Genomic DNA, 227549 nt, shown 5'->3' with positions numbered 1-227549 from the left:
CACTCGAGGTCGAGGAAAATGAAGATTCAGCCGTCGATACCCGCAGCCAAGGCGTGATCGAGACGTTGTTGCCGGAAGTTCGTCCCTACGCCCGCGAGTTGCTTTTTAACGCGGCGGCTGCAGGCATTCGCATCAAGATCATCAGTGGGCTGCGCACTTACGAGGAACAAGATCGTTTGTATGCCAAGGGCCGAACGATCCCCAACACGTCAATCGTCACCCATGCCCGAGGCGGTGAGTCCAATCACAATTTCGGCACCGCCTTCGACATTGGCGTATTCGAGGGCAACCAGTACCTCGATGACTCGCCAAAGTACAAGGCGGTTGGCGTACTGGGCATGGAACTGGGTCTGGAGTGGGGAGGTAATTGGAAGACTATCGTCGACCAGCCTCACTTCCAGCTGCGCCCGACCTGGGCCAACGGCATGAGCGAAAGGAGCATGTTGGCAGAGCTTCGCAGGCGCAAGGCGGCAGGTGATGCCGTCTACGCCTGACTCGCGGGCAATGGATGCGTACGCGTCACTTAACCGGTGCCAATTCGATCAGGGGCAACACCTCGAACATTGGCCAAATAGGAGGCGGGTATGAATTTCCAAGGCAAAGGCAGTCCATTGAACGACGAAGGCATGAACGAAGTCTGCGACACGCTGGGCGTATCCGAATCGGAAATATGGGCGGTACTAACGGTCGAGACACGTGGCTTCGGTTTTCTTGCCGACCGGCGACCACAGATACTTTTCGAACGGCATGTCTTCCACCGGCTGACCCAAGGTGCGCACGACAGCAATGCCGATATCAGCAAATCCAAGGCCGGTGGCTACATTGGCGGTGCCGGCGAATATGGAAGGCTGGAAAAGGCCATACAATTGGACAAGACCGCTGCGCTGCAGAGTGCATCCTGGGGGATTGGCCAAGTCATGGGGTTCAACTTCAAGGCGGCCGGCTTTGACTCTGCCGATAAGCTGGTCGCCGGCATGGTAAAGGACGAGAACTCGCAGCTACAGGCCATGGCGAACTTCATCAAAAATAATAACTTGGCGGGTGCGCTGCAGCGTAACAATTGGGTGTCCTTTGCTCGCACTTACAACGGTGGGGAGTTCAAACGCAATGAGTACGACACGCGCCTGGCTGCTGCCCATGCGAAGTTCAAGGTGACCTTGCCCGACCTCAGCCTGCGCACCGCCCAGGTCGCGCTTCAATACCTTGGCATGGACCCTGGGCCGATTGACGGCATCCGTGGCCGCCGAACCTTTTCGGCGCTGATCCGTTTTCAGGAAACACAAGGCATTGCCGAAACCGGCCTCTTGGACCAGGACACCCTTGAGCGTTTGTTGGCGAAAGCCTTCGCGTAAAGCAGGGCCACGTTTTCTGCCTGTATCAAACGACTGCATGGCGTCTTGAGATGTCGACTGTTATTGCATGGGAGAAAGCCAATGCGAGCATCTGCGCAAACAAATTTTCTTCGCAGCATGGGTGTCGCGTTAGTGCTTGCGATAGGGGCGTGTACCACACAACTTGCTCCCCTTTATGATCATGCCTTGGTGGAAGGGCTGACGTCGGTCAACGCAAAAACGATGGAGTTGATGGCTTCAGCATCCGACGGTACGACAAAAGAAACATTTGCCAACCGAGAAAACCAGTACAACAACGTCATTGGTAGCCTTGATGCACTTGCGCTGCAAGCCGCAGCGCGTCCTGCGCCGACAAACCATCTGGTGACGGCGATCAATACGATGGGGGAAGCCCCTGGCGCTTCAGACGAACGTCAAGTGGTCTCCAGTTCCACCGCATTGATGGAGATTTCGAAGACGGTTTCACGGATGCGCGAGATCGACAAGAAACATGGCATTACCGGCCGTGAGGTTCGGGCGTTCAAAGGGCAGGTACTCATCTACATGGATCAGGCATTGACCTATGAAGCGGCACTGGAACGCTAGCGTGATCGCATCAGGAGAAGAACATGGCAGCCATAGACGTGGAGCAACTGGTTACGGACATCAAAGGCGCAGTCAATGCAATCATCAACAAGGACATCGTGGCAGTTAAAGGCTTTTCCGACCGTCAATTGAAGGCGATCGTTGTGCAGGCCAAGCTTGTGGCGGAAGGGATAGCAACGGGTGAAATAACCGAAGAAACTCGGGAGTTCTTCCTCGACGGCATCGAGAACATGACCGATAACTTTCTCGCGACGCTCAAGGGCTTGTTCCAAGTGACCGTCGAGAAACTCTGGAATGCAGTGGTGGGTGTGGTGTGGGGCGCGATCAATAGCGCCATCGGTGTCACAACAGGTCTCGTGCTTCCAGTGCCGACAAAGGAGTAGCCGGAGCGAAGCAATTGAGGCCCTCATGATGCGCGTATAGGGGAGCAGATGACATGGCGATGAAAGAAGTGCTTCAGTCATGGCTGGAAAGCATCAAGTCGCTGTGGTCGTCCAACGCTGCATCGAGCGTTGAGGTAAACAGACGCGATTTCGATGACATCAGGAAGGTCAATACTGCTTTGCTGCCGCTTTTGTTTCTTGGGTTCGGGGCCGTGATCTGGGTGGGTTGGCCTGCCAGCGCCGTCGGCGCGATGTTGATGTGGGCAATGGCCTGTTTATCCGTTGGCGCGACGGTTGGATTTCTCTTCGGCATTCCCCGTTCAGGTGCTGGTGTTACAAGACACAACGCAGCAAGTGACCCTGCGCGGCACGACGTTAAGGCAGGGCCTGTTGAGACAGAGGGGGACACAGGCCGTCCCAATACGAACCTGGAGGAGGTTTCTGACTGGCTTACAAAAATCCTAGTGGGTCTGAGCCTGGTCAATCTGAAAGCAATCGAGGAGCGCGTGGTGCTTGTCAGTCACAAAGCGGCGGCTGCATTACATGCCACGCCTACCAGTGTTGATGTTTCCGCGGCGACTGCCTTGGTCATCGGCTTTCCCGTCGTTGGATTTCTATGTGGTTATCTCTATACGCGCCTCTTCTTGCAGGGCGCTTTCATTCGCTCTAATAATCAGATGTTCAAGTGGCGCGAAGTGGTTGCCGCGGAACTCTCCCATGTGTCCCCCGACAGTGTGAATGCTAGCGGTGTGCCGTCTGTGCCGTCTTCGACCGATCGGCGGGCCGCCGAACGCATTTTGCTGGTTGCCCCTACGGACCGGCCGAATGAGCTACTTGCGCCGCTGCAGGTACTGGCTCGCGAGTACGAAACGGTGCGGGGTGCAATGCCTTCTGGAGACGCGCGTACCCTCAAGATGTCAGAGATTGCCAGTAGCATGAAAAAGCTGGCACTGGCGACAGCGCCCTTTTTGCCGCAGCTCACACAAAGCGCATCGCCAGGCGAACGCTTGGCAGCGGTCATTATTTTACAAATGAAGTTTGACCCTAATTATATCGAGTGGCTGGCCAATCGTTTGTATGAAGAACCTGCCTTTACCGGATATCAGGCGGCGAGTGCCTTGGTTGCACGTATGCCCATAGTGGGTGAACCCGAGCGGCAACGAATCAAGACAGCCGTGGCGGCTGCCATGAAAAAACGATCCGACCTTGGGCTGGAGTTGCCAGAAGGGTGGGACAAGCTCCTGGCGCAAATCATGGCAGCCTGAGGAGAGAGGGTAAGGGTTGCGTGTTGGGTTCATAAGCGCTTGGTCCCACTAACCCTCTTTCTTGAACATCTCCCCACTGACCTTGTCCCCGCTGCTGAACCACACCTCGATTACACCCTTGGCGCCCTTGAGGGTGGGGGAGAGGGGCTCCGACTGCCAATCAGCGTCCGGCACTTCAGCTTTCACGGCCTTGACGATCGATTCTGCACAGATCTTCCCTAAGTCGTCGTGATAACGAATCGTTGTTTTAGCGACTTCTTTGGGCGCAGGACGTGCGGCACGGAAGGCGGTGGCAACGACATCTTCAATGGGGGGCACGTTGGCGTGCCAATTGTCACGCCACCATGTCCGGAACTCACGGACCTGGTCGCGCATCGTCGGGCCATAGATCTGCATATAGATCGTAATGCCTTCGCAGACCGCAGCGTCCTCATCTCGAGTTGGGCGCGGTTGTGCGGGTTCAACAGGCGCTTGAGGCGGGCTCACTTCCACAACCGTTGAAGCTGGCCCATGGCAGCGCTCCTGAATGTCCGTCAACTCACCTTGTTCAGGAACACCCTTGCCTGTTATCCCGTAGGCGCTCTTGAGGTACTCAAATTGCCCAGCCAGCTCATCACGCCGTGCAGAGCAGGGATGCAGCGTATTCCATGTGCCACTCGCACTGTAGTCGTAGCCCCAATACACCGCCGGTGAAGGTGGGCGCGTGCTCACCAGGCAAGCCCCCGCAGCCATTGATGCAAGGCCAAGCCTGGCCTCCACCATGGCCTGGCAGGCACGCCCCATGTTTTCCCTCAGTGCTGAGCAAGACGCAACGACATCCGCAATCACGCGCATGCCAAATTCCGAGTTCATGAGCCAGTCTGCTTCGCCTTTCACGCAATAGGCGTCTCCCGCGCGTAGCAGAGCCACTGCGAGTCGATTGGCGGCGCCAGAGGCATCACTGCTCGGCGTCTTGGGCGGCAGCTTTTCCCACAGTTGTGAGATCTCCACCATGGCGTTGCGCTCGCCCACTGTTCGGGTGTTTTGTGCTGTTCGGTATGACTCGAACGACTGCCAGGCGGCAACGCCCAGCGACAGGACAGCCCCTGCCCCAAGGGTGGCGCCAACCGCACCTGCCTGACGCCCCCAAACACTTCTCGAAACGCGAGGAGCGGCAGGTTTGTCGGCCACCGTTGCAACAGTTGCAACAGGTAACGAGGGCACCTGGCCCGGATTAAGATCGAACAAAGTACTCAGGTGCGCCCTGAGTTGGGCAATCAGCTTGCTGGAGAGGTGTTCGCCGAGGTCCGTACCCAGCGAAAAGTAGGATTCCCATTGACTCTCGCTGAAAAACTGATCGCCTGTGGGCTCCTGCGGGAACAGCGGGTGCTGGCGCTTGTAGTTCGCCACATCCATCGAAACCGACCTGCATGTATTGGGCTTTACCAGTATGAGAATCCCGGGTTTCGACGCGGGCGCATCCGGGTAGTGGATCGTGGCCAGTGCCAGACAGCTCTCGTTGTCGTCCTGTGCGAGGTCCTGCAGCGTGCCGAAGTAACTGAGACTGCTGCACCACCCGCCTGCAGGTTTACGGGTGGCTTTCGATGCAAGCAGCGACCAGTCACGAGGTGCGTGGAACGTGATGGTGGTATCCAGATCGATGCGTGCCTTGCGCACCAGGTTTTCAACGTCCTCGAACGAATAGCCGGGGTCTGCGCCGCAGTCGGCCAGTACGATCACGCTGGCGCGTTCGAGCAGCAGCGGATAGACACCGGTGTTATCGAAGTGCCCGCCATCGCTGAGGTACCAGTTATCCTTGGGGCCAGCACCGAAGGTCGCAGACAGTTCCTGCAGCAGCGCCTTAGACTTGCTCGTGACGCCGCTCAACGCCCGGCGGATGGAGGAGCACTGAGTGCCTGTGGGGCCTTGCCGCTCTTCGCGGGAGAGCCAGTACCCCAGGCGCACACCGGCGAAGGTGAGTAACGCTGCCAACCCGCGTTGTGTTCCGGCACCCAGCCCCGGCGCAGCCGCGGCGCCGGAGACGGCCAGCCAGCCCCCGAGGCTGAGCTTGCCAATCCCCGGGAAGTCGTTTCTCCAGCCTTCTTGACTCAGGCGTGAGTCACCGCCGGCCCGCACGCTCAGGGGCAAACCTTTACGGTCCTGGTTGAATAGACGGCCCTGCGGGTCGGCTGTCTGGTTGACGCAGGTGTTAATGATGTGAACAGGGCCGCCGGCCAGGTGCGGCTTGTAGTCCGCGAACGGTACGTCATCACCGGGAGCGACCTTGCCGACATTAAGAACCCTGCTCGTAGTGAGCTCGCTGGGGTCGATCGATGCAAGGGCCGAGAAGGCCCCACGCCCACTGAAGCGAGCATTGTTGGTTGCTCCTAGGTAACTGCGCACCAACCGGGCTTTGTAGAACGTATGCAGAGAAGAAAGGTTGAGGAAGCCCAAGTTCGACCCGGTTGCCGCAACGTACAGCGCTGTGGGGCCAACGATGCAGAACCATGACAGCCAACCCGCGCCGAATTGCGGCTGTGTCAGGCCGGCAGTCTCGCCGTCAGATTTTATGAAGCCCGGAAACACCGGGGCGAAGCTGACTTTCAAGACCAGCGACACCCACCAGACGAACAACGCGGCAGTGAGCAGGTAACCGGCCAGTTGAAAGAGGTGGGGAAGGAGGTGACCGGCCGGCTTCGCGTGCTGCTGCGTTCGCCCCTTGCTCGCCCGGAGGCTGAGCATCACGGCCTGGGCAACACCGGAAACGATTGCCAGCAGTATCCCTAGGTCAAGCGTTTCGAAAACGCGAGTCTGGAATGCCAGCAACCAGGCAAGGCGTTCGGCGGTGCCCAGCGCCACGATAAGCAGGCTCAACCCAAGGCACCCCATCAGTTGATGTGTCAACTGGTTGCGCAGCTCCGACAGGGCATCTTTCTCAGGTGCACCACGGGCCACCTGCAGGGCGTTCTTTTTTACCAGGTGGTGCCATGCCAGGCCGGCATGAAGGGCAGAGGTGGCCAGGAGCACGACGACGGCCGCTGCCACGCCAGGCAGGAGGTTGACCAGGGCCACGGTATCTTGTGCAGTCGGGGAGGGTTGCAGCATTTTTCTGATTTGCAGTGCTGCAACTACCAGTGTTGCGGACACCACAGCTTTCCCCATGCAATACCAGCCAAATCGTTTACCGACCCACTGCGTGTCCCAGTACGTGAACACTAGGTGCAGCGCGATCGGCAGTATGATCGTCAATGCCAGCCAGGCAGTCGGCAGCCACGGTTTGAGGAATGCCAGCCAGTTGAACAGCTCGGTTGTTTCCGCTCGATAGCCAGTTGCTGCGATACCCTGCCATACACCAAGATCCACTGCTGTCAACAGGCATCCCGCGAGCACTGCAAGAAGCCCGAATTCAAAATGCAATGCCAGGAGATTGCGCAGGTAGAGTGTTATGGCAAACAGTCGGTCGATGAAGCCGGCGGGTGCCAGGTAGCGCCCGTTGGACCGCAGCCACCAGCCGAACCAGGCGTTCTCGGCATTGGCCACGGCTTCTTCAACCCGGTCGGCGGCGGCTTTTGGCGACGGGTTGGCACCCTGCATGGTGGCGGTGTTTGCTAACCCGGTGGAGATTTTGGCGATCTGTTGAGCATCCGGTCGCTCGCGATCATAGAGACGCCCGAGCATGCTGCCTACGTAGCCGCCGCCGGAAACCGTCGAGAGCACGTCAAAACGGTTGAGTAGCCGCTGCCTTGCGAGCCCGCGCAGCAGGCCAAAACTGAAGGTCGCGCTGCGGATGCCGCCACCGGAAAGTGCCAGGCCCCAAACGTCGTTGCCCCCTGCAGGCAATTGCCCAGCAACGTTGGCGCTTTCGGCCACGAGTTGGTGTCGTCGGGCAGTGATCAGGTTTCTGGAGTCGTTGGCAGGTGGCGTGTCAGTGGTCTCAGCGGGCGCTGCAGGCCCGGTCGGGTCGTGTTCAGTCATGGCTGACTACCCGCCATTTTATCGAAAGTTGACGAACTGCAGTTTGCAGATGCCATTTTCCAGATAGACGCCATCACAGGATCAGCCCCCCTGAAACACGTTCCGCCGAGTGAACTGCTCAGGGTCGGCCAGACCCTTCTCTGGGCTCAGTCAGCACACTAAGTAACCCGTGTGGTCTAGAGAGTTGCCAGTTGCTTTCATTCATTCAAGCCAATGGCTGCGGAAAATCAAGCATTGCCATCCGGTGCTCGTCAAACCATCGCTCGTGGCGGCAAAGCGCATTGAATGCCAGCCCCGGGCGGTGAATGGGTAGGCGGTGGTCGATGTAAAAAACACCTTCACCTACAACATTCGACGCCTGTGAATCAGCGGGGGAGGTGTACTACAGTCGGAAGTGCCCTTTGATCAGGCGCAAAATCCTGCGCATATCAATGCGAAGCTCTTTGGATGACAAGCCAATGGGCGCGTAGCCATTGATTTCCAGGTGTTCATCGCCAACCCGTGTATTCGACGGCAGTGTGTGATAGTCGATTTTGTAGGCGTCACTGAACAAGGGTTTTATCCACATGGACGCGTGGGTCAGAATGATCCCGTCGGTTGCGGCGCCCAGTGTCGTTGTATCGATAACGGCGATAACGGCATCTATCGGTGCCCCCTCTTCAATTCGGCCAAACGAATTCAGCGCGTTGCCGAGTTTTTTCAAGCCCCTTGTGGTGACGAGCGCTTCGCCCCAAATGATAGAGTCGGATTTAACGCCCTCTACGTTCAAGAAACCTGTAAGTACCTCAGCGAAGGTGGCCGTCAGTTCAGCTGTTTCCGACGGTGTTGACAATTCGCCGTTGTATTCGGCCGCACTCAATTCACCGATAATGCAGGCTTGCTGCTGTATCAGCTCATCATCCGACGGAGCACCAATCGCCGCGCGCAACTTCAAGGCTACTTGAGCATAACCTTCGAGCCGCTGGCTCATGAATTCGGCTCGGCCTGCATCGCCCATCGCGTGTGCCTGCATGAAGAAGTCTGGTAGACCGTCTTCATCCAGCAGGCTGACGATGTCTTCGATTTCATCACTCAACAGCAGGTAGTCTTTGGCAACCTTCACCAACTGCATTTCAAACAAGGCTTGCAGGGCGACTGCGTCGTCGGTGATCAGGTTGTCCATCACCGAGCTGGTCAAGTAGCCTGCGGCCAAGCTGCCACCGATGGCGCCGACGATACCGCCAATAAGCGTACCTGGGCCCGGAAAACACGCCGTTCCAGCCAGTGCGCCGCTGGTGAAGCCTGCGTATCCACCACCGACGCCACTGGCAATGCCGGTAACGTTCTTGGCGAATTGCAGCGTGGAAATACGCCCCCGACAGGCACGGATGATATCGCCTGTCGACAACACAACAGTCGATATCAACAGACTGACCATATTACCGCGCAGCAGTTTGGCGAGCGTGTTGGTCGCCGCGGCGCCGGTAAGCACTTTCCCCGTCATGGACTTGACCAGGGCGGATACCAATTTCGGGCTCAGTTGTTCAACGAACGCTTTGCTTACTTCGCGAAACGCTTGCTCGAACGCCGTTCGGCCCAGTTGGCTGGAAATCACGCTGATAGCAAGTGCACTACCACCCACCTTGAGACCTGCCCAGGCGGCGTTTTTCAGAGCGACGGCAGGAGGCTGCCCTGACCAGATGCCTTGGGCGAATGCCACTGCGGCAGAAAGGGAGCCTGCCGCAACCCCGACCTTGATCCCGTTGAGTGCATCGAAGGTGATGCTGTCGACGGTCCCGAACTTGGCGATATTAACGGCCTGTTTGTAGGTCAAGTTGCCCTTGCGAACAACTTTCTCTGCATCGTTCGGATCGGTGTATCCGGGGATTTTTCCCGCTTCGATACGCGCCCTGACAGACTTGAGTGCATCTTCATATTTGTCAGACGGCACCTCGATCTGCATGGCCTTGCCATCGTGCATGTAGCGAAATTTTCCCGCTTTGTCATAGCAACTGGAAATACACCGGCCACCGGTCGCGCAGTATTTGGATTGGATTTTTACGCCGTCAATGATCCGATCGGCGCCGTTCAAGGCATTGTCATCGCCGATGATCCTGGCTTTCTTCAGGTTGATCCTATCGATGAGGTGGTTGCCTTGCTCTGCTGCAAAACCATGACCGCCGCTGGCGTTGAAGCGAACTTGGTCGGAATACAGATTACTGGTTTCGTTTATGCCGAACGCGGTGCCGACGGCAACATCGGGCCTGTACTTTTCACTGGTATTGGCAGGCTTTTCGGATGCGTGATGGGGCCTGTGACTAACCGGAGCACGGACCTCATCGATCAGCTTGATTCTGGGTAATTTTCGTCGAGAGTGAACATCTCCACGGTGGTCTTCTGTGGTGTTGCTGTGTTCGGTTTCAGCGGATTCTGTCGCGTTCAATTTTCATCAGCCAGCACGTGAAATGGCTTAATGATATCAATGTGCCATTTTTCGGTTCAAGGTGCGTGCCAGCTGTTTTCAGCGGCGATCAGAGCGCAACTTCACCCTCGATACCTTCGTCAAAGTCAACGCTTGGCCGATGTCACTGGGCATGCCTTTGCAATTTATTACATTTCAAACGGCCACTACCCTGTCTCGGTGCTGTAAAGTTGACGTTTCCCCGAATTCGCATGCCGAATTATCGCTTTTTTGACGTGAGTCAAAAGGCGTCATCGGCGCACGTGCGAAATTCCATGCTGTAAGCCATTTTATTTTTGACGAAGAGCCAGTGTTTTGACGAATGCAATGCCGTTGTTGGCTATTTCCGGCCTAGGGGCCGAAAGCAGCCAGCTTCATGTACAAGGACTGTACTGGTTGGCCTGTGACACCGCAGAAGACGCCACCGTGCTGTGCCGCCAGGTGGTGGAGGGTTTGCCCGGGCGCACGCGGGCAGCGCTGATCGCCGATGCGCAAGCCATGGGTGACGTGCTAGGCGCACTCGATGCGGTGCAGGGGCCGGACGCATTGGCGTTGTATGAAGCCAACCCGCAAGCGATGCTGCGGCTGGTCGATGACCTGCCCCGTATCGATGTGCCTGGGCGTGTGCTGATCGTGCTGGCGCCTGCCGACGTCTGGGATGGCGGCAAGATCGAGGAATGGTGCAATGCCCTGCGCACGGTATTGATGGCGGAGGCTGCGCTGATGCTGGTCATCAGCGGCGGGCAGTGCGCCGGCCTGGTCGAGCGCTTGCGCGCCTTCAACCAGGGCGTCGACGGGTTGGCCCAGGTGTATCGAGGCAAAGGCGGGGTACGTTACCTGCAGCACTTCTGGAGTAACGCGCTGGGCAAGGTTGGCACCCGGGACATCAAGCTGGTGCGCCTTGATGCAGGTTTTGCCGTTGCCGCGACGCCGCAGGCGCCAACCGACACAGGTGGCGATGAGCTGTTGTGCCTGGCCCAGCGGCCGGTACTGGAGGGCGCTCCAGCTTTCTCCGAGCACTGGCAGGTCTGCGAAAGCCTCGACGAACTGACTGACAAAGCTGGCCGTGCGGTATCCGCCACGGTCATTTTTGCCATGGAGGGTGGGCAGCGCCTGGATACCCTGGCGCGTCAGCTGCACCACCTGCGCCAGTTGCGCGGCAATGCCCTGAAGCTGGTAGTGCGCGAGATGGCGCCCACTCTGCGCTATCAGGATGAACAACTGCTGCTGGCCTGCGGGGCCACCCAGATCGTGCCCTTTGGCGCGAGCCTGTCGCGCTTCCTGACCCTGGTGGAGAGCATCCAGGGTTACGTCTGGCGCCGGCACCTGCCAACCGACTTCGATGCTTTGCTTGCGCGCTTGCGGCCGCTGGCGATCTGCGGGCTGGTGGCGCCTGGCGCGTTTGCTGAAGCGGTGCAGACAATGTGGCACGGTGTGCGTAACGGCGAAATTGTCCACCAGTTGCTGGTGCTGCGCCCGGCCCCTGGCCTGACCCCGCTGCAGGCATGCTCGCGCACCGTGTTCCGCCGCGACGGTGACATCGCCTGTGTCGTAGGTGATGTGCTGTTCCTGTTTCTGTTCGCCTGCCGGTCCGAAGGCGTCGAACAGGCGCTTGATCACATCTTCCAGCTGTCGTGGAAAGAGCTGTTCATCAGCCAGGAAGTGCTTGCCGGCGTCGACAGCCTGGCCGCCCCTGCCTTCCTCGATGACAACGTGCCACAGCCACCACGGATTGACGCGGCGGCGCAATTGCCCGCACGCGAGCGGCCGGCCCTGGCGCCGCGCCGGGTCGCACTGGCCAAGTGGGGCGCTGTATGAACTTCGTGCAACTGCTGCAAGTGGTTGGCATCACTGCGCTGGTCACTGTAGGGCTGGCCTTGCTGGTGGTGCGCCTGCGCGCCGCGTTGCGCGGCTGGTTGCGCCGCCGCCTTTCCCCCCGTTACTTGAAACCGCTGGGCGTACGCCGCCGCGCTGTAGGCCAGGAACCCCGTAATGACTAATGCAAGCACCACTCTCCCGGTACCGGCTCAATGGCCTGGACTGGGAGGGTGGAACCTTTATTTTTTGGCCAAGTTCCTGCTGGTCGCCCTGGGTATGCTCGACTTCCAGGCCCTGCCAAACCTGCTGTTCGCTGTGTTTCTGCTGATCCCGCTGCCGGGTAAGTGGCTGCGCGTTGCGCGCCAGTTGGTGGCGCTGCCGATTGGCATCGCGCTGTTCTACCAGGACACTTGGTTGCCGCCGTTCAGCCGCCTGCTGGCGCAGCCAGGGGTGCTCGATTTCTCGTGGGATTACCTGCTTGAACTGCTGGGCCGCTTTATCAACTGGAACCTGCTGGGCGCGCTGATGCTGCTGCTGGTGGGCTATCTGTACCTGCGCCATTGGCTGCGCCTGAGCACCCTGAGCCTGTTGGGGCTGGCGTGGCTGGCAGTCGGTGGCCTGCCGTCGCTGGGGTTCAGCGCGGGCCAAGTGCCCAGCACTGCCACCACCCACCCCGCTGAGCCGGTGCAGGCTACTGCGATAGCCGACAACGCCACACTCGACAGCTGGCTTGAGCGCTTTTTCACCCATGAGCGTGAACGGGTGACGGCATTCCCTGCGATGAGCGCCGATGAGCAGCCGTTCGACCTGCTGGTGATCAACATCTGTTCGCTGGCCTGGGACGACCTGTCGGCGGTGGGGCTGCGTGACAACCCCTTGTTCTCGCGCTTGGACGTGGTCTTCGATCAGTTCAACTCGGCCACCTCCTACAGCGGGCCAGCTGCTATCCGTGTGTTGCGTGCCAGCTGTGGGCAGTCGTCCCACGCGGGCCTGTACCAGCCTGCCCCGGCGCAGTGCCTGTTGTTCCAGAACCTGGCCAGGCTTGGCTTCCAGAGCAATACCTTGCTCAACCACAGCGGGCGGTTCGACAACTTCATCGGCGATATCACCCAGCAGCACATGCCGCAACCTGGTATGCGTAACACCGATTTCCCGCGGGCATTGGTCGGCTTCGACGGCTCGCCGATTGCCAGTGACCTGGAGGTGCTGCGGCGTTGGTGGGGGCAGCGCAAAGACACAGCGGATGATCATGTTTCGTTGTTCTACAACAGCATCAGCCTGCACGACGGCAACCGCATCGTTACCGCCGATGGGGGGACCCGCGTGGCCGATTACGCCACCCGCGCCAACCGCCTGTTCGGCGAGCTGGGCACCTTCCTCGATGAGCTGGAGCGCAGCGGCCGCCGGGTGGTCGTGGCTATCGTCCCGGAACATGGCGCCGCGCTGCATGGCGACCGCATGCAATTGTCGGGCATGCGCGAAATCCCCACGCCGTCGATTACCCATGTGCCGGTTGGCCTCAAGTTCATCGGCATGGGGCAGCCTGCACGCAGCGAGCCGCTGCGGGTCTCGGCCCCCACCAGCTACCTGGCGCTGTCCGAGCTGATCTCGCGCGTGTACGCCGGCCTGGGCCAGCAGCAGGCGCTGGATGTGCCCAGCCTGCTGACCGACTTGCCGACCACCGAGCAGGTCGCGGAAACCTCCGGTGCGCAGGTCTTGAACTACCAAGGGCGCGCCTACATGCGCCTGCAAGGCCAGCCGGACTGGCAGCCCATTCCCGAGGAGCGCCGATGAAACCTGGCAACGCTGACCCCGCTGACCGTAGCGACGACATTGCCCAACTGCGCCAGCACCTGGATATGCCGGGCCTGCACTACCAGGACATCTCCATGCTGGTAGGTGTTCAGCAGGCCTTGCAGCGCTGGCCGTTGTTGGGTGAAAGCTGCCGCTCCAGCGCCCAGGGCGAGCTGTCCATGACGGCACCGCGGCGTGAGAGGGTGACACCATGACCAGCTTGGCGTTGCACGGGGTGCGCGGTGGCTTGGGGCGCAGTGCCTTGCTGGCCGCGCTGGGCTATGCGTTGCAGGAGGTGGGTGAGCGGGTGCTGCTGATCGATCTGTGCCCAGACAACCTGCTGGGGTTGCATTTCAACCTGCCCCTCGACACGCGCGAGGGGTGGGCGCTTGCCGAGCGGGAAGGGCGGCCGTGCACCGATGTTGTATACGAGGTGCTCGATGGGCTGTGGCTGATGCCTTTCGGCGCGCTACCTGCCGACGCGCCGCAGCGGGCGGCCGATGCTGCCGCGTGGGACGCTCGCCAGGTCGAATTGGCCAAACACTTTGACTGGCTGCTGTTCGACGTGCCGCAGTTGCCGGCTGATGTCGCTGCCGGTGTCGAGACCGATGTGCGGGTACTGGTGGCCGAGGCCGAGATGGCCAGCCATCTGTTGCTGGGGCGGCGGCAGGTCGAGCGCTACGACTTGCTGCTGGTCAATCGCTATGACCCGGCAAGTCGCTTGCAGAGCGACCTTCTGATGGTGTGGCGGGATCTGTACCGTGAACAGTTGCCCATCCAGGTGGTGCACCGCGACGAGGCCTTTCTCGAAGCCTTGGCGTGCAAAGCTCCGCTTGGCCATTACGCGCCGCAGAGCTTGGCCTGCCGGGATGTGCAGAGCCTGGCGGTGCGTTGCCTGACGAGGCGCCCGTCGTGAGCTTGACCCCTCTGTCTGCCTACACCTGGTTCACTGCCCGCGGCGCACAGCGGCCAGTCGCCTGGCTGTTTACCCTGGGTGTTTGGCTGGCCTTCCTGTTCTTGCGTCTGGAGTCGCCCGCTTGGCAGGCCTTGCTGGCCGAGCGTCAGCGCCTGTATCCGCAACTGGCGGGCAAGCGCCCGACCCTGGGCGACCCCTTGCGTGTGTTGATCCAGAGCCTGTGGCTGTTACTGCGACGCCCACCGGTGCCACGCGAACCTGGGCTGGCCAGCCAAGCTTGGCGCACAGTACAAGCGCAGTGGCGCATCGCGGGGCAGCATGTGCGCCAGTGCCGTGGCCTGCTGATCGACAGGTTGCAACAATTGCCCGGGCGCTATCGGGCCAGTGCCTTCAAGCGAGAAGCCTCGGCACGCCTGCGCGGTTTGAGCGACTTCGCCCGGTGGTCGTTCTATAGCGTGCTGACACTCTGCGCCATTGGCCTGGCCTTGCTGTGCGTGACCGAACCGTTCGGCTACCTGGCGCAGTTGGTGTTCATCTGCCTGCTATTGGGGATTGCCATGCTGGTGCGGCACATGCCGGGCCGCTTCCCGACACTGATGCTGATCGTGCTGTCGACCATCATCTCCTGCCGTTACCTGTGGTGGCGCTACACCTCGACCCTGAACTGGAACGACACGACCGACCTGGTGTGTGGCGTGATCCTGCTGGCGGCCGAGACTTACTCGTGGTTCGTGCTGATCCTGGGCTACATCCAGACCAGCTGGCCGTTGCAGCGCAAACCGGCGAGCCTGCCGGCAAACCCGGGGCACTGGCCGACGGTCGACCTGATGATCCCGACCTACAACGAAGACTTGGCAGTGGTACGTACTACGGTACTGGCAGCCCTGGGCCTGGACTGGCCCAGAGAGAAGTTGCGCATCTACCTCCTGGATGATGGCCGGCGCGAAGCGTTTCGGGCGTTTGCTGACGAAGTCGGGGTGGGCTACATCGTGCGCGCGGACAACAAGCACGCCAAGGCCGGTAACCTCAACCATGCGTTGAGCGTGACAGACAGCGAGCTGATCGCCATTTTCGACTGCGATCACGTACCGGTGCGCTCTTTCCTGCAATTGACAGTGGGCTGGTTCCTCAAAGACTCAACGCTTGCGCTGGTGCAGACGCCGCACCATTTCTTCTCGCCTGATCCGTTCGAGCGCAACCTGGGTTCGTTCCGCCGTCGCCCCAATGAAGGGGAGCTGTTCTATGGCCTGATCCAGGACGGTAACGATATGTGGAATGCGGCATTCTTCTGCGGCTCGTGTGCTGTGCTGCGGCGTACCGCGCTTGAAAGCATCGGTGGCTTTGCCGTAGAGACCGTCACCGAGGATGCCCATACCGCTTTGCGCATGCACCGCCAGGGTTGGTCTTCGGCCTACCTGAGCATCCCGCAGGCAGCGGGCCTGGCTACCGAGAGCCTGTCGGCGCACATCGGCCAGCGTATTCGTTGGGCGCGCGGCATGGTGCAGATCTTCCGCACCGACAACCCGCTGTTCGGCCGCGGGCTGAGCCTGTTCCAGCGGGTGTGTTATGCCAACGCCATGCTGCACTTCCTGGCCGGCTTGCCGCGGCTGGTATTCCTGACCGCACCGCTGGCGTTCCTGTTGCTGCATGCCTACATCATCTATGCGCCGGCCTTGATGATCCTGCTCTACGTACTGCCGCACATGATCCACGCCAGCCTGACCAACTCGCGCATGCAGGGCAAGTACCGGCAAACGTTCTGGGGCGAGGTCTACGAGACCGTGCTGGCCTGGTACATCGCCCGCCCCACCACGGTCGCCCTGTTTGCGCCGAAGAAGGGCACGTTCAACGTCACCGCCAAGGGCGGCCTGATGGAGCAGGAGCAGTTCGACTGGCGTATCGCCCAGCCTTACCTGTGGCTCGCGGCTTTTAACGTGGCCGGCCTGGGCTTTGCCGTGTGGCGCCTGTTTACAGGCCCCACAGCAGAAATTGGCACGGTGATCGTCAGCTCGCTGTGGGTTGTCTACAACCTGCTGATCATCGGCGCCGCCGTTGCCGTGGCCGCCGAAGTGCGGCAGGTGCGCCGCGCCCACCGGGTACAAATGCGCTTGCCAGCGGGGCTGGTGCTTGCCAGCGGCCACGCCTACCCCTGCACCCTGGTGGATTACTCCGATGGCGGTGTTGGCTTGCAGCTGCCCCCGGGCCTTGAGCTGCAGCCGGGGGCGCGGGTACGCCTGCTGCTCAACCGTGGCCAGCGCGAATTCGCCTTCCAGGCCTGTGTCACCCGTACTGTCGGGCACCACGTGGGCCTGGTGTTCCATGACTTGAGCCAGCAACAGCGTATTGACCTGGTTCACTGCACCTTCGCCCGCGCCGATGCCTGGCTTGGCTGGCACGAGCAGCATGAAGCCGATCGCCCGCTGCGCAGCCTGGTCGATGTGCTGAAGCTGGGTGGCGTTGGTTACCTGCGCCTGGTCGAGCACCTGCCGCCGTGGCTGCGTGCGTGGTTGCGCCCACTGCGTACGCTGGCGCGCTGGCTGGCCAGCTACAGGCCCCGCACACCGCGGCCTTTTCCTTCCCTGAACCTTGTTGATCGAGACGCATGATGACTGGTTATCCCGCGCGTACCTGGGGCTTGGCGATGGCGCTGTTTGCCGCCTTGTCGCAGAGCGCCGCAGCCGACGCTGTAACCCCGCTTGCCGAGCCAGCCGTACCCACGGTGCCGAACTGGCCGGTTACGAAAACCTTCGAGCAGCTCGGGCATGCGTCCGACAGCCTGCTGTTAGGGGTGCGCAACAGCGAACACATCGAGTTCGGCCTGCGTCGCGACCGCCTGGCTACCGATGCCACCTTGCAGCTGGACTACACGCCTTCGCCCGCGCTGTTGCCGAACCTGTCGCACCTGCGCGTGTACCTCAATGACGAGCTGATGGGGGTAGTGCCGGTCGAGAAGCAGCAGTTGGGCCAGCGCGTACGCCGACAACTGCCCCTGGACCCAAAGCTGCTCAGCGACTTCAACCGGGTACGCTTGGAATTCGTCGGGCATTACACCGACATCTGCGAAGACCCGGCGCACAGCGGCCTATGGCTGAACCTGAACCGCAAGAGCCAGGTGCAGTTGCACGAGCAGGCACTGGCGCTGGACAACGACCTGGCGTATTTCCCGCTGCCGTTCTTCGACGCCCGCGACACCGGCAAGGTCGAGCTGCCGGTGGTGTTCAGTGGTGTGCCGAGCCTGGGTGAGCAGCGTGCGGCGGCTATCCTGGCGTCTTACTTCGGCAGCCAGGCCGGCTGGCGCAAGGCGTCCTTCCCGGTGCTGTACAACAGCCTGCCGGCCATTGCCGACAAACCCAGGCCGAGCATCGTGTTTGCCAGCAATGAGCGACGTCCTGCATTCCTGGGTGACCTGCAGAGGTTTCCGCTGGTGGACGGCCCGGTGTTGCAGATGATCGATCACCCCGGCGACCGTTGGAGCAAAATGCTGCTGGTACTGGGGCGCAACGATGAAGACCTGGTCAAGGCAGCCTCGGCCCTGGCAGTTGGCAACAACCTGTTCCGTGGTGCCAGGGTCAAGGTCGAGCAGATGACCGCGCTGCAACCGCGCCTGCCCTACGATGCGCCGAACTGGACGCGCACTGATCGGCCGGTGCGTTTCGCCGAACTGCTCGATTACCCTGAGCAGTTGCAAGTCAGCGGCCTGCAGCCGCGGCCGGTGACGTTGGAACTGAACCTGCCGCCAGACCTGTTTGTCTGGCGCAACCAAGGCATTCCGCTACGAACGCTGTACCGCTACACGGCACCGGCAGTCACCGACGAATCGCGCCTGAGTATCAGCGTCAATGACCAGTACATCACCAGCATGCCGCTGGTGGGCAACGACCGGCGTGCTGGCAAGCTTGAGCAGATGCGCCTGGCGGTGTTGTCGGGTGACAGCACTGCCTTGACCGAGAAATCGCTGGTGCCGGCGTTGAAGATCGGCGACCGCAACCGGCTGCGCTTCGATTTCAGCTTTGCCAGCACCCTGGGCAGTGCCCAGCGCGATCACTGCCAAACCTCGCTGCCGGTGGATGTGCGGGCGGCGATCGACGAAAACTCGACCATCGACCTGTCGGGCTACCACCATTACATCGCCATGCCTGACCTGCGCGCATTCGCCCGCAGTGGCTTCCCGTTCAGCCGCATGGCGGACCTTTCCGAGACCTTGGTCATCATGCCGGCAACCCCGTCGGCGATGCAGGTTGGCACCTTGCTCGACAGTGTGGGAGGGCTGGCCGGGCAGATCGGTTACCCAGCGCTTGGCCTGCGCCTGGTCGACGACTGGAAGCAGGCAGCAGCGGCAGATGCCGACCTGCTGCTGATCGGCAGCCTGCCCGAAGCATTGAGCGATGCGCCCAACCTAGGCCTGCTGCTCAGCGCCCAGCGTGACTGGTTACTGCAAGGCCGTAGCGCGGGGCTGCCAGGCAGCCAGCGTTTCGATACCACGCCGGTGGCAGCGAGCAGCCGCGTGGCGGTCAGCGCGCAGGCGCCGATCGCGGCCATTACCGGGCTGAAATCGCCGTTTCATGAGCAGCGCAGTGTCGTAGCCCTGTTGGCCAACAGCGACAGCGACTACGGGTTGCTGCGCGAGGTGCTCGGCGATGTGGGCAAGCTCGATGCTGTGGCGGGCTCGGTCACATTGGTGCGCAGCAGCGGTGTGACCAGCCAGTTCGTTGGCGAGCATTATTTTGTTGGCGCGTTGCCGTGGTGGCTGCTGCTGTGGTTCCACTTGTCCGAGCACCCGGTGTTGTTGGCGGCGATCGCGGCCGTTTGCGTGGTGCTGTTCGCCTTCTTGCTGTGGCGGGCATTGCGCTGGGCTGGCCGGCGTCGACTGGGTGAGGCGGGGTGATGATGCGTCAGTGGCTGGTAGGGCTGTTCGCCTTGGGCGTGCCCGTTTTCGTGAGTGCCGCGCCGGCTTGCCCGTGGCCAGCCTGGGACCGCTTCAAGGCTGAACGGGTGAGCGTGGATGGCCGGGTCATCGACCCGAGCGACGAGCGCCTGATCACCACCTCGGAAGGGCAGAGCTATGCACTGTTCTTCGCCCTGGTGGGCAATGACCGGCCAGCCTTCGCACAGGTGCTGCGCTGGACCCACAATAACCTGGCTGAGGGCGACCTGGCCCGGCACCTGCCAGCCTGGCTGTGGGGCCGTGATGGCCAGAGCCAGTGGCAGGTGCTGGACGCCAACAACGCCAGCGACGCCGACCTGTGGATTGCCTACAGCCTGCTGGAGGCCGGGCGGCTGTGGGACGAGCCCGCGTACACGCAACTGGGCCAGCGCGTGCTATGGCGCATCGCTGCACAGACCGTGCGCAAGCTGCCGGGCCTGGGCGTAATGCTGCTGCCGGGTGACTACGGCTTCGAGGATGCCCGCGGTACTCGCTTGAACCCCAGCTACCTGCCGCTGCAATTGTTAGAGCGCTTCAGCCTGGTGGACCCCCTGTGGGGTGAGCTGGCAGCCAACACACGACGTTTGTGGCTGGCGTCCTCGCCCAAGGGGTTTGCCCCGGACTGGCTGCTGTGGACACCGGCCGGAGAACTGGCTGCGGACCCGCAACATGGCAATGCCGGTGACTACGACGCCATTCGGGTGTACCTGTGGGTCGGTATGTTGGCCAAGGATGCGCCCCAACGTAGCGAACTTGTTGCCCACTATGCCCCAATGGCGACCGTGACCACACGCCAAGGCCTGCCGCCAGAGCGCGTGGAGGCACACAGCGGCAGCACCAGTGGCCATGGCCCGACGGGGTTCTCTGCGGCGTTGTTGCCCTTGCTGGCAGCGTTACCTGAACACGCTGCTGGCCTGGCTGCCCAGCGTCAGCGTCTGCGCGAGCAGCCGGTCGAAGCCAACGCCTATTACAGCCAGGTGCTGGCGCTGTTTGGCCAGGGCTGGGATGAAGCCCGTTACCGTTTTGACCCGCACGGTCGCCTGTTGCCAGCCTGGAGCGCGCCATGCAGCGAATGATTGGCGTGTTGATGCTGGCGACAGTGGCGTGCCAGGCCGCAGCGCAACCCAAGGATGCAACTGAACAACGCCAATGGCTGCTGGACCAGGTGCGCCGGGGCGAGGCGCTGCACCGTGACGACTTGGTGCGCGATGCGCTGGGCCGCCTGCAATTGCTGGAACCGCGTAACCCGCAAGTGCTGCTGGCAGCCTTGAGCCTGGCGTTGCGCGACAAGAACATCACCGAGGCCCAGCAGTTGCAGGCTCGGATCAATGCCCTGGCGCCCGGCAGCCCGCAGGCACGCCAAGCCCTGCGCTTGCTCGAACTGCAGCAGCCAGAGGCCGCGCGGCGCTTGCAGCAGGCGCGGCTGCTGGCCGTTACCGGGCGCAATGAAGAAGCGCTGGCGGCGTATGAGCAATTGTTTGCGGGTGAGCCACCCAGCCTTGAACTGGCACTGGACTACTGGCGCGTGCGCGGCAACCTGCCAGGCCAACGTTCTGCGGCGATCCGCCAGTTGCAGCAGTTGGACCAGCAGTACCCAGGCAGTGCGGGACTGCGCCAGACCCTGGCCGGTTGGCTGTTCGCTGAAAACCGCGACCGCGAAGCGCTGGCACTGCTCGACCAGCTGGCGCGCGACCCTAGCGCACGCGATGCCGCTGCCCAGCGCGAGTTCGACTACCTGTCTGGGCAGGCGGTGAGCGCCGCCAGTGCGGCGGCGTGGCAAGCTTTTCTGCAGCGCTACCCGGCCTCGCCGTTGTTGACCCAGGCCAGCGAGAACCTGCAACAGCAACGCAAACTGCTTGCCGACCCGTCCTGGCAGGCCGGCCAACGGGGCAAGGCGTTGCTCGACAAGGGCCGTAACGCCGAGGCCGAAGCCCAGTTGCGTCGGGCGCTGCGGCAGTACCCGGACGATGCCGGCCTGCACGGTGCCTTGGGCTATGCCCTGATGCGTCAGGGACGCTATGAAGACGCCAATGCGGCGTTTCGGGCCGCGAGTGCCAAGGAGCAGGACACCTACTGGATCAGCCAGTGGAAGGACCTGGAGTCGTCCAGCCAGTACTGGGCGTTGCTCAACAAAGGTGAGCGGGCTTTGCAGGCACACGATGTGCGAGGTGCGCGTGCCATTTACCTGCGGGCACGTCAGCAGCGCCCGCAGGATGAATACGCCCTGCTGGGCCTGGCGGATGTCTCCCTGGCAGAGGGTGATGCAGCCGCTGCCGAGCGCCAATTCCTGCAGGTGCGGCGTAGGGCGCCAGATAACGAAAGTGCCGTGCGTGGCCTGATGCGGGTGTACCAGGCGCAATCCCCCGACAAGGCGCAGGCGTACCTCGACAGCCTGCCACCCCGGCAACAAGCGCAGTTCGCCAGCCTGCGCCGCAGCCTGCAACTGGCGCGTCTGCGTCAGCAAGGCGATGAAGCCCTGCAGCGCGAGGACTGGTCGGCGGCCAGCCAGGCGCTGGGCCAGGCCTATGCGCTGGCCCCGGATGAGCCCTGGCTGGTCTATCAACTGGCCAACAGCCTGCGCCACCTGGGGCGCACCGGCGAGGCCGACGCGGCATTCGCCAAGCTGGTGCAGCGCCAGCCCAATGACCCGGCGACCCGCTATGCCCATGGCCTGTTCCTGGAGTCCAGCGACCGAGATGCCTTGGCCTTGGACAGCCTCGCGGCGGTGCCGCAGAGCACCTGGAGCGCTGACATGCAGGGGCTGGAGCAGCGCATTCGGCGCCGCATGACCCTGGCCTCGGCGCAGCAGTTGCAGGCACAAGGCCATAGCACGCAGGCGTCCGCGCTGCTTGAGGCCAACCTGGCGCGTGGCGAGGGCGGCGCGGACGACCTGATGCTGTTGGCCGACTGGGCAGCGGCACGCGGTGAGCCGGGCAAGGCGCGCGGCTATTACCAGCGTGTGCAGGCCCTACGGCCCGGGCAGCCCGCAGCGCGCCTGGGCGTGATCGAAAGCTGGGTCGCTGAAGGTAACCTCGCGCACGCTCGGCAGTTGCTGGTCGCTCAGCCGCCACAGTTGGCTGCCGATGACAGTAACGCCCAGCAGCGCATGGCGGCGGTATGGGTCGCTTTGGGTGAGCGCGACCAGGCAGCCAGGCTGCTTGAGCGGATGGCTGCTCAGCAGCCGCAGCCCGATCCGTTGCTGCGTCGCGACGCCGCCCGCCTGGTGGCGCAGCACGACCCGCAGCGGGCGCTGAGCCTTTACGCTGCAGCGATGGCCGATGCGCAGTTGCTTGACCCGGCGGCGGTGTCGCCACGGGACGACCGCGCAATGACGCTGGCCAGCCGAGAGCAGGACGGCGATGACTGGTTGGCGCGCAGCCTGCGCAGCGATGTCGATGCGCTGTATCGACAGCGCAATACCCACGTGACCCTGATGCATGACTACGGTTGGCGCCAGGACGACGGTACGCCGGGCACATCCGAACTGAGCACTCAGTCCACCTTGTTGCATGTCGATACCCCGTTGCAGGACGGTACCGCCTTTGCGCGCGTGGAGCGCATCGGCATGGATGCGGGGTCATTCGAACTCAATGATCAGGGGCGCAATACCACGGATTTCGGCACCTGCCAGTTTGTTGGCCGCAACGCTGACGGGGTGTCCTTGCCAGGGTGCAGCGGTGGCTTGCAAACCGCAGACGGTAGCGTGCTGGCGCTGGGCTGGCAGGGCAGCCGCTGGGCCTTCGACCTGGGTACCACCCAAGGCTACGAGGTCAACAACTGGCTGGGTGGCGCCACGGTCAACGGCGATGTCGGCCAGGTCGGCTGGTCGCTGACTGCGTCGCGGCGGCCGATGAGCAACTCGCTGCTGTCGTTCGCGGGCGCGCGTGACCCGGCGACGGGTGTGCGCTGGGGTGGGGTCACGGCCAACGGGGCCACGCTTGGCCTGAGCTGGGACCAAGGCGGCGATGACGGGGTTTGGGCCAGCCTGGGGCACCATTGGCTGTATGGCGAAAACGTGGCCGACAACCAGCGTACCCGTGCCATGGCCGGCTACTACCACCGCCTGGTGGAAAAAGCTGACGAGCGTGTGCGCGTTGGCGTGACGCTGATGCACTGGCGCCACGACAAGGACCTGGGCGGCTACAGCCTGGGGCAGGGCGGCTATTACAGCCCGCAGCGCTACACGTCGGTCGGCGTGCCGGTCAGTTATGCCTGGCGCAACTACGACTGGTCGTTGCTGCTGGAGGGCTCCGTCGGTTGGTCCCAGGCCCACAGCGGCAGCAGCCGTCTGTACCAGGATGCACATGTCAATCACAAGGTGCTGGCGCAGTATGGCGTCGACTCCAACCTCGACGCCATCAGCGACGCCAGTAACAGCAGCGGACTGGGTTACCGCCTGCGCGGTCTGTTCGAACGCCGGCTGAGCGATCACTGGGTAATGGGCGGCGGGTTCGACTGGCAGCACAGCGATGACTATGCACCGAGCCATGGCATGCTTTACCTGCGCTACCTGTTCGAACCGTGGCGGGGCAATCTGGCGCTGCCGGTGACGCCGCTGGAGCCTTACAGCGAGTGGCGTTGACAGGCGCATCTAAGGCGCGCTCAGCCGTCTTATGTCCACCACCGGCAGCCCACCGCGCCGCGCTGCCTCCAGGCCTTGCTCGCTGTCCTCGAACACCAGGCAGCGAGCAGGCGGCAGCCCCAGTCGCCGGGCGGCCTCTAGAGGGATAGCAGGATCAGGCTTGGCCTTGCCGACATCGTCGATGGTCACAATGGCGCCGAACAGCTCGACCAAACCCAGTGCGGCCAGTGAGTTCAAGACAATCTCGCGTGATCCACTGGATGCCACCGCCATGGGCTTCACCCCGGCAAACCGCCTGGCGATGGCAGTTACTTGGCTGATCTCACGCACATGCCGGGAAAGGTTGGCCAGGTAGTGCTGGCGCATCGTCGCCACCACCTTGGGGCGATCCAGCGTGACCTGGTGGCTCTGTTCGAAATGCGTCATCAATTGCGTCTCGCAGAGCCCGCAGCGGGCGGCGTGCCATGCGCTGTCCATGCCCTTGCCAGACGCAGCGAAGCCCGCGCGCCAGGCGCTGGCGTAGGCGGGCAGGCTGTCGATCAGGGTGCCGTCGCAGTCGAAAATCAGGCCTTCGGCGGCCAGCAAGCGTGTTTCCAGTGGGGTGTCGAGTGGGTGTTTCATAACGCTTCGACCTGGCCGGGGTAGCGGGTTTGCAGCACCACGGCGAGGGCGTCCGGGCGCCAGAATTCCTGGTCGAACTCCACGGGCTGGCCGCGCTCGCCGAAGCTCAGGCGTTCCAGGTAGAAACTGCTCGAGCCTGGAGAGACTTGCAGCAGGTCGGCTTGAAAGTCGTTCATCGTCTCAGGGTGCATGCACAACTCGCTGCGCGACTGCACGCGGCCGAAACGTTCGCGCAGCAGGGCGGTCAGCGAGGTGTTGAGGTCGGCGTCGAGCAACGCGGGGCACCAGTCGGCGACCAGCACATTGCACTCGAGCAGCACCGGGCGTTGGTCCACGTAGCGACGGCGCTGCAGGTAGAACACCGGCTCCTCCGCATGCTCCAGGCCCATGCGCTTGGCCAGCCAGGCCCCGGCCGGGCGGCGCTCGGCGTGCAAGCACTCGGTGCGTGGCGTGCGGCCTTGAGTGGCGACGTACTCCATGAAGCCTGTGATGCCGGTCGGGTCGTAGCGGATGCGTGGGGGGCTGACGTACCAGCCGCGGCGGTCCTGGCGGTAGATGACGCCGTCGGTTTCCAGCAATTGCAGTGCCTGGCGCAGGGTCACCCGCGTGCAACCGAAACGCTCGGCCAGGTCGCGCTCTGCGGGCAGCTTGCTGTCGGCGGGCAGGCAGCCTTTGGCCAGGTCACTGGCCAGTTGATCGCGGATACGCAAGTAATGGGGCTGGCTGGCGCGCCAAGTGGCCTGTGGCTGCGACTCGCTGACGAACGAGGTGCGAAACGGGTTCATGGCAATACCTCGGCGCCTGCAGGCAGGGGCTGTTGCTGGGCCAGCAGTTCGTTGCGCCAGGCCAGCAGGCCGTAGGCGGCCAATACCACGAAGCCGGCGTACAGGGCCGCCGTGAGTTGCAGGTCCTTGAACAGGAACAGCCCGACGTAGGCGCTGTCGAGCACGATCCACAGCCCCCAGCTGGCGACGTATTTGCGTGCCGCCCAGAAGCTGGCCACCAGGCTGAGCGAACTCAGCAGCGCGTCGATCCACGGCGCCGAGGCATCGGTGTAGCGCTGCATGACGGCGCCAAGCAGTACTGCGCCAGCAAGCCCCGCCGCCAGGCTGACGATGGCCTCGCGGCGCGGCAGGCGTTGCACGCCGACCTTGCCGGCGACGCTGTAACCCTGGCTCCAGCGCCACCAGCCGTAACCTTGCAGCACGGCGAAGACCAGTTGCAGCAGCATGTCGCAATACAGCTTCACGTCGAAGAATATCCAGGCGTAGAGCAGCACGGCGACCACGCTTACCGGCCAGCACCAGCGAATACGTTGGGTGGTCAGCCACACGCCGAGGATGTTGAACAGCACGGCGATGATTTCTAACGTTGACATGGGCGCCTCCTCGGCAGCGTCAGTACTGGGGCTTCAAGACCTTGTGCCTGAAGGCGCGCTTCTGTTGTTCCGACAACTCCTCGCGCCCCTGGTACGGCGCGCTGTACCAGCCGCCATAGGTGGGGTTGGGCAGCAGGAACCAGCGTTCACCCAGCCAGGCGAAGTAGGGGCGGGCCGCGTCGAGCTGGGCCTGCAGGCTGCCGCGGGTGGCCATGAAATCACCGAAACTGTCGCCCAGCTGCATCAGCACCCGCGCCTGGGTCCCCACCCAATGACGGCGGCAGGTCTTGTCCGAACCGCTGGCCTGGCAACCGCCTATGGCGGTGCCGGCGGTGAGGATCTGGGCGCTGCTGTCGATGGGGAAGCCGGCGCGGCGCAGGTTTTCCAGGGTTGCCTGCTCCTGGCCTGGCGCTCGGTTGGTCAGGTAGTACGGCGTGATACCACGGCGCGCGGCGGCCTGCAGGAAGTCCACTGCGCCGGGCAGGGCAGGGGCCTTGGCGCGATCGACCCACTGGTACCAGGCGTCGTAGTCATAGGGGCGGTCATTGATGATCGAACGGGCGTTGAGCGGGACGTTATCCAGCAGGGTTTCGTCGATGTCGATGATCAGCGCCGGTGGCAAGCCGTGTAGCGCGCGCGGTGCGTGTGCCAGCGCATCCCAGGCGGGGTCGGCCAAGGCCCTATCGAGGTGCTGGGTGGCACTGGCATACACCTGGCGGAACAGCAGGTCGTGTTCCACCGACGTCTGGGTCCAGAGCACTGCATCGAGTTGGTCGTTAGCGGGCGGGTGCTGCTGGCAACCGGTGAGCAGCGTTGCCAGCAGGGTGGCGATCAGCGAGACGGACCGGGTCATGGCGATTCCTCAGAAATTCACGGTGGCGGACAGGCGAGCGGTGCGCGGCGCACCCTGGAACAGGTAGCCATCCCCCATGTATTCGCCCACATCACGCCAGTAGCGTTTGTCGAAGAGGTTGTCCACGGTCAGGCGCACTACGGTTTCGTAGCCCTCCAGGTCCAGGGTGTAGCGCGCCCCAGCATCGAACACCGTGTACCCGTCGACCTTCACATTGCCGGCCTGGCTTGCATACTTGCTGGCGCTGTAGCGCAGGCCGCCGAGCAGGGCCAGGCCCTTGATGCTGGCGACACTGTAGTCGGCGTGCAGGCTGGCGCGCACGTTCGGCACGTTGATCGCCTGGTGCCCTTCGTAGCTGTCAGTGCCGCTGTCCTCGACCCGGGCGCGGATGGCCGCGGCACTGGCCGACACCTGCAACTGTTCGGTCAGGTGCCCGCTGGCGGACAGTTCGAGGCCGATGTTTTCCTGGTCGCCTTGCTGCACGTAGGTGAAGCTGCCGTCGCCATTGGGGCGTGAATACTGGTAGGCCTTGCTGATGCGAAACAGCGCGGCGCCGAGGCTCAAGCCCTGCCAGTCACGCTTGGCACCTACCTCCAGTTGCCGTGAAACCGTGGGCGGCAGGATCTCGTCGGCATTGGTGGTGAACCACGCCGCTTCGCCGCCCAGTGACAGGCCTTTGCTGTAGCTGGTGTACAGCGAGATGTCCGGGCGCGGTTTGTAGATCAATGCCACGTTGGGCAGGAACTCCGAGCGTTGGGTATGGCGCGTGGTGTTGCCGTCGATATCGAAGGTTTTTTCGTCCAGGCGCACCTGGCGGCCGCCCAGAATGGTCTGCCAGTGTTCGCCGTAGCTCAGCCGGTCGCTGAAGAACAGCCCGTACTGGCGGCTGTCCAGGCGCCGATAGGTGTGGCCCAGCGGTTCGCTGGTCGGCGCAAAGTCGGGTACCGGCTGGTAGATGTTGGCGGTGCCCACCCATTCGTTGACCGAGTCGCGGCGGTCGACGATACGGCGCAGGGCGCTGCTGCCGACGGTCAGCTCATGCTGCAAAGGGCCGCTGTCGAAGCGCCCGCTCAGTGCCGCCTGAAGCTCGTCGTTGCGGCGGGTATCGTCGGGGTTGCGGAAGTCGTAGACATCGTAGTCGCCCTCGGGGCTGAAGTAGTTGGGCACGGCGGAGCTGGCGCAGCTCGGGGCGCCATAGCAGCCCCAGGCGAAGGCGCTGTAGTCGTCGATCACCACCCGGCTGCGCGAAGCGCTCAAGTTGGCGCTCCAGTTGTCGTCGAAGCGGTACTCGAAGCGGCTGCCAAGGTTGAGCGAATCGATACCCACCGGTTTCGACCAGCGCTGGTCGGCCAGGCGGTCCTTGGGGTCGATGCCGCTGGGCACCACGCTACCGCCGAGTAGCTGATAGCCCGGCACCGAGCGCTGTTCGCGGGTCTGGTACTCGGCATCCAGCTGCAGCAGGGCGGCATCGCTGAGGTTCCAGTCCACGGCCAGGGAGGCGAAATCGCGTTTGCCGTCCGAGTTGTCCACGTAGGAGCGGATGTCTTCGTGGGCGAAGTTGGCGCGCACGCCCAGGCGCTGCTCGCTGTCCAGCCAGCCGCCAAGGTCGGTGGCCACATAGCGCTCGCCTGATTCGTTGCTCGCGACGGTGACTGAACGTACGTTCTGCGGGCGCTTGGTGACGTAGTTGACCAGCCCGCCCGGCTCGGAAACGCCACTTTGCAACCCGGAAAGGCCTTTGAGCAGCTCGACCTGCTGTTTGTTTTCCAGCGCGACGTTCTGCTCGCCGGTGATGGTGCTGCCGTTGATCTTGTAGCTGTTGGCGGCGCTGAGGGAAAACCCGCGAACCACGAAGTTTTCGTAGTAACCGATCGGCGCATAGCTTTCGCCGGTCGAGGCGTCGTTGCTGAGCACTTCGCTGAGCAGCCTGGCCTGGCGGTCCTTGAGCAGTTGCTCGGTGAACACCGCAACCGAGGCCGGGGTATCGAGCAGTGGCGCCTCGCCCAGCCCCCCCACCGAGGCTGAGGAGGCTTGGTAGCTGTTGGTCTGTGCGCCCGTCACGGTGATGGCCTCCAGCAGTGTGCTGTCTGCCCAGGCCAGGGCCGGGTTCAATGACAGGCTCAGCAGCCCCAGCGCAAGGCCGTGACGGTGATGAAAAGACAAAGATGAAGCCATGAACGAACTCCTGGGTGACCAGCGGTGTGGCACCGAAAATCGGGTAAACCTGTGCTCGCGATGCCGCGCCTATGCAGCGGCGACAGCATCGTTGAGCGGGCGCTTGAAGGGGGTGTAACTTCAGGCCGGCGTTGCTCCGGTGGTCATTGGTAATGCAGGGTCAGCTGCCCATTCCTGCAGCGAGCCGTCATAGATCGAAACGCCCTGGCGCCCCAGGCGCGTCAGGGCCAGGGCAGTGGCGGCCGCGGAAATACCGCCGCCACAGTAGAGGACCAGTGGCTGCGTGCCTTCGACCAATGCTGGGCCGAGTGCGCGGGCCAATGCGTCGGGCGCCAGGTAGCGGCCCTGCTCGTCGAACAGTTGCCGCGCCGGTCGGTTGAGGCTGCCGGGGATATGGCCGCGTCGGGCATAGCGGGTCACCGCGCTGCCCTCGAACAGCCCCTTGGACAGCGCACACACCAGCGTGCCTGGCGCTTGTCCATCGAGTACGGCCAGCACGTCTTCGCGGTTTGCCCAGTACCCTGGATGGACGGTGAGCGACACTGGCAAACCCGCTACACCAGGCTGAGCTTGCTCGCCGCGGGCCAAGGGCAGGTTGGCTTGGCGCCAGGCCTTCAGGCCGCCGTCGAGCACCGACGCGGCCACGCCCAGGCTACGCAGCATCCACCACAGGCGTGCGGCCCAAAAACCCTCATGCCGGTCGTAGACCACGATGTGCCGTGCCTCGGCGATGCCCAGGCGTGCCAGCGCCGCGGCTGCCTCCGTCGGCGAAGGCAGGGCGAAGCTGTAGCTCGCTGCGGTGTCGGCCAGCTCGCGCGTCAAGTCGGCATGCCGCGCCGTCGGGATGTGTTCGGCCAGCCAGGCCGCATGGCCACTGGCGACGCGGTAGTCGCCATCGAACTGGGCGGCGGCCAGTTCCACACTGGCGTCGAGCACCACCAGGCCCGGCTGTTGCAGGGCGTGGTGCAAGGCGTTGGGTGAAATGAGGATGTCGGGCATAGGGGCTCCTGTCAGCGCGCGCGTGCGATGCGGTGCAGATGATCGAGCAGGCGGGTGCCTTCGCTGTCGCCAAACCATTGGCCATGGCCGATCAAGAAATTGTGGTAGGCGATGTCGGCGTTGCTCCGGGATCCGACGATGCCTTGGAAGTAGTCGATTTCGGCGAGGGCGAAATCCACATGGGCCAATGGCAGCAGCGCTTTGAGCGTGAGCAGGTCGGCCTGTGTCAGGGGCCGCTGGCTGTGGTAACCGGCCAGCAGTGCATCCACGGCGTCGAGGTCGGCGGCGGCGCGCCCGCCTGCATCGAGTTCAAGCCAGGGAATGCAATTGCGTTCTACCGCAGTGGCCAGGTCGAATACGGCGAAAGTTCGGTCACTCAGGCCGAAATCAAGGACGCTGCGCACCTGCGTGGCGTCAGCCGATTCGTCCCACAGCAGGTTGGAGGCGTGCCAGTCGTTGTGGGTCCACAGCGCCGGTTGATGCTGCAGCAGGGGCAGCAGGGCGCGGTGATGGGGCAGGTAGAGTTCGCTCAGGGCCTGCTGCCAGTGTTTGTCTGCGAGGTAGTGTGCCAGTGCGGGCTGCTGCGCCAAGGCCGTTTCGATGGACGACAGCGGCGCGTGGTGGCTGAAGAACCGCAGGTTGGCAATCAATACGGGCGTGCGTCGGGCGCCCGCAGTGAAGCCTTCGGCGGCCAGGTGCAGGCGAGCAAGGGCAACGCCCGCCGCATGGGCGTGCTGCAGGCTGAGGAAGGGTGTCCACGACAGCGCGTCACGGTACAGGTCGTGGCCCTGCGCGCAGGGCAGCACCTCGTAAGTCCAATCACCCAGGGCCACCACGCTGTCGCCGTTGCGGTCGAGCAACGGGGTAACAACGGGCGCGCCACGCTGTTCAAGGTGCTGAACGAAGCGGTGCTCCTCCAGCAGCCAGGCGGGCTGGCGGACACTGCGGTGGTGGCGTTTGACGAACAGCTCCCCCTGTTCCGTGCGCACCTGCGCGGCAGCCGAGAAGGGGCGGGGGCTGTGCCAGTGCAGCGGGCCCACGGCGCCAAGCCGCGGGAAGTGGCTCAGTACCGCTTCCACATCCACCTGAGTCAGCGCGGGCCAGTCGGCTTCTACCGGCTGCACGCCCATGCCATGGGCCATGCGCAAGGGCTCGTTCATGCCTGTGGCTCCGGCAGGTAACGGTTGCTGGTGGCACCACGCCAAGCGTCGTCGTCGGCCAGTACGCCGTGGTGGTGCAGCCACTGGGCGTAGGGGGCGATCAATTCTTCGCGTTGCTGGCCCCAGCGCTGCTCATGCAGCCAAGTGGGTGCGATGTGCTGTAGCGATTGGCTGAGCAGCGCCCTCGGAAAGTAAGGGGTGGCGGCCTCATAGGCGCCCAACGCGCTTTGCGGGTCAGCGGCCGCCGCGCGAAAGCCACGCTCGGTGGCGGCGAGAAAGGCGCGGGCGATCTCGGGGTTTTCCTCGAACCAGCGTTGCTGCCCGCCAAGCAGGTAGCTGTGATAACGCGGTGCGCCAATGTCATCGACTGGCCAGACCACACGTCGCTCGGCCGCAACCGGGCTGTCCATCAAGGCTTCCCAGGCCCAGTAGCCGCCAAAACTGGCGTCGGCAATGCCTGCCGCCAGGTCCTCCGGGCGCAGTTCGCGCACTTTGCTGTCGACGATGATCACGGCATCCGGGTCGCCGCCATCGGCGGCCACCAGATGGCGCACCATGGCCAGGCCACGGGGCGTGGGGTTGAGCGCCAGGCGTTTGCCTGCGAGGTCCCTGGGGCGGCGAATGCCGAAGTCGGTGAGGGTCTGGATCGATTCAAGGCCCCGATGGTTGATGGCCGCGACACCCAGCAGCGGCTGGCCGAGGCTGCGCCTGACCAGCAAGCGATTGCTGGGAAATACGCCGACATCCGCATCGCCTTTGAGCAGGTGCTCCAACGTGTCGCCATGGAAGGGGTCGGGCACTACCAGTTGCACCGACAAGCCGGCGTCCTGATACCACCCGCGCTCCCTTGCGACGTAGAACCCTGCCGAATTTGGCCAAGGGTGGAAATACTCCAGCATTACCCGTACAGCGTTCATCCTTTCGTGCTCCTTGGTGCCCTCGGGGCTCAGGGAGCAGATTTAACGGGTAGACATCTGGTATATACCAATATCGTTCGGTGCTATTTTTATTCCTTCAGGTAATAAATTGGCCTGCTTTAATTTCTTTTTTGCTGTGGCGCATTGGGTTTATGCAGCCCGTCGTTCGCCCTTGAGCATTTTTCTGTGCGCCTCCATGGCAACGCCCATCTCTTCCAGCTGATCTTTGCCCAGCAGCTTTTTCGCAGTGGGGAACAGCTCGCCTTCCTCTTCTTCGATGTGATGTTCAAGCAGCTCTTTCATCACCTTCACCCGCCCGGCAAATTCGAGGGTGCCGGTTTCGGTATGAAGCAGATCAGGAAGCACCAGCGAATCCACGGTACGGTGTTCTTCCTTGGCTTCGTAATACATCTTCGCTTCTTCCTTGCCGCCGGCTTTCTTGATGGCCGGGTAGAGGATGTCCTCCTCCAGAGCAGTGTGGACTTGCAGCTCCTGCTCGATCCGGTGCAGCAGTTCGGCGCGCTTTTTCACGGCTCGCTCGGTGGTTGAAGACAATTCAGCCAGCAGCTTCTTCACCAATTTATGGTCTTGAATCAACAGGTCGATAGCGTTCATGCAGGCACCTCATGGCGGTCGGAGTAACACGGATTGCTGGGTACAAACTCTTCGGTTCTGTTGCGGTGGACGTGATGGGCGTGCGAATGGTTCAAGTCTTTACCGCATGGCTCGCAGCGCGCAGATGAAGCGTCGAGGCCTGCGACAGCAAGCCTTGTCATGGTCGTCAGAGGATCGGTTTGCCGCCCGTGACGCCGTAGCGTGAACCCGAGATATAACTGGCTTCATCAGAGCCCAGCAAAACGTAGATCGGCGCCACCTCGACCGGTTGCCCTGGCCGCCCCATAGGGTAGCCCGAGCCAAAGTTTCTGACGGCCTCATCCGGCATGGTGGCGGGGATCAACGGCGTCCAGATCGGGCCTGGCGCCACGCTGTTGACCCGGATGCCTTGCTTCGCCAGCAACTGGGCGAGGCCTGCAGTGAAGTTGGCAATGGCGCCTTTGGTGGCGGCGTAGGCCAACAGGCTGGGTGACGGGTCATCGGAGTTGACCGAGCTGGTATTGATGATCGATCCGCCCTTCGGCATTGACGGCAATGCCCGTTGGCAGATGCGGAAGATGGCGGTGATGTTGGTGTCGAACGTCTTCACCCACTCCTCATCGTCAATGTCATCCAGGCTTTCATGGGCCATCTGGAATGCGGCGTTGTTGACCAGGATGTCGATGCGACCGAACTGTTCCACGGTCTTGTCGACGATGGTGTAACAGTGCTGTTTGTGCGCCAGGTCACCGGGCAGCAGGAGGCACTGGCGGCCCGCGGCTTCGACCCAGCGCGCCGTTTCTTGCGCATCTTCGTGCTCATCCAGATAGGCGATGGCAACGTCCGCACCTTCACGCGCGTAGGCAATCGCAACGGCCCGACCGATGCCGCTGTCGGCGCCGGTGATCAAGGCGATTTTGCCTTCGAGCCGGTTGTGGCCTGTATAGGTCTGCTCACCGCAGTCCGGGTGCGGCTCCATCTTGCGCTGCGAACCGGGGACGCTTTGCGGTTGCGAGGGGAATGGCGGAGTAGGGTAGTCGCTCATGGTCGAAGCTCCTGCAGTTGAGAACGCTCATTACCGTTCGAACGGTGCGGGAAGCCAGTGTTGAAGTGGATGCTGGTTTTGAACGACGGACGGCCTGCCACCCACTTGCAATGAATTTTCGTTGAAGGGATCGCTCTATCGCTGATCAGCAGTGCGCTGCTCTCACCCCTTTCAGGAGCGCCCGAGTGCCTCGAATTATTACGCCCACCACCTCTGAGCATGAGATCGATCAGCAGAATGCGCGGATGTTCGGCACGCCCAAGGAACGCCTGGATTTCTATCGACGCGAAATCCAGTACGAGACCACTATCCTGGCCAACCGCACCGATGCGTATCTGGCCGCTCAGTCGTTCCTGGTCATCGCCTTCGTGTCTTCGATGAGCAACCTTAACCAGAGCTGGGGGGAAATGTTCACGTTGATCGTGCCGGCGTTTCTCGCCCTGCTCGGCGTGTTGAGCTCGTTGAATGCCTGGCCAGGCATCCGCGCGGCGTTCCGGATCATCGAGCACTGGCAGTTGAAGCAGAGCCACTTGCTGCGCAGTGAGCCGATGATGGGCCTGGCCTATGATGAATCGCCCTTGTTCTGCGAGGCTGAAACGTCCCGGGCCGGGCACCGGAAATCCTTGCTGTTCTCCCTTCGCACGCCTTGGATTTTTCTCGGGTTCTGGGTTTTGCTGGGCAGCTACTCGGTGTATATCCAGCTCGCGTGACGGGCGCGCTGCTGTGCGCAAATGACTGCCAGCAAACCCTAGCGGCGCCTGCGTTGCGAACGGGTGAAGACAAACCCGGCAATGACACCCAGCAGCGCCGCACCCACCCATAACGACGTTTTATCTTTCTGAGTTCTCCAGCCACCGTCCACACTTCGCCGGTCATCGGGTGGCTCGAACAGATTCCCGGAAGATATCGCCGCGCTAGGGCTGCGGTTCAAGCCCCAGCGCGTGAGCCACCCTGACAACTGAGGCAGCCCCGGTACCAGGTAGCTGGCCAGATGGGCGAGGCGAGCGGCAGCGCCGACAGTGGTGCGCGCGCTCGGGGAAATGGCGCAGGCTACCATGGCGTTTGCCACCCGTTCCGGGTCGTAGATCGGCCCTGGGGGTGTCAGCGCGTGGCCGGTGTAGTTGCCTGCGTCCCGCAAGCCTGGCGTGTCCATGACGGCCGGATAAAGATCACACACATGAATGTCGGGGAACTCCGTCAGCTCACCGCGCAGCGCTTCGGTCAGGCCACGCAGGCCGAACTTGCTCGCCGAGTAGGCTGCCGCATAGGGTTGGGCGATCCAGCTGCCAAGCGACAAGGTGTTGATCAGTATGCCGCTGCGCTGTGCCTTGAAGTAGGGAAGCACCACGTAAGCGCCGCGCAGATAACCGACCAGGTCGGTTTGAATCACCTGCTCATGTGCCTCTAGCGGTGTTTCGTCGAAGCTGCCCAACGCGCCAACCCCGGCGTTGTTGATCCAGATATCGATACGTCCATGGCCAAACTCGGCAGCTTGGGTGGCCAGGGCTGCCACTTGATCGCTGTGGGTGACGTCGGTTGTGATGGCGACAGCGTCCGTGCCGCAGTCGGTGCATTCATCCAGCACGTCGAACAACGCTTCCTCATCGCGTGCCGCGAGCACCAGGCGGGCACCTTTGCAGGCAAACGCATGCGCAGCCGCCCGGCCTATGCCGCTGGAGGCGCCGGTGATGACCACGACCTTTCCGCGCAATGGGCCTTTGATCGGCGTCGGGCTCATTGGCATGGAGTGCGCTGGGGCTGGTGAGTCTTCGCTGTCGTTAGACGGCAGTGTGGCACTGGCTTCTAGGGGGCAAAGCTCAAGGGTGGTTCCATCAGCCATTACCAGCTTCAAGCCCTCGATGGTGCCCGCTATCCGATCCGGAAAGACGGGTTCGCCTTCAGCATCCAGGCTGTCGTAGATGAACTGCGTGCCTTCGAGCCAGCCGACCGCAGTCAGCAGTTCGGGGCCGAGGTAATACTTGCCGTCTTGAAAGTACCCCGGGAACTGATGGGCGCGCTCGACGTTCTCCACGCAATAGCGCTCGCCTGGTTTCATACCTGTCGCTTGATCGATCATGGTGAAAACCCCTTTTTCTGAAAGCCGGCTGTGCAGCAGATATTGCAGTGAGTAAGCAGGGGAATCCGTTGGGCAGGACAAAGTTCAGAGCAAGCGTTTCAGCGGTTTTTTTTAGCGGCGGATGACCCGTGTTTACCGTCCTCATCAACGCTGTACAAGGGTTTGTTGAAACCTATACAAAAAGCTATTCTTGTACAGGATTTTCCCAATTGTTCGAGGTAAGCATGGTGCCTCCTGCGCGTTGGGCCAGCCTGTGCGTGCTGATGGTTGCGCTGTCGACCGTAGCCGCGGACTGGCGAGCCGAATTGCCAACGGCGCAACCGTTGGGTGCTGGCGATTTCACGTGGTTCGGCGTGCGCCTTTACAGCGCCCGGCTGTGGACAGTGGGGCCGGTTCAGGACTGGAACCAGCCCTTTGCCCTGGAACTGCGCTACCACCGATCGCTGTCCAAGGAGACGCTGGTAGACGCGAGCCTTGCGGAGATACGCCGCCTTAACGCCAACATCACGCCGCAGCAACGCGCAGCGTGGAGCAAGGCGCTTGAAGCGGCATTCGTGGATGTGCGCCCGGGTATGCGTATCACGGGTGTGTACCTGCCAGGGCAAGGGTCTCGCTTCTATGTCGATGGCGCACTCAGCCAGGTAATCGCCGACCCGGAATTTTCCCGAGCATTCTTCGCCATCTGGCTCGACCCACGGGCCAGGGACCCACAGCTGCGCCAGCGCCTGCTCGGGCTGGCGGGCAACGACCGAGGGACGTGAACATGTACAGAGCACTGTTACTGGTTGGCTGCCTGCTCCTCGGCAGTTGCGGCAATGTCGGTGTCGAGCACTACGCCAAGGAGCAGCCGAAACTCGACCTGGCGGCATTCTTCTCGCGACCGGTGCAAGCCTGGGGGATGTTCCAGAAGCGTTCCGGCGAGGTGGTGAAGCGCTTTCACGTGCGTATCGACAGCCGCCGCGACGGTGAGCGGCTGATCCTCGATGAGCATTTTCTTTACAGCGATGGCACGCGTCAGCAGCGAACCTGGACGCTGGTGCCGGAAGGTGCGGGCCGCTGGCGAGGAACAGCAGGTGACGTGATCGGCGAGGCCCATGGCGAATCGGCCGGTAATGCGCTGCGCTGGCGCTACCGGCTGGACCTGCCGGTAGACGGGGAGCATTGGCAGGTGGACCTGGACGACTGGATGTACCTGATGGATGACGACACCCTGATCAACCGCTCAAGCATGAGCAAACTGGGTGTGGAGATTGGGCAGATCACGCTGTTCTTCCGCCGCTTGCCAGAGGGCACACCATGAACCTGAATGCGCTCACTCAACGGGTTACGGCCGGTGAAGTAAAAGAGCTTGAACTGCTGTCGCTCGAAGGTGGCTTCTACATTCTCCGCGCACTGACCGGTGCCGGCCCGGTCACGTTGATTGATGATCGTGGTCAGCCCGTTCGCCTGCGCTCCACCACCGAGCTGCGCCACTTGCTGGCCGAGCTGCCACCGGTGCCGTGCATGCTGGTGCAGCAGGTGGTGCATGATGAAATGTGTGGGCAGCGTGACGGGCCTATCGCGCCGCTGCGGGTGCCTGTGACGCTGACAACCCAATGGTAGCCCGGCCCCCGCGGCTGGGGTTGGTGCTTGGTGACCAACTGTCGTTCGACCTGGCAAGCCTGGCGGCCCTGGACCCCACCCGCGACGCTATTCTGATGGCGGAAGTGGAGGGTGAGGCCCGCTACGTGCCGCATCATCCGCTGAAGATCATCCTCATCTTCAGTGCCATGCGGCATTTCGCAAAGGCGCTGCGGGAGCGGGGTTGGCAGGTGCACTATGTCGAGCTTAACGCTGCCGGCAACAGCGGTAGCATTGCGGGCGAGCTGCGTCGTTGGCAGCAGGCATTGGGCGCCACGCACATCCACCTGACAGAGTGCGGTGAATGGCGCCTGGAGCAGGCGCTGCGCGATGCGCAGCTGCCGCTTGTGTGGCACCGCGATACGCGCTTTTTGTGCTCGCGTGAAGCCTTCGCGCGGTGGGCGCAGGGGCGTAAGCAACTGCGCATGGAACATTTCTACCGCGGCATGCGCAAGCGTTGCGGGTTGCTGTTGGAGGCCGATGGCAGCCCCGCAGGCGGTGCCTGGAATTTTGATGGGGACAACCGCAAGCCGTTGCCGCGCCAGTTGCGAGGGCCGTTCGCTGCGCAGTTTGAGCCGGACGCGATCACGACAGCGGTAGTGGCCTTGGTTCGCCAGCGTTTCAGTGACCATTACGGGGCCGTGGACGGGTTCAACTACCCCGTGACCCATGAGCAGGCTCATCAGCTCTGGCAGCATTTTCTCGATTTCGGCCTGGCGGCGTTCGGTGACTTCCAGGACGCCATGGCAGAAGGCGAACCGTACCTGTTCCATGCGCGCATCAGCGCGGCACTCAACATTGGCCTTCTGGATGTGCGCTGCCTGTGCGACGACGTCGACAAGGCGTGGCGTGAGGGGCGGGTGCCGCTGAATGCCGCCGAAGGCTTCATCCGCCAGTTGATTGGCTGGCGCGAGTATGTGCACGGCATCTACTGGCTGCGAATGCCTGAGTATGCCGGGCTCAATCATCTGGGAAACCAGCGTGCCTTACCGGAATTCTACTGGACGGGCGCCACCCGCATGCGCTGCATGGCGCAAACCATCGGGCAGACGTTGCGCTTGGGTTACGCCCACCACATCCAGCGGCTGATGGTCACCGGTAATTTCGCCCTGTTGGCCGGCATCGCGCCAGACGCCATTTGCGAGTGGTATTTGGCCGTGTACATGGATGCCTTCGACTGGGTCGAACTGCCTAACACGCTGGGCATGGTCATGCATGCCGACGGTGGGTACCTGGGGTCGAAACCGTACTGTGCCAGTGGTCGTTACATCCAGCGGATGTCTGACCATTGCAGGGCATGCAGCTACAAGGTCGACCATGTGATCGAGGAGGATGCCTGCCCATTCAATGCCTTGTACTGGCATTTTCTGATGCGTCACCGCGCTCAGCTGTCGGCCAATCCACGCCTGGCCATGGTCTACCGTAACCTGGACGGCATGCCGCCTGGCCATCGCGAAGCGGTGTGGCAGCGTGGCCAGTCACTGCTGGCGCGGCTGGATGCTGGCGAGGTGGTATGAAAAAGAGCCTGCTGCCCAGCAAAACCTGCGTGGTATGTGGCCGACCCTTCAATTGGCGCAAGCGCTGGGCACGCTGCTGGGCCGAGGTGCGCTATTGCTCCGAACGCTGCCGCCGGTCAGCGCCGCGCCGCGATGCGCAGCAGTAATGGCAGGACCAGGGCCCACACCGGCATAAGCAACAAGCCGGTTTCAATCACACCCAGCGGCAGGCCGACCCCCGCCAACCTGGCGCCACCGACGTAGGCCAGTGGGGCGCCAAGGGCGCCCAGCAACGCGCCGCGCCAGTAAGACCGGCCGGCCCAGGCCAGGCTATGGCGAAGGCCGCTGGCCAGCACCCACCACAGCAATACCAGCCACATGGGCAGGGGCCACGTATCGAAGCTGAACACGCCCAGTGCCCCGAGCACGCTATCCAGCACGCAGCCGGCCAATGCGACACGCAACAATGCCTTGATTTCTGCCTTGTAGTCCGGGCAGAGCCACAGGTGTATGGCCAGGCCGAGCGGCACCAGCAGCAATAAGCCAGGGTAGCGAGCGCCCAGCACGCAAGCCCACCAACCGGCCTGCAACCAGAGTGCATTGGCGACCAGCCAGCTCCTGGGCATCATTCACCGGCCGGACAAAAATGGGCGTCGAGATTGCCCCTTTCAAGATTATTGAAGGGCTTGGCGAATGGCTGAAAAACGGACATGTTTGGCTCCAGGTGATCCTCAAGCAACAGTGAACTGTTGAAGGGATATAGCTCAAGCCTATGACTAAATTTGTACAAGTCAACGAAGTTGTACAGCTTTTTATCCAGTTCTGGCCTCACTCAACGGGTACGTAAGTGAGCGATTTCCGCTTGCAGTTCGCGAACCCGCTGTTCGGTGTTCATTTTGATACTGAATGACCGGCTGAGTGCTACGAAGGAACCTATTCCAGTGCTCGCGTCTCGATTATCAGAAGAGCATGGGGTGATGGAGATGAATGCGTTTACAAAGCCCGTCGGCGCAGAGCAGCGCCGTCTCGAAGCCATCACTCGTTGGTTTGTAACCTTCGATGACCAGGCAATTCGGCGCAACTGCCCCAGCAGTTACCACGAGGAACTGCTGCGCCAGGCCGATGAAATGGACCGGCTGGACCTGATCGATTGGGAGGCGTGGCGTGACCTGCGTCGCTTGGCCGATCAGTCTTTTATGATGGCGGTCGCGGGTGCGGATTATCATGCCTTCACGGTGACGCCCCTGCGGACCACGGCGCTTCCTGAATGATTCTCCTCGGTTGCGCCGGCTGGAGCTTGTCACGCCTTTACGGCAATGAGTTTGCTTCAGAGGGAAGCCAGTTGCAGCGTTACGCGGCACGCTTGAATGCGGTTGAGATCAACACGTCGTTTTACCGTCCTCATCGCCCAAAAACCTATGCCCGATGGGCTGAATCAGTACCTGAGGATTTTCGCTTTTCAGTCAAGCTGCCCAAGGCCGTCACGCATGAGCAGAGGTTGCAAGCGTGCGAGGGGCCGCTCGACAGGTTCCTTGATGAGTGCGGGCATCTGGGCGGTCGCCTCGGCTGCCTGCTGGTGCAGTTGCCACCTTCGTTGGCGTACGACGGTGCCGTGGCCTATCGATTTTTTGAGTCTGTGCGAAAGCGTTATGCAGGGTCGCTGGCCGTTGAACCCAGGCATCGGTCATGGTCGGCAGCTCAGCCGTTGCTTGTCGACTTTCAGGTCGCTCAGGTCGCTGCCAGCCCGGCGCGCTTTGGCGTGGATGCGCTGCCAGGAGGCTGGCCAGGGCTGGTCTACTGGCGTTTGCATGGCGAGCCGCAGATCTACCGCAGCGCCTATGGCAGCGAGTATCTGCAGCGCCTGGCGGCCCAGTTAAACGTTCGACGTGCTGCGGGGCTACCTACGTGGTGCGTGTTCGACAACACTGCAAACGGTGCCGCGTTGGGCGATGCCCTGGCTATGTCGGCCTATCTGCGCAATGACGCTTAGGCGCGCGGGCCAGTGCTGACCTTGTAACGTCGCTAGCGCAGTGCGTCGTATCCACAGACGGTGTCGAGCATGGACTGGCACCGTTCGGTAACATGGTCCAGCACTTACCGGCGTCTCTCCGACGGCAGCGGGCCTGGCCTTACCTGGATGGTTACGGCGGCGATGATTCTGGCGATTTCAGCTTTGCGGGTGCTGACTTTGCCATCAGCAAGCAACTGCGTGTGAGCTACTTCCACGGCCAGCTCGAGCACTTCTACCGCCAGGATTATGCAGGGCTGGTGCACGATCTACCCTTGGCCGGCGGGGTGTTCATCACCGACCTGCGCTACTTCAAGAGCCGTGACAGCGGAGCTGCTTATGGCGGCAAGATCGACAACGACATGTTCAGCGGGCAGGTGTCGTATTCCCACTCCGGGCACACCGTCGGTGCCGGTTACCAGATGCTAGATGGCGATGCCGGGCTGCCCTACATCAGCGGTGCGACGGTTTACTCAGGGCCGCCAAATAGGCGATGAACGAGTAACCCATCGCCATCGGCTATTTCAGTTAACTGCCGGAACCTGAGCCTGATCCGCTACCGGCCGAGCCGCTGCTTCCACTGCCCGAGCCTGTGCCGCTATCACCAGAGCCATTACCGCCGGTTCCCGAGCCACTGTTGGTACCGTCACCTCCGGTGTTGTCCGTCCCATTGTCATCAGTACCGCCATCACCGGTACCCATGCTATCGCCTGGTGTTCCGGAGCCCGTCGCATCGCCTTGGCCGTCCATGTGCCCATTGTCATGGGATTGTGTGCCCGGGGCGCGCTGATCGTTCAGGTCTGTGGCAGCCAAGGCAAGGGGGGCACCCAGGCTCAGGCACAACGCGAGCAGTAATGTATGTGGTTTTGCTGGCTTCATGGCGGAGCGCCTTTTCTGGTTGTTCACCCTCTATTCGGCCTGCTGATAGCCAGAGGGTGCCTGCAGAGCGACGGAAGGCTCTGCTAACTTGCCGTCAATCGTCAGCTTGTGCATGCCGGCAGAGGGGGTGTGAACATCGTCCCGCCGCCACCAAACTTGAACTTCGGTGAAACGCGCTCCATTTCTGACATCAGTTCATGTATGTCCACGTCTTGTGGGGCGTGGGCGAAGTCGCGGTGGAAGCCCGACAGCATCTGCGGCGCCGGTTCATTCCGGTCATACAATTGCTCTCGCAGAACCGAGTCGGCAGATAGCAGCCAAAGTCGACTTCCCCCGCCTTCAGGCGACGTTGCCCGCTCCCTTACGGCATAGGTACCGCGAGTTACTTCGTCCGTAGCTGTGCCGCTGCAGCCATATCTTCGTCTTCAGTGGCAAGCGCTGCTTTAAGTGGCGTCTCCCCCACACCCGTCGCTCGCTCGATCAGCAGTTCGCTTCCATTACCTTGAAGCATCGCCTGCAGACGCCCGAACTCGTTGCACCAGATCGTCTCGATATCCTTGTCGCGCTGCGTGTCGCGATCACGGCTCAATGCGACCGCACGCACCTGTATGCGGCCGTTCTCGGCCTTACCGCCCAGCTCTACGCCATAGCCTGGCGTGGCCGACTTGCGCAGGACTATCTTGCCCGAGTCGGCCCAGGCGGTGGTCATGCCTTCACGCACTTCGTAGCCAAGTTCGGCCAGACCATGGAGCATGGCTTCGCGACGTGCGAGGGCGGCTTGCGCTTGCACATGCGCCGCAAGAATTGCTTCGCAGCGGCTCTGCAGCTCGCTCACTATTGCTTGCGAGCTACTGGTCGTGCACTGGCTGACCTGCTCAAGCAACGCCTCGCTCCCAGTATCCTGGTGGGTTCGCACTTCGTTTGCCAGGTCATGGAGCTTGGCGAGCGAGTCGCGATTGAGCTGGAAGTCGCGACTATTGTTGGCCAGCTCGATCATCAGGCTGTCGAGCAGCAAGTTGCGCTGTTGCGACTGCGGCTGTGCTTCGGCCCGGGCCAAGGCTTGCTCAAAGGGGGCCGCACAGGCTGCGCCTTGCAACAGGTGCAGCTCGGCGATATGTCGATCGATCTGCTGCAGGCGCGGGTCGCGGGTCGCTTGTGCTCGTTCGGCCAGCCACGTGTTGAGGTCGGGTGTGGGAACGTCGTCCTTAAGCCGCAGAGCCAGCGCGCGTTGCTGCTCGTCAAGAGTTTGCGCCTCGTTGCTGCTGTGCAATTGGGCGAAGCCTTGGGCAAGCAGCTGCTCGGCATTGTCCACTTGGGCGCCCTCGGCTAGTTGTTTCAGGGCTTGCACCACCTGCGGGGCGGTATCGGTGCGGCTGACCAGGGCCTTGAGCAGAAGCGCTGCATTTTCCTGCATGCGGCGTTGATGCTGACGCTGCTCGGTTGCGTGCAGAACAGCGCGCTCCTCGCGGGCCAGTTGGTCGCGCCGCAGGTGTTCGATCTCGATGGGGACGGCCTTCTGCAACTCCCGGAGCTGGTCCTCAGTGAGCAAGGCGCGCAACCGCGCTTGCCTTGCCCGCGTGGCCGCGCGTTCTTGCTCGTTCAGCTGGCCGAGCTGTTCGGCCTGGGCTTCCCAACGGGACACAGCCTGATCAAGGCGGCGCAGATGGCCTTCGCAAATGGCAATGATTTCTTCACGGGTGACGATGCGTACCACCTTCGGGCCACTCATTGGCAAGTCTCCTTGTCATTGGATGCGACCGCCGGCTGCGCCAGCTGCCCGGCTTGCATGGCGCCTTCTATGGCCGCGCGCAAGCGGGCTCGCTCATTGTCGCCGTCGTGGTACCAGGCCTGGGACGAGACGCGGTGGATATGCGGGATCGCCCGACGCAGTACCGAGGGCCGCAGATTTCCCGGGCCCGGGCGCGCTCGAGCAGCGCGTGGTTGGGCGCGTCGCATTCGATGCCTATGGCATAGGTGCCGGTCTCCGGGCTTGCGATGGCGAAGTCCAGGCCAAATGCGTCGCCTTCGCTGGCCGGAGCGGCATTCCAGCCCAAGGACGCGATAAACGCGCCAACTATTCTGGCGAAGCCATCGCGGCCCTGCTCGTGCCCATGCATCTGCGTGCTGCGGTCGGTTTGCAGGCGGCCAAGCAACTTGCCGCTGTAGTCGAATTCGCCGGCACACAGCGCGCGTGCGTATTCCAGGTAGCCTTGCAGGTAGTCACGTGGGCTGGCGGGGGCGCGTTGGGTGTTGAGCATGTCCGAAATGTCGGCGATGGGCATCGAGGTGATCATCACCACCTTGCGCCGCGCACGGGTTACCGCCACGTTCAGGCGGCGCTCGCCGCCGGTCTGGCCGAGCACCCCGAAATGGCGGCGGAAGGTGCCCTGGCTGTTGCGGCCGAAGGTGGAGGAAAATACGATCACGTCGCGCTCATCACCTTGCACGTTCTCGACGTTCTTGACGAACACCGACATGTCTTCACCGTCCTCGCTGCGTTCGCGCTCCTGGGCGTATGCGGTGCGGAAAGCTTCGTTCTCGCTGGCGTGGGCTTCCAGGTGTTCCTCGATCAGCTCGGCTTGCTTGCGGTTGAAGGTCACCACGCCCACTGACGGGCGCTGCGCGTAAGGGAGCTGCCAGAGCGCCTCCAGGTACTGTACGACACGCTCGGCTTCGGCGGCGTTGCTCTGATTCTGATACAGGCCTTCGACCTGGATCAGTTCCAGTGGCTTGAGCTGACGAATGCTCGCTTGGGGGTGGCGCACTGGCACATTCAGGCGGTTACCGTAGAACGAGGCATTGGAGAAACCGATCAGTTCGCGGTAGGCGGAGCGGTAGTGGATCTGCAGGGTGGTGCTGGGCAACGCGTTGCGCGCCAGTTGCAGCAGGTCCGGGCAGTCCTTGATCTCGCGGCGGTTCCAGGTGTCCTCAAAAGCCTCGCGTTGTTCTTCGTCGATGTCCTCGTCCGGTTCGTCACCATCGAACAGTTCGGCCTCATCGCTTTCTACCCGGCTTGAGAAGAACGCCGTCGGCGGCATCTGCTTCTCGTCGCCGCTGACCACGGTGACCTGGCCGCGGAACAGGGTCGGCAGGGCAAACTCTACCGGCATCTGTGATGCCTCGTCGTAGATTACCGTGTCGAACAGGCCGTTCTTCAATGGCAGCACCCGGCTGGCCACGTCCGGGTTCATCAGCCATACCGGGCGCAATGTCATCAGCCCTAGCGGAGCACCCAGTTCGAGGAATTCACGTAGCCGGCGGGAGCGCTTGCCGGTCAGCCGGGTCACATCCTCCCACTGCTTGCGGCTGCCCAGGCGCGTCGGGTCGATACCTGTGGCCAACAGTTGGCGATTGAGCTCACGCATCCGTGTATCGGCTTGCGCCAGGCTCGCTACTTTGGCCTGGGCTTCTTCCTGGCTGAACAGCAGCTCTGGGTTGGCCTGTTCGATGCGGTGCTTCCAACCCAACCGTGCTTCGCGGTTGAGCAGGCGGCGCACGGCGGCGTCGAGCTGCTCTGCGGGCAACGCGTCGAGTTGCGCCTGGCGCTGGCGCAGCAGGGCCAGCAGGTTCAGATCAGCCTCGGCGAGCTGTCCAGCGCGGGCCCTGAAGCCCTGATAGGCCGCCAGGTGGGGCAAGGCATCGTGCAGGCGGCCGAGGGCCAGTTCGTTGCTCAGGTTGTGTTCCACGGCATGTTGCAGCTGTTTAGCCAGTTCGTTGCCGAGCCAGTCGTCGAGCAGCTTGAGCTGCTCAAGGCTGGACTGGCGCACGCCTTGGCGCAGTAGCGAGGCGTCCAGATCGCCGAACAGCGCTTCCAGGTGTTGTTTGTCGGCGGTAAGCACGGCATCGTCTGCCTGGCGTGAGCGGGGCGACTGTGCCAGCGCTTGCGCCAAAGCCTGGATCTCAACAAGCTGGCCGATATCAGACTTGACCAGGGTAGCCAGCTCCAGGCCTGCCTGCGGGGCGACGCTATCCAGGGCCAGGGCCTGATGAAGTGCAGCAATTTCGGCGCGCAAAGGGCGCCATTGCTGTTCCAGGTCGATGGCCGCGCGCAGCCCTGGCAGGGCTTCATGCTTACGGGCGCCACCCTGAGCTTCGAGGAAGTCGTGCAGGCGCTTGCGCCTGATGAGGTGCAACGGGTTCATGCGCGCCAGCCAGGAGCGAGCGGCCATAGTCTTGGCGCAATCGCTTCCCAGGCTGCGCAGCAGCTTGCTGTCGACCAGGCTCAAGGCGGGCGACAGCCCTGGCAGGTAATCGCTTTCGGGCAGTTGATCGAGCTGCTGTTGCAGTTGCCGCAGCGCGTTCAGCATCGATTCGCCACGCGGTAGATGCTCGCCGTCCTTGCTGCGGAAAAGTGGCAGCCAGCGGGCCAGCCGCAGCCGCTGTTCCTGGCTCAGGGCGAGCAAGGGCGCCTCATGGATGGCCATCCATGCCCGGTACGGTGCAGGGTCGTCAATCTCGAAGCTGGCCGGGTGTGCTTGAAGGGTCGCCTGGCGCTGCAGCTCAGCCTCGTTGAAAGCCTCTAAGCTTTCGGTAAAGGCCTGCAGAGTAGAACGGTCCGTGGCGAACGGCTGCAACTGCGCCAGGGCGCTGCCTTCGTAGCGGGCGGGCAACCACAGGCGTATTAATGGCGCGCAGTTTTCTTCCAGGCGGGTCAGACTGGCGACGTCGAGCACGGCTAGGCGCTGGCGCAACGCCGGGAAGTCGAGCGGTGCCGGCCCGTCTTCCAGGGCGATCAGCTCGCCCAGCAGGCGTCGATAGCTCAAACCGGTGGCCGGGTCCGGGCGGTGCAGGCTCAGATGGAAGCGGTCCAGCTCGCCTTCGAGTGTCTCGATGCGCGCCGCCACTTGTTCGCGCTGGCGGAGCAGGCCCTGGCCTTCGTCGCCGCCGATGAACAAGGTCTCCAGCTGTTCGCGAATGCTGCGAATGATCGGTTCGCGGTCGCGGTTGACGTCGTTGAGCATGACGATACGCTGGCCCAGCCCTTCGGCCACCAGGCGCTTGTACACGACCTCCAGCGCCGCGTGTTTCTGGCAGACGATGAGCAGGCTGCGTTGGCGGCCGATAGCATCGGCAACCATGTTGACAATGGTTTGGCTCTTGCCGGTGCCTGGTGGTCCCTCGACCAGCAGGCCTGGGCCTTGGCGCGCTTGCAGCACGGCCGCTTCCTGGGAGGGGTCGCTGGCGACGGTGAAATAGCGGTGCAGTTCAGCCGGCGAGGCCACGGGCTCGGCTTCCTCGTCGGCCCTGAGCCGCAGTGCGGTCTCGAGCCCGCTGCCGGCTGGCGAGAGCGACTTCAGTTGGCGCAAGTCCTCACCGATGGCCTGGCCCATGAAGGTGACGTGGAACATCACACCAGCACATGCCAGTTCGTCCTGGTAAGGCACGACTTCGACACTGCTGGCCGGCAGTCCGACGACGCTGCGCGAGCGCGCAGTGGCAAGCATGCCGAATGCATCCATCACATCGCTGGCGCGGATCGAGGAGCGGCCAAGCAACTCGTCGGCCGTTTTGCGCCAGCGCTTGCAGGCTTCGGCCCCGAGTACGCTTTCCAGCGCGGGGTTCAGTCGCACCTCTTCGCGTTCGCTGTCGAAGGCCAGGGCCGCAAGGCCGCGGCTACCCACTTCCAGCAGCAGCTTTACCGGCCACAACAACAACGGAATGATGCGTGTGCGACTGGTGCCGCGTGGGTCACGACTGAGCAAGAATGGGAAGCCCAGATACAGGCCGTCGATGCCGGTGTCGCGTTTGTACAAAGCGCTCTGCCGGTGCAGCGCGTGCAGGCGCGAGGCAATCTGTGGCATGGCCTGGAAGCATTCCGGGTCCAGGTTCACGGCCCGTTCGTTGCGCAGCAGCAGGTGGTCGAGCAGGGCGGCGGCCGAGTGGCGCTCGCTATGCAGTTCGCTGATATCGACCCGGGCGGTGGTCTTGCCAATGCTCATGCGCACCAACGGGCCGCGCATCACTGCGGTTACCACCTTCTTCTCAAAGAACTCGAGAATCTGTGACACATACTGCTGCTTTTGCGGCTCAAGCCACTGGCTTGCCGGAATAGCCAGCAGCACCAAGGCCTGGGCCAGAGGCATGCGCCGTTCCAGGCGGAACTGCTCGGCCCATGCATCTACTGCTGCGACGCCGCAGCGGGCAAACCCGCGGATGCGCTCATCGACACCGTGATAAAGGTCTTGGCGCGGGTGCTGCAGCAGCACTGAGGCAACTTCGCTGTCGAACCAGCCAACTTCGAAGCTTCTGGCCAGCTCAGCCGCTTCCAGGATGATCGCATCCGCTGAGCGGAATTGGCCGATTGAAGCGCTGAGCAGGACGATCAGGTCTTCTTCGGCGATGATCCGTCGGTCCGCCAACGCCAGCAGGCCGGGGTGCTCGGTATCCGGTAGCAGACGCTGGCGTGCCTGCCATTCGTTGGTCAGCTTTGCTCGTGAGGTCGACAGCAGGTAAACCCGCAAGGTGTCCTCTACCAGTTCGATCTGCTGGTGCAGGGCCCGTTGGCGAACCTGCTCGGCGCGCAGTTTGAGGCGAGAAAGCCAGTTGTCGGTCTGCAGTTGCTCCAGCAAGTCGGGGACTGAGCCACTGATCAATCGGTAGCCTTCCAGCGGATGGTCCAGCAACCAGCCTGGGGTGACGATATCACCGCGGTGGATCAGCGGGATTTCCGGGTTGAGCAGCTTCAGCGCGAGCATCAAACGGAAATCGTCCTCCAGCCCGTCATGCTGCACCACTTGGCGCAGGCCGGCGAGCATTGAGGAGGGAAGACCGAGTTGCTCGGCCCAGGTCACGATGACGCCGCGCAACAGGTGGTCGAGTGCCTGCTGCCAGTGTTCAGCGTGCGCGGCGGCAAGGGCGAATACCGCAGGCTTGTGATAGTGAGCGTCGCCCAGTTGCAAGGAAGCACCTTCGCCGTCGTCGCGTTCTGCGAAGGCTGAAGCTGGAGCCTGCGCCGGGCGGCCGTCGAGCCAGGCCTCGACCTCGGGCCATTGCCAGCGCTGATGTCGGTCGCGTGCCAGCAGACCGCGCAACAGTAGATTCAGTTGTGGGTCGAGGTCGTCGGGAATCGGCACGCCGTTGGCCAGAACATGGATCAGGTAGGCATTGGCATGGATGCCTTCGAAGCAGGCACCTCTGGTCAGCTGTTCGAGCAGGATCATGCCCAGGCTCCACCAGTCGGAGGCGGCCGCCACACCGCCGGCGATGGCTTCAGGCGCCATGTAGCGGCTGGTCTCCAGGGGCGAGACGATGTCCAGGTCGAACTCCGACAGGCGCGCCGAGCCAAAGCCGCTGATCACCAGGTCCAGTGGCTCCTGGGCACGTACCAGCAGGCTGGTTGGGCGCAAGTCACGGTGGCGCAACCCGGCCTCGTTGAATGCGTGCAGTGCCTGGCCCAGCTCGCGCAGCACATGGCGCACGCTGGGGGTGTCACAGATCACCCCGCCGAAGTCGGCTAGGCTGCCACCGGTCAGCTCCTCGACCACTTCGAATGCACGGCCATCCCAGCGGCCGGTGGCGATGATTTCGGGCACATGCTCGCGGGGCAGGCGGCGGATTACGTCATATACCGCAGGGTCCGGCTCCGCGCCTGGTCGATAAAGGGTTAGTACCGCTTGGCGAGCGGTTTCCTGGTGCACTGCAAGGTAGCGTTCGCGGACGCCGTCGGTATTGCTGATCTGGCGGATCAGCGACCAGCCTTCAATCAATGTTTCGCTGGCTGCGGGCGCATCGTCGACCGGGGTCACTGACACAACGTTGGTGGCAGGCTGGGCGGGCGAGGCATCGCACTGCAGGCACATCAGGTCGCCGGGGTCCATGGTATGGCCGTTTTCACAGACGATGCCGGGCGCCGAGGTTGTATTCGTCGGGGCGAGATTATCCACCGTATGGATGATCTGCGGGCGCCAGCCGTCAGCGTGAATCGGCTCGCCGGCCAGGTCCCAGTTGCACGCGTGCTGGTCAACGGTGCCCTCGCAGAACATTTCCTGTACCGGGCGTGCGGTGTTGCAGTTTGGGCAATAACGAATCATTGGGCGAATTCCGGTCAGTGGCGGTGCGCGCTGGTGCGAACCTGGTGGCCTTGCGCGTTCAAAAGGTCACGCAGACGCAGTACGTCGTCACGCCGAGGGATCCCCGCCATCCACACGCTGCCGTTCTCGTCGAACATGAGGTCGAGTGCCTGGTCGGCGGGTTGCAGGGGACGCTGGTAGCTGGCTAGGCGTTCATGGCCGAGCGGGGTCAGCAGGTTCAGGCGCTGATTATCGCTGCCACGAAGCGCCAGGGATTGTTCGCTGCGCTCGTCGAAGGGGTCGCTGATCAACGCATCGATCAGGCCTTCGGCTTGTTGCAGTTGGGGTTGCAGGTGCTCCAGCGAGTAGCCGCTGTACACCAGAATGTCCAACGGGCTCGACTGGCGCAGCCCTTGGAGCAGGGCGAGCAGGGCAGGGAACTGATCGAAGGGTTCGCCGCCGGAGAGGGTAATGCCTTCAGCCTCGGCCAACCAGGGCCTGAGTTGCTCCAGCAGCTGTGCGATGCCCACGTGGCGCTTGCCTGGCCCCCAGGTGTCGGCGGAGATGCAACCAGGGCAGCGGATGCTGCAGCCTTGAAACCAGATGCCCAGGCGACGACCGGGGCCCAGGGTTGTGACCGGGAAGTGCACACGGGACAGGCTCAGTTCCATGATCAGCGACGTTCCAGGGTCAATCCGCCGACCCCCAGTCGGCTGACGGCGAAATGCTCGCCAGGTTTAGCGTCTTGGTCGAACAAGGTTCGCGCCAGCGGGTTGAGCAGATGCGCCTCGAGCTGGTTGCGGATACCACGGCCGCCGTTGGACAGGTCGCGCAGGCACAGAGCGCGTAACGCTTGGCGCGCCTCAGGGGTGATGGCTACGTGCAGTCCCTGCTGTTGCAGGTCCTTGAAGGTGGCATCGACCATCTGTTCGAAGATCTGCAAGCCGATCTCTTCACGGATGAAGTCGAAAACGATGACATTCTCGCCGATACGGTTGAGAATTTCCGGGCGATTGAGCACCAGCTTGAAGTGCCGGTCGATCTCGCTGTGGACTTTCTCCCGGACCTGCTCATAGGGTTCACCCGGCAGCACGTTGGCAACGCGCTCGCCGTTATCGCCCAGGCGGTAGATGCCCAGGTTGGAGGTGAACACGATCAGCGCCTCGGAAAAGTACACCCGGTCACCGCGACCGGAGGTCAGCACGCCCTCGTCTAGAATTTGCAGGAATTTGTCGAGAATGCGCGGGTGGGCTTTTTCGATTTCGTCGAACAGCACCACGCTGAAGGGTTTCTCGCGAATCGCATTGGTCAGTTCGCCACCGACGTCGTAGCCCACATAGCCGGGGGGTGCGCCAATCAGGCGTTGGTCGGCATGCTCGGCGCTGAATTCCGACATGTCGAAACGGATATACGCACTTTCGTCGCCGAACAGCAGGCTGGTCATGGTCTTGGCCAACTCGGTCTTACCCACCCCGGTGGGGCCGGCCAGGAACGCCACGCCTCGCGGGCGGTTGCCCTTGCGGCTGGCGCCGACGCCAGTCATCGCCCGCTTGACGATGTCGAGCATGTGGGTCACAGCGTGGTCCTGGCCTTTCACCCGCTGGTGCACCAGCTCGTCGCCCCGTCGGATGCGCTGGCGGTCTATGCGCAGCCAGGGGTCCTCGGTGACACCCACTTTATATCGGCGCACGGCGTCGGCGATCTGCACCATGGCCACACCCTCGACCCGTGCGAGTTGCGCGATGGCGCTGAGGTCGAGCAGCAGCAGCCCCTCGGTGTTCTGCACGAAGGCGTCCGCGGCCTGGTCGAGGGTGTCTTGACTTGCCTCCTGGCTACCGGCGAGCCCCTTGAGCAGGGCTGGGGCCAAGGCGCGGCGGGCCAGTTGGTCGGGTCTGGAGACAGGAATGTGGCGGATTCGTGGATTGTCGACCAGCAGCCAGTCCGGCAGGTCGCCTTCTTTTTCCACCAGCCACAGCAGCGTATTGAAGAATGGCTTGCGCGTTTGTGGCTGCGGCCGGCTGCGCGCTTGGTGGGCATGCACCAGGGCGTGAGTGAATAGCTGGTGCTCGGCTGCGGTCAGGGAATCGCTACGTACCACTAGGCGTGAGGCGAAGTCGATGATCAGGGCGACCGGCGTATCGGTGCGGGCCAGCAGCCGCTGTACGGTGGCGGCCAGCAGGTCGATACCCGCAGACGCGGCTCCGTTCACCGGGGTCAGGCCGAGCTCCTGGAGTAGCGCCTGGCCTGGTGCCGGGTCGCCGCTGGGCTTTCCAAGTACACGAAAACCAGCCACCGGGTCCCAAGCCAGCACGTGGCCATAGCCGGTGTCGAGCAGAGCGTCGCAAAGGGTCTGGTTGAAGCTCTGGGCCGTGACAGTACCCGGGGCGACCTCGCTGGCCTGGAGGTCGCGGATGTTGCCCGACAGGACGAATTGGCTTTTCAGTGGCAGGAAGCGGACCAGGTCACGCATCCAACGCGGGGTTTGAAACGGTGTAATCCCTGACATGATCAACTCGTCTAGGTTGTATGGTTGGCAGGGTATTGTTCCTTGCGCTTATTTTCCAGTAGTGCTGTCTGAAAGTTCAGCGCGTTGGATGGCAGCATTTCAGGTATGCCCCGATATCTTCGCAGCCGCTCAAGGAGGTCGAACAGGCTAAGACGATGGCCATTGTTCGCCAGCAGGCAGAACAACGGATCCTCAAGCACTTGCTGTACACCTCCGGCTTGCCAAAACAGGTGCCAACCGAACGTAACCGGCACCCCGTCCGACTTCAGTTTCTAGAACCGCATAGGTCCTGCAGTGACGGAGGCGGGTGCGGCGCGGTGCTGGAGTGCCCGCTAAGCGGGTTTAAACAGATCGTCCATGATGTTATTCACCAGAGCATTATGAATCTTCTGTAGCCTTTCACGTTCGGCGCTTCCCTCCGGCAGTCGTTTCAAGGACTCGGCCAGAGCAATCGCCTTTTTGCGAAAGCGCATGTCTGACATAAGTTTGATGCCTTCCACGATGGTATCAATCGGCGTACGAACGTCTTCGCCCAAATTGAGGAACTGCTTGAGTACCGAAGCGCTTGCGGCTGTTGAGGCAAAGTCAGCGAGATCAGGGCGCTGCCTGCCATCAAGACTGATCACCAGATAGGGTTCGTCGCCCTCGTAGACCTTCTTCGTTATGCGATTAACCATCCCGCGTTGGCTATCGTATTCGTAGTCAAGTCGGAGCGTTTCTGAATGGGTCACCAGTCGAAAATCGGCATCGACTACAAGCTCGCCCGGCGAGTCGAAAGGGAGCGATTCAGTGATTTCAAATTCGGGCTTTCCATCAAAAACGCCGTTTCCGAGGCTACCTCCTAGCTTGATGATCTCGCCTGCGGCCAGCAAATACCCTGCATAAGGTAGAAGCAGCGGAATACCCGCGAGCGATTGGAATGCCCCCCCAACCTTATCCACGAAATCCTGCGGGAAGTCGTCTACCGCCAGTTCGAACGACACCGTTAGGCTTTCAGTGGTGACGGCTGGGAAGTAGGCGACTATCGTAGTTCCATCGACGAAGGCTGGCGGCGTCTTAATGGATGTATGGGCGGTGTGATCGCGCTGAATAAAATTGAGCGCACGGGTTGTGGCGTTGAAGACCGAGTAATCCTTGACGCCTGAAACAACAGCGACATCTTTCGACCCACCGAACGCTCTCCGCTTTGGAAATCTCCCCGTGTACACATGGCGAATCTGGATGGTAAGTGGCTTGCCGATGCCTACCGGCTCAAAGGGCGTCACTGCCCCATAAAGAGCCCCCATTGCCAACGGCTGCTCAGGCACCTCCGCCAGTCGCGCAACCAACTGCCGGAATTCGGTTTCGGGTAGGTTTACATCCCCGACTATCCTGAAAGTACCCATCACACACCCCTTTAGTTGTTAATGCGCCATTGTTGGCGGTCAGGGAAATCTCACGGTTGCCCGGATCCAGGTGCCGCCCACCACGCTTTTCACTGTGGAGACGCTGATGCATGGCATAACGCTAGTGGTGCTCGGATACTCTGTCCAATCGTCGTCACAATCTATCCCCAAGCTCCCTATCAACCGCCGCCGAAGGCTGTTTGGCCAGCTACCGGACAAATGCTCGGGGTCATCTAAATGTCTAGCTATACTCGAAATCATACCACCCACTGTAAGGCGGAACCGCGTGAGGAGTCAGTTATGGGAACAGCTCGAGTAAAGAGATTTTTCACGTGCGTACCCTTTCTTTTTCCATTGGTAGCGACCAGCGCGTGGGCATTTCAGATAAGTCCATGCTTACGCATACTGACCTATGAGCCTGGCGAGTTGGGGCAAGAGGCAATCAATTGGTTTAATAAATGCGCTATGCTGCCCGAGGTGACAGGCTTGGCCGTTCACGAGCATTTAACAAATTTCTCCACTGAAGAATATAGAAAGCACGGATTTATTTCGACCGAGCAGGTGCTGTCAACAATCCCTGCAAATGTAAAGCAGGTGCTTAAGTACCGAGCCCCCAAAGAGCGCTGGTTTATATTGAACCCACAGCGGCGCCACAGTACTTCTGATTTAATCTATGGCTCATGGTGGAACGATGACCCGCTGATGCTTTTATGGGGGGAGGGTTTCGAGCTGTCTAGAAATAGTTTCACGTTTAGAACGTTTTTTTCAGACCCCGATCAAGAGTATTACCCTGCCGCAAAATCATACTGCAAGAAGATCAAAAGGGCCAAGAGCCTTGGGTGGACGACGCACTATGGCGCACTGCAGCATCTTCATTTCATGTCAGAGACGCCAAAGGCAGAATCGAAAACCGATCGTGTAAACGTAACCGTCGAGAAGTCCCTTGCCTGGATCAAGTTTGCGTACGAGGTGGCAAAGCGCGACATCCCGTACAATGCGAGGCTTACCTCGGAAAAGCTATCGGCACTGCGGGTGCCCTCTTTGGTTGACAATTACTGCTTGAAAAACGATGAGCATGTTACCGTTCGTACATTGTTTTCTCGAGTGGATTTCCCTGACGATCGGCGCGAACGCATGGTGCCTGATGTTGCGCTTGGAAGTATCTTTCATATCATTCAGGACTCATTTTCACCGGCTCACACGTGTCGAGTTGAAGCGTCGGTGGATGGCAAGAAATACGCAGTATTGGCCGATGTTTATAACTACAGTGACCAGGTTAAGATTAGGGGGGGTAAAGAGCATCACGGCAGTTTGGATAAATACCCTCAGTGGTTGTTGGATTACTCTCGCACAGGGGTTCATCAGTACGCTAATGATCCGATCACCCTAGGGGCCTGGTTGCTGGAGGCTGTAGATACGAATAAAGACTGGGATGCGGTTCGAGATCACCTGCTCAATACTGTCTTTAAGGAGGCCAGTGGTGAGCGGAATGGGAATAAATGCATAGGCACCTGACCTTGCTGCAGTTGCGCGTGCGGTGTGCGTCCTGTTCCGCTGCCGCAAAAAACTGTTGTCTGCGTACTGCGGTCATGTCTGCAGAAGGCTTCGAATGTCGTCAACCGTTTTAGTTGAAGCATTACAAGGGTATGGTTAATTCGGGTATTTCAAAACACATGCTTTTATAATTAGGGGGTATGGCGCACAGTTGGGTTCGGCACCCCCACATTGTATCCTGATGATTTTTTGCGGCCAACGTGTAGTGGGTTACGTATTCGTAGTCTTTCATTAGTAAGAGCAGCATTGATCCGTCTTTTACTTTCCAGTATGACCCGCGTGACACGTACGAATAGGTTGTGCCTAGGCGCTGAGCTTCTTTGTAGTCTGCTCCATTCTGCGAGCCGTTGGGTGCTCCATATTTTTTAGATATTTCACCAACGGTCCTGTTGAACTTGTCTATGCTGCATAGCGTTTTTGTATACGCTCTGTCAGGTCCTTTCCCCTCGCGCCTGCTTCCGCTATAGGATCCATCTATGCTCTGCCATAGTCTTGCTCGCGACGTTTTACCATTCTGAAGCAACTGGAGAACTTCAAATTTTGATCCTAGAAAATCTTGCGAGTATTTGAGGTACTGGCTGTGTGGTGTTGTAATGAGTGCGTTAGCATTTAATTGTTCGAACGGAATCCCGAACTTAATATCCAGTATCGAGTCGGCTGACAGTTGAGTGACGGAGTGCTTTGTTTGGTGGTCAGTGGTTTCTTTTGTGGTGGTGTTCTGGATATTTCGAATATTTTCTATATGCCTTATGTTTTCTATGTTCTTTATGTGTTCTACGTTTTTTATGTTTTCTATATTTTTTATGTTTTGTGTGTTCTGCGTTTGCTTGGGTGCGACATAATTTTCCATTATCTGATTTTGAAATTTTTCCCAGTGTTCTAATTTCTCGGTGTCGGGGATGTCTGTGTTGTTTAGTCTGTTGCAGTATTCGGCTGACAGCATCTGAAGTACAGTGATCTTGTCTAGGTTTGGGTAGTTTTCATAAAGGCTTTTCATCTCTACTTTGGTTTTTACTGAAAGGTCTATGAGTTTTACGTTGGCCAACTTTCCTGCGCTCCCCTCGACGCTTGAGATAACGTCTGCTCCTATGTCTGTGATGGCGGCTGGTGCGGGAGGGCAGTTTGATGCATATAAATTTCCTGCGCCCAAGGCGCAAAGGGCCGCTATCACGAATGATATTTTTAGGTTCATGGCTCATCCTCCGTTAATTTGACGTTGTTGCGGCAAATGAGAGTATAGGTCTGAAATTTCTTGATGATTCGCTCCTGATTTTCTATACGCCTGGCTTTTTGCAGACGTCACAAGCAAGGCTTGGCCGTTTGCCACCCCGGCTGACGCTTTAGCGATCTGCTGCGCGTCCGTGCGCTCGCGTCGTAAAGCCGGCCGAGCATGTTGCCGAGACAGCCGCCGCCGGAAACCGTCGACAGAACATCTACGGCGTTTGGACCTGCAACTTGGCATAGACCACTAGGCGTAGGTGGCGGTCTTCGTCGATGGTCAGCGAGGTGTGCTCGAACAACTCGATCTTGCCGTCAATCGTCAGCTTGCGCATGCCTGCAGAGGGGGCGTGAACATCGTGCCGGCGCCACCAAACTTTGAACTCCGGTGAAACGCGCTCCAGTTCTGACACCAGTTCATGTATGTCCGCATCTTGTGGGGCGCGGGCGAAGTCGCGCCGGAAGCCCGACAACATCTGCGGCGCCTGTTCATCCCAGTCATACAATTGCTCTCGCAGAACAGAGTCGGTAAACAGCAGCCACAGTAAATTGCGACGCTCGGGTGTGTGCGAGCCAAAGTTAAACAGCTGGTCAGCAAGCGCATTGAAGCCCAGTACATCCCAGCGCAGGTTGAGTACAAAGGCGGGGTGCGGCAAGTCGTGCATCAGGCGCCGTACCAGTGGGGGTAGCACGCACCATGTTTTGCCAGGTTCGGCAGGTGGCCGTTCGTGAGCCAACAGGAACAAGTGGCGTCGTTCTGCGGCATCCAGCTTCAGCACCCTCGCCAGGTTGTCCAGAAAAGCAGCCGAAACCCCTATGTCACGGCCCTGTTCCAGCCACGTGTACCAGGTCAATCCGACACCTGCGAGCGCGGCAACTTCTTCACGTCGCAGCCCAGGCGTGCGGCGGCGACCACCACTGGGTAAGCCCACATCGACAGGGGATAGCCGCTGGCGATGCGCCAAGAGGAATGCCGCCAGATCGGCGCGTGTTCGTGCCAAGGTTCGCATCGTTTATCTCGTTACTTTGAGTAATAGCATAAAGGGTTAAATTGTAATGGCTTAACGGTGGTTCGAAAATGCTGACGTCTCTTCTCAGGATGCGCAAGATGAACTCGAACTCCCACCCTTCGGTACTGCCTGTGCGCACTGTTGACGGTCCGCCCTGGCTCGGTTTGTCGGTGCTGCTATTGGCCGGTTTCGTGACGATTTTCGATCTGTTTGTGGTCAATGTGGCCATCCCCAGCCTGCAAGCAGGGTTGGCGGCCAGCTTCGCACAGGTTGGTTTCATCGTGGCCGGCTATGAGCTTGCGTTTGGCGTCTTGCTGATTACCGGCGGCCGTCTGGGCGACCTGTTCGGGCGCCGCCGCCTCTTCGTGATCGGCATGGCCGGGTTCACCTTCGCCTCCCTGCTGTGCGGGCTGGCCCCCACTGCCGGCTTCCTGATTGCTGCGCGGGTATTACAGGGGCTGGCGGCGGCGTTGCTGTTCCCGCAGGTCTATGCCTCTATCCGTGTCAATTTCAATGACGGCGACAGCCGTCGTGCTTTCGGTCTACTGGGAATGACCCTAGGGCTGGCCGCCATCGCAGGGCAAGTGCTGGGTGGCGGGTTGATTCATGCCGACTTGTTCGGCCTGGGGTGGCGTAGCATCTTCCTCATCAACGTGCCTATCGGCCTGTTGGCCATCGCGGCGGCACGTTATATCCCTGAGTCGCGCGCACCACAGCGACCAACCTTGGACTGGACGGGCGTAGGGCTGGTCAGCACCGGCCTAGTGCTGCTGCTGGTGCCGTTGATCGAAGGGCCGGCGCTAGGCTGGCCAGCCTGGAGTCTAGTGTCGTTGTGCCTGGCGGGAGTACTGCTGGTACTTTTCCATAGGCAGCAGGAGCAGCGAAGAGCAGACGGCGGCTTGCCACTGGTGGATATGCGCTTGCTGGCCCAGCGTCACTTCGCGTTGGGCGCATTGCTGGTGTTTTTGGTGTATTCCACGTCCAGTTCGTTCTTCTTGTGCTTCACCTTGTTGGTGCAGACCGGGCTGGGGCTTGATCCTTTGACTGCGGGTAGCATTTTCGCACCCTGCAGCGTGGGATTCGTACTGGCGTCGCTCGTCGCGCCCAAGCTGGTGGCGAGATGGGGGGCGAGCGCCATCGTTGTAGGTGCGATGGTGTATGCCGTTTCGATCGGGCTATTGATTGCGCAGGTTTGGATGGCGGGCGCGGCCCTGAGGCCCACGGGGTTGATCCCCGTACTGATGGTGGTCGGCGCCGGTCAGGGTTTGATCATGACGCCACTGCTGAACCTGGTATTGGGTTTTGTCGATGAAGCCCAGGCCGGTATGGCGTCGGGAGTGATCTCGACTGTTCAGCAGGTGGGGGCGGCTCTGGGAGTAGGGGTAGTCGGCATCCTGTTCAACAAGGCGCTGGTCGCGGGTGATGGCGGGGTCGTGCTGGCAGGTCAATACGTGGCGGCTTTCGTTACGGGCATGCTCTACAACTTGGGGGCAGCGCTGCTGGTTGGTCTTTTGTTGCTGAGGTTGGCGAAGGCACAGCAGCCGGCGGTAGGCTGTTGAGAGAAAGCGTTCGATGGCACGTGAACTGATTGTGCTAGCGCCCATTTGAGCGTTACCGACGATTGCTGATGCCTTGGCCAGAACAGAGGCGGCTTTTCAATGCATCTAAACCGCCCTAAAGACTGTCAGGGTCTCCGAAGAACATCTGTATCCGCGACCGCAACCAGCGCTCCGCCGGATCATTATCCTGCGCCCCCCGCCAGGCCATGTGCAGCTCGAAACTGCGCACCTCGATCGGCAGGTCCTCAGCCCGCAACCCCCCGGCAGCCGTCAACGCATCCGCCGTGTAATCCGGCACCGTGGCAACAATGTCGGTACCCGCCAGCAAACTCCCCAGCCCATTGAACTGCGGTACCGCGAGCACCACATGGCGCTTGCGGCCTATCTCGTCCAGGGCTTCGTCGATGAAACCGGACAGGTCACCGGCAAACGACACCAGGGCGTGCGGCCGGGCGCAGAAGTCGTCCAGGGTGATGCTGCCGGGCACACTGTCGGCGCGCAGCAGTTTTGGCTTGCTGCGGCGCAGCACCTTGCGCTTGGCATTGGCGGGCAGGTCGCTGGTGTAGCTGACGCCCACCGAGATCTCCCCTGAGGCGAGTAGCGTTGGCATCAGCAGGTAGTTGACCCGGCGTACCACCAGCACGATACCCGGTGCTTCGGCACGGATGCGCTTGAGCAGTTGCGGCAGCAAGGCGAATTCGGCGTCGTCCGACAGGCCGATGCGGAATACAGCATTACTGGTAGCGGGGTCGAACTCGGCCGCGCGGCTGACGGCGGTAGAGATCGAGTCCAGCGCCGGGGAGAGCAGGGCGAAGATTTCATGCGCCCGCGCCGAGGGCTCCATGCTGCGGCCGGTGCGCACGAACAGGGGGTCGTCGAACAGGTTGCGCAGGCGCGATAGGGCCGCGCTGATGGCCGGCTGGCCGAGGAACAGTTTCTCGGCAGCACGGGTCACGCTACGCTCGTGCATCAGCGTTTCGAACACGATCAGCAGGTTGAGGTCTACACGACGCAGGTCGTTTCGATTCATCGGTGCGCTTCGCCTAAAGTGGGGCAGGGGTGAATCTTAAGGCCAAAGGCTGTTACCCTGCACCGATTTCCGGGGGCCAATTCAGATGAATGTCAGGTGCCCAATCGATGACAAGCATGTCGACTATTAATGACCACTGATGGTCTAACGGCCAAAGCCCGGATAAAGTCCGTGGTAATAGAGGTTCACAAGGCGAGGTATGCGATGTCCCGCATGATCCGTTTCCACAAGTTCGGTGCAGCCGATGTGCTCCGTTGCGAAGAGCAGGCCGAACCGTCGCCTGCCGCCGACGAGGTGCAGGTCCGCGTCGAGGCGATCGGCGTCAGCTGGTATGACGTGCTCTGGCGTCAGAACCTGGCACCGTCCCAAGCCCGCCTGCCGGCGGGGATCGGCCATGAGATGGCGGGTGTGGTGACAGCTGTTGGTGAAGGGGTCGAGGATATTGCGGTGGGTGACCGGGTCGCCAGCTTCCCGGCCACCAGCGCCAATGATCACCCGGTCTATGGCGACGTGATCGTGCTGCCACGTACAGCGATCACCCGCTACCCGGCTATCCTCACGCCGATCGAGGCCAGCGTGCATTACACGCCGCTGCTGATTGCCTACTTCGCGTATGTCGACCTGGCCCGCGCCAAGGCAGGGCAAACAGCGTTGGTGACCGATGCCAGCCACTGCGCCGGGCCTGCGTTCGTGCAACTGGGCAAGGCGTTGGGGTTGAAGGTGTTTGCGGCCACCAAGGAGCCGGAACAGCGCGACTACCTGTTGGGCCTGGGGGCGGACAAGGTGATTGTCACCGAGGAGCAGGACCTGCTGCTGCAGGTTGGCAAATACACCGACGGGCGTGGCGTGGACATGGTCCTCGATGGCATGGGTGGGCCGCAGATGTCGCTGCTCGGTGATGTGCTCGCGCCCCGTGGCAGCCTGGTGCTGTACGGCCTGCAAGGCGGTAACCAGACACCGTTCCCGGCCTGTGCGGCCTTTCAGAAGAACATCCAGTTCTATGTGCACTGTATCGGCAACTTTACCGGCAAGCCGGAGCTGGGTATCAGCCAGGACCAGGTCGCGCTGCAGCGGGCGCTGCGGGATATCAACCAGTTCACCGCCGATCAGTTGCTGACCCCGCAGATCATCAAGGTGTATCCGTTCGACCAGGTGGTCGAGGCGCATCGGTACATGGATGAATGCCCGTGTGGCGGACGGGTGGTACTGGATATGGCACAGCCTTCCTGAAGGGGCGTTGAAGACCACAAGAACCCGGGCAACGTCCCGGGTTTTTTGTGCGTTGGTGGGTGCAATGCCCAAATGCTATATCCATAAAAAATCAGACGCATCCTACAATTAAAAAGTACGGAGACTACATATTTTAAGCCTTTGCTTTTTATTGTCGTAATATCTTGGAAGGAAATTCAAGTTGAATACTTGTGGTCCCCGGACCATTGTGTATTCCCGTGCTTGCTGAATGGTTTTTTTACGCTGATCTGTATCTTCTATTCGATATCCAACGCTCGATAATGGCCCAGTGATAGTTTGCGCAAGGAGCGTGGAATGAGCATGGCTATGCCCGAGTTAGGGCAGCGTATGGCAGCAGCCGGTCATCGGTGCGGCGCATTTTTTTCGATGGCTTGGCGACAGAGCAGGTCACGTCATTATTTCCCGTAGTTTGTAGGAAATTTCTTCAGGAAGGACGCATTGCACTGTTTGCAGTTGCCAGTGTGATGGATACATGAAGTTGATGAGGTGATTACGTGGGCGCTATACACGATCAGGCGATGCACTATATCTACCAGCAAGTGCTCGAGCGCTTGTTGAGCCATATGTCCCAGGCGCAACGTGCCTCCTTGCAGTTGCTGATTCAGCGATTGCTGGTGGCTGCCGGTGGGCCCGAATACATTGGCACGTTCCGTTTGCTGGTGTTGCAAGGGGCTGACCGGCGCAGTGCCCACCTGTTGGCCACCTTGCGTGCCGCCCAGTTGAGTATCGCCTTGCGTGCCCCTGTGACGTTTCAGTTGCGGGTACTGGTGGTCAACCTGCCTGCTGCCGGCAATACCGTGCTGGAAAACCATGAACGCAGCTTCAATGCCTTGTTCATGCAGGATGACCCGCGGGTGCAACTGCAGATGACCGAAGGCTGTGAAGTCGTGCCTTTCAGCCGGCGGCTGTCGGCTACGCCGGAGCGCTGGGCACTGGCGCGCAATGCCATGCTGATGTTCGGCCACGGGGTCGATGCCAGGCCCGAAGCCCTGCTGGGCAGCCGGCTGCACCTGGAGCTGGCGGGCGCAGTGGGCCTTGCGCTGCAGGCGCAGCCGCGGGCCGATGTGCTGATTACTGCCGTACCTGCACGCCAGCGCCGCCGCTACCTGGCCTGGGCGCGGCGGAGCCTGCGCCTTGCAGGGGAGCGTGGCCCCCACGTCGTGCACCAGTGCCTGTCGGCATTGGCCAACGGGCTGGGCAGGTTACATGGGGTTGCCGGCTCACCCCTGGAGCGCGTGGATGCTTCAAGCAGCATGGCGACCGAGGAGGCGCCCTTGCGCGTGATCGCCATCGACGACCTGCTGCCACGCCTGCTTGAGGACGAGCAGTTCGATCACATGCTGGGCTGCTGCTTCGATGCGGCTCAGGACGCCTGGCCCTTGGCGGCCTTTGTCGATTCGCGGGCCGTGGCGCAACTGCACGATTTGCGTGCGCGCAGCCTCGAGCCGCTGGTCCATCGGCCGGCACTACGCTTGGCAAGCCCCAGCAGCGACGGCGGGCAGCGCGAGCCAACCTCTGCGCACCTGGGCAAACCCTACGGCATCAGCCAGACCCAACTGGTGTGCCTGCTGTTCAGCCCTTTCGCCCGGCAGGGAAAAGGCCTTGAGCGTTTTCTAAGGTGCCGTCATCCCGACATGTTGGTGGCGTTGCCCTACCTGCACCGGGCCTTGCAGGGTAAGCCGTGCCCCGAGGCGGTGAAGGACTGGCTGGTGAACACCAGCGGCCTGGCGCTGGTACCGTTGCGGGCGATCTATGAGGGGGGCCTGCAACCGTCGTCGAGGCGCTTGATGGCCAACCTGGCTCGCCGCGATGTGCACCTGAAGTGGCTGCCGCGCCCGCCCGCTGCAGGAAGGCCCGCCTTTGAGGGCTTGCCCTGATGGGCCGATCGGTACCCGGCGATTACGCCTATCGGAAGGTGTACCGCTACCTTGAAGCGCTGATCGATGAGGCACAAGGCCGTGAGCCATGGCGCTTGCCGTCGTTACGCACGCTTTCGCGGCGCTTGCGCGTATCGCTGGCCACTGTGCAGAGCGCCTACAGCTTGCTGGAGGATGAGGGCCGTGTGCATTGCGTGCCGCGGTCGGGTTACTTCGTGCGCGCCCACGCTGGCGGCTCGCCGGTGCAAGCGGTGGCTGGGCCATGGCATGTGCCCGCTCACTCGATGCTAGAGCGGTCGCTGTTTACCCATGAGCGGCGCCTGGCACGTCAGCGTGCGCGTGGCACCGCCCCGGTGGAAGAGGTCGGCGGTGCCCGGCTGCGCAATGCGTTGGCCGAGCGCTATACCCGTTCCTCCAGCCATTACTGGCGTGCCGAGGAGGTGCACCTTGCCCCTGACGTGCAGGCATTGGTGGAAATGCTGCTGGCAGCGTTGGCCTTGCGCGGCGCCACCGTGCTGGTGCAATCGCCGTGCTGCTGGCCGGTGCTGCGCGCCTTGCAGCGCTGCGGCATGCGCGTGCTGGAGGTACCGTTGAGCAACAGCGGCACCGCGGATTTGCAGGCGCTGGCACGGCTGCTCAGTGTCGAGCCGGTGGGCATGCTGATCATGCCATCGTGCCTCAGCCTGCCCCAGGGCAGGCTGATGTCGCAGCACGACCAGCAGCAGATTGGCCAACTGCTTGGCGACCACCCGGTGTGGTTGCTGGAAAACGACCTGGACAGCGAACTGTGTTACAGCGGGCCACCCAATGCGCGCCTGCGCGACTGGGTCGATCCGCGCTGGCTGTTGGTGATGGGGTCGTTCGAGGCCGCAGTGGGGGGCGAAGCGCCTTACGCCTATGTGATGGGGCGTCATGCCGGCTTGGCCGAGGCGTTCGCCCAGCGTGCGTTTCAGCTGGCGCCGTTGCGGTTGCAGGCACTGGCTCATCTGCTTGGCAAAGGTGAAATCGAGACCCAGTTGGGGCGGCTGCGGGCAGAACTGCAACGGCGCATGGCGTGCTTTAGCCGGCAGCTCAAGCTTGAGCTGGGCGACCACGTGACCTTCGACATGCCCGAGGGCGGCTGGACCCTGTGGTTGCGCTCCCGCTGGCCGCTGCGACTGGATGACGTGGTAGCGGCGTTGTCAGGCACCGCCCTGCGTGTGGTCCCTGGCGGGCAGCACAGCGCGGAGGTGCGTCATCAGCAATACCTGGCACTGACCTGGGTGGGCGAGGATCCAAATGCGTTGCAGCAGGCCCTGGAAAAACTGGCTCAAGCGCTGGAACTGCGCTGCGGCCGGCCAATAGGGCAGGGCGGCTCGCAGCACTTGAAATGAGGGCGAGCTACTGCTCCTGCCCCTGACGCAAACGGGTGCTGATCAGTGCCGCCACCACCAGCATCGCAGCAATGATCCACAAGCCGTTGCGGGTGCTGCCGGTGGCCTGTTCGATCAGGCCCATCACCGACGGCCCGACAAACCCACCAAACAGGCCGCAGGTGGTGACGAACGCCAGGCCCGCCGCCAGTGCGCTACCGCTCAGGCGGCTGGACGGGAAGACGAAGATGATCGACTGCACCACGAACAGCATCAAGGCGGTCAACGAAAAGCCGATCAGCCCAATGAAGGAGTTGGACAGCGAAGCAAGCAGCAACCCGGCGGACATGGTCAGCAGACCAAAGAACAGTAGGGTACGGCAACGGCTGGGCGAGGTCGCCAGGCGCGGGAATGTGGCGGCGCCGATGGCGGCGGCGATCCACGGTACCGAGGTCAGCAACCCGACCTGGAAGGGCGACAGCGCGGCATAGGTGCCGATGATGCCTGGCAAGAAGAAGATCACGGTGTAGATGGTGATCTGGTGCACAAAATACACCGCAATCGCCAACCAGATCTGCTTGTCGCGAAACATTTGCCCCAGCTTGCTCTGTTGCGGCGCTGCAGCCCGTTCGGCACTCAGGCGACGCTCGATGTCCTGGGCATCGGCAGCGGACAGCCAAGGTGCCGACGCGGGGCCATCGGGCAGCTTCTTCCACACCACATAGGCCAGCGCCACCGCAGGCAGGCCTTCAAGCACGAACAGCCATTGCCAGCCGTGCCAGCCCAGCACGCCGTCCATTTCCAGCAGCGCGCCGCCCAGCGGCCCACTGAGGATGTTGGCCAGGCACACACCCAACAGGAAGTAGCCAGTGGCGCGCGCACGCTGTTCGCGGTCGAACCAGTACGTCAGGTACAGCATGACGCCGGGGAACAGGCCGGCCTCAGCCACCCCGAGCAGCAGGCGCATGATGTAGAACGAGGTTTCCCCCTGGACGAACGCCATGCCCGCTGACAGCAGGCCCCAGGTGATCATGATGCGGGTGATCCAAAAGCGTGCGCCCACCCGGTGCATGATCAGGTTGCTCGGCACTTCGGCCAGGGCATAGGTGAGGAAGAACAGCCCGGCACCCAGGCCGTAGGCCGCCGCCGACAGGCCCAGGTCGATGCCCATGCTGGCCTTGGCCAAGGCGATGTTGGTGCGGTCGAGGAAGCTCATCACGTAGACGACGATAAGCAGTGGCATCAATTTGCGCAGCAACAGGCCGTTAAGGCGCTGTTCGGTAGCGACGGCAGGCGCGGTGGCCGCTGTCGTGCCGGTGAGGATTGTCATTGTTTTTTTCCCCGTGATAAGTGCTGGTGGTGTGCCGCGCTTGCGGCGGCACACCCAGGTCGGTAGGTCAGGAACGGTTGATGTCGAGCCACACCGCGCCGTTGGGGTACTGGTAGCGCTCCAGGGTGTCAGCGTGCATTTCAATGCTGTAGCCCGGGCGCTGTGGCGGCATGTAGCGGCCGCGACGGATCACCACCGGGTCGAGGAAGTGTTCGTGCAGGTGGTCGACGTATTCCAGCACCCGGTTGTGCAGCGATGCCGAAACGGCGATGTAGTCGAACAAGGCGATGTTCTGCACATATTCGCACAGCCCGACCCCGCCGCCATGCGGGCAGACCGGCACATCGTACTTGGCCGCCATCAACAGCACGATCAGCACCTCGTTCAGGCCACCCAGCCGGGCCGCGTCCAGCTGGCAGAAGTCCAGTGCGCCCGCCTGGAACATTTGCTTGAACATCACCCGGTTGTGGCAGTGCTCGCCGGTGGCCACGCCGATGGGCGCGATGCGTTGGCGGATGGCTGCGTGGCCGAGGATGTCGTCGGGGCTGGTGGGTTCTTCGATCCACAGGGGCTCGAAGGCGGCCAGGCGGCGCATGTTGGCCACCGATTCATCGACGCTCCAGACCTGGTTGGCGTCCATCATCAGGGTGCGTTCCCAGCCGATTTCGTCCCGCAGGATGCTGGCGCGGCGAATGTCTTCTTCCAGGTCGGCGCCGATTTTCTGCTTGATGTGGGTCCAGCCGTCGGCGACCGCTTCGCGGGCCAAGTGGCGCATTTTTTCTTCGCTGTAGCCGAGCCAGCCGGGGGCGGTGGTGTAGCCGGGGTAGCCTTCGCGCAGCATTTGCGCTTCGCGCTGGGCCTTGCCTGGCACCTGGCGGCGGAGCAGGGCGATGGCTTCCTCGGGGGTCAGCACGTCGGTGACGTAGCTGAAGTCCAGGCAGCGCACCAGTTGCTCTGGGGTCATGTCGGCCAGCAGCTTCCACACCGGTTTGCCTTCGTGCTTGGCCCACAGGTCCCACACGGCGTTGATGATGGCGGCGGTGGCCAGGTGGATCACGCCTTTCTCGGGGCCAAGCCAGCGCAACTGGCTGTCACCCACCGTGAAACGGTGCCAGAACGCGCCCATGTTGGCGGTGATTTCTTCCAGGGTCAGGCCGACGATCATCGGTGCCAGCGATTGCACCGCCGCCGCGCAGATTTCGTTGCCGCGGCCGATGGTGAAGGTCAGGCCATGGCCTTCGAGGGCGTCGGCGTCGGTGTGCAGTACGACGTAGGCGGCCGAGTAGTCAGGGGCGCTGTTCATGGCGTCGGAGCCGTCCAGCGACAGCGAAGTCGGGAAGCGGATGTCACGGACGCTCAGGTGGGTAATGCGTATGCTCATGGCGGACTCTTGTTCTGGTCAGGCAGTGGGAGACTCGACTGTAGGTTGTCGAGCGATATAGGCATAATCGCCAATTCCTAAGTAGGGATATCGGAATTGATATGTCTCAAATGCCCGCAGACAGCCCAGCGCTGCCGCAAAACCTTGGCACATTGAAGATCTCCAGCCGCCAGATCACCTTGCTCAACGCTCTGGGCGAGTTCGGCAACCTGCGCCGTGCCGCCACTGCGATGCACACCACGCAACCGGCGGCCAGCCTGCTGCTGCAGCAACTGGAAGAACGCCTGGGCGTGCGCCTGTTCGAGCGCCTGCCGCGTGGCATGCAGCCAACGCTGTATGGCGAGGTGATGATTCGCTACGCGCAGAACGCGCTGCACGAGTTCGAACATGCCCAGGCACAGATCGCCGAACTGGCGCGCGGTGCCTTGGGCCTGGTGCGGGTGGGCAGTGTGATGGGGCCGGTGCCCGGTTTGCTGACCAAGGCGGTGCTGGCCTACAAGCGCGATCACCCTAAGGTGCGTATCTCGCTCGAAGTCGGCACCAGCGATACCTTGTTGCCGGCGCTGCTGCGCGGTGATTTCGACATGGTGGTCGGGCGCCTGCCCGACCAGAGCGACAGCCAGGACCTGAACATCGAATTGTTCGAGGGCGGTGAGCAGATGCGCGTCATCGCCCGCGCCGGCCACCCCTTGGCCGACGCCAAGGCGTTGCAGTTGGCCGACCTGGTGGCCCTGACCTGGATCCTGCACCCCATCGGCAGCCCCATGCGCCGCCGGGTCGAAAGTGCCTTGCAGGCGGGCGGCATGGTGCAGTCGCTGGACATTGTCGAGACCGCCTCGATCCTGGCCACCACCGCGATGTTGGAGGCGTCCGAGATGATTGCGGTGGTGCCCAACGATGTGGCCGAGCATTATGCGCGCTACGGCATGGTCGCCATCCTGCCGGTAGAGCTGCCGATCTCGATGGCCAACCTGGGCTTGCTGACCCTGCGCTCGCGGCCCAACTCCGTGGCCTTGGACAGGTTGCTGCAGTACCTGCGCACGCAATAGCCCTGCCTTTACACCTTTTCGAGGTTGCCCTCTGATGCCGTCGGACATTACCCACTCCAGCTTCTGCAACTGGGTCCGCTACAAGCACCTGGTGCTGATCGACACCCTGGCGCGCACCCGCAACATGCACGCCACCGCTACGCGGATGAACCTCAGCCAGCCGGCGCTGAGCAAAATGCTGCGTGACCTGGAGGAGCAGTTTGGCTTCGCCTTGTTCGAGCGCCTGCCACGCAGCATGCCGCCCACCGAGCTTGGCGAGTATGTGGTGCGCTACGCCCAAGGGGTGTTGGGCGACTCGCAGCAGTTTGTCGACCAGGTCAACCGGCTGCGCAAGGGTGGGCACGGGTTCATCCGGGTGGGTGGTATTTTTGCGGCCACCCCCGTGGTGCTGCCTCAAGCCATTGCCGCCATCAAGGCACGCAGCCCGTTGCTCTCGATCGAAGTGGTCGAGCACTCCAGTGACCACCTGTTGGCCATGCTGGAGCAGAACAAACTCGACATCATGATCGGCCGCTTCACGGAAGAACGCTTCAGTCAGCTGTTCGACTATCAGCCCCTGGAGCCCGAGCCCTTCAGCCTGGTGGTCAACAGCCGCCACCCGCTCAATGCACTGGCCAGCACCCCGGTGGAGGCACTGGGTGAGTGGCCCTGGGTGCTTTACCCCGTGGGCACGCCAATTCGCAATCGCCTGGAACAGGCCTTCAGGGTGGCTGGTATTGCCACACCGGCAGACAGCGTCGAGACCATCTCGATGCCGATGTTCCTGCAGTTGCTGCAATCGGGCCCGATGATCGCGATGCTGCCCAGGTCGATGGTCGCCGCACAGCTGAGCAGCGGCCAGTTCAAGGAACTGCAGAGCCCCTTGCACCTGCCCGCGCTGGAGTACGGCATCGTCACCCGCAAGGACGAGCCGCTGACCCCGTCGGCCCACGCATTCGTCGACATTCTGCTCGACTTCGCGCAGCAACGACGTACCGCGCAGGGCACAACAAGCGATTGATAAATCACCACCGATAGACGGTATTGATAACCCTGGGTTATCGCGTGATCGGATCATCTCATTGGGAATGTTGCGCAAGGCTTCTTACAGTGGTCGCAGATTCGCCCGGTATCGAACGGGCGACGCCATAACAAGAAGTCAGCCGCAACGCCTTGAGAGGTCCCATGCAACTGATTGCCCGCTCTGGTGACCTTGCCGTCATCCGCCTCAACCCGCTGGACAACGTTCTCATCGCCCGCCAGGCACTGCCTGAAAGCCTGTTCCTGGACGCAGAAGGGATCATCGTGCGCCAGGCGATCCCCTCAGGCCATAAAGTCGCCACCCAGCGCGTGGAGCAGGGCCAGCCCCTGCGCCGCTATGGCCAGATCATCGGTTTTGCTTCACAGGCCATCGACGCCGGCGACCATGTTCACGTGCACAACGTGCAGATGGGTGATTTTGCCCGCGACTATGCCTTTGGCGTCGATGCCCGCAGCACGCCGGTCGCTGAGGCGGTGTTCCAGGGCATTGTGCGTGCCGATGGCCGGGTAGCCACCCGCAACTACATTGGCATTCTCACCTCGGTGAACTGTTCGGCGACCGTGGCCCGGGCCGTGGCCGACCATTTCCGCCGCGACATCCACCCCGAAGCGCTGGCCGACTACCCGAACATTGACGGCGTGGTGGCCTTGACCCACGGTGCCGGCTGCGCAGTGGACCCTTCCGGTGAAGCCTTGGGCCTGTTGCGTCGGACCTTGGCCGGCTATGCCGTACACCCCAATTTCGCGGCCGTGCTGATCATCGGCCTGGGTTGTGAAACCAACCAGATCGAAAGCCTGCTGGAGACCCAAGGGCTTACCACCAGCACGCAACTGCGCGCCTTCACCATCCAAGGCATTGGCGGCACCTCGAAGACCATCGCCGCTGGTATCGAGCAGGTCAAGGCGCTGTTGGCCCAAGCCAACCAGGTTGAACGCGAGCCGGTCAGCGCCCGCCACTTGATCGTTGGCCTGCAATGCGGTGGCTCCGATGGCTACTCGGGGATCACCGCCAACCCCGCGTTGGGCAATGCCGTCGACCGCCTGGTGGCGGCCGGTGGCACCGCGATTCTGTCTGAAACGCCGGAAATTTATGGCGCTGAGCACCTGCTGACCCGTCGCGCCGTAAGCCGCGAAGTCGGCGAGAAGCTGGTGGCGCGCATCCACTGGTGGGAAGACTACTGCCAGCGCATGAACGCTGAACTGAACAATAACCCGTCGGCCGGCAACAAGGCGGGCGGCCTGACCACCATCCTCGAGAAGTCGCTGGGTGCGGTGGCCAAGGCCGGCTCCAGCAACCTGGTCGACGTCTACCAGTACGCCGAAGCGGTACGCGCCCATGGGCTGGTGTTCATGGACACGCCGGGCTACGACCCGGTCTCGGCCACCGGCCAAGTCGCAGGCGGCGCCAACCTGATTGCCTTCACCACTGGCCGCGGTTCGGCCTACGGCTGCGCCCCGGCGCCGTCGATCAAGCTGGCGACCAACAACCGGGTGTTCGAGCACCAGGAAGAGGACATGGACGTCAACTGCGGTGGCATCGCCGATGGCTCCACCAGCATCGAAGAGCGTGGCGCGTACATCTTCGAACAGATGCTGCGCATCGCCTCTGGCGCGCGCAGCAAAAGCGAACAGCACGGCTACGGGCAGAACGAGTTCGTGCCCTGGCAGATCGGCGCCGTGACCTGATCGACAGCCCACTCCCGAATTTGAGGCAACCTTTTATGCACGTTAGCGGATACAACTTCATTGCAGGCCAGCGCAGCGCGCTGGGCCAGACCTTGGTCTACAGCGTCGACGCCCACACCGGCCAGCGCCTGCCCGGCGGTTTCTATCAGGCCACCCTGGCCGAAGTCGACAACGCCGTGGGCGCGGCCTCGGCGGCTTTCCCGCTGTTTCGTAACCTGCCAGCGGTGCGCCGCGCCGAGTTCCTGGAGGCCATTGCCGACGAGCTCGACGCCCTCGGCGAAGACTTCATTGCCTTGACCTGCCAGGAAACGGCCCTGCCTACTGCCCGGATCCTGGGCGAGCGGGGGCGTACCAGCGGGCAGATGCGCCTGTTCGCCCAGGTGCTGCGCCGTGGCGACTTCTATGGCGCCCGCATCGACCAGGCCCTGCCTGCCCGCACGCCGTTGCCACGCCCAGACTTGCGCCAGTACCGCATCGGTGTGGGCCCGGTGGCGGTGTTCGGTGCCAGCAATTTTCCGCTGGCGTTCTCCACAGCGGGTGGCGATACCGCCGCAGCCCTGGCGGCCGGTTGCCCGGTCGTCTTCAAGGCCCACAGCGGCCACATGGCCACTGCCGAACGCGTAGCTGAAGCAGTGGTTCGTGCTGCCGAACGCACGAACATGCCAGCCGGTGTGTTCAACATGATCTTCGGTGGCGGGGTTGGCGAGGCCCTGGTCAAGCACCCCGGCATCCAGGCCGTCGGGTTTACCGGGTCGCTCAAGGGTGGGCGTGCGCTGTGCGACATGGCGGCGGCACGGCCGCAGCCGATTCCGGTGTTCGCCGAAATGTCGAGCATCAACCCGGTGCTGGTGCTGCCCCAGGCCTTGGCCTCGCGCGGTGCGCAACTGGCCAAGGACCTCACCGCGTCGGTGGTGCAGGGCTGTGGCCAGTTTTGCACCAACCCGGGTTTGGTCCTGGGCATTCGCTCCCCAGCGTTCAGTGCCTTTGTCGAGCAGTTGGCCGGGCACATGGCAGAGCAAGCGCCGCAGACCATGCTCAACGCTGGCACCCTGGGCAGCTACGGCAAGGGCCTGCAGGCCTTGATTGCCCACCCTGGGGTCAAGCGGTTGAGTGGCCAGGCGCAACACGGTAACCAGGCCCAACCGCACCTGTTCGAGGCCGATGTCAGCCTGCTGCTGGAGCAGGACGAGTTGCTTCAGGAAGAAGTGTTCGGCCCGTGCACGGTGGTGGTGCAGGTTGCCGATGAAGCCGAGCTTATGCGCGCGGTGGCAGCCTTGCGCGGCCAACTGACCGCCACGCTGCTGGCGGACGATGCCGACCTGGCGGCCTACGGCTACTTGCTGGGTGCATTGGAAGTAAAGGTCGGTCGCGTGCTGCTCAATGGCTACCCCACCGGGGTCGAGGTGTGCGATGCCATGGTCCACGGCGGCCCATACCCGGCCACTTCGGACGCCCGCGGCACTTCGGTCGGCACCCTGGCCATCGACCGCTTCCTGCGCCCGGTGTGCTACCAGAACGTGCCTGACGCCTTGCTGCCTGCCGCCTTGCAGAACGCCAACCCGCTGGGCATCCAGCGCCTGGTGGACGGCAAGCCCAGCAACGCAGCCCTGAACTGACCGTGGAGTGACAGGCATGACGCAAACCAAACGGTATGACGTGCAGGCGCTAACCCGGTTCGTCGAGCAACTGTTCGAAAAAGCCGGTGCCGATGCCGAGGTCGCCCAGGTGGTGACCCAGGTATTGCTCGAAGGCGAACTGCTGGGCCATCGCACCCATGGCCTGAACCTGGTCAGCCGCTATATTGGCGGCATGCTCAGCGGGCAAGTGAAGGCGCAGGCTCAGGCGCTGGAGCAGGTGTCGGACAGCGGCATCTCCAGCCTCTTCGACGGCCATTACGTACTTGGCCCGTACTGTGTCAGCCGCGCCCTAGAGTGTGCGGCCAAAGGTGCCAGCGCACAGGGCATCGGCATTGCCGTGGTGCGCCGGGCTGCGCACATTGGCTGCCTGGCGGCTTACCTCAAGCCTTATACCGACCGTGGCCTGGTGGCCATGGTGTATTCCTCGGACCCGTCCGTGGGGCTGGTCTGTGCCCATGGTGGGGTCGACCCGGTGTTCACGCCCAACCCGATTGCCGCCGGCATACCGACCCAGGGTGAGCCGATCCTGCTGGACGTGAGCATGTCTACGGTGACCCTCGGCCTGGTCGGGCAGTGCCGTGATGCGGGCAGCCGGCTGCCGCACCCGGTGCTGATGAGCAACGATGGCCACCTGAGCGATGACCCGCGTGACTTCTTCACCACGCCCCAGGGCAGCATTCTGCCACTGGGTGGTCAGGCCTTTGGCCACAAGGGCTTTGCCCTGGCAATCCTGGTCGAGGCACTGACCTCGGCATTGGCCGGCCATGGCCGCAAGGACGCCCCGGACCAGTGGGGCGCGTCGGCCACCGCGGTGGTCATCGACCCGCGCTTTTTCGGCGGCTTGCAAGCGTTTACCGACGAAACCAGCTTTCTTGGCAGGTTGATCGTGGCCAGCCGACCGGTAGACCCCGAGCGCCCGGTGCGCCTGCCTGGGCAAGCCGGCCTGGCGTTGCGCCGACAAGCCTTGGCTCAGGGCCTGAGCCTGTCGCAGCCAGTGCTCGACGACCTCGACCGGCTGGCCGAGCAGTTGCAGCTGGCGACCCGTTCGCAGGCGCTTTCCCAATGAATGACAATGACAACAAGGGTGCACCCATGACAGACCAATTGAATGCCAACCAGCCACTGCCGCTAAGCCACGACCTTGCCGTGTTCGACACCGGCAGCTGGGTGGGGCGCGTCTGGCTGCCGGATCAAGGCCCCGCCGTGGTGCTGGTCAAGGCCGGCGCCGTGCACGATATCAGCGCCCATGTGGCGACGGTTTCGGCCCTGCTGGAAGTAGCCGACCCGGTGGCCTACCTGCGTGCGTTGCCATTGGCCGACGCGTTGATCGAGTTGCCGGCGCTGCTGGCCAACAGCGACCCTGGTCAACGTGACGCGCGCTTGCCTTGGCTGTTGGCACCGATCGACCTGCAAGCAGTGAAGGCTGCCGGCGTCACCTTCGCCGCCAGCTTGCTGGAGCGAGTGGTGGAGGAGCAAGCCAAGGGCGACCCGGCCAAGGCCGATGCCATTCGCGACACCCTGGCCAGCCGGATCGGTGCGGACCTCTCGCAGATCATCCCGGGCTCTGCTCAGGCCGAAGCGCTGCGCAAGGTCCTGGTGGAGCAGGGCCTGTGGTCGCAATACCTGGAGGTGGGCATCGGCCCGGATGCCGAAGTCTTCACCAAGGCGCAGCCACTGTCGGCGGTCGGGCATGGCGCCGATATCGGTATCCACCCCAAGTCGAGCTGGAACAACCCGGAACCGGAAGTGGTACTGGCGGTGTCGAGCGACGGCAGCATCAAGGGCGCCATGCTCGGCAACGATGTCAACCTGCGCGACTTCGAAGGGCGCAGTGCCTTGCTGCTGTCCAAGGCCAAGGACAACAACGCCTCCACCTCGCTGGGGCCATTGCTGCGCCTGTTCGACGAAAGCTTCAGCCTGGACGATGTGCGTAACGCCGAAGTGGACCTGCGTGTCGAGGGCCAGGACGGCTTCATCCTGTCCGGCCGCAGCTCCATGCGCCAGATCAGCCGCGACCCCCAGGACCTGGTGCAGCAGACCCTCAACGAAAACCACCAGTACCCCGACGGCCTGGTGCTGTTTCTCGGTACCCTTTTCGCGCCCAAGCAGGACCGCGACCAGCCAGGCAACGGTTTTACCCACAAGCCCGGCGACTTGGTCGCCATCAGCAACGCGCAACTGGGCACCCTGTGCAACCGCGTCACCACCAGCGACCTCGCGCCGCAGTGGGGCTTCGGCCTGCGTGCGCTGATCGACAGCCTGAGCCGGCGCGGCCTGCTCGAGGCGGCGGTAACTGCGCGTCAACCTTGAGGGTTGCCGCACCAAGGATGAACGCAACAGGACCGACGGATCGCCAAGGCGCTGAAGGCGCCGCAACAATAATAATAAAGGCCCCCCAATGAACCCTATGAAGAAGTATCAGCGCCTCACCGTTGTCTTCCTGCTGTTGATTGGCATCGTCAACTACCTGGACCGTAGTGCGCTGTCGATCGCCAACACCTCGATCCAGAAAGACATGATGATCAGCCCCTCGCAGATGGGCATTCTGTTGTCGGCCTTCTCCATTGCTTATGCCTTTGCCCAGTTGCCGATGGGCATGATCATCGACCGCCTGGGCAGCAAGATCGCCCTCGGCGCCTCGTTGCTGGCCTGGTCGGTGGCCCAGGCCACCTTTGGCATGGTCAGCAGCTTTGCCGGTTTCATGGGCTTGCGCGTGTTGCTGGGGATTGGCGAGGCGCCGATGTTCCCTTCGGCGGCCAAGGCCTTGTCGGAATGGTTCGATGCCAACGAACGCGGCACGCCGACCGGTATCGTCTGGTCCTCGACCTGCCTTGGCCCATGCCTGGCGCCACCCTTGCTGACGCTGTTCATGGTCAATTTCGGCTGGCGCGGCATGTTCATCATCACCGGGTTGATCGGTGTGGTGCTGGCGGTGTGCTGGTTGAGCTTCTACAAGAGCAAGGCGCAGTACCTGGCTGAGCTCGCTGCGCAAGGTAAACCGTTGCCTACCGAGTCCAAGCAGCCGCTGCCTGCGGCCAATCCACAGGCGCCGAAGGTGTCGTACTTTGCGGGTTGGCTCGACTTGTTCAAGCACCGCAGCACTTGGGGGGCGGTACTGGGCTTCATGGGCGTGATCTACATGCTCTGGCTGCACCTGACCTGGCTGCCCGGCTACTTCGAGCGTGAGCACGGCCTGGACCTGTACAAGACTGCCTGGGTGGTTTCGCTGGCCTATGGCTTCGGCGCGGCGGGCACGATCGTCGCCGGGCGCTTCTGCGACTTGCTGGTCAAACGCGGCATGAGCATTCTTGGCAGCCGCAAATTCAGCGTGATCACCGGCCTGGTGCTGGCGGCGCTGTTCACCTTGCCGCTGTCCTTCGTCAGTGGCCTGACCGGCTGTGTGATCCTGCTTTGCCTGGCGCTGTTCAGCATCAACATGGCCAGTGCTACCGCGTGGATGATCGTCAACACCATCGTCGACAGCCCGCGGGTGGCGTCGTTTGGCTCGATCCAGAACTTCGGCGGCTACATTGCGGGCTCCGTGGCACCGATCGTCACCGGCTTCAGCATCCAGTACTCGGGCTCGTTCAACACGGCATTCATGATCAGCGCGATCGTGGCACTGTGCTCGGCGGTGGCTTACTTCCTGCTGCTGAAGGCACCGATCGGCAGTGCCAAGGCCGAGGCGGGGCCGATGGTTGGGGTGACCGAGTAACAGCCCTACTGCGCCACTGGACCTACGGCACTTGTCAGGTGTGGGTATCTGTATGTATAACCAGTACCCACATTCACTGCCCGACCTTGCCCCGTGATCGCCCATTCTGTCGACGACCCGTTCTATTACCTGCATAACTTCCGCCAGGTGCTGCTATGGGTCGAGCAGCGCTATGACGACCTGCTCGATGACCAGGAGCTGGCGTTCATCCAGGCGTTTACGCAATTGGACGCGCCGGCGCAGGCCTTGATGGTGCGTATGGTCATGCGCAAGGGCGAGCTGTTTCGCAGTGACAAGCTGACCTATGCCGAGATCGGCGATACCGCGCTGGCCTTGCAGCCGTTGCAGGCGTTGGGTTGGGTTCGGGAGCCTGCGCATCTGGAGCTGGAGCAGCTGTTCAGCTTGCTGCGCAAGGACGAACTGGCATCGTGCTTCGCCGCCCAATTGAGCCGGCCGCGCGCCGCCAAGCACGACTTGCTCGCACAGCTTCAACCCCTGGGGCTAACGGCCAGGCCGTTGCAGGCGTGGTTCCCCGGCAGTGACGTGCGCATTTTCCAGTGGTGCCTGCAGCCGCTGTGTGACCGCATGCGCCTGTTGTTCTTCGGCAACCTTTACCAGGACTGGTCGGATTTCGTGCTTGCCGACCTGGGCTTGCTGCGCTACGAGCACGTACCTTTCAGCACCGATTCCCGCGCCTTGCGCCATCGCGCCGAGGTCGATCTGGCCATGGCCTTGCACCAGTGCGCCGAGCGGCTGGAGCAGGGCGATGACCCGCTGTCGATTCTGGGCGCGATGGCAGGGCTGCACAGTGACAACCCTTGGTTGGCCCGGCGCCATGCGCGCCTGCTGTTTGCCCTGGGCCAGCAATGCGAGCGCCAGGGCGACTGGGACCAGGCCATGGCTGTCTACGGCCAGTGCAGCCATGCGCAAGCGCGAATCCGTCAGGTGCGTGTACTGGAACGTAGCGAACAATGGCCGCAGGCCCATGCACTGGCACAGCAGCTGGCCGCGGCCCCGGCCAATGCGCTGGAGGTGCAGGCGCTCGAACGCATGCTGCCGCGCCTGGCCCGCAAACTCGGCGGCCCGCCACAACGTCGCCAGCGTGCTGCGCCGCTGCACTTGATCGAACTTGAGCTGCCGCGTGAACACGCAGCCCTGGGTGTGGAGGAGGCTGTGCGCCAGCACTTGGCCGAGGCCGGCGGGCAGGTCCATTACGTGGAAAACACACTGTTCAACAGCTTGTTCGGCCTCTTGTGCTGGGAGGCGATCTTCGCGCCGGTACCAGGTGCCTTTTTCAACCCGTTCCAGGCCGCGCCACAAGACCTGCACGACAGCGACTTCCAGCAACGGCGCAGTGCGCTGTTCGACCGCTGCCTGGGGCGGCTCGACGAGGGTAGCCACCGCCAGGCCATTCTCGATTGCTACGCCGCCAAGCACGGCCTGCAGTCGCCGTTCGTGTTCTGGCCGATGCTCAGCGAAGCCTTGCTCGAACAGGCACTGGCTTGCCTACCGGCCGCGCACCTGAAGCAGTGCTTCCTGCGCCTGTTGCAGGACATCCGCAACAACCGCGCCGGGATGCCTGATCTGATCCAGTTCTGGCCCGAGCAGGGCGGCTACCGCATGGTCGAGGTCAAGGGGCCGGGCGACCGCCTGCAAGACAACCAATTACGCTGGCTAGAGTTCTGCCGTGCCCAAGGTTTGCCCGTTGCAGTGTGCCATGTGCGCTGGAGCGAGGCGGCGTGAGCTACAGCGTGGCGGTGCGCGCCCTGTGCGAGTTCAGTGCCAAGGTTGGCGACCTGGACCTGCGCTTCACCCCGTCGCCCACGGCCCAGGAAGGCATCGAGGGGCACCGTCGGGTAGTGGCGCGGCGTGCGGCTGATTACGAGTCGGAAGTGGCCCTTGAGGGGCAGTTTGAAAGCCTGCGGGTGCGAGGCCGGGCCGACGGTTACGACCCCAATTGCAACCGCTTGGAAGAGATAAAGACCTACCGCGGCGACCTTGCGCGCCAGCCGGCCAACCATCGCCAGCTGCACTGGGCCCAGGCCAAGGTCTACGCCTGGTTGATGTGCCAAGCGCGGCAATTGCCGGCCATCGAAGTGGCCCTGGTGTACCTGGACGTGGACAGCGACGGCCAGACGCTGATCAGCGAGCACCACACGGCTGCCGCGCTGCAAGCGTTCTTCGAAACCCAGTGCCGCTGCTTTCTGGCTTGGGCGCAGCGTCAGCAAGGCCGACTGGCCGAGCGTGACCGCGATCTGCAGGCGCTGGGGTTTCCCTATGCGCAATTCCGCCAGGGCCAGCGGCAATTGGCCGAGACCCTGTACAAGGCCGTCAGCACCGGCCGCTGCCTGATGGCCCAGGCCAGTACCGGTATCGGCAAGACCCTGGGCACCTTGTTCCCGTTGCTCAAGGCGATGGTGCCGCAGCAGCTCGACAAAGTGTTCTTTCTGACGGCCAAGACGCCGGGCCGTGCGCTGGCCCTCGATGCCATGCGCCAGATCACCGATGCCACGCCGCAACCGGCCTTGCGCACCTTGGAGCTGATTGCCCGCGACAAGGCCTGCGAGTACCCCGACAAAGCTTGCCATGGCGAGTCCTGCCCGTTGGCGCAAGGCTTCTACGACCGCCTGCCCGCCGCGCGCGAGGCTGCAGCAGCGGTGCCGTTGCTGGACCGTGCCAGCCTGCGCGAGGTGGCCTTGGCGCATCAGGTTTGCCCTTATTACCTGGGCCAGGAAATGGCCCGCTGGGTCGACCTGGTGGTGGCCGACTACAACTATTACTTCGATGCCCATGCCTTGCTGTTCGGCTTGGCCCAGGCTAACCAATGGCGGGTGGCGGTGCTGGTAGACGAAGCGCACAACCTGGTCGAGCGCGGTCGCGGCATGTACAGCGCCAGCCTCGAGCAAGGCCAGTTGCTCGCCTTGCGCCAGAGCAAACCGCAAGGGCTCACCCATGCACTGGACCGCCTCAACCGGCAGTGGAACGCGTTGTACAAAGAGCAGCGTGCACCGTATCAGGCCAGCGAGCAGTTGCCGGAGGCCTTCATACGCGCCCTGCAGCAGTGCATCGGGCTGATCCAGGAGCGCATGAATCAGGCGCCAGCCGAGGTAGATGTGCAGGTGCTGCAGTTCTTCTACCAGGCGTTGCAGTTCAGCCGGGTGGCTGAATTGTTCGACGAGCATTTCATCTTCGACATCAGCCAGCGCGAAGGCCAGCGCAAGCGGCGCCTGGCCACCCTGTGCCTGCGCAATGTCACCCCGGCGCGGCTGCTGGCCCCACGCATGCAGGCGGCGCGCAGTGTGACGCTGTTTTCCGCCACGCTGAGCCCTCGGCATTTCTACAGCGACTTGCTCGGCATGCCGGCCGACACGGCCTGGCTGGAAGTGGCAGCGCCGTTTCGCGCCGAACAACTCGAAGTACGCATCGCCAGCCAGGTCTCGACCCGTTACCGAGAACGCCAGGCTTCGCTGGCGCCAATCGTCGCGCTGATCGCCGAGCAGTACCAGCGCATGCCCGGTAACTACCTGGCCTTTTTCAGCAGCTTCGAATACCTGCAACAGGTGGCCGGCTTGTTGGCAGAGCGGCATGCCGACATTCCCCTGTGGGCGCAGGCGGCAGGCATGGATGAAGAGGCGCGTCAGGCATTTCTCGATCGCTTCGTGGCGGATGGCTGCGGGGTGGGTTTTGCGGTGCTGGGGGGCGCGTTCGGGGAAGGGGTCGATTTACCCGGCACGCGCTTGATCGGGGCGTTTGTCGCGACCCTCGGGCTGCCCCAGGTCAACCCTGTCAACGAGCAGTTCAAGCAGCGCCTGGGGCGCCAGTTTGGCGCAGGCTTTGATTACGCCTACCTCTACCCAGGCGTGCGCAAGGTCATTCAGGCGGCGGGCAGGGTCATTCGGGGGGACCAGGACCAAGGCGTGCTGGTGTTGATCGACGAACGCTTTGCTGAACCGCGGGTTCAGCAGATGTTTCCCAGTTGGTGGCGGTCGGGCGGTGCCTGACGCTTGCCGCTGCCCTTGGCGCCGTTCACCGCTGGTCAAACTGTGGACGGGTAGGCGGGCTTGGGTTCGTTATGCGGGCGTCAGTTGGGGTAACATTACCCTCCGCGCCGTCTTCAAACCCCTTGAATATCAAGGTGATGGCACTGCTCCAAGCCCGAATGGCCATGCGTTGTCATTTGGGCTTGCTTTCATGTCGAATAGACTCGCTTCACGCTTTGGCTGCCCCCGTACCGGTCAAGCGTCGCTACAGGATTCACGTTGTGACCGATCTCTCGAAAAACCCGCTGCTGCAGTACATGGCCCGCCTGGCGCCGTCGAGCCAGCAAACCATGCGCTACATCCTTCAGGACGCGGCCGACCGGCTGGGTTTCGTCGACTGCAACCTTGTCGATGTACCGTGGCACTTGCTTGAACCTGGGCATGTGATCGGCCTGGTAGCGGCATTGCGCGAGGATGGTTACGCCCCTAACAGTTCGTCGCTGTATGTGAATGCGGTGCGTGGGGTGATGAACGAGGCGTGGCGCCAGGGCCTGATCGATCATGAGCAGCTGTTGAGAATCCGCGAGGTCAAGCCGGCGACCGGTAGCCGCCTGCCCCCGGGGCGCAACCTGCGGCGCAGCCTGATCCGTGAGTTGATGGACGTGTGCGCGGCCGACCCTCGGCCGCAAGGTGTGCGCGACGCGGCGATCATTGCCTTGCTGTACGGCACCGGCATGCGCAAGTCGGAGTCGGTCGACATCGACCTGGACCAGGTCGACTTCGATGCTCGCAGCCTGCAGGTACTGGGCAAGGGCAACCGGCAGTTGATCAAGTATGCGCCGCCTTGGGCGTTCGAAAAGCTGCAGGCGTGGCTGGACCTGCGTCGCAACGATTTGCCGGAGGGGGCAGCGGACGACCCGTTCCTGTTCAACCGCATTCGCCGGGGCAACCACATTACCCGCGCCCGCATCACCAAGCATGCGATCTACTACATTGCGCGCCAGCGCGGTGCCCAGGTGGGGGTGAAGATCATGCCTCATGATTTTCGCCGTGCGTTCATCACTCGGGTTATTGAAGAGCACGACCTGTCGATTGCCCAGAAGCTCGCGCACCATGCCAACATCCAGACCACGGCCAGTTACGACCGCCGGGATGACAACGAACGGCGGCGGGCGGTAGACCGCTTCGATTACTGAAGCCTCACTGCATAGCTGTCTGTAGGAGCAGCCTTGTGCTGCGAAGAGGCCGGTGTAAGCACCTGTAATCTCCACTGCTTGCACCGGCCTCTTCGCAGCACAAGGCTGCTCCTACAAAAAACAAAGCTCATTACATTCCGGCACCGAAACAGGGCCTTCGTGCGCCCTCGCTTTGTGCGCGCCACCCCTGTGTGCCCGATGCCAGAGCGGTCGCGCTGACGATTTCATTTTTGTTCACCTGCGTAGTTGGCCCGCAACCTGCTATATCCAGCCTGAGAATTTGATCGAGTGGTCAGGCTGGCAGCCCTCAAGCGCCGCCTGCCTGGCCCTCTAAACGGCCACCAGGCCACGGATATCAGGGGCCGCAGGATGTCGCTCGCGGAGCAGATCGAACAACAACAAGACGACGCAGGCTGGAGCGCCTTCCTGCAGTTGCGCTTTACCCAGCGCGACGGTGTGACCCGCCTTGGTGCGCGGCGGCATTTTGGACCTCTTTTGGTGCAGCGGCCTTTCTATCCCGAGGGCGCGCCGTGCCATGTCTATGTGCTGCATCCGCCCGGCGGCATCGTTGCCGGTGACCGGCTGGAACTCGACATCCACCTTGAACCTGGCAGCCACGCCTTGCTGACCATGCCCGGCGCGAGCAAGTTCTACCGCAGCATTGGCCCGACCGCACGGCTGGCCCAGCGTTTTCACCTGGCCGCCGACAGCACCCTGGAATGGCTGCCTCAAGACAGCATTTTCTTCGCCGGTGCCCGTGCCAGCCTCGACAGCCGCTTCACCCTGGCGCCAGGCGCCCGGTTGCTGGCCTGGGAAACCCTGTGCCTGGGCCGCCCGGTGATGAATGAGCGCTTCGATCACGGCGCCCTCGACAGCCGCTTGCACATCGAAATGCCCGATGACCCAGGCCTGTACGAGCGCCTGCGCATCGAAGGCGGGCAATTAGGCAAGCTCGCTGGGCATCCCTTGGTCGCCACCTTTTGCGCCGCCCCGGCGGACCCTGCGCTGCTGGACCACGTCCGGGCCTTGCTCGATGAGCTGGACAACCCCGCTGGTGCCACCCTGATCGGCTCGCTGCTGGTCATCCGCCTGCTCGACCACGACAACCAACACCTGCAACACACCTTGCAACGCCTCTGGCATGCCTTGCGCCCGGCCGTCCTCGGCCTGCCAGCATGCCCGCCGCGTATCTGGGCTACCTGAGAGAAGCGCCATGGAGCTGACCCCAAGAGAGAAAGACAAACTGCTGCTGTTCACCGCCGCGTTGCTGGCGGAGCGGCGCCTGGCCCGCGGCCTGAAACTCAACTACCCGGAAGCGGTGGCGCTGATCAGTACCGCCGTGCTCGAGGGCGCCCGGGATGGCCGCACGGTGGCCGAGCTGATGAGCCTGGGCCGTGAAGTGTTGAGCCATGAGCAAGTTATGCCTGGCGTCGCTGAAATGATCCACGACGTGCAGGTCGAGGCGACCTTCCCCGATGGCACCAAGCTGGTGACCGTGCATGACCCCATCGTCTGATACAGCCCAGGAGCCCAGCATGATCCCAGGTGAAATCCAGGTCGCCGGCGGCGACATCGAGCTTAATAGCGGCCGCGCGACGGTGAGCGTCAGCGTGGCCAACCACGGCGACCGGCCCGTGCAGGTCGGCTCGCACTACCACTTCTACGAGGTCAACGACGCACTGGTGTTCGAGCGTGCGCCTACCCTGGGCTTTCGCCTGGACATTCCAGCCGGCACCGCCGTGCGCTTCGAGCCGGGCCAGGCCCGCACCGTGCAACTGGTCGCCTATGCCGGCAAGCGTGAGGTCTATGGCTTCCAGGGCAAGGTGATGGGCGCACTGGAGGGCAGGGCATGAGCCGTATTTCCCGCCAGGCCTATGCCGACATGTTCGGCCCCACCGTGGGCGACCGCGTGCGCCTGGCCGATACCGCGCTGTGGGTAGAGGTCGAAAAAGACTTCACCGTGTATGGCGAAGAGGTCAAGTTCGGCGGTGGCAAGGTCATCCGCGATGGCATGGGGCAAGGCCAGATGCTGGCGGCCGAGGCCATGGACCTGGTGCTGACCAACGCGTTGATCATCGATCACTGGGGTATCGTCAAGGCAGACATCGGCGTCAAGCACGGCCGCATCGCTGCCATTGGCAAGGCCGGCAACCCCGATGTGCAACCAGGGGTCACCGTGCCAGTCGGCCCAGGCACCGAGGTGATCGCTGCAGAAGGCAAGATCGTCACCGCTGGCGGCATCGACTCGCACATCCACTTCATCTGCCCGCAGCAGGTGGAGGAGGCCCTTACCAGCGGCGTCACCACCTTCATCGGTGGCGGCACGGGGCCGGCCACCGGTACCAACGCCACCACCTGCACCCCTGGCCCGTGGTACCTGGCGCGCATGCTCCAGGCCGCCGACAGCCTGCCCATCAATATCGGCCTGCTGGGCAAAGGCAATGCGTCGCGCCCCGAGGCATTGCGCGAGCAGATCGCGGCAGGCGCCGTCGGCCTGAAACTGCACGAGGACTGGGGTTCGACCCCGGCAGCCATCGACTGTTGCCTGGGCGTGGCCGAGGAAATGGACATCCAGGTGGCGATCCACACCGACACCCTCAACGAGTCCGGTTGCATCGAAGACACCCTGGCGGCCATTGGCGACCGCACCATCCACACCTTCCATACCGAGGGCGCGGGCGGTGGCCACGCGCCAGACATCATCCGCGCCGCAGGGCAGGCCAACGTGCTGCCGTCCTCGACCAACCCGACCTTGCCGTACACCGTCAACACTGTCGACGAGCACCTGGACATGCTCATGGTCTGCCACCACTTGGACCCGAGCATCGCCGAGGACGTGGCGTTCGCCGAGTCGCGCATCCGCCGCGAGACCATCGCTGCCGAGGACATCCTGCACGACATGGGCGCCTTCGCCATGACCTCGTCCGACTCCCAGGCCATGGGCCGCGTAGGGGAGGTGGTACTGCGCACCTGGCAGGTGGCGCACCAGATGAAGCTGCGCCGTGGGCCTCTGGCGCCGGACAACAGCTACAGCGACAACTTCCGGGTCAAGCGCTACATCGCCAAGTACACCCTCAACCCAGCGTTGACCCACGGCATTGCCCATGAAGTGGGCTCAGTGGAGGTGGGCAAGCTGGCTGACCTGGTGCTGTGGGCCCCGGCCTTTTTTGCGGTCAAGCCCGCCTTGGTGATCAAGGGCGGGATGATCGTCACCGCGCCCATGGGTGATATCAATGGCTCAATCCCGACGCCGCAACCCGTGCACTACCGGCCGATGTTCGGCGCCTTGGGCGCGGCGCGGCACGCCACGCGGATGACCTTTCTGCCGCAGGCCGCCATGGACAGCGGCCTGGCCGAATCACTCAACCTGCGCAGCCTGATCGGTGTGGCCCACGGCTGCCGACGGGTGCGCAAGGCCGACATGGTCCACAACACCTTGCAGCCGGTCATCGAAGTCGATGCGCAGACCTACCAGGTGCGTGCCGACGGCGAGTTGCTGGTGTGCGAACCGGCCAGCGAACTGCCGCTGGCCCAGCGTTACTTCCTGTTCTGAAGGAGCACAGATGATAGTCCTGACTCGCCGGGTCACCGAACCCGGCTCGCTTGCCGAAACTGGCACCGTCACCCTGGATGTGGACAGCCGAATCAAGAGCCGCCTGCGGGTAACCCTCGACGACGGCCGCGACGCCGGGCTGATGCTCGCGCGCGGCCACCTGCTGCGCGGCGGTGAACTGCTGGCCGATGCCGATGGCAGCCAGGTCATTCGCGTGCTGGCCGCCCCAGAAACGGTTTCGACGGTACGTTGCGCCGACCCCCACTTGCTGGCACGGGCCGCCTACCACCTGGGCAACCGTCATGTGCCGCTGCAGATCGAACCTGGCCTGCTGCGTTACCAGCACGACTATGTGCTGGACGACATGCTGCGAGGCCTGGGCTTGACGGTGGAAACCGAACAGGCGCCGTTCGAACCCGAGGCGGGCGCCTACCAGAGCGCGCCGCACAGCCATAGCCACAGCCATGGCAACGACCACCCGTTCGTGCGCCTGCCTGCCCATTCCTGAACTGCCCTGGAGCCACTGATGAAAAAGACGTTCGCCCTGTTTCTGCTGATGCTGGCGGTGCCGGCCTTCGCCCACCCCGGCCACGACAGCAACCCGTTGCAGGACGGCCTGCTGCACCCGCTGACCGGCCTGGACCACTTGCTGATGCTGCTGGGCACTGGCGTGCTCGCTGCGCTGACCCGACGCAACCTGACCTTGCCCTTGGCAACCCTGGCGGCGATGTTTGGTGGCGCGGTGTGCGGCCATCTGTTTGGGGATGTGTTGGGCATGGAAACGATGATCAGCGTGTCGTTGCTGGTCGCCGCCGGGGCCCTGTTGCTGCCTAGCCGCCAGCTGTTGCTGGCGCTGGCCATGCCGGTGTTCGCCCTGTTTCACGGCTGGGCGCATGGCGTTGAAGCCACGCCCAGCGCGTTCTGGCAATTCAGTGCTGGCTTCGTGACCGTCAGCGGCCTGCTGCTGGTGGCCGGGTTCGCGGTGGGTTGCTTACTGCGCCGCCACAGCGGCCTGCAAAAAGCCTTCGGTGGTGGCCTGCTGGCCGGCGCCGCACTGGTCCTGGCCGGTTGATGGACAGCGACCTGGCGCTGTTGCGCTTGCTGCAACTGGCCAGCCCGGGTTTGCCGGTGGGTGGGTTCACCTACTCGCAAGGGCTGGAATGGGCCGTCGAAGCGGGTTGGGTGAAGGATATCGCCAGCTTCAGTGCCTGGCAGCGCGAGCAGTTGCACGACACCCTGGGCTGCGTCGACTGGCCCGTGCTGGCACGCCTGTATCAGGCCTGCCTGGCCACGGATGCCCAAGCATTCAGCCAATGGAGCCGCTTTCTGCTGGCCAACCGGGAAACCGCGGAGTTGCGCCTGGAAGAACAACAGCGTGGCTCGGCGCTGGCACGCCTGCTCGATGGCTGGCAATTGGGGCAGGACCCCGCCTGGCGGGCCAGCCTTGAACTCAGCCAACTGGGCGGTATGGCCTGGCTCGGCGCCTACTGGTCGATCCCGCTGCGTCAGTTGGCGCTGGGCATTGGCTTCGCCTGGCTCGAAGGCGCAGTGATGGCCGGGGTCAAGCTGGTGCCGTTCGGCCAGCAGGCGGCGCAAACCTTGCTGCGCGACCTTGGCCAGGACTTACCCGCCGTACTCGACCAGGCGCTGGCCCTGGGCGATGACCAGCTCGGTGGCGGCCTGCCATTGCTGGCGATTGCTTCATCGCGACATGAAACCCAATACACCCGTTTGTTCCGCTCCTGAGGACTGCCTTCATGCAAAGCTATCAACAACCCCTGCGCGTCGGTGTCGGCGGCCCGGTCGGTTCCGGCAAGACCGCGCTGCTCGAAGCCCTGTGCAAGGCCATGCGCGATCATTATCAGATCGCCGTGGTGACCAACGACATCTACACCAAAGAGGACCAACGCATTCTCACCGAGGCAGGTGCACTGGAGCCTGAGCGCATTGTCGGCGTGGAAACCGGCGGCTGCCCACACACGGCGATCCGCGAAGACGCCTCGATGAACCTGGCGGCGGTGGAGGCCTTGGCGCGCAAGTTCGGTAACCTTGAGGTTATCTTCGTGGAGAGCGGTGGTGACAATCTCAGCGCCACTTTCAGCCCGGAGCTGGCCGACCTGACCATCTACGTCATCGATGTTGCCGAGGGTGAGAAGATCCCGCGTAAGGGCGGACCGGGGATTACCAAGTCCGACTTCCTGGTGATCAACAAGACCGACCTTGCGCCTTACGTCGGTGCATCGCTGGAGGTGATGGAGCGCGACACCCAGCGCATGCGCCCACAGCGGCCATGGACATTCAGTAACCTGAAAAAGGGCGAAGGGCTGCAGGCGGTGATCGATTTCATCGTCGAACGCGGGATGCTTGGCGTGCGCGGCTAGCCGGCATGCAATACGCGTGTAGGAGCAGCCTTGTGCTGCGAAGAGGCCGGTGAAAGCAGCAAACATTCACTGTGTAGCCGCCGGCCTCTTCGCAGCACAAGGCTGCTCCTACAGGGCAACATTCAGGGCAGGCTTGCATCAGTCATGGCAACAATGCGCCTTGCCGGTCTGCCCTTCATAGCGGTCATGGTGCCGCACCCAGTCCATGGTCCCGGCCTCGTTACGCCCCAACGGCGCAATGTCGAGGAAGTTGTAGGTATTGACCAGAATGTCCAGCCCGCGGGCATAGGTTGAGTACGTGTGGTACACGCCGCCGTCCGCGTCAAGGTAGAACGCACTCAACCCCGGCAACTCGCTTTCGCTGCCTTCATAAGGCTCATAGTTATACTGCCGAGGCCCATCGCTGCCCACGCTGACGCCAAAGTCTTCATTGAACCCGCTACCTGCGGACGAGTACCAGGGAAACTGCCAGCCCATGCGCTGGCGAAATGCCTGGAACTCGGCGTAGGGCGCCCGTGAGACGGCCACCAGCGATACATCGTGGTGCGCCAGGTGCAGGTTCGCGCCGTCAAAATGGTCAGCTAGGAAAGAGCAGCCTGGGCAACCTTCACACCAACCCTCGGCGAACATGAAATGATAGAGCAACAGCTGGCTGCGCCCGGCGAACAGTTGGGCCAGGCTCAGTTCGCCCTCCGGCCCCTGGAATCGATACGGTTGTTCGACCTTCACCCAGGGCAAAGCGCGACGTGCTGCAGCCAGCTCGTCGCGTTGATGGGTGAAGGCTTTTTCGTGCAGCCACAGCTGCCGGCGTGCTGCCAGCCACTGGCTGCGGGAGACCACCTCATGCCTGTTTTCACTGCTCATGGTGCTGACTCCAGGGTAGGGATTCAGCACTGGTCGAGCGGGGCAGGGCCAGATCGACAGGCATCGAAGGTGGTGCGATGAACGGTGTGCTTGGCGTCAGCCCGAATGGGCGATAGGGTCGTCGGTCAGTTCATCCGGCACGTCGCTTTCCCCAGGTAAAGCGGTAATCACACTGAAGTCGCTGACTTCGACCGCACCGCCGCCATACCCCAGCAGGTGGAAGGAAAACGCCTTGCGCTCGGTCGGGTTGTCAAAGCTGAACTCCATTTCCAGTGGCTGATCCGCCGTCACGCGGATTTCTTCTGGCAGCCCCAATGGCACATCTTGCTCCAGTTGCTTGGCCTTGAGCTGAATGTAGGCCGCACGACGCGGGTCCAGCGAGCGCACCTTGACCCGTACACGGGTGTGCGAGCCGCCGGGCATCTCCAGGTACTGCGCACCGATCAGGTTGTCGGCCCAGTCATCGTGAATGCGCTTGCGCAACTTTATCGGTGATGGGCCGCCGAACTGGTAGCGCAGGTTGAGCGGCGTTTGCAGCAGCGACTGGTCGAGGGTGCCGGCCAGGGTGACAATTTGCTGGCCGAGCATGTCGTTACCGGTGCCGAGGTAGCGCGCCTGGTCGGCGATGAAACCTTCGCTGGCATAGCGTCGGCAGCGCTGCTGGAAGTCGCATTCGGTGAACACGCCTTGGCCGTTGTGGTAACGCAGCATGCCGTTGGTGTAGGAGATCATCTCGCGGCCAGTGTCGTAATCGCGGTACAGCGAGCGGCCACCCAGTGCGACGGGGATCGGCAAGGCGAAGTAGTCGAGCAGCGACGTGGTCAGGTCGATATGGCCATAAGTGCCGCGCTTGATAGTGGGTAGCTCCGCCTGCTCCGGCGCCAGGGTGAGGTTGAAACCCCACGAGGATGCCAGGCGCACGCCGTCTATGCCGTGGGACTCGTCGGAGGTGACTACCACCAGGGTGTCCTTGAGCACACCCTGGCGTTCGAGGCTATCGAGAAACGCGCCGATTGCATCATCCAGGTAGGCGACGGCAGCCTGCTTGGGCGTGTCGTAGCGCTCGAGGTAAGCCGCCGGTGCCGAATATGGCTGGTGAGTGCCCACGGTCAGCAAGGTCAGCATCCAAGGTTTGTCTTGTTTCCTCAGCTGGCCGACATAGTCCAGGGCACCTTCGAAGAAAGCGCGGTCGTCCTTGCCCCAAGGGAATTCCAGGTAGTTCTTGTTGCGGAACCACTCCAGGCCATGCACCGAATCGAAACCGATGTGCGGCATGATGCGGTCCTTGGCCATGAAGCGCAGCCCAGCACCCTGTAGGTAGTGGGTGGTGAACCCGGCCTGGCGCAACTGTGCCGGCAGGCAGGCCTGGTTACGGTCGTTCTGGGTCAGCAGTTCGACGCCCTTAGGCGTGCCGTTGGCCAGCTTGTCGTAATCACCGCACAGCATCGCGTACAGGCCACGGATGGTCTGGTGGGTGTGCAGCACATAATCCGGGGTGTTCATGCCGCGCTCGGCCCAACGGCTGAGCTTTGGCATCAGGTCTTCGTCGAAGCGGCTATGCAGGGCCTGGCGGTTGGGGCGAATGTAGGCCCCGGGGATGCCTTCGACGGTGATGACCAACAGGTTGCGTGCACTGCCCGGTGCCTTGAGCAGCTTCTGGCCATGCAGGTCGGACTGGGTCAGGCCACTGCTGGGCAAGGGCGTGACCCCCTGTTCCTGGCCGGCCCAGCCCAGGGCCTGGCGCTGCAGGCTACCGACGCCGGCCGACAGCAACTGATGGGAGAGGTTGTACTGCCGCCACTGCTCGGCATCGGAAGGCGCCAGGTGTTGGCTGCCCCAGTGCGCGCCAAACAGCAGCAGCGTAACTGCCCAGGCCTTGCGGGGCAGGGGGGCGACACGTTGGCCGCGGCTGCTCCAGACGCTGAGCAACCAGCCCAGCACGCCGGCCGCCAAGAGCCAGGGCAACCAGCCATGCGCGAGGCCGCCGCCGGTTGAGTTCTCCATGAATTGGGAGTCGGTCAGGTAGCCGAGGTCGGCGCTGGTGGGCAGCCTGCCCACCGCGCTCACCAGCTCGGCCGACGCCACCCAGAGCGCCGCCCAGGCCAGCAAAACCGGCAACGCCAGCCACCACGGCCGGCGGTGCAGCAGCAAGACCAGCAGGCTGCCGAGGGCCAGGTCGGACAGATAACCGAGCGGGTTGGACCAACCCAGCATGGCGCGCGTACCCAGTGGGATCACCAGCACCAGGCCCGCCAAAGCGACGAGCCGGGTGCGTGGGTGGTCGAACAGGTTCTTCACAGAAAACTTCCCTTTTGCCATTAAATCGTCATGCAACTGTGCTGAATGATAACAGGCTGGGCCAGGGAATACGGCGGGCTACAAGGCTGGTAACCAAATGCCGGGCTGGCTTGCGCAGGCCCGGCAGGCGGCTGGGGGTCAGAAGTAGTAGGGGAATTTGAGGCTGAAGGAGAAGTCTGGCGCATCGTCGGTCAGGCCAATCGAGAGGTTGGGCACGATGGTCAGGTTGTCGCTGGCCGCAAAGGTCATGCCGATGTTGAAGTTGGCTGAGTTGTAATCGCTGTTGCTGATCGATTGCCAGTCGCCGCCATCCGGCTTGATCTTGCTCTTGCGGGCAAACTGGTCGGAAACCGAGAACGACATGCTCATCTTCTCGTTCAAGGCAAAGGCGATACCGGCCCCGACTTGCCAGGAGTCGCCGAGTTTCACGTCACCCGGCACCTTGCTGTTGACCTGGGGGCTGATGTCGCTGAACGAGTCTTCCATGTTGTAGGTGTAGGACAGGCTGCCGAACAGCACGGCGGGGTCGAATGTCTTGACCAGCGAGATGCCCGGTGTAATCGCCCATACGCCGTTGCCGGTCGGCAGGCTTTCTGGCACCGACAGGTTGTCGTTGCCTGGCACCTCGCGCAGCTTGATGCCGTATGGGTCCTTGCCGGTGGGCGCCTTTACCCGCAGTGTCGCCACCGCATCGGGCCAGTTTTCGGACTCGTCCATGAACTTGTAGGCAACGCCGACGTTGATATCGCCGATTTCCGGGTCGCGGGTGACGGTTTCATCACTGGTGACCGGGGCTGCACCACCGGCGCCACCAGACGAGTAGGTCGATTCGCGGTAGACCACTGGGACGTTAATGTCGAACTGCCAGCGCTGCGCCAGGTTATAGCGGGCGGTCATGTCCAGGGTCCAGTTGTCTGCCTTGATGCGGTCCAGGTTGATGTTGCCGAGGAAAATCGAGTCCAGCGCAAGGAAGCCGTTGAGCACCAGTGCGCGGGTGTCGTAATGGGTGTAGGTGACGCCGGTTTCGAAGCTGAACTTGCCGCCCCCGAAGAAGCCGCTGGCCTCGTCGTACAGGTTGGACACACTTTGCGCAGGTTCGGAATCGTCCTTGAGCGACTGGCCATAGGAGCTACCGGTGGTGCCTGGCGCCCCGGCGGCGACGGTCTGCCCGCCTTTGACCGTTTCGGCCGGGGATTTGGTCAACCGTTTGGGCTGCGGCGCCGCGGGGGTCTCCTCCACCTGGCGAACCCGTTGTTCAAGGACCATCAACGCTTGCTGCTGCGCTTCGTAGCGCTGTTTCAACGCCATCAATTCTTGTTTCAGGGCCTCAACCTGTGGGTCGACTGCTGCATAAAGGGCGGTGGATGGGGCCAGGGTAGTCAAACAGACAAAAGCTCTGAACGTTAACGATCGGTGCATGGATATGCCGTCCCTTCCGACTACTTTTGATGAGACTGAGCGTAGATCAGTATCCGAGAGTGCGAAGACCTTTGAGCTGGTCGAGGCTACCGTTCAGCGAAGCGGCCGTGGGTACGTTCTCGCGCATGACGACGTTGAGGGAGGTGAGGTTGCTGACCTGGTTGCCGTTGCCAAGCAACGTCGTGTTCTGCGTCAGGCCCCCTTGGGCCAGGCGTTGCACGGTGCTGCCCTGGTTGTTGGCGGCATTGATATTGAGCTGCACGCCCACGCCGGTGGACGAAACGCTCAGCGCGCCTGCGCCGTTTTCGCCGACCAGGGTCGAGCCTGCGGTCAGTGCCTGGCCCTGCGGCTGGGCCACGGGCGCCTGGTTGGCCTTGGTGACGTTGATGTCGACATTGTTATAGGCGGTGTTGTTGTCGCCCGCCGCACGCACCACCTGGGTCACCCCTTCGGTGGTGTTCAGGCCGCTGCCGCCGCTTACCGCACCGGTGCCGGGCGCAGGGCTGGCACTTTGCGAATGAGCCGCACTGGTGCCTTTTTCGTCGATCATCGACACATAGAACTGCGGTTTGATGGTGTTTTGCTGCACTTGCAGCGTCGACGATGCCCCGATCACGTCGCCCTTGGCGTTCTGCCAGGTGCTGGTCATGACGATGCCGAAGCTGACGATCCGCCCCGGCATCACGTAGCGCCCGCGCAGGTTCGCCAACTCCTGATCCTTCAGTTCGATGGGGGTAAGCGGCTGTGCGTGGGTCGGTAGGCTGGCGGCCAGGCATGCCACGGCTAGCCAGAATGGAATCTTCATTGGATGCTCCCGGAGCGTCGTGCTCCCTATCGTTAGAAGAACCGTTAGAAAAAGTCGCTTTTGATGAAGCCGAAATCCAGCAGCTCTGCGTCCTGCACCGGGGTGAAGTTATTGACGCGGCCCTTGGCAGTCAGTGGCAGAGGCGGGTCGAGCAGGGCATTGCCCTTGTCATAACCCTGGCCGATCACGGCGAAGATGATGCCGTTCCAGCCTTTGAGGAAGTCCTCGACCTTGAAGCGTTTGTGGCCCAGCACAGGGTCACCGATGTACACCCAGCCGTTGTCGACCTTTTGCATGACCACAAAGTGCTTGTAGCCACGGATGTCCATCAGCACCACGACCGGGATACGCACGCTGGTCAGGGTTTCGGGTGCTACCCGGTACCCACGGGCGCGCATGCCCAGGCTTTCCACGTAGCGTTTCATGTCGAGCATGGAGAAGCCCTGCGTGCGCACCAGGTCTTGATCGGCGTGCGCCAGCATGCCTTCAATGATGTGTTGTTCGTCCACGTCCAGCCAATAAGCCTGGCGCAGGATGGTGGCCAGCGCCGCGGCGCCACAACTGAAGTCGGTTTTTTGTTGCACCAGGTCGGCGAACTTGCGCTCGCGCACACTCTGGATGGGTTTGAACACCACCGCGCCACCGGGCAGCACGGACAACGGCATTTGTGCAGCTTCGCTCACGCTGGCCAGGCACAGCAAAAACGCCAAGGCGAAAATACGCATGATCGGGTGCCTTCTTGTTCTGGTTGAAAAAGGCCCCCCGCAGGGGGCCTCGAGGCTACAGCCGTTAGAACGAGGTGTTGGAGATGGCCAGCGAGTTGCTTTGCTGGTTGCCCACACCGGCTGCCACGTTGACGCCCAGGTTGCCGCTGCCGCCATTCACCGAACCGCTCAGGGTTGCAGTGTTGGTCACAGGGTTGGCCCAGCCGGTTGGGGTCAGCACTTGGAAGGACACGGTGTTGCTCAGGTCATACGAGCTGCTTTCGCTGAAGCTTTTCGACACGTCGTTAGACGATTGATTGGCTTTTTCGCCCGATTTTTCGTACGCAGACTCCGAAGCGTTTGCGTAAGAAGAATCGTGGGCTTTCTCATACGAAGAGTCGCGGGACTTCTCGTACGAAGAGTCGCGAGACTTGTCGTACGAAGAGTTGCGGGTCTTGTCGTAGGAGGAGTCGAACGCTTTTTCGAACGACGAGTCGTAGGCGCTTTCATGCGACTTGTCGATCGAAGCATCGAGCGACGCATTGAGCGAAGCATCGAAGCTGTCGGTACGGGTGCGTTCACGACGGCCATCGTCGGTGGTCACAGTGCGCGTCGCATCGGCGGCAGCTGCCAGGGTAGCGTTCAGGCTGGCACTGCTGGACGAGCTGGCGTTAGCGCTGGCAGAGCCGCTGGCGTTCCAGCTATTGGAGCCGCTGGCAGTGGCGCTGTTCGACCCGCTGGCGTTGGAGCTGTTGGAGCCGCTGGCGTTCGAACTGGCCGAGCCACTGGAGTTCCAGGAGCTAGAGCCATTGTTGCTGGCGCTTTGGGCGCCCGCCACGCTGAAGCTCGAGGACGAGCTGCGGTCATCGCTGGAGGTGAACGAGCCATCGCGAGAGCTCGAACCGCTGGCCGACGTGGTGAAGGTCAGCGTATCCACACGGTAGGTGCGGTCGGCGTTGTTGTGCACGGTCAGGCCTGGGCCGTTCTGGTCGGCAGAGGCGGTTGCGGTGGCATTACCCAATGGCGCATTGGTGTTGGCGATCGCCATGGTGTTTTTCTGTTGGTTGAGGTCGCCGCCAGCAATGTTGACGCCCACGTTACCGGAGGAGCCGTCACCCGAACCGCTCATCACCGCAGACGATTGGGTAGACCAGTTGTCGACCCGGTTGTTGTTGCTGAACTGGCGAACGTCCGCAGTGGCTTCGGCGGTGCCGAACACGAAGCTGTTGTCCAGGCTCGAGTCGGACGCTGCGTTGGCGATGGCAGCGGCGTTGTCTTGTTGGTTGCCGTTACCGGCCGCCACGTTGACCCCGACGTTGCCGCTGGCACCGGTGGCGGAGCTGCTCATCTCGGCTTCGTTGATGGTGCCTTGGTTGGTGACGGTATTGCCGGTGCTGCGCTGGCTATCTATGGCGTTGGCGGTGGCGTACACCGGGATCTTGGTGGGTGGAGGCGTGTGCTGACCATTGTTGTGGTGGCCATTGTGATGGTCATTACGCCGATCGTTTTGCCCAGCTTGTACAGCAACAGCCATGACCGCAGCAATTGCGAAAACCAGAGGCTTGATTGCCATCGAGGGTTTCATGGTGATTCTCCGTACTTTATTTAGGTTAAGTGTTGTTCTTAACTGTTTGGGTCAATCCGCGACCCGTATGCTCAAGGTGTTGGCCATTCGGTTTCCCACCCCGGCACTCTGATTCACCTGAATCACCCCACGGCTACCGGTGAATGCCTGGTCACTGGTCGTGACCTGGCGATGGCCGGGTGCGGTGTCAGCTGGATCGGAGTTGTTGAGCAGCGCCACGTTCTGTTGCATGAGGACGCTGTCGTCGATGCTTTGCGGTTGAGTACTGAGGCTGATGCGCAGTGCGTTGGCTTGCTGGGTGCTGGCACCGGCGCTCTGGTTGACGCCCAGGGCGCCGCTGCCTTGGCTGAAAGCATTGCCCTGGATGCTGGCGGTGGCATCCATGTTGCGGTCGACTGCGGTGCCGAGCCGCTGGCGTATCTGGGTGGTGGCGCTGGCTTCATGGCCCACGGCGATGGCGCGGGCGTTAGCCTGCTGCTGCAGGTCGCCGGCTGCCTGGTTGACGGTGAGGTTGCCCTGGTATTGGCTGCCCGAATCGTCGATGTTGGCGTTGTTGATCACGGGGGATTGCGCAAAGGCCGGCGCACTGCAGAGCGTGGCCAGGATCAGCAGCGTATGCCTCATCTCACTTGCCTCCCGTCAGGATTTGCAAGGGGGCCAGGCCGCGTTGCACGCTTGAGTTGACCATGTTGGAGATGCCGTTGCCTGAACCTGAGCCGCGCCCAGCGGCGAGGTTGGGCAATTGCGTCTGGTTAGTGACGTTGCCGCCAATGGTGTTGGTCTGTTGCGTGACCAGGGCGCTGATGCCGGCACCGCTGCTGATGTTGGCAAAGTCGCCGTCGCTCAGCTCATGGGTTTGCTTGAGAATCTGCGCGGACGGGTTGGCGTTGACGGTGGTCGGGCTGGGGTCGGGAATCAGCGGCGGGATGGTCGCGTTGCGCGTCTGCACATCGCGGGTAATGGTGATGATCCCATTCTCGGCCTGGGCAGGCAGGCTCAAACCCGATCCGACGATGCTACTGACCAGCAGGAGCCGATAAATGCCTTTATCAAGATTCCCCACGATGGCAATTCCTTCTTTTGAGCGCTGGCCCTATTCAGCGTTGCGAATAAGAGAGCAGAAGGTGTGCCGCTTTCAGTTAATGCTATGGAATCAACACGTTGGGAAGAAAAGCTGAAGAAGAGCGGCTTTTTTTGTATCACCGCTGAAACAGAGCATTTGGCCAGCCACTGGCAAAGCCAGCACAGGCCGTGCCTGGAGGGATTTTTGCAGGGGTGTTTCACGAGGTTGACACTGCCCCCGGAACAGGGGCAACCCCCGCATTTGCGGGGACTATCACCCACCAGGGTGTGTCAGTGGCTTAACACTCGGTGGGGCAGGCTGGCGCATCGCTATCAAGCAGCGTAGCGACTGCTTGCAAGGCCCGCAACTGGCGTTGCGGCCAATTGCCATCAATCACCAACAGTGCTTGTTGATGGCGTTGCAGCCACTGCAGGCTGTCGTCGAAAAAGCGCTGACGGTCGTTCAGATCGGGGTGGCAACGCTGGCCATCGGCAACCCAGTCCACCCCTTGAGGGCTCAGTAACAGGTGCAGGTCGTAGTGCCGAGCAAGCAAGGCCTGTTCCAGCCAGGCCGGGCAGTCGTCGAACAGGGCGCGACTCCAGAGCATGTTGCTGAGCAGGTGGGTGTCGAGTATCAACAGTTCGGGCGCTTGCGCGCGGGCGCGGTCTTCCCACTCGAGCTGGCCCTGGGCGATGGTGGGGATGTCGGCGTAGCAGGTGTCGCGGCATTCCTGGTCGATGAAGTGGCGCACGTATTCAGCGACCACCACGCCACCGAAATGCGCCTGCAGCACGCCACTTAGCCAGCTCTTGCCGCTGGATTCCGGCCCGCACAGCACCAGCACCTTCATGCTTGCACCAGCGCGGGGTCACGGCGCCATTCCAGCCAGCCACGTATGGCGATCAGCGTGAGCACCGCGAAGAAGCCTGCGGTGAAATACAGTTGCTGATGCAGGTATTGGCCGACATAGACAATGTCTACCACAAACCACAATGGCCAGCATTGCAGGCGTTTCTGTGCCATCCACAGTTGCGCGACCAGGCTGAAGCCGGTCAGCGTGGCGTCGAGCCAGGGCAGGGCAGCATCGGTCCAGTTGGCCATGGCTGCGCCCAGGGCCGTGCTGAGCAGTGCGCCGAGCGCGAGCCCGGTGCACACCGCGCGCGCGTGCAGGCGTGTCACCTGGCGGGCATCGTGCGCACGGCCCGGGCGCTTCCATTGCCACCAGCCGTATAGTTGCAACAGGGCGTAGGCCACTTGCAGCAACATACCCGAGTACAGCTTCACCTCGAAGAACAGCCAGCCATAGATCAACACCATGACCAGCCCGATCGGCCAGCACCAGGCGTTCTGCTTGACGGTGAGCCAGACAGCGGTGACGCCGAGTACGGCGGCGATGAGTTCAAGGCCGGACATCGGCGATCCTTGGAGAGGCGATAAGAGGGGCGCGATTGTAGCTTGTCGATAGTGGTAGGAGTAGGCGCAATGATTTATTGGTGGGCCGGTGGGAGATCACCCATCCTTGGAGCCGGCTTGCCGGCTATGCAGGCGCCGCGGTGCATGGCACCGGCTACGCCGGTGATCGCCGGCAAGCCAGCTCCCACCCGAACTATGTAGCCTCCAAGTCAAGCGCCGCACCTGTGGGAGCTGGCTTGCCAGCGATGAGGCCGGAACAAGCACCACAAGACAGTTGCTCCCACAAGGTCCCTGCTACATCAATGAAATTTGATGTGTTCTAAGGGGGCCCAGTCCCAACGGGTTGACAATTTCAGCATTTACACGCGGAACTGACGCAGTAGCTGCTCCAGTTCCTCACTCAACCGCCCCAGCGCCACGCCTGCATCACTCGACTGGCGCGCCGCCTCGGCGGTCTGCTGGGACAAGCCGGCGGTATCCAGCACGTTGCGGTTGATCTCCTCGACCACATGCGATTGCTGCAAGGTGGCACTGGCGATGGACGCGTTGAGCGCGGTCAGGTTATGCAGCACCTGGCTGATGGCATCCAGGCTGGCACCGGCCTCGCGGGCTTGCTCGATAGTCTGGCGCGAAGCCTCGCTGCTGGTGTCGATAGCCCGTACTGCCGCGTCCGACTGGCCTTGCAGGTGCTCGATCATGGTATGGATTTCGGCCGTGGACTGAGCGGTGCGCTGGGCCAGCAGGCGAACCTCGTCGGCGACCACCGCAAAGCCACGGCCCTGTTCACCGGCGCGTGCCGCTTCGATGGCCGCGTTGAGGGCGAGCAGGTTGGTTTGCTCGGCGATGGAGCGGATCACGTCCAGCACACCCCCAATGCGCGTGCTGTGCCCGGCCAGGTCGCGAATCACCTGGACAGCCTGGTCGATGGTCGCCGACAGCCGATCGATCTGTTCCAGGCTGCCATGAATGGCCTGCTGGCCGTGCTGCACTTGTTGCTGCGCCGCGCGCATTTCCCCGGCGGCCTGCTCGGCCGTCTTGGCCACATCCTGCACGGCGTAGGTGACTTCGTTGACGGCCGTGGCCACCTGCTCCATCTGTTGGGATTGCTGGGCACTGTGCTGTTGCGCTGCCCCGGCGTTGTCACCGACATGGCCGGCGGACCTGGCCAGGTCATGGGCGGCGCCCTGTAGCTGGCCGACCACGCCCTGAAGCTTGCCGTTGAAGCGGTTGAAGTGCTCGCCCAAGTGCGTGATTTCATCACGGCCGTGGGTGTCCAGGCGTCGGGTCAGGTCGCTTTCGCCACTGGCGATAGTGCCCATGGCCTGCACGGCCTCCTGCAAGGGGCGGGCGATACTGCGGGCAATCAGCATGACCACCAGCGCCATCAGCAGTGCAATGCTCAGGCCGACCAGCGAGGCGTCGCGCAATTGCCGGGCAAATTCGGCCTGCACGTCATCGATGTACACGCCTGAGCCGATAACCCAGCCCCACGGCTTGAACAGCTGTATATAGGAGGTTTTGGCCACCGGTTCACTGGCGCCCGGTTTGGGCCAGCGATAGTTGACCGGGCCGGCGCCTTGGCTGCGGGCGAGGTTGACCATTTCGTTGAACACGGCAAAGCCGTCGGGGTCGCGAATGGCAGACAGGTCCTGGCCGTCGAGCTTGGGGTTTGCCGGATGCATGATCATCTTCGGCCCCAGGTCGTTGATCCAGAAGTAGTCGTCGTGGTCGTAACGCAGGGCGCGCACCACCTGCAACGCCTGTTGCTGGGCGGCATCGCGGCTCAACGTGCCGGCCGCCTCCAGGCCTTGGTAATAGGCCAGCACACCGGCTGCGGTCTGCACCACGTGGCGGGTCTTTTCCGCCTTGGCGTGATACAGGTCGCCATGGATCTGGCGCAGCATCAGCAGGCCCAGTACTACCAGCATCGCCACTGCCACCAGCAGAATCAGCCACAGACGACGGCTGATCGACATCGATCTCAGGGTTTTCATCCAGGCACTCCCGCCTTGTTCTTGTTATTCAGGTGCATCCAAGCATGCTTTGCGACAAGCCCCCACTCGACTAATGGCTAAGTGCTAGTCTGGTCGTAGTCTGCAGCAACGGAGCAAGCCATTGCAAAGCGGCTTTGATAGGATTTCGGCCGCGCAAGATGAAACCTTTAGGGGGCGTGAACTTTTCCACTGGCGTTACGCCCAACAGTCGCTGTAAAACTGCCGGGCCGTGTGCGGCAACTTCAAGTAAATCAAGAACAAGGGGCCTGCAGCAGCAGCGCTCCATCGGGGGAATGATGGATTTTTGGACTGCCTTTCAGGCAATCATCTTAGGCGTGGTCGAAGGGTTGACGGAGTTCTTGCCGATCTCCAGCACCGGGCACCAGATCATCGTCGCCGACCTCATCGGCTTTGGTGGCGAACGGGCCATGGCGTTCAACATCATCATTCAGCTTGCCGCCATCCTGGCGGTGGTGTGGGAATTCCGACGCAAGATACTCGACGTGGTCTTTGGGCTCACCACCCAGCCTACGGCGCGGCGCTTTACGGGTAACCTGTTGCTGGCGTTCATGCCGGCGGTGGTGTTGGGCGTGCTGTTCGCCGACCTGATTCACGAATACCTGTTCAACCCGATCACCGTGGCTGCGGCCCTGGTGGTGGGCGGCGTGATCATGCTGTGGGCCGAGCGCCGTGAGCACCGCGTGGAGGTCGACCACGTTGACGAGATGCGCTGGAGCCATGCCTTGAAAATTGGTTTCGTCCAGTGCCTGGCCATGATCCCGGGCACCTCGCGTTCCGGCTCGACCATCATTGGTGGCCTGCTGTTCGGGCTGTCGCGCAAGGCCGCTACCGAGTTCTCGTTCTTCCTGGCGATGCCGACCATGGTCGGTGCAGCGGTGTACTCGGGCTACAAGTACCGTGACCTGTTCCAGCCAAGCGACTTGCCGGTGTTCGCCATCGGCTTCGTGACCTCGTTCATCTTCGCCATGATCGCTGTGCGCGCGTTGCTCAAGTTCATCGCCAACCACAGCTATGCGGCGTTCGCCTGGTACCGCATTGCCTTTGGCCTGTTGATCCTGGCGACCTGGCAGTTCGGTTGGGTCGACTGGTCGACGGCGCACGGTTGATATGGCCAAAGCTCAAAGCGAGGAGGGCGTACGTAATGTGCGCCTGAAACTGCTGGTGTTGGGCGCGCTGTGCCTGCTGCCGGGCCTGGGCGCGGCGCAGATGGCCTGGCGCGATCAGTCCTGGTTGCCGTTGGCGCTCTACCCGGCGGTAAGCCTGATCAGCCTGCTGCTGTACTGGCAGGACAAACAACAGGCACGCAGCCAGGCCTGGCGCACGCCAGAAAACGTGCTGCATGCCAGCGAGCTGTGTGGCGGCTGGCCGGGGGCGCTGGTTGCCCAGCAGATGTTCCGGCACAAGACGCGCAAGCTGTCGTATCAGCTGGTGTTCTGGGGGATTGTGTTGCTGCATCAGGTGTTCTGGGTGGACTACCTGTTTTTGGGGCGCCACCTGCTCTCCGCCATCTGATCATCAGATCAACAAGCCCACCTGCAACCGCTTCGCCAGCTTTCGCACCACCAATTGGTGCGAACGCTGCAGCAGGTCACACAGCTCGTCGCGCCCCATGGGGTAAGGCGGCGCCATGCTGACCCACCGCGCCCGGGCCAGGTAGGGCGCGGGCCGCACGCCGGGGCGGTCGCAGTAGCCCAGAAACAGCTCATCGGCGACCTTGAACGATAACCCTGCGCCCGCCAGGTCCAGCACCGCGAACATCTTGTTGCCTGCGACCGAAAACACCCGGATACCGCCCCATTTATAGTCCTCCCGCGCACCGGGCAGGCTCAGGCAAAAGTCCGCCACTTGGGCTTCGGTCATTTTCTGCTTAGACATAACGCTCCCCACAGGCCTCGAACGACGCTGCCAGATGATCGATCCATACCCGTACGGCCGGCAACACACCGCGCCGGTGAGGGTACACCGCCTGCAGATACCCCCCCGGCAATGACCAGTCCGGCAGCAGCCGCACCAGCTCGCCACGTTCCAGTTCCTCTTCGCAGAACATACTGGGCAGCGCAGTGAAGCCCAACCCGGCGCGGACCGCGGCATTACGCACCACGAAATCATCGATGGCCAAGCGTGGCTCCAGGGCGATGTCCTGTTGGCGTCCATTCGGGCCGAGCAGGCGAAAGTGTACCAGCCGGTCAGCTTCGGCCGCGCCCAGCACCGGCAATGAGGCCAGCTCGGCGGGCTCGCGAATGTGGTCGGCAAAGCCTGGAGCGGCGACCAGTTGCATCTGCGCCTGGCGCAGCCGGCGGGTAACCAGGGCCGGGTCCTCGTCGCCCAGGTCACGCACGCGCAGGGCTACGTCGATGCCTTCGGAAATCAGGTCGACACGGCGGTTGAGCAAGACCATGTCCAGTTGCACCAGTGGGTACTGTGCGAGAAAACGGCTGATCACGTCCGGCAGAAACGCATGTGCCAGTGCTACTGGGCAGGACACCCGCAGCCGCCCGCGTGGTTCGCTGCTCATGCTGGCGACGGCCTCGTCGGCGGCTTCTGCCTCCAGCAGCATGGCCTGGCAGTGGTGCAGGTAGCGCTCGCCCACGGCGGTCAGCTTCAATTGCCGCGTGGTGCGCTGCAGCAGGCGTGTGCCCAGGCGCTCTTCCAGCTCGGCGATGCGCCGTGACAGGCGTGATTTAGGGATGCCCAGCTGGCGCCCGGCAGCGGCGAAACCGCCGGCTTCGACCACGCGTGCGAAGTAGAAGAGGTCGTTGAGGTCTTGCATGGGAATGTCTCACTGTTCCATCTGTGGGACAAACTAACGCATTTTTGCCTGCTTATCAGCTATTCGTCATCCCGGTAGGATTCTCCCCATCGTGATCGCCCAATGCCGCGGTCTTCATTACAGGAGAGTCCCATGAAACTGTTGCACATCGATTCGAGCATCCTGGGCGACAATTCCGCCTCCCGCCAGCTGAGCCGCGAAGTGGTCGAAGCCTGGAAAGCCACCGACCCAAGCCTGGAAGTGGTCTACCGCGACCTGGCTGCCGACGCCATCGCCCACTTCTCCGCTGCTACCTTGGTGGCCGCCGGTACCGCTGAAGACATGCGCGACGCGGCCCAGGCCTTCGAAGCCAAGCTGAGCGCCGAAACCCTGGAAGAATTCCTCGCCGCCGACGCCGTTGTGATGGGTGCGCCGATGTACAACTTCACCGTGCCGACCCAGCTCAAGGCCTGGATTGACCGCGTAGCCGTTGCCGGCAAGACCTTCCGCTACACCGAAGCCGGCCCAGAAGGCCTGTGCGGTAACAAGAAGGTGATCCTGGTATCCACCGCCGGTGGCCTGCACGCTGGCCAGCCGACGGGTGCCGGCCATGAAGACTTCCTCAAGGTGTTCCTGGGCTTTATCGGTGTCACCGACCTGGAAATCGTACGCGCCCATGGTCTGGCCTACGGCCCAGAGCACCGCAGCCAGGCCATCGACGCCGCACAGGCCCAGATCGCCAACGAGCTGTTCGCTGCTGCCTGATTGCAGTAAAAGGGGGCGCCTTGCGCCCCATCGCCGGCAAGCCGGCTCCCACAGAGATAGCGCCAACCTCAGTTCTGGCGCTGTACCTGTGGGAGCCGGCTTGCCGGCGATTCGGCTGTGTCAGGCGACCGGTATCGTCGGGTCAGCCGCCGCCAGCGCCGCCGCACGATCGTTCGCGGCCGGTGGGTAGATCCAGACCGTGTTGATCTGCGATTTGAGCATCTTGGCCTCTGCCTTGTCTTCCGGTGGCGACACCTTGCGCTCCCAACCTTCGGTATACACTGCGCCCCAGGCGCCCAGGTCGAGGCAGGTGACGTACTTGGGCTGGCTGTAGGTCATCGGTGCCACGCCGATCAATTCGGCCACGGCATTGTTGCCGGCGTAGCGGCCCAGCGGGATCGCATGCTGGCAAGACATTACCGCATAGTTGCCAGCTTCGTCGCAGGCGGCATATGCAACGTCACCTGCCGCGTAGACCGCGTCGTTACCCTTGACCTTGAGGTTGCCGTCCACGTGCAGCCGGCCTTGGCGGTCCCGGTCACCGCTGATCTGCTCGGTCAATGGGTTGGCCTTGAACCCCACCGTCCAGATCACGGTATTGGCATCGATGCGCTGGCCGTTATCCAGCAGGACGCCGTCGGGGTCCACCGAGGCCACGGTTGCGCCGCAGATCCATTCCACCCCCAAAGCCTCGGATGCCTGCTCGATCGCGGGGCGGATGCCATCACCCAAGGCTGCGCCGATCCTGGCGCCACGGTCGATGACCACCACACGCAGTGTGGCCTGGTCACCGAGGATGTTGCGCAAGCGCGCCGGCAACTCGGTGGCAGTCTCGATGCCGGTGAAGCCACCCCCGGCCACCACCACGGTGTTGCGGGCAGGTGTGTCCGGCAGGCTAGCCAGGGACTTGAGGTGCGCCTCCAGGCGCGCCGCGCTGTCGATCTTGTCGACATCGAAAACATGCTCGATGCCGACCATGTCCGGCCGGTTGAGCACACTGCCGCAGGCCATGATCAGGCGGTCATAACCCAGCTCGCACTCGGTACCGCTTTGCGTGCGATAGCGCACGCGCCTGGCGGCTTCGTCGATGTGGAAGGCCGTGCCTTGCACAAAGCGCACGTTAACCGCCTCAAACAGCGCATCCAGCGGCGCGGCCATCGTATGTACTTCAGGTTCGTAGAAGCGCGGGCGTACATGCAGTTCGGCCTGGGGCGCGAGCAGCGTCACCTCGACATCATTGCGACCGTTCAAGTCCAGCTGGCGTATAGCGCTAAGAGCGCTCCAGAGGCCGGCAAAGCCCGCGCCAATGATCAGGATATTCTTCATCGTTGTGCTCCTGGAATGTCCGGGTAACCAAGGTAGCCCGTGTTTGAGGAGACCGATGTTACGAGCGACGAGCGTCACGCCCTAGGCCAAAGAACCCTGAATTTCGGCCAACGAAACAGAGCGTGCAAAACGGGCGCGGTAGTCACGCGGTGTTACCGCCAGATGACGCTGGAAGGCCAGGCGCATGCGTTCTTCGTTGCCGAAACCGCACTGGCGCGCGACCTGCTCGATGTGGCTGTCGGCGCTTTCCAGCAGGCGCCGCGCGGCTTCCAGGCGGAACACTTCAATGGCTTTGGCCGGTGTGCGGCCGGTCTTGAGCTTGTACACCCGGGTGAAGTTACGCAGGCTCATGTGCGCCTGTTCGGCCAGGTGTTCGACGCTCAGCCGTGGGTCGCCCAAGTGTTCGTTGAGCCAGAGGTGCAGGGCTTCGAACTCGCTGCAATCGCGGCCCTGCAGCTTGAGCAGCTCACTGAACTGCGCCTGGCCGCCAGGCCGTTTGAGAAAGACCACCAACTCGCGTGCCACCTGCATCGCCACTTCACGGCCGCAGTCCAGTTCGACCAGGGCGAGGGCCATGTCGATGCCGGCGCTGACCCCGGCCGAGGTCCACACCGCGCCTTGCTGAACGAAGATCGACTCGTGGTCTACCTGCACCGCCGGGAAGTCGCGGCGCAGTACCTCGCACATGGCCCAGTGGGTGGCGGCGCGGCGCCCATCGAGCAAACCGGCGCTGGCCAGCAGAAATGTGCCGCTGCACACCGAGGCTGTGCGCCTGGCCTGCACGGCGGCGCGGCGCAGCCAGGCCACCAGCGGCGCGTGGTCGGGGAGGGTGCGGATGATGTCCGGGGCGCCGGGTACGATCAGCGTGTCGACAACCTGTGCCATCACGGTGTCCAAGGTTTCTGTCGCCACCACCAGGCCTTCAGCGGTTTGCTGCAGGCCGCCGTCAAGGCTGGCGGTGTGTACCCGGTAGCCTGGTCGGCCGCGTTCGGCCATGGCCTTGGTGGCGGCCCAGAACACCGTCTGGGCGCCCGTGAGGTCGAGCAGGCCCATGTGCGGATAGGCGACGAAGACCACGACGCGAGGGTGGTCGACCGGTTGCAGCGCAGGCTCAAGCTGGTGGGCGTGTTCAGTCATTGGCGGATGGCCTGATCAAAAGTGACCGCTTGGCGGGCTCAAAAGGTCGGTGGCGTGATCACCCAGATCACCACAGCATCCACGTCCCCTGGGTTGCCATAGCGATGCGGCTCCTGGCTGGAGTAGCTGAAACTGTCGCCTTCGCCCAGCTGAAAATAGCGCTCGCCCACCCACAGTTCAAAACTGCCGCTGAGAATATACCCTGCCTCTTCGCCGTCGTGGCTGTAGCTCTGCTGGCTGTAGGTGCCCGGTGGAAAGCGCGAGTGAAGCATCTCCAGCTCGCGGTTGGGCTGGGGTGTCAGCAGTTGGTCGACGATGCCGTCCTCATAATGCACGCTGAGGCGGCTGTTACGGCGTACCACGTAGCCCTGGTCCTCTGGCGCAGTGCTGGCCTCGCTGGCAAAAAACCACTGGATGGTCACACCCAGGCTGCGGGCGATGTTGAACAGTGCCGGGATCGACGGGTAAGAGAGGTTGCGCTCCAACTGGCTGATGTAGCCGGCCGTCAGCTCGCTCTGTGTGGCCAACTCCGCCAGGGTCATGCCGCGGCGCTTGCGCAGGCCGCGGATGCGGGTTCCCAGAAACTGCGGCGCGGCGCTGCCGTCGTCGGTGGCGGAGGGGGGCTGCGGGAGTTGGCTCATGCACGTCGGTCCGTCGGAAAACGGCAGTATGTACAGCCTCAGAGCGCCCAGGCAACCGTCAGGCCATCGTGAATTGCCTCCTCGGCGGTACGCGGTGCCAGGCAGTCGCCGATGCGCCGAACTTCGACCAGGCCGGCCAGCTCCGAAGCCAAGGTGTCGTTTGGCTGGTGGCCCAGGCACAGCACCAAGGTGTCGATGCCTTCGAAGATCATCGGTTCGCCGCTGGCCGTGTGCTGCAAGTACACGGTGTTGTCGTCGCAGCCATAGAGGCGGGCGTAGGGCGTGATGGGAATACCCAGGCGGTGCAGCTCGCCAGCCAGTTGATCGCGTACGTACAGCGGCAGGTTCTCGCCGCAATGGGTGCCGTTCACCGCCAATTGCACCTGATGCCCTTCGCGCGTCAGTCGCTCGGCGATACCCGGGCCGATCCAGTCGCAACGCCAGTCGATGACCAGGACCGAGCGCCCTGGGGTGACCTCGTTGCGCAGGATTTGCCAGGCATCCACTACCTGCAGTTCGCCGGCGCGTTCGAATGCCGGCCAGTAGGGCGTGGCGCCGGTGGCGGCAATCACCAGGTCGGGCCGCTCGCGCTCGACCAGTGCGCGGTCGACCCGCGTGTTGCGCACCACCTCCACGCCGGCCAAGGCCATTTCCCGTTGCAGGTTGGTGCTGGCGCCGCCGAATTCGCTGCGCCGGGGCAGCAGTTGTGCCAGCAGCACCTGGCCACCCAGTTGCGGGCCGGCCTCATACAGGGTGACGTGGTGGCCGCGCGCGGCGGCGACGGTGGCCGCTTTCATGCCTGCGGGGCCGCCGCCTGCAACCAGGATGCGCTTGGGAGCTGGGGTGGGCGTCATCTGGCCGTACTGCAGTTCGCGGCCGGTTTCTGGGCGCTGAATGCAGGAAATCGCCAGGCCGCGGTGAAAATGCCCGATGCATGCCTGGTTGCAGGCAATGCAGGCGCGCACGTCCTCAACCCGGCCATGCTCGGTCTTGGTCGGCATCAGCGGGTCGCAGATCAGTGCGCGGGTCATGCCACACACGTCGGCCTGGCCACGCGCCAGGATCAGCTCGGCCTCTTGGGGTTGGTTGATGCGCCCAGTAACGAACAACGGAATGGCCAGGCGCTGCTTGAACGTGCCGGCTTCGCGCGCCAGGTAGGCCGGCTCGATGGCCATGGGCGGGACGATATGCACCGCGCCCCCCAGGGACGCCGAGGTGCCGGCGACGATGTGCAGGTAGTCGAGCTGGCTTTGCAACGCTTCGGCGGCCGCCAGCGACTCGTCTTCGCTCAGGCCTTCACTGTCACGCTCGTCGGCGCTGATGCGCAGGCCGACGATGAAGTGTTCGTCGGTCGCGGCGCGCACCGCCGCCAAAACTTCGCGCAGAAACCTCAGGCGCTGCTCCAGGCCGCCGTTGTAACCATCGGTGCGCAGGTTGACCCGAGGATTGAGAAACTGCGCAGGCAGGTAACCATGGCTGGCGACCACTTCGACGCCATCCAGCCCCGCCTGGTGCAGGCGGCGGGCGGCGCTGGCATAGCCCTGGATGATGTCATCGATCATCGGCTGGTCCAGCGCGCGCGGCATCACCCGGAAGCGCTCGTTGGGCACCGACGAGGCCGAATAGGCCACTGCCAGCAAGCCGTCGGCAGATTCCATGATCTCCCGCCCCGGGTGAAACAGCTGCGACAGCACCACGGTGCCGTGTTCATGGCAGGCCTCGGCCAGGCGCCGGTAGCCGTCAATGCAGGCATCGTCGGTGGCCATCAGCACGTGGGAGGTGTAGCGGGCGCTGTCATGCACACCGGCCACCTGCAGCACAATCAGGCCAACCCCACCGGCGGCGCGGTCACGCTGGTAAGCGATGAGCTTGTCGTTGACCAGGTTGTCGGTGGGCAGGCACGTGTCGTGGCCCGTGGACATGATGCGGTTCTTCAACCGTTTGCCGCGAATCTGCAAGGTTTCGAACAGGTGGGGAAAGGCAGTTTGCATACGGGCGGCTCCGGTGCGGTGTTGTTCTTGTTTTGTTTATGAAAGTGTACCGCCAGTAAAAAATCAACTTGTTTTTTTACTGGTGCGCGGCTAGGTTTTCTTCACCCTCACTGGTGAGGGCGTGACCTCACAACAACAAGAAATCGGGCCCTTGGGCACCGGCAGGAGGAAACCTCGATGCATGCATTCCCTCGCAGAACCCACCTTTGCGCAGCGCTTCTGGCCCTTGGCTTGGGCAGTGCGCACGCTGCGCCGCAGATGGTCGTGGTCGGTTATGGCGGCGCTGGTCAGAAAGCCCAGGACGAGGCGATCTTCAAGCCTTTCAGTGCCCAGGACGGCAGCAAGTTGATCCAGAGCGAATACAACGGCGAAATGGCCCGTATCCAGGTCATGGCCGATACCGGCAACGTCGATTGGGACGTGGTGCAGATCGAGGGGCCCGACCTGATGCGCGGCTGTGAGGAGGGCATCTATGAGCGGCTGGACTGGCAGCGCCTGGGCCATGCTGCCGAGCTGATACCGGATGCCGCGCAGGACTGCGGTTCTGCCGCCCTGGTGTGGAGCGTGGCGATTGCCTACGACCGCAACAAGCTGGCTCAAGCCCCCGCTTCATGGGCAGACTTCTGGGACGTCAGCAAGTACCCAGGCAAACGTGGCCTGCGCAAGCGTGCGGTGTACAACCTGGAGTTCGCCTTGCTGGCTGATGGGGTCAAGGTCGAGGACGTGTACACGGTGCTGTCAACGCCAGCCGGGGTCGACCGCGCGTTTGCCAAACTCACTGAGCTCAAGCCCTATATCCAGTGGTGGGACGCGGGTGCCCAGCCGGCCCAGTGGCTGACCGCCGGCGATGTGGTGATGACGTCTACCTACAGCGGCCGCATCGCGGTGGCAGCGCAGCAGGGCAGCCCGCTGGCATTGGTCTGGCCGGGCAGCCTGTATGGCATGGACTATTGGGCGATCATCAAGGGCTCGCGGCATGTCGACCAGGCCAAGCGGCTGATCGCCTATGCCAACCAGCCTGATACCCAGGTGCGTTACGTCGAGCAGATCCCCTATGGGCCGACCAACACCCAGGCAGCGGCCAGGCTCGCCCCGGGGCTGGCCGGCTGGGTGCCAACCTCGCCACAGAACCTGCAGGGGGCGCTGGCGATGAACGTGGAGTTCTGGGTCGACCATGGCGAAGAGCTGGAGCAGCGATTCAATGCCTGGGCTACCAAGTAGCCTAGTGTTCACAGCTGCCTTTCTAACAGGATGAACGAGAAATGACCCCTACCGAACAGACCCTGCGTCAGGAGCTGGCGGCCTGCTACCGCCTGGTCGCTCACTTTCGCATGAGCGACCTGATCTTCACGCACATCTCGCTGCGCGTGCCTGGGCCGGAGCACCACTTTCTGATCAACCCCTACGGCTTGCTGTTCGACGAGATCACAGCCTCCAGCCTGGTGAAGATCGACTTGCATGGGCAGCCAGTCGAGGCGACCCCACACCCGGTCAACCCGGCCGGGTTCGTCATCCACAGTGCTATTCATGCGGCTCGCGAAGACGCCCACTGCGTGCTGCACACCCACACCCGGGCCGGGTGTGCGGTGGCGGCACTGGAATGTGGCCTGCTGCCGGTCAACCAGATGTCCATGGAGTTTCATGGCAAGGTTGCCTACCACGATTACGAAGGCATCGCCCTGGACCTGGATGAGCAACAGCGCTTGGTGGCCGACTTGGGTGACCGGCCGGTGATGATCCTGCGTAATCATGGGTTGCTGACCACCGGGCGTTCTGTGGCCGAAGCCTTCTTGCGCATGTACTACCTGGAAAAAGCCTGCGAGATCCAGTTGGCGGCGCAGAGTGCCGGGCAATTGATAATGCCGCCGGCCGCCGTGTGTGAGCGTACCGAGCAGCAGTTCAATGCGCCACTGAAGGGCTTGAAGCAGGGCGAACTGTCGGACCCGGATGCAGTAGGGCTGGCGTGGGGCGCGCTACTGCGGATGCTGGAGCGGGTGGCGCCGGGTTACCGCGACTGATGGTTGAATACCACGGCGTATGAAGACTGCAACAGTGACACTGTTGCGCAACCCTGCGCCCTAACTGTGCTGGTCCCTGGAAAAGGAATAGCCTTATGCTGTAACGAAATATGTCTAGAAAGCCTGAAGAAGGATGTCGCAATGCCGCTCAAGGACCTGCTGATCGCCCTGGTGGTGATTGTTGCGTGGGGAGTCAACTTCGTGGTCATCAAGGTCGGCCTGGATGGCCTGCCGCCGATGCTGCTGGGGGCGTTGCGCTTCTTGTTGGTGGCCTTCCCGGCGGTGTTGCTGGTGAAGCGGCCCAAGCTGCCCTGGCGCTGGCTGATCGCTTATGGCGCGACGATCTCCTTGGGGCAGTTCGCCTTCTTGTTCCAGGCCATGTACAGCGGTATGCCGCCGGGGTTGGCGTCGTTGATCCTGCAATCCCAGGCATTCTTCACCTTGGGTTTCGCTGCGTTGTTCCTGGGTGAGCGGTTGCGCCTTGCCAGCCTGCTGGGGCTGCTGGTGGCGGCTAGCGGGTTGGCGTTGATCGGCAGTGAAGACGGCGGCCATGTGCCGATGTTTGCGCTGTTGCTGACCCTGTGCGCGGGCGCGATGTGGGGCGTGGGCAACATCATCACGCGGCGTTTCGGGTCGGTCGACCTGGTGGCGCTGGTGATCTGGGGCGGGCTGATTCCACCGTTGCCGTTTTTGGCTTTGTCGTGGTGGCTGGAAGGGCCTGAGCGCATCGGGCACGCCTTGGCCAACATCGGTTGGAACTCGGTACTGGCGTTAGCGTACCTGGCATTCGTCGCCACCATGCTCGGCTACAGCCTGTGGAGCAAGCTGTTGTCGCGTCACCCGGCGGGCAAGGTCGCGCCATTCTCGCTGCTGGTACCCGTGATTGGCTTGAGCTCCTCGGCCTGGTTGCTGGGGGAACGCCTGACCGTGTTGCAGGGGTGGGGCGCGTTGCTGGTGATGGTCGGGCTGCTGGTGAATGTGTTTGGCGCGAAGATCGGCCAGCGGTTACGTGCGGCCAGCGTCTCCTGACGCCGGGCTGCCAGTGCTCTGTTAGAATTGGCGCTTTTCGCCAGGCCAACGGAGCACTTTCATGATCATCTCCACCACCAGCCAGCTCGAAGGCCGTCCGATTGCCGACTACCTGGGCGTCGTCAGTTCTGAGTCCGTGCAGGGCATCAACTTTGTGCGGGATTTTTTCGCGCGTTTCCGCGACTTCTTCGGTGGCCGCTCACAAACCCTGGAGAGCGCACTGCGCGAGGCCCGCGAACAGGCTACCGAAGAGTTGAAAGCGCGCGCACGGCAGTTGAATGCTGATGCCGTAGTCGGTGTGGATTTCGAAATCAGCATGCCATCGGTGCAGGGTGGCATGGTCGTGGTGTTCGCCACCGGCACGGCAGTCCGCCTGAAGTAAGGCCATGTGCCACTGGTCGGGCGTAAAGCGTTTGGCCAGGCAGTCTGCAAATGACCAGCTAGTCTCACTTTTACCGGCCGCGTTCACCTAGGCATTCCATCTGCTTGCCGGCGCGACCGCCACTGGAGGGAGACTGGGCATGAGCGAATCCTTTTTTGAAGACCTGAACGACGCATTCCCGATCAACAGCCAGGTGCGTTGCGGCCAGTCGGCATTCCGTCTGGGCTTCGCCAACATGACGCTGGATGATTCGGAACAGCTTCAGCCTGCACATCTGCAGCGCACCAAGAAGGGCCGCTTCATGCCGCGGGTTCCGCTGAAAAAGTGATCCCGCTCCAGCAACCCCGCCAAACGGCGGGGTTTTTATTGCCATTCGTTGACGCTGCTCATGGCATCGCTGGGTTGCGCTCGCAGGGCTTGCGAAGATGTGGTTTTCTGGCGCGGCATTTCAGCAAACGGAGATTCAACGCTCATGCGAGTCAGGGAAGAGACCTATTGGCAGTGGGCCGACGCTCAACTGCACAGCCGCAGCCACGATGAAGCACTCAGTGACGGCACCACGCTGGATGTGCAGGTGCGGTTGTCGCGCCTCGGCGCCACCCAGTTGTTCCTCGGTGTGTACGCCGGCAATGGCCGGGCAGTGCTGGAAGAGTATTACCCCTCGCGCCCTGGCGAGACCATGACCCGTGCGCTGGTCTGGGGTGTCGAGCGGGCCCGGGCACTGGCTACCGGCGCCTTGCCGCTGCCAGCCATGGCGCAACCGCGCAGGCGCGCATGAAAAAGCCCGGCCTTTTGGGGCCGGGCTTGAGGGTGCGGGTAGCCACTCAGTTGAGCGGTTCGATCACCTTGACTGCCTGCCGCTCACGGGCGGCGGGCCATTCTTGTTGCAGGGTCTGCAGCACGCGGCCAACGAACTCGGTGTCGGCAGCGGCCTTCTTGCCGACGTAGCCTTGGCCACGACGGTAGACCTTGAAGCGTGCACGCATGCTGGGCAGGTGCTCTTCGAATTCAGCTTCGATGGTGTTCGGTGGCAGGCGGTCGAGACGCACCTCACCGGTCTGGCTCACCCACAGCAGATGGTCGTCGAGGCTGTCCTTGCGCACGGCGAACAGCTGGGCCAATTGGTCGATTGTGGGATTGTTGTTCAAGTTCATCATAAAGCCCCCATTACCCATTCGTAGGTGATTTTCACAGTTGGCGCTACCACGGTGTAGCGCACTACCAAGGCTGCTACAGCAGCATCGCAACAGGGGCTTTCACACGCTGCCTTTTGGACAGTTCCCTCTCCACGGACGGCCTGCGTTACCGCGCAAGCCGTCTGGAACACCCTTGCCACCGCTCCCGATCGGGGAGACGACTCAATGATGCCCAAGCGCGATGAATGGCGTCAACAGTTTTGTAGTGAATATTTTTAGGCACTACATTTTTGTCATGTTGTTCGACAATCCAGCGGCTGGCCGGCGTAAAACCGGCCGTTGCCTTTACAGCCCCTCAAGAATCTGGAAGGCCGCACGCACGCGGGCTTCGTTGGGATAATTACGATTGGCCAGCAACACCACGGCCATGTTTTTGGCAGGAATAAAAGCGGCGTACGCGCCAAAACCGCTGGTTGCGCCGGTCTTGTTGTACCAGGCCTCACGCAGGGCAGGGCTGGCAGGGACGAGGCGGGTGGTGGCCTGAGGCTCACGGATCAGGCGAGGGCTGTTGCCATCGATCAAGGTGCCTAGCGCAACCGGATAAGGGTAATGCTCCCAGCCAAGGCCTTGGGTCATGGCGCCGACCTGGAAGTAGCCCTTATGGGTGATCGCGATGGCGTTTTGCAGTGCAGCGGGCAGGCCGTCTGGTTTCATCTGCAGGCGCACGTAGCGCAGCATGTCGCTGGCGCTGGTCTTGATGCCATAGGCTTCATCGGCATAAGGGCCTGGGCTGACGCGTACCGGGCGGTCTTCTGCGTCGTAGCCTTGGGCATAAAGCCCTTGGGCGCTGGCGGGCACCTGCAGGTAGGTGTGTTTCAGGCCCAGTTGCACCAGCAGGCCCTGGCTCATCAGCTCCGCGAAGGGGCGCTGCTGCGCGCGTGCCGCCAAATCGCCGAACAGGCCCAGGCTCGGGTTGGAATAGCAGCGCTGGGTGCCCGGCGCGGCGCGAGGCTTCCAGTGGCGGAAGAAGTCCACGACCTGTTGCGGCGTCTGCACTTCATCGGGGAATTGCAACGGTAGGCAATCGGCGCTGTAGGCCCCCAGTTCCAGCACGCTGGCGTCTCCCAGTGGCACCCCGGCCAGTGCGGGCTGATAGCGTTTTGCCGGGGCCTGAAGGTCTAGTTTGCCTTCGGCGCTGGCCAGGGCAGCGAGGGTAGCCGTGTAGGTCTTGCTCAACGAGCCGACCTCGAACAGGGTGTCTTGGGTAACCGGCGTGCCCTCGGCCTTGCTGGCCACGCCATAGTTGAAATAGTGCGCCTGGCCGTGGGCGTACACCGCCACGGCCATGCCGGCGATGCCTTGCTCTTGCATCAGTGTGCGAATGAGGGGGTCGACGCGTGCTTGCAGCGTGTCGTCAGCCTGAGCGGCTGCGTGGCCCATGGCGAATGTGATGGCGGCAGTCAGTGCGGCCAGGCGAGGGAGCAACATGGGCAGGTCCTTTGTGGGGTTGTGTCCGTTCATCGACACCTGTGGGGGTTCCGGCGTTAGCGAAGAAAAGCCGCAGACCTTATCGTCTGCCCTTGCACAATGACAAGACGGAACCTGTGATGAAGTATTTGCGGATGTTATTCGACAATTTCACCCTGGCGTTGCTCGGGGTGGTGCTGATCGCCACCGTGCTGCCCTGCTCGGGTGACGGTGCAGTGTATTTTGGCTGGCTGACCAACCTGGCCATCGGCCTGCTGTTCTTCCTGCACGGCGCCAAGTTGTCGCGCGAAGCGATCATCGCCGGGGCCGGGCACTGGCGCCTGCACGCGTTGGTGTTCTCCTGCACCTTTGTACTGTTCCCCCTGCTGGGGTTGGCGTTCAAGCCCCTGTTCGTGCCATTGGTTGGCAATGAGCTGTACCTGGGCGTGCTGTACCTGTGTGCATTGCCGGCCACTGTGCAGTCAGCCATCGCGTTCACCTCCCTGGCCCGCGGCAACGTGCCGGCCGCCATTTGCAGCGCTGCCGCTTCGAGCCTGCTGGGCATCTTCCTCACGCCGCTGCTGGTGATGATGTTGCTGGGCGCCAGCGGTGACACTGGGTCGGGGTTGGATGCCGTACTGAAAATCACCTTGCAGCTGCTGGTGCCCTTTGTGGCCGGGCAGATCGCACGCCGCTGGATCGGCGCATGGGTCAAGCGCAACGCGCGCTGGCTCAAGGTCGTGGACCAGGGGTCGATCCTGCTGGTGGTGTACACCGCGTTCAGTGAAGCGGTGGTGACGGGCCTGTGGCACACGGTATCGCCACAGCACCTGGCGGGGCTGTTCGTGGTCTGCGGGATTTTGTTGGCGGTGGTGCTGTATGGCACCCGTTTCCTTGGCAAGGTGCTGGGCTTTGACCTTGAAGACCGCATCACCATTCTGTTCGCCGGTTCGAAGAAGAGCCTGGCGACCGGCGTGCCGATGGCTCAGGTGCTGTTTGTGGGCAGTGGCATTGGCGCGATGATTTTGCCGCTGATGCTGTTCCATCAGATCCAGCTGATGGTGTGCGCGGTGCTGGCGCAGCGTTATGCCAGCCGTGAGGATGTGGGTGAGAAGGCCCCTGTATCTTCCTGATAGACAAGGGGTATACCTACTGCTGACTGTGTGAGAGCAACTGTCTTCTGGTGCGTGTTCCGGTCTCTTCGCGGGCAAGTCGGACCGCCGCACCGCCGCTCCCACAGGTAATTGCGCAGGCTCGAACCTTGTGATCTTCAACAAATATCTAATAAGTCAGGTAGTTATGTGTTGTTCTTGAGGTTTTTTGTCACATCACCGGGCCTGGCCGGAGCTGCGCGCTCTTAACGCCTTGGCAACCTCCGCCTCTATCTTGTAGGCCGGGCCTTCCAGCTCATTGAAGTCACGCGTGTAGCGCCGGGCGAACTCATCGACGCCTAATGCCTGGTACTGCTGCACGTGCTTGAGCTCGTGCGCCCACAGCGCCACATTGTCTTCAGCATCGCTGGCATGGCGGAAGATGATCGTGTCGATCAGTGTCACGGCATTCACATCGGGGTTTTGCAGCATCGCGTTGGCTGCGCTCATCTGCTGTTCATCGCCAACCCTGAAGCGCGCGGCATCGAGCACGGCAAAGTCATACCAGGGTTCGAGCTGGGCACGGATGTGTAGCGGGATCGGCTCACTGCCGCTGGCGCTGGCTTCGTCACGGGCCTGGCGCAACGCGTAGGCCAGGCTGGTTGAGGCCATGGTTTCGACGTCCTTGAGGATCTGCCCGGCCTGGCCTGGGTCGACCGGCGCACAGAAACAGCCCATCAGGCAGACTTGGTACTGGCCCGGGGGGCAGGTCTGTTCAGCAAACACGGGCACGCTCAAAAACAAGCCAAGCAACAGGTTAACGGCTTTCATTCAAGGCCTTTTCGACGAAGCTGCGGCTGGCATCGAGTACTTCGGACTGCACGACTTCGCTGGCGAGCATGCGCCCGATCAGCAACGCCCCGACGCACTGGCTGATCAACACCCAGGCCAGTTGTTCATCCTCCAGTGTTGTGCTCCAGGCTTTGTGCAACTCGACCAGCCAATGTTCGGCCACCTCACGCACCGGTTGATCTGCCCGGGCGATTTCCACCCCAAGCGGCGGCAAGGGGCAGCCCCCTTCGGCATTGTGCAGGTGGGCCAGGCTCAGGTACTGCTGCAGGCAACGGCCAAGGCGCTCGCGGCTGGCACCTTGATTGGCCAGGCGCGCCAGCGGGCTGTTGCACAGCTCCTGGCGAACGACTTCGGTGAACAGGTCATCTTTGGAAGGGAAGTGATTGTAAAAGGCACCGCCGGTCAGCCCGATGGCTTTCATCAGCCCGGCTACGCCAGTGCTGGTGAAACCGCCGCGTTTGGCCAGTGCACCGCTGGTGGCCAGCAGCTTTTCGCGGGTTTGTTGCTTGTGGTCGCTGGTATAGCGCATTCAATTGCCTCTGCGCGCTTGGCTTGACGATGGGGGCGATCATAACATAGCGTTCGTTTACTAAACGATCATTCACCAAAGGGGCGCACATGACTCAACCACAAAAAGTAGTGCTGGTGATCGGCGCAGGGGATGCCACGGGGGGCGAGATCGCCAAGCGCTTCGCGCGGGAGGGCTACGTGGCCTGCGTCACTCGCCGTCAGGCGGACAAGCTGCAACCGCTGCTGGACGAGATCCGCGCCGAAGGTGGCCAGGCCCATGGCTTTGGCTCCGATGCGCGTAAGGAGGAAGAGGTGGCCGCGCTGGTTGAGACCATCGAGCGTGATATTGGCCCGATCGAGGCGTTTGTCTTCAATATCGGCGCCAATGTGCCTTGCAGCATTCTCGACGAAACGCCGCGTAAATACTTCAAGATTTGGGAGATGGCCTGTTTTGCCGGGTTTCTGACAGCGCAGGCGGTGGCTCGGCGCATGGTGGTGCGTGAGCGCGGCACGATTCTGTTCACAGGCGCTACTGCAGGTACCCGTGGCGCTGCTGGCTTTGCCGCATTCGCCGGTGCCAAGCATGGCCTGCGGGCGCTGGCCCAGAGCATGGCGCGTGAGCTGGGGCCGCGCAATATCCATGTCGCCCATGTAGTGGTGGATGGGGCAATCGATACCGCGTTCATCCGCGACAGTTTCCCCGAGCGCTACGCCCTTAAGGACCAGGATGGCATCCTCGCCCCGGCCCATATTGCCGACAGCTATTGGTTCCTCCACGCCCAACCGCGAGATGCCTGGACATTCGAACTGGACCTGCGCCCCTGGATGGAACGCTGGTAAGCCCCCCTCATCGACCAAGGACCGAACCCATGACCAAGACCGTCGAATTCTTCTTTGACCTCGGCAGCCCCGCCAGTTACCTGGCGTGGACCCAGCTGCCGGGTATCTGTGACCGCCATGGCGCGGCGCTGCATTATCGGCCCATGCTGTTGGGTGGGGTTTTCCAGGCCACCGGCAATGCCTCGCCGGCAATGATCCCAGCCAAGGGCCGCTACATGTTTACCGACCTTGCACGCTTCGCAGCGCGCTATGGTGTGCCGTTTGGGCTTCCACCGGGCTTCCCGATGAATACCCTGATGCTGATGCGCGGTGTAATCGGCACACAGTTGCAAGCACCGGAACGCTTCGAGGCACTGTTGCGGGCATTGTTCAACGGCCTGTGGGCCGAGCGACGCAACCTGGGGGACGCGGCGGTGTTGCAGCAGACGCTGGAACAGGCCGGCTTTGACCTTGCCGCGCTCACTGCCCTGGCGGGCGACGCGCAGGTGAAGGCGGCCCTGAAGCAGGCGACCGAGGAAGCCGTTGCGCGCGGTGTATTTGGTGCGCCGACCTGTTTTGTCGGTGATGAGATGTTCTTTGGGCAAGACCGCCTGGATTTTGTCGAGGACGCGCTGCGTCAACCGGCCAGGCGCGCTTCCAGCTGAGTACGTTCCCACAGGCTGAGCAGGTCGGTGGGGTTGGTGCCGTAGCGGTGCCAGTCTTCAAGGCCGGCCTGATCACCGTTGGGGGCCACGCACTGGACGCATTGAGCAAGGCCTTCGGCATCCACGGCCAGGGTCAACTGCCAGCCTTCGATCAGCACATCGACCAGCCCTTCGGCGCGCTGGGCGGTGATGTGCAAGGGGTGGACGCCCAGGGCTGCGTCACGCAAGCGCTGATACGCGGCCCGTGTGTTCACGGTGCCTGGGCGGCTCACGGTCAGAAGTTCGCCGGGGTGTTGGCGCTGATGATTTCGGCCTCATCCTGGCCAATGTTCTTGAAGCTGTGCGGCAGGGTAGTGGGGATGTAGTAGCCATCACCCGAATTGAGCACGCTTACCTGGCCATCGACCCACAGTTCGACGGTGCCGCGGGTGACCAGGCCGCACTCTTCGCCTTCTGCATGCACGATCGGCTCGCCCGAATCGGCGCCGGGTGCATACAGTTCACGCAGCATGCGCATCTGACGGGCCTCGACACTGGCACCCACCAACAGCATGCGCAGGCCGTTACGGCCCAAGTCTGGCTGCTCGCTGGCGCGGAACACGAAGCGCTCTTCCCGCACCGGCTCGTCGAAGCTGAAAAACTCCGCCAAGCTCATCGGGATCCCTTCGAGCAGTTTTTTCAGGGAGCTGACCGAAGGGCTGACGCGGTTCTGTTCGATCTGCGAGATCGTCGAGTTGGTCAGCCCGCTGCGGCGGGCCAGTTCCCGTTGGGAGAGGTTGTTGCGTTCACGCACCAGTTTGAGTCGCGTCCCCGTGTCCATAGCCGCCTTGTAATCAGAGGTGTCAAAAATAATGAGCGACGCATTAAAACACACTCTGCACGCTTGCGCGCTGTGCTTATCAGGCACGTGGTTCGCGTGGCATCGGCCATAGCCCGACCAGCAGCAACAGCGCGGCTACCGCCAGGAACGGCAAGCGTGGGTCCAGGGCATACACCAGGGTGCCGGCCAGTGGCCCAATTACTGCGCCCATGCCTTGGGCGGCGCCGATCGAGCCCGCTGTGGCGCCTTGTTCCGAGGCCTGCATGGCATTGGCCGCCAGCGCCGAAAACGCCGGGAACACAAAGCCCATGCCGGCCGCAGCGACGAAGAAGCACGCCCACAGCCAGGGCGCGGTGGTCGCCAGTGCACCGCAGGCAAAGCCCACGGCCGACACGCTGGCGCCCACCCGGATCATCTTCAGCGGCGGCCATTCCAGTTGGCGCAGCACAACTTGGGCCAGGATCAGCGCCACACCGACCGTGGTCAGGGCAATGCCGGCGACCTGAGCCGCGTCAGCCGGGCCCAACTGCAAGCGGTCCAGGGCGAAAAACCCGACAATGATCTGTGACACGGTGACGCTAAGCATGGCGCTGAAGGCCACCAGCAAAGGCCGGCGCAGCCGGGGGTCGCTCAGTTGCACAGGGCTGGGCGCATGGGTGTGCGCCAGCGCTTGTGGCTTGAGTGTGAACAGCAACACGAAGAACGCGGTGGCCGGCAGCAGCGACATGAGGTGGAACGGCAGGCTCAGGCTGTAGCGCGCGAGCAGTGCGGCCAGTGCTGGGCCCAGCACCAGGCCGACCGCGTTTGCCGCGCCCAGTGAGGCCATGGCGCGGGCTCGGCGCTGCGGTTCGACATGGTCGGCGATCAGTGCATTGCAAGCCACTGGAATGGCGGCATAGAAGGCGCCGATGCAGCCGCGTGCGAGCATGAGGCCGATAAAGGCCAGGGTTGCGCCCGGCATCCAGCGCAGCGCGCCTTCGACGAACACGCACAACAGCCAGTAGGCCACGGTGAAGCCTGCGCTTCCCAGCAGCAGCACGCGGCGGCGGCCGAGCCGGTCAGCGGCGCGGCCCCACGGGCGTGCCAGCAGCACCCAGACCACCCCGGCGACGGTAACGGCGGCACCGGACTGCCAGGTGGCCATGCCGAGCTGGCGAGCGATTGGGCCTATGAGGGCAACGAAGGCCATCATCGACATGGTGCAGGCCATGTTGGCCAGCAGCAGTGGGCGTAAGTCCAGCGTGCTGGCAGGCACGAGAGTGGCAGGATCCTTTGCGACGTTCATGGGCAGTCCAGAGAAGTTCAGCGATAAGTGCGCCGATCTTAGTAAGAATTATTATCGATTGTCGAACGCCCTGAACCGCACCGGCTTATTCGCTGCGACGCAGGGGGCCAGGCCACATGCTACGCAAGACGCCGTCGCGGCGCACCAAGGCGTGCATCAGCGCTGCGCCCAGGTGCACCAGGATCGTCGTGAACAGCAGGTAGCCAGCCCAGCCGTGGGCTTGTCGCAGCACGGCATACAGCTGCAGGTCGTGGGGGGCGATTGCCGGCAATTGCAGGGGCCGCGGGTAGCCGCCGGCCGACAGCATGGCCCAGCCCAGCAGTGGCATGGCCAGCATCAGGCCATAGAGCAGCACATGCGAGGCACCGGCGGCGAACCGCTGCAGCGGTGGCAGGTCGCGTGGCAGCGATGGGTGTGGCAAGGCTAAACGCAGGCCGATACGCAACACCACCAGTACCAGCAAGGCCAGGCCAGTGGCCTTGTGCAGGCTGAGCAATACGGGGTGGCGCAGTGACAGGTCGCTGACCATGCTCACACCAATGAACAACATGGCCACAATCAACACCGCCATCAGCCAGTGCAGCAGGCGGGCGAGGGGGTGGAAGGCTTCAGGTTTCATGGGCGGGCTCCAGTGCCGAGCGATTCACGGCTGCGGCGGTTGAACGATTCCGAATAGGCGGCGGATCGGGCGGCCAGAATCGGGTCGGCAGAGGCTTCGATGCCGTGGGGCAGGATCAGCGGGTCGAAATTAAGGTCGCGACAAGCACCTTGCTCAGGCGCGTCGACCTGTTCGAGCACAAGCGTGCCGGCGTCTACGCTGCGCCGTTGCGCAGGCCATGGGCTGGCCGGGTTGTCCACGGCGTCGCCAGGCTCGGCCAGGACCAGGCGCAGGGTCCAGCGCAGCGGCCCTTGGGCCAGGCGCTGTTGCAGGTCGTGCTGCAGGTATTGTTTGTCGTCCACCTGGCCTGGCAGGGCGGTGAACGGGGTTTGCGGCTCCAGTTGCCAACGTACCGGCTGTGCCGCGCCGGCGGCGTCGATCAGGCGGAAGGCATTGATGCTGTGATACTGGGTACTGGCGAAACTGTTGCTTGGCTTGTAGCTCGCCGCCCACTGGCGGAACGCCGCGCTTTCGGGGTGGGCGGCAAAAAACGCTTGTTGCCTGGCCGGGTCCGGTTTGCCAGTGGCAGGGTCTGGCGTACTGGCCAGGACTTGTTCATAGAACGCCTGCGGCGTACCCACCGCCAGCACCGGCGGGTTGTTCATGCCAGTACGCCAGACTTGCCCATCGTCAGTGCTGAGCTGAAGCGCCAGGCTGCGCACAGGGATTGCCGTGTCCGGCGCGAACGGGTTGGCGCCGCCAATGGCAAAACGGCCGATAACCGGCACGCGTGCCTGGCTGAACACGCGGGCCGTGGACAGGCTGGCAGCCTGCCCGCTGGCCTGGAAGTAGCCCGAGACACAGAGGCCTTTTGCGTGGTTCTTGCGGTAGCCTGGGTAGTGCCCGGCCTGGGCCTCGAAGGTGTCGATGATGCGCTTTGGCGTCAATTCAGGTGCGCCGATCCAGCCGGCGGCATAGGCAAAGCCTGCGCCGGCAGCCAGCATGACAGCGCCGATGGCCGCCAGGCGCAGGGCCTTGGCGGGGCCGTGCAAAGGTGAGTTCATGATCATCGTCCGGTTCTGTGAAGGTGCCGGTACGACGCTGCAGGGAAAAACTTATTCCCTCGGCGGGAATAGATTTTGTTACCGGGCGTCTGCCTCTTACACTGACAACCCCAGAGGCCGGGACATAGCCATGCACGATCTGGACGAACACCAGTGGCGCGAGCTGCTGGCACGTTTGCGCCGCTTTGCCTTGTGGTTGACGCGCGAATCGGGCAGCGCCGACGACCTGGTGCAGGCCACCGTCGAGCGAGCCTTGAGCCGCCAGGGCCAGCAACGTGAAGCTGAGGCGCTGCGCGCCTGGCTGTTCACCATCCTTTATCGGCTGTTTCTTGACGGCAAACGCCGCGACCGCCTGCATGCCCGTTGGCTGTCCTGGTTCGGCCGCGCCGAGGTGGAAAGCGAGCCCGTTGGCGGCAATATCGAAGACATCGTGCTGGCCCAGGCCGACCTGCGTGCCTTCGCTCGGCTGTCGGCCGAGCAGCGTGCTTTGCTGCTGCTGGTGAGCATCGAAGGTTTGAGTTACAAAGAGGCCGCCCAGGCCTTGGGCATCCCTATCGGTACCGTGATGTCGCGCTTGTCGCGCGCCCGCAATGCCTTGCGCGAACTGACCGAGGGCAACCCTCAACCCCCGGCCTTGCGGAGACTGAAATGACACGCCTGATCCCCACTGAAGATGAGTTGCATGCCTACATCGATGAGCGCCTGACGCCTGCCCGCCGGGCAGAGGTAAAGGTTTGGCTGGCGGCCAACCCGCAGGAAGCGGCGCGGGTCGAGGGCTGGCGCGGCGATGCGCGGCGGCTGCGTGTGGCACTCGCCGGCCTGAGTGAGCAGCCGGGGGGGTCGCAGCTAGATCTGGGCCAATTAAAGCAGCGGCTGCGCCAGCGTCGTCAACGGCGTTGGGCATCGGCGGCAGTGCTCGTGCTGGCGATTGGTGTGGGTGGTTTGGGCGGTTGGCAGGCGCGGGATGCGATGTTGGCCAGGGTCGATCTGCCCATGGCCGATGCGGTCCAGGCTCATCGGCTGTTTGCCGGTAGCGAGGCGCTGGATATCCAGGCCAGCGACCCGACTCAATTGCGTGACTGGTTGGGGCGCCATTTTAGCCGGGTAGGCCAGTTGCCGGACCTGGCGGGTTACGGTTTCAGGCCGGTGGGCGCGCGGTTGCTCAGCAACGAGCAAGGGCCTGCGGCGCTCCTGGTGTTTCAGGATGGCAAAGGGGAACGCATCAGCCTGTTTCTGCGTTCGCCGGGTGAGCGTTATGAACGCATGCCCGAGGGGCAGCGGGTTGATGGGCAACTGGAGGCACGGTACTGGTCGCATGGGGCGTATAACTTTGCGTTGGTCAGTGCGGCGGACGATACGCGTGGGGCGGGGGTAGGGGAGGCGTTGCGGTTGGGGTTGTAGGGTGATGGTGATGATTTGGTTGAGTGGATGTGGGCAGCCAGGTGTAGGGCATTGGATTTTTATCGCCCGTGAGATCGAGCGCCGCCCGCGCGGCGCTTCGCAGCACAAGGCTGCTCCCACATCTGTTTCGGGCCAGTAACGCCTGTAGCAACGCGCGCGTCCGCCTTGTTTGTTTCACACGATATCGAGGTGGGCGCCAAAGGGCCGCGCGCCTCTGTCTCAGGCCTGATTGGCCCGAAAAAAATGTAGGAGCAGCCTTGTGCTGCGAAGCGCCGCGCGGGCGGCGCTCGATCTCACAGGCGCTATAACTCCAATGCCTTACACCTGACTAGGGTCAGCTCAACTCCAGCCAGATCGGCGCATGGTCCGACGGCTTTTCCATCCCGCGCAACTCATAATCCACACCCGCCGCCTTGATCCGTGGCACCAGGTGCTGCGACGCCATGATCAGGTCGATGCGCAGGCCACGCTTGGGTTCATCCTCGAAACCGCGGCTGCGGTAGTCGAACCAGCTGAAGCGGTCGGCCACGTCCGGGTGCAGGTGGCGGAAACTGTCGACCAGGCCCCAGCCTTTAAGGCGCTCCATCCATTCGCGCTCTTCCGGCAGGAAGCTGCATTTACCGGTCTTGAGCCAACGTTTGGCGTTGTCCGGGCCGATGCCGATGTCGCAGTCCTGGGGCGAGATGTTCATATCGCCCATCACCAGCACCGGCTGGTCGTTGCGGAACTGGTTTTCGAGCAGGGCCTGCAGGTCGCTGTAGAAGCGCTGCTTGGCCGGGAATTTGGTGGGGTGGTCGCGGCTTTCACCCTGGGGGAAGTAGCCGTTCATGATGGTGATCGGGTTGCCGTCGGCATCGGCGAAGGTGCCCCAGATGAAGCGGCGCTGGGCGTCTTCCTCATCGGTGGCAAAACCCTTGTGCAGGCTCAGCGGTGCCTGGCGCGACAGCAAGGCGACGCCATAGTGGCCTTTCTGGCCGTGGTAATGCACGTGGTAGCCCAGTGCCTGGACATCGGCCAGAGGGAACTGATCGTCGCTGACCTTGGTTTCCTGCAGGCCGATCACGTCAGGCTGATGCTTGTCGATCAGCGCCGCCAGCTGATGCGGGCGAGCTCGCAGGCCGTTGATGTTGAAACAGACGATCTTCATGGAAAGACAATCCCGGTAAAAGCCGCGATGCTAGCCGACATCGCGCGTCATCACCAGCATGGCGGGTTCGGGGTGCTGCTGCTAACGTGCTGTAGGGGCTGAACGATGCGCGGTGGAGCACACTCCAAGGCATTGCAAGCCCATTCCAGGAGGACTGCCCGCAATGCCCGAAACCACTGCCACGCCGGCGCGTATCTGCCAACTCGACGACGGCTACAGCCGTGAGGCGCGTTCGCTGCTGTACAACGCCTACCGCCATGAACCTACCTTTGCTTACATTTTCGAGGCGCAGCGCCCAGGCTATGAGCGCCGCCTGCGCGTGATGGTGCGTGAATGGGTCCGCCAGCACTTTTACCTGCAACTGCCGGCCATTGGCCTGTTGCTGGATGACCGCTTGATTGCCCTGGCCCTGATCGTGCCGCCGCTGCGCAGGCTGGGGGTGGCCGACAGCTGGGCCTGGCGTTTGCGCATGATGCTGGGTACCGGCCTGCGCTGCACGCGACGCTACATGGACTACCAGGCCGCATTGGCCAGTTGCTTGCCTACAGACCAAGTGCACGTCTTGCCTCTACTGGGCGTGCACCCGCAATTTCAGGGGCGCCAGTACGGCGAGCAATTGTTACAAGCTGTGCATGACTGGTGCGCGGAAGACCCCAGCACCCAGGGCGTGGTGCTGGACACCGGCAATGAGCACTACCTGGCGTTCTACCAGCGTCAGGGCTATGAAGAAATTGGCGAGGTTGCCGTAGGGCCGATCCGAGAAAGGGTGTTCTTCCATCCCAACCCCGTGTCTTCAACTTCCGCTTTTGCCTGACAAGCCGCCAGACGGCTCCCTTGAGCGCCCGGCTCTGGTAGCATGCCCCGCATGACGTATTCAGGAAGATTAACCTGGGGCCTGGTTTTCTGGGTCGCCAGTTTCGCAGCATGGGGCCAGAGCGAGTTGCTGGTGAAGGTAAAACCAGCCAACAAAGCGCTCAAGGCCAATGTCGAAGGCTATATCGGCAACTTGGGTGACCGCGATGAAGAAGCGCTGCTGCGCTTCAGTCGCGGGGCTCAGGAGCAGGCGCGCAAAGCCGCGCAGGCACTTGGCTACTATCAAGCCCAGATCGATACCGAGGTCAAGCCTCCCGCCAAAGCCGACCAAGCCCCACAATTGATAATCCAGATCGCCCCCGGCGAGCCTGTGCGCCTGCGCAACGTGACGGTGCGCATCGAAGGGCCTGCCAGTGAGATGAAGGCGTTTCGGGTGCCCGACAGCAAGGCACTGCGCGCTGGGGAGCAGCTTAACCATGGGCTTTACGAAGATGCCAAACGGCTGATCCAGAACCAGGCTTCACGCTATGGCTTCTTCGCCGGCCGCTTCAGCCGCCAACGCCTGGCGGTCGACCCCCAGGCCGGCGTGGCCGACATCGAACTGGTCTACCAAAGCGGCCCTCGCTACCGCCTGGGCGCGGTCAAGTTTGGTGGTGATACACCGCTGGATGAAGACCTGCTGCAGCGCATGGTCTCGTTCAAGCCAGGCACGCCCTATGACTCCGAGCTGATTGCCGAACTCAACAACGACCTGCAATCGAGTGGTTACTTCGAAGGTGTGCGGGTAGACGCCGCGCCGACTGCCGCCGTGGGCGAGGACATCCCGGTGGAGGTCCGCCTGGAAACCCGCAAACCACGCACCATGGGCCTGGGCTTGGGCTTCTCGACTGACGTCGGCCCCCGTGGCAAGGCCAACTGGACGCGACACTGGGTCAACCCTCAGGGCCACAGCTACGGCTGGGAAACCGAACTGTCGGCACCTCGGCAGAACGTCGGCCTGTGGTATGACGTGCCGCTCGACCCGCCGCTGACCGACAAACTGCGCTTTGCCGGTGGTTACCAGAACGAGGAACTCGCCGGTACCGACACCCTCAGCAAGCTGCTCACCGTCGGGCCAGAATGGCACAGCAAGTTGCCCAGTGGTTGGCAGCGGGTCATCTCGCTCAAGTACCAGCGTGAAGAGTACCGCCTGGGCGATGACTCGGGGCTGAGCAACTTGCTGATGCCGGGCGTCAGCTTCTCGTACCTGCGCAGCGACAACCGCATTGACCCGCACAATGGCTACCGCCTGCAGTTCGATACCCAGGTGGCGAAGGAAGGCCTGGTCTCCGACACCAACCTGCTGCACGGGAACGTGCTGCTCAAGGGCCTGACCACGCTTGGCCATAACCATCGCTTCCTCGGCCGAGTGCAATTCGGCGGCAGCGCCACCAACGGCTACAAGAACAACATCCCGCCATCGCTGCGCTTCTTCGCCGGTGGCGACCAGAGCGTGCGTGGCTATGACTACCAGACCTTGTCGCCGAAAAACAGCGACGGCGACCGCATCGGTGGCCGCTACCTGGTGGCTGGCAGCGTCGAGTACCAGTACTCACTGACTGAAAAGTGGCGCGTGGCAACCTTTGTCGATCAGGGCAACTCGTTCAACACCTTCGAGCTGCCAAGCCTGAAGACTGGGGTGGGCATTGGTGTGCGTTGGGTTTCACCGGTCGGGCCACTGCGCCTGGACCTTGCCAAGGCCCTCGATGACGAGGGCGGTATTCGCCTGCACTTCTCCATGGGGCCTGAGCTGTGACACGTGTGTTCAAATTCGTACTGCTGGGCGTGCTCGGCGGGGTAGTGGCCGTGGGCCTGGCGCTGGGCGTGCTGGTGGGGACCGAAAGCGGCAGCCGCTGGGCACTGGCCAGGGTGCCGGGGTTGCAGGTCGCTGACTTCCAAGGGCGCCTGGCGGGCAGTTGGCAAGCCAGCCAGCTGAGCTGGGTGGAGGGCGGTAATCGGGTCGAGGTGCAGGCACCGCTGTTGACATGGTCGCCCGGGTGCCTGCTGCGTGCCACCTTGTGTATCGATCAACTGCAGGCGCAGCGCATCGACATGGCGTTTGCACCCAGCGATGCACCGGCTGAAAGCGGCCCGCTGCAACTCCCGGCCCTGCGCTTGCCGGTCGCCATCGAGCTGGGCGAGGTCAAGATCGGCCAACTGCGACTCGACGGCAGCGACCTGCTGGGTGATGTGCAACTGGCCGCCCACTGGACCCAAACGGGCATGCGCATCGACCGCCTGCATCTGCAGCGCGATGACCTGCGCCTGGACCTGCAAGGCGACCTGCAACCTGAGGGCGATTGGCCGCTGCAGCTGCAAGGGCAAGTTCAGCTGCCTTCGGTAGAGGGTAAAAGCTGGAAACTGGCGTTGACCGCGCAAGGCGAGCTGCAGAAAACCCTCACTCTCGAAGGCACCAGCTCGGGTTACCTCGATGCACGGCTGAACGGTGAGCTACAAGCGTTGGCCGAGCACCTGCCGGCAACGCTGCAGATCCGTTCCGACGCTTTCAAACCAACCGGGTCGCTGCCGGACACCCTGCAGTTCAATCAGCTTGAGCTCAATGCCAAAGGTGATTTGCTCAAGGGCTATAAATTGTCGGGCTCGGCCAGTTTGCCGGCTGAGCAGTCACCGATTGCCTTGGTCCTGTCCGGGCGGGTGGATAGCAAAGGGGCCAAGGTCGATGCCCTGGACCTCAACGCCAGCGATAACCAGCGGCTGAAGCTGCAGGCCAGTGCCGACTGGCAACAGGGCCTGACAGCCGATGCCCAGCTCGATTGGCTGGACTTCCCGTGGTTGCGCCTGTACCCGCTGGAGACGCCGCCTGACGTCACGCTCAAGCAATTCAATGCCCAGGTCCACTACCGCGATGGCAACTATCAAGGCACCTTCAAGGGTGATCTCGACGGCCCGGCGGGGGCGTTTTCCCTGGCCAGCCCGTTCGAAGGTGATTTGAACCAGGTGAAACTGCCGCAGCTGGCGCTTAGCGCTGGGCAAGGCAAGGCCGAAGGCAGCGTCGCGGTGCGCTTCGCCGATACGCTGGCGTGGGATGTCGACCTGCAGCTCTCGGCGCTCGACCCCGCGTATTGGCTTGCCGAACTGCCCGGCACCCTGGCCGGGCCGCTGCGCAGCAAAGGTGAAATGAAGGGGGATGCACTCAAGCTCGATGCCCAGCTCGACCTTAAAGGCCGCCTGCGCGGGCAGCCGGCAGTGCTCAAGGTCGAAGCCCAAGGGGCTGGGGAAAGCTGGACGCTCGGAGCCTTGGCTATCCAGCTGGGTGACAACCGCATCAATGGCAGTGGCAGCCTGCAACAGCGGCTGGCCGGGCGCGTGGATCTCGACTTGCCGCGTTTGGGGCAGCTATGGCCCAGGCTGCAAGGGCAGGTCAAGGGCCGGCTGGACGTCGCCGGGACCTTGAAGGCGCCCCAAGGTACGCTCACTTTGCAGGGCCAACAGCTGGCGCAGGCCGAAAACCGTATTCAGCGCCTGGACCTGGACGCACGCCTGGACAGCGCCCAACGTGGTGTGATCGACCTCAAGGCCGGCGGCATCCAACTCGGTGACACCGCACTGGGCACCTTGCAGGCCGATGGCAAAGGTGACATTCGCCAGCAAGCCCTGACCCTGGCGCTCGACGGCCCGCAGCTCAAGCTGGACCTGGGTCTGGACGGCCAGTTGAACAAAGGCGATTGGCGTGGTCGCCTTGCCAGTGGCCGAATCCAGGCCGGAGGCCAGGATTGGCAGTTGCAGGCGCCGGCACGCCTGCAGCGATTGGCCAGCGGCCAGCTGGATTTTGGCGCCCATTGCTGGCGTTCCGGCCAGGCCAGCCTGTGTGGTGATGACCAGCGCCTGGCGCCTGAGCCGCGCTTGCGCTACCACCTTAAACAGTTCCCGCTGGACAGCCTGGCCCAGTGGCTGCCAAAGGACTTTGCCTGGCAGGGCCTGCTGAATGCCGACGTCAACCTGGATATCCCGGCCAGCGGCCCGAAAGGCAACATTGTTGTCGACGCCAGTGGCGGCACCTTGCGCGTGCGCGACAAGGGGCGCTGGATCGATTTCCCTTATCAGGCGCTGCGCCTGGACAGCACCCTGGCACCTCGCCGCATCGACACCCGCTTGAATTTCCGGGGTGAGCGCCTGGGCGAACTGAGCCTGAATGCCCGCCTCGACCCCTTGGGCAAGAACAAGCCATTGTCGGGCGATTTCCGCCTGGCGGGCCTGGACCTGTCCGTCGCCCGACCGTTCGTGCCCATGGTCGAACGCCTGGCCGGGCAGTTGAATGGCAGCGGAAATTTGTCGGGTACGCTGCTGGCACCGCAGGTCAACGGCAACCTGGTACTGAGCCAGGGCGAGGTCAGTGGTGCCGAACTGCCGGTTAGCCTCCAAGACCTCTCGCTGCAGGCTACGATCGCGGGTGAACAGGTCCAGCTCAACGGCGGTTGGCGCAGCGGCGAAGCGGGGCGCGGGCAACTGTCCGGTAATCTGACTTGGGGCCAGGCCTTGGGCATGGACCTGCGTTTGCAGGGGCAACAATTGCCGGTGACGGTTGAGCCCTATGCGACGCTGGAAGTCGCCCCGGACCTGAACCTGCGCCTGGTCGACGACAAGCTGGCGATAACCGGCAAGGTGCAGGTGCCAAAAGGCAAGATCACGGTACGCGAGCTGCCGCCCTCGACGGTGAAGGTGTCTGATGACACCGTCATCGTTGGCCATCAGACCGAAGAGGGCAAGCCGCCCATGGCGATGGCCATGGACATCGATGTCGATGTCGGGCGCGAAAAGCTGTCGTTCAAAGGCTTTGGCCTCACGGCCAACCTGTTGGGCCACGTGCATATCGGCGACAACCTCGATACCCGCGGTGAACTGAGCCTGGCCGATGGTCGTTACCGCGCCTACGGGCAGCGCCTGACCATACGCCGGGCGCGCTTGCTGTTTGCCGGCCCGCTCGACCAGCCGTACCTGGACATCGAAGCGATTCGCAAAGTCGATGATGTGATTGCCGGTATTCGCTTGAGCGGCAGTGCCGAGCAGCCCACCACGCAGGTGTTCTCCGAACCTGCCATGAGCCAGGAACAGGCGCTGTCGTACCTGGTGCTGGGTCGCCCTTTGGGCACGTCGGGTGAGGACAACAACATGCTCGCCGAGGCCGCGTTGGGCTTGGGCTTGGCAGGCAGTGCCGGCATTACCGGCAGCCTGGCATCGAGCCTGGGTATCGATGATTTCCAGTTGGATACCGAAGGCTCAGGCAATACCACCAGTGTGGTCGCCAGCGGCAACCTGACCGAGAAGCTGAGCTTGCGTTACGGGGTAGGGGTGTTCGAGCCTGCCAACACCATCGCGTTGCGCTACAAGTTGAGCCGGATGGTGTACCTGGAGGCTGCCAGCGGCTTGGCAAGCTCGCTGGACATCTTCTACAAACGGGACTTCTGATCGCCGCGGTCAGCGGACCGTGGCAGCTTCGACGAATTCATTGGTATCGGGAGTAGGCGAGGGTGTGGGTTTAGCTATGCGCACCGGTGTGATCAGGCTGGTGTATTCCTCGATCAGCCGGTTAAGCGCTTCAGGCGGCTCACTGGCCTGGAACTGCATGCGGATCTGCACCTCGTCAGGGTCGCGACTGTCACCCTGACGGCCCTGGCCACCAATGGTCACCTTGAAACTGGCGGCGTTCGTCGCGCTGGCCGCCTGCAGCGCTTGCTGCGCCTCGGTGCCCTTGACGCGGACCGACAGGTCAACCTGCATGCGCTCAAGTGCCAGGCCCTTGGGCGACACTAGCGCAAACAAGGGCACACGCATGATGTGCTGCTCATCCATGGCGATTTCGACCATCTTGGCCTTCATGGGCGCACCCAGTGCTTCGGTGTCGCAGTCGAAGAATTGATCGAACAGATTGATGTACTGCTGAGCTATCAGGCTGTTGGTGGCGCTGGCGGCTTCTTGCAGGCCGCGTGTGATCTCGCGCAGGTCGATGGATGTCATGGGGGCGGGGGACTTGTCCAAACGTTCGGCTCCTGGGTTCAGGGGGTGCCCCCTGTTGCGAGGGGGCGATCGTTACCGACTTCAGTTAGCCGCAGGTGCCCCAGGCGTTGATTTGCTGCCGTTCGCGAGGCCGTTGAGCGTGTCGGCTTGCGAGATCATATCCGGGCTATTCAGCTTTGCGGACTTGACGACAGTGGGTTTGGTGGCAGCCTCGGTCAGGAAATCGATGACCCTCATCATCGCTTCAGGCGGGTCTTGGCGCTTCAGGGTCGTGCTGAAAGCGTAGCGGGCGCGGGTGTCGGTCTTGCGGGTTTGCGTGGACTTGTGGCTGATGCTGCCCTTGACGTTGAGCTTGAATGGCCCCCAACCCAGCGACCCGGTTGCCGTTGCGGCCAGGTTCTTGTCGGCCACGTCTTCCGACATCTGGTTGATGGTCAGTTCGAACTCGACATTACCTTCCTCGATGGCGATGTTCGGGTGGGTGATCGCCGCTACCAGCGGCACTTTCATGGTTTTGCTGACGACGCCTTGGTACTCACCCTGTTCATCGACGATGGTTTCGTCGTAGTCGAATTGTATGGCGACCGCCTTGCCTTCCTGAACGCACACTTGCATCAGGAAGTCGGCGTAGGACTTGCTTGCGGTAACTTGTGCCTGAACCATGGCTTGCAGGGGGCCTGCGATCATGCGGTCCATCGGCAAGGCATTGATGACGGATCCGATGAGGCTGTTGTCTAGGGACATAGCTGGATTCTCTTTTTAATGGGTGCTGCAAACGTAGCCGTCAGTGGCGACCATTAGGGTTATCGCCTAGTGAACATAGGGGGTCCTGTCGGCGGATATTGCCGATCTGCCGCAGGCTCAGGCCGTACTTGTCGGCCAGCAGGCTGCGTGACAAGCCCTCGGCGCTTTCCTGCTGGATCTGTAGGTTGCGCAACTGGCGCATGAAGTGGTCGGCCTTGGGGATTTCCAGGGCAACGCCAGCGAAGCGCTTGATCAGCGCATCGAGCGCGTCGGCCGGGAGCACATCGGCGAGCTTGGTGCGCTCGCGGTGCTTGGGGATGTATTTGGGTCTGCCGCCATAGGCGCAGGTGAGCTGGAATGCATTGTCGATACCGATGCAGTCGATCAGCGCTTGCAGTGAGTGGGGTAACTGGCTGATCTCTATCCGGGTAAGGTCTGGTAACTCCATAAGACGCTCCTTCGTTCGGTGTAGATGCGGTAAGCGATCACCTGCGGCGTTGTGTCGAAGGTGTGACCGAATTCTCAGGTAGAGCCAAGGTGCGTCGCTAGGCGCCATATAGGCTTGGGTTTGTAGCCTCGTTGAACAGTGTTTGCAGGCAGTGATTTCCCTTCTTGTAGGACATGCCTTCAACTATTCGCTGCAGCCGGTGAATTCCCGCTGTGACACGCCATGGCTTACCTGCTGGGTCAGTGACCCTCAGTCGCACGGATAGAGGCTCAACAGGCTTGCGCTTCTCAGGTATGCCTTGGGGGTCGTGCTCATGCCTTGGGGCAGGGCGCGCCAGTCGACCAGCAGGCACAGCGCGTTGAATGCATGCTCGGCGCGTTTTCCTACAATGCGATCTGAAAAATCTCGGCGATAAAGTGCCCGGGTCTGCTTCACTGCGTGCACCTGGTCGGCCAGTGCCAGTGTTTGTCGGGCCAACTCCGGTAACAGGGTTGCCGGCACGGTGAAGTGCACCTGGGAGGCATGAGCCTGCAGGTAACCCGCTTCGCGAACGCTGTACCAGAGTTGCTGCCATTGGCTGGACCCGGCGTTGGTCGCCAGTTCACTGCCTAGCTTGAGCAACTGTTCGGGGGGTGTCTGGCGCGTGTCCAGCGCGTAAAGAGGTAAGGGCGTCACAGCAAGAGATGCAAGCAGCAGGGATTTGTACATAGTGCCTCCGGCACGGGCGATGAGGGCCCATGCTTTCAGGCGAGTGGCACCACACTAAGCAGGAAATGCAGCGCCAGTGCGGGTGGGCGTTGTATCATTGCTGCGGCTCGTTGCGAGCCTTTTGCCCCTGATGTTGCAAGGAACTTTCAATGACACACGTGCAGCGCCTCAAATATTCACTTCTGATCATCCTGGTAGTACTGGGCCTCATGGTTGGCCTGTCCCACCTGCAAAAGCAGGGCACGATCAGTGAGCAGACCTTCCAGTTGCTGGCGATCGCCATTGCGGTGGTCGTGGTAGTCATCAACGGCATTCTGCGGCGCAAGGTCAAGCCCTGACCTGTGCGGGCCGGCCAGGCGTGGCCGGCCGTACGCTCAGCGTGGGGACGCTTGATCCAGCACGGCGCGGGCCTGGGGGTTGAGGCTGTAGCATTTGTCGCTGCCCAGGTTGATGACGCCTTCGGCGCACAGCCGCTTGAGCACTTCGCGCACGCTCAGGAACGACAGTGGAATGTCCAGTTGTTCCAGTTGCGCGTGCACGCCACGCACGCCAATGCTGCGGCCATTACGGTCGGCCGCATGCAGCGCATCGATCACCTTCAAGCGGATCAGGCTGGTGCGCAAGCCAAAGGTGCGTAAAAGTTCGCGAATCTGTTCGTTACCGACACGTTCTTCGGCGAAAACGTCCTGTCCCTTGGGCGCTTTGCCGGGTACGCGTGCAGCCTGCATTGAGGGTTGCGGGTTGTACATGTGAATGCTCCTTTTCGTGGACTAACCCGAAATGTGGTTGCCTCACTTACTAGGACGAATGAGAACGGAAAATCTGCAGCCCGCTCGAGAAAAAATATGCCTTTCCTGTTCAAGACGTTCTATCGCCTTGTAATACGTAAAATTTTCATTCAGCCATTCGTCTGATCGGGATGACCCCTGGATCCGAGGTGTGCCCGTGTTCTCAATTTCTCGTCCCATGACCAGCGCAGGCCTGGCGGCTGCGCTGGTCGCCTTCAGCACTGCCGCGCTGGCGCAGCCCGCCAGCACGGATGCCAGTGCCCAGATCCGGCGTACCAGCTACGGAGTGCCGCACATCGTGGCTAAGGATGAGCGCGGCCTTGGGTATGGCATCGGCTATGCCTACGCACAGGACAACCTGTGCCTGTTGGCCAACGAAGTGCTGACGGTCAGCGGCGAGCGATCGCGGCACTTCGGTGCCAAGGCCAAGACCGTCGAGCAACGGGACAACCTTGCCAGCGACCTGTTCTTCACCTGGCTCAATACGCCGAGCGCTGTGGGGGCATTTCTGCAGGCACAACCGGCACCGGTGCGTGACCTACTTGATGGCTATGCACGCGGCTTCAACCGTGCCCTCGCCGAGCGCCGCAGCCAAGGCCTGCCGGCAGAGTGCGGGAAGGGTGACTGGGTGCGGCCGATCACCAGCGAAGACTTGATCAAGTTGACCCGTCGCCTGTTGGCTGAGGGGGGCGTAGGACAATTCGCCGAAGCGTTGGCAGGGGCACAGCCCCCCTCATTGACCAGCCAGCGCGAGGCCACAGGCTTTGCCACGGCGTTGGCCCGGCAGGAGCGTTTTGCCTCGGAGCGCGGCAGCAACGCGGTGGCCGTCGGTTCGCAGCGCTCGGCCAATGGCCGTGGCCTGCTGCTGGCCAACCCGCACTTCCCGTGGATGGGCGGCATGCGCTTCTACCAGATGCAACTGACCATACCGGGCCAGCTGGATGTGATGGGGGCGGCGCTACCGGGCTTGCCTGTGGTGAACATCGGCTTCAACCGGCATCTGGCCTGGACACATACGGTCGACACATCAAACCATTTCACCCTTTATCGCCTTCAGCTCGACCCGAAGGACCCGACCCGCTACATGCTCGATGGCAAGTCACTGCCGTTGATGCGGCAGGCTGTCAGCGTTACGGTCAAGGCCGAGGATGGCACCTTGAGCCAGGTAGAACGCCAGGTCTACAGCTCGGAATTCGGGCCAGTGGTGCAATGGCCTGGGCGCCTGGATTGGGACGCGCACGCGGCCTACAGCCTGCGCGACGCCAACCTGGGCAACACGCGGGTGCTGCAGCAGTGGTACCGTATCAACCGCGCCGACAGCTTGGACGCGTTGAAGGGTTCGGTGCAGCAGTTGCAGGGCATTCCCTGGGTTAACACGCTTGCTGTCGATGAGGGGGGCGGGGCGCTGTACCTGAACCAGTCGGTGGTGCCGTACGTCGACCAGCAACTGCTGAGTGAGTGCGGCAACCCCAAGGCGCAAGGGCGCATGGTGGTGCTCGATGGTTCGCGCAGTGCCTGCCAGTGGAAGGTCGACGCCCAGGCGGCGCAGCCCGGCATCTTCCCCGCACGATTGCTGCCGAGCCTCGAGCGCAAGGACTTCGTGCAGAACTCCAACGACCCTGCCTGGATGGCCAACCCGGCTCAGCCGTTGACCGGGTTTTCGCCGCTGGTCAGCCGCGATGACCAGCCCCTCGGCATGCGTGGGCGGTTTGCCCTGCAGCGCCTGCAAGGCACGGCCAAGTTGGGTGTGGACGACCTGCAGCGCATGGTGATGGATGATGAGGTCTACCTCGCGAGCCTGCTGCTGCCGGACCTGCTGGCGTGGTGCAAGGATGCCGAGGCAGATGTGCAGCCTGTCTGTGCCAGCCTGGTCGCCTGGAATGGCAAGGCAGACCTGGACAGCGGCGTTGGCCTGGTGCATTTCGAAAACATGCTTGAGGCCCTGGTGGCTCACCCTGAAAGCTGGCGGGTAGCGTTCAACCCGGCCGACCCGCAGCATACGCCGCGTGGCCTGGCGGTCGAGCAGGCGGCAGTGCGCAAGCTACTGCACCAGGCGGCGCTGGCGTCCCAGCAACATGTGGCCAAAAGCGGGGTAGGGGGCGACAGCCGTTGGGGGCAGGTGCAGCAGGCTATCGATGGTACGCCGGTGCCTGGCGGGCCGCAGGGGCTTGGGGTGTACAACGCGATCCACAGTGTGCCGCATGGGCCGGGCAAGCGCCTGGTGGTCAGTGGTACCAGCTACCTGCAACTGGTCAGCTTTACCGAACAAGGGCCGCAGGCGCGCGGGCTGCTGGCGTTTTCACAGTCAAGCGAGGCGGGCTCGGCGCATGCGCATGACCAGACCAAGGCGTTCTCGGCCAAGCAGTTGGCAGTGATTCCGTTTACCGAGGCGCAGATAAAGGCAGATCCTGAGTATCGCGAGACAGTGATCAGCGAAGGGGATAGATAAGTGAATCTGGGGCTGCTTCGCAGCCCATCGCAGGCAAGCCAGCTCCTACAGGTACAGCGTATTCCCAGGGATTCGCACATACCTGTAGGAGCTGGCTTGCCTGCGATGGGCTGCAAAGCGGCCCCAGATTTCCGGGTATTCAGGAAAACTCGAACGGCGTTAACTGAAAGCCCTGTTCATCGACCTGCAGGGTCCAGCCCCGGCGGTCCCAGTCCCCCAGCACAATGCGCCGTGCCGGTTGCCCGTCCACCACCAGCTTGTGAATCGCCGGCCGGTGGGTGTGACCGTGAACCAGTGTCCTGACACCGTGCGCCGCCATCACCTTGGGCACTTCCTCTGGCGTGACGTCGACGATTTCCGTGGCCTTCATGCGCGTTTGCGTGCGGCTTTCACTGCGTAGCTTGCGCGCCAGCTTGTGCCGCGTGGACAGCGGCAGGTGCCGCAGAATCCAAAGGCTCAACGGGTTGCGCAGGTAACGACGCAGCTTCATGTAGGCCACGTCCCGCGTGCACAGCGTGTCACCATGCATCAGCAGCACCTGCTCACCGCCCAGTTCGACAACGCTCGGGTCGGCCAGCAAGGTGCAGCCTGCGGCATCGCAAAAGGCCTGACCAATCAGGAAATCACGGTTGCCATGCATCAGGTAGACCGCCGTACCGCTGTCGCTCAACTGGCGCATGGCCTGGCAGATCGACTGCTGGAACGGCGTCATGGCATCGTCGCCGATCCACGCTTCGAAGAAGTCGCCCAGGATGTACAGCGCTTTGGCATGCCGCGCACGGCCATCGAGCAGATCAAGAAACGCCCGGGTGATATCCGGGCGTTCTTCTTGCAGGTGCAGATCGGAGATCAGCAGTATCACCCAATGATCTCGGCTTTCTCGATGATCACGTCTTCTTTCGGTACGTCCTGGTGGCCCGCTTTCGAACCGGTGGCGACTTTTTCGATGGCGTCGACGATTTCACGGCCTTCGATCACTTCGCCGAATACCGCGTAGCCCCAACCCTGCACGTTCTTGCCGCTGTGGTTGAGGAAGTCGTTGTTGGAGGCGTTGATGAAGAACTGCGCCGAGGCCGAGTGCGGCTCCATGGTGCGGGCCATGGCGATGGTGTACTTGTCGTTCTTCAGGCCGTTGTCGGCTTCGTTCTGGATGCTGGCACGCTTGTCACGCTTTTCGTTCATGCCTGGCTCGAAACCGCCGCCCTGGATCATGAAGCCCTTGATCACACGGTGGAACACGGTGTTCGAGTAGTGACCGGCTTCAACGTATGCCAGGAAGTTGGCAACGGTCAGCGGGGCTTTTTCGGCGTTCAGTTGCAGGACGATGTCGCCGTGGTTGGTGGTCAGTTTAACTTTGGACATGCTGAAATTCGCTCTTTCAAGGCATTAAGGAATTAGGGTGCGCAGTGCGCGGGTTATCACCTGACGCAGTATCAGGCGATCGCGACACAATGGCGCGCACAGGCCATTTTGCCAGCCTGCGGCAAAAAGCCGTGATAAATCACGCCAGTTTGTCCGAGCCCGGCTGTCAGCAGCTTGACTGCTTCGGCTATGATAGGCCCTTTGATTCAATCGGCCTACCCAGGCCGGACACGTGCATTCAAGGATCCTATGAGCAAGCCCACTGCCGACAACGCGCCCAACGCCGCTGCCAAAGGCGCCCCCGCTGTCCCTGCGAACTTCCTGCGGCCGATCATCCAGGCCGACCTGGACTCGGGCAAGCACAGCAGCATCGTCACCCGCTTCCCGCCGGAGCCCAACGGTTACCTGCACATTGGTCACGCCAAGTCGATCTGCGTAAACTTTGGCCTGGCCAAGGAATTTGGTGGCGTCTGCCACCTGCGATTCGACGATACCAACCCGGCCAAGGAAGACCAGGAATACATCGACGCCATCCAAAGCGACGTCAAGTGGCTGGGCTTCGACTGGGCCGGCGACGTGCGCTATGCCTCCAACTACTTCGACCAGTTGCACGATTGGGCGGTCGAGCTGATCAAGCGTGGCAAGGCCTATGTCTGCGACCTGACCCCTGATCAGGCCAAGGAATACCGCGGCAACCTCAAGGAGCCTGGCAAGAACAGCCCGTTCCGCGAGCGCAGCGTCGAAGAAAACCTCGACCTGTTCGCACGCATGAAGGCCGGCGAGTTCAAGGACGGCGAGCGCGTGCTGCGGGCCAAGATCGACATGGCGTCGCCGAACATGAACCTGCGCGACCCGATTCTTTACCGCATCCGTCATGCCCACCACCACCAGACCGGTGACAAGTGGTGCATCTACCCGAACTACGACTTCACCCACGGCCAGTCGGACGCCATCGAGGGCATTACCCACTCGATCTGCACCCTGGAGTTCGAAGGCCACCGTCCGCTGTACGACTGGTTCCTCGACAACCTGCCGGTGCCGGCGCACCCACGTCAGTACGAGTTCAGCCGCCTGAACCTGAACTACACCATCACCTCCAAGCGCAAGCTCAAGCAGCTGGTCGACGAGAAACATGTCGACGCTTGGGATGACCCGCGCATGTCGACCCTGTCCGGCTTCCGCCGCCGCGGTTACACGCCGGCGTCGATCCGCAATTTCTGCGAGATGATCGGTACCAACCGTTCCGACGGCGTGGTCGACATGTCGATGCTTGAATTCAGCATCCGTGACGACCTCGACCGCACCGCGCCACGTGCCATGTGCGTACTGCGCCCGCTGAAAGTGGTCATCACCAACTACCCGGAAGGCCAGGTCGAGCAGCTCGAACTGCCGCGCCATCCGAAGGAAGACATGGGGGTACGTGTACTGCCGTTCGCCCGCGAGCTGTACATCGACCGCGACGACTTCATGGAAGAACCGCCAAAGGGCTACAAGCGCCTGGAGCCGGCCGGTGAGGTGCGCCTGCGTGGCAGCTACGTGATCCGCGCTGATGAAGCCATCAAGGATGCCGACGGCAACATCGTCGAACTGCGCTGCTCGTACGACCCGGACACCCTGGGCAAAAACCCGGAAGGCCGCAAGGTCAAGGGCGTGATCCACTGGGTGCCGGCCGCAGGCAGCGTCGAGTGTGAAGTGCGCCTGTACGACCGCCTGTTCCGCTCGCCAAACCCGGAAAAGACCGAGGACGGCGGCAGCTTCCTGGACAACATCAACCCAGATTCGCTGCAAGTGCTGACCGGCTGCCGCGCCGAACCGTCGCTGGGCCAGGCACAGCCTGAAGACCGCTTCCAGTTCGAGCGCGAAGGCTACTTCTGCGCCGACCTCAAGGACAGCCAGCCGGGTCGCCCGGTGTTCAACCGCACCGTCACCCTGCGTGACTCCTGGGGCAGCTAAGGAACCGTCGTGCTTAACATCTACAACACGCTGAGCAAAACCAAGGAAGCCTTCAAGCCGCTGGATGGCAACAAGGTGCGCATGTACGTGTGCGGCATGACCGTGTACGACTACTGCCACCTTGGCCACGGCCGCAGCATGGTGGCCTTCGACCTGGTCACCCGTTGGCTGCGCAAGAGCGGCTACGAGCTGACCTATGTGCGCAACATCACCGACATCGACGACAAGATCATCAACCGGGCCAACGAGAACGGCGAGACCTTCGACGCGCTGACCGCCCGCATGATCGACGCGATGCACGAAGACGAGCGCCGCCTCAACATCCTGCCGCCGGACCAGGAACCACGTGCCACCGATCACATCGCGGGCATGCACGCCATGATCCAGACGCTGATCGACAAGGGCTACGCCTACGCGCCGGGTAACGGCGACGTGTACTACCGGGTAGGCAAGTTCGTCGGCTACGGCAAGCTGTCGCGCAAGAAGATCGAAGACCTGCGCATCGGTGCCCGCATCGAGGTCGACGAGGCCAAGCAAGACCCGCTGGACTTCGTGCTGTGGAAGGGCGTCAAGCCGGGCGAGCCGAGCTGGGAATCGCCGTGGGGCCCGGGCCGTCCGGGCTGGCACATCGAGTGCTCGGTGATGTCCACCTGCTGCCTGGGCGAGAGCTTCGACATCCACGGTGGCGGTAGCGACCTGGAGTTTCCGCACCACGAGAACGAGATCGCCCAGAGCGAAGCGGCCACCGGCAAGCAGTACGCCAATGCCTGGATGCACTGCGGCATGATCCGTATCAACGGCGAGAAGATGTCCAAGTCGTTGAACAACTTCTTCACCATCCGTGACGTGCTCGAGAAGTACCACCCGGAGGTAGTGCGCTACCTGCTGGTGGCCAGCCACTACCGCAGTGCCATCAACTACTCCGAAGACAGCCTGCGCGATGCCAAAGGCGCGCTGGAGCGCTTCTACCACGCCCTGCGCGGCTTGCCACGGGTGGCGGCCAAGGGGGGCGAGGCGTTTGTCGAGCGCTTCAGCATGGCGATGAACGACGACTTCGGCACCCCTGAAGCCTGCGCCGTGCTGTTTGACCTGGTGCGCGAGATCAATCGCCTGCGCGACAGCGATCTCGACGCGGCAGCGGGCCTTGCTGGCCGCCTGCGTGAGCTGGGTGATGTGCTGGGTGTGCTGCAGCTGGAGGCCGACGACTTCCTGCGTGCAGGCGCAGAAGGCAAGGTCGATGCGGCTGAAGTGGAAGCGTTGATCCAGGCGCGCCTGCAGGCGCGTGCAGACAAGAACTGGGCGGAATCCGACCGTGTCCGTGACCAGCTGACCGCCATGGGCGTGGTGCTGGAAGACGGCAAGGGCGGGACTACCTGGCGCTTGGCCGACTGATCAATGGCGCGAGGGGCTGCCACGCAGCCCTTTCGCGACACGCCACTAAACAGCAGGCAGCGGTTTTCTCCCCAGCACCGCTCGCCCTTTTTTCATGCCGACCGCCAGCGCTGACAAGATCAGGGCAATACACAGCCACTCCCAGCCGCTAGGCACCTCATCCACGATCAAGGCTGAGCTGACGATGCCGAATACCGGAATCAGCAGCGACAGCGGCGCTACCGTGGACACCGGGTATTCGCGCAACAGGTAATTCCATCCCCAATAGCAGAAGTGCGTCGCGGCATACACCTGGAAGACCAGGGAAAAGACCACGATGGCATTCGTCTGCGCTGCCAGTGCCACGAACGGGGTTGCGCCATGCAGCCACCACGTGAGCGACAGCAAGGGTATTGGCGCAAATAGGCTGGCCCATACCACGAAGGCAAAGATCTCCTTCACCTTTGACAGCTTGATGATGACGTTGCCGATGCTCCAGGCCAGTGCGCTGATCAAGACCAGCAGCAACCCTGTTGTCGTGGTTTTGCCCGGGCTTGCTGCGAGGATGCCAACCAAGCCGGTCGCCGCTAGCACGATGCCGACCAGTTGCGGGCCGGTCAGGGGCTCGCGAAACAGCAAGCAGCCCCACGCCAGGGTAAAGAATGCACTGAACTGAATCAGTAGCGAGGCGCTGCCCGGTGGCACGCCCATGGCGATGCCGAGATTGATCAGTGCCCACATGGCTACGCCGAAGATCAGGCCATAGGCACCTAACCAGCGGACGGCAACCTTGGGGCGCTTGACGAAAAACACCCACGGCAATGCGCACAGCGCGAAGCGTAAGCCGGTGAGCAGCAGTGGGTCGACGTGGGCCAAGCCCAGTTTGGTGATCGGGAAGTTGAGGCCCCATAGGGCTGTGACCAGGACGGCAAGGGTCAGGTGTTTTCTGTGCATGGTTTGGCAATCTTCTGAGGTCGCGGCAGTGCGCCTTGACGCTTCAGTCACTATGCCGCGGTAACGGTTTGGCCCGCTTTCAATTCAAGGTCGAATCTAATTAAAATCAGGCCATGACCTACGTTGAAGATACGCTGTACGACGACACGCCTTGTGATGTGGTGGTGACGAGAAAGGCCTTTGCGGATGGCGAACTGTTCCCGATGCATCGCCATGGTCGAGGCCAGTTTGCCTTTGCCGCTTGCGGCGTGATCACGGTTGCAACCGAATCAGGTAATTGGGCCGTGCCGCCCTTACGGGCCATCTGGGTGCCTGCACAAGTGGCCCATGCCATGCAAATGCGCGGCCCGGTGACCATGCTCAATGCCTATATTTGCCAGCAGGCCGCCGAGCGGGTTGGGTTGCCTGGGCATTGCCAGGTGTTTGCGGTTTCCCCTTTGGTGCAGCAGCTGCTTGAAAAGGCGATCGAAGTGCCTGCGCAGTACCCCCTGCAGGGGCGTGATGCCTGCTTGATGGGCTTGCTGCTGCATGAGATTGCCGACATGCCGGCGCTGTCGCTGAATGCGCCGATCCCCGAGGAGCCGCGCCTTGCGCGGGCATGCCGAGCGTTTCTGGCGGCGCCTTCGCTGCAAACAGGCATTGATGGCATGGCGGACTGGGCCTGCATGAGCCGGCGCACGTTCACGCGCCAGTTTCGCGTGTACACCGGGATCAGCTTCATTGAATGGCGCCAGCAGGCATGCTTGCTGGACGCCGTGGTTCGGCTTGGCAAAGGGGAGCCAGTCACCCGCGTCGCGCTGGCGCTTGGCTACAGCAGCCCGAGCGCCTTTGCGACCGTGTTCAAGCGCTTGCTGGGCGAGGCGCCCAGCCGTTACTTCGATGCCCCCGTCAATGGGCAATGCAGTACCAGTTTGGCGCCGCCCAGTTCGCTGGCGCCTACCTCCAGCCCAAACCCATGAAGGTCGACGATCGCAGCAACGATCGACAGGCCCAGCCCGAAGCCTGGGTGGCGGTGACCTTCCTCGCTGCGATAGAACCGCTTCAGTACCGCCGTACGTTCCTCTTCGGGAATCCCCGGGCCGCTGTCCTCAATGGCGATGTGCAGGCCTTGGTCGTCCTGAGTCGCCAGCACGCGCACGCGGCCACCCTCTGGGGTGAACTTGATAGCGTTGCCCACTAGGTTGGCCAATGCCTCGAACAGCAGTTCGCGGTCACCATGCAGCGCCGGTAGCTGCGCGGGCTGCTCAAGCTCCAGGCGAATGCCGCCATCCTCGGCCAATGGCAGGTAGAAGTCGTGCAGCTCTACCAGCAGATCGTGCGGGTCGAGTTGTACAAAGCCCGCACGCCGCTGACGGTCCTCCAGTTCACTGATGCGCAACAAGCCGCGAAAGCGCGCCATCAAGGTATCGGTTTCGCCAATCGCCTGGTCCAGCGCCTCGGCCTGCGCCGAGTCGGTGGCACTCTGCTGGCGGATTCGGTACAGCTGCGCGCGCAGGCGGGTCAGCGGCGTGCGCAGGTCGTGGGCAATGTTGTCGCACACCCCCTTGACCTCGTGCATCAACCGCTCGATGCGGTCGAGCATGGCATTGACGATGGCGGCAAGCATGTCCAGCTCGTCGCGACGGGCTGACAGCGGCAGCCGGTGGGTGAGGTCGCCGGCGACGATCAACTCGGCCTGGGCCTGAATCGCGCGAATGCGCTTGAGCGGCCTGCGGCGCAGCAGGTACCAGCCGGCAAACCCGGGGATCAAGGTCAGGGAAATACCCCAGAGCAGGGCATGCAGGATGATCCGCGTGACCACGAACAACGAGCCATTGTCCCGTACCAGCACCAGCCAGCGGCCATCCTGCACTTTGATGGCCACGGCGTCGCAGCTGTCGCGTGGCATGTGCGGGTCATCGGCGTCCAGGCAGCGTTTGAGCTCATGCACCTTGCCGTCCAAGCCTAGCTCCGAAGGCAGCGTGCGCAGGCGGCCGCCAAGCGGGTTGAGCTGGGCATCGAACAGGCCGTAGGCATCGAAGCTGCGTTCCTCGAAGGCCTGGCTGGCAATCAAGGCGTCGTCCAGTTGCTTGCCGCTCATGTGTGCGAACAGGTGCTGGCGCTGCAGCATGGAATGGCGGGTCAGTTTGTTCAGGTAGCTGGAGACCTCGAAGTACAGCACCCCCATCAGGATGCTGCTCCAGGCCACGAACAGAAAGCTGTACAGTGCCAGCAAGCGGCTGGTTGACGAGCTCCAGCCCTTAGACGGGTTCAGCAATGGCATAGCCGGAGCCCCGTACCGTACGGATCAGCGGCGATTGGCCGGGCGAGTCGATCTTCTTGCGCAAGCGGCCGATGTGGACGTCGATGAGGTTGGTGCCCGGGTCGAAGTGATAGCCCCAGACTTCTTCGAAGATCATCATCCGCGTGATCACCTGGCCGCTGTGGCGCATCAGGTATTCGAGCAGTTTGTACTCGGTCGGCAGCAGATTGAGGGTGTGCTCGCCGCGGCGTGCTTCGTGGCTGATCAGGTCCAGTTGCAGGTCGGCGACTTGCAGGCGGGTCTGGGTCATCGGCACGCTGTTGCGGCGCAGCAGCACCTCGACACGGGCGGCCATTTCGTCCGAGGCGAACGGCTTGGTCAAGTAGTCATCCCCCCCGGCACGCAGGCCACGCACGCGTTCGTCAACGTCGGACAGGGCGCTGATCATCAGGATCGGCGTGGCGATTTTCAGGTTGCGCAAGGTCGTGACGATGGTCAAGCCATCGACTTCGGGCAGCATACGGTCCAGGGTAATCAGGTCGTAGCCACCGGCAATCGCCTTGGCCAGGCCTTCCCGGCCATTGTCGGCCCAATCCACGTCCAGGCCGTGGCTGGAGAGTTCGGCGACGATTTCCTGGCCGGTGACGGCGTCGTCTTCGATGGTCAGTACGCGTGGCATGCTGGTTCCTGGGCGGCGAATAGAGGCTTGATTGTGCCAAAGAATAGACAAACGGCGATTTAAGAAAAATTCATCTGGCGGTTCGGGCCCGACCCAGCAGCCAAAAAAAAGGGCATGCCATCATCTGGCATGCCCCTTTGTCAGGCTTGCAAAGCGCCTCAGGCGACCTTGACGATCCAGCCTGCCGGTGCTTCGACGTCCCCGCTCTGGATGCCGGTCAGCTCGTTGTAGAGCTTTTGGGTTACCGGGCCGACTTTTTCCAGGTCATGGAAGACGTGCAGCTTGCCGTTGTACTCGATGCCACCGATCGGGGTGATTACCGCAGCGGTACCGCAAGCGCCTGCTTCGATGAAACGGTCGAGGTGGTTGATCTCTACATCGCCTTCGATCACTTTCAGGCCCAGGCGCGAGGACGCCAGTTCCATCAGCGACAGGCGGGTGATGCCTGGCAGCACGGATGCCGATTTCGGAGTGACGAACTCGTTGTTGGCGGTGATGCCGAAGAAGTTGGCCGAACCGACTTCCTCGATCTTGGTGTGAGTCAGCGGATCGAGGTAGATGGCGTCGGCGAAGTTGTTTTTCTTGGCTTCAGCGCCCGGCTGCAGGCTGGCGGCATAGTTGCCACCGACCTTGGCCGCGCCGGTACCTTGTGGGGCGGCACGGTCGAAGCTGGAGATCTGGAAGTTGTGCGGCTTCATGCCGCCTTTGAAGTACGAGCCAACCGGGATAGCGAAGACCGAGAAGATGAACTCGGGGGCGGTGCGCACGCCGATGTTGTCACCGGTGCCGATCACGAACGGGCGCAGGTACAGGGCGCCTTTGCCATGGGGCGGCACGAAACGCTCGTTGGCCTTGACCACTTGCTTGCACGCCTCGATGAACACATCGGTCGGCACCTGTGGCATCAGCAGGCGGGCGCAGCTGCGCTGCATGCGTGCGGCGTTCTGGTCCGGGCGGAACAGGTTGATCGAGCCGTCCTTGCAACGGTAGGCCTTCAGGCCCTCGAAGCACTGTTGGCCGTAGTGCAGGGCAGTGGAGCCTTCACTGATGTGCAGTACGTTGTCTTCGGTCAGGGTGCCCTTGTCCCACTCGCCATTGCGCCATACGGACAGGTAGCGTTTATCGGTCTTGATGTAGTCGAAACCCAGCTTGTCCCAGTTAATGCTCTCGTTACTCATGACACCCTCGATTGTCTTGCAGATGCCCGATCGCTCGGGCTGCTGTTATATGCGCACCACGCCACGATAATACATCCGCCGCGGATCGGGAACGGCCAGTCACGAAACAGCGTGCGATTGGGTGGGGGGAGGGCGTATGTCCGGGGTTTTGCGCCGCCCTTGAGATCGAGCGCCGCCCGCGCGGCGCTTCGCAGCACAAGGCTGCTCCTACAGTCAGTTTCGGGCCAATTATTCCTGAGGCATTGACGCCCGCCTCGATACTGGCCCGAAACAGACTGTAGGAGCAGCCTTGTGCTGCGAAGCCCCGCGCAGGCGGGGCTCGATCTCGAGAGCGCCGAAGACCCTCCGCCATACACCCGGGCCACTACTTCTATCTCAGCGCCCCCGCAACCGCTTACCCCAATCCCCGCCGTGGCTCCGACTACAAGCCTCTTCACTGTCAAACCGCACATGCCAGGCCGGGTGGTCCAGCCGTATCCCCACTTCATCAAGCGCCTGACAGGTCAACGCCAGCATCCGCGCTTTAGCCACCCCAGCCAGCGCTGCAGCCTTGTCTGCCTCGCGCTCGAATACCCAGGTAATGCGCAGGCTGGCAGGAAAACTGTCGGGGTCAAGGTGATGGGTAAGCCAGGTGAACCCGACAATCTCTGCCTTGGCCGTTTCGCAGGCGTCCGTCAGGCAAACCACCAGCTCACGCTCCACGCGTGCCATTTCGCGCTTGCCCATGGCCTTCATTGCGCGGCCTCATCATCGATCTGCTGGCAGAAGCGCAGGCGGTTGCCAAACGGGTCATGGACCTGCATCTGCAGGCCCCAGTCCAGGCGTTCGGCTTCGGGCCGGGCGTAGCCGTAGCGTTTGGCCTGCAGTTCGCGCTCGAGGGCGCGCAGGTCGTCGAGGCGGGCGAACACGGTCGAACCCGGGGTGGCATCGCCGTGGTGTTCGCTTAGGTGCAGGATCAACCCGTCGCGGTGGATTTGCGCGTACAGGGGCAGGTCAGGGCTGAAGCGGTGTTCCCAGTCCAGGCTGAAGCCGAGGAAGTCGAGGTAGAACTCTTTGGCTTTTTCGACCGAGAAAATACGCAGTACCGGGATGGCGGGGGCGAGCGGCATAGGGCGTCCTTGGCCGTTGATGAAGGTGCAACTGTAGCGCAGATGCGCCAATGCCTGTGCGTCAGTCGCGCAATGGCCGACGGCAATGGTTGACCACCTGCCAGCCACTGCGTAGCCTTGCCACTTCGAGGTTCTTCGGCCAGGCCGAAGCTAAGACGGGAACGCGGTACAAGCCGCGGCTGCCCCCGCAACTGTAAGCACCGACAACGGGTCGACACAGCCACTGCGTAACCGCGCGGGAAGGCGTCGCGCCCTCCAGCCCTGCTATTCAAAGCATGGCAGGTACGGTGCGAGCCAGGAGACCTGCCTCGAGGCGATTTCGACTTTCAACCGGGCGGGGTGATCCGGTGGCGAACAAGCCCGGCCGACCTGGCCCGTGGCTTTCGTCCTGCATGCCCGCGCCATCTTGCCAAGGGCATCGCGACATGAAAACACTGGCCAAACTCCCCGTCACCATCGTTACCGGCTTCCTCGGTTCGGGCAAGACCACCTTGCTTCGCCACATGCTCGACAACGCCCAAGGCCGCCGTATCGCGGTGATCGTCAATGAATTTGGCGAACTGGGCATCGATGGCGAGATCCTAAAACAGTGCAGCATCGGTTGCACCGAAGAAGAGGCCAGCGGCCGCGTGTACGAGCTGGCCAATGGCTGCCTGTGCTGCACCGTGCAGGAAGAGTTCTTCCCAGTCATGCGCGAGTTGGTCGCACGCCGTGGCGACCTTGACCACATCCTCATCGAAACCAGTGGCCTGGCGCTGCCAAAGCCGTTGGTACAGGCCTTCCAGTGGCCAGAAATCCGTAACGCCTGCACCGTCGATGCGGTCATTACCGTGGTCGACAGCCCGGCTGTGGCGGCCGGCACCTTTGCCGCCTACCCAGACCAGGTGGACGCACAGCGCAAGCTCGACCCGAACCTGGACCACGAGTCGCCGCTGCACGAATTGTTCGCTGACCAATTGGCCAGTGCCGACCTGGTGGTGCTGAACAAGGCCGACCTGATCGACGCCGAAGGCCTGGCCAAGGTCCGCGCCGAGGTGGCCGAAGAGCTGCCGCCCGCGGTCAAGGTGATCGAGGCCAGCAGTGGCCGTCTGCCACTGGACGTACTGCTGGGCGTGGGCGCCGAGTCCGAGGTGCACATCGATGGCCGCCGTACCCACCACGATTCGCACCACGATGGCGATGATCACGACGATCATGACCACGACGCCTTCGATTCGATCTCCATCGACCTGCCAGAAGCCGACGAAAGCCTGTTGCTCGATGCCCTGACCCAGTTGGTGGTCGAGTTCGGCATCCTGCGCGCCAAAGGCTTCGCCGCCATCCCGGGCAAGCCGATGCGCCTGCTGGTGCAAGGCGTGGGTACCCGCTTCGACAAGCACTTCGACCGCGCCTGGCGTGCCGACGAACCGCGTATCACACGCCTGGTGCTGATCGGTCAGGACCTGGATGCCGTGCAGCTCGAAGCGCGTTTGCGCCAGGCCTTGGGCGCCTGACCCATGCACCTGCTGCGGACCCAGCCCGGCGGCTTCGTGCCGGATGACAGCATTGCCGACCTCGGCCAGACACCCGCCGAACTGGTGATCCTCTGCAGCGGCGATTCACACCTGGCGTTGCTTGCCGATACCGCCGAGCAATTGCCCGAGGACTACCCCAGCCTGCGCCTGGCCAACCCGATGCAGGTGCAGAACCACGCCTCGGTCGACCTGTATGTCGACGAGGTGCTGCGCCATGCCAAGGTCATTTTGGTGTCGCTGCACGGGGGCGTTGGCTACTGGCGCTATGGCGTCGAGCAACTGGTCGCCCTGGCGGCCCGCGGCGTGCAGTTGATCCTGGTGCCGGGCGATGACCGCCCGGACCCTGAGCTGACCGGCCTGGGCACCGTGACCGGCGATCAGGCCGAACGCCTCTGGCACTACCTGCGCCAGGGTGGCAAGGCCAACGCCCTCAACCTGTTCAACTGCCTGGCCAACCAATGGCTGGGCCGTGACTATGGCTGGGACGAGCCGCAGCCACTGCCACGCACCTCGGTGTATCACCCGACCAAAGGCAGTGCACTGCTTGAGGACTGGTACGCGCAGTGGCACCCGGAGCATCCGGTAGCACCGTTGCTGTTCTACCGGTCACACCTGCAAGCGGCCAACACCGCGTTCATCGACGTCTTTTGCGAGCGTTTGCTGGCGGCGGGGCTCAACCCCTTGCCGATTGCCGTGGCCAGCCTCAAGGAAAGCGCCTGCTTCGAACAGGTCGAAGCCTGGCTGGACGAAGTCGGCGCCGAGGTCTTGATCAATACCACGGGGTTTGCCTTGTCCAGCCCCGAACGCCCCAACCTGCGCCCGTTCCGCCGCGACATCCCGGTGTTGCAGGCCATTTGCGCGCAGGACAACCAACCGGCGTGGGAAGCCAGCGAGCAGGGCCTGGGCGCGCGTGACCTGGCCATGCATATCGTTTTGCCGGAGCTGGACGGGCGAATCATCACCCGCCCGGTCAGTTTCAAGGACATGGCCTGGCGCAGTGAGCGCAGCCAGTCTGACGTAGTCTGTTACCGTGCTCACCCCGAGCGTATGGATTTTGTCGCCGAGCTCGCTCGGCGCTGGGTAGAGCTGGCCCGGTTAGCCAATGGCCAGAAGCGCGTAGCGCTGGTGCTGGCCAACTACCCGACCCGTGACGGCCGGATCGGCAACGGGGTAGGGCTGGATACGCCGGCAGCGGCCTTGAATATCCTCAAGGCACTGCAGGCCGAAGGGTATCCGTTGGCGGGCCTGCCAGGCACTGGCACGCAGTTGATCCAGCAGTTGCTGGGCGGCGTGACCAATGACCTCGATCACCTGGACCAACGCCCGTGCGCGCAAAGCCTGAGCCTGGATGACTACCAGGCAGCCTTTTCCCGCCTGCCTGAAGTCAACCGCCAGGCAGTGCTGGAGCGCTGGGGGCCGCCGGAGCAAGACCCGATGTACCGCAGTGGCCGCTTGATGGTTGCGGGCTTGCGCTATGGCCTGACCTTCGTCGGCATCCAGCCGGCGCGGGGCTATCAGGTCGATCAAAGCGCGGTGTATCACGACCCTGACCTGGTGCCGCCACACGCGTACTTGGCGTTTCACTTCTGGCTGCGCCATGCCTTTGCCGCCGACGCGGTGATCCATGTCGGCAAGCACGGCAACCTGGAGTGGCTGCCTGGCAAGGGGGTAGGGTTGTCTGCGCAATGCTGGCCCGACGCGCTGCTGGGCCCGCTGCCGAACATCTACCCGTTCATCGTCAACGACCCGGGTGAAGGCGCCCAGGCCAAGCGCCGAACCCAGGCGGTGATCATCGACCACCTGATGCCGCCGCTGACCCGCGCCGAAACCTATGGCCCGCTGCGTCACCTGGAACAACTGGCGGACGAATTCTACGAGGCGCAGCTGCTCGACCCGCGGCGTGCCCGCGAGCTGCAGCGCGACATTCTTGAGCTGGTCAAGGCCAACCACATCGACCGGGAACTGCAACTGGAAGGGCAGCTGGACGATGCCGCTGTGTGGCTGCCGCGTCTGGACACCTACCTGTGTGACCTGAAGGAATCGCAGATTCGCGATGGCTTGCACGTGTTTGGCCAGTCGCCCGAGGGCCGGCTGCGTTTGGACACCCTGTTGGCCTTGCTGCGTGTGGAGCGCGGTGACGGCCGGGGTGGCAATGCCAGCCTGTTGCGTGCACTGGCCAAGGCCCTGGTGCCGGGCTTCGACCCGCTCGATTGCGACCTTGGGCAGCCGTGGCAGGGGCTGCGGCCTGGGCCTTTGCAGGCGATCAGCGACGCGCCATGGCGCACCTGTGGCGATACCCGCGAGCGCCTAGAACTGCTGGCCTTGCAGGTGATAGAGCAGGCGCTTGGTGGCACGCTGGTACTGCCAGCCCTGAGCGAGTGGCAACCGGTACGTGATGTAGTGCAGGCATTGTGTGACGCGGTGGCGCCGAGCCTGGATGCTTGTGGTGCGGCCGAGATCAACGGCCTGCTGGCGGCCCTGGCCGGCCGTTTCGTGCCGGCCGGCCCGAGTGGCGCGCCAAGCCGCGGTCGCCTGGATGTACTGCCGACCGGGCGCAACTTCTATACCGTGGATGTACGCAACCTGCCTACCACCACGGCCTGGCGCCTGGGTTTTGCCTCGGCGAGCCTGATTCTCGAGCGCCATTTACAAGACCATGGCGACCACCTGCGCCAGTTGGGCCTGTCGGTATGGGGCACCGCGACCATGCGCACCGGCGGCGACGATATCGCCCAGGCCATGGCCCTGATGGGGGTACGCCCGGTGTGGGCCACCGGTAGCCAGCGGGTCGACGATTTCGAAATTTTGCCGCTGAGCCTGCTCGACCGCCCGCGGGTGGACGTAACCTTGCGGGTGTCGGGGTTCTTCCGCGACGCGTTCGGCAACTTGATCCGCCTGTTCGATGCTGCAGTTCAGGCGGTGGCGGCGCTGGATGAGCCTGATGACCTCAACCCGCTGGCAGCGCGCGTGCGCAGCGAGCGTGAGGCACTGCAGGCGCAGGGCGTGGAAGCCGAGCAAGCGGCGCGCCAGGCGGGCTGGCGGGTATTCGGGGCCAAGCCCGGTGCCTACGGTGCTGGGGTGCAGAATGCGATCGACGGCCGCTTGTGGCACAGCCGTGACGACTTGGCTGAGGTCTACCTCAACCATGGCGGCTACGCCTATGGTGGCAGTGATGAAGGCACCCCGGCCCGTGAGCAGTTCGCCCGCCGCCTGGGGCAGGTCCAGGCGGTCCTGCAGAACCAGGATAACCACGAGCATGACCTGCTCGATTCCAACGACTACTACCAGTTCCAGGGTGGCATGCTGGCCGCCTCGGAAACCTTGTCTGGCGTGTCGGTGGCCAGCTACCACGGCGACCACAGCCAGGTCGATCGGCCGCGCATCCGTACCCTCAAGGAGGAGCTCAACCGGGTCATTCGTGCCCGTGTGCTCAACCCCAAGTGGATCGACGGGGTAAAGCGCCATGGCTACAAGGGTGCCTTCGAAATGGCAGCAACGGTCGACAACCTGTTCGCCTTCGATGCCACCACGCACCTGATCGACGACCATCATTATCAGTCGCTGGCCGATGCCTACGTGCTCGACCCAGCGACCCGCGATTTCATGCGCGAGCACAACCCCGAGGCGCTGCGCGACCTCACCGAACGCCTGCTGGAGGCCCAGCAACGCGGCCTGTGGGAGGCGCCCGGCGATTACCGCGAAGCCCTTGAGGCGCAACTGCTCGACGGCGAGGAACAGGCTTGAAATGAGTGAACCCGTACAATTTCCGCTGGCCGCCGTGGTCGGTGCCGATGCGCTGAAACTGGCCCTGTGCCTGACCGCCATCGACCCGAAGATCGGTGGCGTGCTGATTGAAGGCCCGCGCGGCATGGCCAAGAGTACCTTGGCCCGTGGCCTCGCCGACTTGCTCGGCGAGGGGCCGTTCGTCACGCTGCCGTTGGGCGCCAGTGAAGAGCGCCTGGTCGGCACCCTCGACCTGGACGCTGCGTTGGGGCAGGGCAAGGCCCAGTTTTCACCCGGTGTGCTGGCCCAGGCCGATGGCGGCGTGCTGTACGTGGATGAGGTCAACCTGTTGCCCGATACCCTCGTCGACCTGTTGCTCGACGTGGCCGCCAGCGGCACCAACCGCATCGAACGTGATGGCATCTCGCACCGGCACAGCGCGCGTTTTGTGCTGATTGGCACCATGAACCCGGAAGAGGGCGAGTTGCGACCGCAGCTGCTTGACCGTTTTGGCTTGAATGTGGCCCTCGAAGGCTTGCCGGAGCCCCAGGCGCGCCAGCAGATCATCCGCCGCCGCCTGGCGTTCGACAGCGACCCCCAGGCCTTCTGCGCGCAATGGGCAACTGCCCAGGCGCAACTGCGCGAGCGCTGCCAGCAGGCGCGCCACGACCTCGCCCAGATTGCCCTGGACGACCAGGCCCTGGCCTGGATCACCGAGCGCTGCTACGCCGCCGGGGTCGATGGCCTGCGGGCGGACCTGGTCTGGCTGCGCGCAGCACGCGCGCACTGTGCCTGGCGCGGCGGCGAGGCCATTGATGAAGCCGATGTCGAGGCGGTGGCCGAGTTCGCTTTGCGCCATCGTCGCCGTGTATCGCCCCAGCAGCAGCCGCCTTCGACACCGCCTGAGACGGGCCAGCAGAGCGCAAGCAGCCAGGGCAGCCAAGGCGGGCAGGGTGACTGGGGCGCGCTGCCACCACAGCCAGTGACCAGTGGTGCGCGTCGTGAGGTGCCGAACTGGGCAAAAAAGCCCTGAGCATCCGCCAGCGAAAAGCCCAAGGGACGGATGCCAGGCCACGTGCAGGGCAGTTGAAAGGTGCCAGCCGTGGCCGTGTACACAGCACCACTTCGGGCCGAGTAGCCTGGCTGCCGACTTTGCTCAAGGGGCGGCCACGGCTGCGTGAAGACCTCTGCTGGCAACAGCGCAGGGCTCAGCCTGGCGAACTGTGGCTGGTGATCGTCGACGCCTCGGCCTCAACCCGCCGCCACCAGGCGCTGGCGCAGACCAAAGGTTTGCTGGCAGCGTTGTTCGACCAGGCATACCGTCAGCGGGCGCGGTTGGCCCTGCTGACAGCGAGCGGGCAGACGCCGCAGTGGCAGCGACACGGCCTCAAGGCCTCGGCGGCCTTGCAGCCCTGGTTGCAAGCACTGGGGGCAGGGGGCGGTACACCGTTGATCGCCGCGTTGGAGCAAGCGCGGCAGTGGCTGCAGGCGCGGCAGCAGGCCCACCCTCATGAAGCTGTGCGCTGCCTGGTATTTACCGACGGTCGGCTGCAGCACTCGGATAACGTGCAACCGATGGGCTGTGCCACGCTACTGGTCGACATGGAGCTGGCGCCCGTTCGTCTGGGCCGTGCGCAACAATTGGCTGTGCAACTGCAGGCCGATTATCAGCACCTGGAACACTTCAAGGTCGTGGATTGAATAACAGTGCGGCGTGATACTGCGACACAATGTCGCAATAAGGTGTCGCAATAAGAAAAGTTGCAGAGGCAGCAACTGAGAAGTTGCACAAGTGCGTGGCAGGGCACGCACTTGGAGGGGCAATCGCAATTACTTTGGCATCGACCACGGTTGCAGGTCATAACCTTTTTCGCACAGCTCGGCGCGCACTTCCTCGATCAGGCTGGCCCATTGCGCAGGGTCGGAATAAATGCGCGAGGACACTTGCTTGCTGCCGATGCGGGTGCTGGTCCGGTCGATCACTGCCAGGCTCAATTCACCAGTACCATTGGGCGCATCCCAGGCTACGCACTGGAAAGGTTCGAAGGCGTGGTCGGCAATCAGCAGTGCTTCGTTGACACGGAGCGGGGCATTCATGGTTCGGTCTCTCTATGGTCCCAAACATCGAAGTGAAGTCCGCGTTGCTTTAAATTCGCCTCAATCATCGCGATATGCAGCGCGGGGTTATGTGTACTGATGCTCGTTGTCCGGGGGCAAGTCACACATTGGGTGTAAAAATTTGTTTCAAGGTTGAATCCGTTCTTGCCTGCGCCGCCATGGGATGTCGATAAAGTGCGAAAATTCCCGTCAGGGTTTGTAAAAAAATGATTCGGCAGACAGACGGTACTGGGCACCGTCAAGTTCGTTGCTACTGTTAATTGGGCGCCACAACTTGCTGTTTTACTTCACAAAACCAAACTCTGGCGCCAAGGAACGGTCATGCAGCAACCCGCTTCCCAACGCCGTTTGCTCATCGTCGACCCCTGCGACGACTGCCACCGTTTATTGCCAGGCCTGCGCAGTGCCGGCTGGGATGTGGACAGTTGTATGCTCGGCGCTGCCCTGGACCACGCCTGCGATGTTGGCCTGCTGCGGCTGCAGGCGTCGCACCTGCGCCATCCCGACGCGGTCAAGGACATGATCAAGCGCAGCAATACCGAGTGGATCGCCGTGCTCAGCGCCGAGCAATTGCGCATGCAGAACGTCGGTGATTTCGTCTGCGAGTGGTTTTTCGACTTCCATACCTTGCCGTTCGACGTTTCCCGCGTTCAGGTTACCCTCGGGCGTGCCTTTGGCATGGCGCGGCTGCGTGGCAAGGGTGCGGTGCGGGTGGACGACTCGGTTCACGAGTTGCTGGGTGAGAGCCGGCCGATCCGCGAGTTGCGCAAACTGTTGGGGAAACTGGCGCCCACCGAGTCGCCGGTTTTGATCCGTGGCGAGAGTGGCACAGGCAAGGAGCTGGTGGCGCGCACCCTGCATCGGCAGTCGCAGCGGCACGATCAGCCGTTCATCGCGATCAACTGCGGGGCGATACCCGAGCACCTGATCCAGTCCGAGCTGTTTGGGCACGAGAAGGGTGCCTTTACCGGTGCGCATCAGCGCAAGGCCGGGCGAATAGAGGCGGCGCATGGCGGTACCTTGTTCCTGGACGAGGTGGGTGACTTGCCGTTGGAACTGCAAGCCAACCTGCTGCGGTTTCTGCAGGAAAAACACATTGAACGGGTCGGTGGCAGCCAGCCTATCCCCGTGGATGTGCGGGTGTTGGCGGCGACCCACGTGGACCTTGAAAAAGCCATCGAACAGGGCCGCTTTCGCGAGGACCTGTATTACCGGCTGAATGTGTTGCAGGTGGTGACGGCGCCACTGCGAGACAGGCATGGTGACCTGTCGATGCTGGCCAGCCATTTTGCCCATTTCTACAGCCTGGAGACCGGGCGCAGGCCGCGCTCGTTCAGTGACCATGCGTTGGCGGCCATGGGCCGGCATGACTGGCCGGGCAATGTGCGTGAGCTCGCCAACCGAGTGCGGCGCGGGCTGGTATTGGCCGAGGGGCGGCAGATCGAGGCGCAGGACCTGGGCTTGCAGATCGAGCAAGAGCAGCAGCCGCTGGGTACGCTGGAGGAGTACAAGCACCGGGCAGAGCGCCAGGCTTTGTGTGATGTGCTTAACCGGCACAGCGACAACTTGAGCATCGCTGCGAAAGTACTCGGGATCTCGCGGCCGACATTCTATCGGCTGCTGCACAAGCACCAGATTCGTTGACGCCTGCCTGTGTAGGAGCAGCCTTGTGCTGCGAAGAGGCCGGTGGCAGCACTTAAGATCTCGGATGCTGCTGCCGGCCTCTTCGCAGCACAAGGCTGCTCCTACAAGGGAGGGCGGTGGCAGCACTTAAGATCTTGGATGCTGCCGCCGGCTTCTTCGCAGCACAAGGCTGCTCCTACAAGGGGGCGATCAATGCGGTGCGCGCGGGATGGTCTTGAGCAGGTCTTCCGGGCTGATATGGCCAACTACTTGGGCCACCGCGCTGCCGGGGGTCGGCAGGTCGATGATGTGGTTTTTCATCTTGCCGACCACATGCATTTCACACGGTTTGCAGTCGAATTTCAGGGTCAACACTTCGTCGCCCTGAATCAGCTGCATCGGTGCCACCTTGGTGCGCACGCCGGTCACGCCCTTGGCCTGCTTGGGGCACAGGTTGAACGAGAAGCGCAGGCAGTGCTTGGTGATCATCACCGGCACTTCGCCGTGCTCTTCATGGGCCTCGTAGGCCGCGTCGATCAGCTGCACGCCGTGACGGTGGTAGAAATCGCGCGCCTTCTGGTTGTAAACGTTGGCCAGGAACGACAGGTGCGACTCCGGGTACACCGGAGGCGGCGTGGTTTCAGCTTTACGGCCGCCGCGCGGATGCGCCTTGACCCGAGCAGCGGTCAGCGCCTCGATGGCTTCACGGCGCAGGGCCTTGAGCTGCGAGTTAGGGATGAAATACGCCTGCGGGGCATCCAGTTCGATGGCGTTGGCGTGGTACTGGGTGGTACCCAGTTGGCCCAACAGGTCGTGCAGTTGGTCCAGCGCCTGTTGCGGCTTGTTGGCCGCGCCGAACGGGCCGTCCAGGGCCACTTGCACGCTGACGCCTTCCTCGCTGCTGACGGTGAGCATCAGCCGCTGCTCGCGCAGCACCGCGTGCCATTCCACACCCACTCGGCGTTCGGCCGACGTGCGCTGCAAGGCCTGTTGCCAGTTGTGGTCGAGGTTGCGTGACAGCGGGTGATTTGGCCGCAGTTTGTACAGGCCGTCAGGCATTTCGTTGGGTTCGACGCGGTAGCGATAGCGCTTCTGGCCGTCTTCCTCGAACTCGCCACGGGGTTCGGCAATGTTGGCGCGGAACCCCACCACCTCGCGCTTGACCAGCACGTTCAGGCCGTCGCCGTTGGTCAGCGGCACGTCAGTGGTGACCAGCATGTCGCGTTTGTTGACCTTTTCCACTACGCCCACCGGCAAGCCGGTGAACGTTGGCGAGTCGAACGCGCCGATGTCGATCTTGCGGTCGCTGACGAAGTAGTCGGTGCTGCCGCGGTGGAAGGTCTTGTCCGGGTCGGGGACGAAGAAGTGCTCGGTGCGGCCGCTTGACGCGCGGGCCAGGCCCGGGCGGTCTTCGAGGATGGCGTCGAGCTCTTTGCGGTAGTGGGCCGTGATGTTCTTCACATAGCCCATGTCCTTGTAGCGGCCCTCGATCTTGAACGAGCGCACGCCAGCGTCGACCAGGTCGCGCAGGTTGGCGGTCTGGTTGTTGTCCTTCATCGACAACAGGTGCTTCTCGAAGGCCACCACGCGGCCCTGGTCATCCTTCAGGGTGTAGGGCAGGCGGCAGGCTTGCGAGCAGTCGCCACGGTTGGCGCTGCGCCCGGTCTGGGCGTGGGAGATGTTGCACTGGCCGGAGAAGGCCACGCACAGCGCGCCGTGGATGAAGAACTCGATGGCGGCGTCGGTTTCGGCGGCAATGGCGCGGATCTGCTGCAGGTTCAGCTCACGGGCCAGTACCAGCTGCGAGAAGCCCGCCTGATCGAGGAACTTGGCGCGCTCCAGGGTACGGATGTCGGTCTGGGTGCTGGCGTGCAGCTCGATCGGTGGGATGTCCAGTTCCATCACCCCCAGGTCCTGCACGATCAAGGCGTCGACGCCCGCCTCGTAGAGCTGATGGATCAGCTTGCGCGCCGGCTCCAGCTCGTTGTCGTGGAGGATGGTGTTGATGGTGGTGAACACGCGTGCATGGTAGCGACGGGCGAACTCGACCAGTTCGGCGATTTCGCTGACTTCGTTGCAGGCGTTATGGCGCGCGCCGAAGCTCGGGCCGCCGATATAGATGGCATCAGCGCCGTGCAGGATCGCTTCGCGAGCGATGGCCACGTCACGGGCAGGGCTGAGCAGTTCCAGGTGATTCTTTGGAAGGGACATGTCGTTATAGTTTCGGGCGGTCACGGTTTAGGCGGGCATTGTAGCGGTGAAACGGGCTGGTGGCATCCCTACGCTGCCCAGAGGCGGCGCGACCTGGAGTAGGAGCGGCAAGGCCGCTCCAGTGATCGAGCGGGGAATCAGCGTTTGGCAGCCATCGCGGTGACTTCCACGCGCATGCCTTCGACCGCCAGCGAGGCCACGCCAACGGCGGCGCGCACGGGCCATGGCTTGCTGAAGAAGCGCTGGTATACCTCGTTGAACGCTGCACGTTCAGCCATGTCGGTGAGGTAGATGGTCAGGTGCAGCACGCGGTCCATGCCGCTGCCGGCTTTTTCCAGGGCTACTTTCAGCGCCTGCAGGGTGCATTCGCTCTGCGCAACGATGTCGCCCAGCTCGAGGCTGCCATCGGCGCGGGTGGGGATCTGGGTGGAGACCAGCACACCGTTGTATTCGGCGACGTCGGACGAAATGGAATCGGCGTCCGGATCGGGGGTGTAGATGATGTCTGTGTTTGCCATGGGCGCGTTTGCCTTGCTACGGAAGGAAAGCGGCAAGCGTACGCGAGCAGGCGGCAGGGGTCGAGTCGTTAGGGCGCTGCCGCAGTTACCACTGGCACATCCCAAAAAAACAGGGCGCCTGATAGGCGCCCTGTTTTGTGTTGCTTAGGCTTCAGCGTCCCAAGGACGATCGCCTTTCTCATCTTTGACGCGGGTCGGCAGGCCCATCACGTCCAGCGCCTTGAGGAACGGCTCGGCTGGCAGTTCTTCGACGTTGACCATGCGCTTGGCATCCCACTCGCCACGGGCGACCAGCAGGGCGGCAGCCACTGGCGGTACACCGGCGGTGTAGGAAATACCTTGGCTGTCAGTCTCGGCGAAGGCTTCTTCGTGATCCGCCACGTTGTAGATGAACACTTCGCGCGGCTGGCCATCCTTGGTGCCCTTGACCAAGTCACCGATGCAGGTCTTGCCGGTGTAGCCCGGGGCCAGGGAGGCTGGGTCTGGCAGCACGGCCTTGACCACTTTCAATGGCACCACTTCCAGGCCTTCGGCGGTCTTGACCGGTTGCTCGGAGAGCAGGCCGAGGTTTTTCAGCACGGTGAACACATTGATGTAGTGCTCGCCGAAGCTCATCCAGAAGCGCACGTTCGGCACGTTGAGGTTCTTCGAAATCGAGTGAACTTCATCGTGGCCGGTCAGGTACAGGTTTTGCGAACCTACTACGGGCAGGTCGTCGGTACGCTTGACCTCGAACATGGTGTTGCTGGTCCACTGGCTGTTCTGCCAGCTCCACACTTGCCCGGTGAACTCGCGGAAGTTGATTTCCGGGTCGAAGTTGGTGGCGAAGTACTTGCCATGCGAACCGGCATTGACGTCGAGGATGTCGATCGAATCAATGCTGTCGAAGTATTGCTGCTGCGCAAGTTTTGCGTAGCTGTTCACCACACCCGGGTCGAAACCGACGCCGAGAATGGCAGTAATGTTCTTTTCTTTGCACTCTTCGAGGTGTTTCCACTCGTAGTTGCCGTACCAGGGCGGCGTCTCGCAGATTTTGCCCGGTTCTTCGTGAATCGCGGTGTCCAGGTAGGCGACACCGGTATCGATGCAGGCACGCAGCACCGACATATTGAGGAAGGCAGAGCCCACGTTGATCACGATCTGCGATTCGGTCTCGCGGATCAGTGCTTTGGTCGCCTCGACATCGAGGGCGTTGAGCGAGAAGGCCTGGATGTCGGCGGGTACCTTCAGGCTACCCTTGGCCTTGACGCTGTCGATGATGGCCTGGCATTTGGAGATGTTCCGCGACGCAATGGCAATACGACCGAGTTCGTCGTTATGCTGCGCGCACTTGTGGGCCACCACCTTGGCGACACCTCCTGCACCAATGATAAGAACGTTCTTCTTCAATTTATCCCTTGCTCCTTACTGAAAGCCGGTCTTACGACAGGCTGGAAACGTAGTCTTCGAAACCGAACTCGCGCACCACCTCGACACTGCCGTCGAGCTGCTTGACCACGATGGATGGCATTTTCAGACCGTTGAACCAGTTTTTCTTGACCATGGTGTAGCCGGCCGTGTCGATGAACGACAGGCGGTCGCCAATGGCCAACGGACGATCGAATTGGTACTCGCCGAAGATGTCACCGGCCAGGCACGATTTGCCGCAGACCATGTAGGTGTGTTCGCCATCGTTGGGGGCCATCTTGGCGTTGAGGCGGTAGATCAGCAGGTCGAGCAGGTGCGCTTCGATCGAGCTGTCGACCACGGCCAGGTGCTTGCCGTTGTACAAGGTGTCGAGCACGGTCACTTCCAGCGAGGCGCTGTTGGTGATGGCGGCTTCGCCCGGTTCCAGGTACACCTGCACGCCGTAGGTTTCCGAGAAGGCTTTAAGGCGCGCGCAAAACGCATCGACTGCATAGTCTTCACCGGTGAAGTGGATGCCACCACCGAGGCTGACCCACTCGACCTTGTGCAGCAGGTGGCCGAAGCGCTCTTCGATGTGCGTGAGCATCTTGTCGAACAGGCTGAAGTCACCGTTCTCACAGTTGTTGTGGAACATGAAGCCGGAGATCTGCTCGATGACCTTCTCGATCTTCTCCGGGTCCCACTCACCGAGGCGGCTGAACGGGCGTGCCGGGTCGGCGAGCAGGTAGTCGGAGCTGCTGACTTGCGGGTTGACGCGCAGGCCGCGAACCTTGCCTTCGGACTGTTCGGCGAAGCGTTGCAGTTGGCCGATCGAGTTGAAGATGATCTTGTCGCAGTTCTCGAGCATTTCCTCGACTTCGTCGTCGGCCCAGGCAACGCTGTAGGCGTGGGTTTCGCCTGCGAATTTCTGGCGGCCGAGCTTGAGCTCGAACAGCGACGAAGAGGTGGTGCCGTCCATGTATTGCTGCATCAGGTCGAACACCGACCAGGTCGCGAAACATTTGAGGGCGAGCAGCGCCTTGGCACCGGACTTCTCGCGCACATACGCGATCTTCTCCATGTTGCCCAGCAGCTTGGTTTTATCGATGAGGTAGTACGGCGTCTTGATCATTTAAAGGCCCCCGGCAAGGCCGGCCAAAAAAAGGACACGCATTGTGCCTTCACTCGCTACAGATCGAAAGGGCGAGATGCGCTTTTCGTCAGGCTCGCTGGAATTTTCCCAGGTGCTTGAGGCTCATTAGAACAGGCCTGTGTGACTATCCTGATCTCACGGGCGTTTTTCTCTCCACTCCATTGGACCAGGAACGCAAGCATGAAAATTGGCGTGATCGCCGACACCCACGGTTTATTGCGCCCAGAGGCGGTGGATGCGCTGGTCGGTTGTGCGCTGATCGTGCATGCCGGCGATATCGGCAAACCGGACGTACTGGAGGTGCTGGAGGCCCTGGCGCCGGTGCGGGTAGTGCGCGGCAACAATGACCTGAAATGGCCTTGGGCGGCGGACTTACCCGATCAACTGCGCTTCGACATGGGGGGCTGGCAGGCACTCCTGGTGCATGACATCGCCGATGTGCCGGCCAAGCTCGATGAGGCTGTGCGGGTGGTGATCACCGGGCATTCGCACAAGCCGCTGATCGACTGGCGGAACGGGCTGCTTTACCTGAATCCCGGAAGCGCCGGGCCGCGACGGTTCAAATTGCCCGTGACGGTGGCGGTGATTGAAATAGAGGGAGAAGCGTTAGTCGCCAACATCATTCCCTTGCTCGATTGACTGCCTCGGCCCCTTCGCGGGCAAGCCCGCTCCTACAGGGCAAAGTTATTCCTGTGGGAGCGGGCTTGCCCGCGAAAGGGCCGGAACAGGCAACCTCAATCGACCTGCTTCAACCAATCCTGAATCTGCGCCAGTGTCGCCGTGGCACCTCCGCAAACCACTATCAGCACATTGTTGTACTCGGCCAATTTCTCGGCTTCGTAAGCTACTGCCAATGCAGCCCCACACGCGGGCTCCACCAATACCCGATGATCGAGCAAGAAGCGCTCGCAGGCTTCCAGTGCGGCACGGTCGCTGACCAGATGGTTGTGCAGCGGATGGTTACGCGCGCATTCCAATGCCTGATCAGCAACGCGCTTCGCACCCAGGGAGGTGGCCACCGAGGCGAGGCGCTCAAGTTCAACCGGGTGGCCAGCCTGCACCGCTGCGTGCAGCGAGGCGGCACCGGTAGTTTCCACCGCCAGCACAGGTACATCATCCCAGCCATTGCGTTTCAGCCCTTCGACTACGCCACTGAGCAATCCGCCTCCGCCGACCGACAGCACCACCGCATCGGGCCTAAGCCCGGTGGCGGCAACTTCGTCGATCAGGCTGGCATGTCCGGCCCACAGCAGTGGGTCGTCGAAGGGGTGAATGAACGCGTCGCCGCTGCCAAGCAGGGTCTGGGCTAGCTCGTTGGCCTCCTGCCAGGAGCTGCCATGCACCACCACCTTGGCGCCTTCAAGGCGCAGCAGTTGCTTGGCGCGCTCGGTGGTGGTCTCGGGTACCACCACGGTCACCGGCACCCCCAGTTTGCGGCCGGCATACGCCACCGCCAGCCCGGCATTGCCCCCGGACGACGACACAAAATGGCGCGCGCCCCTGGCATGGTGGACTTCGCAGGCATGGCCCACGCCACGCAGCTTGAACGAGCCACAAGGCTGCACTGCCTCAAGCTTGAGCCAAACGGTACAGCCTGACGCCAGCGAAAGCGGGCGGGATTCAATCAGCGGCGTCTGTATATGCAAAGTCATCGTTAGCTCCAAGCTTCAGTCTTCACGAGCCGCTGCCGGCTGTTCGCCACGCAACTGCTCCAGGTAGTTGTAAACGGTGTAGCGTGTCACCCCAAGGGCGCTGGCAGCCTTTTCCACGCCGCCTTTGACGATGAACAAGCCACGCTCCTGCATGACCCGCACCGCGTCGACCTTGGCCTGCTTGGTCATCCGGCCTTGGCCGCTGCGTTGCAGTGCGCCCTGGATGATTTCGCTCATCAACAGCGCCATGTCGGCGGGTTCGCTGACCGCTGGCGAGTCGCTCAGGGGCTGTAACTGCTGCAGAAAATTCATCGCAGCGTCCAGCCCCGTAACGTCGGTATTGATGCAGAGGCTGGCGAACGGGTGGCCGGTGCTGTCGCGGAAAATGGCCGTGGCGCTGCGCAGGGTGCGGCCCTTGAGCGTGGTCGGGTAATCCGGCAAGACCACAGGCGCACAGCCGCGCTGTTCCACGGTGGCCCGCATCAGGGCCTTGAAGCCTAGGTCCTGCTCCGGCGCGGCGAGGATTGGGCTGCCGACGACACGGCCGGAGAGGTGGCCGTTTACGATCGCCACCACGGAGTGTTCCGGGTGGTCGAGGTCGTGCAGGAGGATTTCCATGTTGCGCGCGGCAACGCTGCCCAAAGCCTGGATAGCGGCCTTGAGAACGGTGAGGGTGAGCTGACGTTCTTCAGGGGGAGAGAGCGGCATGAATGCATCGCCAAATTCAACGGTTTGTGCATTTTTACACAATACGTTGAAAATGGCGATGTGACGGGCGAGTTTACTTGCCCAGTGCTGGCGTACGCGGTGGAATCATGCGGCGCGAGCCAGTGGCCTCGAAGGCCGCTGCGAAGCTCAACAGGTGGTTATCGGTATAGGCGCGGCCGGCGAAGGTCAGCCCCACCGGCATGCCGATGTCAGCCATTACGCCCATGGGCACGGTGACGGTCGGTACGCCCAGGTGGCGGATCGCAAGGTTGCCGTTGGCCACCCAAATGCCGTTGCTCCAAGCAATGTCGGCCGAAGCCGGGTTGACGTCAGCATCCGCTGGCCCTACATCGGCCACGGTGGGGAACAGCACCGCGTCCAGGCCCAGGGTGTCCATCCAGTCTTCCAGGTCCAGCTTGCGGGTTTTCTCCAGGCCGCGCAGGCCGTCGGGCAGCGTTTCGATCTGGTCCCAGGTCTTCAGGCCGCGTTTGGCCATGTTGACGTATTCGCCCATGCCGGCGGCCAGGTCGTCCTCACGGTTGGGCAGGGTGCCGGGGTCGTGCGGGAAGATCTTCGGCCCATCGACATCGGCCAGGCGGTTGAGCTTGGGGTCGTCGTTGGCCCGCAGGAAGTCGTCAAAGGCCCAGCCCGACAGCTCCCACAGTTCGTCATGGAGGAATGCCTTGCTGACGATGCCGCGGTTGTACACGGTCGGGGCGCCAGGGCGGTCGCCTTCGCAGTTGGAGACCAGCGGGAAGTCCACTTCGAGCACTTCGGCACCTGCAGCTTCCAACGCCTGGCGCGCTTGTTGCCACAGGTCGATGACGCTGGCGCGGGTGTTGATGCGCTGGCCGGTTGGGCCACCGATACCCGGTTTCTCGGAGGTGCCAGCTTCTGGGTCGGCATTGATGTACATGCGCGGCACGCCAAAGCGTTTGCCCTTGAGCGCGCTGGCATCCACAGCCAGGTCCAGGTACGACGCTGGGCGCACCGAAGAGGCGGCCGGGATAGTTACCCACGGCTGCAAGCGCCACAGGTCACCGCGTGTGTCGGCGTCGTCGGCAACCACCACGTCGAGGATTTCCAGCAGGTCGGCCATGGTGCGGGCATAAGGCACCACCACGTCCATGGTCGGGGTCAGCGGCCAGTTGCCACGCACCGAGATCACCCCACGCGAAGGGGTGTAGGCGCACAGGCCGTTGTTCGATGCAGGGCCACGGCCACTGGACCAGGTTTCCTCGGCCAGGCCAAAGGCACTGAAGCTGGCGGCCGTCGCGGTGCCGGCACCGTTGGACGAGCCAGAGGCGAAGGGCGCAGTCAGGTAGGCGGCGTTGTACGGGCTTTCGGCACGGCCATAGACGCCCCGCTGCATGCCACCGTTGGCCATGGGCGGCATGTTGGTCTTGCCCAGGCACACAGCACCGGCGGCGCGTAGGCGCTCGATGGTGAAGGCGTCGCGCTGGGCGACCAGGTCTTTGAAGGCCGGGCTGCCGGAAGCCGCAGTCAGGCCCTTGACCAGGTAGCTGTCCTTGGCTGTGTAGGGGATGCCGTCCAGCGGGCTCAGGGGCTGGCCCTTGGCGCGGCGGGCGTCGGAGGCTTCAGCCTCCTTCAGTGCGTCTGGGTTGCGTACCACCACGGCGTTCAGTGCGGTAGCGGTGTCGGCGCCATCGTAGGCGTCGATGCGCGCCTGGTAGGCCTTGACCAGCTCGACCGCCGTCGTGCGGCCCGACTCGAGTGCGTCGCGCAGCTCGGCAATGGAAACCTCGGTTACCTCGATCATGCGTTCACCAAAAAGTTTTGCAGGTGGGGGCTAGTGCGAGGAGTGTACAAGAAGGCATTGCCGGACGCAGGTTTGCGCAGGGGCAAATGGTTTTATGCAGGCGAGCATTGTCGGGGCCGCGAGGCGGCCCCGAACGGTCAATCCAAGTCGGCCGCCGAGTGCCGTTCTGGTACTTGGCTGGCTTCATCGCCCCAGGTGCGATTGACCCGTGACCCACGTTGCACGGCGGGCCGCTGGGCGATCTCTTCGGCCCAACGCTGCACGTGGGTGTAGTCGTGCACCGCCAGAAACGTTGCTGCGCCATAAAGATTGCCGCGCACCAGCTCGCCATACCAAGGCCACACGGCGATATCGGCGATGCTGTATTCATCGCCGCCCAAATAACGGCTTTCGGCCAGGCGGCGGTCGAGCACATCCAGTTGGCGCTTGGCTTCCATGGTGAAGCGGTTGATGGCGTATTCGAACTTTTCCGGGGCGTACACGTAGAAGTGGCCAAAGCCGCCGCCCAGGTAAGGCGCCGCGCCCATCTGCCAGAACAGCCAGTTCAGGCTTTCGGTACGTGCAGCGGCGGACGTGGGCAATAGCGCACCGAACTTTTCCGCCAGGTACAACAGGATCGAGCCCGACTCGAATACCCGTACCGGTGGCTCGACACTGCGGTCGAGCAGGGCAGGGATCTTCGAGTTGGGGTTGACCTGCACGAAGCCGCTGGAAAACTGGTCACCCTCGCCGATGCGGATCAACCAGGCGTCGTATTCAGCGCCGCTGTGGCCCAGGGCGAGCAGCTCTTCAAGGGCTATGTTCACCTTCACGCCATTGGGCGTAGCCAGCGAATACAACTGCAAGGGGTGCTTGCCCACTGGCAGCGCCTTGTCATGGGTCGGGCCGGCTACCGGGCGGTTGATGCTGGCGAACTGGCCACCGGAGGCTGCGTCATTGCGCCAGACCTTGGGTGGGGCGTAAGGGTGCTTGCTCATGCAGGGTGCTCCTTCAAGGTCGCGAAAGGGTCAGGTAAAGCGGTTGACCTGCATCTATGCCATGGGTTCTCGGAAAAGCGCAATTGCATTGGGCGCGGGCGTTGCGTGCATGCAGGGTTTCATCCAGTTTTCATCTGCCCTTGGCGTCGGCGGCTCTATGCTGGCGCTATCTCTGACCCTGCACGGAACGGCTGGCGATGAACATCCCTCGCAGCGTGTTGGCGCTGGTCCTGCTCGGCGGCCTGTTGGCCCACGCCCAGGCCACGCCTTGGGTCGCCGGCCTGCACCACATGACCCTGGCCGACCCTGTCGATGATCGCCCGATGCAAGCGTTGGCGTTTTACCCGGCGACAGGTGTGCCCCATAACATGCGCATCGACGGCTACCCGCTCGACGTCGCCGAAGAGGCCCCGGTGGCCCTGGGGCAGTTCCCTTTACTGGTGCTCTCCCACGGCAATACCGGCAGCCCGCTGGCCTTGCATTACCTAGCCACCGCGCTGGCACGGCAGGGTTTTGTGGTCGTGGCGGTGGTGCACCCGGGGGACAACGCCCGCGATCACAGTCGCCTGGGTACCTTGAGCAACCTCTATGGCCGGCCGCTGCAAGTCAGCGCCGCGATCACGGCTGCCCGTGACGACGCGCTGCTTGGGCCCTACCTGAATGATGGCAAGGTAGGTGTCATCGGCTATTCGGCCGGGGGCGAAACGGCGCTGATCGTCTCGGGTGCGCAACCCGACCTGGACCGCCTGCGCCAGTACTGCCTCGAGCGCCCCAGCGATGGCGACGCCTGCAAGACCCATGGCGTGCTGATTGCCGACCGTAGCGAGCTGGCACCGAAGGCCGATTCACGGGTGGGCGCGGCGATGCTGATGGCGCCGCTGAGCCTGCTGTTTGGCCGCCATGCGCTGGCCAGTGTGCACATCCCGGTGCTGATCTACAGCGGCGACAGCGACCAACTGGTGGCCGTGGACCGCAATGCCGAAGCGTTGGCGCGCAAACTGCCCGTCACGCCGGATTACCGTCTGCTGGCCGGCGCAGGGCATTTCGTGTTCATGGCGCGCTGCGACGAAGAACAACACGCCCGCATGCCGGCGCTGTGCAAGGATGCCGAAGGCGTTGACCGCCGCCATATTCATCACTCGTTGCAACGCGACACCGCAGCGTTCTTCAGCCAGGCCCTCAGCGCACCGCTACCGGATGAGCGCTCAGCTGCGTCGGCTGCGCCGCGCCAGAAGCAGCGTTAAGCCAACGCCTGCCAAGGCGAGCAGGGCGGCAACGCAGAAGATAGAGGCATAGCCCAGGTGCACTGCCACCGCGCCCATCACCGGGCCGGCAATGGCCAAGGCCATGTCGAAAAACACCGCGTAAGCCCCCAACCCAGCGCCGCGGCTGCTGCTCGGCACCTGCTTGATGGCCTCTACACCCAGTGCCGGGTACACCAGCGACAAGCCGAACCCAGTAAGCCCGGCACCTGCCAACGCCCAAGGCGGCGAGGGTGCCAGCCACAGCAGCCCCAGGCCAATCACCTCGGTGGCCATGCACACCACTGCCACGTTGTAGCCGCCAAACCGGTTGACCGCATTGACGAACAACAGCCGCGAAATGATAAAGCACACGCCGAAGGCGCTCAGGCACCAGGCTGCACCGGCCCAGCCACGTTCCAGGTAATAGAGGGTGACGAACGTGGTCAGCGTGCCATAGCCGATCGACGCCAATGTCAGCCCCAGGCCACAGGGCGCAACGCGGCCGAAGGCAGACCAGAAGGGCAGCCGTTCGCCCCGTACCACCACCACGTCCGGGCGTTTGCGCAGCACCAGCATGGCCAGCAGCGCCAGCACCAGCAAGGTTGGCCCCAGCACGCTGAAGTCCAGGCCATCCACCGCCAGCACACCGACCGGTGCACCAATGGCGATGGCGCCGTAAGACGCGATACCGTTCCACGAGATCACCCGGGCGGTGTGCTCCGGTCCAACCTGGCTGATGCCCCAGCTCAAGGTGGCCACGCCGATCAGCCCTTGGGCGATGCCCAGCAGCAGGCGCCCGCCCAGCAATAGCGCCAGGCTCAGTAACGGCACGCTCAGGGTCCAGGCCGACAACAGCGTCAGCACCCCGCAACTGGCAATGCCGAGCAAGCCGAAACGAATCGCTTGCTTGCCGCCAAGCGTGTCCGCCACCCGCCCGGCAAAGGGGCGGCTCAGCAGGGTGGCCAGGTATTGCAGGCCAATCGTTATCCCGGCGACAACCGCGCCGAAGCCCAACTGGTCATGCACATAGCTGGGCAACACCGCAATCGGCAGGCCGATGCAGAGGAAGGCAATGAACGTGTAGAAGACGATCGACAGGATCTGCAGGGTGATATTGGAGGTATTGCTGGCGGGGGCGGACTGTTGCGCGGTCATGGGCTCTTTCGCGGGCGGGCGGTTGGGCGTTGTTTCATCATGGCCGTTGCGCGAAGGAAATGAAAGCAGGCTAACGAATTATTCCGGGTGAATGAACCATCCATGGGATCCGCCTGGTCGACTCAACGCGACCAGGCGGAGCGCACTACATCAGACCACGACGCCCTGGCTACGCAGGTAGTCGTCATAGGTGCCGCTGAAGTCCACGACACCGTCCGGCGACAGCTCGATGATGCGGGTGGCCAGCGAGGACACGAACTCGCGGTCATGGCTGACGAACAGCAGCGTGCCTGGGTAGTTTTCCAGCGCCAGGTTCAGTGCTTCGATCGATTCCATGTCCAGGTGGTTGGTCGGTTCGTCCATCACCAGCACGTTCGGTTTTTGCAGGATCAGCTTGCCGAACAGCATGCGGCCTTGCTCACCACCGGAAATCACCTTCACCGACTTGAGGATCTCGTCGTTGGAGAACAGCATGCGCCCGAGGGTGCCGCGAATCACCTGCTCACCGGAGGTCCACTGGCCCATCCAGTCGAACAGGCTCAGGTCGTCCTCGAAGTCGTGGGCGTGGTCCTGGGCGTAGTAGCCCACTTCGGCGCTGTCGGTCCACTTCACCGAGCCCGCATCCGGCGTCATTTCGCCAACCAGGGTGCGCAGCAGGGTGGTCTTGCCGATACCGTTGGGGCCGATGATCGCGACGCGCTCGCCAGCTTCGACAGTGATGTCGAAGTTCTTGAACAGAACCTTGTCGTCGAAGGCCTTGGCCATTTTTTCGACCACGACGGCCTGACGGTGCAGCTTCTTGGTCTGCTCGAAGCGGATGAAAGGGCTGACCCGGCTCGACGGCTTGACCTCGGCCAGCTGGATCTTGTCGATCTGCTTGGCACGCGAGGTGGCCTGCTTGGCCTTGGAGGCGTTGGCCGAGAAGCGGCTGACGAAGGTCTGCAGTTCGGCGATCTGGGCTTTTTTCTTGGCGTTGTCCGACAGCAACTGCTCGCGCGACTGGGTCGCGGCGGTCATGTACTCGTCGTAGTTGCCTGGGAACAGGCGCAGCTCACCGTAGTCCAGGTCGGCCATGTGAGTGCAGACGCTGTTGAGGAAGTGCCGGTCGTGGGAAATGATGATCATGGTGCTGTTGCGCGCCGTGAGGATCGTTTCCAGCCAGCGGATGGTGTTGATGTCCAGGTGGTTGGTCGGTTCGTCGAGCAGCAGCACGTCCGGGTCCGAGAACAACGCCTGGGCCAGCAGCACACGCAGCTTCCAGCCCGGCGCCACTTCGCTCATCGGGCCGAAGTGCTGGTCCAGCGGGATACCCAGGCCCAGCAGCAGTTCACCGGCGCGCGATTCGGCGGTGTAACCGTCCATCTCGGCGAATTCGGTTTCCAGCTCGGCGACGGCCATGCCGTCTTCCTCGGTCATTTCTGGCAGCGAGTAGATACGATCGCGCTCGGCTTTGACCTTCCACAGCTGGCCGTGGCCCATGATCACCGTATCGATCACGGTGAATTCCTCGTAGGCGAACTGGTCCTGGCGCAGCTTGCCGAGGCGGGTGTTCGGCTCGAGCATGACCTGGCCACCGGACGGCTCAAGGTCGCCGCCGAGGATCTTCATGAAGGTCGACTTACCGCAACCGTTGGCGCCGATGAGGCCGTAGCGGTTGCCGTTGTTGAATTTGACGGAAACGTTTTCAAACAGCGGCTTGGAGCCGAACTGCATGGTGATGTTGGCGGTAGAAATCAAGTGCTTGTCCTGCGGGGGTTCCAGAGGTGTATTTAGGCCCTCGTGTCAGTTTTGGGCCAATTTTGGGCCAATTCGACGCGGGGCGGCAGCTTCTCCAGCTCCCTCCAGTCCGAGGAGGAGCTGATCCATTTCGCGTAGGTAGAGAGCAACATTCCAACGCTATGGCCGAGCTGATTCGCGATGAACGCAGGGTTCATCCCAGGCATCAGGCACAGGGTTGCGTAGGTGTGGCGGGTGTCGTACTGACGGCGATCACGGATGTCCAGCGCTTGAGCGCTGATTTGAATGGGCGGATTGTAACACTTGGATCGCAGCTCCACAGCCCACCTTTGCTTGGTTGGACCACGAAAGGGCTGGCAGGGGGCACGGACTTGCACGCCATGCGTTGGAGCGTTGCGAACTGCAGGGCTTGCTTGATGGCGTTAAGGGCCCGCTCGTCGAGTAGGCTATCCGGTGATGATGGAGAGCATCGGTGCCTTTTTTTAACGTGTTTACCTGAGAAGCGGTACGGCCGCCTATTCTGCAAAGGTCTGCCCTCGCGTAAAAATACGCGAGGGCAAACCCTAGATAACTAGAACCAACCTGAAATTAAGTGCGAAACATCAGAGAAGAAGTTTTTAATCGAAGACCAAGCGTTAGCTAACCACTTAACAACGCTTTGGACGATGGAGGTGAAGAAATCAACAATTGCACTGTACACCTTGTTGGCCAACGCGCACACGCTTTCGAAAGCGATAAGAATAGCATTGCCGGCCCCAGGGTTTTCCTTGTTGATCTGCTTGGCTTTTTCGCGCCAGCGGTCAATGGCCGAGGCATTATCCCTTTTGGCTTTGTCAGCCATTTCATCAATTCTTCGGCTAAATTCATCCTGGTTCTGCGAGGACTGCAGCGCAGTCGTATAGTCCGACGTCTTGCTGTGGAAGGCAGCGCTGTCAGTATTCAGATCGGCCTTGCAATCCCCCGTAAACTTGCTGATTACTTGATCGTTACCACTGTCGCTCAGCGAGCTAACGGCCAGTGATACAGGCTCCAAGCCGCCATACAATTCATTCAGTACTTTTGACTCAGTGCTGTAACTCTGAGCCCTGCTGTCGCTTTTAAAGTGAGCGGCCATGTCATCGATTATGCTCTCGAAATCATTGCGAGCAAGAACCAAACTTTGTGCTGGCATTTTCTTCTCCTTGAAAATTAGAAGCGATGTTTTTCATAGCCTCCTTAGCGTAGTGTGGTTTTGATCTGCATCAAGCGCTTGATTGTTTTAATTGTATATAATTACTTCCTACTGTCTTCAGGTTGTAATGGGTGTGCGTTCGTAATCGCTCTTATGCTGATGTTTAGATTGCGCAGTTGCAATCTATCCAAACAGAATGATCACAGCGCTAAGAGACATCCACGTGAAGTGAACTGACGCCCTTCAAGTGTTCTAAAGATCCTTGGGCTGATCGAGTATTGGGGCACTCTCTGGCGCTACGTGGGGGGCCTGGAATGAATGGCTTTTTCAGCGCTTGGCCCGCCGAGCTTCACGATAAATGCTGAGGTGCTGGCGGGCGGCGCCTAATCTATTTGGTTAGGCTGGCTGTTCTGAGTAATGAAAGCGGGCTTACCCTCGGATCACCTTAAGGCGCGCCCGCCCAGCGTCCGTGATGGCGTTTTCGCCTTCATCGCTGATGCGGTAGCGCCCGGACACTGACTGTGTAATGGTGAACCTCACCAGTCCGCTTTTGGACAAAGCCTCACCCACTTCAAAGCTCATTGCACGCTCTAGGTCGAAGATTTTTGTTTCTCCGATTTTATAGCGGGCAAACGCAATCAGCGCCGAATCTATCGCCGCTTGGTCTATCACCTCAACACGCATTGGACCTCCTGGTCTGAATCGCCCAGGTCCGTGGGCTTGCGGTTAACGGACCTGGAAGTTCGTAGAATGCGCAACGCTACTACGGAGCCGGGCGTGTTAGTTACTGGCTTTGCGTCCATGCTGGATGGGTGGCCAGTCATGATCGTTAGTTTTAGTCTGCGTGCGGCGCTGCAGTGTCCGTTAACGACATCTCTTTTGGAAACACGTTGATAAACGCACTAATAGCAGGCTTGTCGTCATCATCAATATTGATCTTCGGTGTTTGCGACGATCGACTGATGTCCGTTGCAAAATTAGCGGCCCTCAGCGCACGTTCGATTTGCTGGCTTCCCGGGCTGTCATACAGCACTGCCTGAACGCCTGTGGCCTCTTTGGTGAGCATCAACTGCTTTATTTGTACCCGCACGCCCGCTTTGGTCAGGGCAACGGCGATCTGCTTGGAGAACGCCAACGCTTCGTCGTCGTTTCTGACGATATTGAGCAGTACGGTTGGGGCTACTTTGTCTTTGGCGAGCGCTGCCGCCAATGCCTGGAACGCGGCCTGTGCCTGCGCTGTCAGCTTTCTGGGCCGCAGGCGATGTTCAATGGCCTGGCGCTCTTTTTTTGCGGCGTCCAGTTGTGCCGTCAACGCCGCGTTCTGTTGCAGGAGCTCTTCGATTTTCAACTGGGACTGGGCGGCGGACTGGTTGGCTGTGGCGATCAGTTGGCTGGCCTCGGCCATGGACCTGTCTGACTCGCTACTTTGCACCTCGGACGTCAGGTGCGCCAGGATGACCGCGCAGGCCGAGACTAAGGCGGCAATGATGGCGGTTGTTGTAGCAATGCTGTGAATAAGGCTGGCGTTATCTGCTGAAATTTCTGGCATTAGCGTGCTCTTGAAATTTAGTTTCCATGATTTTGCGTTTTTGATTTCGCGGCAGATTGCCATAAATTCACCGTGCAAGCGACCTCTGGCGTCGACTATCGGTGCTTGATTTGGCATGACGTGATGGCCTGCGTAGGCAAACGAATAACGCTTTGTTTACAGGTGATTGCCAGTTGTCCGATTCAGCTCACATTTCGACTGAGTACAGTTGCGCGCCGTTTGCCTTTGGCTATGGTGGCTTTAGGTATACAACTAAAGTCGTAGGAGGGGCGACATGCGGATTCGCGGCGACGTTTTCTGGGGCTGGGCTGACCCAACGCTTCACCATCGGACTCACGACGAAACGTTAAGTGACGGCAGCTACATCGATGTCCAGGTGCGACTGTCGCGAACAGGCAATACGCAGATGTTCATCGGGGTTTATGCCCCCAGTGGCATGGCCATTCACGAAGAAGCTTTCGATTCGCGCCCAGGCGAATCAATGACCCGTGCCTTGGCGTGGGGCGTGGGCAGGGCGCGGCGGATAGCAAGCGATGCGATTCCCGTGACCGAACAGTTCGCCTGCGCTAAGTAGCGAGCTCTGAAGGTTGCCTTGGGTTGGGCGTGGGTCAGGTCTCATCCTTGATCTTCGCTGCGACGGACCTCAACTCACTGGCAACCCCATCGATGGACTTGATATGAGCGCGTACATCGATCTCGCTGTCTGAGGTCGCCCGCGCTTCCATGAACTTGGCGTGCCCGGTCATGGCTTTGCTGAGTTCATTCAGGTGGTCGGCGGTTTTGACGAGATCGGCTTTGATGGTATGAAGCGGTTCCATGAGCGTGAGTGCGTTCCTTGAAGTGTGCGTCTACAACCCTGTCCGGCTGTTCAGCGAAGCGTGCGTGACATCAGCCACTGCAGGTTGCCCCACGCTTCGAACTGCTCAATCACCGTCCAGCCACGCTTGGCATAGTAAGCCTGTTTATCATGGGTGTGCAGGTACAAGGTTTCGAGGCCGGCAGTGCGCGCATGGGCACATAGGCGCTCAATCAGGTCCTCGGCGATACCGGCTCCTCTGGCTGTCGGGTCAACGAACACGCAGGCAAGCCAAGGGCCGAGGTCCGGACGGGAAGGCAGGTCTTGGGCTGCTAGAGCGGCTCCGCCCAACAACTGGCCTTGCTCCAGGGCAATCAGGCATTGCCACTGGCCATTACCCTGGCCTTCTGCGAACTCATGCTGCCATCGCGAAAGCTCGATGCCGTCGAACTCATACGTGAATTGCTGATGAATCCACTGAGCAAAGGCGTTGCAATGGTTCATGTGGTTCGCGAGCCAATCAAACTGAGGCATGGGCATCCTGCGCGGTAGTACCTGTTCAGCGCATCATGACACAACCAGCAAGTGGACACGCAAGTGAAGCTTTTCATGCTAAGGCTGGTCAGTGTCCGACTTGCCGCCTTCGTTACTTTGCACCTGCAAGACTGAGCCTTTATCGTCCGTTGCCAACAAGGCACTTTGTGCATTGTCAGTGTGCAGTTCTGCATACGCGATGTTTGCTACACCCCGAAAGATACCGCGGCTTTCTTCACCTGTTTTCACTGTGCTCAGGTTATCGCTCTGGTAGAAAAAAAACGTGCGAGTGGGTGGCATGTGGAGCGCTCCTTGTGGTGCTTCAAGATAATGTGTATCCGCACGGCCACTCTCTACCCGCTTCACGGCTTTGGCTACTAGCAGAATTAACAGGTGCCCGCTTTAGTGAAGCTTCAATAGAATGTTCACTCATAAGCAAAATGCACCACGACCTTGGTTTATTGGAACCAAATTGCAACGCCGGGTAGAATGCCCCGTATCCCTAATGGTCAATTGCAAATGCCTACATTTCGTATCTTTGTTTGCACCTTGTTGACTGCCAGCCTTGCCGGTTGCGCAACTCCGGGTAACCCCACAGCCAGTAAGCTGACCTCCAAAACCCCTGCACAATATGCCGCCTGTGTAATGCCCAAGTGGCAAGCACTGGCGCCCCTCGCCAACCAGAAATCGATCGCCCACGGTTATCGATTGACCGCGCCAAGCGCAGTGGCCTCCGACGATGTCCTCGAGGTGGTTGAGTCGCGCGACGGCAGCCGCGCCACGTTCTACAAAGGCAGCTTCCTTTCGGGCGACAAACTGCGCCAGGCTGCAAGAGAGTGCCTGGAATGAGCTCAGTAACCTGAGCCGCCCATACCGCCCATGTTGGTAGCTGGCTGCCAGTCAGTTAAGCGTCATCGGCGGTGAATGGGGCCGCGCAGCGGCCCCCTTGGCCGAAACTGACCGGCATTAATCGGGGCAGGGTCATGAGGTGAGGCCGCAAGTACTTCACACGTCATTTGAGCGCACCGGCTTCGGCGACTTCCCTTCATCGTGCTTCGAGTTTTGTGTTCATCCGCTGGCATTGCACTTCTGCATCGGTCCTGTTCGGGTAACTGGGTTTGAGCCGCTCCTTCGCCAGGTTGTCGTAAATGTCGAACCCGCCGCATACGGTGGCTGCGTAGTACCGGCTACCGACGCGGAAAGACTCCTTTTCGATGGGTACCGCCGGAACGATAACGAATCTTGGTTGCATGTTTCGTGCCTCCCCAGGCAGAGACCTAAGTATTAGTCGGGCAGTTGGTAACCATCAAGCAGGCTCATGGGCAAGCGACGAATAGCCCGGTGCGTGACACCGCTTCCAGTACGCCCGTTCGTCGGTGCAATGGGGGCAAAGCGCCTGCCAGACCTGCAGGCGGGTGAACAACGACCGGGAGTACGGGTCTGTAGAAACACTGCGCTTATGTGGAGAAGGGCGCTGTCATTTACTTCCACTTTTGGACAGATTTAGACCCAGCAGTCGCTTTGTGTAAGGTTTTTGTAAAAGCGTCCGTTGTGCATACAAGGACCGGTATCGTGTTTTGTACTGTCCAGTCCAAAGTAGCAAACGATGAACACACTTCCGTCGCAGCCCAGTGCTGAACGCGGGGCGTTCTCCAGTTTCGAGGCGTGTCGCAATACCCAGCAAGGCCCCGTGGTGATTCTGGCCTCGGGTGCTTCAGCCAGGCATTTCCCGCTGGCTGATTTTGCCCATCTGCCCATCATTGCCATGAACGGTTCAGTCGCCATGACAGCAGAGCATGGCGTGAAACCGTTTTTCTACGTGTGCACCGACAAAAGCTTCGGCCTGCAGCAACCTGATCTGTTTGCCACCGCCCTGCGTGACAGCCAACGGCTCGCGCTGTGGCCAGAGCAATTCGAGGGTGCCGACATACCAGCTGCCAGCGAATGCTATGCCTTGCACAAGGCGCACACACCCGGCCTGCTCGACGGTGTGCGCGGGCACGGTGACAGTTGCGTCTGCAGCCGCGCACTGTGGAGCAAACGGGCACGGTCGATCGCCTTCAGCAAAGACTTGTCGCAGGGTTTTTTCGATGCCCGCACAGTCGCCTACGTGGCGCTGCAACTGGCTTATCACCTGGGGTTCGAAGAGGTGCTGCTGGTGGGGGTCGACCTTGACCAGACGGTGGGGCGCTTCTACGAGACCGAAGAAGGGCAACATTCACCGTGCGGCCTGGACCAGCATTGGGACAGCCGCATCCTGCCGTCACTGACATTGATGGCGCGGCAAGTGGTCAATGAGCATTTTCACGTCTACAACCTGTCGGCGGCGTCGCGCATCCCGGCCGAACTGATCCCCAAGGTCAACCTGTCAGAAGCCAGGCGGATTGCCGGCTGTGGGATTGGTTGAGCAAGAAAGCGGGTGCGTGTGGCCTTGCGCCTGCGTAGAGTGCGCTGACCATCTCGCACCCTGCAGGAGCCCCCAATGTCCAGCGCCTTCACCTTCATGCAATCCCCCGTTGGCACGCTGACGCTGGTCGCCCGCGGCGAACGGCTGGCAGCCGTGCTCTGGGAAGAGGAGCGGGAAAACCGCGTGCGGCTCGGTGAGCTCCACCGAGATGACCGGTGCCCAGTCCTGCTGGACACCGCCCGCCAGCTGGGCGAGTACTTTGCCGGCACGCGGCGACGCTTTGACCTGGCGTTGGATTTTGTCGGTACGCCGTTTCAGCGCGAGGTGTGGGCTGCATTGCTGACCATCCCTTTCGGTGAAACCCGCAGTTACGGCGACATTGCCCGGCAGATCGGCAACCCCAGCGCAGTCCGTGCAGTAGGCGCGGCCAATGGCCGTAACCCGATCTCCATCATTGCGCCGTGCCACCGGGTAATTGGTGCTTCAGGCAACCTCACCGGCTTTGCCGGAGGGCTTCAGGCGAAGCAATACCTGCTGGCGCTGGAAGGCAGAGAAAGCCTGGCATTGGCGCTCTGAGTCAGGCAAACCTAAAGGATCCAGCTGGCGACCAGGCAGGCCACCAGCGCCAGCGCTGATCCGGCCATCAAGGTGTACTGCCGGTGGGCCCGCCGTGCATGGGGCCGGACCTCTCGCAAGTATTCGCCAGGGGTGGGCGCACCCGGTCGATGGCGCAGGCCTTCGGCGATTTCGGCCAATTGACCCTGGATCAACAGCCCGACCAGGTAATGCGTGGATGCGTAGCTCGCCAGCGTCAACAACAGATACTTCACGCAGTCAGCACCCTCAGTGGCACAGCGGTCGCGCTGGAGTGGGTGGTATCCAGCAGAATCAGCCCTTCGCAGGTGTCATCCAGGCTGGCCAGCAGCCGACCCTGGCTATCCCAGGCCGCAGACCCACCTGCGCCGATGAACGTATCGGCAGGCCCCACGCAGTTGGCCAACAAGACGGTAAGGCCCAGCGTGCGAGCGACCTCCGGGTAATGCTCGTAGCCCTCACCAATGCCCTTGGCCGTTTTCGCCACACTGGCCAGGTACACCTGCGCGCCCTGTGCCCGGGCCTCTGCAGCATGTTCAATGAACATCGACTCGTAGCAGATGGCAGGCGCTACCCGGTGCTTGGCCACCTCGAGTACCAAGGGTTGATCGCCGGCGGCGAAGTAGGGCAGTTCATCGCCGTGCAGGCGCCGTTTGGCATACGCCTGGCGGGGCATGCCTGGGCTCAGGATCGGCATGCCGATGCGAATGCCGTCAGGCGTTGGCAAGGGCAGGCCCACGGCGACTGTGAGAGCATGCTGGTCGCACAGTGCCTGCAGTGGCTCCAGCCGTGGGGAGGATAACGGCAGGGCGAGCTGGCGGGCCAAGGTCGGCTCATAGCCGGTCAGTGACAGTTCAGGAAACACCACCAGCTCAGCACCCAGCGCCGCAGCCTGCTCGATGCAATACAGGTGACGCGCAAGGTTGCCCTGAATATCGCCTTTGAGCGACGCCAGTTGCACGGCGCAGATCTTCATCAACAGCTCCTTCCCTGGTACGAGTCAAGGGCCGAGCATACGCCTGGCCGCAACACCTGTACCAGTGAAGGGTTTTTCAGGAAGCCGAGTGCGGTGCGAAGCGCTGGCGGAACCAGTCGTTCAGCATGGCCTTTTCGGCATACAGGCGGTCGCTGCTGCTGGTCACGCGCCCTGGGCGGCTGAGGTACATCTTGTCGCTGACCCGTTCCTGCGCTTGCTGGGCAGGTTTGCCGGGCTGGCTGAGGGTGTAGCTGAGGTCGATGGTCGGCCAGGTGATTTCGCGCATGAAGCGCACATCGTAGGCATTGCTGTGCCAAGGCTCGAAGCGCCCGGCCAGGTCGATGTCACGGATGTCGATAACCAGCTGCTGGTCAGCTTGCAAGTAACGCTGGCCGAGCTTCTGCAGGTACTCGGTCAGGGCCTTCATGACATAGGCATCGGCACCCCGTTCGTAGCCGGCACTGTCGAGGCTGGCATCGCGAAATTTTTCGGGATGGTCGAATCGCACCTCGACCTGCGCAGCCGGAGCACCTTGTGCCATGCTGTTCAATGACAGCGCCACGAGCACGGCACACACGAGGGCGGTACGCATGATGCACCTCCAAGGTGAAAGACGTGTCCTTTTATTCTACGCCTGCCATGACAGCACCCGCAGAGGAAGTTTGTAATGAGTCGGTTTCGGCGGGTAGCCGCCAACCCCCTGGGTCGAGACCTGGCGGTGGGTGATATCCACGGGCACTTCGGGCGCCTTGTTCGGTGCCTGCAAGCGGTTGGGTTCAACCCCGCAGTGGACCGCCTGTTCAGCGTCGGTGACCTGGTCGACCGCGGTCCGCTCAGCCACGCGGCACTGGCGTGGCTGGACTTGCCCTGGTTTCATGCCGTGCAGGGGAACCATGAGGCGCTGGCGGTTAGCTACCTGCGCGGTGGCCGGTTCGACCTGGAGATGTACCACGCCGCCGGTGGTGGCTGGTTTCTTGAGCTGCCCAAGGCCGAGCAGCGGCGCTTTGTCGAACGCTTCGAGCAATTGCCGATCGGTATGGAAGTTGAAAGTGCAGCGGGCCTGATCGGTCTGTTGCATGCCGACAGCCCCTTCGCCGATTGGCCCGTGTTACGTAGCTGGTTGGAACTGGATGACGACCCCGAGGTACGCGAAGTCTGCCAATGGTCGCGGCGCCGGCTGAAGGAGGGCGACACCCGGCCTGTGCACGGCATCCGTGCCTTGTTGGTCGGGCATACACCGGTGCTGCAGGTCAAACAGCTGGGCAATGTCTGGCACCTGGACACCGGCGGCTGGGCCAGCGGCCATTTCAGCCTGCTCGACCTGGCGACCCTTGAGCTGGTCAGCCCCGCGCAAGGTGCACAAGCAACGCCCCGGCCAACACCATCAGCATGACCCCCGAAGCCCGCTCCAGCCAGGGCAAGGCGCGGGCGAAGCGCTGCAACACGCGCTGGTTGCCGATGGCCACGGCGACCAGCAGGTCCCAGAGCAGCACGATGCAGAACATCCAGCCCGCATACACCACCTTCCAGCCGACACTGCTGCTGGCGACCATGCTGGCGAGGCTGGCGTAGAACAGCGCGTTCTTGGGGTTGAGAATGCCCGACAAAAAGCCCATCGCCAGGCTGCGCCACCCACCTGGTACAGCGTCATTGCCGGCCACTGCGGCCAGGTTGGAATGCCCGGCGTAGCGCAAGAATTGTGTGCCGATGTACAAGAGGTAGGCCGCACCGGCCAGCTGCAAAGCCATGAACAACGTGCTGCCTTCACGCAAAATCGACAGGCCAGTAAAGGCCATGGCGATGAAGGCGCCATTGGCCAACGCGATACCCAGGCACGCGCCGCTGGCGGTGCGCCAACCGCCACTGATGGAGGTGCGAGCAACCAGGAAAAAGTCCGGGCCGGGTGACAGCAGGGCTAGGAAGTGGGCGAGGGCGACGATCAGGAACTGCTCCATGGGCGAGACGACTCCGGCAGGTAAAGCCGCAGTCTGGCGTCGAGCCTGGAGCCCGTATTGAAGATTATTGCGCGGGGCCTCAATGGCCTCGGTATTGCCCGGGCGTTACGCCCACGTGCGCCTTGAACACCCGCTGAAAGTGGCTTTGGTCGGCAAACCCAAGCTGGTAGGCGACCTCTGCCAGCGCCAGGCCCTGGTTCAACAGAAGCCGACCGCGATTGACCCTGGCGTTGAGCAGGTAGGCATGGGGCGTCAGTCCGGTCGCTGCGCGAAACGCCCGAATCAGTTGATAACGCCCCAATCCCGCTTCCTGGGCCAGCAACGTCAGGCTCAGTTGCGCAGGGTCCTCAGCCTCGATCCGTTCGACCAGGCCACTGAGCAGGGAGGCGCCCAGCGCCGGTGCCGCCTCCAGCGTCGGGTGCGCGCAGAAGTCCTGGTCCCCCATGAAGGCAATCAGCGCCGCCTCTTTCTCGCCGTAGCTCGCACTGGAGAACAACAAGGCATTCAGCGCGCAGAACTGGCCGTACAAGGCGGGCACATGGCTGATACGTGCTGGCTCACCCGCCTGCGCACCGCGCAGCCCAGACTCCAGGCGCAGCTGCGACAGCCAGTCGGCATCCACGTGCAGCATCTGGTAGCTCCAGGCCTGGCCAGGCGCCGGGTTGCACGCATGCACACGCTTTGCCGGGACCATCACCAAGGTGCCGGGGGTCAGGCGTTGCTGACCACCGCTTGCGCCGGTAAACAGGCTGAAGCCGGCATCCACTGCACCCATGGAAAAGGTCGGATGGCTATGCGCCTTGTAGCAGGCGCGGCTATGGCAGGCGCGGCGGCTTTCGACGAAGGGCAGGGCAGTATCGCGCCAGACGCGGGCTTGTGAGCGGGGCATGAAAAGGGTCCTCGACAGGAGCAAAAGCTTACCAGTAGCAGCGGACCCGTACAGTTTTTTCGGCTGGCTGTAACTTGACCCTGTGCGCGTCTGCGGTCGAAATAAGCGCTTGATGTCAGAGGACAATAATAATGGATCTTGCCAGTTTGCTGCTGTTCATCCCCGCGTGCTTCGCCCTCAACATGGCGCCCGGGCCCAACAACCTGCTGTCTTTGCACAATGCCAGCCGCTACGGCCTGCGCACGGCCTGCGTGGCCGGTGGCGGGCGCATTGTTGCTTTCAGCGGCATGATTGCGCTGGCGGCCATGGGCCTGGCGGTGGTGCTGCATACCAGTGAATACCTGTTCCTCGCCATCAAAGTGATCGGTGCCGCCTACCTGTTCTACATTGCCTGGCAGTTGTGGCGGGCCCCTGTTGGTGAAGCCGTGGTGGCGGGTGATCACCCGCGCGGCACCTGGCGCCTGGCGCGGCAAGAGTTCTGGGTGGCAGCGGGCAACCCGAAGGCGATCCTGATCTTCACGGCCTTCCTGCCGCAGTTCGTTTCGGTCGGTGGTGCTACCCCGGTCAGTGAGCAGTTCTTGTGGCTGGGGGTGCTGTTCCTGCTGCTGGAGTGGGCCGCCATCGCCATCTATGCGGGCCTTGGCGCCTATATGCAGCGCTGGTTCAGCCAGCCTGGGCCGCGTCGGATGTTCAACCGGGTCAGCGCCTCCTTGCTGGGCTGCGCTGGCCTCGGTCTGCTGGCAGCGCGCCGCTAGAACTGCCAGCGCACACCCAGGTTCACGCCGCTGGCTTCCTGCTGGCGGCTGTCCAGGTTGGCGCTGTACTGCACGCCGCCGTGCAGGCTAAGCGCTTCACTCACTTGCGCGACCACACCGCTTTCAAGTTGCACCGAGGTGTAGCGGTAGTCGGTCTTGATCGTGTCGAGGTCATCGAACGTCAGCGTGTCGCGGCCACCGTCGCCGTGCCACAAGTTGACCTGCGCATAGGGTTGCAGCAGGCGTCCACGGGTGCCCGTGAAGGTGCCTTCAAGGCGCGCACCCAAGCGCGCGGTCAGTTCAACCTGGGCGTCATGGCTGACGCGCGAGATGCTGTCACGGGCGGTGTCCAGCGAGACCTTCTGGGCGATCAACTGGGCTTGCGGCTCCACGGCCCAGCGTTGCGACAGGACGATGGGGTAGCCGGACTCCAGTGACGCTGTCCAGGCATGGCCCTTGATGTTCAGCTTGTCACCACGGTGCGAGCGCGCCCGGCCATCCAGGTCGGTGTACTGCAGTACGGCATCGAGGTACCCGCGCTGCGGCCCGACCAGTGTCCAGTAAGCGCCGACGCTGTCGCCATCGAGCTTCAGGTCACCGACGCTGCGGTCTTGTACGGCCAGGGCAAACCCTTTGACGTCGGCGTCCAGGCGACTGTGGCTGACATACACGCCGACCTGTTGGCGATAGCCGCTGTCATTGACCTTGGCATACACGTCCTGGCCGACCTTGAAGCCATACAGGTCGCCGTCCAGGCTGGGGCTGACCGTGCCTGTCCATTGCTGGCGCAGCGTGCCGCCGTAGGCCTGGCCCCAGCTGGCGGGGAGCCCGCCTTGGCCGGTAAGCAACTGCTGATCGCCCTGGCGCTGGTGAAAGGTACCCAAGGCTTGGCGGGCGATGATCGCGGCGCCTCTGGGGGCAGCGGCGTACACCGGGGCCTCGGGGCGGTACAGCGCCAAGGGCTTGCCCTGCACGGGCGCAGGCAGCTCAGCTTGCCCGGGCGCCGCCGCAACCACAGGCGGGGTCGCTGCCGGTTCGATCACGGGTGGCTCCCCCGGTTGCGGTGCAGGCGCCGCAGCGGGCGGGGCGACCACGTTAGAGCGCAGGTACCAGCTGTTTTCGCTGCCGGCCGTCACGCCACCCTTGAACAAGCGATAGTCGTAGGCACCGACCGAAAGCGTCTGGGTCTGTACGAAAGCGTCGTTCCGGCTGACAGCGCCTTCGCGGGCTTCGACCACTTGGATACCGTTTTGTGTGGTCAGCGCGCCTGCGCCACCCAGGTTATTGACCAGCAGGCCAGTGCTGCCAGCGATAACCCCGCGGCTGACGACCAGGCGGTCGGAGGCCGCGCCATCCCCGGCCAGCACGCTGTTCACGCGCAGGGTGCCGTTGTTGCCGGTGTAATCGCCTTGAATGCTCAGGCGCCCCTGGGCATCGTTGCCCCGTGACAGGTCTATCGTGCCGGCGTTTTCGACCGACACCTTGTTCCCGTTCTGGATACTCACGATGCTGCCTTGGCGTGCGATCAGCGCGCTGCTCGCATCGATTTTGAAGCTGCCTGTACCGGTCGCGGGGAGGGTGTCGGTGCCTAGGTCGCCCAAGGTGAGGGTATCGTCAAGGGTGAATCGGCTGGCATTGGTCAACGCCACGGATTCCCAGTTGGTGTACAACGCCCCGCGCGTCACCTGGCTGCGGTTGAACACCAGGGTGTCATTGCCAGCGCCACCGTCGACGCTGATGTTCAAGGCCTTGGCATTGAGGCTGTCGATTGTCGCTGAGTCATCGCCAATACCCATATCGACCCGGCCGCCGATGCTGCCGCCGGACCACGTGAAGGTGTCGTTGCCGGCGCTGGCGAGTACATTGCCCTTTAGCGAACCACCACTGATGGTAATGCGGTCCTGGCCGCCACTGGTGCTGATATTGCCGCCAATCGAGCCCCCGCGCAGCAGGATGGTGTCGTTGCCAAAGCCGCTTACCAGGTTGCCGTCAATCTGCGTTGTAACGGCGGTGTCCTGGGACATTTCGAAGTAGTTATCAGCGAGCTTCAAGTCGACTCGGCCTATCTGGCCGCCCGAAAAGATTGCATGATCGCCATCCTCGAACGCACCGATAATGCGCCCGCCCGACATTGTGAAATTATCGAACCCTTGGCCCTGGTTCAGCGACTGGACCGTGCCCCCGCTCATGGTGAAGGTATCGACCTGTTGGGTTTGCGAGATCGCCCCCAGGCTGTCGCCCGGCAAGACGGTCAGTGAATCAGGGTAGCCAAGCGTCGGCAGTACGAGCAGTGGCAACGCGGCAGGGGCAAGCAGGCGGTGATAACGCATCGGCAGGTCTCCGGAGCCTCAGAAGGGGACCACTACCTGACGCGGCGCTTAGGCGCACCACCTCGGTCCTGCCTGAGTTGTAGGGAAAGGCCTGACGTTGAACAACTGGCAATAATGCTAGGTGGCCTGTTGCCACCCTGACGCTGTCAGTCGCGGTAGAAGGTTTGCACCAGGTGGTAGCCGAACTTGCTCTTGATCGGTCCATGCACCACACGCAGCGGCTTTTTGAAGATGACCTGGTCGATGGCGCCGACCATCTGGCCGGGCCGTACCTCACCCAGATCACCGCCGCGCTTGCCCGACGGGCAGGTGGAAAACTTTTTCGCCAGCACGTCGAAGGCCTCGCCATTGGCGATGCGCTGCTTGAGCTTTTCGGCTTCGTCAGCGGTCTTGACCAGGATGTGGCGGGCTTGAGCTTTCATGGGACACCTGTGCTTCGGGGTAAAAAAAGGGCGCCATTATGCCTCATTGTGCAGCGCGTTGTGGTCGCGAAACTGCTCCAGCGCCTCCGGGTTGGCCAGGGCGTCGGTGTTTTTCACCGGCAGGCCATGGACCACATCACGCACCGCCAGCTCCACCAGCTTGCCGCTGATGGTGCGCGGGATGTCGCTGACCTGGGCAATCACCGCAGGCACATGGCGCGGCGTGGTGTACTGGCGTATCACCTGGCGAATGCGTTGGCGCAAGGCGTCATCCAGCTGCAGGCCGTCGCGCAGGCGCACGAACAGCACCACCCGTACATCGCCTTGCCAGTCCTGGCCGATGGCGACGCTTTCCAGCACCTCTTCGACTTTCTCCACCTGGCGGTAGATCTCTGCCGTGCCAATGCGCACCCCGCCAGGGTTGAGCACGGCATCGGAGCGGCCGTGGATGATCAGGCCGCCGCTGGCACGCTGCTCGGCGTAGTCGCCCTGGGCCCAGACCCCCGGAAACTGGCTGAAGTAGGCCGCGTGGTAGCGGCTGCCATCGGGGTCGTGCCAGAAGCCTAGCGGCATGGACGGAAACGGCTGCAGGCACACCAGTTCACCTTTTTCGTCATACACGCTCTGGCCTTGCGCGTTCCAGACCTCCACCGCCATGCCCAGCCCCTTGCACTGGATTTCGCCGCGATGCACCGGCAGCGTCGGGTTGCCCAGCACGAAGCAGGCAACGATGTCGGTGCCACCGGACATGGAGGCCAGGCATACATCGGCCTTGATCTTGCGGTAAACGTAATCGTAACTGTGCGGCGACAGTGGCGAGCCGGTCGACAGCAGCAGGCGCAAGCTGGTCAGGCGGTGCGTGGCGGCAGGCTCAAGGCTTTCCTGTTCGAGTGCAGCCAGGTACTTGGCGCTGGTGCCGAAGGCATGGATGCCCTCGGCATCGATCAAGTCCAGCAGCCGCGCTGGCCCGGGGTGGAAGGGCGAGCCGTCATACAGCACCAGTGTGGCACCTACAGCCAGGCCGCTGGCCAGCCAGTTCCACATCATCCAGCCGCAGGTGGTGTAGTAGAACAGCACATCATCGGCCTTGAGGTCATTGTGCAGGCCGTGTTCCTTGAGGTGCTGCAGCAGCACCCCACCGGCGCGGTGGACGATGCACTTGGGTACGCCGGTGGTGCCGCTGGAGTAGAGGATGCACAGCGGATGATCGAACGGCAGCGGGGTGAATCGAGGCATGCCCCCGGGCTGGAAAAAGCCCTCCCACAGGTCGACACGGGACGCGTGGAATTCGTCGGCGCGGGTCCCGCTGCGGGTATGGGGTACCACGATCAGTTGCTCAAGGCCTGGTAATTGGGCACAGACCTGGTTGACCTTGTCGACCTGTTCGATGACCTTGCCGGCATAGTGGTAACCGGCGCAGACGATCAGCAATTTGGGGCTGATCTGGCCGAATCGGTCGATGATGCCGTGCACGCCGAACTCGGGTGAAGCGCTGGACCAGATTGCGCCGAGGCTGGTGCAGGCCAGCATGGCTACCAGGGTTTCCCAGGTGTTGGGCATGATGGCAGCGATGCGGTCGCCCGGCTTCACACCGGAGGCCTCGAATGCCCGTTGCAGCCCCGCGACCTCGGCGGCCAACTGCGCATGGCTCAGCACTCGGCGCTGGCCGTCTTCGCGTACGGCGATCAATGCCGGGCGGTCGTCGCGCCGGCGCAGCAGGTGTTCGGCGTAGTTCAGGGTGGCGCCGCTGAACCACTGGGCATCGGGCATTTGCGGGCCTTCGCGCAGCACGTGGCTCGGTGGTTGGTGCCAGTTAACGTGAAAGTACTCGGCAAGGCTCTGCCAGAAGGCTGAGCGCTGCTCGATGCTCCAGCGGTGCAGTGCCTGGTAGTCGTTTAATTCGAGGTTGTAGCGCAGGTTGACCCAGCGGCGAAACGCAACCATCCGGCTGGCCTCGATCTGCGCTGTGGAGGGGCTCCAGAGTACGTCGTTCATGGCGAACCTCCAGTTGTTGCGGGAGGGGGGGAGGAGCAGCCTTGCGCTGCGAAGAGGGCAGTGAAAACACAGTAAATTTTCGCTGCTATTACTGGCCTCTTCGCAGCGCAAGGCTGCTCCTACCTGTCAGTGTGATGCGAGCTTCTTATTCCACTTTAGCCTTCTGCACGTCTTGCGAGGCCGACCACACGCGGTAGCGCACCTCGACGTCCTTGGGCACATACACCACCACTGGCAACTTGCTGTTGTAGCGCAGCATGAAGCCTTCGCCGACCACCGGCACGAACGCATCGGTCTTCTTGCCATCCGGGCAGGCCATCAGGGTGCTGGCAGGGCCGCCGACCTTGTCCAGGCGGTAGTAGCTGTAGCCCCAGCCTTCGAGTGTGCGTTCTTCGAGGCTGCCCGCCAGGCGTTGGCGGTTGCAGTCGACCTTGAGCGTCTTGCCCGCGAGAATTTCCAGTTTATAGGCCGACTCGTCGGCCTGGGCCGGCAGGTGGATGACCTGCCGGGTGAAGCCTTTTTCCGCCTCGGGATAGGGCGCGACATCCTTCAAGCTGGCAGCCATCGCCGGGGCGGCGGCAGCCAGGGTCAAGGTCAGGATCGCGGACAGTGGGAGTGGGCGCATGTTGGCCTCCTTGCAGTTGAAAAGGGTGCAAGACCATTGCCAGGTCGTGGCCGGCCCTCACTGGGCCAGCCAGCCACCGTCGACATTCCAGGCGGCACCACGGACCTGGCTTGCGGCCTCGCTGCACAGAAATAGTACCAGCTCGCCCAGGTGCTCGGGGGTGACGAAGGCCAACGAAGGCTGCTTCTCGGCCAACAGGTCGTGTTGTGCCTGCTGCGGGTCTACACCCTTGGCGGCGCGGTCGTCGATCTGCTTTTGCACCAGCGGGGTCAGCACCCAGCCCGGGCAGATGGCATTGCAAGTGACATTGCTGGCGGCCGTTTCCAGGCCCACGACTTTGGTCAGGCCCACCACGCCATGCTTGGCCGCCACGTAGGCGGCCTTGCCGGTCGAACCGACCAGCCCGTGCACCGATGCGATGTTGATGATCCGCCCCCAGTTGCGTGCGCGCATGCCGGGCAGGGCCAGGCGGCTGCCATGGAACACCGCCGACAGGTTGAGGGCGATGATCTTGTCCCAGCTCTCCACGGGAAATTGCTCGACCGGCGCCACGTGCTGGATACCGGCGTTGTTGACCAGAATGTCGACGCCGCCGAATTCATGCTCGGCCACAGCGAACAGGGCCTCTATTTGCGCTACATCCGACAGGTCGGCGGGGTGGTGGATAACCTTCACGCCGTGGCTGGTAATGCTGGCGATGGCCGGCGCCGGGTCGCCAAAACCGTTGAGCAGGATGTTGGCCCCGGCACGGGCCAGCACCTGGGCGATGCCAAGGCCGATACCGCTGGTGGAACCGGTGACGAGTGCAGTCTTGCCTTTGAGGGTCATGCGAATGCTCCCAGTGCAGGTTGTGGGTCTCTTTGTAGGAACAGCCTTGCGCTGCGAAGAGGCCGGTGAAAGCAGCTAAGATTTACAGGGTTTTCACTGGCCTCTCCGCAGCGCAAGGCTGCTCCTACAGGGGTCGTGCATTAACCACGTGGATCGAACGCTTCGCGCAGCGCATCGCCGATGAACACCAGCAGCGACAGAATCACCGCTAACGCGAAAAACGCAGTAAAGCCAAGCCAGGGCGCCTCCAGGTGCTGCTTGCCCTGGGTCACCAGCTCGCCCAGCGAGGCGCTGCCGGCCGGCATGCCGAAGCCCAGGAAGTCCAGCGCAGTCAGGGTGGTAATGGCCCCGGTCAACATGAACGGCACATAGGTCAGCGTGGCGTTCATGGCATTGGGCAGAATGTGCCGCAACATCACTTGGCTGTCTGGCAGGCCCAGCGCCCGCGCGGCTTTGACGTATTCCAGGTTGCGCCCGCGCAAGAACTCGGCGCGCACCACATCGACCAGGGCCAGCCACGAGAACAGCGCCATGATCCCCAACAACCACCAGAAATCAGGCTCGACGAAGCCGCTGAGGATGATCAACAGGTACAGCACCGGCAACCCCGACCAGACTTCCAGCAGGCGCTGCCCCAGCAGGTCGACCCAGCCGCCGTGGTAACCCTGCAAGGCCCCGGCAGTCAAACCGATCAGCACGCTGACCACGGTCAAGGCAAAGGCGAACAGCAGCGACACTCGGGTGCCGTACAGCACCCGCGCCAGCACATCGCGCCCCTGGTCGTCGGTGCCCAGCCAATTGCTGGTACTGGGTGGGCTGGGGGTGGGCACTTGCAGGTCATAGTTAGGGGTGTCGGCACTGAAGGGGATGGGGGCGAACAGCATCCAGCCGCCCTGGCCCTCGATCAACTGGCGCACGTAGGCACTGCGGTAATCTGGCTGGAACGGCAATTGGCCGCCGAACTGCTGTTCGGTGTAACGCTTGAGCGCCGGGGTGTACAGCTCGCCCTTGTAACCCAGCAGCAAGGGCTTGTCGTTGGCCACCAACTCTGCGCCCAGGCTCAGCAGCAATAGCGCTGCGAACAGCCACAGCGATACCCAGCCGAGGCGGTTGCGGCGAAAGCGTTGCAGGCGGCGGCGCGACACGGGCGAGAGCATCAGTTGGCCCTCGTGTCGAAGTCGATGCGTGGGTCGAGCAGTGTGTAGCACACATCGCCGATCAGACGGATCAACAAGCCCGCCAGGGTAAAGATGAACAGCGTGCCGAAGACCACCGGGTAGTCACGCGACACGGCGGCTTCGTAACTCATCCGCCCAAGGCCATCGAGGGAAAAGATCACTTCGATGAGCAGCGAGCCTGCAAAAAACACCGTGATCAGTGCCTGGGGCAGCCCGGCCACCACCAGCAGCATGGCATTGCGCAACACGTGGCCGTACAGCACGCGCCGTTCGCTCAGCCCCTTGGCCCGGGCGGTGACCACGTACTGGCGGGAGATCTCGTCAAGGAATGCGTTCTTGGTCAGCAGGGTCAGGGTGGCGAAGCCGCCGATCACCAGTGCGCCGACCGGTAGCACCAGGTGCCAGAAATAGTCGGCGACCTTGCCCAGCAGGCTGAGCTGGTCGAAGTTTTCCGACACCAGGCCGCGCACCGGGAACCAGTTCAGCGACGTGCCGCCGGCGAACAGCACGATCAGCAACAGGGCGAACAGGAACGAGGGCAGCGCATAGCCGATCACGATCAGTGCGCTGCTCCAGGCATCGAAGCGGCTGCCATGGCGCACTGCCTTGCGGATGCCCAAGGGGATAGAAACCAGGTAGGTGATGAGCGTGGCCCAGAAGCCGAGCGACAAGGTGACCGGCAGCTTGTCGAGGATCAGGTCGGTGACCTTGGCCCCACGAAAGAAGCTCTGGCCGAAGTCGAGGCGGGCGTACTGGCTAAGCATCAGCCAGAGCCGTTCGGGGGCTGATTTATCGAAACCGTATTGGTGTTTGATCGCCTCGATCAGCTTGGGGTCCAGGCCGCGGGTGGCCCGTGACTCGCCATGCGCCACCTCGGCCCGGGCGCCTGGTGCGCCGCCGCCGATACCCTGCAGCCGCGCCACCGCTTGCTCCACCGGGCCACCAGGCGCCGCCTGGACGATCGCGAAATTGACCAGCAGGATCGCCAGCAGCGTGGGGATGATGAGCAACAGGCGCCGCAGAATATAGGCCGTCATGGTGAAGCCTTCAGGCGTTCGGCCATCTGCGCGTTGGTCAGCGGGGTAGGGCTGACTTCCCACCAGGTGTCGAGGCCTTCGTCATAGGTGGCCTGTACCTTGGGCAAGCCAAAGCGGTTCCACCAGGCCGTGGAGCTGCCGGGCGGGTAGTAATTGGGGATCCAGTAGTAGTTCCACTGCAGCACGCGGTCCAGGGCATGGGCATGGCGCAGCATGTCGGCTTGCGTGCTGGCGCGTACCAGGCCGTCGATCAGGCTGTCCACTGCAGGGTCCTGCAGCACCATCAGGTTGTTCGAGCCGGGGTCGTGGGCCGCTGCCGAACCGAAGTAGTTGTACAGCTCCGCCCCTGGCGACAGCGTGACCGGGTAGCCGGTCACGATCATGTCGTAGTCACGCGCCATCAGGCGGTTGACGTATTGGGCCGAGTCGACATTGCGAATGTTCAGGGTGACGCCGATCTGCGCCAGGTTGCGCTTCCACGGCAGCAGCAGGCGCTCCAGGCCGGCCTGGCCGTTGAGGAAGGTGAATTCCAGTGGCTCGCCTTGGGCGTTGACCAGGCGGTCACCCTCGGGGTGCCAGCCGGCTTGCTGCAACAAAGCCAACGCTTGCAGCTGTTGCGTGCGGACGATGCCCGTGCCATCGGTGACCGGGGCCGTGAACACGCGGTCGAAGACCTCATCCGGCACCTGGCCGCGCAACGGCTCCAGCAGTTCGAGTTCGCTGGCGTCGGGCAATGCGCGGGCGGCCAGTGGGGTGTTGGAAAACACGCTCTGCTGGCGGATGTAGAGGTTGCGCATCATCTGCCGGTTGCTCCACTCGTAGTCCCAGAGCATGCCCAGCGCCTGGCGCACGCGGCGGTCGCGAAACGGCGGCTTGTCCAGGTTGAACACATAACCTTGGGCAACCTGCGGTTTGGCCGGGCCCAGGTGCGCGCGCTGCAGGCGGCCGTCGTCCAGCTGCGCGCCGTTGTAGCCGAGGGTGTAGGCCGTGGCAGAAAACTCGCGGTTGTAATCGTAGCCACCCCCTTTTAGCACCTGCCGCGCCACTTCGGTGTCGCCGAAGTATTCGATGCGCAGCGTGTCGAAATTGTAGCGGCCACGGCTGACAGGGAGGTCTTTGGCCCACCAGGTTGGGTCACGTTCAAAGCTGATGCTGCGGCCATTGTCGATCTGGCCGATGCGGTAAGGGCCGCTGCCGACCGGTTTGTCGAAGCCGGCGCCGTTGGTGAAATCGCGTTGTTGCCAGTCATGCTCGGGCAGCACCGGCAGGCTGGCCAAGTCCAAGGGCAGGGTGCGGCCATGGGGTTGCCTGAAGTCGAAGCGCACGCGATGCGGGCCCTCTACGGTAACCCCTGCGACCTCGGCGAACTGGGTGCGGTACTTGAGGCTGCCTTTGCTCATCAGCAGCTCGAAGGTAAAGCGCACGTCTTCGGCGCGCACCGGCTTGCCGTCGGCGAAGGTGGCGCGGGGGTCGATCTCGAAGCGCAGCCAGGCATCGTCCGGGCCACGTTCCATGCGCCGGGCAATCAGGCCGTAGACGGTGTAGGGTTCATCGAATGAGCGCACGGCCAATGGCGCGTATAGCCAACCATCGACTTCGTTGACGCCGGTACCTTTGTCGATGTACGGCAGAATATGGTCGAACTGGCCAATCTCCATGGCCGAGCGGCGCAATATGCCGCCCTTGGGGGCGTTGGGGTTGGTGTAGTCGAAATGGTGGAAGCTTTGGTTGTAGCGGGGGGCTTCGCCGTAGACAGTCAACGCATGGGTGGGTGCAGCGTGGGTGTTGGCGCAAAAGCACAGAAACAAAACCAGCCAGCCCAGGCGAAACAAGCCCTTGTAGGAGCAGCCTTGTGCTGCGAAGGCGTCAGCACGGTCAACGAAATTGCCCGGCCGGGCCACTTCACAGCGCAAGGCTGTTCTTACAGAGGCTGAGTCGTTCCAGAGGAACAACCTGGTATCAGTCCTGACGGCTGGTCACTTCCAGCAGGTGATAACCGAACTGGGTTTTCACCGGGCCCTGGACAACGTTCAGCGGCGCGCTGAAGACCACGGTATCGAACTCACGCACCATCTGGCCCGGGCCGAACGAGCCCAGGTCGCCGCCTTGGCGGCTGGATGGGCAGGTGGAATTGGCCTTGGCGACTTCGGCGAAATCGGCACCAGCTTCGATCTGGGCTTTCAGTTCGTTGCATTTGTCTTCGCTGCTGACCAGGATGTGGCGGGCGGTGGCACGTGCCATGGGTACTGCTCCTTAGGGTAAAAACGCAAGCCTAGCGCACTTGTTCGGGAAATGTCTCGCAAGGCTTGCTAGCGGCTTCCTACAGTTTTTGTGCCGCCTCGCGCAACAGGGTTTCTGTTGACGCCCAACCCAGGCAGCCATCGGTGATCGACACGCCGTACTTCAGTGCGCCTTTGCCTAGGGACTGGCAGCCATCGAACAGGTGCCCTTCGATCATCACGCCGACAATCGAACGGTCACCGGCCACGCGCTGTGCCAGCACGTCCTCGAATACCGCGGGCTGCTGCGCTGGGTCCTTGCCGCTGTTGGCATGGCTGCAATCGACCATGATCCGCGCCTGCAACCCCACCTTGGCCAACCCCTGCCGGGCCTGGGCGATGCTCGTGGCATCGTAGTTCGGGCCTTTATGGCCGCCGCGCAACACCAGGTGGGTGTCGGGGTTGCCCAGGGTCTCGATGATGGCCGGGTAGCCCTGCGCATCCATGCCGAAATGGCGGTGTGGGTGCGCGGCGCTGCGCATGGCGTCGCAGGCGATGCCAATACCGCCGTCGGTGCCATTCTTGAAGCCCACAGGCAGTTCCAGGCCACTGACCATTTCACGGTGCACCTGCGACTCGGTGGTGCGTGCGCCGATCGCGGCCCAGCCCAGCAGGTCGTCGAAGTAGCCCGCGGCCATCGGCTGCAGCAGCTCGGTGGCAATGGGCAGGCCGCGCTCGATCATGTTCAGCATCAGGCCGCGCGACAGGGCGATACCGGCGTGCATGTCATCGCTGCCATCGAGGTGCGGGTCGTAGGCCAGGCCTTTCCAGCCCACCGTGGTGCGGGGTTTTTCGACGTAGGCGCGCATCACCAGCAGCAGCTTGTCATCCACTTCGCGGCTCAGCGCGGCTAGGCGGTCGGCGTATTCCAGGGCCGAGCGAGGGTCGTGAATCGAGCAGGGGCCTACCACTACCAACAGGCGTTGGTCGCGGCCTTCGAGAATGGCGCGGATGGCCTGGCGGTGGGCATGGACTTGCTGGGTGAGCTCAGCGGACAGCGGCATTTGCTGCTTGAGCAGGTGGGGGCTGGGCAGGCGCTGGCTGACGGTCGTATTGGCAGCTTGCGGTTGGTTCAGGGGCAGGGCGAGGTTCGAGGCTTGCATGGCGTTTTTCCCTGGGCGGACGGCGGGTTCTGGCCCGCGTCGTCGGCCCTATCGAGGTGTTCGACAGATCGTTGTAGGTGTGTTGGCTGCAGTGTTGCCACCCTTGAAGGACCGAACGGAGGCGGCAGGCTGGCCCGAACGGGATTGGCTAAATCGCCAGGCATAGGTGTTTGCGCAGTAATAAGTGGCGTAGTTCATGAATCTGTCCTCAAGGTAAATCGGTAATGTTCAAAGGCCTGAAAAGCAAAACCCCCGGTCGGGGAGCCGACCGGGGGTTTGAGTATTCTCATGTTCGGCGGCCCCTCGAAAGTGGGCGCCGTGTGGGTATCAGCGGCGCCTAGTGGCTAAACCAATACCCAAAATAAAAGCTGGCAGGGGCCTTGCGACCGGCAACGGCCAGCACAGGGCGCAGGGTGCGACCGGTGTGGTTGGCGTGATTGCAGGTGCGTTTCGGCATGTTGCTCTCCAGTGAATGAGCCCGAGCTTACTTCAGATCAGGCGCGGCGTTCAATGGGTAAATGCTGTGACGTTGATCATTGTCGGTAATGGGTGGCAATGACTCATTCAATGGCCGTAACGCCCCACCAGGGTTTGTGCGCCCAAGGCATGGTCTTGGAGCAACTGCAGCAGCCCGTTGCGGTCCAGGTCTGCTGGCAGGATGCCGGGTTCGAGGTCGGTTGCAATCAACGTCAGCGCGTAGTGGTGCGGGTTGTCCCCGGCGGGCGGGCAGGGGCCTCGGTAGCTGGCGGTACCGCGGGAGTTGCGCCCCACCGTCACGGCAGGGCTGGTCAGCCCGGCCACGCCTTCTTTCAAGCCATCCAGGCCCGGGTCGATGTTGTAGGCGACCCAGTGCACCACCCCGAGGCCTTTGCCGCCATCGGGGTCGAACATCACCAGCGCCAGCGAGCGCGTACCGGCGGGCAGGTTGTCCCAGCTCAGTTGTGGGGTGCGTTCTTCACCTGCGCCGCAGGCCGGGTCTGGCCCGACCTGTTGCAGGGCGAGCACGCCACCGTCGGTGAAGGAGGAAGAACTGATCGACAATGCGCCAGAGCCCGGCCCGGCGGCCAGTACGCTGAAAGGCAGCAGAGCAGCGAGCAGCCAGGGTTTGGCGTTCATGGCAACTCCATGGCAGGGCAATGGAGCGCAGTGTAGTCCAGCCGAGCCTCAACGGCTGTCCTGGTCCTCAGCGGTGCCGCCATCGTAGCCGGCACCGGAACCTGTGGCTTCGCCGGTGCTGTTGGAGCCGCCGCTGGCGCCGTCTGCGGCATCGGTGCCGGTGTTGCTGCTGTCGTTGTCCTGGCCGCTGCCGGGGCTGTTGACGCTGCTTCCGTCACCTGCGGTCTTGCCGCCAGACTGGTCGGTTTGTGGGCGGCTGTCGGTATTGGTGGGTTCGGTGGCAGCGAAGCTGGTGCCGGTGATGGCGCCCAGGGCCAAGGCCAGGCACAGCGAAAGGGGGCGAATGCGGATCATGATGAATCTCCTGTGCGGATGATCTGTCATTCGTTTGGCTGGAGCAGGGCGGCGCGGTGCCCTCTGGGCGACGGGTGGTCACCAGAGGCCAGGAGCACGCCTTTTCTGTGTAGGAGCAGCCTTGTGCTGCGAAGAGGCCGGTGACCACACAACAGATCTTCGCTGTTATCACTGGCCTCTTCGCAGCACAAGGCTGCTCCTACCGGGGTAGGGTTATCGGATTTCGGCTTGCGCTGGCCTGTACCTTGCCGCGGCTCGAACGGCGGACCCTCAGGCCGCCTGCCCCGGGTGGTCATCAGAGGCAAGGAACGCGCGTTTTCTGTGTAGGAGCAGCCTTGTGCTGCGAAGAGGCCGGTGACCACACAACAGATCTTCGCTGCTATCACTGGCCTCTTCGCAGCACAAGGCTGCTCCTACCGGGGTCGGGTTATCGGGTTTCGGCTTGCGCTGCCCCTGTGCCTTGCACCGGCTCCAAAGGTGGATGCTCCTGCGCGGCATGCATCAGGTCTTCAGTCACTCGCAACTCGGCACCGGTGGGCGAGAAGGTGGTGGACGCTGCGAACGGCGCCGGGTGCTCGGCCGCCGGGCGCTTGCCTCGGCGCCACAGGAAGAAGCTGACCATGGCCAGGTTGACCACTGCAAAGGCCCAGAACAGCCCGGCCTCGCCAAACGACGTCATCATCGGCGAAATCGCCAGCGGCGCCAGCGCCGAACCCAGCGAGTTGATCAGCAGCAAGCCCTGGATCATCGGCACCAGCGCGTCGGACGGTGCACGGTCGGCAGCGTGGCTGACCGCTACCGGATACAGGGCGAACACGCCGCCACCCAGCAGGAACAGCATTGCGGGCAGCAATGACGATTCAGACGGCAAGAACACCGTAATCAACGACAGCACCACGCACAGGCCGGCCAGGGCAATCAGCACATCCTGGCGGTCCTTGCGGTCGGACCAGCGCCCAACCGGGTACTGCAGCAGCATCGCACCCAGGATCACCCAGGCCATCATGCTGCCGACTTCGCCCACGTCCAGGCCAATACGTTGCAGGTACAGCGGCAGCAGCGCATAAATACCGGCAATCGCCACCCCCGAACCGAAGCAGCCGACCAGGCCCGACGGCGCGACCCCCAGCAGTTGGCGGGGCTTCAGCGGTTCGACCTGGTCCAGCAGTGGCGACACCCGCGGCAGGATCACGATCGGCAGCACCGACAGCGCCGCGAGCATACCCGCGAGCATGAATGGCGCGGTGTCGCCCAGGCGGGTAATTTCGCCAAGGCCTGCCTGGGCAATAACGCCGGCGCCGTAGAAGGCAATCATGTACAGCGCCAGCAGGCGGCCACGGATTTTCGCGTCGCCGGCCAGCAGCAACCAGCTCTCGATCACGAGGAACACGCCCACCGCAGCCCAGCCGTTGATCAGGCGCAGGATCGACCACCACGTGGTGTCGTAGAACAGCCCTTGCAGCAGGATGGTCGCGGCGATCAGCGAGGCGAAGCTGGTGTAGGCGCGGATATGGCCGATGCGCAGTATCAGCCGGTCATTGAAGATCGCGCCAAGGGTCAAGCCAATGAAGTAACTGGACGACACGATACCGATGGTGGTGGCTGATTCACCGGCCGCGCCCAGGCGCAGGGTGGTCAGGGAAGACATGAAACCGTTGCCCAGGGCAATGATGAACAGCCCGAGCAGGGGCGCCAGCGCCATGGCCAGCAAACGCGGAGACATACGTACCTCAAGTTGGATGAGCGGAATGAGCGCCTCTTCGGACGCGCACGCCAGCTGGGCCCGAAAGGGGGCCAAGAGGCTGCACGGATGTGCCTGGGCTGGATGCGACCTGGGCAAGACTCAACCGCTGGGCCGTAAGGGAGCTGGGCCGGGCGGGGTCGGTTGAGCCTATTTCACATGGGCGGTCATGTGTTCAGGCGCGGACTCTGTCATTGCTGCCGGTTGCCACCGTTCAAGGCGACGGGCGAAAAGGAACCGCGATTCTACGTGCTTGCAACCTTTTGCCCAAGGGGCATTGGCCTGCGACGAGACGCCGCAGGGCATCGCGACGTACAGGCTTAATTAGCCCGCTTAATAATAATTTGTATAGAAAAATAACTTTAGTCGTATTGATTCATTGTTTTGGCGGCGGGCAGTGAGTATTTATTGATCTGGATCAATACAGGTGTGTAATTAATTACCGTATCAGCCTGTTGATCGACAGAACTTATCAAGCAATCAATCCGCTCAATTGGTGCCTGCGGCATCCTGCCACTACAATGGCGGGCGCGGCCCGCAAGGGGTGCCTCGATAAACGTGTGATGCCGCGGTCCATTTAGTAGTTGCAAAAGAAGTTGCGTGTTAATAACGCGCTGTAGATTTCTATTGCCCCTGACTTGTGCCCATCACCGAATTAGAACGACCAGCCGATAACACCCGTTGATAAGTAACGCCTGTGTGCCCGGTATTTAACCGGGCCGAGATGAGGAGATCCCATGGCACTTGGCAGACGACAATTTTTCAAACTGTGCACGGCCGGTGCGGCGGCAGCGACCACGGTGTCGCTGGGCTTTGCCCCGGCAGTGGCCAATGCCAGCCAGTCACGCCAATACAAGCTGTTGCGCGCCAAAGAGACCCGCAACAACTGCACCTACTGCTCGGTAGGCTGCGGCATCCTCATGTACAGCCTGGGCGACGGCGCGAAAAACGCCAAGGCACGCATCTTCCACATCGAAGGCGACCCGGACCACCCGGTCAGCCGAGGTTCGCTGTGCCCGAAAGGGGCAGGGCTGGTGGACTACATCCACAGCGAACAGCGCCTGCTGTACCCGGAGTACCGCGCGCCAGGCTCGGACACGTGGCAGCGGATTACCTGGGACCATGCCATCGAGCGCATCGCCCGCTTGATGAAGGCTGACCGCGATGCCAACTTCATCGAGAAAAACGCCAAGGGCGTTACCGTCAACCGCTGGCTGTCCACCGGTATGCTGTGTTCTTCGGCGGCCAGCAGCGAAACCGGCTCGCTCGACCAGCGCTTTACCCGCGCCCTGGGCATCCTCGGCACCGACAGCCAGGCGCGGGTCTGCCACGCCCCGACCGTGTCGGCGCTGGCGCCCACCTTTGGCCGTGGCGCCATGACCAACAACTGGGTGGACATCAAGAATGCCAACGTCGTACTGATCATGGGCGGCAACCCCGCCGAAGCGCACCCGGTAGGCTTCAAATGGGTGATCGAGGCGAAGATCCGCAACGGCGCCAAGGTGATCGTCGTCGACCCGCGCTTCAACCGCAGCGCTGCAGTGGCCGACCTGTATTCGCCCATTCGCGCAGGCTCCGACATCACCTTCCTGATGGGGGTGGTCAACTACCTGATCAGCCATGACCGTATCCAGCACGAGTACGTGCGCGCCTACACCAATGCCAGCCTGATCGTGCGCAGCGACTACAGTTTCGACGACGGCCTGTTCAGCGGCTACGACGCCAACACCCGGCGCTACGATCGCAGCTCGTGGGCCTATGAACTCGACGAGCAGGGCTTTGCCAAACGTGACGTGACGCTCAGCCACCCGCGCTGCGTGTACAACCTGCTCAAGCAGCATGTCAGCCGCTACACGCCGGAGCGGGTCAGCGAGCTGTGCGGTACGCCAAAGGACGACTTCCTGCAGATTTGCGAGATCCTTGCCAGTACCAGCGCACCGGACAAGACCGCCACCTTCCTCTATGCCCTGGGCTGGACCCACCACACCACGGGCGCCCAGATGATCCGCGGCTCGGGCATGATCCAACTGCTGCTGGGCAACATCGGCATGGCCGGTGGCGGCGTCAACGCCCTGCGCGGGCACTCCAACATCCAGGGCTACACCGACCTGGGGCTGCTGTCGCAACGCCTGCCGGGTTACATGAACCTGCCGTCCGACAACCAGACCACGGTCGAGACCTACCTGAAAGAAACCACGCCCAGCGCCCAGCTGCCCGGGCAGGTCAACTACTACCAGCACACGCCCAAATTTTTCATCAGCCTGATGAAGAGCCTGTGGGGCGACAAGGCCACCCCTGAGAACAACTGGGGCTTCGACTGGTTGCCCAAGTGGGACGACAGCTACGACGTACTCAACTATTCCAACCGCATGTATGAAGGCAAGGTCAACGGCTACATTGCCCAGGGCTTCAACCCGATCGCGGCCTTCCCGGACAAGAACAAGGCCGCCGAGGCCTTGGCCAAGCTCAAGTTCCTGGTGATCATCGACCCGCTGGCGACCGAGACGTCGAGCTTCTGGCAGAACCACGGAGAGTCCAACGACGTCGACCCCGCGGCGATCCAGACCGAGGTCTTCCGCCTGCCTTCCAGCTGCTTTGCCGAGGAAAACGGCTCGATCGTCAACTCCAGCCGCTGGCTGCAATGGCACTGGGCCGGGGCGGCCCCGCCCGGTGAGGCCTGGCACGATGGCAAGATCCTCGGCCACCTGTTCATGAAGCTGCGCGAGCTCTACCGCGACGAGGGCGGCGTATGCCCCGAGCCTGTGTTGAACATGGCCTGGGACTACAAGAACCCCTACGATCCAGAGCCAGAAGAAGTCGCCAAAGAGTCCAACGGCTACGCCCTGGCGGACCTGCATGATGAGAAGGGCAACCTGGTGCTGCGCAAAGGCCAGTTGCTGGACAACTTCGCCCAATTGCGCGATGACGGCAGCACCGCGTGCTTCAACTGGGTGTTCGCCGGCTCCTGGACCGAGGCCGGCAACCAGATGGCCCGCCGCGACAACGCTGACAGCGGCCTGGGCTGCACCCCAGGTTGGGCGTGGGCCTGGCCGCAGAATCGGCGCATTCTTTACAACCGTGCCTCGGCCGATCCGCAGGGCAACGCCTGGGACCCCAAGCGCCAGATCATTGCCTGGGATGGTAGCCGCTGGAGCGGCAGCGATGTCCCGGACTACCCGGTAACCGCCGCGCCAGGCAGCAACGTCAACCCGTTCATCATGCTGCCCGAAGGGGTAGGCCGGTTGTTCTCGGTTGGCGCCATGAACGATGGGCCGTTCCCTGAGCATTACGAACCGATCGAAAGCCCACTGGCGTCCAACCCGCTGCACCCCAATGTCAGCAAGAGCCCGACCGCACGCCTGTACGAAAGCGACCGTGCGCGGATGGGCAGCCGTGAGGAGTTCCCTTACGTGGCCACCACCTACTCGATCACCGAGTTGTTCCGCCACTGGACCAAGCATTCGCGGCTCAACGCGATCATCCAGCCCGAGCAGTTCATCGAGATCGGCGAAGTGCTGGCCAAGGAAAAAGGCATCGTCCAGGGCGACCTGGTGCGGGTCAGCACCAAGCGCGGCTACATCAAGGCCAAGGCGGTGGTGACCAAGCGGGTCCAGCGGCTAGAGGTCGCCGGCCAGATGGTCGACACCATCGGCATCCCGTGCCACTGGGGCTTCGAGGGTGCCACCCGCAAAGGCTTCCTGGCCAACACGCTGACCCCGGGGGTGGGTGACTCCAACACCAACACCCCGGAATACAAGGCGTTCCTGGTGAACGTGGAAAAGGCCTGACGGAGCGACGCACATGTCCCTGCAATCCCAAGACATCATTCGCCGTTCGGCGACCAACGCCTTCACCCCCGCGCCGCGTGCCCGCGATCACCAGGCCGAGGTGGCCAAGCTGATCGACGTCAGCATCTGCATCGGCTGCAAGGCCTGCCAAGTGGCCTGCAACGAATGGAACGACCTGCGTGACGAGGTAGGCCACAACGTCGGCGTGTACGACAACCCGGCCGACCTCACGCCAGACACCTGGACGCTGATGCGGTTTGACGAGCACCAGGACGAAAGCGGCAAGCTGGAGTGGCTGATCCGCAAGGATGGCTGCATGCATTGCGCCGACCCGGGCTGCCTCAAGGCGTGCCCGCAACCGGGGGCGATCATCCAGTACGCCAACGGTATCGTCGATTTCCAGTCCGAGCATTGCATCGGCTGCGGCTACTGCGTGGCCGGTTGCCCGTTCGATGTACCGCGCATCAGCAAAAAGGACAACAAGGCTTACAAGTGCACGTTGTGCGTTGATCGGGTCAGCGTGGGCCAGGAACCGGCCTGCGTGAAAACCTGCCCGACCGGCGCGATCAACTTCGGCAGCAAGGCTGACATGCTGGTGCAGGCCGAAGAACGCGTGAGTGAACTGCAAGGCCGCGGCTTCGCCGGTGCCGGCATTTACGACCCGCAGGCCGTCGGTGGCACCCATGTGTTCTACGTGCTGCAACACGCCGACAAGCCGCAGCTGTACCACAAGCTCAACCCAGACCCGCGCATCAGCAGTGCGATCGAGGGCTGGAAAGGCTGGCTCAAACCGGTGGCCGCCGCGGCATTCTTCGCCACCCTGGCGGGCACGGTGTTCCACTACATCGGCGTTGGCCCCAACGAAGTCGAGGAAGACGACAAGGAGACCCTGGTATGAACAAGGACCGATTGATTCTGCGCACGCGCTTCATCGACCGGGCCAGCCACTGGTTCATGGTCATCTGTTTCTTCCTGGTGGCGATGTCGGGGCTGTCGTGGTTTTTCCCGTCGTTGAACTGGCTGAATGGCGTGTTTGGCACACCGCAGCTGGCGCGTATCCTTCACCCGTTTTTCGGGGTGGTGGTGTTCGTTGTGCTGATGTTCCTGTTCGTGCGCTTCGTCAGGTACAACCTGCCCGAGCGTGAAGACGGCATCTGGTTTCGCAACGTCAAGCGCGTGTTGGCAGGCGACCACAGCCAGCCGCTGCGCATCGGCAAATACAACGCCGGCCAGAAGATCCTGTTCTGGGGGATCATGGGCCTGATCACCTTGCTGATGCTCAGTGGCGTGATCATCTGGCGGCCGTGGTTTGCCGACTACTTCAGCATCCCGCTGATTCGGATTGCCTTGTTTACCCACGCACTGGCAGGCATCTCGCTGATCCTGCTGATCATTGGCCATGCGTACCTGGCGTTCTGGGTGAAAGGTTCGATTCGCGGCATGATCACCGGCTATGTCTCACGCAGTTGGGCCAAGTCGCACCACGATCGCTGGTATCAGCAAATCAACAGCAAGAGCGAGAAGAAATGAGCAGCATCAAACTGACGGCGGTCGAGCAGCCCACCGGGGGCGTGGGCACCATCAGCGCCTTGTTGCTGCCGCAACTGGACCAGCACTTCGCCAAGCGCGCGGCGCGTTTGCGTCACTTGGCACAGGGGCATGAGCACGCCGACTATCTGGAGTTCGCCGCCACCATCGCGCAGGCCCAGCAGCGTTTGCTCGATCGTTTTCCCGTGCCGGCCAACGTGCTTGAGGCTCTGACTGAGCGGCTGGGCGCAGAGGCGCCAATATCGACGCGGTTGCACTCAGGTTACTGGCAGCAAGTGCTCGATCATCTGCTCGAGGACCTGCGCACTGAAGCCAGCGACCCGGTATGCGCGGCCCTGGACAGGCTCGCCGCGCTGAGCGCCGATCAGCGCGAAGCCTGCGCCCAAGACTTGCTGCAGGGCCAATATGGCAAGGTGAACAGCGGCGAGGCGGTGTTTTTGTGGGCCGCCCTGGGGCTGTACTTCGTGCAACTGGCTGCGGCCTTGCCGGCGCATGCGCATGCGGCGGTGGGCGAGCATCGCCAGTTCTGCCCAGTGTGCGCCAGCGCGCCGGTGGCCAGCGTCATCCTCACTGGCAAGCGTGCTGGGCTGCGCTACCTGCACTGCGGGCTGTGCGAGAGTCGCTGGCACATGGTGCGGGTCAAGTGCAGCAACTGCGAGCACACCGGTAAGCTGGACTATTGGTCGCTGGATCGTCAGGACAGTGCGGTCAAGGCGGAAAGCTGCGGTGACTGCGAAAGCTACCTGAAGGCTTTTTATTACGAGCACGACCCGGCACTGGAGCCTGTCGCGGATGACTTGGCCTCCTTGCAGCTGGATGCCGAGCTTGAAGGGCAAGGCTTTGCCCGTAGCAGTATCAACCCATTTATGTTTCCGGGTTGAAGCAGCGTAGGACTGCGGCATACTGACGCCTTTCGCACACCAGGAAGGTAAGGCTCATGCTGGCATCGTTGTTCGCCGTTCTGGCACCTGTGTTCATCGTTGCCGGCATTGGTTTTGCCTGGGCCCGCAAAGGCTTGGACTACCCTACGGAGTTCATCGCCAGGCTGGTGATGACGGTCGGCACACCGTCGCTGGTGCTGTCGACCTTGAGCCGCACGGAACTGGACCCAACGGCATTCACCAGCATGGCGCTGGCCTGCCTGTTGTGCACGTTGGGCATGGCCTTGGCAGGCCTTTTGGTCAGCCGTGCCTCGGGGCAACACTGGCGTGTGCTACTGCCGGCGTTCATGTTCCCCAACACCGGCAACATGGGCCTGCCGATCAGCCTGTATGCCTTCGGCGAGCACGGCCTGGCCCTGGCGGTGGCGTTTTTCCTGACCCTGTCGATCGTGCAGTTCACGGTCGGCATGGCCATTTCCGGCACGGCAGCTTCGCTCAAGGCGCTGGTCCGCAACCCCATTGTGATCAGCCTGGCGGGCTCGATGCCGATCATCTTTCTGGATTTCGAATTGCCGCGTTGGTTGGCCAACACGGTGAACCTGCTCGGCGGCATGACCATCCCGCTGATGCTACTGACCCTGGGCGTTTCGCTGGCCAGCATTCGCCTGCGCCATGTGGGCAGCGGCATGCTGCTGGGTGGTTTGCGCATCGGCCTGGGCGCGGCGGTGGGGTGGGCGGTTGGCGTGGTCTTGGGCATGGATACCCTGGAGCGTGCGGTATTGATGGTGCAATCGGCGATGCCGGTGGCGGTGTTCAATTACCTCATGGCCGTGCGCGCCAACCGCTCGCCGGAGCAGGTGGCGAACCTGGTGATGTGTTCCACGGTGCTGTCATTCGCCTGGTTGCCGATTGTGCTGGCGGGGTGGATGTAGCGTGCTGCCTTGTCATACGCGCTTTGTGTAGGAGCAGCCTTGCGCTGCGAAGAGGCCAGTAAAAGCAGCGAATAACTACTGTGTTTTCACCGGCCTCTTCGCAGCACAAGGCTGCTCCTACACCGAAATCTACTGCGTGCCCCGGGTGTCGATGCTGACCATCTGGTGATTTTCAACGGTGTTGTCATTCGCCTGGCTGCTGTAGCGCGCTGTCATGTCATACGGGCTTTGTGTAGGAGCAGCCTTGCGCTGCGAAGAGGCCAGTAAAAGCAGCGAATAACTACTGTGTTTTCACCGGCCTCTTCGCAGCACAAGGCTGCTCCTACACGGAATCTACTGCGCATCCCGGGTATCGATACTGACCACCACCGACATCCCTGGCCGCAACCGCTTCGCCTCTGGCTGGTCGGCATCCACGGTGATGCGCACCGGGATCCGCTGGGCAATCTTGACGAAGTTGCCGGTGGCGTTGTCGGCCTGCAGCAGGGCGAATTCGGAGCCGGTGGCCGGCGAAATCTGCTGCACATGGCCGTACAGCTTCTGGTGGTTCAGCGCATCCACGGTGAAACTCACCGGCTGGCCGATGCGCACCGCGGCCATCTGGGTTTCCTTCATGTTGGCGATTACCCACAGGGTATCAGGCACCAGCGCCATCAGTTGCGCACCGGAATTCACGTAGGCACCCAGGCGCGTGCCGATCTGCCCCAGCTGGCCATCGCGCGGGGCGGTCACGCGGGTGTTGTCGAGGTCGATACGGGCGAGCTCGACGGCGGCCTTGGCATTTTCCACCGACGCCTGCAACGCGGCCCGGTTGACCACCACGGTTTCCCGGTCCTGCCGGGCGATTTCCAGGGCAGCCTTGGCCTGGGCCAGGCTGGCGACAGCAGCCGCCTGGCTGGCACGGGCCAGGTCCAGCTCGCGGCGCGACACCGAACCGTCGCTGACCAGCGCCTGGTTACGGCCGAGGTCGGCCTTGGCCTTGGCCGCCTGGGCCGTTGCATCGCCGATGGCCGCCTGGCGCTGGGCAATGGTGGCCTCGGCGCTGTTGCGTTGCTGCAGGTTATTGGCCAGTGCCGCCTGCTGCTGTTGCAACTGGGCGATGGCCTGGGCCAGGCGTTGCTTATAGATGCGGTCGTCCAGTTGCACCAGCAGGTCGCCTGCCTTGACGAACTGGAAGTCATGCACCGGCACATCGACGATGTAGCCACTCAGTTGCGGGCCGATGATCGTCACCTGGCCGCGCACCAGTGCGTTTTCGGTGCTCTCGATGGCGCTGCCGAACGGGGGCAGGCGCCAGGCGTAGAGCACCAGCAGGATGCCGGCCAGGGCCACACAGGCAAAACTGATCGACGACAGGATGCGCATCCGGCGCGTGCGTACCGGGCTGGTCGGTTCACTGGGCGGCGGCGTGCCCTCTGGGGTTTCAGCAAGGGCAGTGGTGGTGGTCGTGCGGGTTTCGTCGGTCATCAGGTAGGCGCGCCGCGGCTAGAGTCAGGGGAGGTGGCCTTGCGGGCCGTGTACCAGAGCCAGGTGCTGCGGATGCAGATCCAGATCATGGTCAGGATAGCGATGCTGCCGATCAGCATGAACACATCGTTGTAGGCCATCACGTTGGCCTCGCGGGTGGCCGCACTGGCCAGCACGCGCATGCCGGCCTCGCTGCGCAGCGCGGGGTCGGCAAGGAGGCCGGCATAGCCGCCACCGCCGCTTTGCACCCGGGCGTTGACCAGGGGTTCGAGGTAGCTGAGGCGGTCCATCAGGTGGCTGGAATGGAATTTCTCGCGCCAGGTCTGGAAGGTGCCGAGCAGCGCCGCGCCAATCAGGCCGCCGAGGTTGTTGCAGATGCCGAACAGCACCGAAAAGCTCACCAGGTTGCGCGGGTTGGCGCGCACATGGCTGATGCCTAGGGCCATCGACGGGCCCAGGAAGAACGTGCTGCCGAAGGCCAGCAGGAACTGGCTCAGGTACATCTGTGCCGGGCGGGTGAGGTTGCTTGAGCTGCTGTCCATGAATGCCCCGGTGGCCATCGCCAGCAGCGACACCAGCAACGGGATCACCAGGTGCTTGGGGTCGATGGTCAGGGCGCTGGTCGCCAGGCCCGCCACCGCACCCAACAACATGATCGCGTACAGCGTGCGCATCTGCTCGCTGCCCATGTTCAACACTTGCAGAAAACCGACCGCGCCGGTGGACTGCTCCGAGGTGACCATGCGGATCAGAATCACGCACAGGGCCAGGCGGATGATCGTGCCGCTGCCCAGCCAGCGTGTCATCAGCAGCGGGTTCTGGCGATTGTGCTCGATGGCCAGCCCACTGAATATCAGGCCAATCGACGCGGCCAGGGCCACACCGATCCAGGGGGTGTCCAACCACCAGTCGATGCGGCCCAGCGACAGGGCGGCGCAGAGCAGAGCGGTGCCGCTGGCCATCAGGGTGAAGGTGAGAAAATCCAGCGGCTCGAAGGTCTTGAAGCGGTCGCCCGGTGGCAACTTGAGCATCAGCACGCAGCCCAGTGCGGCCAACGCCAAGCCGAGTTCGAACAGGTATAGCCCGCGCCATTCGGCGATCTGCAGCAAGTCTTCAGAGAACAGCCGCGCCAGCGGCAAGGCCAATTGCGAGGCGCCCAGGCCCAGCACCATGGCCTTGAGGCGCCACTGCGCGGGGAACGCCTGGATCATGTAGTACAGGCCCAGCGAACTCAGCGCGGCGCCAACCATGCCGTGGGCGGCGCGCACGGCAATTGCCGAGTTGAGGTCATTGACGAACAGGTGGCCAAAGGTGACCAGCGCATAAAGCACCAGGAACACTTCGGTGAAGGCCCGCAGGCCGAACTGCTGGCGAAACTTGACCAGCAGCAGGTTGATGGACACGTTGGTCATCACATAGGCGGCCGGCAGCCAGGCCATTTCGGCGGTGGTCGCCCCCAGCGCACCCTGCAGGAACACCAGGTTGGCTGTTACCAGCGCGTTGCCCAACCCACCGGTGATCGCCACCAACAGGCCCACCAGGCCAAAGGCCAGGCGTTTGGCGGGCGAGTGCAAAGGCGTGGACGGCGATCCGGGCAGGCTGGGTTTTTCGTGGGGGAGCCACTGGCGGGGGGCGTATTTGTCCATGGGCAGACTTTACGTGAGGGGCTGGGGCATTAACACCGTCTGGGCTCAAGTTTGCTGTGCGGCGTGCGTCAGTTTTGCAGTGTTTCCGGGCTATTGAAGTTGCTCAAACGGGGATCATCCTCGGCACACACCAGCGCTTGCACAGCCCCTTTCAGCAGGGCCTTCTGCAAGCTTCGCTCATTGGCCGCCCACGCCTGCTCCAGCACCGGCAACACCTTGCGCGGCAGCACACTGAACATCGGCTGCCAGTAGCCTGCTTGGCGCACCATCGCCGCACTGTCGCCGGCCACCGCCAGCCGCAGCAGGTCTGCGATCAACGGCTGGTCGATCAGCGGTGCATCGCAGGCCAGTACCACCACCCATTCGTGGCGTGCCGCTGTCAGGCCTGCAATCACCCCGGCCAACGGCCCAGGGAAATCGGGGGCTGCATCGCCCACCAACTGGTCAGCATAGGCTCGATAGGCGTCCTGGTTGCGGTTGCAGGAAATGATCAGGTCATCGCTCAGCGGGCGTACCACGCGTTGCACATGCGCCACCAATGGCTCGCCTTGCCAGGCCAGTAACCCCTTGTCGCGGCCGCCCATGCGTTGGCCGCGGCCACCGGCGAGGATGAGAATGGAGCAGGGGGGCAGTGCATCAGGCATGAAAAAGGGTTCCGGGCAGTCAATGCCAGGAACCCTCCCATGTCATGCGGTGCTTGTCCAGTCAGCGTGCGTCGAGCGCTGGGGTCGCCTCGGCTTTAGCGCCGCGACCGCGCCCGGCCAGGCGCATCACCACGACGAAGAACACCGGCACGAACACCACCGCCAGGGTGGCGCTGAGCATGCCGCCGATCACACCCGTGCCAATCGCCTGCTGGCTGGCCGAGCTGGCGCCGGTGGCGATGGCCAGGGGCACCACGCCGAGGATGAACGCCAGCGAGGTCATCACAATCGGCCGCAGACGCAGGCGGGCGGCCTGCACCGCGGCATCGACGGCATCGACACCCTGGTCCACCAAGCTCTTGGCAAACTCGATGATGAGGATCGCATTCTTGGCCGACAGGCCGATCAGGGTGATCAGGCCGACCTTGAAGAACACGTCATTGGGCATGCCCCGCAGGGTGACTGCCAGGACCGCACCGAGTACCCCGAGCGGCACCACCAGCAGTACGGCAGTGGGGATCGACCAGCTCTCGTACAACGCAGCCAGGCACAGGAACACCACCAGCAGTGACAGCGCCATCAGGATCGGCGCCTGGCTGCCGGACAGCCGCTCCTGCAGCGACAGGCCGGTCCATTCCAGGCCAGCGCCGGCCGGCAGTTGCGCGACCAAGCGCTCGACTTCGGCCATGGCTTCACCCGAGCTGTAGCCCGCCGCCGGTTCACCGGAGATCGACACCGCCGGGTAACCGTTGTAGCGGGTCAGTTGCACTGGGCCGCTGACCCACTTCGCCTGGACGAAGGCCGCCAGCGGCACCATCTTGCCACTGCTGTTGCGCACATGGATTTTCAGCAGGTCTTCGACCTGGCTACGCTGGTCGCCTTCGGCCTGCACCACCACCCGTTGCATACGCCCTTGGTTGGGGAAGTCGTTGACGTAGCTGGAGCCGACGGCGGTATCCAGCACCGCGCCGATGTCGGCGAACGACACTCCCAGGGCATTGGCCTGGCGACGGTCGATTTCCAGTTGCACCTGCGGGCTTTCGGCCAGCGACGCTTCGCGCACGTTGGTCAGCACTTTGCTTTTGCCAGCACCTGCCAGCAGCGCATCGCGGGCGGCCATCAGCGCGGTGTGGCCCATGCCGCCACGGTCCTGCAGACGGAACTCAAAACCGGTCGACTCGCCCAGGCCATCGATGGGCGGTGGCAGCACGGCGTAGGCCACGGCGTCCTTGAGCTGAGTGAAGGCCATAGTGGCGCGGTCGGCGATCGACTGGGCGCTGTCATCGGCACCGCGCTCGGACCAATCCTTAAGCGTGGTGAACGCCAGTGCCGCGTTCTGCCCGCTGCCAGAGAAGCTGAAGCCGAGGATCAGCGTGGTGTTGCCGACACCGGGTTCCTCCGCGTTGTGCGCTTCGATCTGCGCCGCCACTTGCTCGGTACGCATGCGGCTGGCGCCTGGCGGCAGTTGGATGTCGGTGATGGTGTAGCCCTGGTCTTCGGTGGGCAAGAACGCCGTGGGCAGTTGGCTGAAGCCATAGCCCAGCACGGCCAGCAGCACGCCGTACACCAGCAGGTAGCGACCGCTGCGCTTGAGCGCTTGCACCACCCAGCGCTGATAGCCGTTGCTCATGCTGTCGAAGCGTCGGTTGAACCAGCCGAAGAAGCCCTTGCGCTCGTGGTGCTCGCCTTTGCCCAACGGTTTGAGCAAAGTCGCGCACAGTGCTGGGGTCAGGCTCAGGGCGAGAAACGCCGAGAACAGGATCGACACCGCCATCGACACCGAGAACTGCTGGTAGATCACGCCCACCGACCCTTTCATGAAGGCCATCGGCAGGAACACGGCCACCAGCACCAGGGTAATGCCGACTATCGCCCCGCTGATCTGGCCCATGGCCTTGCGCGTGGCTTCCTTGGGCGGCAGGCCTTCTTCGGCCATGATCCGCTCGACGTTTTCCACCACCACGATGGCGTCGTCGACCAGAATGCCGATGGCCAGCACCATACCGAACAGGGTCAGCACGTTGACCGAGAAGCCCATGGCCAGCATCACGGCGAAGGTGCCCATCAGCGCCACCGGCACTACCAGGGTCGGGATCAGCGTGTAGCGCAGGTTCTGCAGGAACAGGAACATCACCGCAAACACCAGCAGCATGGCTTCGAACAGCGTGTTGATCACCTGCTGGATCGACACTTTGACGAAGGGTGAGGTGTCATACGGGATGTCGTATTTGACGCCTTCCGGGAAGTAGCGCGACAACTCCTGCATCTTGGCCCGCACCAGGTCGGCGGTTTCCATGGCGTTGGCGCCGGGGGCCAGCTGTACGCTGAATGCGGTCGCGGGTTTGCCATTAAGGCGCGTGCCGTACTGGTACTCCTGGGCACCGATCTCGACCCGGGCGACATCGCCGACGGTCACCGTGGAGCCGTCCGCGTTGGCGCGCAGGACAATGGCCGCGAACTCCTCAGGCGTGCTCAGCTGGCCCTTGACCAGCACGTTGGCTGTGATTTCCTGGGTGCCGCGGGCGGGCAGGTCACCAATACTGCCTGGGGCGACCTGGGCGTTTTGCGCGGCAATGGCATCAGCCACATCGTTAGGCGTGAGGTTGAAACCGATCAGCTTGCTCGGGTCGATCCAGATCCGCATGGCACGCTCAGAACCATACAGCTGAGCCTTGCCGACGCCCTTCAGGCGGCGGATCTCGTTCATCACGTTGCGCGCAAGAATGTCCGACAGGGCGGTTTCGTCGAGCTTGCCGTCCTCCGAAGTCAGGGTGGCCAGCAGCAGGAAGCCGGTGGACACCTTCTCCACCTGCAGGCCCTGCTGGGTCACGGGGCGAGGCAGGCGCGACTCGACCACCTTGAGGCGGTTCTGCACATCGACCTGGGCCAGGTCCGGGTGCGTGCCAGGTTCGAAGGTGGCGGTGATGGTGGCGCTGCCCAGGCTGCTTTGCGACTCGAAGTACAGCAGGTTGTCGGCGCCGTTGAGTTCCTGCTCGATCAGGCTGACCACGCTCTCGTCCATGGTCGCCGCCGAGGCGCCTGGGTACACGGCGTAGATTTCCACTTGCGGCGGGGCCACGTTGGGGTACTGGGCCACCGGCAGTTGCGGGATGGCCAAGGCGCCGGCAAGCAGGATGAACAACGCGACTACCCAGGCGAACACTGGGCGGTCAATGAAAAAGTGCGGCATCAATCAGCCCCTCACTGGCGGTTGTGCTGTGCGATCGGCGGCGCGCCGGGCGCTGTGCCCTGGCTCGCTTCGACCTGCACCTGGTCGCCGGCCTTGACGTGTTGCAGGCCTTCGATAACCACTTGTTCACCGGGCGCCAGGCCTTCGCTGACCACCCAGCGGTCGCCCTGGGCGCTGCCCAGCACGACCTGGCGATCGCTGACGCGGGCCTGCGGGTCGACCACCAGTACTTTCGGCACACCGGCGCTGTCGCGCAGGATGGCGCGCTGCGGCACGCTGAGGCCCTTGGGCTGTACCGCTTGTTCCAGGCGCACGCGCACGTAGCTGCCCGGCAGCAGGTCGAGGTCCGGGTTGGGGAACTCGCTGCGCAGGGTGATCTGGTTGGTGCTCGGGTCGACGCTGATGTCAGAGAACAGCAGCTTGCCGGGCAGCGGGTAGGCGCTGCCGTCGTCCTGAATCAGCGTGGCGCGAGCCTGGCCGTCGCCGACCTGTTGCAGCTCGCCGGCTCGCAGAGCACGGCGCAGGGCGTTGAGCTCGCGGGTCGACTGGGTGACGTCGGCATGAATTGGGTCCAGTTGCTGGATGGTGGCCAGGGGCGTGGTCTCGTTCTGCCCGACCAGTGCACCTTCGGTCACCAGCGCGCGGCCAATGCGCCCGGAAATGGGCGCGGTCACCGTGGCATAACCCAGGTTCAGGCGGGCGCGCTCCAGGGCAGCCTTGGCCTCGGCGACCTCGGCATCAGCCTGCAGGAAGCTGGCCCGGGCATTGTCGTATTCCTGGCGGCTCACGGCTTTGTCGTCGACCAGCTCGCGGTAGCGTTGCTCTTGCAGGCGCGCTTGATACAGGTTGGCCTGGGCCTTGGCCAGGGTGGCGCGGGCGCTGTCGTGGTCGGCCTTGAACGGCGCCGGGTCGATGAGGAACAGCACGTCGCCTTGCTTGACGTCGCTGCCCTCGCGGTAGACCCGCTTGAGCACCACGCCAGCTACACGTGCGCGCACTTCCGCAGTCCGCGGTGCCAGGATACGGCCGCTGAGTTCGCTGCTGATGGCCAGCGGCTGCAGTTGCAGGGTTTCGACGCGCACCTGCGGGGTGGGCTCTTTTTCGTCCTGCTCGGCGCTGTCGCCACAGCCGGCCAGGGATATGCTCAGAAACGCCAGAAGCGCCACGGGGCGCAGGCGAGGGGGGAGGCTAGTAGGCATACGGATCTTCCGATGATGACGCGGTGTATGCTACGGCAGGCGTTCCCCTGGTGGCTGTTAATACCTGTAGGGCGAGTGTGAAAAAGTGTGAAGAAGCGTCCTGCCTCGGCGTAGGATTCTATATCCTGCCTGGACTTCCTCTTGTGTCAAAGCGCTTATGCCAAACCTTTTATTGGTCGAAGACGACAGTGCCTTGTCCGAACTGATCGCCAGCTACCTGCAACGCAATGATTTCCATGTCCAGGTGATCGCCCGCGGCGACCACGTGCTGGACGCGTTTCGCCGGCAAAAGCCCGACCTGGTGATCCTCGACCTGATGCTGCCCGGCATCGATGGCCTGCAACTGTGCCGCTTGCTGCGCCAGGAATCGCAGAGCTTGCCGATCCTGATGCTGACCGCCCGTGACGACAGCCACGATCAGGTGCTGGGCCTGGAGATGGGCGCGGACGATTACGTGACCAAGCCCTGCGAGCCCCGTGTGCTGCTGGCCCGTGTGCGCACGTTGTTGCGCCGCAGCAGCGTCAATGAGCCGCGCCTGGACAGCGATTTGATCCAGATCGGCGGCCTGCGCATCGACCTGGCCGAGCGCACCGTCAGCTGGCGCGGCGAAGAGGTGGAGCTGTCCAGCGGCGAGTACAACTTGCTGGTGGTGCTGGCGCGCAACGCGGGCGAAGTGCTGAACCGCGACCGCATCCTGCAGCAACTGCGCGGCATCGAGTTCAACGGCACCGACCGTTCGGTGGACGTCGCCATCTCCAAGCTGCGCCGCAAGTTCGACGACAGTGCTGGTGAGGCGCGCAAGATCAAGACCGTGTGGGGCAAAGGCTACCTGTTCAGCCGTGTCGAGTGGGAGTGCTGACCGAGCATGCTGAAGATCCTGGTGCGCCTGTACCTGCTGATCATCGTCGCCTACGCCGGTGCGCTGCTGTTCATCCCTGACTCCATCGTCGGCCTGTTCCATGAACGCTTCATGGCGTACAACCTGGACCAGACCAAAGGCGTGCAGTCGCTGATCGTCCGCCAGTTCCACCAGGCCCCGCAAGAGCAGTGGCCAGCGGTGGAGCGAGACCTGGCCAATGCCTTCGCACCGCTTGAGGTCAAGCTGCTGCGCATGGACCAGGCCGACCTCAGCGCCGATGAACAGGCCCGGCTGGAACATGGCTTGTACGCCGTGCGCATCGCAGACTGGGGTTATTACGAGACGGTGCTGGCACCGCTCGACAAGGACTGGCTGGTGCGCCTGCATGCGCCGCCTGATCCACTGGACATCAACGTGCTGTCCTGGGGCGTGACGGTGTTGATCGGTGCAGCCATGCTCGGCTGCCTGCTGCTGTGGGTGTGGCCGCACTGGCGTGACCTGGAGCGGCTCAAGGAAACCGCCCGACGCCTGGGTCAGGGGCAGATGGCAGAACGTACACACATCTCGCCGCACTCGAACATCGGTGAGCTGGCCGGGGTGTTCGACACCATGGCCAGCGACCTGGAACGCCATGTCAACCAGCAGCGCGAGCTGCTCAATGCCGTGTCCCACGAGCTGCGCACCCCACTGACCCGCCTGGACTTCGGCCTGGTGCTGCTGTTCGACGAAGTGCCGGCTGCCAGCCGCAAGCGGTTGTTGGAGCTGGTCGGCCATGTGCGTGAACTGGATGAACTGGTGCTGGAGCTGTTGTCCTACAGCCGTTTGTACAACGCCGACCAGGCGCGCGAGCGGGTCGAGGTATCGCTGCTGGAGCTGGTAGACAGCGTGCTGGGCAGTTTTGCCGAAGAGCTCGACAGCCGTGGCATCCAATGGGAAGTGCGGGCCGAGCGTGAACTGCCACGCTTTGTGCTCGACCCCCGGTTGACCGCGCGGGCCGTGCAGAACCTGGTGCGCAACGCGATGCGTTATTGCGACGAAAGCCTGTTGCTGAGGTTGCGGCTCGAGGATGACGGTGCCTGCCTGCTGACGGTCGAGGATGACGGGATTGGTATCCCGGTCGAGGAGCGTGAGCGGATTTTCCAGCCGTTCTACCGGTTGGACCGTAGCCGTGATCGCAATACCGGCGGGTTTGGCTTGGGGTTGGCAATCAGTCGACGGGCCATCGAAGGGCAGGGGGGTACACTGACGGTGGCGCAATCGGCGCTGGGCGGGGCGCAGTTCAGGATTCGTTTGCCGGCGGGTGGGTAGGTTGGCTGTGCCGGCCCGTTCCCACAGGAACGCACACTTTATTAAGTGAGGCGGCGAGCCTGTGGGAGCGGGCTTGCCCGCGAAAGGGCCTAGCCTGCTAGATGCAGCTTTCGGCGAAACGACTCGTCCACAGCACGAACCGATCCTTGCCGCTAGCCTCACGCCCATGCGCCGCAGTGCCGGTTTGCCCGCGCGCATCGCACTGGTACTCTTGTGGGCCAAATCTTGTCGTTTGGCAGATCGTATTTCAGGGAGTTGAACATGCAAGGCAAGGCCCGCAAGATCGTCCAGGCCATTCTTTACGAAGCCATCGCCGTTGCCTGCGTGGCACCCGCGCTGGAGCTGGCGTTTGGCGCCGGGATGGCTCAGTCGGCGGTGTTGTCCTTCCTCATGTCAGGGATAGCCATGAGCTGGAACATGGCATTCAACTGGGGGTTCGAGCGTTGGGAGGCGCGTCAGCCGCAACGCGAACGCACCTTCATGCGCCGGGTCTTGCATGCCTTGGGCTTTGAAGGCGGGCTGGTGGTGATTTTGTTGCCGCTGGTGGCGTGGTGGCTCGATGTCAGCCTGTGGGCGGCCTTCTTGACCAACCTGGCGCTGTTCGTGTTCTTCTTCGTGTACGCGTTCGTTTTCCAGTGGGGGTTCGACAAGGTGTTCGATGTGCCGCTTTCGGCGCAGCAGGCAAAGTGTTGACTTGCTGCCCTGCGGCGGGATAAGTTCCTACCCCATGAACACCTTCTCGCACGTGAACGCCATTATTATTACCGCCATTATCAGTTTGGCGGGCTAGCGCGTACGTGCACCTAACCCGCCCTGGAGGCGGGTTTTTACTCTCTGACTCCTGGGCAACGTGAAAATAGCCAAGGAGTCATCGATGACCAGCTTCAGCGCCAACCTGCGTACCCCTGTCACGCCACAGCAACTGCTGTCGGAACAGGTACGGCGTATTCTCGCCGCACCGGTGTACGACCTGGCCATCGAAACGCCGCTGCAGGCAGCGCCAGCACTGTCCGCCAGCCTGGGCAACCAGGTTTTGCTCAAGCGTGAAGACCTGCAACCCACCTTCTCATTCAAGATCCGCGGTGCCTACACCCGCCTGTCACGGCTGACGCCCGCCCAGCGCGAACGCGGGGTGATCACCGCGTCCGCCGGCAACCATGCCCAAGGCGTGGCGCTGGCGGCTTCGCACCTGGGGCTGAAAGCCACCATCGTCATGCCAACCACCACGCCCTCGTTGAAAGTGGAGGGCGTGCGCTCGCGTGGTGGCCATGTGGTGCTACACGGTGAGAGCTTCCCCCATGCACTGGCCCACGCCCTGCAATTGGCCGACAGCGAAGGTGCCACCTTCGTGCCGCCGTTCGATGACCCAGACGTGATCGCCGGTCAAGGCACCGTGGCCATGGAGATCCTGCGCCAGCGCCCAGGTGCACTGGATGCGATCTTCGTCCCGGTGGGCGGTGGTGGGTTGGTGGCGGGCATTGCGGCCTACGTGAAATACCTGCGGCCCGAGGTCAAGGTGATCGGCGTCGAGCCGGAGGACTCCAATTGCCTGCAGGCGGCCTTGGCCGCGGGCGAGCGGGTGATCCTGCCGCAAGTCGGCACCTTTGCCGATGGCGTGGCGGTGGCGCAGGTCGGTGCTCACTGTTTTGAGCTGTGCAGGCACTTCGTCGATGAAGTGATCACCGTTAACAGCGACGAACTGTGCGCAGCAATCAAGGACATCTACGACGACACCCGCTCGATCACTGAACCTTCCGGTGCCCTGGCTGTGGCCGGCATCAAGAAATACGTGGCCCGCGAAGGCGTGCAGGGGCAGACCTTGGTGGCGATCGACTCTGGTGCCAATGTCAATTTCGACCGCCTGCGCCATGTGGCGGAGCGGGCCGAGCTGGGTGAACAGCGTGAGGCGATCATCGCCGTGACGATCCCTGAGCAGCCAGGCAGTTTCCGCGCATTTTGCCAGGCACTGGGCAAACGCCAGATCACCGAGTTCAACTACCGCTATTACCCGGGCAAAGAAGCGCGTTTGTTTGTCGGGGTGCAGACGCACCCGCTGCACGACCCTCGGGAAAACCTGCTGACCAACCTCGCCGAGCAGGGTTACAGCGTGCTCGACCTGACCGACAACGAACTGGCCAAGCTGCATGTGCGCCACACTGTGGGTGGGCATGCGGCGCCGGGGGCGGATGAGCGTGTACTGCGCTTCGAGTTCCCGGAGCGGCCAGGGGCACTGCTGGGCTTTCTGGAGCGGTTGGGCAAACGCTGGAACATCAGCCTGTTCCATTACCGTAACCATGGTGCAGCGGAGGCGCGGGTATTTGCTGCGCTGGAAGTGCCAGGGGATGAGCTGGCGACGTTGCCGCAGACGCTGGATGAGATGGGCTACCGTTATTGGGATGAGACCGAAAACCCAGCATACAAGCTATTTCTGGGTTGATCTGTAGGAGCAGCCTTGTGCTGCGAAGAGGCCGGTGAAGACACCATTAATCTTCGCTGCTGCCACTGGCCTCTTCGCAGCGCAAGGCTGCTCCTACAGGTTGCGCGTAGCGCTGGGGTGCTTAGCGCTCACGCATAAAGAAGCCCGCCACATACTTGCGGAAGGTTTCCAGGCTCTTGAAGTCGGCATAGCGCTTGAAGTTCTCGGCATCTGGCTCCGGGCCAATTGGCTGCTCTAGCAGCGACACCGAAAGCACCCGGTCCTGATCAGAGGTCAGCACCAGCTCATCCATCACCTGCCCGCCGATCACCGGTCGACGCATCTGGACCTTCACGCCTTTGCTGGCCATCCAGTCGATCAGCGACACCAACGCCTTGAGTGGCTCACGCTCTTCATCGCGGTACACCGGGAACAGGTGAGCGCGTGACAGCACGGGCACGCTGGCGACATGGATCAGCTCGTAAAAGTGGCTGCCAGCACTAGCAGGCGAATACAGCGCCAACGCCAAGAGCGGCCCGGCTGCACGGCTGCCTCCCCAATACAGGTGGTGGCCCTGGAAGTCGAACCCGTCTTCGCTGCGGCTATTGAACAGCTTGCGCCCTTTGATCTGGTCGACGCAGTCCAGCATCAGGCCATGCCGACGATGATTGCCGAACACCGTCGCCTCGCGCAGGCGGGCCTTGAGCATCATCATGTGCTTCATGTCCAGCCGGGTTTCCAGGTAGTTGCTGGCCGGTACCCGCTCTAGCAGCGGGTAGCGGCTGGCAACGCTGCGCAGCTCGGCAAACTGCCCGGTGAGGTCTTTTTTCAGGTGGGTGGCGTAGAGGTTCAAGCCGCTGATCTCGATCCAGGTCAGCAGCAGCGACAACAGCCGTTGTTGTTCGCGCCGGTCAGTGCCCTCACTGCCACTGTTGTCCTGGGCCGGGCGAAAGTCACCGATCAGGCGCAATGGCGTATCGGGTGGCAGCCAGGCCGCAGGCGGGGCAGGGTCGTCTTCGCGTTCTGCGGCTTCACGCTCGTCCTTGGTGAACGGGCAACCAGGCGCATGCTCGGCAGTGCCTGGGTTGTTTTTCAGGAACAGCGTGCCGGTGTTGCCGTTGAGGGTCACGTTCAGCACCGGCAGCGCGTCCTTGCGGCAGTCGCAGGCAAGCCATTGGTTGGCGTTACGCACCTTCATCAGCAACTGGTTGGCCTGCAGCAGGCGAGGGCCAGCGAGCGTGCCTGTGTTGAAACCGACCAGCAGCTCTTCTTCGGCGGGGGTCAGGCTGCGGACCTGCGCGGCGGTCTTATCGATGATTCGCATTAAGGGGCAGCTCCAAGCTACGAGCTTCAAGCTTCAAGCAAAGTTGAGCCGCTTTCAACCCGTTAAGTCATGTTTGCTAGCCTGGCTGGCGTCGCGGTAGACCTCCCTCGGGCCGGTGCGTCTCGCAACAGGGCAAAAGCTGTTCAGTGCCGCTTGGTTAAAGTCAGATTTTGGGTACTGTCAATTCTACGAGTTGAAGATGAGCGGGTGACGCTTCAGCATGCGGCCTAATCAAAGAAACTAATCGGAGACGTTTGCGAAGTTCCGATTGGACGATAAACGAACGCTATGATGGGCGTATGGCCAAATGAAAAAAACAGCAATGCTTGCTTACGGGGGGCTTTGGCCATCTGTACATCTTTTACAGGCTTACAACGGTGAACGCTCGGACCGGGTGACGGAACGTTATCCACTGGGCAACGGCTACCGAAACTACAGCCCTCGGATTATGCGGTTTACAAGCCCCGACGGGCTTAGCCCTTTTGGCAACGGGGGGAGGAATGCATGCATACCGCGAGAAAGACCCAATGAACAGCGTTGATCCGTCGGGACACTTCATCGTGGCCTGTTCGCCTGTATCCGGTGAGGGCAAAAGGCCCTCCGCCGGATGTTTGCCGCAGGCGCATCACAAGGCCGAGGCGCGCCCAATCAGAGCGGGTACAAAACGCGCCGCTCAGTTACCACTGAACATCTGCGCGGCGCGGGCGCGAATCTCGTCAGGGCTGAGGTCCTCCTTGTGGGTCGAGACGAACCAGATATTGCCGAACGGGTCCTTGAGGGTGCCGCTGCGGTCGCCATAGAACTGGTCCGTCACTTTGCGCAGCTGGGTGGCGCCGCAGGCCAGGGCCTGGGCATAGACCTTGTCGCAGTCTTCGACATACAGGTGCAGGCCTACGGCCGCGCCCGCGAGTTTCTGGCTGGCGGTCAGGCCACCTTCCATGTCGCAGGGGTCGCCGAGCATCAGCGACGAATCGCCGATTTTCAATTCAGCATGCCCCACGCGACCGCCCGGGGCGTCGAGGCGGAACATCTCGACCGCGCCAAAGGCTTTCTTGTAGAACTCGATGGCCTTGGCGGCGTCGTTGATGCCCAAGTAGGGGGTGATGCTGTGCTGGCCTTCGGGGATGGGTTTGGCTGCCATGTTCGCTCTCCTTTGAAACGGGCGCCGGTTGGCGCCCTTTTGCTTAGAGTCGTTTGCACGGATGGAAAATCGACAGTGGCGCTAGACCGATTTTCTATAACGGCGGCCGTCAGAAGATGTAATCGGTGGTCAGGAAGCTCGATTGGCGATTGCGGATGATCTCGCTGATCAGCGTCTTGTTGGCCTCCTGGAACTTGGTCGCCACCAACGTACGGATCGAGAACACGCGCAGGGCGTCATGCACCGACAAGGTACCTTCGGCACTGTTCTTGCGGCCGTTGAACGGGTAGGTGTCTGGCCCGCGTTGGCACTGGGCGTTGATATTGATGCGGCCGACCTGGTTGGCAAAGGTGTCCACCAGGCTGCCGATGGTCGCCGGGTCGTTGCCGAACAGGCTCAGTTGCTGGCCGTAGTCGGAATCGAGCACGTAGTCAATGACGGTTTCCAGGTCGCGATAGGGCACCACCGGCACCACTGGGCCGAACTGCTCCTCGTGGTACACGCGCATGTCATGGCTCACCGGGTACAGCAGGGCGGGGTAGAAGAACGAACCGCGGCTTTGCCCACCGCCTTCGTTGATGACCCGTGCCCCCTTGGCTGTGGCATCGGCCACCAGGCCATCGAGGTAGTCGACCTTGCCCGGTTCCGGCAATGGCGTTAGCGCCACACCGGGTTCCCATGGCATGCCAGGTTTGAGCGCGGCGAGTTTGCGCTGGAATTTTTCCAGGAAGGCGTCGACCACGTCTTCATGGACGAACAGTATCTTCAGCGCCGTACAGCGCTGGCCGTTGAATGACAGAGCACCCGTCACGGCCTCTTCGACCGCATTGTCCAGGTCGACTTGGGGCAACACGATGCCGGGGTTCTTGGCGTCCAGGCCCAGGGCCGCGCGCAGGCGGTGTGGGCGCGGGTGCAGTTTTTTCAGGTCGCTGGCGGCCTTGTGGGTGCCGATGAAGGCGAACACATCGACCAGGCCGCTGGCCATAAGCGCGCTGACGGTTTCGCGGCCGCGGCCATAAATGACGTTGATCACCCCCGGTGGGAAGCTGTCGCGGAAGGCTTCGAGCAACGGGCGGATCAGCAATACGCCAAACTTGGCCGGCTTGAACACCACGGTGTTGCCCATGATCAGCGCCGGGATCAACGTGGTGAACGTTTCGTTCAGGGGGTAGTTGTAGGGCCCCATGCACAATGCAACGCCCAGCGGGGCACGGCGGATCTGGCCGAGGGTGCCCTGTTCGAGCTCGAAGCGGCTGGAGCGGCGGTCGAGGTCCTTGAGCGCATTGATGGTGTCGACGATGTAATCGCAGGTGCGGTCGAACTCTTTTTCCGAATCCTTGAGGTTCTTGCCGATCTCCCACATCAGCAACTTGACCACGGCCTGGCGCTGTTCGCGCATGCGCGCCAGGAAGCGTTCGACGTGCTGTATGCGTTCGGCAACGCGCATCGTCGGCCAGGCGCCACGGCCCTTGTCGTAAGCCTGCACGGCAGCGTCGAGCGCGGTGAGGGCGGTGTCGGCGTCAAGCAGCGGGGCACTGCCGAGAATGACCTGGCGCTCGCCGTCGGCTTCCTTCAGCCAGACCGGGCTGCGCACCGTGGCCAGAGGGCCGTCCCAGCGCCTGAGCTGGCCGTTCACCAAATAGTCGCGTTGTTCCAGGGGAGCTTCCAGGCGCCAGGTGTCGGGGATGTTCTCGGCGGTCGGGAAAAGTGAATCGAGCAGACGGTCCATGGGTACTGCACCTCACATATCTGAGCGGAGTTGGTGCCAGGTGAAACGCTTCAGCTTCGAGCATGCACCGGTCACAGGAAAAACACCAGTCTGGCTCAACATTGCCTGCACTGCGCCGATACAGAGCTAACCCGGTGCGTCAGCAGGCCTATGATCACTTCCATTCCCCCAAGCTACGATACACAGACGGCCGCACTGCTGGCTTCGCCCTTGTTCTGGTTGGCGTTGGCTGCCATCGGCCTGCTCGGTCTCTGTGTCGTGCGGCTCAACGGCAAGCAGCGCCAGCTGCAGCAGCATAACCACGAACTGCGCCGGTCACAGGCACAGTTCGAACGCCTGGCGCACTACGACACCATTACCGGGTTGCCCAACCGGGTGCTGTTCCAGCGGCAACTGGCCGAGGCCATCGACAAGGGGCATGGCCTCGCCGTGCTGATGCTCGATATCGACGGGTTCAAACAGGTCAATGACAGCCTTGGCCACGCGATGGGCGACCTGCTGCTGCAACAAGCCACCGCGCGCTTCCTGCAGGAGCTGGACCAGCACGACCGCGTCTGCCGCCTGGGCGGTGACGAGTTCGTGTTCATGCTCCAGGGCACACAGGGCCAGGTAACCCACCAGTTGCGCCATGTGCTGCGGTGCCTGCAGCGGCCGTTCGACCTCAAAGGTAACGCTGCATTGGTTACCGGCAGCATTGGCCTGGCCTGGTGCCCGCAGCATGGCGAGGATGTCGACAACCTGCTGCGCCACGCCGATACCGCCATGTACGCCGCCAAGGAAAGCGGGCGCAACACCTGGCGGGCGTATCACCCGGATATGACTGCGCGCTTGCAGCAACGCCTGGAATTGGAGCGCAACCTGCGGCGTGCGCTCAACAATGATGAATTCGAACTTTGGTACCAGCCCAAGGTGGACCTGTTCAGCGGCAAGCTGGAAGGTGTCGAGGCGCTGCTGCGCTGGCGCGACCCGCAAGCAGGCCTGGTGTCACCGGCCGAGTTCATCCCCTTGGCAGAGCGTACCGGGTTGATCATCCCGTTGGGTGAGCGCGTGCTGGAGCTGGCCTGTGCGCAGCTGGCAACCTGGCGTCGGGATGACCGCCTGCCCGGGCCGTTGGCGATCAATGTCGCGGCATTGCAGATCGAGCGCAGCGACTATGTGTCGAGCCTGGCGATGGCCCTGGAGCGTCATGGCCTGGCCGCCAATCTGTTGGAGGTGGAGATTACTGAAAGCCTGTTGATGGAAAGCCAGCAGCAGGCCTGCGCGGTGCTCGCGCAACTGCAGGCTATGGGCGTGGCCACTGCGGTGGATGACTTCGGTACCGGTTATTCGTCGCTGGCCTACCTGCGGGCGCTGCCTATCGACCACCTGAAGATCGACCGCGCGTTCATCAAGGACCTGCCCGCAGACGATGATGCGGTGGCCATTGCCCGTGCCATCATCGACCTGGGGCATGCCTTGGGTTATCGCATTACTGCCGAAGGCATCGAAACTCAGGAGCAGTACGATTTTCTGCGCAATGCCGGCTGCGATCAGGGGCAGGGCTACCTGATGGGGCGGCCGATGCCGGCCGCCGAGTTGCAAGGCTGGATAGCGCGTAACCCGCGTAGGCAGCGCCTGTCACCTGGGTAACAGGCGCTTTTTCGCCGCTCTCTACAGGGGTAGGCGGAACAGATTGTGCGGCGGGTGCATCAACCACTCCTGGCGTAGCACGGGGTCAGCATCGATGGCTGCCAGACGCCGCCAGAACTCCGCGCGGGCTTGTTGCGGGCGGGCTATGAAGAAATCGTTTTCAAGCAGAGGCCTGAGGTCGCGGCGGTACTGAAGTGGCAAACGCTGCCACAGCGCAGCCTGTTCCGGGCCCGTTCCCTCGAAAAACTCTGCATAATCCCCCTCGCACACCAGCAAATCGACTTCATGGGCAGTATTGTAAGCATCGACCTGGGCGAGCATGCCTTCGCTCAGCCACTCACTTTCCAGGCACAGGGCTTCGGCGGACGGGCCGGGGAGGTTGAAATCCACCCGCAGCCGCTGGAACTGGTTGCCAGACAGGTCCAGGACGAGAGGCTCGGCAACGACGTCCAGGCCTAAGGGCAGTTCGACCAGCCCACACTCGGACAGGAACAGGGTTTTCAGGTGGTCAAGCCCGTGCAGGTCTGGCGCCTCCAGCAGCGGGTTGCCCGACAGGTCCAACACGATAAGCCCGGCGCACTGGTTCAGCGCTACCTGGTTGCGGTTGTCCCAGGTGATGCGGTTGTTGTCCAGATCAAGCCAGGTCAATCGATCGGGGTTGGCCACATGGGGCAGGGCGTCGAACCGGCAATTGGACAGTAACAAGCGTTTCAATTTGGGAAAGCGCTCCAGGAACTCTGCAGGGAGCTGGCTGAGTGAAGGGTTGCTGTGCAGCGCTATGTGCTCCACATGGGTGAAGTCGTCCGGCAGGGCCAGGCTGGCCAGGTCCTGGTTTTCCAGTTCGAGGCCGGAGAGGTCGAGGCTGGCGATCCGGCCACCGCCTGCGAGTGGCACGCTCGAGAGGCGCCGCCAGGCGTTGATGATTGGGCGGATCGCCCGCTGGCGTTGGTGCGGGCGTTGAGGGTCGGGGCGGGCCCATTCCTGCAGGTTGCGGCGCAGCGTATCCAGGCGTTGTTGCAGGTCGCGCAGCCTTTGTGTCGGTGAGCGAAGGTCATTGTCTTCAAGGTCGCTGCCAAGTACATCTTCGATTTCCGAATCAGTGGCATCGGGGTACAGGCGGCGATAGGCGCCGGCCAGTGAACCTGTGTGGCGCGGGTGCGGGGCTTGTGGGGCGAGTGGGCGACCTCCACGCAGCTGGACTGGGCGGGCGCGACGCCTGGCGCGTGGCCCCCATAGCCGTTGTGCAAGGTCATCTCGGTTGTCGTTGACCCAAGCCAGGACGCGCTGGCGTAACGTACGCCCATCGGCCTGGACGATCGCCAGCGCGTCGCGTTGGCTGTGCGGCAGTACCTGCTCCACAGCGCGGCACAGGTCCAGGTCCCGCGTGGCGGGGGCAGGGCGCGGCCCCAGGTCAGCCTCATAACCTTCTGCGCTTTTGATCACCCGGCAGACACGGCCTGCTGAGCTGCTGCCGATATGTTCAAGCAGAGGGCCCTCGGGGCTACCCGCACGCAGTTCCAGGCGCACATCGCGCGGCCAGTCGGGCAGGCCATCGAGGGCATTGAACAGCAGGCGTTCGCTATCGGCACCGGCCCGAGCGGGAACGAGCACGCCTTCCACGGCACGTATCAGAGGCAGTTCGCTGTGCGCGTGTTCAACCTGCTGACGCAGCCAGGCCGGTAACACCGCGTCGTTTTCCCAGGCGAGGGATTGCGCGGCGCTTAGGGGCGCCAGTAGACGCCTGGCGAGTACGGCCGACAGGCGAGGGTAGGCTTCCAGCAACCTGCGTGTTGCCGGTTCGATGGGCGCATCGCCGTTATACAACCGTTCGAACAGGTTGCCCGGCGCGTCGCTGCCCAGCGCAACTACCTTCGCTTGCGCGGCCATACGTTGCAGGGTGTCGAGCAGCAAAGCCGGTGGCGGCTGCCCTTCGAGGTGCACGCGGCGCAGGTACGCGGCATCGGTCCCACACATGCGGCCAGCCAGCTCAAGTTGTTCGGGTGTGAACGCTGCGTAGTTTTCCCCCAAGCGGCGAGCCAGTATTGCGAAGGACCACTGTGATGGCTGTTCATGGCTGGCGCGCCAGGCACCCTGTTGATTGTGCTCCAGAGGCGGCTGCCAAGCGTCCTGCGCGTTTGGGTGCACAAGCCGCCACTGCTGTGTCTGCGTGTCCAGGCGCTGTTCGTAGAGGTGGCCATCCATGCGAATGAAATACCGGCCATCGTGCAGGTACTGGCCTTGAGCATTGGCGTGCACGCTCTGTGGCAAGTCCAGGGGGCTGCGATAGGGTGTGAGGTCTGCCTGCCAGAGCCGGTAGCGGCCATCGGGCTTGCGAACTTCCTGCAGGCTCTCCAGCAGCGGGCTTTTGAACAACTTCGGCACCACGTGGCCAGCGACCACCAGCCCGCCGATCAGGGCCAGGTTCAGGCCGACCGCCTCCAGGTGACGCAATGCCAGGTGGCGGTCACCCTGATGCCAGGCCTCATAGCCTTCGTACACTTCGCCAAGCAGTTGGCACGCCGTCACCGCCAGCATCAGCGTGCCCACGGCGGGGATGAAGAAGCCGGCCAGGTTGAGCGCGTCCATGCCGAGGTCTTCCCACGCTTGCAGGCGGTTTGCCCGCGCCGTGGCGTCGGCTTCGGCGGTCGGCACCGCCAGCTGGCGAGCTTCGCGCTTGAGGCGGTCAAGGTGCAGCGCCTGATAAAAAGCAAAAGGTTCCTCGGTGATTGCCAGCCGTGTGGGGCGCAAATCCGCCTCAGGGGCTCTCTGCCATGCCTTGTCGTCGGCCGAAGTGCCCGAAGCGTCAAGGTTTTGGTGCAGCAGGTCGAGAAAGTGTTGCTGCTGACCCTGCTCCACGTACGCCATGAACGCCTGCCGGTCGGTGGGTTCTAGCAGCAGGGCCGCCAGAGCCTCGTGTACAGCCTCAAGGTCGGCGCATTGACGCAGGGCCTGGTCGTGGCCTGGCAGATAGAGCAACAGCCCGGCACTTTCGGTGTCGATCAGGATTACCTCATGCAAGGTGATACCGAACAGCGCCAGTTGCCAGCAAGGCATCTCGTTGCCCTGCAGAAACAGGTCGACTTGGTCGCGCGCGGTGCCGGTGAGCACATGCCGTAGGTAAGCCAGGTCGGCCGCCAGGCGCAGCCTATCCTTGTACACGGCGATCGCCTGTTCGCGTACGTGTGGCTTAGCGAAATGGTGCTGCAGATGGGCCTGGTATTGCTGCCCCAAATCGAGCGAACGGCACAGTGCGGCGAAGCCAGCGGGTGTGAGCGGCAGCCGCTCCACCTGGTAGCGCTCCGACACCAGCGGGAAGTGCGCTGGGGGTGTTTGCGGGCCCAGTACTGCGGTGCCCCGTACCTGAACGGGTGTGACCTGGATCGTGTGGCTTGGTGCAACGGCGCTCTGGGCGCTGAAGCGTTCGTCATCGGCGAAGTTCTGCAGCGCGGCCTGCAGCAGCGTGTCACGACGATGACTGTTCAGGTAACGCATGCCTGCCCAATGCCAGGTGCTTTCTACCCGAAGCAGTTCGGTGCCACGAAGCGGGGCGCTGCACCCGTGTTCGGCAAGGCGGGCCGTCAGCCTGGGCTCAGCGAACGCAGTGATTTGCTCAAGCCCCTCAAGGGCTCGGGCCAAGGTGCTTTGCGAGCGCAGCAGGCGCGACTGGCTACGGTGCACGGCCTGGCGAAGATCGGGGGCGGCGTTGGCAAACCAGGCCTGCGTGTAATAGGTCGGTAGTTGGCTTTGCCTCAAACTGTGCCATTGAGGCGGGGCTATTGAGTGTGCCCAGGTGGGCAATTGTGTTTCCAGTAGCGTTTGATGCGGTTCGAGCGTTGAAAGGGTTGGCATGTCGATGCTCCTTTATGAGGAGAGAGCATCAAACGGTATTGGTTAATAACCAGGTGGTAACCCGGTATTGCCTGCAACTCAACAGGCGTCATGTGTTAGCGTCACACGATCATCAAAATAAAAAGCGTTTTTTGACGTCATAAAATAGATTGGCATGCTGTCAAAGTGCCGCTTGCCAAACCGTTGCCTGGCATCTTAAATTGTTACTGAATGTGAGAGTGAAGTTTCGATAGTAATCTTTTGTATATCAGTGCGTTGGGTGTGTTTATTACAGCTAATTATGATCTTGTTCTGATCTGCCCATAGACAACATCAAAGGACGTCGAAGAAGAATGAAACAGCACTTGGCAGCGGTGGCACGAAAACTCATCTCTCCTTCGACGCGCTACGAGATCAGGCTGCTTGCCAGCCAAGTCCGTGAAGTGCTGGGCCGAGCCTGTGTCTGGCGGTGGGAGGTCGCCAGGTTCAGGCTGCAGCAGG

General features: G+C 62.6%; 200 protein-coding genes, 3 pseudogenes and 1 riboswitch (2 of these 204 running past the window's edge). Of the genes and pseudogenes, 93 read left to right on the top strand and 110 right to left on the bottom strand.

All coding sequences use genetic code 11. From position 1 onward, the window contains the following. The 5 genes from AC5PZ0_RS10790 to AC5PZ0_RS10770 all read left to right on the top strand — a co-directional run. Window positions 1-494, top strand: the 3' portion of a protein-coding gene (locus tag AC5PZ0_RS10790) for a M15 family metallopeptidase (protein WP_493854894.1). It extends 109 nt beyond the left edge of the window; the window shows 494 of its 603 coding nt (coding positions 110-603); its start codon lies beyond the left edge, outside the window; the stop codon is at window positions 492-494. 90 nt (window positions 495-584) lie between these two features. Then, on the top strand, window positions 585-1352 hold the full coding sequence (locus tag AC5PZ0_RS10785; RefSeq protein WP_493854893.1) for an N-acetylmuramidase domain-containing protein: 768 nt from the start codon (window positions 585-587) through the stop codon (window positions 1350-1352). An 81-nt stretch (window positions 1353-1433) separates the two neighbouring features. Beyond that, window positions 1434-1937 carry a hypothetical protein gene (locus tag AC5PZ0_RS10780; RefSeq protein WP_493854892.1) on the top strand — a complete coding sequence of 168 codons (504 nt, stop codon included), beginning with the start codon at window positions 1434-1436 and terminating at the stop codon, window positions 1935-1937. A 23-nt stretch (window positions 1938-1960) separates the two neighbouring features. Beyond that, window positions 1961-2320, top strand: coding sequence for a hypothetical protein (locus AC5PZ0_RS10775; protein ID WP_493854891.1), 360 nt, complete (start codon window positions 1961-1963; stop codon window positions 2318-2320). Between the two features lie 53 nt (window positions 2321-2373). Continuing rightward, window positions 2374-3585: a hypothetical protein gene (locus tag AC5PZ0_RS10770; RefSeq protein WP_493854890.1), complete on the top strand. Its 1212-nt coding sequence runs from the start codon at window positions 2374-2376 to the stop codon at window positions 3583-3585. Window positions 3586-3633: 48 nt separating this feature from the next. Here AC5PZ0_RS10770 and AC5PZ0_RS10765 read toward each other — a convergent pair whose 3' ends face one another. Then, window positions 3634-7539 carry a patatin-like phospholipase family protein gene (locus AC5PZ0_RS10765; RefSeq protein ID WP_493854889.1) on the bottom strand — a complete coding sequence of 1302 codons (3906 nt, stop codon included), beginning with the start codon at window positions 7537-7539 and terminating at the stop codon, window positions 3634-3636. Window positions 7540-7921: 382 nt separating this feature from the next. Then, on the bottom strand, window positions 7922-9961 hold the full coding sequence (locus AC5PZ0_RS10760; RefSeq protein ID WP_493854888.1) for a YeeR family protein: 2040 nt from the start codon (window positions 9959-9961) through the stop codon (window positions 7922-7924). Between the two features lie 345 nt (window positions 9962-10306). Here AC5PZ0_RS10760 and bcsE point away from each other — a divergent pair, with 345 nt between their 5' ends. Genes bcsE through bcsC form a run of 9 tightly spaced genes read left to right on the top strand, consistent with a single transcriptional unit; the run spans window position 10307 to window position 24013 of the window. Further along, the gene (gene bcsE / locus AC5PZ0_RS10755; RefSeq protein WP_493854887.1) at window positions 10307-11797 is read left to right on the top strand and encodes a cellulose biosynthesis protein BcsE; all 1491 of its coding nucleotides are present in this window, start codon (window positions 10307-10309) and stop codon (window positions 11795-11797) included. Next, on the top strand, window positions 11794-11979 hold the full coding sequence (bcsF, locus tag AC5PZ0_RS10750; protein ID WP_493854886.1) for a cellulose biosynthesis protein BcsF: 186 nt from the start codon (window positions 11794-11796) through the stop codon (window positions 11977-11979). Before bcsE ends, bcsF begins: the two co-directional genes overlap by 4 nt. Then, on the top strand, window positions 11972-13591 hold the full coding sequence (gene bcsG / locus AC5PZ0_RS10745) for a cellulose biosynthesis protein BcsG (RefSeq protein WP_493854885.1): 1620 nt from the start codon (window positions 11972-11974) through the stop codon (window positions 13589-13591). Before bcsF ends, bcsG begins: the two co-directional genes overlap by 8 nt. After that, window positions 13588-13806: a cellulose biosynthesis protein BcsR gene (bcsR, locus tag AC5PZ0_RS10740; protein WP_027596471.1), complete on the top strand. Its 219-nt coding sequence runs from the start codon at window positions 13588-13590 to the stop codon at window positions 13804-13806. Before bcsG ends, bcsR begins: the two co-directional genes overlap by 4 nt. After that, on the top strand, window positions 13803-14507 hold the full coding sequence (gene bcsQ / locus AC5PZ0_RS10735; protein WP_493854884.1) for a cellulose biosynthesis protein BcsQ: 705 nt from the start codon (window positions 13803-13805) through the stop codon (window positions 14505-14507). Before bcsR ends, bcsQ begins: the two co-directional genes overlap by 4 nt. Then, the gene (bcsA, locus tag AC5PZ0_RS10730; RefSeq protein WP_493854883.1) at window positions 14504-17113 is read left to right on the top strand and encodes a UDP-forming cellulose synthase catalytic subunit; all 2610 of its coding nucleotides are present in this window, start codon (window positions 14504-14506) and stop codon (window positions 17111-17113) included. Before bcsQ ends, bcsA begins: the two co-directional genes overlap by 4 nt. Then, window positions 17110-19392, top strand: coding sequence for a cellulose biosynthesis cyclic di-GMP-binding regulatory protein BcsB (bcsB, locus tag AC5PZ0_RS10725; protein WP_265968071.1), 2283 nt, complete (start codon window positions 17110-17112; stop codon window positions 19390-19392). The genes bcsA and bcsB overlap by 4 nt, the downstream gene beginning before the upstream one ends. Further along, on the top strand, window positions 19392-20507 hold the full coding sequence (bcsZ, locus tag AC5PZ0_RS10720; protein WP_493854882.1) for a cellulose synthase complex periplasmic endoglucanase BcsZ: 1116 nt from the start codon (window positions 19392-19394) through the stop codon (window positions 20505-20507). Before bcsB ends, bcsZ begins: the two co-directional genes overlap by 1 nt. Continuing rightward, window positions 20495-24013 (top strand): cellulose synthase complex outer membrane protein BcsC, encoded by a 3519-nt coding sequence (gene bcsC / locus AC5PZ0_RS10715; protein WP_493854881.1) that lies wholly within the window; start codon window positions 20495-20497, stop codon window positions 24011-24013. Before bcsZ ends, bcsC begins: the two co-directional genes overlap by 13 nt. Before the next feature lie 9 nt (window positions 24014-24022). Here the strand turns inward: bcsC and AC5PZ0_RS10710 are convergent, their stop codons facing one another. The 10 genes from AC5PZ0_RS10710 to AC5PZ0_RS10665 form a co-directional block, all read right to left on the bottom strand. Next, window positions 24023-24634 (bottom strand): HAD family hydrolase, encoded by a 612-nt coding sequence (locus tag AC5PZ0_RS10710; protein ID WP_274883392.1) that lies wholly within the window; start codon window positions 24632-24634, stop codon window positions 24023-24025. Continuing rightward, the gene (locus AC5PZ0_RS10705; RefSeq protein ID WP_085273773.1) at window positions 24631-25419 is read right to left on the bottom strand and encodes a GntR family transcriptional regulator; all 789 of its coding nucleotides are present in this window, start codon (window positions 25417-25419) and stop codon (window positions 24631-24633) included. The genes AC5PZ0_RS10710 and AC5PZ0_RS10705 overlap by 4 nt, the downstream gene beginning before the upstream one ends. Next, window positions 25416-26012, bottom strand: coding sequence for a nicotinamide riboside transporter PnuC (gene pnuC, locus AC5PZ0_RS10700; protein ID WP_099429583.1), 597 nt, complete (start codon window positions 26010-26012; stop codon window positions 25416-25418). The genes AC5PZ0_RS10705 and pnuC (AC5PZ0_RS10700) overlap by 4 nt, the downstream gene beginning before the upstream one ends. 19 nt (window positions 26013-26031) lie before the next feature. Continuing rightward, a complete protein-coding gene (locus tag AC5PZ0_RS10695) occupies window positions 26032-26865 on the bottom strand; it encodes a 5'-nucleotidase, lipoprotein e(P4) family (RefSeq protein ID WP_493854880.1) in 834 nt (277 codons plus the stop codon). Between the two features lie 9 nt (window positions 26866-26874). Next, the gene (locus AC5PZ0_RS10690; protein WP_493854879.1) at window positions 26875-29040 is read right to left on the bottom strand and encodes a TonB-dependent siderophore receptor; all 2166 of its coding nucleotides are present in this window, start codon (window positions 29038-29040) and stop codon (window positions 26875-26877) included. Window positions 29041-29160: 120 nt separating this feature from the next. After that, window positions 29161-30039 (bottom strand): sulfurtransferase, encoded by an 879-nt coding sequence (locus AC5PZ0_RS10685; RefSeq protein ID WP_493854878.1) that lies wholly within the window; start codon window positions 30037-30039, stop codon window positions 29161-29163. An 11-nt stretch (window positions 30040-30050) separates the two neighbouring features. Further along, complete coding sequence (locus tag AC5PZ0_RS10680; RefSeq protein ID WP_493854877.1) at window positions 30051-31199, bottom strand: phosphotransferase enzyme family protein; 1149 nt, start codon at window positions 31197-31199, stop codon at window positions 30051-30053. Continuing rightward, window positions 31196-32116, bottom strand: a complete 921-nt coding sequence (locus tag AC5PZ0_RS10675) for an ABC transporter substrate-binding protein (RefSeq protein WP_493854876.1) — start codon at window positions 32114-32116, stop codon at window positions 31196-31198. Before AC5PZ0_RS10675 ends, AC5PZ0_RS10680 begins: the two co-directional genes overlap by 4 nt. Before the next feature lie 150 nt (window positions 32117-32266). After that, window positions 32267-32731 carry a PA2171 family ribosome-binding persister protein gene (locus AC5PZ0_RS10670; RefSeq protein WP_099429577.1) on the bottom strand — a complete coding sequence of 155 codons (465 nt, stop codon included), beginning with the start codon at window positions 32729-32731 and terminating at the stop codon, window positions 32267-32269. Between the two features lie 166 nt (window positions 32732-32897). Then, the gene (locus tag AC5PZ0_RS10665; RefSeq protein ID WP_493854875.1) at window positions 32898-33755 is read right to left on the bottom strand and encodes an SDR family oxidoreductase; all 858 of its coding nucleotides are present in this window, start codon (window positions 33753-33755) and stop codon (window positions 32898-32900) included. A gap of 185 nt (window positions 33756-33940) precedes the next feature. On the opposite strand from AC5PZ0_RS10665, the gene AC5PZ0_RS10660 reads away from it, so the two are divergent. Beyond that, window positions 33941-34465 carry a hypothetical protein gene (locus AC5PZ0_RS10660; protein WP_027596487.1) on the top strand — a complete coding sequence of 175 codons (525 nt, stop codon included), beginning with the start codon at window positions 33941-33943 and terminating at the stop codon, window positions 34463-34465. A gap of 38 nt (window positions 34466-34503) precedes the next feature. Here the strand turns inward: AC5PZ0_RS10660 and AC5PZ0_RS10655 are convergent, their stop codons facing one another. Then, the gene (locus AC5PZ0_RS10655; protein ID WP_493854874.1) at window positions 34504-35832 is read right to left on the bottom strand and encodes an SDR family oxidoreductase; all 1329 of its coding nucleotides are present in this window, start codon (window positions 35830-35832) and stop codon (window positions 34504-34506) included. A 224-nt stretch (window positions 35833-36056) separates the two neighbouring features. On the opposite strand from AC5PZ0_RS10655, the gene AC5PZ0_RS10650 reads away from it, so the two are divergent. The 5 genes from AC5PZ0_RS10650 to AC5PZ0_RS10630 are packed head-to-tail and all read left to right on the top strand — an operon-like array spanning window position 36057 to window position 39115. Then, the gene (locus tag AC5PZ0_RS10650) at window positions 36057-36593 is read left to right on the top strand and encodes a chalcone isomerase family protein (RefSeq protein WP_265968154.1); all 537 of its coding nucleotides are present in this window, start codon (window positions 36057-36059) and stop codon (window positions 36591-36593) included. 2 nt (window positions 36594-36595) lie between these two features. Then, entirely contained in the window at window positions 36596-37132 is a 537-nt protein-coding gene (locus AC5PZ0_RS10645) for a DUF3833 domain-containing protein (RefSeq protein ID WP_265968085.1), read from the top strand. Beyond that, the gene (locus AC5PZ0_RS10640) at window positions 37129-37434 is read left to right on the top strand and encodes a DUF6482 family protein (RefSeq protein ID WP_099429573.1); all 306 of its coding nucleotides are present in this window, start codon (window positions 37129-37131) and stop codon (window positions 37432-37434) included. The genes AC5PZ0_RS10645 and AC5PZ0_RS10640 overlap by 4 nt, the downstream gene beginning before the upstream one ends. Continuing rightward, on the top strand, window positions 37428-38969 hold the full coding sequence (locus AC5PZ0_RS10635) for a cryptochrome/photolyase family protein (RefSeq protein ID WP_493854873.1): 1542 nt from the start codon (window positions 37428-37430) through the stop codon (window positions 38967-38969). Before AC5PZ0_RS10640 ends, AC5PZ0_RS10635 begins: the two co-directional genes overlap by 7 nt. Further along, window positions 38966-39115 carry a DUF2256 domain-containing protein gene (locus AC5PZ0_RS10630; RefSeq protein ID WP_186676319.1) on the top strand — a complete coding sequence of 50 codons (150 nt, stop codon included), beginning with the start codon at window positions 38966-38968 and terminating at the stop codon, window positions 39113-39115. The genes AC5PZ0_RS10635 and AC5PZ0_RS10630 overlap by 4 nt, the downstream gene beginning before the upstream one ends. On the opposite strand, the gene AC5PZ0_RS10625 is transcribed toward AC5PZ0_RS10630, so the two are convergent. After that, a complete protein-coding gene (locus tag AC5PZ0_RS10625; RefSeq protein WP_493854872.1) occupies window positions 39086-39574 on the bottom strand; it encodes a DUF2878 domain-containing protein in 489 nt (162 codons plus the stop codon). The two genes, AC5PZ0_RS10630 and AC5PZ0_RS10625, sit on opposite strands and share 30 nt — an antisense overlap. Before the next feature lie 351 nt (window positions 39575-39925). On the opposite strand from AC5PZ0_RS10625, the gene AC5PZ0_RS10620 reads away from it, so the two are divergent. The 3 genes and pseudogenes from AC5PZ0_RS10620 to AC5PZ0_RS10610 form a co-directional block, all read left to right on the top strand. Then, entirely contained in the window at window positions 39926-40219 is a 294-nt protein-coding gene (locus AC5PZ0_RS10620) for a hypothetical protein (protein ID WP_454243599.1), read from the top strand. Continuing rightward, window positions 40216-40938, top strand: a complete 723-nt coding sequence (locus AC5PZ0_RS10615; RefSeq protein ID WP_099429570.1) for a DUF72 domain-containing protein — start codon at window positions 40216-40218, stop codon at window positions 40936-40938. The genes AC5PZ0_RS10620 and AC5PZ0_RS10615 overlap by 4 nt, the downstream gene beginning before the upstream one ends. Before the next feature lie 140 nt (window positions 40939-41078). After that, a pseudogene (locus AC5PZ0_RS10610) lies at window positions 41079-41432 on the top strand (OprD family outer membrane porin); the annotation flags it as partial. A 785-nt stretch (window positions 41433-42217) separates the two neighbouring features. Here AC5PZ0_RS10610 and AC5PZ0_RS10605 read toward each other — a convergent pair. The 5 genes and pseudogenes from AC5PZ0_RS10605 to AC5PZ0_RS10585 form a co-directional block, all read right to left on the bottom strand. Further along, the gene (locus tag AC5PZ0_RS10605; protein WP_493854871.1) at window positions 42218-43564 is read right to left on the bottom strand and encodes a hypothetical protein; all 1347 of its coding nucleotides are present in this window, start codon (window positions 43562-43564) and stop codon (window positions 42218-42220) included. Further along, a pseudogene (locus tag AC5PZ0_RS10600) lies at window positions 43561-49865 on the bottom strand (AAA domain-containing protein). The gene AC5PZ0_RS10605 and the pseudogene AC5PZ0_RS10600 overlap by 4 nt, the downstream one beginning before the upstream one ends. Window positions 49866-49879: 14 nt before the next feature. After that, entirely contained in the window at window positions 49880-50515 is a 636-nt protein-coding gene (locus AC5PZ0_RS10595) for a 4Fe-4S single cluster domain-containing protein (RefSeq protein ID WP_493854870.1), read from the bottom strand. Window positions 50516-50517: 2 nt separating this feature from the next. Continuing rightward, window positions 50518-52350 carry an AAA family ATPase gene (locus AC5PZ0_RS10590; protein WP_493854869.1) on the bottom strand — a complete coding sequence of 611 codons (1833 nt, stop codon included), beginning with the start codon at window positions 52348-52350 and terminating at the stop codon, window positions 50518-50520. 332 nt (window positions 52351-52682) lie between these two features. Continuing rightward, window positions 52683-53735, bottom strand: a complete 1053-nt coding sequence (locus AC5PZ0_RS10585) for a hypothetical protein (RefSeq protein ID WP_493854868.1) — start codon at window positions 53733-53735, stop codon at window positions 52683-52685. Between the two features lie 486 nt (window positions 53736-54221). On the opposite strand from AC5PZ0_RS10585, the gene AC5PZ0_RS10580 reads away from it, so the two are divergent. Further along, a complete protein-coding gene (locus AC5PZ0_RS10580) occupies window positions 54222-55250 on the top strand; it encodes a hypothetical protein (protein ID WP_493854867.1) in 1029 nt (342 codons plus the stop codon). 121 nt (window positions 55251-55371) lie between these two features. Here AC5PZ0_RS10580 and AC5PZ0_RS10575 read toward each other — a convergent pair whose 3' ends face one another. Then, window positions 55372-56481 carry a hypothetical protein gene (locus AC5PZ0_RS10575; protein ID WP_493854866.1) on the bottom strand — a complete coding sequence of 370 codons (1110 nt, stop codon included), beginning with the start codon at window positions 56479-56481 and terminating at the stop codon, window positions 55372-55374. Between the two features lie 241 nt (window positions 56482-56722). Further along, a complete protein-coding gene (locus AC5PZ0_RS10570; RefSeq protein ID WP_493854865.1) occupies window positions 56723-57517 on the bottom strand; it encodes a helix-turn-helix transcriptional regulator in 795 nt (264 codons plus the stop codon). Window positions 57518-57615: 98 nt separating this feature from the next. Here AC5PZ0_RS10570 and AC5PZ0_RS10565 point away from each other — a divergent pair, with 98 nt between their 5' ends. Then, the gene (locus tag AC5PZ0_RS10565) at window positions 57616-59076 is read left to right on the top strand and encodes an MFS transporter (RefSeq protein ID WP_493854864.1); all 1461 of its coding nucleotides are present in this window, start codon (window positions 57616-57618) and stop codon (window positions 59074-59076) included. 115 nt (window positions 59077-59191) lie between these two features. Here AC5PZ0_RS10565 and AC5PZ0_RS10560 read toward each other — a convergent pair whose 3' ends face one another. After that, a complete protein-coding gene (locus tag AC5PZ0_RS10560) occupies window positions 59192-60106 on the bottom strand; it encodes a LysR family transcriptional regulator (protein WP_027594743.1) in 915 nt (304 codons plus the stop codon). Between the two features lie 204 nt (window positions 60107-60310). Here AC5PZ0_RS10560 and AC5PZ0_RS10555 point away from each other — a divergent pair, with 204 nt between their 5' ends. From AC5PZ0_RS10555 to AC5PZ0_RS10545, 3 genes are all read left to right on the top strand, one after another. Then, on the top strand, window positions 60311-61336 hold the full coding sequence (locus AC5PZ0_RS10555; RefSeq protein WP_027594744.1) for a zinc-dependent alcohol dehydrogenase family protein: 1026 nt from the start codon (window positions 60311-60313) through the stop codon (window positions 61334-61336). Window positions 61337-61875: 539 nt separating this feature from the next. Next, window positions 61876-63234, top strand: a complete 1359-nt coding sequence (locus AC5PZ0_RS10550; protein WP_493854863.1) for a hypothetical protein — start codon at window positions 61876-61878, stop codon at window positions 63232-63234. Beyond that, window positions 63234-64607, top strand: a complete 1374-nt coding sequence (locus AC5PZ0_RS10545) for a GntR family transcriptional regulator (RefSeq protein WP_493854862.1) — start codon at window positions 63234-63236, stop codon at window positions 64605-64607. The genes AC5PZ0_RS10550 and AC5PZ0_RS10545 overlap by 1 nt, the downstream gene beginning before the upstream one ends. Window positions 64608-64614: 7 nt before the next feature. Here AC5PZ0_RS10545 and AC5PZ0_RS10540 read toward each other — a convergent pair whose 3' ends face one another. Both AC5PZ0_RS10540 and AC5PZ0_RS10535 read right to left on the bottom strand, forming a co-directional pair. Then, a complete protein-coding gene (locus AC5PZ0_RS10540) occupies window positions 64615-65916 on the bottom strand; it encodes an MFS transporter (protein WP_493854861.1) in 1302 nt (433 codons plus the stop codon). A gap of 67 nt (window positions 65917-65983) precedes the next feature. Beyond that, a complete protein-coding gene (locus tag AC5PZ0_RS10535; RefSeq protein WP_027594748.1) occupies window positions 65984-67297 on the bottom strand; it encodes an L-fuconate dehydratase in 1314 nt (437 codons plus the stop codon). A 101-nt stretch (window positions 67298-67398) separates the two neighbouring features. On the opposite strand from AC5PZ0_RS10535, the gene AC5PZ0_RS10530 reads away from it, so the two are divergent. The 18 genes from AC5PZ0_RS10530 (at window position 67399) to ureG (ending at window position 87514) form a co-directional block, all read left to right on the top strand. After that, the gene (locus AC5PZ0_RS10530) at window positions 67399-68346 is read left to right on the top strand and encodes a LysR family transcriptional regulator (protein WP_099429552.1); all 948 of its coding nucleotides are present in this window, start codon (window positions 67399-67401) and stop codon (window positions 68344-68346) included. 34 nt (window positions 68347-68380) lie between these two features. Then, window positions 68381-69346: a LysR family transcriptional regulator gene (locus tag AC5PZ0_RS10525; protein WP_493854860.1), complete on the top strand. Its 966-nt coding sequence runs from the start codon at window positions 68381-68383 to the stop codon at window positions 69344-69346. Between the two features lie 164 nt (window positions 69347-69510). Further along, complete coding sequence (locus tag AC5PZ0_RS10520) at window positions 69511-71052, top strand: UxaA family hydrolase (protein ID WP_493854859.1); 1542 nt, start codon at window positions 69511-69513, stop codon at window positions 71050-71052. 35 nt (window positions 71053-71087) lie between these two features. Then, the gene (locus AC5PZ0_RS10515) at window positions 71088-72668 is read left to right on the top strand and encodes an aldehyde dehydrogenase (NADP(+)) (protein WP_493854858.1); all 1581 of its coding nucleotides are present in this window, start codon (window positions 71088-71090) and stop codon (window positions 72666-72668) included. A gap of 16 nt (window positions 72669-72684) precedes the next feature. Continuing rightward, window positions 72685-73755, top strand: coding sequence for an Ldh family oxidoreductase (locus tag AC5PZ0_RS10510; RefSeq protein WP_265968107.1), 1071 nt, complete (start codon window positions 72685-72687; stop codon window positions 73753-73755). Between the two features lie 26 nt (window positions 73756-73781). After that, window positions 73782-74999, top strand: coding sequence for a fumarylacetoacetate hydrolase family protein (locus AC5PZ0_RS10505; protein WP_493854857.1), 1218 nt, complete (start codon window positions 73782-73784; stop codon window positions 74997-74999). A 97-nt stretch (window positions 75000-75096) separates the two neighbouring features. After that, entirely contained in the window at window positions 75097-76404 is a 1308-nt protein-coding gene (locus AC5PZ0_RS10500; RefSeq protein WP_493854909.1) for an MFS transporter, read from the top strand. A gap of 93 nt (window positions 76405-76497) precedes the next feature. Next, entirely contained in the window at window positions 76498-78147 is a 1650-nt protein-coding gene (locus AC5PZ0_RS10495; RefSeq protein ID WP_275751354.1) for a VRR-NUC domain-containing protein, read from the top strand. Further along, window positions 78144-80405 (top strand): ATP-dependent DNA helicase, encoded by a 2262-nt coding sequence (locus AC5PZ0_RS10490; RefSeq protein ID WP_493854856.1) that lies wholly within the window; start codon window positions 78144-78146, stop codon window positions 80403-80405. Before AC5PZ0_RS10495 ends, AC5PZ0_RS10490 begins: the two co-directional genes overlap by 4 nt. A gap of 260 nt (window positions 80406-80665) precedes the next feature. Continuing rightward, window positions 80666-81580 (top strand): site-specific integrase, encoded by a 915-nt coding sequence (locus AC5PZ0_RS10485; RefSeq protein ID WP_027594757.1) that lies wholly within the window; start codon window positions 80666-80668, stop codon window positions 81578-81580. A gap of 369 nt (window positions 81581-81949) precedes the next feature. Then, window positions 81950-82783, top strand: coding sequence for an urease accessory protein UreD (locus AC5PZ0_RS10480; protein ID WP_493854855.1), 834 nt, complete (start codon window positions 81950-81952; stop codon window positions 82781-82783). 10 nt (window positions 82784-82793) lie between these two features. After that, window positions 82794-83096: an urease subunit gamma gene (locus tag AC5PZ0_RS10475; RefSeq protein WP_493854854.1), complete on the top strand. Its 303-nt coding sequence runs from the start codon at window positions 82794-82796 to the stop codon at window positions 83094-83096. Between the two features lie 19 nt (window positions 83097-83115). Further along, window positions 83116-83433 carry an urease subunit beta gene (locus tag AC5PZ0_RS10470; protein ID WP_027594760.1) on the top strand — a complete coding sequence of 106 codons (318 nt, stop codon included), beginning with the start codon at window positions 83116-83118 and terminating at the stop codon, window positions 83431-83433. Continuing rightward, complete coding sequence (ureC, locus tag AC5PZ0_RS10465; protein ID WP_275751362.1) at window positions 83430-85133, top strand: urease subunit alpha; 1704 nt, start codon at window positions 83430-83432, stop codon at window positions 85131-85133. The genes AC5PZ0_RS10470 and ureC overlap by 4 nt, the downstream gene beginning before the upstream one ends. Before the next feature lie 10 nt (window positions 85134-85143). Next, window positions 85144-85641, top strand: a complete 498-nt coding sequence (gene ureE, locus AC5PZ0_RS10460) for an urease accessory protein UreE (protein ID WP_027594762.1) — start codon at window positions 85144-85146, stop codon at window positions 85639-85641. 18 nt (window positions 85642-85659) lie between these two features. Further along, window positions 85660-86205 (top strand): HupE/UreJ family protein, encoded by a 546-nt coding sequence (locus tag AC5PZ0_RS10455; RefSeq protein WP_099429542.1) that lies wholly within the window; start codon window positions 85660-85662, stop codon window positions 86203-86205. After that, complete coding sequence (locus AC5PZ0_RS10450; RefSeq protein WP_265968116.1) at window positions 86205-86879, top strand: urease accessory protein UreF; 675 nt, start codon at window positions 86205-86207, stop codon at window positions 86877-86879. Before AC5PZ0_RS10455 ends, AC5PZ0_RS10450 begins: the two co-directional genes overlap by 1 nt. A gap of 11 nt (window positions 86880-86890) precedes the next feature. Beyond that, window positions 86891-87514 carry an urease accessory protein UreG gene (gene ureG, locus AC5PZ0_RS10445; protein ID WP_010953755.1) on the top strand — a complete coding sequence of 208 codons (624 nt, stop codon included), beginning with the start codon at window positions 86891-86893 and terminating at the stop codon, window positions 87512-87514. 138 nt (window positions 87515-87652) lie between these two features. Here ureG and AC5PZ0_RS10440 read toward each other — a convergent pair whose 3' ends face one another. From AC5PZ0_RS10440 to mcpP, 11 genes are all read right to left on the bottom strand, one after another. Beyond that, window positions 87653-88378, bottom strand: coding sequence for a DUF899 domain-containing protein (locus AC5PZ0_RS10440; RefSeq protein WP_493854853.1), 726 nt, complete (start codon window positions 88376-88378; stop codon window positions 87653-87655). A 96-nt stretch (window positions 88379-88474) separates the two neighbouring features. Next, window positions 88475-90676, bottom strand: coding sequence for an LTA synthase family protein (locus AC5PZ0_RS10435; RefSeq protein ID WP_493854852.1), 2202 nt, complete (start codon window positions 90674-90676; stop codon window positions 88475-88477). A 138-nt stretch (window positions 90677-90814) separates the two neighbouring features. After that, window positions 90815-92095, bottom strand: a complete 1281-nt coding sequence (fapF, locus tag AC5PZ0_RS10430; RefSeq protein WP_027594767.1) for a fibril amyloid transporter FapF — start codon at window positions 92093-92095, stop codon at window positions 90815-90817. Between the two features lie 46 nt (window positions 92096-92141). Further along, complete coding sequence (gene fapE / locus AC5PZ0_RS10425) at window positions 92142-92900, bottom strand: fibril amyloid subunit FapE (protein ID WP_265968122.1); 759 nt, start codon at window positions 92898-92900, stop codon at window positions 92142-92144. 44 nt (window positions 92901-92944) lie between these two features. Beyond that, complete coding sequence (fapD, locus tag AC5PZ0_RS10420) at window positions 92945-93625, bottom strand: fibril amyloid maturation endopeptidase FapD (protein WP_027594769.1); 681 nt, start codon at window positions 93623-93625, stop codon at window positions 92945-92947. 64 nt (window positions 93626-93689) lie between these two features. Beyond that, the gene (fapC, locus tag AC5PZ0_RS10415; RefSeq protein WP_099429537.1) at window positions 93690-95189 is read right to left on the bottom strand and encodes an amyloid-like fimbrin subunit FapC; all 1500 of its coding nucleotides are present in this window, start codon (window positions 95187-95189) and stop codon (window positions 93690-93692) included. Window positions 95190-95240: 51 nt separating this feature from the next. Further along, entirely contained in the window at window positions 95241-95813 is a 573-nt protein-coding gene (gene fapB, locus AC5PZ0_RS10410; RefSeq protein WP_027594771.1) for a fibril amyloid subunit FapB, read from the bottom strand. A gap of 1 nt (window position 95814) precedes the next feature. Next, on the bottom strand, window positions 95815-96252 hold the full coding sequence (gene fapA / locus AC5PZ0_RS10405; protein ID WP_027594772.1) for a functional amyloid chaperone FapA: 438 nt from the start codon (window positions 96250-96252) through the stop codon (window positions 95815-95817). Window positions 96253-96550: 298 nt separating this feature from the next. Next, a complete protein-coding gene (locus AC5PZ0_RS10400) occupies window positions 96551-97102 on the bottom strand; it encodes an AAA family ATPase (RefSeq protein WP_238214889.1) in 552 nt (183 codons plus the stop codon). Next, the gene (gene pnuC, locus AC5PZ0_RS10395; protein ID WP_493854851.1) at window positions 97099-97665 is read right to left on the bottom strand and encodes a nicotinamide riboside transporter PnuC; all 567 of its coding nucleotides are present in this window, start codon (window positions 97663-97665) and stop codon (window positions 97099-97101) included. Before pnuC (AC5PZ0_RS10395) ends, AC5PZ0_RS10400 begins: the two co-directional genes overlap by 4 nt. Window positions 97666-98024: 359 nt before the next feature. Continuing rightward, window positions 98025-99659 (bottom strand): methyl-accepting chemotaxis protein McpP, encoded by a 1635-nt coding sequence (mcpP, locus tag AC5PZ0_RS10390; protein ID WP_493854850.1) that lies wholly within the window; start codon window positions 99657-99659, stop codon window positions 98025-98027. Between the two features lie 296 nt (window positions 99660-99955). On the opposite strand from mcpP, the gene AC5PZ0_RS10385 reads away from it, so the two are divergent. Beyond that, window positions 99956-100786 carry an undecaprenyl-diphosphate phosphatase gene (locus AC5PZ0_RS10385; RefSeq protein ID WP_027594776.1) on the top strand — a complete coding sequence of 277 codons (831 nt, stop codon included), beginning with the start codon at window positions 99956-99958 and terminating at the stop codon, window positions 100784-100786. Between the two features lies 1 nt (window position 100787). After that, the gene (locus AC5PZ0_RS10380; RefSeq protein ID WP_493854849.1) at window positions 100788-101192 is read left to right on the top strand and encodes a DUF1294 domain-containing protein; all 405 of its coding nucleotides are present in this window, start codon (window positions 100788-100790) and stop codon (window positions 101190-101192) included. 3 nt (window positions 101193-101195) lie between these two features. Here AC5PZ0_RS10380 and AC5PZ0_RS10375 read toward each other — a convergent pair whose 3' ends face one another. Beyond that, window positions 101196-101555, bottom strand: coding sequence for an MmcQ/YjbR family DNA-binding protein (locus AC5PZ0_RS10375; RefSeq protein ID WP_027594778.1), 360 nt, complete (start codon window positions 101553-101555; stop codon window positions 101196-101198). Continuing rightward, on the bottom strand, window positions 101548-102450 hold the full coding sequence (locus tag AC5PZ0_RS10370; RefSeq protein ID WP_027594779.1) for a LysR substrate-binding domain-containing protein: 903 nt from the start codon (window positions 102448-102450) through the stop codon (window positions 101548-101550). Before AC5PZ0_RS10370 ends, AC5PZ0_RS10375 begins: the two co-directional genes overlap by 8 nt. 132 nt (window positions 102451-102582) lie before the next feature. Between AC5PZ0_RS10370 and AC5PZ0_RS10365 the strand changes: the two genes are divergently transcribed. Next, window positions 102583-103194: an FMN-dependent NADH-azoreductase gene (locus AC5PZ0_RS10365; RefSeq protein ID WP_265968125.1), complete on the top strand. Its 612-nt coding sequence runs from the start codon at window positions 102583-102585 to the stop codon at window positions 103192-103194. 120 nt (window positions 103195-103314) lie between these two features. Here AC5PZ0_RS10365 and AC5PZ0_RS10360 read toward each other — a convergent pair whose 3' ends face one another. The 4 genes from AC5PZ0_RS10360 to AC5PZ0_RS10345 all read right to left on the bottom strand — a co-directional run bounded on the left by AC5PZ0_RS10360 (window position 103315) and on the right by AC5PZ0_RS10345 (window position 108289). Beyond that, on the bottom strand, window positions 103315-104520 hold the full coding sequence (locus tag AC5PZ0_RS10360; protein WP_493854848.1) for an NAD(P)/FAD-dependent oxidoreductase: 1206 nt from the start codon (window positions 104518-104520) through the stop codon (window positions 103315-103317). 81 nt (window positions 104521-104601) lie between these two features. Further along, window positions 104602-105657 carry a GlxA family transcriptional regulator gene (locus AC5PZ0_RS10355; protein ID WP_238214896.1) on the bottom strand — a complete coding sequence of 352 codons (1056 nt, stop codon included), beginning with the start codon at window positions 105655-105657 and terminating at the stop codon, window positions 104602-104604. A 38-nt stretch (window positions 105658-105695) separates the two neighbouring features. Further along, window positions 105696-106298: a cupin domain-containing protein gene (locus AC5PZ0_RS10350; RefSeq protein ID WP_027594783.1), complete on the bottom strand. Its 603-nt coding sequence runs from the start codon at window positions 106296-106298 to the stop codon at window positions 105696-105698. A gap of 38 nt (window positions 106299-106336) precedes the next feature. After that, complete coding sequence (locus AC5PZ0_RS10345) at window positions 106337-108289, bottom strand: oxidoreductase (RefSeq protein WP_493854847.1); 1953 nt, start codon at window positions 108287-108289, stop codon at window positions 106337-106339. 177 nt (window positions 108290-108466) lie between these two features. On the opposite strand from AC5PZ0_RS10345, the gene AC5PZ0_RS10340 reads away from it, so the two are divergent. The 6 genes from AC5PZ0_RS10340 to AC5PZ0_RS10315 all read left to right on the top strand — a co-directional run bounded on the left by AC5PZ0_RS10340 (window position 108467) and on the right by AC5PZ0_RS10315 (window position 112496). Next, complete coding sequence (locus tag AC5PZ0_RS10340; RefSeq protein ID WP_265968128.1) at window positions 108467-109510, top strand: ABC transporter substrate-binding protein; 1044 nt, start codon at window positions 108467-108469, stop codon at window positions 109508-109510. A gap of 41 nt (window positions 109511-109551) precedes the next feature. Beyond that, complete coding sequence (locus tag AC5PZ0_RS10335; protein WP_099429527.1) at window positions 109552-110307, top strand: class II aldolase/adducin family protein; 756 nt, start codon at window positions 109552-109554, stop codon at window positions 110305-110307. A 141-nt stretch (window positions 110308-110448) separates the two neighbouring features. Further along, window positions 110449-111336 carry an EamA family transporter gene (locus AC5PZ0_RS10330; protein ID WP_099429526.1) on the top strand — a complete coding sequence of 296 codons (888 nt, stop codon included), beginning with the start codon at window positions 110449-110451 and terminating at the stop codon, window positions 111334-111336. A 61-nt stretch (window positions 111337-111397) separates the two neighbouring features. Further along, complete coding sequence (locus AC5PZ0_RS10325) at window positions 111398-111718, top strand: YbjQ family protein (protein ID WP_027594788.1); 321 nt, start codon at window positions 111398-111400, stop codon at window positions 111716-111718. A 139-nt stretch (window positions 111719-111857) separates the two neighbouring features. Continuing rightward, entirely contained in the window at window positions 111858-112046 is a 189-nt protein-coding gene (locus AC5PZ0_RS10320; RefSeq protein WP_027594789.1) for a hypothetical protein, read from the top strand. A gap of 144 nt (window positions 112047-112190) precedes the next feature. Further along, window positions 112191-112496: a hypothetical protein gene (locus AC5PZ0_RS10315; RefSeq protein ID WP_027594790.1), complete on the top strand. Its 306-nt coding sequence runs from the start codon at window positions 112191-112193 to the stop codon at window positions 112494-112496. Between the two features lie 46 nt (window positions 112497-112542). On the opposite strand, the gene AC5PZ0_RS10310 is transcribed toward AC5PZ0_RS10315, so the two are convergent. Both AC5PZ0_RS10310 and ampC read right to left on the bottom strand, forming a co-directional pair. After that, a complete protein-coding gene (locus AC5PZ0_RS10310; protein WP_027594791.1) occupies window positions 112543-112875 on the bottom strand; it encodes a hypothetical protein in 333 nt (110 codons plus the stop codon). A gap of 324 nt (window positions 112876-113199) precedes the next feature. Continuing rightward, window positions 113200-114342, bottom strand: coding sequence for a class C beta-lactamase (ampC, locus tag AC5PZ0_RS10305; protein ID WP_099429525.1), 1143 nt, complete (start codon window positions 114340-114342; stop codon window positions 113200-113202). A gap of 119 nt (window positions 114343-114461) precedes the next feature. Between ampC and AC5PZ0_RS10300 the strand changes: the two genes are divergently transcribed. Next, the gene (locus AC5PZ0_RS10300; protein WP_099429524.1) at window positions 114462-115454 is read left to right on the top strand and encodes a bile acid:sodium symporter family protein; all 993 of its coding nucleotides are present in this window, start codon (window positions 114462-114464) and stop codon (window positions 115452-115454) included. 195 nt (window positions 115455-115649) lie between these two features. On the opposite strand, the gene AC5PZ0_RS10295 is transcribed toward AC5PZ0_RS10300, so the two are convergent. Beyond that, window positions 115650-116243 (bottom strand): eCIS core domain-containing protein, encoded by a 594-nt coding sequence (locus AC5PZ0_RS10295; protein WP_027594794.1) that lies wholly within the window; start codon window positions 116241-116243, stop codon window positions 115650-115652. Continuing rightward, window positions 116230-116793 carry a TetR/AcrR family transcriptional regulator gene (locus tag AC5PZ0_RS10290; RefSeq protein ID WP_274883714.1) on the bottom strand — a complete coding sequence of 188 codons (564 nt, stop codon included), beginning with the start codon at window positions 116791-116793 and terminating at the stop codon, window positions 116230-116232. Before AC5PZ0_RS10290 ends, AC5PZ0_RS10295 begins: the two co-directional genes overlap by 14 nt. An 89-nt stretch (window positions 116794-116882) precedes the next feature. On the opposite strand from AC5PZ0_RS10290, the gene AC5PZ0_RS10285 reads away from it, so the two are divergent. Both AC5PZ0_RS10285 and AC5PZ0_RS10280 read left to right on the top strand, forming a co-directional pair. Then, a complete protein-coding gene (locus AC5PZ0_RS10285) occupies window positions 116883-117614 on the top strand; it encodes an SDR family oxidoreductase (protein ID WP_027594796.1) in 732 nt (243 codons plus the stop codon). Window positions 117615-117643: 29 nt separating this feature from the next. Then, a complete protein-coding gene (locus AC5PZ0_RS10280; protein WP_186702697.1) occupies window positions 117644-118258 on the top strand; it encodes a 2-hydroxychromene-2-carboxylate isomerase in 615 nt (204 codons plus the stop codon). Here AC5PZ0_RS10280 and AC5PZ0_RS10275 read toward each other — a convergent pair. The 5 genes from AC5PZ0_RS10275 to AC5PZ0_RS10255 form a co-directional block, all read right to left on the bottom strand. Beyond that, the gene (locus AC5PZ0_RS10275; protein WP_493854846.1) at window positions 118231-118530 is read right to left on the bottom strand and encodes a DUF7693 family protein; all 300 of its coding nucleotides are present in this window, start codon (window positions 118528-118530) and stop codon (window positions 118231-118233) included. The two genes, AC5PZ0_RS10280 and AC5PZ0_RS10275, sit on opposite strands and share 28 nt — an antisense overlap. 2 nt (window positions 118531-118532) lie before the next feature. Further along, a complete protein-coding gene (locus AC5PZ0_RS10270; protein WP_027594799.1) occupies window positions 118533-119078 on the bottom strand; it encodes a cupin domain-containing protein in 546 nt (181 codons plus the stop codon). Between the two features lie 79 nt (window positions 119079-119157). After that, entirely contained in the window at window positions 119158-120363 is a 1206-nt protein-coding gene (locus AC5PZ0_RS10265) for an MFS transporter (RefSeq protein ID WP_493854845.1), read from the bottom strand. Window positions 120364-120448: 85 nt separating this feature from the next. Continuing rightward, window positions 120449-120982: a cytochrome b gene (locus AC5PZ0_RS10260; RefSeq protein WP_493854844.1), complete on the bottom strand. Its 534-nt coding sequence runs from the start codon at window positions 120980-120982 to the stop codon at window positions 120449-120451. Next, window positions 120979-122031: a catalase family peroxidase gene (locus AC5PZ0_RS10255; protein WP_493854843.1), complete on the bottom strand. Its 1053-nt coding sequence runs from the start codon at window positions 122029-122031 to the stop codon at window positions 120979-120981. Before AC5PZ0_RS10255 ends, AC5PZ0_RS10260 begins: the two co-directional genes overlap by 4 nt. A 124-nt stretch (window positions 122032-122155) precedes the next feature. Between AC5PZ0_RS10255 and AC5PZ0_RS10250 the strand changes: the two genes are divergently transcribed. Together AC5PZ0_RS10250 and AC5PZ0_RS10245 are read left to right on the top strand one after the other, a co-directional pair. Continuing rightward, window positions 122156-122677: a sigma-70 family RNA polymerase sigma factor gene (locus AC5PZ0_RS10250; protein ID WP_027594803.1), complete on the top strand. Its 522-nt coding sequence runs from the start codon at window positions 122156-122158 to the stop codon at window positions 122675-122677. Beyond that, window positions 122674-123426, top strand: coding sequence for an anti-sigma factor family protein (locus AC5PZ0_RS10245; RefSeq protein ID WP_493854842.1), 753 nt, complete (start codon window positions 122674-122676; stop codon window positions 123424-123426). The genes AC5PZ0_RS10250 and AC5PZ0_RS10245 overlap by 4 nt, the downstream gene beginning before the upstream one ends. Before the next feature lie 334 nt (window positions 123427-123760). Here AC5PZ0_RS10245 and xthA read toward each other — a convergent pair whose 3' ends face one another. Then, window positions 123761-124573 (bottom strand): exodeoxyribonuclease III, encoded by an 813-nt coding sequence (gene xthA, locus AC5PZ0_RS10240; protein ID WP_027594805.1) that lies wholly within the window; start codon window positions 124571-124573, stop codon window positions 123761-123763. A 163-nt stretch (window positions 124574-124736) separates the two neighbouring features. Between xthA and AC5PZ0_RS10235 the strand changes: the two genes are divergently transcribed. From AC5PZ0_RS10235 to AC5PZ0_RS10225, 3 genes are read left to right on the top strand one after another with little or no spacing between them, the layout of a single operon-like run. After that, the gene (locus AC5PZ0_RS10235) at window positions 124737-125387 is read left to right on the top strand and encodes a GNAT family N-acetyltransferase (protein WP_027594806.1); all 651 of its coding nucleotides are present in this window, start codon (window positions 124737-124739) and stop codon (window positions 125385-125387) included. A 51-nt stretch (window positions 125388-125438) separates the two neighbouring features. After that, on the top strand, window positions 125439-127181 hold the full coding sequence (locus AC5PZ0_RS10230; protein ID WP_027594807.1) for an autotransporter assembly complex protein TamA: 1743 nt from the start codon (window positions 125439-125441) through the stop codon (window positions 127179-127181). Next, complete coding sequence (locus AC5PZ0_RS10225) at window positions 127178-130852, top strand: translocation/assembly module TamB domain-containing protein (protein WP_493854841.1); 3675 nt, start codon at window positions 127178-127180, stop codon at window positions 130850-130852. The genes AC5PZ0_RS10230 and AC5PZ0_RS10225 overlap by 4 nt, the downstream gene beginning before the upstream one ends. A gap of 9 nt (window positions 130853-130861) precedes the next feature. Here the strand turns inward: AC5PZ0_RS10225 and AC5PZ0_RS10220 are convergent, their stop codons facing one another. The 4 genes from AC5PZ0_RS10220 to AC5PZ0_RS10205 all read right to left on the bottom strand — a co-directional run bounded on the left by AC5PZ0_RS10220 (window position 130862) and on the right by AC5PZ0_RS10205 (window position 133301). Continuing rightward, window positions 130862-131422: a DUF2589 domain-containing protein gene (locus AC5PZ0_RS10220; RefSeq protein ID WP_493854840.1), complete on the bottom strand. Its 561-nt coding sequence runs from the start codon at window positions 131420-131422 to the stop codon at window positions 130862-130864. A 60-nt stretch (window positions 131423-131482) separates the two neighbouring features. After that, window positions 131483-132145 (bottom strand): DUF2589 domain-containing protein, encoded by a 663-nt coding sequence (locus AC5PZ0_RS10215; RefSeq protein ID WP_493854839.1) that lies wholly within the window; start codon window positions 132143-132145, stop codon window positions 131483-131485. Between the two features lie 40 nt (window positions 132146-132185). Beyond that, window positions 132186-132593 (bottom strand): Mor transcription activator family protein, encoded by a 408-nt coding sequence (locus AC5PZ0_RS10210; RefSeq protein WP_493854838.1) that lies wholly within the window; start codon window positions 132591-132593, stop codon window positions 132186-132188. A 249-nt stretch (window positions 132594-132842) separates the two neighbouring features. After that, window positions 132843-133301 carry a hypothetical protein gene (locus AC5PZ0_RS10205; protein ID WP_493854837.1) on the bottom strand — a complete coding sequence of 153 codons (459 nt, stop codon included), beginning with the start codon at window positions 133299-133301 and terminating at the stop codon, window positions 132843-132845. A 149-nt stretch (window positions 133302-133450) separates the two neighbouring features. Here AC5PZ0_RS10205 and AC5PZ0_RS10200 point away from each other — a divergent pair, with 149 nt between their 5' ends. Continuing rightward, window positions 133451-133639, top strand: coding sequence for a hypothetical protein (locus AC5PZ0_RS10200; protein WP_027594812.1), 189 nt, complete (start codon window positions 133451-133453; stop codon window positions 133637-133639). Between the two features lie 36 nt (window positions 133640-133675). On the opposite strand, the gene AC5PZ0_RS10195 is transcribed toward AC5PZ0_RS10200, so the two are convergent. Then, window positions 133676-134050, bottom strand: a complete 375-nt coding sequence (locus AC5PZ0_RS10195) for a fe2+ zn2+ uptake regulation protein (RefSeq protein WP_085273484.1) — start codon at window positions 134048-134050, stop codon at window positions 133676-133678. 196 nt (window positions 134051-134246) lie between these two features. On the opposite strand from AC5PZ0_RS10195, the gene pvdQ reads away from it, so the two are divergent. Next, window positions 134247-136538, top strand: a complete 2292-nt coding sequence (gene pvdQ, locus AC5PZ0_RS10190; protein WP_493854836.1) for a bifunctional acylase PvdQ — start codon at window positions 134247-134249, stop codon at window positions 136536-136538. A gap of 139 nt (window positions 136539-136677) precedes the next feature. Here the strand turns inward: pvdQ and AC5PZ0_RS10185 are convergent, their stop codons facing one another. Together AC5PZ0_RS10185 and AC5PZ0_RS10180 are read right to left on the bottom strand one after the other, a co-directional pair. Continuing rightward, window positions 136678-137400: a UDP-2,3-diacylglucosamine diphosphatase gene (locus AC5PZ0_RS10185; RefSeq protein ID WP_099429509.1), complete on the bottom strand. Its 723-nt coding sequence runs from the start codon at window positions 137398-137400 to the stop codon at window positions 136678-136680. Continuing rightward, a complete protein-coding gene (locus tag AC5PZ0_RS10180) occupies window positions 137397-137900 on the bottom strand; it encodes a peptidylprolyl isomerase (protein ID WP_027594816.1) in 504 nt (167 codons plus the stop codon). The genes AC5PZ0_RS10185 and AC5PZ0_RS10180 overlap by 4 nt, the downstream gene beginning before the upstream one ends. Window positions 137901-138149: 249 nt before the next feature. Between AC5PZ0_RS10180 and AC5PZ0_RS10175 the strand changes: the two genes are divergently transcribed. Both AC5PZ0_RS10175 and cysS read left to right on the top strand, forming a co-directional pair. Continuing rightward, a complete protein-coding gene (locus tag AC5PZ0_RS10175) occupies window positions 138150-139853 on the top strand; it encodes a glutamine--tRNA ligase/YqeY domain fusion protein (RefSeq protein WP_027594817.1) in 1704 nt (567 codons plus the stop codon). Window positions 139854-139862: 9 nt separating this feature from the next. After that, window positions 139863-141245 carry a cysteine--tRNA ligase gene (cysS, locus tag AC5PZ0_RS10170; protein WP_085273481.1) on the top strand — a complete coding sequence of 461 codons (1383 nt, stop codon included), beginning with the start codon at window positions 139863-139865 and terminating at the stop codon, window positions 141243-141245. A 45-nt stretch (window positions 141246-141290) separates the two neighbouring features. Here the strand turns inward: cysS and AC5PZ0_RS10165 are convergent, their stop codons facing one another. Beyond that, window positions 141291-142178, bottom strand: coding sequence for an EamA family transporter (locus AC5PZ0_RS10165; RefSeq protein ID WP_099429508.1), 888 nt, complete (start codon window positions 142176-142178; stop codon window positions 141291-141293). A gap of 113 nt (window positions 142179-142291) precedes the next feature. On the opposite strand from AC5PZ0_RS10165, the gene AC5PZ0_RS10160 reads away from it, so the two are divergent. Next, a complete protein-coding gene (locus tag AC5PZ0_RS10160) occupies window positions 142292-143137 on the top strand; it encodes an AraC family transcriptional regulator (RefSeq protein WP_493854835.1) in 846 nt (281 codons plus the stop codon). On the opposite strand, the gene AC5PZ0_RS10155 is transcribed toward AC5PZ0_RS10160, so the two are convergent. The 5 genes from AC5PZ0_RS10155 to AC5PZ0_RS10135 all read right to left on the bottom strand — a co-directional run bounded on the left by AC5PZ0_RS10155 (window position 143050) and on the right by AC5PZ0_RS10135 (window position 147386). Further along, entirely contained in the window at window positions 143050-144441 is a 1392-nt protein-coding gene (locus AC5PZ0_RS10155; RefSeq protein ID WP_493854834.1) for a sensor histidine kinase, read from the bottom strand. The two genes, AC5PZ0_RS10160 and AC5PZ0_RS10155, sit on opposite strands and share 88 nt — an antisense overlap. Beyond that, window positions 144419-145099 (bottom strand): response regulator transcription factor, encoded by a 681-nt coding sequence (locus AC5PZ0_RS10150; protein ID WP_027594822.1) that lies wholly within the window; start codon window positions 145097-145099, stop codon window positions 144419-144421. Before AC5PZ0_RS10150 ends, AC5PZ0_RS10155 begins: the two co-directional genes overlap by 23 nt. A gap of 158 nt (window positions 145100-145257) precedes the next feature. Continuing rightward, window positions 145258-146277 (bottom strand): branched-chain amino acid aminotransferase, encoded by a 1020-nt coding sequence (locus tag AC5PZ0_RS10145; protein WP_493854833.1) that lies wholly within the window; start codon window positions 146275-146277, stop codon window positions 145258-145260. A gap of 375 nt (window positions 146278-146652) precedes the next feature. Beyond that, on the bottom strand, window positions 146653-147012 hold the full coding sequence (locus tag AC5PZ0_RS10140) for a hypothetical protein (RefSeq protein WP_027594824.1): 360 nt from the start codon (window positions 147010-147012) through the stop codon (window positions 146653-146655). Next, a complete protein-coding gene (locus tag AC5PZ0_RS10135) occupies window positions 147009-147386 on the bottom strand; it encodes a glyoxalase superfamily protein (protein WP_027594825.1) in 378 nt (125 codons plus the stop codon). The genes AC5PZ0_RS10140 and AC5PZ0_RS10135 overlap by 4 nt, the downstream gene beginning before the upstream one ends. A 111-nt stretch (window positions 147387-147497) precedes the next feature. Then, a riboswitch (cobalamin riboswitch) is annotated at window positions 147498-147711 on the top strand. A 100-nt stretch (window positions 147712-147811) separates the two neighbouring features. Here AC5PZ0_RS10135 and cobW point away from each other — a divergent pair. The 4 genes from cobW to AC5PZ0_RS10115 are packed head-to-tail and all read left to right on the top strand — an operon-like array spanning window position 147812 to window position 154324. Beyond that, window positions 147812-148879, top strand: a complete 1068-nt coding sequence (cobW, locus tag AC5PZ0_RS10130) for a cobalamin biosynthesis protein CobW (protein WP_099429505.1) — start codon at window positions 147812-147814, stop codon at window positions 148877-148879. 3 nt (window positions 148880-148882) lie between these two features. Beyond that, a complete protein-coding gene (gene cobN, locus AC5PZ0_RS10125; protein WP_493854832.1) occupies window positions 148883-152644 on the top strand; it encodes a cobaltochelatase subunit CobN in 3762 nt (1253 codons plus the stop codon). Window position 152645: 1 nt separating this feature from the next. Then, the gene (locus AC5PZ0_RS10120; protein ID WP_493854831.1) at window positions 152646-153656 is read left to right on the top strand and encodes a magnesium chelatase ATPase subunit I; all 1011 of its coding nucleotides are present in this window, start codon (window positions 152646-152648) and stop codon (window positions 153654-153656) included. A 53-nt stretch (window positions 153657-153709) separates the two neighbouring features. Further along, the gene (locus tag AC5PZ0_RS10115) at window positions 153710-154324 is read left to right on the top strand and encodes a vWA domain-containing protein (protein WP_274883762.1); all 615 of its coding nucleotides are present in this window, start codon (window positions 153710-153712) and stop codon (window positions 154322-154324) included. Between the two features lie 129 nt (window positions 154325-154453). Here AC5PZ0_RS10115 and AC5PZ0_RS10110 read toward each other — a convergent pair whose 3' ends face one another. After that, window positions 154454-154720 (bottom strand): hypothetical protein, encoded by a 267-nt coding sequence (locus AC5PZ0_RS10110; RefSeq protein ID WP_013972506.1) that lies wholly within the window; start codon window positions 154718-154720, stop codon window positions 154454-154456. Between the two features lie 342 nt (window positions 154721-155062). Between AC5PZ0_RS10110 and AC5PZ0_RS10105 the strand changes: the two genes are divergently transcribed. Further along, window positions 155063-156385 (top strand): sigma-54 dependent transcriptional regulator, encoded by a 1323-nt coding sequence (locus AC5PZ0_RS10105; protein WP_027594830.1) that lies wholly within the window; start codon window positions 155063-155065, stop codon window positions 156383-156385. A 189-nt stretch (window positions 156386-156574) separates the two neighbouring features. Here AC5PZ0_RS10105 and AC5PZ0_RS10100 read toward each other — a convergent pair whose 3' ends face one another. The 4 genes from AC5PZ0_RS10100 to AC5PZ0_RS10085 form a co-directional block, all read right to left on the bottom strand. Further along, entirely contained in the window at window positions 156575-158575 is a 2001-nt protein-coding gene (locus AC5PZ0_RS10100) for a peptidase U32 family protein (protein ID WP_493854830.1), read from the bottom strand. A 137-nt stretch (window positions 158576-158712) separates the two neighbouring features. After that, window positions 158713-159093, bottom strand: a complete 381-nt coding sequence (locus AC5PZ0_RS10095) for a RidA family protein (RefSeq protein WP_099429500.1) — start codon at window positions 159091-159093, stop codon at window positions 158713-158715. A gap of 144 nt (window positions 159094-159237) precedes the next feature. Continuing rightward, complete coding sequence (locus tag AC5PZ0_RS10090) at window positions 159238-160482, bottom strand: saccharopine dehydrogenase family protein (protein ID WP_493854829.1); 1245 nt, start codon at window positions 160480-160482, stop codon at window positions 159238-159240. 31 nt (window positions 160483-160513) lie between these two features. Continuing rightward, window positions 160514-161611, bottom strand: coding sequence for a carboxynorspermidine decarboxylase (locus tag AC5PZ0_RS10085; RefSeq protein WP_027594834.1), 1098 nt, complete (start codon window positions 161609-161611; stop codon window positions 160514-160516). Between the two features lie 201 nt (window positions 161612-161812). On the opposite strand from AC5PZ0_RS10085, the gene AC5PZ0_RS10080 reads away from it, so the two are divergent. Then, window positions 161813-162271 carry a metallophosphoesterase family protein gene (locus tag AC5PZ0_RS10080; RefSeq protein WP_099429499.1) on the top strand — a complete coding sequence of 153 codons (459 nt, stop codon included), beginning with the start codon at window positions 161813-161815 and terminating at the stop codon, window positions 162269-162271. Between the two features lie 95 nt (window positions 162272-162366). On the opposite strand, the gene AC5PZ0_RS10075 is transcribed toward AC5PZ0_RS10080, so the two are convergent. The 4 genes from AC5PZ0_RS10075 to yghU all read right to left on the bottom strand — a co-directional run bounded on the left by AC5PZ0_RS10075 (window position 162367) and on the right by yghU (window position 166749). Further along, a complete protein-coding gene (locus AC5PZ0_RS10075) occupies window positions 162367-163284 on the bottom strand; it encodes a pyridoxal-phosphate dependent enzyme (RefSeq protein WP_454243632.1) in 918 nt (305 codons plus the stop codon). A gap of 15 nt (window positions 163285-163299) precedes the next feature. Next, window positions 163300-163992: a helix-turn-helix transcriptional regulator gene (locus AC5PZ0_RS10070; RefSeq protein WP_027594837.1), complete on the bottom strand. Its 693-nt coding sequence runs from the start codon at window positions 163990-163992 to the stop codon at window positions 163300-163302. Window positions 163993-164065: 73 nt separating this feature from the next. Next, window positions 164066-165772 carry an amidase gene (locus tag AC5PZ0_RS10065; protein WP_493854828.1) on the bottom strand — a complete coding sequence of 569 codons (1707 nt, stop codon included), beginning with the start codon at window positions 165770-165772 and terminating at the stop codon, window positions 164066-164068. Between the two features lie 137 nt (window positions 165773-165909). Continuing rightward, on the bottom strand, window positions 165910-166749 hold the full coding sequence (yghU, locus tag AC5PZ0_RS10060; protein ID WP_027594839.1) for a glutathione-dependent disulfide-bond oxidoreductase: 840 nt from the start codon (window positions 166747-166749) through the stop codon (window positions 165910-165912). Between the two features lie 197 nt (window positions 166750-166946). Here yghU and AC5PZ0_RS10055 point away from each other — a divergent pair, with 197 nt between their 5' ends. Further along, window positions 166947-167993, top strand: coding sequence for an alpha/beta hydrolase family protein (locus tag AC5PZ0_RS10055; RefSeq protein ID WP_493854827.1), 1047 nt, complete (start codon window positions 166947-166949; stop codon window positions 167991-167993). Here AC5PZ0_RS10055 and AC5PZ0_RS10050 read toward each other — a convergent pair. From AC5PZ0_RS10050 to AC5PZ0_RS10025, 6 genes and pseudogenes are all read right to left on the bottom strand, one after another. Then, a complete protein-coding gene (locus AC5PZ0_RS10050; protein WP_493854826.1) occupies window positions 167955-169148 on the bottom strand; it encodes an MFS transporter in 1194 nt (397 codons plus the stop codon). The two genes, AC5PZ0_RS10055 and AC5PZ0_RS10050, sit on opposite strands and share 39 nt — an antisense overlap. A 150-nt stretch (window positions 169149-169298) precedes the next feature. Continuing rightward, complete coding sequence (locus AC5PZ0_RS10045) at window positions 169299-170885, bottom strand: ABC-F family ATPase (RefSeq protein WP_027594842.1); 1587 nt, start codon at window positions 170883-170885, stop codon at window positions 169299-169301. Between the two features lie 32 nt (window positions 170886-170917). Further along, a pseudogene (locus tag AC5PZ0_RS10040) lies at window positions 170918-171267 on the bottom strand (site-specific integrase). Window positions 171268-171456: 189 nt separating this feature from the next. Next, complete coding sequence (locus AC5PZ0_RS10035; RefSeq protein WP_265969600.1) at window positions 171457-172056, bottom strand: hypothetical protein; 600 nt, start codon at window positions 172054-172056, stop codon at window positions 171457-171459. A gap of 429 nt (window positions 172057-172485) precedes the next feature. Continuing rightward, window positions 172486-172740 carry a hypothetical protein gene (locus tag AC5PZ0_RS10030; RefSeq protein ID WP_027594844.1) on the bottom strand — a complete coding sequence of 85 codons (255 nt, stop codon included), beginning with the start codon at window positions 172738-172740 and terminating at the stop codon, window positions 172486-172488. A 151-nt stretch (window positions 172741-172891) separates the two neighbouring features. Next, entirely contained in the window at window positions 172892-173722 is an 831-nt protein-coding gene (locus AC5PZ0_RS10025) for a hypothetical protein (RefSeq protein ID WP_493854825.1), read from the bottom strand. 157 nt (window positions 173723-173879) lie between these two features. Between AC5PZ0_RS10025 and AC5PZ0_RS10020 the strand changes: the two genes are divergently transcribed. Next, the gene (locus AC5PZ0_RS10020) at window positions 173880-174179 is read left to right on the top strand and encodes a hypothetical protein (RefSeq protein ID WP_027594846.1); all 300 of its coding nucleotides are present in this window, start codon (window positions 173880-173882) and stop codon (window positions 174177-174179) included. Between the two features lie 34 nt (window positions 174180-174213). On the opposite strand, the gene AC5PZ0_RS10015 is transcribed toward AC5PZ0_RS10020, so the two are convergent. The 3 genes from AC5PZ0_RS10015 to AC5PZ0_RS10005 all read right to left on the bottom strand — a co-directional run bounded on the left by AC5PZ0_RS10015 (window position 174214) and on the right by AC5PZ0_RS10005 (window position 175235). After that, window positions 174214-174423: a hypothetical protein gene (locus AC5PZ0_RS10015; protein ID WP_027594847.1), complete on the bottom strand. Its 210-nt coding sequence runs from the start codon at window positions 174421-174423 to the stop codon at window positions 174214-174216. A gap of 50 nt (window positions 174424-174473) precedes the next feature. Next, complete coding sequence (locus tag AC5PZ0_RS10010) at window positions 174474-174935, bottom strand: GNAT family N-acetyltransferase (RefSeq protein ID WP_493854908.1); 462 nt, start codon at window positions 174933-174935, stop codon at window positions 174474-174476. Between the two features lie 78 nt (window positions 174936-175013). Continuing rightward, the gene (locus AC5PZ0_RS10005; protein WP_099429484.1) at window positions 175014-175235 is read right to left on the bottom strand and encodes a hypothetical protein; all 222 of its coding nucleotides are present in this window, start codon (window positions 175233-175235) and stop codon (window positions 175014-175016) included. 189 nt (window positions 175236-175424) lie between these two features. Between AC5PZ0_RS10005 and AC5PZ0_RS10000 the strand changes: the two genes are divergently transcribed. Then, entirely contained in the window at window positions 175425-175784 is a 360-nt protein-coding gene (locus AC5PZ0_RS10000; RefSeq protein WP_099429483.1) for a hypothetical protein, read from the top strand. A gap of 196 nt (window positions 175785-175980) precedes the next feature. Here the strand turns inward: AC5PZ0_RS10000 and AC5PZ0_RS09995 are convergent, their stop codons facing one another. Beyond that, on the bottom strand, window positions 175981-176187 hold the full coding sequence (locus tag AC5PZ0_RS09995; protein ID WP_027594850.1) for a hypothetical protein: 207 nt from the start codon (window positions 176185-176187) through the stop codon (window positions 175981-175983). Window positions 176188-176541: 354 nt separating this feature from the next. On the opposite strand from AC5PZ0_RS09995, the gene AC5PZ0_RS09990 reads away from it, so the two are divergent. Next, window positions 176542-177342: a WaaZ-like lipopolysaccharide core biosynthesis protein gene (locus AC5PZ0_RS09990; protein ID WP_099429482.1), complete on the top strand. Its 801-nt coding sequence runs from the start codon at window positions 176542-176544 to the stop codon at window positions 177340-177342. Between the two features lie 75 nt (window positions 177343-177417). After that, entirely contained in the window at window positions 177418-177918 is a 501-nt protein-coding gene (locus AC5PZ0_RS09985) for a methylated-DNA--[protein]-cysteine S-methyltransferase (protein WP_099429481.1), read from the top strand. Between the two features lie 11 nt (window positions 177919-177929). On the opposite strand, the gene AC5PZ0_RS09980 is transcribed toward AC5PZ0_RS09985, so the two are convergent. The 3 genes from AC5PZ0_RS09980 to AC5PZ0_RS09970 form a co-directional block, all read right to left on the bottom strand. Next, window positions 177930-178172 carry a hypothetical protein gene (locus tag AC5PZ0_RS09980; protein ID WP_027594853.1) on the bottom strand — a complete coding sequence of 81 codons (243 nt, stop codon included), beginning with the start codon at window positions 178170-178172 and terminating at the stop codon, window positions 177930-177932. Then, window positions 178169-178912, bottom strand: coding sequence for a carbon-nitrogen hydrolase family protein (locus AC5PZ0_RS09975; protein ID WP_027594854.1), 744 nt, complete (start codon window positions 178910-178912; stop codon window positions 178169-178171). Before AC5PZ0_RS09975 ends, AC5PZ0_RS09980 begins: the two co-directional genes overlap by 4 nt. Window positions 178913-178988: 76 nt before the next feature. After that, window positions 178989-179504, bottom strand: coding sequence for a DUF3016 domain-containing protein (locus AC5PZ0_RS09970; RefSeq protein WP_027594855.1), 516 nt, complete (start codon window positions 179502-179504; stop codon window positions 178989-178991). A gap of 75 nt (window positions 179505-179579) precedes the next feature. Here AC5PZ0_RS09970 and AC5PZ0_RS09965 point away from each other — a divergent pair, with 75 nt between their 5' ends. After that, window positions 179580-180305 (top strand): metallophosphoesterase, encoded by a 726-nt coding sequence (locus tag AC5PZ0_RS09965; RefSeq protein WP_493854824.1) that lies wholly within the window; start codon window positions 179580-179582, stop codon window positions 180303-180305. Here the strand turns inward: AC5PZ0_RS09965 and AC5PZ0_RS09960 are convergent. Together AC5PZ0_RS09960 and AC5PZ0_RS09955 are read right to left on the bottom strand one after the other, a co-directional pair. Beyond that, the gene (locus AC5PZ0_RS09960; RefSeq protein WP_274883802.1) at window positions 180253-180867 is read right to left on the bottom strand and encodes a LysE family translocator; all 615 of its coding nucleotides are present in this window, start codon (window positions 180865-180867) and stop codon (window positions 180253-180255) included. The two genes, AC5PZ0_RS09965 and AC5PZ0_RS09960, sit on opposite strands and share 53 nt — an antisense overlap. A gap of 79 nt (window positions 180868-180946) precedes the next feature. Beyond that, on the bottom strand, window positions 180947-181756 hold the full coding sequence (locus AC5PZ0_RS09955; RefSeq protein ID WP_493854823.1) for a helix-turn-helix transcriptional regulator: 810 nt from the start codon (window positions 181754-181756) through the stop codon (window positions 180947-180949). Between the two features lie 131 nt (window positions 181757-181887). Here AC5PZ0_RS09955 and AC5PZ0_RS09950 point away from each other — a divergent pair, with 131 nt between their 5' ends. After that, window positions 181888-182511 (top strand): LysE family translocator, encoded by a 624-nt coding sequence (locus AC5PZ0_RS09950; RefSeq protein WP_027594859.1) that lies wholly within the window; start codon window positions 181888-181890, stop codon window positions 182509-182511. Here AC5PZ0_RS09950 and AC5PZ0_RS09945 read toward each other — a convergent pair. The 13 genes from AC5PZ0_RS09945 to AC5PZ0_RS09885 all read right to left on the bottom strand — a co-directional run bounded on the left by AC5PZ0_RS09945 (window position 182508) and on the right by AC5PZ0_RS09885 (window position 197501). Further along, window positions 182508-184841 (bottom strand): autotransporter family protein, encoded by a 2334-nt coding sequence (locus tag AC5PZ0_RS09945; RefSeq protein ID WP_493854822.1) that lies wholly within the window; start codon window positions 184839-184841, stop codon window positions 182508-182510. The two genes, AC5PZ0_RS09950 and AC5PZ0_RS09945, sit on opposite strands and share 4 nt — an antisense overlap. Before the next feature lie 146 nt (window positions 184842-184987). After that, window positions 184988-185263, bottom strand: a complete 276-nt coding sequence (locus AC5PZ0_RS09940; protein WP_009686637.1) for a peptidylprolyl isomerase — start codon at window positions 185261-185263, stop codon at window positions 184988-184990. Window positions 185264-185299: 36 nt separating this feature from the next. Then, on the bottom strand, window positions 185300-187258 hold the full coding sequence (locus tag AC5PZ0_RS09935) for an acetoacetate--CoA ligase (protein WP_493854821.1): 1959 nt from the start codon (window positions 187256-187258) through the stop codon (window positions 185300-185302). Between the two features lie 145 nt (window positions 187259-187403). Continuing rightward, complete coding sequence (eco, locus tag AC5PZ0_RS09930; protein ID WP_027594862.1) at window positions 187404-187883, bottom strand: serine protease inhibitor ecotin; 480 nt, start codon at window positions 187881-187883, stop codon at window positions 187404-187406. A 57-nt stretch (window positions 187884-187940) separates the two neighbouring features. Then, window positions 187941-188711, bottom strand: a complete 771-nt coding sequence (gene hbdH, locus AC5PZ0_RS09925; RefSeq protein WP_454243641.1) for a 3-hydroxybutyrate dehydrogenase — start codon at window positions 188709-188711, stop codon at window positions 187941-187943. Window positions 188712-188851: 140 nt separating this feature from the next. Then, on the bottom strand, window positions 188852-189868 hold the full coding sequence (locus tag AC5PZ0_RS09920; protein ID WP_265969610.1) for an ABC transporter permease: 1017 nt from the start codon (window positions 189866-189868) through the stop codon (window positions 188852-188854). Next, window positions 189868-190926 (bottom strand): microcin C ABC transporter permease YejB, encoded by a 1059-nt coding sequence (locus AC5PZ0_RS09915; RefSeq protein ID WP_027594865.1) that lies wholly within the window; start codon window positions 190924-190926, stop codon window positions 189868-189870. The genes AC5PZ0_RS09920 and AC5PZ0_RS09915 overlap by 1 nt, the downstream gene beginning before the upstream one ends. Continuing rightward, the gene (locus tag AC5PZ0_RS09910) at window positions 190923-192758 is read right to left on the bottom strand and encodes an extracellular solute-binding protein (protein ID WP_256577440.1); all 1836 of its coding nucleotides are present in this window, start codon (window positions 192756-192758) and stop codon (window positions 190923-190925) included. The genes AC5PZ0_RS09915 and AC5PZ0_RS09910 overlap by 4 nt, the downstream gene beginning before the upstream one ends. 127 nt (window positions 192759-192885) lie before the next feature. Continuing rightward, window positions 192886-193167 (bottom strand): peptidylprolyl isomerase, encoded by a 282-nt coding sequence (locus AC5PZ0_RS09905; protein ID WP_027594867.1) that lies wholly within the window; start codon window positions 193165-193167, stop codon window positions 192886-192888. Window positions 193168-193246: 79 nt separating this feature from the next. Then, entirely contained in the window at window positions 193247-194308 is a 1062-nt protein-coding gene (locus tag AC5PZ0_RS09900) for a 3-deoxy-7-phosphoheptulonate synthase (RefSeq protein ID WP_099429472.1), read from the bottom strand. Between the two features lie 564 nt (window positions 194309-194872). Further along, complete coding sequence (locus tag AC5PZ0_RS09895; RefSeq protein ID WP_099429471.1) at window positions 194873-195424, bottom strand: YbhB/YbcL family Raf kinase inhibitor-like protein; 552 nt, start codon at window positions 195422-195424, stop codon at window positions 194873-194875. Window positions 195425-195472: 48 nt separating this feature from the next. Continuing rightward, window positions 195473-195778: a hypothetical protein gene (locus AC5PZ0_RS09890; RefSeq protein ID WP_027594870.1), complete on the bottom strand. Its 306-nt coding sequence runs from the start codon at window positions 195776-195778 to the stop codon at window positions 195473-195475. Between the two features lie 427 nt (window positions 195779-196205). Further along, window positions 196206-197501 (bottom strand): MFS transporter, encoded by a 1296-nt coding sequence (locus AC5PZ0_RS09885; RefSeq protein WP_027596740.1) that lies wholly within the window; start codon window positions 197499-197501, stop codon window positions 196206-196208. Between the two features lie 755 nt (window positions 197502-198256). Between AC5PZ0_RS09885 and fdnG the strand changes: the two genes are divergently transcribed. From fdnG to AC5PZ0_RS09860, 5 genes are read left to right on the top strand one after another with little or no spacing between them, the layout of a single operon-like run. Further along, entirely contained in the window at window positions 198257-201307 is a 3051-nt protein-coding gene (fdnG, locus tag AC5PZ0_RS09880) for a formate dehydrogenase-N subunit alpha (protein WP_493854820.1), read from the top strand. Between the two features lie 13 nt (window positions 201308-201320). Next, window positions 201321-202205, top strand: coding sequence for a formate dehydrogenase subunit beta (gene fdxH / locus AC5PZ0_RS09875; RefSeq protein WP_027596742.1), 885 nt, complete (start codon window positions 201321-201323; stop codon window positions 202203-202205). Continuing rightward, window positions 202202-202837, top strand: a complete 636-nt coding sequence (locus AC5PZ0_RS09870) for a formate dehydrogenase subunit gamma (protein WP_099429468.1) — start codon at window positions 202202-202204, stop codon at window positions 202835-202837. Before fdxH ends, AC5PZ0_RS09870 begins: the two co-directional genes overlap by 4 nt. Next, window positions 202834-203736 carry a formate dehydrogenase accessory protein FdhE gene (fdhE, locus tag AC5PZ0_RS09865; protein WP_493854819.1) on the top strand — a complete coding sequence of 301 codons (903 nt, stop codon included), beginning with the start codon at window positions 202834-202836 and terminating at the stop codon, window positions 203734-203736. The genes AC5PZ0_RS09870 and fdhE overlap by 4 nt, the downstream gene beginning before the upstream one ends. A 56-nt stretch (window positions 203737-203792) precedes the next feature. Beyond that, entirely contained in the window at window positions 203793-204668 is an 876-nt protein-coding gene (locus AC5PZ0_RS09860; protein ID WP_493854818.1) for an AEC family transporter, read from the top strand. 333 nt (window positions 204669-205001) lie between these two features. Here AC5PZ0_RS09860 and AC5PZ0_RS09855 read toward each other — a convergent pair whose 3' ends face one another. From AC5PZ0_RS09855 to AC5PZ0_RS09835, 5 genes are all read right to left on the bottom strand, one after another. Beyond that, window positions 205002-206135: an HlyD family secretion protein gene (locus AC5PZ0_RS09855; RefSeq protein ID WP_493854817.1), complete on the bottom strand. Its 1134-nt coding sequence runs from the start codon at window positions 206133-206135 to the stop codon at window positions 205002-205004. Beyond that, the gene (locus tag AC5PZ0_RS09850) at window positions 206135-207781 is read right to left on the bottom strand and encodes an MFS transporter (protein WP_099429464.1); all 1647 of its coding nucleotides are present in this window, start codon (window positions 207779-207781) and stop codon (window positions 206135-206137) included. Before AC5PZ0_RS09850 ends, AC5PZ0_RS09855 begins: the two co-directional genes overlap by 1 nt. Window positions 207782-207849: 68 nt before the next feature. Beyond that, complete coding sequence (gene mobA, locus AC5PZ0_RS09845; RefSeq protein WP_493854816.1) at window positions 207850-208425, bottom strand: molybdenum cofactor guanylyltransferase MobA; 576 nt, start codon at window positions 208423-208425, stop codon at window positions 207850-207852. Window positions 208426-208486: 61 nt separating this feature from the next. Then, entirely contained in the window at window positions 208487-211615 is a 3129-nt protein-coding gene (locus tag AC5PZ0_RS09840; protein WP_027596749.1) for a multidrug efflux RND transporter permease subunit, read from the bottom strand. Window positions 211616-211626: 11 nt separating this feature from the next. Beyond that, window positions 211627-212814 carry an efflux RND transporter periplasmic adaptor subunit gene (locus tag AC5PZ0_RS09835; protein ID WP_099429461.1) on the bottom strand — a complete coding sequence of 396 codons (1188 nt, stop codon included), beginning with the start codon at window positions 212812-212814 and terminating at the stop codon, window positions 211627-211629. A 157-nt stretch (window positions 212815-212971) separates the two neighbouring features. Between AC5PZ0_RS09835 and AC5PZ0_RS09830 the strand changes: the two genes are divergently transcribed. From AC5PZ0_RS09830 to ilvA, 4 genes are all read left to right on the top strand, one after another. Then, window positions 212972-213673 carry a response regulator gene (locus AC5PZ0_RS09830; RefSeq protein ID WP_027596751.1) on the top strand — a complete coding sequence of 234 codons (702 nt, stop codon included), beginning with the start codon at window positions 212972-212974 and terminating at the stop codon, window positions 213671-213673. A 6-nt stretch (window positions 213674-213679) separates the two neighbouring features. Next, window positions 213680-214981, top strand: a complete 1302-nt coding sequence (locus AC5PZ0_RS09825) for an ATP-binding protein (RefSeq protein ID WP_238211772.1) — start codon at window positions 213680-213682, stop codon at window positions 214979-214981. 261 nt (window positions 214982-215242) lie between these two features. Next, window positions 215243-215674 carry a PACE efflux transporter gene (locus tag AC5PZ0_RS09820; RefSeq protein WP_265969060.1) on the top strand — a complete coding sequence of 144 codons (432 nt, stop codon included), beginning with the start codon at window positions 215243-215245 and terminating at the stop codon, window positions 215672-215674. 181 nt (window positions 215675-215855) lie between these two features. Then, on the top strand, window positions 215856-217418 hold the full coding sequence (gene ilvA, locus AC5PZ0_RS09815; RefSeq protein ID WP_027596754.1) for a threonine ammonia-lyase, biosynthetic: 1563 nt from the start codon (window positions 215856-215858) through the stop codon (window positions 217416-217418). A 121-nt stretch (window positions 217419-217539) separates the two neighbouring features. On the opposite strand, the gene AC5PZ0_RS09810 is transcribed toward ilvA, so the two are convergent. After that, entirely contained in the window at window positions 217540-218721 is a 1182-nt protein-coding gene (locus AC5PZ0_RS09810) for a DUF8534 domain-containing protein (RefSeq protein WP_027596755.1), read from the bottom strand. Between the two features lie 307 nt (window positions 218722-219028). Here AC5PZ0_RS09810 and AC5PZ0_RS09805 point away from each other — a divergent pair, with 307 nt between their 5' ends. Beyond that, complete coding sequence (locus AC5PZ0_RS09805) at window positions 219029-219262, top strand: RHS repeat-associated core domain-containing protein (RefSeq protein WP_493854815.1); 234 nt, start codon at window positions 219029-219031, stop codon at window positions 219260-219262. 132 nt (window positions 219263-219394) lie between these two features. Here the strand turns inward: AC5PZ0_RS09805 and AC5PZ0_RS09800 are convergent, their stop codons facing one another. Then, window positions 219395-219862 (bottom strand): VOC family protein, encoded by a 468-nt coding sequence (locus tag AC5PZ0_RS09800; RefSeq protein WP_493854814.1) that lies wholly within the window; start codon window positions 219860-219862, stop codon window positions 219395-219397. Between the two features lie 109 nt (window positions 219863-219971). Beyond that, window positions 219972-221591 carry an NADP-dependent glyceraldehyde-3-phosphate dehydrogenase gene (locus AC5PZ0_RS09795; RefSeq protein WP_454243654.1) on the bottom strand — a complete coding sequence of 540 codons (1620 nt, stop codon included), beginning with the start codon at window positions 221589-221591 and terminating at the stop codon, window positions 219972-219974. Window positions 221592-221741: 150 nt separating this feature from the next. On the opposite strand from AC5PZ0_RS09795, the gene AC5PZ0_RS09790 reads away from it, so the two are divergent. Then, window positions 221742-223220, top strand: a complete 1479-nt coding sequence (locus tag AC5PZ0_RS09790) for a putative bifunctional diguanylate cyclase/phosphodiesterase (RefSeq protein ID WP_493854813.1) — start codon at window positions 221742-221744, stop codon at window positions 223218-223220. A 21-nt stretch (window positions 223221-223241) separates the two neighbouring features. Here the strand turns inward: AC5PZ0_RS09790 and AC5PZ0_RS09785 are convergent, their stop codons facing one another. Then, window positions 223242-227069, bottom strand: coding sequence for a dermonecrotic toxin domain-containing protein (locus tag AC5PZ0_RS09785; protein ID WP_493854812.1), 3828 nt, complete (start codon window positions 227067-227069; stop codon window positions 223242-223244). 332 nt (window positions 227070-227401) lie between these two features. Here AC5PZ0_RS09785 and AC5PZ0_RS09780 point away from each other — a divergent pair, with 332 nt between their 5' ends. Further along, window positions 227402-227549 carry the beginning of a GNAT family N-acetyltransferase gene (locus tag AC5PZ0_RS09780; protein ID WP_027596759.1) on the top strand. The gene runs 1007 nt beyond the window's last position, so the window shows 148 of its 1155 coding nt (coding positions 1-148); its start codon is at window positions 227402-227404; its stop codon lies beyond the right edge, outside the window.

Source organism: Pseudomonas sp. 5.2 (assembly GCF_059025405.1).
This window is presented reverse-complemented; position numbering and strand designations above follow the sequence as displayed.

Bases quoted from the DNA above. Each gene is read 5' to 3' on its own strand.
- AC5PZ0_RS10260 (WP_493854844.1), bottom strand. From the start codon at position 120,982: ATGAAACCTGAAGCCTTCCACCCCCTCGCCCGCCTGCTGCACTGGCTG.
- AC5PZ0_RS10555 (WP_027594744.1), top strand. From the start codon at position 60,311: ATGTCCCGCATGATCCGTTTCCACAAGTTCGGTGCAGCCGATGTGCTC.
- AC5PZ0_RS09895 (WP_099429471.1), bottom strand. From the start codon at position 195,424: ATGAACGCCAAACCCTGGCTGCTCGCTGCTCTGCTGCCTTTCAGCGTA.
- AC5PZ0_RS10615 (WP_099429570.1), top strand. From the start codon at position 40,216: ATGATTCTCCTCGGTTGCGCCGGCTGGAGCTTGTCACGCCTTTACGGC.
- AC5PZ0_RS10330 (WP_099429526.1), top strand. From the start codon at position 110,449: ATGCCGCTCAAGGACCTGCTGATCGCCCTGGTGGTGATTGTTGCGTGG.
- bcsZ (WP_493854882.1), top strand. From the start codon at position 19,392: ATGATGCGTCAGTGGCTGGTAGGGCTGTTCGCCTTGGGCGTGCCCGTT.
- AC5PZ0_RS10065 (WP_493854828.1), bottom strand. From the start codon at position 165,772: ATGATCGAGGTAACCGAGGTTTCCATTGCCGAGCTGCGCGACGCACTC.
- AC5PZ0_RS10020 (WP_027594846.1), top strand. From the start codon at position 173,880: ATGCGGATTCGCGGCGACGTTTTCTGGGGCTGGGCTGACCCAACGCTT.
- AC5PZ0_RS10375 (WP_027594778.1), bottom strand. From the start codon at position 101,555: ATGTCTAAGCAGAAAATGACCGAAGCCCAAGTGGCGGACTTTTGCCTG.
- AC5PZ0_RS10505 (WP_493854857.1), top strand. From the start codon at position 73,782: ATGACAGACCAATTGAATGCCAACCAGCCACTGCCGCTAAGCCACGAC.
- AC5PZ0_RS10630 (WP_186676319.1), top strand. From the start codon at position 38,966: ATGAAAAAGAGCCTGCTGCCCAGCAAAACCTGCGTGGTATGTGGCCGA.
- AC5PZ0_RS10195 (WP_085273484.1), bottom strand. From the start codon at position 134,050: ATGTACAACCCGCAACCCTCAATGCAGGCTGCACGCGTACCCGGCAAA.
- AC5PZ0_RS10775 (WP_493854891.1), top strand. From the start codon at position 1,961: ATGGCAGCCATAGACGTGGAGCAACTGGTTACGGACATCAAAGGCGCA.
- AC5PZ0_RS10685 (WP_493854878.1), bottom strand. From the start codon at position 30,039: ATGCCCGACATCCTCATTTCACCCAACGCCTTGCACCACGCCCTGCAA.
- AC5PZ0_RS10530 (WP_099429552.1), top strand. From the start codon at position 67,399: ATGTCTCAAATGCCCGCAGACAGCCCAGCGCTGCCGCAAAACCTTGGC.
- AC5PZ0_RS09905 (WP_027594867.1), bottom strand. From the start codon at position 193,167: ATGGCACGTGCCACCGCCCGCCACATCCTGGTCAGCAGCGAAGACAAA.
- AC5PZ0_RS10450 (WP_265968116.1), top strand. From the start codon at position 86,205: ATGGACAGCGACCTGGCGCTGTTGCGCTTGCTGCAACTGGCCAGCCCG.
- bcsG (WP_493854885.1), top strand. From the start codon at position 11,972: ATGACTAATGCAAGCACCACTCTCCCGGTACCGGCTCAATGGCCTGGA.
- AC5PZ0_RS10250 (WP_027594803.1), top strand. From the start codon at position 122,156: ATGCACGATCTGGACGAACACCAGTGGCGCGAGCTGCTGGCACGTTTG.
- ureE (WP_027594762.1), top strand. From the start codon at position 85,144: ATGATAGTCCTGACTCGCCGGGTCACCGAACCCGGCTCGCTTGCCGAA.
- AC5PZ0_RS10670 (WP_099429577.1), bottom strand. From the start codon at position 32,731: ATGAACGCTATCGACCTGTTGATTCAAGACCATAAATTGGTGAAGAAG.
- AC5PZ0_RS10000 (WP_099429483.1), top strand. From the start codon at position 175,425: ATGCCCCGTATCCCTAATGGTCAATTGCAAATGCCTACATTTCGTATC.
- AC5PZ0_RS10085 (WP_027594834.1), bottom strand. From the start codon at position 161,611: ATGATCAAGACGCCGTACTACCTCATCGATAAAACCAAGCTGCTGGGC.
- AC5PZ0_RS10675 (WP_493854876.1), bottom strand. From the start codon at position 32,116: ATGAACGCTGTACGGGTAATGCTGGAGTATTTCCACCCTTGGCCAAAT.
- xthA (WP_027594805.1), bottom strand. From the start codon at position 124,573: ATGAAGATCGTCTGTTTCAACATCAACGGCCTGCGAGCTCGCCCGCAT.
- AC5PZ0_RS10695 (WP_493854880.1), bottom strand. From the start codon at position 26,865: ATGACCCGGTCCGTCTCGCTGATCGCCACCCTGCTGGCAACGCTGCTC.
- AC5PZ0_RS10545 (WP_493854862.1), top strand. From the start codon at position 63,234: ATGGGCCGATCGGTACCCGGCGATTACGCCTATCGGAAGGTGTACCGC.
- AC5PZ0_RS10645 (WP_265968085.1), top strand. From the start codon at position 36,596: ATGTACAGAGCACTGTTACTGGTTGGCTGCCTGCTCCTCGGCAGTTGC.
- AC5PZ0_RS10325 (WP_027594788.1), top strand. From the start codon at position 111,398: ATGATCATCTCCACCACCAGCCAGCTCGAAGGCCGTCCGATTGCCGAC.
- pnuC (WP_493854851.1), bottom strand. From the start codon at position 97,665: ATGTCCGGCCTTGAACTCATCGCCGCCGTACTCGGCGTCACCGCTGTC.
- AC5PZ0_RS10310 (WP_027594791.1), bottom strand. From the start codon at position 112,875: ATGATGAACTTGAACAACAATCCCACAATCGACCAATTGGCCCAGCTG.
- mobA (WP_493854816.1), bottom strand. From the start codon at position 208,425: ATGCCTGATGCACTGCCCCCCTGCTCCATTCTCATCCTCGCCGGTGGC.
- AC5PZ0_RS10635 (WP_493854873.1), top strand. From the start codon at position 37,428: ATGGTAGCCCGGCCCCCGCGGCTGGGGTTGGTGCTTGGTGACCAACTG.
- fapD (WP_027594769.1), bottom strand. From the start codon at position 93,625: ATGCGTATTTTCGCCTTGGCGTTTTTGCTGTGCCTGGCCAGCGTGAGC.
- AC5PZ0_RS10145 (WP_493854833.1), bottom strand. From the start codon at position 146,277: ATGAGTAACGAGAGCATTAACTGGGACAAGCTGGGTTTCGACTACATC.
- AC5PZ0_RS10370 (WP_027594779.1), bottom strand. From the start codon at position 102,450: ATGCAAGACCTCAACGACCTCTTCTACTTCGCACGCGTGGTCGAAGCC.
- AC5PZ0_RS10290 (WP_274883714.1), bottom strand. From the start codon at position 116,793: ATGCGCTATACCAGCGACCACAAGCAACAAACCCGCGAAAAGCTGCTG.
- AC5PZ0_RS10165 (WP_099429508.1), bottom strand. From the start codon at position 142,178: ATGCACAGAAAACACCTGACCCTTGCCGTCCTGGTCACAGCCCTATGG.
- AC5PZ0_RS09800 (WP_493854814.1), bottom strand. From the start codon at position 219,862: ATGGCAGCCAAACCCATCCCCGAAGGCCAGCACAGCATCACCCCCTAC.
- AC5PZ0_RS10175 (WP_027594817.1), top strand. From the start codon at position 138,150: ATGAGCAAGCCCACTGCCGACAACGCGCCCAACGCCGCTGCCAAAGGC.
- fapC (WP_099429537.1), bottom strand. From the start codon at position 95,189: ATGAAACCCTCGATGGCAATCAAGCCTCTGGTTTTCGCAATTGCTGCG.
- AC5PZ0_RS09990 (WP_099429482.1), top strand. From the start codon at position 176,542: ATGAACACACTTCCGTCGCAGCCCAGTGCTGAACGCGGGGCGTTCTCC.
- bcsF (WP_493854886.1), top strand. From the start codon at position 11,794: ATGAACTTCGTGCAACTGCTGCAAGTGGTTGGCATCACTGCGCTGGTC.
- AC5PZ0_RS10780 (WP_493854892.1), top strand. From the start codon at position 1,434: ATGCGAGCATCTGCGCAAACAAATTTTCTTCGCAGCATGGGTGTCGCG.
- cobW (WP_099429505.1), top strand. From the start codon at position 147,812: ATGAAAACACTGGCCAAACTCCCCGTCACCATCGTTACCGGCTTCCTC.
- AC5PZ0_RS10680 (WP_493854877.1), bottom strand. From the start codon at position 31,199: ATGAACGAGCCCTTGCGCATGGCCCATGGCATGGGCGTGCAGCCGGTA.
- AC5PZ0_RS09995 (WP_027594850.1), bottom strand. From the start codon at position 176,187: ATGCAACCAAGATTCGTTATCGTTCCGGCGGTACCCATCGAAAAGGAG.
- AC5PZ0_RS10230 (WP_027594807.1), top strand. From the start codon at position 125,439: ATGACGTATTCAGGAAGATTAACCTGGGGCCTGGTTTTCTGGGTCGCC.
- AC5PZ0_RS10365 (WP_265968125.1), top strand. From the start codon at position 102,583: ATGAAACTGTTGCACATCGATTCGAGCATCCTGGGCGACAATTCCGCC.
- AC5PZ0_RS09855 (WP_493854817.1), bottom strand. From the start codon at position 206,135: ATGACCGACGAAACCCGCACGACCACCACCACTGCCCTTGCTGAAACC.
- AC5PZ0_RS10205 (WP_493854837.1), bottom strand. From the start codon at position 133,301: ATGTACAAATCCCTGCTGCTTGCATCTCTTGCTGTGACGCCCTTACCT.
- AC5PZ0_RS10300 (WP_099429524.1), top strand. From the start codon at position 114,462: ATGAAGTATTTGCGGATGTTATTCGACAATTTCACCCTGGCGTTGCTC.
- fdxH (WP_027596742.1), top strand. From the start codon at position 201,321: ATGTCCCTGCAATCCCAAGACATCATTCGCCGTTCGGCGACCAACGCC.
- AC5PZ0_RS10155 (WP_493854834.1), bottom strand. From the start codon at position 144,441: ATGCCATTGCTGAACCCGTCTAAGGGCTGGAGCTCGTCAACCAGCCGC.
- AC5PZ0_RS10575 (WP_493854866.1), bottom strand. From the start codon at position 56,481: ATGAACCTAAAAATATCATTCGTGATAGCGGCCCTTTGCGCCTTGGGC.
- AC5PZ0_RS10785 (WP_493854893.1), top strand. From the start codon at position 585: ATGAATTTCCAAGGCAAAGGCAGTCCATTGAACGACGAAGGCATGAAC.
- AC5PZ0_RS10055 (WP_493854827.1), top strand. From the start codon at position 166,947: ATGAACATCCCTCGCAGCGTGTTGGCGCTGGTCCTGCTCGGCGGCCTG.
- AC5PZ0_RS09955 (WP_493854823.1), bottom strand. From the start codon at position 181,756: ATGCCCCGCTCACAAGCCCGCGTCTGGCGCGATACTGCCCTGCCCTTC.
- AC5PZ0_RS10550 (WP_493854863.1), top strand. From the start codon at position 61,876: ATGCACTATATCTACCAGCAAGTGCTCGAGCGCTTGTTGAGCCATATG.
- AC5PZ0_RS10360 (WP_493854848.1), bottom strand. From the start codon at position 104,520: ATGAAGAATATCCTGATCATTGGCGCGGGCTTTGCCGGCCTCTGGAGC.
- AC5PZ0_RS09915 (WP_027594865.1), bottom strand. From the start codon at position 190,926: ATGACGGCCTATATTCTGCGGCGCCTGTTGCTCATCATCCCCACGCTG.
- AC5PZ0_RS10710 (WP_274883392.1), bottom strand. From the start codon at position 24,634: ATGAAACACCCACTCGACACCCCACTGGAAACACGCTTGCTGGCCGCC.
- AC5PZ0_RS09820 (WP_265969060.1), top strand. From the start codon at position 215,243: ATGCAAGGCAAGGCCCGCAAGATCGTCCAGGCCATTCTTTACGAAGCC.
- AC5PZ0_RS10345 (WP_493854847.1), bottom strand. From the start codon at position 108,289: ATGCAAACTGCCTTTCCCCACCTGTTCGAAACCTTGCAGATTCGCGGC.
- AC5PZ0_RS10655 (WP_493854874.1), bottom strand. From the start codon at position 35,832: ATGATCGATCAAGCGACAGGTATGAAACCAGGCGAGCGCTATTGCGTG.
- AC5PZ0_RS10335 (WP_099429527.1), top strand. From the start codon at position 109,552: ATGACCCCTACCGAACAGACCCTGCGTCAGGAGCTGGCGGCCTGCTAC.
- AC5PZ0_RS09825 (WP_238211772.1), top strand. From the start codon at position 213,680: ATGCTGAAGATCCTGGTGCGCCTGTACCTGCTGATCATCGTCGCCTAC.
- bcsE (WP_493854887.1), top strand. From the start codon at position 10,307: ATGCCGTTGTTGGCTATTTCCGGCCTAGGGGCCGAAAGCAGCCAGCTT.
- AC5PZ0_RS09935 (WP_493854821.1), bottom strand. From the start codon at position 187,258: ATGAACGACGTACTCTGGAGCCCCTCCACAGCGCAGATCGAGGCCAGC.
- AC5PZ0_RS10380 (WP_493854849.1), top strand. From the start codon at position 100,788: ATGGCCAAAGCTCAAAGCGAGGAGGGCGTACGTAATGTGCGCCTGAAA.
- AC5PZ0_RS10105 (WP_027594830.1), top strand. From the start codon at position 155,063: ATGCAGCAACCCGCTTCCCAACGCCGTTTGCTCATCGTCGACCCCTGC.
- AC5PZ0_RS09920 (WP_265969610.1), bottom strand. From the start codon at position 189,868: ATGCTCTCGCCCGTGTCGCGCCGCCGCCTGCAACGCTTTCGCCGCAAC.
- AC5PZ0_RS09960 (WP_274883802.1), bottom strand. From the start codon at position 180,867: ATGGAGCAGTTCCTGATCGTCGCCCTCGCCCACTTCCTAGCCCTGCTG.
- AC5PZ0_RS10340 (WP_265968128.1), top strand. From the start codon at position 108,467: ATGCATGCATTCCCTCGCAGAACCCACCTTTGCGCAGCGCTTCTGGCC.
- AC5PZ0_RS10285 (WP_027594796.1), top strand. From the start codon at position 116,883: ATGACTCAACCACAAAAAGTAGTGCTGGTGATCGGCGCAGGGGATGCC.
- AC5PZ0_RS10095 (WP_099429500.1), bottom strand. From the start codon at position 159,093: ATGGCAAACACAGACATCATCTACACCCCCGATCCGGACGCCGATTCC.
- AC5PZ0_RS10270 (WP_027594799.1), bottom strand. From the start codon at position 119,078: ATGGACACGGGGACGCGACTCAAACTGGTGCGTGAACGCAACAACCTC.
- AC5PZ0_RS10475 (WP_493854854.1), top strand. From the start codon at position 82,794: ATGGAGCTGACCCCAAGAGAGAAAGACAAACTGCTGCTGTTCACCGCC.
- pnuC (WP_099429583.1), bottom strand. From the start codon at position 26,012: ATGTCAACGTTAGAAATCATCGCCGTGCTGTTCAACATCCTCGGCGTG.
- AC5PZ0_RS10050 (WP_493854826.1), bottom strand. From the start codon at position 169,148: ATGACCGCGCAACAGTCCGCCCCCGCCAGCAATACCTCCAATATCACC.
- AC5PZ0_RS10135 (WP_027594825.1), bottom strand. From the start codon at position 147,386: ATGCCGCTCGCCCCCGCCATCCCGGTACTGCGTATTTTCTCGGTCGAA.
- AC5PZ0_RS09950 (WP_027594859.1), top strand. From the start codon at position 181,888: ATGGATCTTGCCAGTTTGCTGCTGTTCATCCCCGCGTGCTTCGCCCTC.
- AC5PZ0_RS10005 (WP_099429484.1), bottom strand. From the start codon at position 175,235: ATGCCACCCACTCGCACGTTTTTTTTCTACCAGAGCGATAACCTGAGC.
- AC5PZ0_RS10265 (WP_493854845.1), bottom strand. From the start codon at position 120,363: ATGAACGTCGCAAAGGATCCTGCCACTCTCGTGCCTGCCAGCACGCTG.
- AC5PZ0_RS10215 (WP_493854839.1), bottom strand. From the start codon at position 132,145: ATGTCCCTAGACAACAGCCTCATCGGATCCGTCATCAATGCCTTGCCG.
- AC5PZ0_RS10665 (WP_493854875.1), bottom strand. From the start codon at position 33,755: ATGAGCGACTACCCTACTCCGCCATTCCCCTCGCAACCGCAAAGCGTC.
- AC5PZ0_RS10295 (WP_027594794.1), bottom strand. From the start codon at position 116,243: ATGAAAGCCGTTAACCTGTTGCTTGGCTTGTTTTTGAGCGTGCCCGTG.
- AC5PZ0_RS10585 (WP_493854868.1), bottom strand. From the start codon at position 53,735: ATGGGTACTTTCAGGATAGTCGGGGATGTAAACCTACCCGAAACCGAA.
- AC5PZ0_RS10320 (WP_027594789.1), top strand. From the start codon at position 111,858: ATGAGCGAATCCTTTTTTGAAGACCTGAACGACGCATTCCCGATCAAC.
- AC5PZ0_RS09870 (WP_099429468.1), top strand. From the start codon at position 202,202: ATGAACAAGGACCGATTGATTCTGCGCACGCGCTTCATCGACCGGGCC.
- AC5PZ0_RS10620 (WP_454243599.1), top strand. From the start codon at position 39,926: ATGGAGATGAATGCGTTTACAAAGCCCGTCGGCGCAGAGCAGCGCCGT.
- AC5PZ0_RS09850 (WP_099429464.1), bottom strand. From the start codon at position 207,781: ATGGACAAATACGCCCCCCGCCAGTGGCTCCCCCACGAAAAACCCAGC.
- AC5PZ0_RS10570 (WP_493854865.1), bottom strand. From the start codon at position 57,517: ATGCGAACCTTGGCACGAACACGCGCCGATCTGGCGGCATTCCTCTTG.
- AC5PZ0_RS10280 (WP_186702697.1), top strand. From the start codon at position 117,644: ATGACCAAGACCGTCGAATTCTTCTTTGACCTCGGCAGCCCCGCCAGT.
- AC5PZ0_RS09790 (WP_493854813.1), top strand. From the start codon at position 221,742: ATGATCACTTCCATTCCCCCAAGCTACGATACACAGACGGCCGCACTG.
- AC5PZ0_RS09900 (WP_099429472.1), bottom strand. From the start codon at position 194,308: ATGCAAGCCTCGAACCTCGCCCTGCCCCTGAACCAACCGCAAGCTGCC.
- bcsR (WP_027596471.1), top strand. From the start codon at position 13,588: ATGAAACCTGGCAACGCTGACCCCGCTGACCGTAGCGACGACATTGCC.
- bcsB (WP_265968071.1), top strand. From the start codon at position 17,110: ATGATGACTGGTTATCCCGCGCGTACCTGGGGCTTGGCGATGGCGCTG.
- AC5PZ0_RS10540 (WP_493854861.1), bottom strand. From the start codon at position 65,916: ATGACAATCCTCACCGGCACGACAGCGGCCACCGCGCCTGCCGTCGCT.
- AC5PZ0_RS09965 (WP_493854824.1), top strand. From the start codon at position 179,580: ATGAGTCGGTTTCGGCGGGTAGCCGCCAACCCCCTGGGTCGAGACCTG.
- AC5PZ0_RS09835 (WP_099429461.1), bottom strand. From the start codon at position 212,814: ATGCCTACTAGCCTCCCCCCTCGCCTGCGCCCCGTGGCGCTTCTGGCG.
- AC5PZ0_RS10080 (WP_099429499.1), top strand. From the start codon at position 161,813: ATGAAAATTGGCGTGATCGCCGACACCCACGGTTTATTGCGCCCAGAG.
- AC5PZ0_RS10520 (WP_493854859.1), top strand. From the start codon at position 69,511: ATGCAACTGATTGCCCGCTCTGGTGACCTTGCCGTCATCCGCCTCAAC.
- fapF (WP_027594767.1), bottom strand. From the start codon at position 92,095: ATGCACCGATCGTTAACGTTCAGAGCTTTTGTCTGTTTGACTACCCTG.
- AC5PZ0_RS10180 (WP_027594816.1), bottom strand. From the start codon at position 137,900: ATGTCCAAAGTTAAACTGACCACCAACCACGGCGACATCGTCCTGCAA.
- AC5PZ0_RS10590 (WP_493854869.1), bottom strand. From the start codon at position 52,350: ATGTCAGGGATTACACCGTTTCAAACCCCGCGTTGGATGCGTGACCTG.
- AC5PZ0_RS10200 (WP_027594812.1), top strand. From the start codon at position 133,451: ATGACACACGTGCAGCGCCTCAAATATTCACTTCTGATCATCCTGGTA.
- AC5PZ0_RS10120 (WP_493854831.1), top strand. From the start codon at position 152,646: ATGAGTGAACCCGTACAATTTCCGCTGGCCGCCGTGGTCGGTGCCGAT.
- AC5PZ0_RS09810 (WP_027596755.1), bottom strand. From the start codon at position 218,721: ATGCGAATCATCGATAAGACCGCCGCGCAGGTCCGCAGCCTGACCCCC.
- AC5PZ0_RS10150 (WP_027594822.1), bottom strand. From the start codon at position 145,099: ATGCCACGCGTACTGACCATCGAAGACGACGCCGTCACCGGCCAGGAA.
- AC5PZ0_RS09885 (WP_027596740.1), bottom strand. From the start codon at position 197,501: ATGTCTCCGCGTTTGCTGGCCATGGCGCTGGCGCCCCTGCTCGGGCTG.
- AC5PZ0_RS10605 (WP_493854871.1), bottom strand. From the start codon at position 43,564: ATGAGTGGCCCGAAGGTGGTACGCATCGTCACCCGTGAAGAAATCATT.
- AC5PZ0_RS10015 (WP_027594847.1), bottom strand. From the start codon at position 174,423: ATGGAACCGCTTCATACCATCAAAGCCGATCTCGTCAAAACCGCCGAC.
- AC5PZ0_RS10560 (WP_027594743.1), bottom strand. From the start codon at position 60,106: ATGAATCGAAACGACCTGCGTCGTGTAGACCTCAACCTGCTGATCGTG.
- AC5PZ0_RS09940 (WP_009686637.1), bottom strand. From the start codon at position 185,263: ATGAAAGCTCAAGCCCGCCACATCCTGGTCAAGACCGCTGACGAAGCC.
- AC5PZ0_RS10235 (WP_027594806.1), top strand. From the start codon at position 124,737: ATGCCCGAAACCACTGCCACGCCGGCGCGTATCTGCCAACTCGACGAC.
- AC5PZ0_RS10625 (WP_493854872.1), bottom strand. From the start codon at position 39,574: ATGCCCAGGAGCTGGCTGGTCGCCAATGCACTCTGGTTGCAGGCCGGT.
- AC5PZ0_RS09860 (WP_493854818.1), top strand. From the start codon at position 203,793: ATGCTGGCATCGTTGTTCGCCGTTCTGGCACCTGTGTTCATCGTTGCC.
- AC5PZ0_RS10245 (WP_493854842.1), top strand. From the start codon at position 122,674: ATGACACGCCTGATCCCCACTGAAGATGAGTTGCATGCCTACATCGAT.
- bcsC (WP_493854881.1), top strand. From the start codon at position 20,495: ATGCAGCGAATGATTGGCGTGTTGATGCTGGCGACAGTGGCGTGCCAG.
- fdnG (WP_493854820.1), top strand. From the start codon at position 198,257: ATGGCACTTGGCAGACGACAATTTTTCAAACTGTGCACGGCCGGTGCG.
- AC5PZ0_RS10010 (WP_493854908.1), bottom strand. From the start codon at position 174,935: ATGCCTCAGTTTGATTGGCTCGCGAACCACATGAACCATTGCAACGCC.
- AC5PZ0_RS10765 (WP_493854889.1), bottom strand. From the start codon at position 7,539: ATGACTGAACACGACCCGACCGGGCCTGCAGCGCCCGCTGAGACCACT.
- AC5PZ0_RS10565 (WP_493854864.1), top strand. From the start codon at position 57,616: ATGAACTCGAACTCCCACCCTTCGGTACTGCCTGTGCGCACTGTTGAC.
- AC5PZ0_RS10315 (WP_027594790.1), top strand. From the start codon at position 112,191: ATGCGAGTCAGGGAAGAGACCTATTGGCAGTGGGCCGACGCTCAACTG.
- AC5PZ0_RS10480 (WP_493854855.1), top strand. From the start codon at position 81,950: ATGTCGCTCGCGGAGCAGATCGAACAACAACAAGACGACGCAGGCTGG.
- AC5PZ0_RS10535 (WP_027594748.1), bottom strand. From the start codon at position 67,297: ATGAGCATACGCATTACCCACCTGAGCGTCCGTGACATCCGCTTCCCG.
- AC5PZ0_RS09945 (WP_493854822.1), bottom strand. From the start codon at position 184,841: ATGCGTTATCACCGCCTGCTTGCCCCTGCCGCGTTGCCACTGCTCGTA.
- AC5PZ0_RS10690 (WP_493854879.1), bottom strand. From the start codon at position 29,040: ATGGCTTCATCTTTGTCTTTTCATCACCGTCACGGCCTTGCGCTGGGG.
- AC5PZ0_RS10770 (WP_493854890.1), top strand. From the start codon at position 2,374: ATGGCGATGAAAGAAGTGCTTCAGTCATGGCTGGAAAGCATCAAGTCG.
- AC5PZ0_RS10500 (WP_493854909.1), top strand. From the start codon at position 75,097: ATGAAGAAGTATCAGCGCCTCACCGTTGTCTTCCTGCTGTTGATTGGC.
- AC5PZ0_RS10110 (WP_013972506.1), bottom strand. From the start codon at position 154,720: ATGAATGCCCCGCTCCGTGTCAACGAAGCACTGCTGATTGCCGACCAC.
- AC5PZ0_RS10640 (WP_099429573.1), top strand. From the start codon at position 37,129: ATGAACCTGAATGCGCTCACTCAACGGGTTACGGCCGGTGAAGTAAAA.
- AC5PZ0_RS10595 (WP_493854870.1), bottom strand. From the start codon at position 50,515: ATGGAACTGAGCCTGTCCCGTGTGCACTTCCCGGTCACAACCCTGGGC.
- AC5PZ0_RS10025 (WP_493854825.1), bottom strand. From the start codon at position 173,722: ATGCCAAATCAAGCACCGATAGTCGACGCCAGAGGTCGCTTGCACGGT.
- cobN (WP_493854832.1), top strand. From the start codon at position 148,883: ATGCACCTGCTGCGGACCCAGCCCGGCGGCTTCGTGCCGGATGACAGC.
- bcsQ (WP_493854884.1), top strand. From the start codon at position 13,803: ATGACCAGCTTGGCGTTGCACGGGGTGCGCGGTGGCTTGGGGCGCAGT.
- AC5PZ0_RS10100 (WP_493854830.1), bottom strand. From the start codon at position 158,575: ATGTCCCTTCCAAAGAATCACCTGGAACTGCTCAGCCCTGCCCGTGAC.
- fapB (WP_027594771.1), bottom strand. From the start codon at position 95,813: ATGAGGCATACGCTGCTGATCCTGGCCACGCTCTGCAGTGCGCCGGCC.
- fapE (WP_265968122.1), bottom strand. From the start codon at position 92,900: ATGAAGATTCCATTCTGGCTAGCCGTGGCATGCCTGGCCGCCAGCCTA.
- ampC (WP_099429525.1), bottom strand. From the start codon at position 114,342: ATGTTGCTCCCTCGCCTGGCCGCACTGACTGCCGCCATCACATTCGCC.
- ureG (WP_010953755.1), top strand. From the start codon at position 86,891: ATGCAAAGCTATCAACAACCCCTGCGCGTCGGTGTCGGCGGCCCGGTC.
- ilvA (WP_027596754.1), top strand. From the start codon at position 215,856: ATGACCAGCTTCAGCGCCAACCTGCGTACCCCTGTCACGCCACAGCAA.
- yghU (WP_027594839.1), bottom strand. From the start codon at position 166,749: ATGAGCAAGCACCCTTACGCCCCACCCAAGGTCTGGCGCAATGACGCA.
- mcpP (WP_493854850.1), bottom strand. From the start codon at position 99,659: ATGAAAACCCTGAGATCGATGTCGATCAGCCGTCGTCTGTGGCTGATT.
- AC5PZ0_RS10455 (WP_099429542.1), top strand. From the start codon at position 85,660: ATGAAAAAGACGTTCGCCCTGTTTCTGCTGATGCTGGCGGTGCCGGCC.
- eco (WP_027594862.1), bottom strand. From the start codon at position 187,883: ATGCGCCCACTCCCACTGTCCGCGATCCTGACCTTGACCCTGGCTGCC.
- AC5PZ0_RS10350 (WP_027594783.1), bottom strand. From the start codon at position 106,298: ATGAGCCAACTCCCGCAGCCCCCCTCCGCCACCGACGACGGCAGCGCC.
- AC5PZ0_RS10705 (WP_085273773.1), bottom strand. From the start codon at position 25,419: ATGAACCCGTTTCGCACCTCGTTCGTCAGCGAGTCGCAGCCACAGGCC.
- AC5PZ0_RS09805 (WP_493854815.1), top strand. From the start codon at position 219,029: ATGAAAAAAACAGCAATGCTTGCTTACGGGGGGCTTTGGCCATCTGTA.
- AC5PZ0_RS09985 (WP_099429481.1), top strand. From the start codon at position 177,418: ATGTCCAGCGCCTTCACCTTCATGCAATCCCCCGTTGGCACGCTGACG.
- AC5PZ0_RS10355 (WP_238214896.1), bottom strand. From the start codon at position 105,657: ATGACTGAACACGCCCACCAGCTTGAGCCTGCGCTGCAACCGGTCGAC.
- AC5PZ0_RS10470 (WP_027594760.1), top strand. From the start codon at position 83,116: ATGATCCCAGGTGAAATCCAGGTCGCCGGCGGCGACATCGAGCTTAAT.
- AC5PZ0_RS09840 (WP_027596749.1), bottom strand. From the start codon at position 211,615: ATGCCGCACTTTTTCATTGACCGCCCAGTGTTCGCCTGGGTAGTCGCG.
- AC5PZ0_RS10160 (WP_493854835.1), top strand. From the start codon at position 142,292: ATGACCTACGTTGAAGATACGCTGTACGACGACACGCCTTGTGATGTG.
- AC5PZ0_RS09785 (WP_493854812.1), bottom strand. From the start codon at position 227,069: ATGCCAACCCTTTCAACGCTCGAACCGCATCAAACGCTACTGGAAACA.
- ureC (WP_275751362.1), top strand. From the start codon at position 83,430: ATGAGCCGTATTTCCCGCCAGGCCTATGCCGACATGTTCGGCCCCACC.
- AC5PZ0_RS09890 (WP_027594870.1), bottom strand. From the start codon at position 195,778: ATGATCCGCATTCGCCCCCTTTCGCTGTGCCTGGCCTTGGCCCTGGGC.
- hbdH (WP_454243641.1), bottom strand. From the start codon at position 188,711: ATGACCCTCAAAGGCAAGACTGCACTCGTCACCGGTTCCACCAGCGGT.
- AC5PZ0_RS09970 (WP_027594855.1), bottom strand. From the start codon at position 179,504: ATGCGTACCGCCCTCGTGTGTGCCGTGCTCGTGGCGCTGTCATTGAAC.
- AC5PZ0_RS10650 (WP_265968154.1), top strand. From the start codon at position 36,057: ATGGTGCCTCCTGCGCGTTGGGCCAGCCTGTGCGTGCTGATGGTTGCG.
- AC5PZ0_RS10030 (WP_027594844.1), bottom strand. From the start codon at position 172,740: ATGCGTGTTGAGGTGATAGACCAAGCGGCGATAGATTCGGCGCTGATT.
- AC5PZ0_RS10525 (WP_493854860.1), top strand. From the start codon at position 68,381: ATGCCGTCGGACATTACCCACTCCAGCTTCTGCAACTGGGTCCGCTAC.
- AC5PZ0_RS10255 (WP_493854843.1), bottom strand. From the start codon at position 122,031: ATGATCATGAACTCACCTTTGCACGGCCCCGCCAAGGCCCTGCGCCTG.
- AC5PZ0_RS10385 (WP_027594776.1), top strand. From the start codon at position 99,956: ATGGATTTTTGGACTGCCTTTCAGGCAATCATCTTAGGCGTGGTCGAA.
- AC5PZ0_RS10075 (WP_454243632.1), bottom strand. From the start codon at position 163,284: ATGACTTTGCATATACAGACGCCGCTGATTGAATCCCGCCCGCTTTCG.
- AC5PZ0_RS10140 (WP_027594824.1), bottom strand. From the start codon at position 147,012: ATGAAGGCCATGGGCAAGCGCGAAATGGCACGCGTGGAGCGTGAGCTG.
- fdhE (WP_493854819.1), top strand. From the start codon at position 202,834: ATGAGCAGCATCAAACTGACGGCGGTCGAGCAGCCCACCGGGGGCGTG.
- AC5PZ0_RS10210 (WP_493854838.1), bottom strand. From the start codon at position 132,593: ATGGAGTTACCAGACCTTACCCGGATAGAGATCAGCCAGTTACCCCAC.
- AC5PZ0_RS10400 (WP_238214889.1), bottom strand. From the start codon at position 97,102: ATGAAGGTGCTGGTGCTGTGCGGGCCGGAATCCAGCGGCAAGAGCTGG.
- AC5PZ0_RS10510 (WP_265968107.1), top strand. From the start codon at position 72,685: ATGACGCAAACCAAACGGTATGACGTGCAGGCGCTAACCCGGTTCGTC.
- AC5PZ0_RS09975 (WP_027594854.1), bottom strand. From the start codon at position 178,912: ATGAAGATCTGCGCCGTGCAACTGGCGTCGCTCAAAGGCGATATTCAG.
- AC5PZ0_RS09830 (WP_027596751.1), top strand. From the start codon at position 212,972: ATGCCAAACCTTTTATTGGTCGAAGACGACAGTGCCTTGTCCGAACTG.
- AC5PZ0_RS10515 (WP_493854858.1), top strand. From the start codon at position 71,088: ATGCACGTTAGCGGATACAACTTCATTGCAGGCCAGCGCAGCGCGCTG.
- AC5PZ0_RS10070 (WP_027594837.1), bottom strand. From the start codon at position 163,992: ATGCCGCTCTCTCCCCCTGAAGAACGTCAGCTCACCCTCACCGTTCTC.
- AC5PZ0_RS10035 (WP_265969600.1), bottom strand. From the start codon at position 172,056: ATGCCAGCACAAAGTTTGGTTCTTGCTCGCAATGATTTCGAGAGCATA.
- AC5PZ0_RS10440 (WP_493854853.1), bottom strand. From the start codon at position 88,378: ATGAGCAGTGAAAACAGGCATGAGGTGGTCTCCCGCAGCCAGTGGCTG.
- AC5PZ0_RS09795 (WP_454243654.1), bottom strand. From the start codon at position 221,591: ATGGACCGTCTGCTCGATTCACTTTTCCCGACCGCCGAGAACATCCCC.